At 37.6% G+C, this 230,686-nt stretch carries 221 protein-coding genes, 4 pseudogenes, 1 riboswitch and 2 other annotated features (1 of these 228 running past the window's edge); of the genes and pseudogenes, 25 read left to right on the forward strand and 200 right to left on the reverse strand.

What is annotated here, in order from left to right; all coding sequences use genetic code 11:
* From FC748_RS11405 to proS, 4 genes are all read right to left on the reverse strand, one after another.
* Window positions 1–1,984: the 5' portion of a sensor histidine kinase gene (locus FC748_RS11405; RefSeq protein WP_024361556.1), read on the reverse strand. 263 nt of this gene lie to the left of the window's left edge; only the first 1,984 of its 2,247 coding nucleotides appear in the window; it begins with the start codon at window positions 1,982–1,984; its stop codon lies beyond the left edge, outside the window.
* A 4-nt stretch (window positions 1,985–1,988) separates the two neighbouring features.
* On the reverse strand, window positions 1,989–2,165 hold the full coding sequence (locus FC748_RS11410) for a competence pheromone ComX (RefSeq protein WP_105928920.1): 177 nt from the start codon (window positions 2,163–2,165) through the stop codon (window positions 1,989–1,991).
* 12 nt (window positions 2,166–2,177) lie between these two features.
* Window positions 2,178–3,044: a class 1 isoprenoid biosynthesis enzyme gene (locus FC748_RS11415; protein WP_024361557.1), complete on the reverse strand. Its 867-nt coding sequence runs from the start codon at window positions 3,042–3,044 to the stop codon at window positions 2,178–2,180.
* A 933-nt stretch (window positions 3,045–3,977) separates the two neighbouring features.
* On the reverse strand, window positions 3,978–5,414 hold the full coding sequence (proS, locus tag FC748_RS11420; protein WP_108029582.1) for a proline--tRNA ligase: 1,437 nt from the start codon (window positions 5,412–5,414) through the stop codon (window positions 3,978–3,980).
* A gap of 203 nt (window positions 5,415–5,617) precedes the next feature.
* Window positions 5,618–5,833 (reverse strand) — a binding site (T-box leader).
* Between the two features lie 228 nt (window positions 5,834–6,061).
* On the opposite strand from proS, the gene FC748_RS11425 reads away from it, so the two are divergent.
* Together FC748_RS11425 and FC748_RS11430 are read left to right on the forward strand one after the other, a co-directional pair.
* Window positions 6,062–6,418 (forward strand): YbgA family protein, encoded by a 357-nt coding sequence (locus FC748_RS11425; RefSeq protein WP_107894719.1) that lies wholly within the window; start codon window positions 6,062–6,064, stop codon window positions 6,416–6,418.
* A 75-nt stretch (window positions 6,419–6,493) separates the two neighbouring features.
* Complete coding sequence (locus FC748_RS11430; protein ID WP_108029581.1) at window positions 6,494–6,841, forward strand: BRCT domain-containing protein; 348 nt, start codon at window positions 6,494–6,496, stop codon at window positions 6,839–6,841.
* Between the two features lie 149 nt (window positions 6,842–6,990).
* Here the strand turns inward: FC748_RS11430 and FC748_RS11435 are convergent, their stop codons facing one another.
* Window positions 6,991–7,602 (reverse strand): peptidylprolyl isomerase, encoded by a 612-nt coding sequence (locus FC748_RS11435; protein WP_036204821.1) that lies wholly within the window; start codon window positions 7,600–7,602, stop codon window positions 6,991–6,993.
* Between the two features lie 108 nt (window positions 7,603–7,710).
* Window positions 7,711–8,544 carry a metallophosphoesterase gene (locus tag FC748_RS11440; protein ID WP_024361562.1) on the reverse strand — a complete coding sequence of 278 codons (834 nt, stop codon included), beginning with the start codon at window positions 8,542–8,544 and terminating at the stop codon, window positions 7,711–7,713.
* Between the two features lie 292 nt (window positions 8,545–8,836).
* Between FC748_RS11440 and FC748_RS11445 the strand changes: the two genes are divergently transcribed.
* From FC748_RS11445 to FC748_RS11455, 3 genes are all read left to right on the forward strand, one after another.
* The gene (locus tag FC748_RS11445) at window positions 8,837–9,646 is read left to right on the forward strand and encodes a hypothetical protein (protein ID WP_105928921.1); all 810 of its coding nucleotides are present in this window, start codon (window positions 8,837–8,839) and stop codon (window positions 9,644–9,646) included.
* Window positions 9,636–10,025, forward strand: coding sequence for a hypothetical protein (locus FC748_RS11450; protein ID WP_227665417.1), 390 nt, complete (start codon window positions 9,636–9,638; stop codon window positions 10,023–10,025). The genes FC748_RS11445 and FC748_RS11450 overlap by 11 nt, the downstream gene beginning before the upstream one ends.
* 269 nt (window positions 10,026–10,294) lie before the next feature.
* Window positions 10,295–12,316 carry a HelD family protein gene (locus FC748_RS11455; RefSeq protein ID WP_108029580.1) on the forward strand — a complete coding sequence of 674 codons (2,022 nt, stop codon included), beginning with the start codon at window positions 10,295–10,297 and terminating at the stop codon, window positions 12,314–12,316.
* Here the strand turns inward: FC748_RS11455 and FC748_RS11460 are convergent.
* Entirely contained in the window at window positions 12,308–13,030 is a 723-nt protein-coding gene (locus FC748_RS11460) for a MerR family transcriptional regulator (RefSeq protein WP_024361566.1), read from the reverse strand. The two genes, FC748_RS11455 and FC748_RS11460, sit on opposite strands and share 9 nt — an antisense overlap.
* Before the next feature lie 240 nt (window positions 13,031–13,270).
* Window positions 13,271–13,970, reverse strand: a pseudogene (gene istB, locus FC748_RS11465) (IS21-like element helper ATPase IstB).
* 285 nt (window positions 13,971–14,255) lie between these two features.
* On the opposite strand from istB, the gene FC748_RS11470 reads away from it, so the two are divergent.
* Window positions 14,256–14,444 carry a hypothetical protein gene (locus tag FC748_RS11470; protein WP_108029579.1) on the forward strand — a complete coding sequence of 63 codons (189 nt, stop codon included), beginning with the start codon at window positions 14,256–14,258 and terminating at the stop codon, window positions 14,442–14,444.
* A gap of 652 nt (window positions 14,445–15,096) precedes the next feature.
* Here FC748_RS11470 and FC748_RS11475 read toward each other — a convergent pair.
* Together FC748_RS11475 and FC748_RS11480 are read right to left on the reverse strand one after the other, a co-directional pair.
* A complete protein-coding gene (locus FC748_RS11475; protein ID WP_108029578.1) occupies window positions 15,097–15,381 on the reverse strand; it encodes a hypothetical protein in 285 nt (94 codons plus the stop codon).
* Window positions 15,382–15,686: 305 nt separating this feature from the next.
* Window positions 15,687–16,025, reverse strand: coding sequence for a peptidoglycan recognition protein family protein (locus FC748_RS11480; protein ID WP_238600125.1), 339 nt, complete (start codon window positions 16,023–16,025; stop codon window positions 15,687–15,689).
* A 453-nt stretch (window positions 16,026–16,478) separates the two neighbouring features.
* Here FC748_RS11480 and FC748_RS11485 point away from each other — a divergent pair.
* Window positions 16,479–17,629, forward strand: a protein-coding gene (locus tag FC748_RS11485; RefSeq protein ID WP_108029577.1) for an IS3 family transposase whose coding sequence is annotated in 2 segments (ribosomal slippage) — window positions 16,479–16,752 and window positions 16,752–17,629 — 1,152 coding nt in all. Because the reading frame shifts where the segments join, the coding sequence is not laid out codon by codon here.
* 544 nt (window positions 17,630–18,173) lie between these two features.
* On the opposite strand, the gene FC748_RS11490 is transcribed toward FC748_RS11485, so the two are convergent.
* The 15 genes and pseudogenes from FC748_RS11490 to FC748_RS11550 all read right to left on the reverse strand — a co-directional run bounded on the left by FC748_RS11490 (window position 18,174) and on the right by FC748_RS11550 (window position 31,733).
* Window positions 18,174–20,363: a glycoside hydrolase domain-containing protein gene (locus tag FC748_RS11490; protein ID WP_108029576.1), complete on the reverse strand. Its 2,190-nt coding sequence runs from the start codon at window positions 20,361–20,363 to the stop codon at window positions 18,174–18,176.
* Between the two features lie 312 nt (window positions 20,364–20,675).
* The gene (locus FC748_RS22085; RefSeq protein WP_167492674.1) at window positions 20,676–20,837 is read right to left on the reverse strand and encodes a hypothetical protein; all 162 of its coding nucleotides are present in this window, start codon (window positions 20,835–20,837) and stop codon (window positions 20,676–20,678) included.
* Between the two features lie 323 nt (window positions 20,838–21,160).
* Window positions 21,161–21,514: a hypothetical protein gene (locus tag FC748_RS11495; protein ID WP_167492675.1), complete on the reverse strand. Its 354-nt coding sequence runs from the start codon at window positions 21,512–21,514 to the stop codon at window positions 21,161–21,163.
* Window positions 21,450–22,424: pseudogene (locus tag FC748_RS11500) on the reverse strand (IS30 family transposase). The gene FC748_RS11495 and the pseudogene FC748_RS11500 overlap by 65 nt, the downstream one beginning before the upstream one ends.
* A 703-nt stretch (window positions 22,425–23,127) precedes the next feature.
* On the reverse strand, window positions 23,128–23,676 hold the full coding sequence (locus tag FC748_RS11505) for a hypothetical protein (RefSeq protein ID WP_108029574.1): 549 nt from the start codon (window positions 23,674–23,676) through the stop codon (window positions 23,128–23,130).
* Window positions 23,677–23,740: 64 nt separating this feature from the next.
* A complete protein-coding gene (locus FC748_RS11510) occupies window positions 23,741–24,457 on the reverse strand; it encodes a tyrosine-type recombinase/integrase (RefSeq protein ID WP_108029697.1) in 717 nt (238 codons plus the stop codon).
* Window positions 24,444–24,701 (reverse strand): NUDIX hydrolase, encoded by a 258-nt coding sequence (locus FC748_RS22325; RefSeq protein ID WP_341867448.1) that lies wholly within the window; start codon window positions 24,699–24,701, stop codon window positions 24,444–24,446. The genes FC748_RS11510 and FC748_RS22325 overlap by 14 nt, the downstream gene beginning before the upstream one ends.
* The gene (locus tag FC748_RS22330; RefSeq protein WP_238600112.1) at window positions 24,649–24,816 is read right to left on the reverse strand and encodes an NUDIX hydrolase; all 168 of its coding nucleotides are present in this window, start codon (window positions 24,814–24,816) and stop codon (window positions 24,649–24,651) included. Before FC748_RS22330 ends, FC748_RS22325 begins: the two co-directional genes overlap by 53 nt.
* Before the next feature lie 159 nt (window positions 24,817–24,975).
* The gene (locus FC748_RS11520; protein ID WP_108029573.1) at window positions 24,976–25,194 is read right to left on the reverse strand and encodes a hypothetical protein; all 219 of its coding nucleotides are present in this window, start codon (window positions 25,192–25,194) and stop codon (window positions 24,976–24,978) included.
* Window positions 25,195–25,238: 44 nt separating this feature from the next.
* Window positions 25,239–25,841 carry a hypothetical protein gene (locus FC748_RS11525; protein WP_137102305.1) on the reverse strand — a complete coding sequence of 201 codons (603 nt, stop codon included), beginning with the start codon at window positions 25,839–25,841 and terminating at the stop codon, window positions 25,239–25,241.
* 796 nt (window positions 25,842–26,637) lie between these two features.
* Window positions 26,638–27,615, reverse strand: a complete 978-nt coding sequence (locus FC748_RS11530; RefSeq protein ID WP_108029570.1) for a bacteriophage abortive infection AbiH family protein — start codon at window positions 27,613–27,615, stop codon at window positions 26,638–26,640.
* Window positions 27,616–28,043: 428 nt separating this feature from the next.
* On the reverse strand, window positions 28,044–28,931 hold the full coding sequence (locus tag FC748_RS11535) for a hypothetical protein (protein WP_108029569.1): 888 nt from the start codon (window positions 28,929–28,931) through the stop codon (window positions 28,044–28,046).
* A gap of 520 nt (window positions 28,932–29,451) precedes the next feature.
* Window positions 29,452–29,826 (reverse strand): hypothetical protein, encoded by a 375-nt coding sequence (locus tag FC748_RS11540; protein WP_108029568.1) that lies wholly within the window; start codon window positions 29,824–29,826, stop codon window positions 29,452–29,454.
* A gap of 747 nt (window positions 29,827–30,573) precedes the next feature.
* Window positions 30,574–31,191: a GNAT family N-acetyltransferase gene (locus FC748_RS11545; protein ID WP_108029566.1), complete on the reverse strand. Its 618-nt coding sequence runs from the start codon at window positions 31,189–31,191 to the stop codon at window positions 30,574–30,576.
* 257 nt (window positions 31,192–31,448) lie between these two features.
* Entirely contained in the window at window positions 31,449–31,733 is a 285-nt protein-coding gene (locus FC748_RS11550) for a CD3324 family protein (RefSeq protein ID WP_107894599.1), read from the reverse strand.
* Between the two features lie 530 nt (window positions 31,734–32,263).
* On the opposite strand from FC748_RS11550, the pseudogene FC748_RS11555 reads away from it, so the two are divergent.
* A pseudogene (locus FC748_RS11555) lies at window positions 32,264–33,418 on the forward strand (IS1182 family transposase); the annotation flags it as partial.
* Window positions 33,419–33,604: 186 nt separating this feature from the next.
* On the opposite strand, the gene FC748_RS11560 reads toward FC748_RS11555, so the two are convergent.
* The 10 genes from FC748_RS11560 to FC748_RS11605 all read right to left on the reverse strand — a co-directional run bounded on the left by FC748_RS11560 (window position 33,605) and on the right by FC748_RS11605 (window position 42,745).
* Window positions 33,605–33,934 (reverse strand): DMT family transporter, encoded by a 330-nt coding sequence (locus FC748_RS11560; protein ID WP_024361570.1) that lies wholly within the window; start codon window positions 33,932–33,934, stop codon window positions 33,605–33,607.
* Between the two features lie 22 nt (window positions 33,935–33,956).
* The gene (locus tag FC748_RS11565) at window positions 33,957–34,286 is read right to left on the reverse strand and encodes a DMT family transporter (protein ID WP_108029565.1); all 330 of its coding nucleotides are present in this window, start codon (window positions 34,284–34,286) and stop codon (window positions 33,957–33,959) included.
* A gap of 359 nt (window positions 34,287–34,645) precedes the next feature.
* Window positions 34,646–35,590 carry an NAD(P)-dependent oxidoreductase gene (locus tag FC748_RS11570; protein ID WP_108029564.1) on the reverse strand — a complete coding sequence of 315 codons (945 nt, stop codon included), beginning with the start codon at window positions 35,588–35,590 and terminating at the stop codon, window positions 34,646–34,648.
* 25 nt (window positions 35,591–35,615) lie between these two features.
* Window positions 35,616–36,548 (reverse strand): sugar phosphate isomerase/epimerase family protein, encoded by a 933-nt coding sequence (locus tag FC748_RS11575; RefSeq protein ID WP_108029563.1) that lies wholly within the window; start codon window positions 36,546–36,548, stop codon window positions 35,616–35,618.
* Complete coding sequence (locus FC748_RS11580) at window positions 36,545–37,279, reverse strand: HAD hydrolase-like protein (RefSeq protein WP_024361574.1); 735 nt, start codon at window positions 37,277–37,279, stop codon at window positions 36,545–36,547. Before FC748_RS11580 ends, FC748_RS11575 begins: the two co-directional genes overlap by 4 nt.
* Window positions 37,280–37,356: 77 nt before the next feature.
* The gene (locus FC748_RS11585) at window positions 37,357–38,679 is read right to left on the reverse strand and encodes an ABC transporter substrate-binding protein (RefSeq protein WP_108029562.1); all 1,323 of its coding nucleotides are present in this window, start codon (window positions 38,677–38,679) and stop codon (window positions 37,357–37,359) included.
* Between the two features lie 98 nt (window positions 38,680–38,777).
* The gene (locus FC748_RS11590; protein WP_229388851.1) at window positions 38,778–39,599 is read right to left on the reverse strand and encodes a carbohydrate ABC transporter permease; all 822 of its coding nucleotides are present in this window, start codon (window positions 39,597–39,599) and stop codon (window positions 38,778–38,780) included.
* Window positions 39,600–39,614: 15 nt separating this feature from the next.
* Window positions 39,615–40,505 carry a carbohydrate ABC transporter permease gene (locus tag FC748_RS11595; RefSeq protein ID WP_108029560.1) on the reverse strand — a complete coding sequence of 297 codons (891 nt, stop codon included), beginning with the start codon at window positions 40,503–40,505 and terminating at the stop codon, window positions 39,615–39,617.
* Window positions 40,506–41,660, reverse strand: coding sequence for an alkaline phosphatase family protein (locus tag FC748_RS11600; RefSeq protein ID WP_108029559.1), 1,155 nt, complete (start codon window positions 41,658–41,660; stop codon window positions 40,506–40,508).
* On the reverse strand, window positions 41,657–42,745 hold the full coding sequence (locus FC748_RS11605; RefSeq protein WP_108029558.1) for an ABC transporter ATP-binding protein: 1,089 nt from the start codon (window positions 42,743–42,745) through the stop codon (window positions 41,657–41,659). Before FC748_RS11605 ends, FC748_RS11600 begins: the two co-directional genes overlap by 4 nt.
* A 400-nt stretch (window positions 42,746–43,145) precedes the next feature.
* Between FC748_RS11605 and FC748_RS11610 the strand changes: the two genes are divergently transcribed.
* The gene (locus FC748_RS11610) at window positions 43,146–43,694 is read left to right on the forward strand and encodes a GbsR/MarR family transcriptional regulator (RefSeq protein ID WP_024361580.1); all 549 of its coding nucleotides are present in this window, start codon (window positions 43,146–43,148) and stop codon (window positions 43,692–43,694) included.
* 198 nt (window positions 43,695–43,892) lie between these two features.
* Here the strand turns inward: FC748_RS11610 and FC748_RS11615 are convergent.
* From FC748_RS11615 to FC748_RS11640, 6 genes and pseudogenes are all read right to left on the reverse strand, one after another.
* Window positions 43,893–44,195, reverse strand: a pseudogene (locus tag FC748_RS11615) (group II intron maturase-specific domain-containing protein); the annotation flags it as partial.
* A gap of 358 nt (window positions 44,196–44,553) precedes the next feature.
* Complete coding sequence (locus FC748_RS11620) at window positions 44,554–45,633, reverse strand: saccharopine dehydrogenase family protein (protein WP_108029556.1); 1,080 nt, start codon at window positions 45,631–45,633, stop codon at window positions 44,554–44,556.
* A 102-nt stretch (window positions 45,634–45,735) separates the two neighbouring features.
* On the reverse strand, window positions 45,736–46,056 hold the full coding sequence (locus FC748_RS11625) for an ArsR/SmtB family transcription factor (RefSeq protein WP_025218853.1): 321 nt from the start codon (window positions 46,054–46,056) through the stop codon (window positions 45,736–45,738).
* 26 nt (window positions 46,057–46,082) lie between these two features.
* A complete protein-coding gene (locus FC748_RS11630; RefSeq protein ID WP_108029555.1) occupies window positions 46,083–46,301 on the reverse strand; it encodes a hypothetical protein in 219 nt (72 codons plus the stop codon).
* Window positions 46,302–46,619: 318 nt separating this feature from the next.
* Window positions 46,620–47,090: a hypothetical protein gene (locus tag FC748_RS11635; RefSeq protein WP_108029554.1), complete on the reverse strand. Its 471-nt coding sequence runs from the start codon at window positions 47,088–47,090 to the stop codon at window positions 46,620–46,622.
* 15 nt (window positions 47,091–47,105) lie between these two features.
* Complete coding sequence (locus tag FC748_RS11640; protein ID WP_108029553.1) at window positions 47,106–47,768, reverse strand: hypothetical protein; 663 nt, start codon at window positions 47,766–47,768, stop codon at window positions 47,106–47,108.
* A gap of 569 nt (window positions 47,769–48,337) precedes the next feature.
* Here FC748_RS11640 and FC748_RS11645 point away from each other — a divergent pair.
* Window positions 48,338–49,342, forward strand: coding sequence for a nucleoid-associated protein (locus tag FC748_RS11645; protein ID WP_108029552.1), 1,005 nt, complete (start codon window positions 48,338–48,340; stop codon window positions 49,340–49,342).
* Window positions 49,343–49,439: 97 nt separating this feature from the next.
* Here the strand turns inward: FC748_RS11645 and FC748_RS11650 are convergent, their stop codons facing one another.
* The 4 genes from FC748_RS11650 to FC748_RS11665 form a co-directional block, all read right to left on the reverse strand.
* Entirely contained in the window at window positions 49,440–50,690 is a 1,251-nt protein-coding gene (locus tag FC748_RS11650; protein WP_108029551.1) for a DUF4179 domain-containing protein, read from the reverse strand.
* Complete coding sequence (locus FC748_RS11655; RefSeq protein ID WP_024361590.1) at window positions 50,687–51,187, reverse strand: sigma-70 family RNA polymerase sigma factor; 501 nt, start codon at window positions 51,185–51,187, stop codon at window positions 50,687–50,689. The genes FC748_RS11650 and FC748_RS11655 overlap by 4 nt, the downstream gene beginning before the upstream one ends.
* 127 nt (window positions 51,188–51,314) lie before the next feature.
* The gene (locus FC748_RS11660) at window positions 51,315–52,226 is read right to left on the reverse strand and encodes a hypothetical protein (RefSeq protein ID WP_024361591.1); all 912 of its coding nucleotides are present in this window, start codon (window positions 52,224–52,226) and stop codon (window positions 51,315–51,317) included.
* A gap of 222 nt (window positions 52,227–52,448) precedes the next feature.
* The gene (locus FC748_RS11665) at window positions 52,449–53,441 is read right to left on the reverse strand and encodes a zinc-dependent alcohol dehydrogenase family protein (RefSeq protein WP_024361592.1); all 993 of its coding nucleotides are present in this window, start codon (window positions 53,439–53,441) and stop codon (window positions 52,449–52,451) included.
* A 241-nt stretch (window positions 53,442–53,682) separates the two neighbouring features.
* Between FC748_RS11665 and FC748_RS11670 the strand changes: the two genes are divergently transcribed.
* Window positions 53,683–54,246 carry a cysteine hydrolase family protein gene (locus tag FC748_RS11670; RefSeq protein ID WP_024361593.1) on the forward strand — a complete coding sequence of 188 codons (564 nt, stop codon included), beginning with the start codon at window positions 53,683–53,685 and terminating at the stop codon, window positions 54,244–54,246.
* A gap of 165 nt (window positions 54,247–54,411) precedes the next feature.
* Here the strand turns inward: FC748_RS11670 and FC748_RS11675 are convergent, their stop codons facing one another.
* Window positions 54,412–54,825, reverse strand: coding sequence for a GNAT family N-acetyltransferase (locus FC748_RS11675; protein ID WP_024361594.1), 414 nt, complete (start codon window positions 54,823–54,825; stop codon window positions 54,412–54,414).
* The gene (locus tag FC748_RS11680) at window positions 54,822–56,075 is read right to left on the reverse strand and encodes an MFS transporter (RefSeq protein WP_108029550.1); all 1,254 of its coding nucleotides are present in this window, start codon (window positions 56,073–56,075) and stop codon (window positions 54,822–54,824) included. The genes FC748_RS11675 and FC748_RS11680 overlap by 4 nt, the downstream gene beginning before the upstream one ends.
* Window positions 56,076–56,137: 62 nt before the next feature.
* Window positions 56,138–56,398: a binding site (T-box leader), on the reverse strand.
* Window positions 56,399–56,651: 253 nt separating this feature from the next.
* On the opposite strand from FC748_RS11680, the gene FC748_RS11685 reads away from it, so the two are divergent.
* The 9 genes from FC748_RS11685 (at window position 56,652) to FC748_RS11725 (ending at window position 63,055) form a co-directional block, all read left to right on the forward strand.
* Complete coding sequence (locus FC748_RS11685; RefSeq protein WP_024361596.1) at window positions 56,652–57,176, forward strand: sigma-70 family RNA polymerase sigma factor; 525 nt, start codon at window positions 56,652–56,654, stop codon at window positions 57,174–57,176.
* Entirely contained in the window at window positions 57,169–57,876 is a 708-nt protein-coding gene (locus FC748_RS11690) for a DUF3600 domain-containing protein (RefSeq protein WP_108029549.1), read from the forward strand. Before FC748_RS11685 ends, FC748_RS11690 begins: the two co-directional genes overlap by 8 nt.
* A 317-nt stretch (window positions 57,877–58,193) precedes the next feature.
* Window positions 58,194–58,613, forward strand: coding sequence for a hypothetical protein (locus FC748_RS11695; protein ID WP_024361598.1), 420 nt, complete (start codon window positions 58,194–58,196; stop codon window positions 58,611–58,613).
* 495 nt (window positions 58,614–59,108) lie between these two features.
* Complete coding sequence (locus FC748_RS11700) at window positions 59,109–59,468, forward strand: GntR family transcriptional regulator (RefSeq protein WP_024361599.1); 360 nt, start codon at window positions 59,109–59,111, stop codon at window positions 59,466–59,468.
* A gap of 3 nt (window positions 59,469–59,471) precedes the next feature.
* Window positions 59,472–60,338 (forward strand): ABC transporter ATP-binding protein, encoded by an 867-nt coding sequence (locus tag FC748_RS11705; protein ID WP_024361600.1) that lies wholly within the window; start codon window positions 59,472–59,474, stop codon window positions 60,336–60,338.
* A complete protein-coding gene (locus FC748_RS11710; protein WP_108029548.1) occupies window positions 60,335–61,030 on the forward strand; it encodes a hypothetical protein in 696 nt (231 codons plus the stop codon). The genes FC748_RS11705 and FC748_RS11710 overlap by 4 nt, the downstream gene beginning before the upstream one ends.
* Window positions 61,031–61,051: 21 nt before the next feature.
* Window positions 61,052–61,798: a CPBP family intramembrane glutamic endopeptidase gene (locus tag FC748_RS11715; RefSeq protein ID WP_238600111.1), complete on the forward strand. Its 747-nt coding sequence runs from the start codon at window positions 61,052–61,054 to the stop codon at window positions 61,796–61,798.
* Between the two features lie 31 nt (window positions 61,799–61,829).
* Window positions 61,830–62,366: a DJ-1/PfpI family protein gene (locus FC748_RS11720; RefSeq protein ID WP_108029546.1), complete on the forward strand. Its 537-nt coding sequence runs from the start codon at window positions 61,830–61,832 to the stop codon at window positions 62,364–62,366.
* A gap of 362 nt (window positions 62,367–62,728) precedes the next feature.
* The gene (locus FC748_RS11725; protein ID WP_024361604.1) at window positions 62,729–63,055 is read left to right on the forward strand and encodes a CotD family spore coat protein; all 327 of its coding nucleotides are present in this window, start codon (window positions 62,729–62,731) and stop codon (window positions 63,053–63,055) included.
* A 53-nt stretch (window positions 63,056–63,108) separates the two neighbouring features.
* Here the strand turns inward: FC748_RS11725 and FC748_RS11730 are convergent, their stop codons facing one another.
* The 7 genes from FC748_RS11730 to FC748_RS11760 form a co-directional block, all read right to left on the reverse strand.
* Entirely contained in the window at window positions 63,109–64,671 is a 1,563-nt protein-coding gene (locus tag FC748_RS11730) for a sensor domain-containing diguanylate cyclase (RefSeq protein ID WP_024361605.1), read from the reverse strand.
* A 462-nt stretch (window positions 64,672–65,133) separates the two neighbouring features.
* Window positions 65,134–65,673 (reverse strand): PadR family transcriptional regulator, encoded by a 540-nt coding sequence (locus tag FC748_RS11735; protein ID WP_108029545.1) that lies wholly within the window; start codon window positions 65,671–65,673, stop codon window positions 65,134–65,136.
* A gap of 88 nt (window positions 65,674–65,761) precedes the next feature.
* Window positions 65,762–66,910, reverse strand: a complete 1,149-nt coding sequence (locus tag FC748_RS11740; RefSeq protein ID WP_038509507.1) for a YhgE/Pip domain-containing protein — start codon at window positions 66,908–66,910, stop codon at window positions 65,762–65,764.
* Window positions 66,911–67,198: 288 nt separating this feature from the next.
* On the reverse strand, window positions 67,199–67,798 hold the full coding sequence (locus tag FC748_RS11745; protein WP_025218839.1) for a hypothetical protein: 600 nt from the start codon (window positions 67,796–67,798) through the stop codon (window positions 67,199–67,201).
* A 199-nt stretch (window positions 67,799–67,997) separates the two neighbouring features.
* Window positions 67,998–69,332 (reverse strand): type I glutamate--ammonia ligase, encoded by a 1,335-nt coding sequence (gene glnA / locus FC748_RS11750; protein WP_024361926.1) that lies wholly within the window; start codon window positions 69,330–69,332, stop codon window positions 67,998–68,000.
* 99 nt (window positions 69,333–69,431) lie between these two features.
* A complete protein-coding gene (locus FC748_RS11755) occupies window positions 69,432–69,806 on the reverse strand; it encodes a MerR family transcriptional regulator (RefSeq protein ID WP_024361927.1) in 375 nt (124 codons plus the stop codon).
* Window positions 69,807–70,028: 222 nt separating this feature from the next.
* Window positions 70,029–71,279 (reverse strand): methionine gamma-lyase family protein, encoded by a 1,251-nt coding sequence (locus FC748_RS11760; protein ID WP_107894619.1) that lies wholly within the window; start codon window positions 71,277–71,279, stop codon window positions 70,029–70,031.
* Between the two features lie 147 nt (window positions 71,280–71,426).
* Between FC748_RS11760 and FC748_RS11765 the strand changes: the two genes are divergently transcribed.
* A complete protein-coding gene (locus tag FC748_RS11765; RefSeq protein WP_024361929.1) occupies window positions 71,427–72,032 on the forward strand; it encodes a trimeric intracellular cation channel family protein in 606 nt (201 codons plus the stop codon).
* Between the two features lie 219 nt (window positions 72,033–72,251).
* On the opposite strand, the gene cobT is transcribed toward FC748_RS11765, so the two are convergent.
* From cobT to FC748_RS12040, 55 genes are all read right to left on the reverse strand, one after another.
* Window positions 72,252–73,307 (reverse strand): nicotinate-nucleotide--dimethylbenzimidazole phosphoribosyltransferase, encoded by a 1,056-nt coding sequence (gene cobT / locus FC748_RS11770; RefSeq protein WP_108029544.1) that lies wholly within the window; start codon window positions 73,305–73,307, stop codon window positions 72,252–72,254.
* Between the two features lie 110 nt (window positions 73,308–73,417).
* A riboswitch (cobalamin riboswitch) is annotated at window positions 73,418–73,592 on the reverse strand.
* A gap of 113 nt (window positions 73,593–73,705) precedes the next feature.
* Window positions 73,706–74,008, reverse strand: coding sequence for a rhodanese-like domain-containing protein (locus tag FC748_RS11775; RefSeq protein WP_108029543.1), 303 nt, complete (start codon window positions 74,006–74,008; stop codon window positions 73,706–73,708).
* Window positions 74,009–74,106: 98 nt separating this feature from the next.
* Entirely contained in the window at window positions 74,107–74,337 is a 231-nt protein-coding gene (gene hfq / locus FC748_RS11780; protein WP_024361932.1) for an RNA chaperone Hfq, read from the reverse strand.
* Between the two features lie 107 nt (window positions 74,338–74,444).
* The gene (miaA, locus tag FC748_RS11785; protein ID WP_029747180.1) at window positions 74,445–75,329 is read right to left on the reverse strand and encodes a tRNA (adenosine(37)-N6)-dimethylallyltransferase MiaA; all 885 of its coding nucleotides are present in this window, start codon (window positions 75,327–75,329) and stop codon (window positions 74,445–74,447) included.
* Window positions 75,316–76,233, reverse strand: a complete 918-nt coding sequence (locus FC748_RS11790; protein WP_108029542.1) for an alpha/beta fold hydrolase — start codon at window positions 76,231–76,233, stop codon at window positions 75,316–75,318. Before FC748_RS11790 ends, miaA begins: the two co-directional genes overlap by 14 nt.
* A 3-nt stretch (window positions 76,234–76,236) precedes the next feature.
* A complete protein-coding gene (locus FC748_RS11795) occupies window positions 76,237–77,883 on the reverse strand; it encodes a glycerol-3-phosphate dehydrogenase/oxidase (protein WP_025218836.1) in 1,647 nt (548 codons plus the stop codon).
* Window positions 77,884–77,900: 17 nt separating this feature from the next.
* Entirely contained in the window at window positions 77,901–79,394 is a 1,494-nt protein-coding gene (glpK, locus tag FC748_RS11800; protein WP_024361935.1) for a glycerol kinase GlpK, read from the reverse strand.
* A 97-nt stretch (window positions 79,395–79,491) separates the two neighbouring features.
* The gene (gene mutL / locus FC748_RS11805; protein ID WP_108029541.1) at window positions 79,492–81,378 is read right to left on the reverse strand and encodes a DNA mismatch repair endonuclease MutL; all 1,887 of its coding nucleotides are present in this window, start codon (window positions 81,376–81,378) and stop codon (window positions 79,492–79,494) included.
* 14 nt (window positions 81,379–81,392) lie between these two features.
* Window positions 81,393–83,960, reverse strand: a complete 2,568-nt coding sequence (mutS, locus tag FC748_RS11810) for a DNA mismatch repair protein MutS (protein WP_108029540.1) — start codon at window positions 83,958–83,960, stop codon at window positions 81,393–81,395.
* 355 nt (window positions 83,961–84,315) lie between these two features.
* Entirely contained in the window at window positions 84,316–84,936 is a 621-nt protein-coding gene (gene cotE / locus FC748_RS11815; protein WP_193768766.1) for an outer spore coat protein CotE, read from the reverse strand.
* A gap of 179 nt (window positions 84,937–85,115) precedes the next feature.
* Window positions 85,116–85,553, reverse strand: coding sequence for a YlbF/YmcA family competence regulator (locus FC748_RS11820; protein WP_024361939.1), 438 nt, complete (start codon window positions 85,551–85,553; stop codon window positions 85,116–85,118).
* Window positions 85,554–87,098, reverse strand: coding sequence for a tRNA (N6-isopentenyl adenosine(37)-C2)-methylthiotransferase MiaB (gene miaB, locus FC748_RS11825; protein WP_108029539.1), 1,545 nt, complete (start codon window positions 87,096–87,098; stop codon window positions 85,554–85,556).
* Between the two features lie 230 nt (window positions 87,099–87,328).
* Complete coding sequence (locus tag FC748_RS11830) at window positions 87,329–88,342, reverse strand: histidinol phosphate phosphatase domain-containing protein (RefSeq protein ID WP_108029538.1); 1,014 nt, start codon at window positions 88,340–88,342, stop codon at window positions 87,329–87,331.
* Window positions 88,342–89,124: a DeoR/GlpR family DNA-binding transcription regulator gene (locus FC748_RS11835; RefSeq protein WP_025218832.1), complete on the reverse strand. Its 783-nt coding sequence runs from the start codon at window positions 89,122–89,124 to the stop codon at window positions 88,342–88,344. Before FC748_RS11835 ends, FC748_RS11830 begins: the two co-directional genes overlap by 1 nt.
* On the reverse strand, window positions 89,121–90,122 hold the full coding sequence (locus tag FC748_RS11840; protein WP_025218831.1) for an ABC transporter ATP-binding protein: 1,002 nt from the start codon (window positions 90,120–90,122) through the stop codon (window positions 89,121–89,123). The genes FC748_RS11835 and FC748_RS11840 overlap by 4 nt, the downstream gene beginning before the upstream one ends.
* A complete protein-coding gene (locus tag FC748_RS11845; protein WP_024361944.1) occupies window positions 90,119–90,904 on the reverse strand; it encodes an ABC transporter permease in 786 nt (261 codons plus the stop codon). Before FC748_RS11845 ends, FC748_RS11840 begins: the two co-directional genes overlap by 4 nt.
* Window positions 90,904–91,734, reverse strand: a complete 831-nt coding sequence (locus FC748_RS11850) for an ABC transporter permease (RefSeq protein WP_370510656.1) — start codon at window positions 91,732–91,734, stop codon at window positions 90,904–90,906. The genes FC748_RS11845 and FC748_RS11850 overlap by 1 nt, the downstream gene beginning before the upstream one ends.
* A gap of 99 nt (window positions 91,735–91,833) precedes the next feature.
* Window positions 91,834–92,667 carry an alkaline phosphatase family protein gene (locus FC748_RS11855; RefSeq protein WP_024361946.1) on the reverse strand — a complete coding sequence of 278 codons (834 nt, stop codon included), beginning with the start codon at window positions 92,665–92,667 and terminating at the stop codon, window positions 91,834–91,836.
* Complete coding sequence (locus FC748_RS11860) at window positions 92,657–93,745, reverse strand: ABC transporter substrate-binding protein (protein ID WP_024361947.1); 1,089 nt, start codon at window positions 93,743–93,745, stop codon at window positions 92,657–92,659. The genes FC748_RS11855 and FC748_RS11860 overlap by 11 nt, the downstream gene beginning before the upstream one ends.
* 254 nt (window positions 93,746–93,999) lie before the next feature.
* Window positions 94,000–94,374, reverse strand: coding sequence for a 2-oxoglutarate ferredoxin oxidoreductase subunit beta (locus tag FC748_RS11865; protein WP_227665416.1), 375 nt, complete (start codon window positions 94,372–94,374; stop codon window positions 94,000–94,002).
* An 833-nt stretch (window positions 94,375–95,207) separates the two neighbouring features.
* The gene (locus FC748_RS11870; RefSeq protein ID WP_069510033.1) at window positions 95,208–96,074 is read right to left on the reverse strand and encodes a 2-oxoacid:ferredoxin oxidoreductase subunit beta; all 867 of its coding nucleotides are present in this window, start codon (window positions 96,072–96,074) and stop codon (window positions 95,208–95,210) included.
* Window positions 96,074–97,813, reverse strand: coding sequence for a 2-oxoacid:acceptor oxidoreductase subunit alpha (locus tag FC748_RS11875; RefSeq protein WP_108029537.1), 1,740 nt, complete (start codon window positions 97,811–97,813; stop codon window positions 96,074–96,076). The genes FC748_RS11870 and FC748_RS11875 overlap by 1 nt, the downstream gene beginning before the upstream one ends.
* Before the next feature lie 436 nt (window positions 97,814–98,249).
* Window positions 98,250–98,516 (reverse strand): stage V sporulation protein S, encoded by a 267-nt coding sequence (locus tag FC748_RS11880; protein ID WP_010858535.1) that lies wholly within the window; start codon window positions 98,514–98,516, stop codon window positions 98,250–98,252.
* Window positions 98,517–98,746: 230 nt separating this feature from the next.
* Window positions 98,747–99,544: a TIGR00282 family metallophosphoesterase gene (locus FC748_RS11885; RefSeq protein ID WP_025218830.1), complete on the reverse strand. Its 798-nt coding sequence runs from the start codon at window positions 99,542–99,544 to the stop codon at window positions 98,747–98,749.
* Between the two features lie 167 nt (window positions 99,545–99,711).
* Window positions 99,712–100,863 carry an acyltransferase family protein gene (locus FC748_RS11890; protein ID WP_227665415.1) on the reverse strand — a complete coding sequence of 384 codons (1,152 nt, stop codon included), beginning with the start codon at window positions 100,861–100,863 and terminating at the stop codon, window positions 99,712–99,714.
* 57 nt (window positions 100,864–100,920) lie between these two features.
* Window positions 100,921–102,429 carry a lipopolysaccharide biosynthesis protein gene (locus tag FC748_RS11895; RefSeq protein ID WP_025218828.1) on the reverse strand — a complete coding sequence of 503 codons (1,509 nt, stop codon included), beginning with the start codon at window positions 102,427–102,429 and terminating at the stop codon, window positions 100,921–100,923.
* Window positions 102,426–103,469 (reverse strand): glycosyltransferase family 2 protein, encoded by a 1,044-nt coding sequence (locus FC748_RS11900; RefSeq protein WP_025218827.1) that lies wholly within the window; start codon window positions 103,467–103,469, stop codon window positions 102,426–102,428. Before FC748_RS11900 ends, FC748_RS11895 begins: the two co-directional genes overlap by 4 nt.
* A gap of 4 nt (window positions 103,470–103,473) precedes the next feature.
* Window positions 103,474–104,814 carry an O-antigen ligase family protein gene (locus FC748_RS11905; protein WP_108029536.1) on the reverse strand — a complete coding sequence of 447 codons (1,341 nt, stop codon included), beginning with the start codon at window positions 104,812–104,814 and terminating at the stop codon, window positions 103,474–103,476.
* Complete coding sequence (locus FC748_RS11910) at window positions 104,811–105,992, reverse strand: glycosyltransferase (RefSeq protein ID WP_108029535.1); 1,182 nt, start codon at window positions 105,990–105,992, stop codon at window positions 104,811–104,813. The genes FC748_RS11905 and FC748_RS11910 overlap by 4 nt, the downstream gene beginning before the upstream one ends.
* Before the next feature lie 38 nt (window positions 105,993–106,030).
* Window positions 106,031–107,149 (reverse strand): glycosyltransferase family 4 protein, encoded by a 1,119-nt coding sequence (locus FC748_RS11915; protein ID WP_024361957.1) that lies wholly within the window; start codon window positions 107,147–107,149, stop codon window positions 106,031–106,033.
* 63 nt (window positions 107,150–107,212) lie between these two features.
* Window positions 107,213–107,977, reverse strand: a complete 765-nt coding sequence (locus tag FC748_RS11920) for a tyrosine-protein phosphatase (RefSeq protein WP_108029534.1) — start codon at window positions 107,975–107,977, stop codon at window positions 107,213–107,215.
* Between the two features lie 31 nt (window positions 107,978–108,008).
* Window positions 108,009–108,713 carry a CpsD/CapB family tyrosine-protein kinase gene (locus tag FC748_RS11925; protein ID WP_108029533.1) on the reverse strand — a complete coding sequence of 235 codons (705 nt, stop codon included), beginning with the start codon at window positions 108,711–108,713 and terminating at the stop codon, window positions 108,009–108,011.
* A 31-nt stretch (window positions 108,714–108,744) separates the two neighbouring features.
* Entirely contained in the window at window positions 108,745–109,443 is a 699-nt protein-coding gene (locus FC748_RS11930) for a YveK family protein (protein WP_029747181.1), read from the reverse strand.
* A 325-nt stretch (window positions 109,444–109,768) separates the two neighbouring features.
* On the reverse strand, window positions 109,769–111,328 hold the full coding sequence (rny, locus tag FC748_RS11935) for a ribonuclease Y (RefSeq protein WP_024361960.1): 1,560 nt from the start codon (window positions 111,326–111,328) through the stop codon (window positions 109,769–109,771).
* Between the two features lie 454 nt (window positions 111,329–111,782).
* Entirely contained in the window at window positions 111,783–112,847 is a 1,065-nt protein-coding gene (gene recA, locus FC748_RS11940) for a recombinase RecA (protein ID WP_024361961.1), read from the reverse strand.
* A 243-nt stretch (window positions 112,848–113,090) separates the two neighbouring features.
* Window positions 113,091–114,350, reverse strand: coding sequence for a competence/damage-inducible protein A (locus FC748_RS11945; RefSeq protein WP_108029532.1), 1,260 nt, complete (start codon window positions 114,348–114,350; stop codon window positions 113,091–113,093).
* A gap of 17 nt (window positions 114,351–114,367) precedes the next feature.
* On the reverse strand, window positions 114,368–114,946 hold the full coding sequence (gene pgsA / locus FC748_RS11950) for a CDP-diacylglycerol--glycerol-3-phosphate 3-phosphatidyltransferase (RefSeq protein WP_024361963.1): 579 nt from the start codon (window positions 114,944–114,946) through the stop codon (window positions 114,368–114,370).
* Window positions 114,947–114,993: 47 nt separating this feature from the next.
* Complete coding sequence (locus FC748_RS11955) at window positions 114,994–115,905, reverse strand: helix-turn-helix domain-containing protein (RefSeq protein ID WP_174412969.1); 912 nt, start codon at window positions 115,903–115,905, stop codon at window positions 114,994–114,996.
* A gap of 16 nt (window positions 115,906–115,921) precedes the next feature.
* Window positions 115,922–116,710 carry a DUF3388 domain-containing protein gene (locus FC748_RS11960; RefSeq protein ID WP_024361965.1) on the reverse strand — a complete coding sequence of 263 codons (789 nt, stop codon included), beginning with the start codon at window positions 116,708–116,710 and terminating at the stop codon, window positions 115,922–115,924.
* 227 nt (window positions 116,711–116,937) lie between these two features.
* Window positions 116,938–117,195 (reverse strand): DUF3243 domain-containing protein, encoded by a 258-nt coding sequence (locus FC748_RS11965; protein WP_024361966.1) that lies wholly within the window; start codon window positions 117,193–117,195, stop codon window positions 116,938–116,940.
* Between the two features lie 48 nt (window positions 117,196–117,243).
* A complete protein-coding gene (gene ymfI, locus FC748_RS11970) occupies window positions 117,244–117,972 on the reverse strand; it encodes an elongation factor P 5-aminopentanone reductase (protein WP_025218820.1) in 729 nt (242 codons plus the stop codon).
* Complete coding sequence (gene yfmH, locus FC748_RS11975; RefSeq protein ID WP_025218819.1) at window positions 117,972–119,270, reverse strand: EF-P 5-aminopentanol modification-associated protein YfmH; 1,299 nt, start codon at window positions 119,268–119,270, stop codon at window positions 117,972–117,974. Before yfmH ends, ymfI begins: the two co-directional genes overlap by 1 nt.
* Entirely contained in the window at window positions 119,267–120,538 is a 1,272-nt protein-coding gene (gene yfmF, locus FC748_RS11980; RefSeq protein ID WP_025218818.1) for an EF-P 5-aminopentanol modification-associated protein YfmF, read from the reverse strand. Before yfmF ends, yfmH begins: the two co-directional genes overlap by 4 nt.
* A gap of 221 nt (window positions 120,539–120,759) precedes the next feature.
* Entirely contained in the window at window positions 120,760–121,719 is a 960-nt protein-coding gene (locus FC748_RS11985; protein ID WP_025218817.1) for an ABC transporter permease, read from the reverse strand.
* Between the two features lies 1 nt (window position 121,720).
* Window positions 121,721–122,767, reverse strand: coding sequence for an ABC transporter permease (locus FC748_RS11990; protein ID WP_024361971.1), 1,047 nt, complete (start codon window positions 122,765–122,767; stop codon window positions 121,721–121,723).
* Entirely contained in the window at window positions 122,767–124,314 is a 1,548-nt protein-coding gene (locus FC748_RS11995; RefSeq protein WP_025218816.1) for an ABC transporter ATP-binding protein, read from the reverse strand. The genes FC748_RS11990 and FC748_RS11995 overlap by 1 nt, the downstream gene beginning before the upstream one ends.
* A 355-nt stretch (window positions 124,315–124,669) precedes the next feature.
* Complete coding sequence (locus FC748_RS12000) at window positions 124,670–125,752, reverse strand: BMP family lipoprotein (RefSeq protein WP_024361973.1); 1,083 nt, start codon at window positions 125,750–125,752, stop codon at window positions 124,670–124,672.
* Between the two features lie 53 nt (window positions 125,753–125,805).
* Window positions 125,806–126,534 carry a GntR family transcriptional regulator gene (locus FC748_RS12005; protein ID WP_024361974.1) on the reverse strand — a complete coding sequence of 243 codons (729 nt, stop codon included), beginning with the start codon at window positions 126,532–126,534 and terminating at the stop codon, window positions 125,806–125,808.
* Between the two features lie 188 nt (window positions 126,535–126,722).
* Window positions 126,723–129,017, reverse strand: a complete 2,295-nt coding sequence (locus FC748_RS12010) for an FtsK/SpoIIIE family DNA translocase (RefSeq protein ID WP_024361975.1) — start codon at window positions 129,015–129,017, stop codon at window positions 126,723–126,725.
* A gap of 305 nt (window positions 129,018–129,322) precedes the next feature.
* Window positions 129,323–130,990, reverse strand: a complete 1,668-nt coding sequence (locus tag FC748_RS12015) for a ribonuclease J (RefSeq protein WP_024361976.1) — start codon at window positions 130,988–130,990, stop codon at window positions 129,323–129,325.
* Window positions 130,991–131,314: 324 nt separating this feature from the next.
* Window positions 131,315–132,214 carry a 4-hydroxy-tetrahydrodipicolinate synthase gene (gene dapA, locus FC748_RS12020; protein ID WP_024361977.1) on the reverse strand — a complete coding sequence of 300 codons (900 nt, stop codon included), beginning with the start codon at window positions 132,212–132,214 and terminating at the stop codon, window positions 131,315–131,317.
* Between the two features lie 13 nt (window positions 132,215–132,227).
* Window positions 132,228–133,265, reverse strand: coding sequence for an aspartate-semialdehyde dehydrogenase (locus FC748_RS12025; RefSeq protein WP_024361978.1), 1,038 nt, complete (start codon window positions 133,263–133,265; stop codon window positions 132,228–132,230).
* Between the two features lie 82 nt (window positions 133,266–133,347).
* A complete protein-coding gene (locus FC748_RS12030) occupies window positions 133,348–133,938 on the reverse strand; it encodes a dipicolinate synthase subunit B (RefSeq protein WP_024361979.1) in 591 nt (196 codons plus the stop codon).
* Complete coding sequence (locus FC748_RS12035; RefSeq protein WP_024361980.1) at window positions 133,932–134,711, reverse strand: dipicolinate synthase; 780 nt, start codon at window positions 134,709–134,711, stop codon at window positions 133,932–133,934. Before FC748_RS12035 ends, FC748_RS12030 begins: the two co-directional genes overlap by 7 nt.
* Window positions 134,712–134,720: 9 nt before the next feature.
* Window positions 134,721–134,984: a YlmC/YmxH family sporulation protein gene (locus FC748_RS12040; RefSeq protein WP_024361981.1), complete on the reverse strand. Its 264-nt coding sequence runs from the start codon at window positions 134,982–134,984 to the stop codon at window positions 134,721–134,723.
* A 145-nt stretch (window positions 134,985–135,129) separates the two neighbouring features.
* Between FC748_RS12040 and FC748_RS12045 the strand changes: the two genes are divergently transcribed.
* Genes FC748_RS12045 through FC748_RS12060 form a run of 4 tightly spaced genes read left to right on the forward strand, consistent with a single transcriptional unit; the run spans window position 135,130 to window position 137,609 of the window.
* A complete protein-coding gene (locus FC748_RS12045) occupies window positions 135,130–135,507 on the forward strand; it encodes a GntR family transcriptional regulator (RefSeq protein ID WP_024361982.1) in 378 nt (125 codons plus the stop codon).
* Entirely contained in the window at window positions 135,508–136,356 is an 849-nt protein-coding gene (locus FC748_RS12050; RefSeq protein WP_025218814.1) for an ABC transporter ATP-binding protein, read from the forward strand.
* Window positions 136,353–136,979 (forward strand): ABC-2 transporter permease, encoded by a 627-nt coding sequence (locus FC748_RS12055; RefSeq protein ID WP_024361984.1) that lies wholly within the window; start codon window positions 136,353–136,355, stop codon window positions 136,977–136,979. Before FC748_RS12050 ends, FC748_RS12055 begins: the two co-directional genes overlap by 4 nt.
* A gap of 15 nt (window positions 136,980–136,994) precedes the next feature.
* Window positions 136,995–137,609: an ABC-2 transporter permease gene (locus FC748_RS12060; protein WP_108029531.1), complete on the forward strand. Its 615-nt coding sequence runs from the start codon at window positions 136,995–136,997 to the stop codon at window positions 137,607–137,609.
* A 220-nt stretch (window positions 137,610–137,829) separates the two neighbouring features.
* On the opposite strand, the gene FC748_RS12065 is transcribed toward FC748_RS12060, so the two are convergent.
* The 91 genes from FC748_RS12065 to FC748_RS12515 form a co-directional block, all read right to left on the reverse strand.
* Window positions 137,830–139,053 carry a M16 family metallopeptidase gene (locus FC748_RS12065; RefSeq protein ID WP_108029530.1) on the reverse strand — a complete coding sequence of 408 codons (1,224 nt, stop codon included), beginning with the start codon at window positions 139,051–139,053 and terminating at the stop codon, window positions 137,830–137,832.
* Between the two features lie 73 nt (window positions 139,054–139,126).
* Window positions 139,127–141,241, reverse strand: coding sequence for a polyribonucleotide nucleotidyltransferase (gene pnp, locus FC748_RS12070; protein WP_024361987.1), 2,115 nt, complete (start codon window positions 141,239–141,241; stop codon window positions 139,127–139,129).
* 282 nt (window positions 141,242–141,523) lie between these two features.
* Window positions 141,524–141,793 carry a 30S ribosomal protein S15 gene (rpsO, locus tag FC748_RS12075; protein ID WP_008178982.1) on the reverse strand — a complete coding sequence of 90 codons (270 nt, stop codon included), beginning with the start codon at window positions 141,791–141,793 and terminating at the stop codon, window positions 141,524–141,526.
* A gap of 170 nt (window positions 141,794–141,963) precedes the next feature.
* On the reverse strand, window positions 141,964–142,914 hold the full coding sequence (gene ribF, locus FC748_RS12080) for a riboflavin biosynthesis protein RibF (protein ID WP_024361988.1): 951 nt from the start codon (window positions 142,912–142,914) through the stop codon (window positions 141,964–141,966).
* 13 nt (window positions 142,915–142,927) lie between these two features.
* The gene (gene truB / locus FC748_RS12085) at window positions 142,928–143,839 is read right to left on the reverse strand and encodes a tRNA pseudouridine(55) synthase TruB (protein ID WP_108029529.1); all 912 of its coding nucleotides are present in this window, start codon (window positions 143,837–143,839) and stop codon (window positions 142,928–142,930) included.
* 77 nt (window positions 143,840–143,916) lie between these two features.
* Complete coding sequence (gene rbfA / locus FC748_RS12090; protein WP_024361990.1) at window positions 143,917–144,258, reverse strand: 30S ribosome-binding factor RbfA; 342 nt, start codon at window positions 144,256–144,258, stop codon at window positions 143,917–143,919.
* A gap of 131 nt (window positions 144,259–144,389) precedes the next feature.
* Window positions 144,390–144,668: a DUF503 domain-containing protein gene (locus FC748_RS12095; protein ID WP_024361991.1), complete on the reverse strand. Its 279-nt coding sequence runs from the start codon at window positions 144,666–144,668 to the stop codon at window positions 144,390–144,392.
* The gene (gene infB, locus FC748_RS12100; protein WP_025218810.1) at window positions 144,668–146,953 is read right to left on the reverse strand and encodes a translation initiation factor IF-2; all 2,286 of its coding nucleotides are present in this window, start codon (window positions 146,951–146,953) and stop codon (window positions 144,668–144,670) included. The genes FC748_RS12095 and infB overlap by 1 nt, the downstream gene beginning before the upstream one ends.
* A 14-nt stretch (window positions 146,954–146,967) precedes the next feature.
* Complete coding sequence (locus FC748_RS12105) at window positions 146,968–147,276, reverse strand: YlxQ family RNA-binding protein (RefSeq protein ID WP_024361993.1); 309 nt, start codon at window positions 147,274–147,276, stop codon at window positions 146,968–146,970.
* Window positions 147,273–147,551, reverse strand: coding sequence for an RNase P modulator RnpM (gene rnpM, locus FC748_RS12110; RefSeq protein ID WP_024361994.1), 279 nt, complete (start codon window positions 147,549–147,551; stop codon window positions 147,273–147,275). Before rnpM ends, FC748_RS12105 begins: the two co-directional genes overlap by 4 nt.
* A gap of 206 nt (window positions 147,552–147,757) precedes the next feature.
* Window positions 147,758–148,891, reverse strand: coding sequence for a transcription termination factor NusA (gene nusA, locus FC748_RS12115; RefSeq protein ID WP_024361995.1), 1,134 nt, complete (start codon window positions 148,889–148,891; stop codon window positions 147,758–147,760).
* A gap of 24 nt (window positions 148,892–148,915) precedes the next feature.
* Window positions 148,916–149,392, reverse strand: coding sequence for a ribosome maturation factor RimP (gene rimP, locus FC748_RS12120; protein WP_024361996.1), 477 nt, complete (start codon window positions 149,390–149,392; stop codon window positions 148,916–148,918).
* Between the two features lie 231 nt (window positions 149,393–149,623).
* The gene (locus FC748_RS12125) at window positions 149,624–153,955 is read right to left on the reverse strand and encodes a PolC-type DNA polymerase III (protein WP_024361997.1); all 4,332 of its coding nucleotides are present in this window, start codon (window positions 153,953–153,955) and stop codon (window positions 149,624–149,626) included.
* Window positions 153,956–154,229: 274 nt separating this feature from the next.
* Window positions 154,230–155,936, reverse strand: a complete 1,707-nt coding sequence (locus tag FC748_RS12130; RefSeq protein WP_108029528.1) for a proline--tRNA ligase — start codon at window positions 155,934–155,936, stop codon at window positions 154,230–154,232.
* 210 nt (window positions 155,937–156,146) lie between these two features.
* On the reverse strand, window positions 156,147–157,409 hold the full coding sequence (gene rseP / locus FC748_RS12135) for an RIP metalloprotease RseP (RefSeq protein WP_024361999.1): 1,263 nt from the start codon (window positions 157,407–157,409) through the stop codon (window positions 156,147–156,149).
* A 46-nt stretch (window positions 157,410–157,455) separates the two neighbouring features.
* Window positions 157,456–158,601: a 1-deoxy-D-xylulose-5-phosphate reductoisomerase gene (dxr, locus tag FC748_RS12140; RefSeq protein WP_025218805.1), complete on the reverse strand. Its 1,146-nt coding sequence runs from the start codon at window positions 158,599–158,601 to the stop codon at window positions 157,456–157,458.
* Window positions 158,602–158,839: 238 nt separating this feature from the next.
* A complete protein-coding gene (locus FC748_RS12145; RefSeq protein WP_025218804.1) occupies window positions 158,840–159,640 on the reverse strand; it encodes a phosphatidate cytidylyltransferase in 801 nt (266 codons plus the stop codon).
* Window positions 159,637–160,431: an undecaprenyl pyrophosphate synthase gene (locus FC748_RS12150; protein ID WP_024362002.1), complete on the reverse strand. Its 795-nt coding sequence runs from the start codon at window positions 160,429–160,431 to the stop codon at window positions 159,637–159,639. Before FC748_RS12150 ends, FC748_RS12145 begins: the two co-directional genes overlap by 4 nt.
* Window positions 160,432–160,790: 359 nt before the next feature.
* A complete protein-coding gene (gene frr, locus FC748_RS12155; protein WP_108029527.1) occupies window positions 160,791–161,348 on the reverse strand; it encodes a ribosome recycling factor in 558 nt (185 codons plus the stop codon).
* On the reverse strand, window positions 161,345–162,073 hold the full coding sequence (gene pyrH / locus FC748_RS12160) for a UMP kinase (RefSeq protein WP_024362004.1): 729 nt from the start codon (window positions 162,071–162,073) through the stop codon (window positions 161,345–161,347). Before pyrH ends, frr begins: the two co-directional genes overlap by 4 nt.
* 236 nt (window positions 162,074–162,309) lie before the next feature.
* Window positions 162,310–163,197 (reverse strand): translation elongation factor Ts, encoded by an 888-nt coding sequence (gene tsf, locus FC748_RS12165; protein ID WP_069510104.1) that lies wholly within the window; start codon window positions 163,195–163,197, stop codon window positions 162,310–162,312.
* A gap of 101 nt (window positions 163,198–163,298) precedes the next feature.
* Window positions 163,299–164,018 (reverse strand): 30S ribosomal protein S2, encoded by a 720-nt coding sequence (gene rpsB / locus FC748_RS12170; protein ID WP_024362006.1) that lies wholly within the window; start codon window positions 164,016–164,018, stop codon window positions 163,299–163,301.
* A 157-nt stretch (window positions 164,019–164,175) separates the two neighbouring features.
* The gene (locus FC748_RS12175; protein WP_108029526.1) at window positions 164,176–164,751 is read right to left on the reverse strand and encodes a DUF6115 domain-containing protein; all 576 of its coding nucleotides are present in this window, start codon (window positions 164,749–164,751) and stop codon (window positions 164,176–164,178) included.
* Between the two features lie 9 nt (window positions 164,752–164,760).
* A complete protein-coding gene (locus FC748_RS12180) occupies window positions 164,761–165,069 on the reverse strand; it encodes a hypothetical protein (protein WP_024362008.1) in 309 nt (102 codons plus the stop codon).
* A gap of 31 nt (window positions 165,070–165,100) precedes the next feature.
* Window positions 165,101–165,871: a FliA/WhiG family RNA polymerase sigma factor gene (locus FC748_RS12185; protein WP_024362009.1), complete on the reverse strand. Its 771-nt coding sequence runs from the start codon at window positions 165,869–165,871 to the stop codon at window positions 165,101–165,103.
* Between the two features lie 365 nt (window positions 165,872–166,236).
* Entirely contained in the window at window positions 166,237–166,608 is a 372-nt protein-coding gene (locus FC748_RS12190; protein WP_108029525.1) for a hypothetical protein, read from the reverse strand.
* The gene (locus FC748_RS12195; RefSeq protein WP_024362011.1) at window positions 166,608–167,114 is read right to left on the reverse strand and encodes a chemotaxis protein CheD; all 507 of its coding nucleotides are present in this window, start codon (window positions 167,112–167,114) and stop codon (window positions 166,608–166,610) included. The genes FC748_RS12190 and FC748_RS12195 overlap by 1 nt, the downstream gene beginning before the upstream one ends.
* A 3-nt stretch (window positions 167,115–167,117) precedes the next feature.
* On the reverse strand, window positions 167,118–167,750 hold the full coding sequence (locus tag FC748_RS12200; RefSeq protein WP_024362012.1) for a chemotaxis protein CheC: 633 nt from the start codon (window positions 167,748–167,750) through the stop codon (window positions 167,118–167,120).
* A 10-nt stretch (window positions 167,751–167,760) separates the two neighbouring features.
* The gene (locus FC748_RS12205; RefSeq protein ID WP_024362013.1) at window positions 167,761–168,207 is read right to left on the reverse strand and encodes a chemotaxis protein CheW; all 447 of its coding nucleotides are present in this window, start codon (window positions 168,205–168,207) and stop codon (window positions 167,761–167,763) included.
* 27 nt (window positions 168,208–168,234) lie between these two features.
* Window positions 168,235–170,301 (reverse strand): chemotaxis protein CheA, encoded by a 2,067-nt coding sequence (locus FC748_RS12210; protein WP_108029524.1) that lies wholly within the window; start codon window positions 170,299–170,301, stop codon window positions 168,235–168,237.
* A 16-nt stretch (window positions 170,302–170,317) separates the two neighbouring features.
* Entirely contained in the window at window positions 170,318–171,472 is a 1,155-nt protein-coding gene (locus FC748_RS12215; RefSeq protein WP_108029523.1) for a protein-glutamate methylesterase/protein-glutamine glutaminase, read from the reverse strand.
* On the reverse strand, window positions 171,473–172,348 hold the full coding sequence (locus FC748_RS12220) for a MinD/ParA family protein (RefSeq protein ID WP_024362016.1): 876 nt from the start codon (window positions 172,346–172,348) through the stop codon (window positions 171,473–171,475). It lies immediately after the preceding gene.
* The gene (gene flhF / locus FC748_RS12225; RefSeq protein WP_024362017.1) at window positions 172,345–173,541 is read right to left on the reverse strand and encodes a flagellar biosynthesis GTPase FlhF; all 1,197 of its coding nucleotides are present in this window, start codon (window positions 173,539–173,541) and stop codon (window positions 172,345–172,347) included. Before flhF ends, FC748_RS12220 begins: the two co-directional genes overlap by 4 nt.
* Entirely contained in the window at window positions 173,538–175,571 is a 2,034-nt protein-coding gene (flhA, locus tag FC748_RS12230; protein ID WP_024362018.1) for a flagellar biosynthesis protein FlhA, read from the reverse strand. Before flhA ends, flhF begins: the two co-directional genes overlap by 4 nt.
* A 24-nt stretch (window positions 175,572–175,595) precedes the next feature.
* On the reverse strand, window positions 175,596–176,684 hold the full coding sequence (flhB, locus tag FC748_RS12235; protein ID WP_024362019.1) for a flagellar biosynthesis protein FlhB: 1,089 nt from the start codon (window positions 176,682–176,684) through the stop codon (window positions 175,596–175,598).
* A gap of 1 nt (window position 176,685) precedes the next feature.
* Window positions 176,686–177,462 carry a flagellar biosynthetic protein FliR gene (gene fliR, locus FC748_RS12240; RefSeq protein ID WP_024362020.1) on the reverse strand — a complete coding sequence of 259 codons (777 nt, stop codon included), beginning with the start codon at window positions 177,460–177,462 and terminating at the stop codon, window positions 176,686–176,688.
* Between the two features lie 4 nt (window positions 177,463–177,466).
* Complete coding sequence (fliQ, locus tag FC748_RS12245) at window positions 177,467–177,736, reverse strand: flagellar biosynthesis protein FliQ (RefSeq protein WP_024362021.1); 270 nt, start codon at window positions 177,734–177,736, stop codon at window positions 177,467–177,469.
* Between the two features lie 13 nt (window positions 177,737–177,749).
* A complete protein-coding gene (gene fliP / locus FC748_RS12250) occupies window positions 177,750–178,415 on the reverse strand; it encodes a flagellar type III secretion system pore protein FliP (protein ID WP_024362022.1) in 666 nt (221 codons plus the stop codon).
* Window positions 178,412–179,083, reverse strand: coding sequence for a flagellar biosynthetic protein FliO (locus FC748_RS12255; protein WP_227665413.1), 672 nt, complete (start codon window positions 179,081–179,083; stop codon window positions 178,412–178,414). The genes fliP and FC748_RS12255 overlap by 4 nt, the downstream gene beginning before the upstream one ends.
* A 10-nt stretch (window positions 179,084–179,093) precedes the next feature.
* The gene (locus FC748_RS12260; protein ID WP_004269288.1) at window positions 179,094–179,456 is read right to left on the reverse strand and encodes a response regulator; all 363 of its coding nucleotides are present in this window, start codon (window positions 179,454–179,456) and stop codon (window positions 179,094–179,096) included.
* Between the two features lie 21 nt (window positions 179,457–179,477).
* A complete protein-coding gene (gene fliY, locus FC748_RS12265; RefSeq protein ID WP_024362024.1) occupies window positions 179,478–180,710 on the reverse strand; it encodes a flagellar motor switch phosphatase FliY in 1,233 nt (410 codons plus the stop codon).
* Window positions 180,703–181,698 carry a flagellar motor switch protein FliM gene (gene fliM / locus FC748_RS12270; protein WP_024362025.1) on the reverse strand — a complete coding sequence of 332 codons (996 nt, stop codon included), beginning with the start codon at window positions 181,696–181,698 and terminating at the stop codon, window positions 180,703–180,705. The genes fliY and fliM overlap by 8 nt, the downstream gene beginning before the upstream one ends.
* A 33-nt stretch (window positions 181,699–181,731) precedes the next feature.
* Window positions 181,732–182,160, reverse strand: a complete 429-nt coding sequence (fliL, locus tag FC748_RS12275; protein WP_024362026.1) for a flagellar basal body-associated protein FliL — start codon at window positions 182,158–182,160, stop codon at window positions 181,732–181,734.
* Window positions 182,150–182,371: a flagellar FlbD family protein gene (locus tag FC748_RS12280; protein WP_024362027.1), complete on the reverse strand. Its 222-nt coding sequence runs from the start codon at window positions 182,369–182,371 to the stop codon at window positions 182,150–182,152. Before FC748_RS12280 ends, fliL begins: the two co-directional genes overlap by 11 nt.
* A 208-nt stretch (window positions 182,372–182,579) precedes the next feature.
* Window positions 182,580–183,527 (reverse strand): flagellar basal body rod protein FlgG, encoded by a 948-nt coding sequence (flgG, locus tag FC748_RS12285; RefSeq protein WP_108029522.1) that lies wholly within the window; start codon window positions 183,525–183,527, stop codon window positions 182,580–182,582.
* 85 nt (window positions 183,528–183,612) lie between these two features.
* A complete protein-coding gene (locus FC748_RS12290) occupies window positions 183,613–183,984 on the reverse strand; it encodes a TIGR02530 family flagellar biosynthesis protein (RefSeq protein WP_025218795.1) in 372 nt (123 codons plus the stop codon).
* A 15-nt stretch (window positions 183,985–183,999) separates the two neighbouring features.
* Window positions 184,000–184,668 (reverse strand): flagellar hook assembly protein FlgD, encoded by a 669-nt coding sequence (flgD, locus tag FC748_RS12295; protein WP_024362030.1) that lies wholly within the window; start codon window positions 184,666–184,668, stop codon window positions 184,000–184,002.
* A 3-nt stretch (window positions 184,669–184,671) separates the two neighbouring features.
* Window positions 184,672–185,955, reverse strand: coding sequence for a flagellar hook-length control protein FliK (locus FC748_RS12300; RefSeq protein WP_108029521.1), 1,284 nt, complete (start codon window positions 185,953–185,955; stop codon window positions 184,672–184,674).
* Between the two features lie 27 nt (window positions 185,956–185,982).
* Entirely contained in the window at window positions 185,983–186,591 is a 609-nt protein-coding gene (locus tag FC748_RS12305) for a MotE family protein (RefSeq protein ID WP_024362032.1), read from the reverse strand.
* A 4-nt stretch (window positions 186,592–186,595) separates the two neighbouring features.
* Window positions 186,596–187,045, reverse strand: a complete 450-nt coding sequence (fliJ, locus tag FC748_RS12310) for a flagellar export protein FliJ (protein WP_024362033.1) — start codon at window positions 187,043–187,045, stop codon at window positions 186,596–186,598.
* A gap of 1 nt (window position 187,046) precedes the next feature.
* On the reverse strand, window positions 187,047–188,372 hold the full coding sequence (gene fliI / locus FC748_RS12315; protein ID WP_024362034.1) for a flagellar protein export ATPase FliI: 1,326 nt from the start codon (window positions 188,370–188,372) through the stop codon (window positions 187,047–187,049).
* 5 nt (window positions 188,373–188,377) lie between these two features.
* Window positions 188,378–189,163, reverse strand: coding sequence for a flagellar assembly protein FliH (gene fliH, locus FC748_RS12320; protein WP_108029520.1), 786 nt, complete (start codon window positions 189,161–189,163; stop codon window positions 188,378–188,380).
* Window positions 189,156–190,169 (reverse strand): flagellar motor switch protein FliG, encoded by a 1,014-nt coding sequence (gene fliG / locus FC748_RS12325; protein ID WP_024362036.1) that lies wholly within the window; start codon window positions 190,167–190,169, stop codon window positions 189,156–189,158. The genes fliH and fliG overlap by 8 nt, the downstream gene beginning before the upstream one ends.
* A 15-nt stretch (window positions 190,170–190,184) precedes the next feature.
* Window positions 190,185–191,777 (reverse strand): flagellar basal-body MS-ring/collar protein FliF, encoded by a 1,593-nt coding sequence (fliF, locus tag FC748_RS12330; RefSeq protein WP_105928922.1) that lies wholly within the window; start codon window positions 191,775–191,777, stop codon window positions 190,185–190,187.
* 148 nt (window positions 191,778–191,925) lie between these two features.
* Window positions 191,926–192,231: a flagellar hook-basal body complex protein FliE gene (gene fliE / locus FC748_RS12335; protein ID WP_024362037.1), complete on the reverse strand. Its 306-nt coding sequence runs from the start codon at window positions 192,229–192,231 to the stop codon at window positions 191,926–191,928.
* Window positions 192,232–192,255: 24 nt separating this feature from the next.
* Window positions 192,256–192,717, reverse strand: coding sequence for a flagellar basal body rod protein FlgC (gene flgC / locus FC748_RS12340; RefSeq protein WP_024362038.1), 462 nt, complete (start codon window positions 192,715–192,717; stop codon window positions 192,256–192,258).
* Between the two features lie 3 nt (window positions 192,718–192,720).
* Window positions 192,721–193,113, reverse strand: coding sequence for a flagellar basal body rod protein FlgB (flgB, locus tag FC748_RS12345; RefSeq protein WP_024362039.1), 393 nt, complete (start codon window positions 193,111–193,113; stop codon window positions 192,721–192,723).
* A gap of 874 nt (window positions 193,114–193,987) precedes the next feature.
* The gene (codY, locus tag FC748_RS12350; RefSeq protein ID WP_024362040.1) at window positions 193,988–194,767 is read right to left on the reverse strand and encodes a GTP-sensing pleiotropic transcriptional regulator CodY; all 780 of its coding nucleotides are present in this window, start codon (window positions 194,765–194,767) and stop codon (window positions 193,988–193,990) included.
* An 86-nt stretch (window positions 194,768–194,853) separates the two neighbouring features.
* Entirely contained in the window at window positions 194,854–196,254 is a 1,401-nt protein-coding gene (hslU, locus tag FC748_RS12355; protein WP_024362041.1) for an ATP-dependent protease ATPase subunit HslU, read from the reverse strand.
* Window positions 196,254–196,799: an ATP-dependent protease subunit HslV gene (hslV, locus tag FC748_RS12360; protein WP_024362042.1), complete on the reverse strand. Its 546-nt coding sequence runs from the start codon at window positions 196,797–196,799 to the stop codon at window positions 196,254–196,256. The genes hslU and hslV overlap by 1 nt, the downstream gene beginning before the upstream one ends.
* A gap of 22 nt (window positions 196,800–196,821) precedes the next feature.
* Entirely contained in the window at window positions 196,822–197,721 is a 900-nt protein-coding gene (gene xerC / locus FC748_RS12365) for a tyrosine recombinase XerC (protein ID WP_024362043.1), read from the reverse strand.
* Between the two features lie 285 nt (window positions 197,722–198,006).
* Window positions 198,007–199,320, reverse strand: a complete 1,314-nt coding sequence (trmFO, locus tag FC748_RS12370) for an FADH(2)-oxidizing methylenetetrahydrofolate--tRNA-(uracil(54)-C(5))-methyltransferase TrmFO (RefSeq protein ID WP_108029519.1) — start codon at window positions 199,318–199,320, stop codon at window positions 198,007–198,009.
* A gap of 18 nt (window positions 199,321–199,338) precedes the next feature.
* Complete coding sequence (gene topA, locus FC748_RS12375) at window positions 199,339–201,417, reverse strand: type I DNA topoisomerase (protein WP_024362045.1); 2,079 nt, start codon at window positions 201,415–201,417, stop codon at window positions 199,339–199,341.
* Between the two features lie 91 nt (window positions 201,418–201,508).
* Window positions 201,509–202,405, reverse strand: coding sequence for a DNA-processing protein DprA (gene dprA / locus FC748_RS12380; RefSeq protein WP_108029518.1), 897 nt, complete (start codon window positions 202,403–202,405; stop codon window positions 201,509–201,511).
* A gap of 221 nt (window positions 202,406–202,626) precedes the next feature.
* Window positions 202,627–203,529, reverse strand: a complete 903-nt coding sequence (gene sucD / locus FC748_RS12385) for a succinate--CoA ligase subunit alpha (protein ID WP_024362047.1) — start codon at window positions 203,527–203,529, stop codon at window positions 202,627–202,629.
* 17 nt (window positions 203,530–203,546) lie between these two features.
* Entirely contained in the window at window positions 203,547–204,707 is a 1,161-nt protein-coding gene (gene sucC, locus FC748_RS12390) for an ADP-forming succinate--CoA ligase subunit beta (RefSeq protein WP_024362048.1), read from the reverse strand.
* A 140-nt stretch (window positions 204,708–204,847) separates the two neighbouring features.
* On the reverse strand, window positions 204,848–205,171 hold the full coding sequence (locus FC748_RS12395) for an EscU/YscU/HrcU family type III secretion system export apparatus switch protein (RefSeq protein WP_024362049.1): 324 nt from the start codon (window positions 205,169–205,171) through the stop codon (window positions 204,848–204,850).
* Entirely contained in the window at window positions 205,168–207,063 is a 1,896-nt protein-coding gene (locus FC748_RS12400; protein ID WP_108029517.1) for a TP0910 N-terminal domain-containing protein, read from the reverse strand. Before FC748_RS12400 ends, FC748_RS12395 begins: the two co-directional genes overlap by 4 nt.
* Before the next feature lie 15 nt (window positions 207,064–207,078).
* Window positions 207,079–207,834: a ribonuclease HII gene (locus tag FC748_RS12405; RefSeq protein ID WP_108029516.1), complete on the reverse strand. Its 756-nt coding sequence runs from the start codon at window positions 207,832–207,834 to the stop codon at window positions 207,079–207,081.
* Between the two features lie 280 nt (window positions 207,835–208,114).
* Window positions 208,115–208,990, reverse strand: coding sequence for a ribosome biogenesis GTPase YlqF (gene ylqF / locus FC748_RS12410; protein ID WP_108029515.1), 876 nt, complete (start codon window positions 208,988–208,990; stop codon window positions 208,115–208,117).
* 121 nt (window positions 208,991–209,111) lie between these two features.
* Complete coding sequence (gene lepB, locus FC748_RS12415; protein WP_024362053.1) at window positions 209,112–209,678, reverse strand: signal peptidase I; 567 nt, start codon at window positions 209,676–209,678, stop codon at window positions 209,112–209,114.
* 106 nt (window positions 209,679–209,784) lie between these two features.
* A complete protein-coding gene (rplS, locus tag FC748_RS12420) occupies window positions 209,785–210,129 on the reverse strand; it encodes a 50S ribosomal protein L19 (protein ID WP_024362054.1) in 345 nt (114 codons plus the stop codon).
* Window positions 210,130–210,255: 126 nt separating this feature from the next.
* A complete protein-coding gene (gene trmD, locus FC748_RS12425; RefSeq protein ID WP_024362055.1) occupies window positions 210,256–210,984 on the reverse strand; it encodes a tRNA (guanosine(37)-N1)-methyltransferase TrmD in 729 nt (242 codons plus the stop codon).
* Window positions 210,984–211,499, reverse strand: coding sequence for a ribosome maturation factor RimM (rimM, locus tag FC748_RS12430; protein ID WP_024362056.1), 516 nt, complete (start codon window positions 211,497–211,499; stop codon window positions 210,984–210,986). The genes trmD and rimM overlap by 1 nt, the downstream gene beginning before the upstream one ends.
* Before the next feature lie 222 nt (window positions 211,500–211,721).
* The gene (locus FC748_RS12435; RefSeq protein WP_004269410.1) at window positions 211,722–211,955 is read right to left on the reverse strand and encodes a KH domain-containing protein; all 234 of its coding nucleotides are present in this window, start codon (window positions 211,953–211,955) and stop codon (window positions 211,722–211,724) included.
* 15 nt (window positions 211,956–211,970) lie between these two features.
* Complete coding sequence (rpsP, locus tag FC748_RS12440; protein ID WP_024362057.1) at window positions 211,971–212,243, reverse strand: 30S ribosomal protein S16; 273 nt, start codon at window positions 212,241–212,243, stop codon at window positions 211,971–211,973.
* 94 nt (window positions 212,244–212,337) lie between these two features.
* Entirely contained in the window at window positions 212,338–213,696 is a 1,359-nt protein-coding gene (gene ffh, locus FC748_RS12445) for a signal recognition particle protein (RefSeq protein ID WP_024362058.1), read from the reverse strand.
* Window positions 213,697–213,708: 12 nt separating this feature from the next.
* Complete coding sequence (locus FC748_RS12450; protein ID WP_024362059.1) at window positions 213,709–214,044, reverse strand: putative DNA-binding protein; 336 nt, start codon at window positions 214,042–214,044, stop codon at window positions 213,709–213,711.
* A 190-nt stretch (window positions 214,045–214,234) separates the two neighbouring features.
* Window positions 214,235–215,482 carry a signal recognition particle-docking protein FtsY gene (gene ftsY / locus FC748_RS12455; protein WP_024362060.1) on the reverse strand — a complete coding sequence of 416 codons (1,248 nt, stop codon included), beginning with the start codon at window positions 215,480–215,482 and terminating at the stop codon, window positions 214,235–214,237.
* Window positions 215,479–219,060: a chromosome segregation protein SMC gene (smc, locus tag FC748_RS12460; RefSeq protein ID WP_108029514.1), complete on the reverse strand. Its 3,582-nt coding sequence runs from the start codon at window positions 219,058–219,060 to the stop codon at window positions 215,479–215,481. Before smc ends, ftsY begins: the two co-directional genes overlap by 4 nt.
* 3 nt (window positions 219,061–219,063) lie before the next feature.
* The gene (gene rnc, locus FC748_RS12465; protein ID WP_024362062.1) at window positions 219,064–219,828 is read right to left on the reverse strand and encodes a ribonuclease III; all 765 of its coding nucleotides are present in this window, start codon (window positions 219,826–219,828) and stop codon (window positions 219,064–219,066) included.
* 274 nt (window positions 219,829–220,102) lie between these two features.
* Complete coding sequence (gene acpP / locus FC748_RS12470) at window positions 220,103–220,339, reverse strand: acyl carrier protein (protein WP_024362063.1); 237 nt, start codon at window positions 220,337–220,339, stop codon at window positions 220,103–220,105.
* 60 nt (window positions 220,340–220,399) lie between these two features.
* A complete protein-coding gene (fabG, locus tag FC748_RS12475; RefSeq protein WP_108029513.1) occupies window positions 220,400–221,146 on the reverse strand; it encodes a 3-oxoacyl-[acyl-carrier-protein] reductase in 747 nt (248 codons plus the stop codon).
* Window positions 221,139–222,092 (reverse strand): ACP S-malonyltransferase, encoded by a 954-nt coding sequence (gene fabD, locus FC748_RS12480; RefSeq protein WP_024362065.1) that lies wholly within the window; start codon window positions 222,090–222,092, stop codon window positions 221,139–221,141. The genes fabG and fabD overlap by 8 nt, the downstream gene beginning before the upstream one ends.
* Before the next feature lie 19 nt (window positions 222,093–222,111).
* Complete coding sequence (gene plsX / locus FC748_RS12485; protein ID WP_024362066.1) at window positions 222,112–223,104, reverse strand: phosphate acyltransferase PlsX; 993 nt, start codon at window positions 223,102–223,104, stop codon at window positions 222,112–222,114.
* Window positions 223,101–223,679 carry a transcription factor FapR gene (fapR, locus tag FC748_RS12490; protein ID WP_024362067.1) on the reverse strand — a complete coding sequence of 193 codons (579 nt, stop codon included), beginning with the start codon at window positions 223,677–223,679 and terminating at the stop codon, window positions 223,101–223,103. Before fapR ends, plsX begins: the two co-directional genes overlap by 4 nt.
* A gap of 127 nt (window positions 223,680–223,806) precedes the next feature.
* Entirely contained in the window at window positions 223,807–225,852 is a 2,046-nt protein-coding gene (recG, locus tag FC748_RS12495) for an ATP-dependent DNA helicase RecG (protein WP_108029512.1), read from the reverse strand.
* A gap of 291 nt (window positions 225,853–226,143) precedes the next feature.
* A complete protein-coding gene (sdaAA, locus tag FC748_RS12500) occupies window positions 226,144–227,064 on the reverse strand; it encodes an L-serine ammonia-lyase, iron-sulfur-dependent, subunit alpha (RefSeq protein WP_024362069.1) in 921 nt (306 codons plus the stop codon).
* Between the two features lie 14 nt (window positions 227,065–227,078).
* Entirely contained in the window at window positions 227,079–227,741 is a 663-nt protein-coding gene (gene sdaAB, locus FC748_RS12505; RefSeq protein WP_024362070.1) for an L-serine ammonia-lyase, iron-sulfur-dependent subunit beta, read from the reverse strand.
* A gap of 348 nt (window positions 227,742–228,089) precedes the next feature.
* Window positions 228,090–229,745: a fatty acid kinase ATP-binding subunit FakA gene (locus tag FC748_RS12510; RefSeq protein WP_108029511.1), complete on the reverse strand. Its 1,656-nt coding sequence runs from the start codon at window positions 229,743–229,745 to the stop codon at window positions 228,090–228,092.
* An 18-nt stretch (window positions 229,746–229,763) separates the two neighbouring features.
* The gene (locus FC748_RS12515) at window positions 229,764–230,126 is read right to left on the reverse strand and encodes an Asp23/Gls24 family envelope stress response protein (RefSeq protein ID WP_024362072.1); all 363 of its coding nucleotides are present in this window, start codon (window positions 230,124–230,126) and stop codon (window positions 229,764–229,766) included.
* Window positions 230,127–230,686 lie beyond the last annotated feature (560 nt).

Below are 230,686 nucleotides of genomic sequence, written 5' to 3' on the forward strand. Positions count from 1 at the left end.
GTTTATTTGCATTGGAGAGCAACTCTTGAATAATACGATAAATTGTAGTGGATTGCTGCAATGATAAACCTTCAATCCTTTGAATATCTACTTTAATCAAGAAGTTAAAACGAATTTTACATTTCTGTATTAACTCCTCTAACGAGCGGTGGAGACCAAGCCTATCGATTAAAGGCGGATATAAATTTTCACAAATTTCTCTTGTATTATCCACAATATCCAGTACTTCTTCACGCAAATGCATAAAAGCCTCTTTGTCATCTTTTTCTTTTGTTGCAGCTTCTTCCATATTACGACTCATATGAATCAAATCTTGTAAAATCGTATCATGTATCTCTGTAGATAACCGTAAACGTTCTTTCTCTGAAGACAAAATCCATAGCCTATTATACCATCGTGGTGCATGCAATTTGTCTAACTTCGTCAGTTGTGCCATAAGTTCATCCAACTTAAGTGAATTATCGATAATGCTTTGAACATAATACAAAAAGAGTTCAAGCATTTTTAAAGATTCGGACGGTATTTTACGAAATTTTGTGTCTGTGATTGCCAACAACTTAGAGTCTACTGTTTCATAGAGTACCAATATGTATTTCGTGTCATGTTTATAAATTAAATTAGGACAAATAGCACGACATTTATGTTCTTCTATATAACCAAGAGATTGTGTTAACTGGTCTTCTATAATCTCAATATCATTCAGCATTAACATTAGATTAAGCTCTTGTTTAATATATTCCATAAGTTTGTCGAAGTTAGTAGCATAATGTGCTGATGATTTAATGAAGCGATAAAAATTGGAAAAATTGTAGTTCTTTAAAGTACTTAAATAGCGAGCATTCCGTACTTCCATACTTTCCTTGTATGACAACAGTAAGATGGAGGAAATAAACGTAATCAAAAAATAAAGACTGTATATGTAAAACGAGCGTACTTCCTCAAGAGATAGTAAAATAAATGAAAGTACCAGACTAAAAGGAATCGCCAATTGTAAATGTGAAAACATGCGATCAAGCGCATATTGTAAGTTAACAAAATTCCCCGCCATTTCTAAGTAAATCAGACAAATAGGGACCACTAACAAAAATAACGCCGTCACATCTGCAGGTAGAAATGGATGCACATTAAAAATTGTTGGAATGCCATAACATAATGCGAACGGTCCGATTCCTAAAAAAAAGATGCAGAATAATGGCTTGGCATAGTATTTAGTATTGCTTTTAGCTGCGACAATAATATTAATCGCTAGTAAGCAGGATAAAATTAAATAGACTGATAGTTCAAATATAATTTGTACTTTAAGAAGATCTTCAATAAAAATACGCGCTATATTTATCACTACAATCATTATACCAATAACAAAAAAAGCATTACGCAACTTTTTTTGAAAAGCATCACTCATTGTTCTTAAAAAATAATTACAGTAGAAAATACAATTCACAATGCTAAGGAAAATCGCTAATGAATTAATAACAATACTAATGAAATCTCCTCGTCCTGCTGCACCTGCACTTATATACGCTAATGCTGTAAACTGTAAATGAAAAATCAAATACTGTTTGTTTTTAGTAAGTATTTGTTTAAATAAAAAAAGACAAAAAGCAGTTGTGATTAAGGTATATAATAACGGCATTATTAATTGCTTTATTAATTGTGCGTTTATATTCTTATTTGAGACGATTAACTTTTCCACTTTTCCTTCATGCCAAATTGTTATGCTATGCGCTTGTGTAATTAGAAAAGGGGATGAAGTATTGGCTGTCAGCTTCATCCCATCTAATTCTAAAACTTTCGTATAGGGCACTATATTTTGAGATGCTGCCCAACTTTCCTCTTCAATCTGTTGAATATACCAACTTTGATCTTGTGATTGAACCAGTGTAATCCCAATTATAGGCCCGCTAACGACAACGGATAAACAATACAATTGTATGAAAAAAGTGAGAAAAAGCGAAATTAAGATTTTAGCTTTTCCTTGTTCCATCTGTTTACGGACGCCAATACATTAAATATGAATCCTTTAATGTTTTCTTTTCACCGTGTTCAAAGGATTCTAAAATTAAACTTTGCTCTAACTCATTTACATTTAAAAGTGAAACTCTTTTTTCTTTTAAAAGATCTAAAATATTGCGATTTTTATGAATATATTGAACGATTTCTAACATATCCTTCACCTCTTAAATATATTTTTTAAATAATGATACATCATGAGTTGGATAAATTTCTTTTAGTAATTCAAGTGCAAGATTACGGTATTTAGACTGTAATAGATGCATGTATATAGATAATCCTGAAGCTTCGATTTGCTGTGGCGTAATGCAAATATTCATTGTTGAATCGCCGTGCTGACTATAATACAAGCGTAATTCATCAAATGCTGAATCTTCATATTGTAATAGATACAATATTGGCAGTGTTCTTTTTTTGTCTTGTAAATCTCTTTGTAAGTTTAATAAGTCGCCATAATCATTATTTAACTGAGCAACCATTGCAATATAGTGTGCACTCATTTCAAGCTTTGCCGTATACTTTCCAGTTGCTAATACTTCTCCGAGCAATGAAGAAAGTGCTATTAACGAGCCAGATTTCTTTTTAACAACAGCTTCATACATCTCTTCAGATGTAATCTCGTTTATTAGGTCATGATGCTGACCATCAACTGCTTGAAGTAAGTAATGGCAAAATAAACGGGTAACCTCACTTTTATAAGGTATTTCCACCTTTTGTAGCTCCAACATAACGATACTAACGAAAGCTGTCGAAGCATTAAGCAATACATTCCCCTCTATCCCCCATTTTGATTCATCACCGTCTTCGATATCATCAACAATATCTGTAAAAAGAATCCAAAGTTCTAAAAGATTAAAAACTTCTTGGATAGATTTCGTTAATATACCGCCATTCAATTGAAAATGTAATTTACTTAAATCACTAAAATCACCACCTTCATGTTGATCTAACAAGTAGGTTAAACAACGGCTAAACTCATCCGATAGTTGATAATTACTGACAATTCGCCTTAATGATTGTTTTATTTCTTCCATCATTCACCTTACCAATTATTTATTTTAATTGCGATTTGGCTTTGAGCTACTTCTAACAATCAAAATGAATAGTTAACAATGCAGATATTCTTGGTGTTTGACTTCGGGTATTTCAAGTAAATATTACTTCCACCTTCAAATAACAAAGAAGTTGTGCTTCCTAGAATGAACAAAAGGCAGCGCACATATTGCTAAGAATTCATTACATTAAACATACTTAATTTTGACTGTTATGTATCACCACTTTCAAACGGCATCAGAGGCATAAATAATAAAGGTGATTTCGCTCTTTTGCATGAATGGAAAAGCCCATCTATTTACAATCTGTTGAAGAGCTAATCAATTAAATTTGTCATCTACGACTCATGACAGTTATCCTTTTTTCCAATCATTAACTATTATACCTAAAATACTAAAATTGTAAATATATTCATAAATATTAATACCTATTAACAATATAATGCATTAATTTACATAATTCCGCAACTATAGTTTCATAAATTTTATTAGTACAAATATAGCAAGAAAGAATTTAAGTAACTCACTATAAATGCTGTATTTCACAAAGGATACGCTCTATTGCAGGTAAAAATAAATTAAAGGAATGTTACACAGTGTAAAGAAGTTTTCAATAGGTGACTGCATTTATTGTTTCTATATGAGGGACAGCCTCAAAATCAGCTATAAACATCAAGACGAGAAAGGCAATATCGCCGGATTTTTTCAGTTTTGGGAAGAAGCTATTCTGGAGACTATAAATACAAGCATTAAAATATTAGTAGAAGATACATTTCAAAGAGGAGGAAATCATAAGGAAATACTTTAAATCTAAGCACAATTCAGTTAGAAGGGCATCAAGAGTGGTCCACTCCTTGATGCCTTTTGTCCATCTGAGCATGTTACCATGCTTTCTACCATCATACAAAGTTAAATTTAGTAAGCGCGGGCAAACCAAACTGTATGTTGTGCTTCTTTCCCACAATGAATGCAAGTATGCTTTGTAACTGGTGGGTTAAATGGTATATTACGAGTTGTAAATTTTGTTTTTTCTTTTACCTTTTCTTCACACGCATCATCTCCACACCAACCCGCTAAAATCCAACCTGGGATTGTTTCATTTTGTTCAGATTGAGCTAAATGCTGTTTTAACTGTTCCATTGAATCGATATGGGTATGCGAGTTGTTTGCACGGAAAGCTTTTGCTTTTTCAAATAGTCGCGTTTGCATCGTTTCAAGTTCTGTTTCTATGCTTTCAACAATTGTGTCTAAAGAAACAGTTACTTTTTCTTCTTCATCACGGGCTTTCATTAAGCTTTGCTGATTTTCTAAATCACGTGGCCCCAATTCAATACGCACAGGTACACCTTTTAGCTCCCATTCATTAAACTTATAACCAGGTGATTGGTCTGAATCATCAAGACGCACACGAATGCCCTTTGCTTTTAACGTTGCAAAAATTTCATCTAATTTCTCGATAATCTTAGTGTTCTTTTTCCACGGACCAACTGGGATTAACACAACTTGCGTTGGAGCGATTCTTGGCGGTAAAACAAGACCTTGTTCATCACCATGCACCATAATAACAGAACCGATTAAACGGGTAGACGTACCCCATGATGTTGTATGCACATGGACATGTTTATTTTCTTTATTTAAATATTTGATATCAAAAGCTTCGGCAAATTTCGTACCTAAATAATGAGATGTCCCTGCTTGTACGGCCTTGCCATCCTTCATCATCGCTTCAATCGAAAATGTATCAACTGCTCCGGCAAAACGTTCTGATGGCGTTTTTTGCCCATCATAGACAGGAATGGCTAACAGTCCTTCGACAACTTCTTTATAAATAGCTAACATTTGCATTGTTTCTTTGCGTGCATCTTCTTCATCGACATGCGCCGTATGACCTTCTTGCCATAAAAATTCTGAAGTACGGATAAACGGTAGCGTTTTCTTTTCCCAACGGAATACATTGGCCCATTGATTGATTAAAACAGGAAGGTCTCGATAACTTTTAATCCAATTAGAATACAAATGTCCAATCATTGTTTCCGAAGTTGGGCGCAGCGCTAAACGCTCTTCTAATTGTTCACCTGCCGCTTCGGTCACCCAAGGAAGCTCTGGTGAAAATCCTTCAATATGATCCTTTTCCTTTTGGAAAAAAGATTCTGGAATGAGCATTGGGAAGTAGGCATTGCGGTGCCCTGTTTCCTTAAAACGCTTATCCATCTCCGCTTGAATATGCTCCCACAGTTCATAGCCGTCTGGTTTAAAGGCAATACAACCACGAACCGGCGTATAATCCATTAAATCCGCCTTTTGTATCGTTTCCACATACCATTTTGAAAAATCATTTGTTTTTTGAGACATCTTCTTTTCCTCCTATTTTGAAAAATCTATTTTGCTTCGGCAAAATTGCATCTGATTTTTTTCGAGCCTGCTCAAATAGCTCCTTTTAAAATCTGTGATACCCACAGGGGCATTTAACTTAATTTGGCATGCATCCATATATTTCGTCTTCATCGCCTAGCTAATGCTAAATCAAGTTCATAAAAAAAGCATAAAGCATCCTAATAAAGGACGTCTTTACGCTAGTTGACGTGGTACCACCTTAGTTCGGCATAATATGCATATTACGCCCTCTAAACGTTTGTAACGAAACGACTCGGTTAGTTGTTAACTGACATCTCCGTGGTAGGGTTCAATAAGAAGGGGTGCTATAGCTCTCAGCCTAGGCTATATTTTCTGTTTCACAATTCTTATTTACTTAGTCACATCATCGATTGTATATGTATACATTAATATACCAATTTGCTAAATGTAATTCAATCATTACGATAGGTAATTGAATGATAAAATATAGTTAGTAATACTACGCTAGCTCTTGTATCATCCTACCCAAGTTCTCCTATTTTTAATAAATGCTTTACTAAAATAAATACCAACATTAAAACATTTTGATGTTTTCATTAAATCAAGTAGAATGAGTTTGAAACACTTATATGAAAGGTGATTATATGCAACGTCAACTAACAGAAAAATTATGGCGTGAAGAAAAATATCGCGTCATGTTCCATAGCCAAAAGCATTACAATCAACTCCGTCTGGCAATGCGCGACATGATGAGCCATGAGCAAATTAAACAATTAATCGAAGTTGCATTACAACAAACGCCAACTGAAGGCAGCATGCGCAATGCCTGTCAGCATATGTGGGGGTATTTCCGTAAAGTAGCCTCAATAGAAGAAAAACGAACATACGAGCAATTGCTTCTTACTTATCAAATACCAGCGCTTCTTTGTTTTTTACAACAATTAGCCATTCAATATAACGTTACTTATTTACGTGAAAGTACTATTTTACAAATACAGTAGCAGTAGTTATTGCCTAAATGCAAGCCTACGAACAAGTGGCTCGCCCTCTAATATTAAGCTCTTAGGAGAATCTATATGAACACCAATAAGGACAACGATGACATTATCTTTCTTACTAATCTAACTGAACGTATAATGCATCCATTTTATAATAAACAAATCGTCTTTACAGGGGCTCTTTCCACGATGACACGCGCAGAAGCTGCAAAAAAAGCACGAGCTTGTGGCGGATTAATGCAAGGGGCAGTCACTAAGGACACCGCTTTTGTTATTCTCGGTCATAACCGACGAGGCAAAAGCACGAAACATTTAAAAGCAGAGCAACTCATCCAACTTGGATACGACATTCAAATTATTGCTGAAGAGGATTTTATTTGGCTTATTTCCATGCAAAAAGAGTATATACCTTCTTCTTTACAATAACTGCTACTTTGAACTAGCGACCTGCCACAAGCTTGACTATGAACACCGTCACCGTATAGACGGAACAAATGTAATCTCCTACATAAAAACACGTTGACCAGCTGCGCATCATCGCATCCAATCAACGTGTATTTTAATGTGATTATTTACTATTTTTGCACTACTGGTGCAGGATAGTCAAAGCCCTTTGTATCCACTTCGACTTTTTTCATGATTTGATCTTCTAATGGCTTATCTGTGGCATCACGTTCCACAGCAACGATTTCATCTACCGTTTCCATTCCTTCAATCACTTTGCCAAATGCAGCATATTGTTTATCAAGATGTGACGCTTCTTCTGTCATAATAAAAAATTGAGAGCCCGCAGAATTTAGGTCGTCGTTTGTCCGTGCCATTGAAATGACACCGCGTTCATGTTTTAAATTATTTTCAAAGCCATTCTCAGTAAACTCACCTTTAATCGAATAATCGGGACCACCTGATCCATTTCCTGAAGGATCGCCTCCTTGAATCATAAAGCCAGGAATTACACGATGAAAAATAAGTCCATCATAAAATCCTTTGTTTACTAAGGAAATAAAGTTTGCCACTGTATTCGGCGCTACTTTAGGTTCTAGTTCAACCACAATTTTTTTATCATCGTTCATTGTAATCGTCACAATTGGATTTTCTTTCACAGCCGATGCATAATCTACTTTTTCTTCCGCTGTCTTCTCCTCTTTTGACGTCCCACAACCCGTCACAATAAAAACTACTGCCATTAGGCTAAAAACAACATACAATACTCTAGATTGTGCCAATAGTCTTTCCACTCCCTATATCAGTTTATTAAAGTATATAACTATGAATTATTCATCACAACTTTAAACTTACAAATGAATAGTAAAAACAGCGATTTCAGGCGGAACCATAAAACGAGCAGCGATTCTAGACGTGCCAATACCTGTATTGACATAAAGCTGCATGCCATTGTCTTTATTAATCGTATAAAATCCATCATCATATTTTTCAGCCAACGACGTCTTTATAGTTTTCATAAAGGGAATCCTTATTTGCCCTCCATGACTATGTCCAGCTAACAGCAAATTAACAGAAGTATCTTGTAAAAGCTCTGCCATATCTGGCTCATGCATCAGTACAATTTCATAATCATACGTATCATCCATTTGCGATAACAATAGGTCTATATCCGGCTTTCCAAGTAAACCATCATCCATTCCTCCGATAAATAGCTTTTTATCATTCGTAACGGGAACCGTAACGCCACTATTATTCAATAATGTAAACCCAGCATTCGTTAATAAATCTTCATATATTTTAAAAGCTCCGCCACCATAATCGCGATTTCCCCATACAGCAAATTTTCCAACCGTCGCGTTAAGTTGCGATAAACTATCAGTGACTTCTTGTTTTTTTGGAAACGTAGAAAAATTTTCGAATAAATCCCCTGTAAACACAATCATATCAGGCGAAATTTGATTAATCTTTTCGACTAAACGATTTAATTGATTGACGGTATATGTTTCACTAACTTGAATATCTGATATTTGAACTATTTTAACTGATGCGCCTTTGTCTTCATTTAAATGATACGAATGAACGACGAGCATCTTTGGTTCAATTTTAAAAGCGTATCCTACAAGTAAACCTATTAATACTACGACTAATAAAACGATTTTTACAACTCTTTTAAAGTTCTTCATTCGACTGCGAATGCCCCTTTCAAACTGATAGGTGCGTATTACGCTCTTTTCACAACGAAAAGGTATTAAAAAAGAACGTGCACCCAACCGATGCTCGCTCTTTGTTTATGTTGATTTAACTAAATCAAACCTTATGGTAAAACGAATATACGAGTCTACTAACACCACTCCATACTGTAAATCATTTTTATCGAAGATGCCATACATTATTACCGAAAAATTGCTAAAGCTATAGGGTTTTAAAGTATCACTTATGTATAATAGAGGAAAGTCATATTAAGGACGTGGTACAATGCGAATCGAAAGAGTCAGTATTCCTAAATCGGCACAGCCTATAATTAGTACATCTAGTAAAGGCGACCAATCAAAATGGCGTATTGGTGACAAATGGGTAAAACAAAATGCTCGTGGCTATGAGGGTCATGCAGAAGTATTGGCGACTCTTGTACTTAGCTGCTCCTGTTTGCCTATCAACCGCTACGTTCAATACTTTCCTTGTGAAATTGAATTACCTGATGGTGAAATGACTAAAGGATGTTATTCATATGATTTTCGTGGAGATTTACAAGAAGTTACACTCGAACGGTTATTTGAGGCAAATTTCACCTCAACTGATGCTATTACTACGGACAAGACACTATCAACAGCAGAGAAATTTCAGCAACTATCTGCACAAATTGAAAGCTTTACAGGGCGTAACGTACGAAAAGAATTGGCACAATTATTTGCTTTTGATGCACTCATTTTAAATGAAGACCGTCATACAAATAACATCCTTTTTTTGTATGACCCTAAGCATAAATCATGGTCACTCGCCCCTATTTTTGACAATGGGCTAAGCCTATTATCTGATGAAAAAGATTATGCACAAGGTAAACCGATTTCCATTTTAAAACGAAAAGTAAAAGCAAAGCCACTTAATTCATCGTTTGCAAAGCAACTTTCACTTTATGACGGCCCACCGTTTATTAATAAAAAGCTTTTAATGGCACGCCTGGAAGATAATCCTTTAGATTTTGGCCGTGCAAAAACCGTTTTACTATCACAACTGAACGACCCTATATTTCAAAAGTTATGGATAGAAGGTGATAATGATGATTGATTTTATGAAATTTGATGTCATGTGGATGGACGAGGTGATTGCTTCCGTAGATTTAAAGCCAGCTAATGGTGGTACACCTTATGTTGTTAATTATATTGAAGATTTCAATAAGCAGTTTTCACCAAACATGGAAGGGCATATTACCCTCGAAGAATTAGAACGTTGGTTGAAATGGCGGACTTTCCCCCCTACTCGTATGAATGCACAGGAACTTCTTGAAAGTCTAGGTTTACAAGCCTATAATCGCTGGGGCATTGTCCGTAAAACACATGGCGTTATGGCAGATGACGAGATTTGGTTACGCTTTAAAGGTGAAACATTGACACATCGAGATGTCTGTTTACGTAAAGATTTATACTACCCTGATTTGGAAACATAATGGAGAATAGCTATTAATTAAGTATTTGGCCAAACTTTGCAATCGCTTTCGAGCAGCCATTTATGCTCGGCTTCAAATATCAGTTCTGTCCATGGGGCATTTTCTGCTATTGCAATAAATATTTTTTTGCAAAAAATATTCTAACCATACAATTTTTAATCCTTGAAATCAGCGAATTAAGTGTTGGATTAAAATGATAACCCTCCACTATAACACCAACGAGATTCTTTTTGATAAACTGGGTGAATATTTGAGATGGAGGGATTCTTATGATAGATCCAAACGAAATAACATATCTTGAAAAAACTTTAAAGCAATTAACAATTACAAATAAAAAACTTTCAACAGATATAAATCATCAAGATTATCGTTTTAAAGATTTACAAAAATATATGGTTGAATATAAAAGTGAACTGGATAAATTTGAAGTGTATAATTACCAACAAACATTAAGTATGATTGATAAGCGAGGTTTCGCTCATGTGACGGAACGTGAGCAGATAAGAAAGCTAATTACCTCTCCATATTTCGGACGATTCGATTTTTTATATCTTGGAGACGACCTTTGTGAGGCAGAAACAATTTATATTGGACGTTTTGGTTTTGCTGATGAAGAAGGAACGCAATTAATTTACGACTGGCGTGCACCCGTTTGCAATATGTACTACGAGTTTGAAATTGGTAAAGCACATTATGTTGCGATGGATAAACAATTTGATGGTGAGCTTATTAAAAAACGTCAGATTAAAATAGAAAATTCTAAACTGCAATATGTGCTTGATAGCTCATTAACGATACAAGATGAAGTTCTTCAGCAAACATTGAATCAGTATGCAAGTGAAAAGATGAAAACAATCGTCACATCGATTCAACGGGAGCAAAATAAGATTGTGCGAAATGAATCCGCACATAATGTCATCATTCAAGGCGTTGCTGGCTCAGGAAAAACAGCTGTTGCTTTACATCGCATCGCCTATTATTTATATAAGTTCCGTGATACGTTACAAGCTGAACGTATTTTTATTTTGTCCCCTAATAAAGTATTCGGCGACTATATTTCTACTGTCCTCCCTGAGCTTGGTGAAGAGCCGATTCGTTCCTTTACTTTGGACGAGTTTACTTCAAATTTATTGCCAGCTACTGTAACATTTACACCATTTGAAGAAGAAACGAAAAGCATTATATCGAATCCAAACAGTGCGTTGGCTACTCGTGCAAAAATCAAAGGAAATTATCAATTTGTACAAAAACTACAAGCTTTTTTGAATCAATTAGACTTGAAGCTTCTTAAAAACGAAAGTATAACCTTTGCTGGTGTAGAACTAAAAGCAGATTATTTACAAGGGCGTTTCCTTCAATATAGAAAAGAGCCGGTTGTCATACGATTAGAGCTTTTAGCAGATGATATTATTCTTGTACTCAAGTCCAAGCGAACTAGAGAAGGTAAATTACCAACTAAAACTGAAATTACAAAGCTCTTAAAAAAGCGTCTCTTGTTTACTTCACCATTGGCAATTTACCGTGCCTTTATTGACACACTTGGCGAAAATATAGTTAAGTTTTCAAAAAGGCGATTTGAATTTAATGATGTCTACCCTTATCTATATGTCCAAATTTATTTTAAAGGAATTAAAAGATATGAGCTTGTCCAGCACTTTGTGTTGGATGAAATGCAAGATTATACTCCTATTCAGTATGCAGTATTGTCTAGTGTGTTTACTTGTAAACGAACAATTATTGGTGATTTTAGCCAAGCGCTTTTGCCGTATGAAACGATATCAAAAGAGGCATTTGCAGCCATGTATAATAATCTAGAATACGTAGAATTAACAACAACCTACCGATCATCGTATGAAATTGCCATGTATGCGAAAAAGTTTATGTTTAATGGTGAAATTCATCCGATTGAAAGGCATGGGAGGGAACCAATTGAATTAATGTATGACACATTAGAACAAATGGTGAAACAAATCCATGAAAATGCGAGGAATGACTATCAATCTACCGCTATTATCTGTAAAACAGAGAGGGATTTAAAAGTGTTGAAAGAGCATTTAAACTTATCATTTACAGTACTGGACGGTCAATCAGAAAAGTTTGAAACAGGGCTACTTTTAACCACAATACAGTATGCAAAAGGACTTGAGTTTGATATGGTCATCATCCCCTTTGTAAACAAAGCTAATTATCATACTGAATTTGATAATGGATTACTTTATATCGCTTCCACACGGGCAATGCATGAATTAATGCTTTTAGTAGACAATAACGCCCCTTCCCCATTACTGTAATGTTTTTAGTATAGCGATGATGGATTCCAAATCTTTCATCGCTATTTTTAATTGAGTAATTAAATCATCCGTTACATGAAAAAAGTCATCTTTAAAGGTGGACGATTGTAATATTTGTAGTAGATTGAAATCTTCTTTCGATTGTTCCATTTCCCGAAATAAATTGGCAATGCTTGTAATCGAGAAGTGTGCACTACGTAACGTACGAATAATTAGCAATTTTTGTATATCGCGCTCAGAATAGATTCTTCGATTTTGTGTGTTTCTCTTTACAGTAAATAAATTGTTCCGTTCCCAATTCCGTAATGTTTCTTCTGTTAACTGAAGCATTGACGCGACAGTTTTGTGGGAAAATGTTTCAGTTGAAGTTGGTTGATTTTGCAATAAGTGTTCAACCGTTTTAACTGCTTTTAAAGCATAATCATATTCTGTTTGCAAAAAGCTTAAATAGGATTGTGCAGCATGTAAACATTCCTTAAACTGTTCGCTACCGCTTAGTAGCACTATTTTTGTGGCTTTTTTCCGCAGATTATTTTGAATAAATTCTTGTCTAAAAGCAAGCCGAGCAATTTTCATTTGTATTAGATGAAGATAAGAATATTCTCTGTAACCATTCTCTTTTCTTGGCACAGGCGAAATAAACTTCCATTCTTCGTAAATTCGAACCGTATTCGGATGAACCTGAACTAGTTGGGCAATTTCACTAGTTCTCATAAAAGACCGCCTCACTAACTAAAGATAGGATGTAATGATATTTAATAAGTATATCAAATGGTAAATGCCAGTGATAACAATAGCTAGGTCAATGGGGTACCAATCCATAGAATAAAAGAAAATGATTGATTATCGGCATAAAAAAGCACCCAATGAAGCAAGATATGCTCCCAGGTGTAGGCATCTATATAAATGTCAACACAATTTTGTACACTTTCGCTTGCGTAAGCTTGTACAAAATCACTCGTTTTCTTTCGCTAAATGGTCCCTCATTCGATACGAGCTACCTACGACTTACAACCGTTGCGTGATGTAAAACAAGGTCTAGTATTGCATTTGCTAGCTTTGGTTCTTGGAAGACTTCATCCCATGATTTGAAATTCACGTTTGTTGTAAAAATCGTACTACGCTTTTCATAACGCATATCGATGAGCTGAAAAAAGAGCTTCGCGTCTTCTGATTCAATTGGTAAGTAACCAATCTCGTCAATAATCAATAACTTATACTTCGTATAATGCTTCAATCGGCTTTCTAATCGATTTTCGAGTTTTGCTCTCTTTAGATTCTGAATTAAATCATGGCACTTAATGAAATAAGTACTTGTTCTTTTCTTCGCAGCTGTAATCCCGATTGATGTGGCCAAGTGTGTTTTCCCAACACCACTCGGACCTAAAAAGACAATATTCTCATTTCCTCCAATAAAACGAAGTGTTAAAAAGTCTAAGATTTGTTGCTCATTAATGGACGGTTGAAAACTAAAATCAAAATCTTTTATCTCTTTTAAATGTGGAAATGCACCCACTTTCACCATCGCATGCATCATATTTTGTTCCCGCACATCAATCTCATAGGTCGTTAATTTAATCAATGTATCAACGAAAGACATTTGGTTATGCACACTGAAGTCAATGACTTCATTTACATGCCTTTGGCAAGCCAACGTACTACCTCCTTGTAAAAAGGCAAGCTCTGTTTTAGATGGCCAGTTGCTAATGGACTTTTTTATAAAATCTTGCGATAGATCATTAGCTTGCTATCAAAGTCTAAATGAAATTGCAGATTCGACAGGATTGACTTTATATCGTGTGCGCCAATTAATTAAAGCGCTTGATGAAGTGAAAATTATAAAGTACATAAAATGCAGTTATTATCTGCACCTAAAGGTGCTACTTCCACATTTGAACTAAATTTACAACACTACAATGAAAGAATGAGGTTGAAGTAAATGAGCATACAAACCGCTAATGAATATGTACCACATAGCTTCCCTACAATCGTAGAGGAACTGAACATATTAAAAGAGTTTATTGAGGATTTAAACCTTTTAGAAGAATGGAGACTATACAAATCCATCGTACGAGAACAACAACAAATAGAAAGGCTGCGGGCTAACGGTATGCTTATAGATTTTTAATAGTAGTAACTTGTAAAGGGAGCATTTTCAAATAATAGCTTATCTCTTGTTGAAAACTTAACAATCTTCCAACAAATGAGACTAGAATTACAGCCAAAACTAGTAGAACGTGCAAATGATACTATGAAAGCCTTCTGTCAACAGAATTATAAAAATTATTTAAATGTCATTTCTAAATTAGAATTAGATAGCAAAAATGGTGACAGCATTATTATCATTAAGACTAAAATTTGAGAGCAAAATATTTTATATTCTAAATTTTTATAGAGGAAATCAATTTACACTTAATAATTATGAATTTTTCACATTATGATATAATAACACAACATTGAAATAGCCTGTAGTTATGACAATGAAAAGTCGAAATATACAGTATACGTGACAGGTACTCTCCGATATACCTATACGAGCGCATAATTACGCTGATTAATTTAACTTTCAACACTCAGTTGATAAATCTTGAAATTTTAATCGTCCCACTTCTTTTTCAATTCCTCATACCACTAAGCGTGTTCTGCATTTCTTATTTCTGATTGATTAATTATTTCTTCCGTTTCAGGGTCTTTAGTGAATGCTATAAATGTGACATAAGCAAACATAACAAATAATCAGAGCAAATACATATAATGCTATTGTAAAAGTTTGGACGACATTATTTTTGGTAACTTTTAGTACAGTCGCTTGCATCAGAAGTGGTCTTGTACAAAAGTTCTTCTTCTTTAGTTAATGGTCCAATTTTTTGATTAAAAACAGTCATAATTCTCATGTTCATGTGTCTATTGCGGTATTCTCTTTGGTCATCTGCGAACGAGTTAAACCAAGCGCGAAGTTCACAATCCTTTACCCATCTGTCGTACTGCTCATCAGTCATGGCATGTGGTCTTTCTGGTTTATTAATTGTAAGGATTCCCTGTTTTAGGGACTCCTCTTTGCTCACCCAATTTGCCCCAATCCTCGTCAACTACGTAATTAATTGTTGATTAAATTCCATTCTATCCACACGCTCCCTACACAATTAGTAATTACAAAGTTACTCATTTTTGTTGAATTCCTTAAAACCGAAAGGCGATAAGGTTTCAAAAGTTATGAAGTCCAATTTTATATATAATGGTAAATATGAAAAAAATTTATTATTCTCTCAGACGGTAAACAAACTCGGAGATTTCGATTTTGTCTACTGTCTTTTTATATCGAAGTAAATGGATTTATTAGCATTTGGTATTCTTCTGCTTAGTTACCGAATCATTTATTCAACTCCTTCAGTTTTAATGCAATTTGGTCTTTAACTGATTTATCACGCCCCTCATCAAGGATGCGATGAGGACAATTCTTCCTTTTTCCTTTACTGTTAATCCAATCATAATGCCATTTCAAACGATCTATGCCCCAACCATATTGTTTAAGTACATATGCAACGTATTCTATTGCATTTTTTTCAGCGTTAAAGTATCTAGGGCCACCTGATTTGCTGTAGCAGATCTCTATTCCAATAGATTTACGGTTTCCTGTACCATTTGGACCATCTCCGGCATGATAAACCATTCCAGTTAAAAGGGATGGCTTGTACAGCGTGCTTATCATCAATTGCAACGTGGTAGCTTACCGGATCAGGATTCCGGTGCATGAATGCTATTTCGTTAATTGCGGTCGCATCGTTATAAGTGTTATGAAGTGTAATATATTCTGGTACCATCCTGTATGGCGATTTAAGCTTATATAATGACTCTGGGATGAAATTATTGATAATAGTATATGACATATATCTTTCTCTCCTTATTTCTTTGATATATTTATAGCTATTAGACTTGGGTAGGTATAACTTCAAAATTTCCGAAGTGTTGGCTGTACCCCTTTATTATCTAAATTTAGTAAAGTTAAACATCGAAAAATTTTATCTCTTTTTCACCATTCTTTGATAAAAGAGGGACGCATGAAAACGGAACTGACCCCAATAGGTATAGACAAATAAAAAAAGCATCTTCGATTGAAATTCGGGTATAGATACTTAAATTTCAATTTGGAGGTGTTTTTTCTATGGGAACAAGAGTGAGTTATCCCTATGAAGTAAAAATGAAAGCGATTAAGATGCGATTAGCGGGTGTACCTGTCAAACAGATTCTATTGGAATTAAATATACGCCATAAAACACAGGTCGAAACATGGGTGCGTTGGTATAGAAATGGTGAAGTCAATCGTTTGAAACAACCTGTAGGCAAACAATATATCTTTAATAAGGGTCCTGAACCGGACAATGAACAAATGAAATTAGCATTGGAAAACCGTTATTTAAAGCAACAAATTGAGGTGCTAAAAAAGTACGCAGAATTGGAGAGGAAGTGGTTGGAGAAGTAGCAGTACAGTTAGTTGCGTCACTAAGAAGCATGATGTCTGTAAAGGACATTTGTAAACATTTTGGGATTGCACGATCTACCTACTATCGTTGGAAACAGGCATCAACCGATGCAAGGTCTCGTCAAGCAATAGAGAGACGTATTGGTGAACTCTGTCGTGCAAATAAATTTCGCTATGGCTACAGAAAAATTACAGCACTCTTACTTCAAGAAATGTGCGTCAATCATAAAGTGGTTCAACGTATCATGCAAAAATATGGTTGGCAATGTCGCGTGAAAGTGAAAAAACGGAAACGAACAGGACAACCTTATGCAATCGCAGCAAATTTATTAAATCGCGATTTTGAAGCCACCGCACCGTTACAGAAGCTCGTAACTGATATTACCTACTTGCCATTTGGTCAAAAACAGTTGTATCTTTCAAGTATTCAAGATTTATATAATGGTGAAATTATTGCCTATTCGATTGGAGACTGCCAAGATACTGATTTTGTGCTGGATACATTAGCTCAACTTCATCATTTGCCCGAAGGGTGTACGTTGCACAGTGACCAAGGGGCGGTATACACATCGTATGATTATCAACAGGCCGTAAAAGCAAAAGGCATTACCATGAGCATGTCCCGTAAAGGTACGCCCGCTGATAATGCCCCAATCGAATCGTTTCATTCTGTGTTAAAGTCTGAAACATTCTACTTAGACAATTTGAACAGTACTACGACGGCCATCGTAGAACAAACTGTCAAAGACTATATAAACTATTATAACAATAACCGAATTCAAACGAAACTAAACAACCAGTCGCCGGTTCAATACCGACAACTGGTTGGGTAATGCTTTTTTGTTTAGTGTCTTATATATCGGGGTCAGTACCAACCTTAAACAAGGATTTTTTTTAAAGGTTTATTTTTTAATAATGAATTCACTATTAAGACTTCATTACTTATCTATGCATTAGATGGGTATTAGCAGCTCTATAGTATCAGAACCACCAGTCTAACTGGTGGATTGCTCTAAGCGTGAAACGCTTTTGGGGTACTGGTCCAATTGGTGAACAACATGACCGGTGTTTTTAAATAATATATTATCTTTGTACATCTAATTGTTCTAATTTTACTTCTAAGACTCATAAGCTAATACTAATCAACTCTCAATAACGATAATTATGTGAAAACGAAAGTCCTCCAGTTAAACAATCTGGAGGACTTTTAATAGTCTAATAAATATACCGAATCCCACTAAGTAGGAAGTCACCTTATTTTTTTGCTCTTCTTCTCGATTGAGATAAGACTCTATTTTCCATAAAATTAACTGTTAAATATTCATAAAAAACCAGCTAGTTTCCTATCAGTATATAGTGACTTTACTAGAAACACTTCTATATTAAATTTACTTCATAGAAGCGATCTAGACCATGATAATATACAGGATTTGCATCATCAAACGGAACTACATAAGTATACACCGTTCCTAAGTCATCTCCAAAAAAACTTATAGCATCTTTGCCAATACGATGATTAACTATAAGATCATCATATTTTTTAAGTTTATCATTAGCAATTTTTTGGGCTATTATTACTTTGTGTGTAATATCATCAAAACTCATAAAAGTAGAAAAACCTGGCGCATTAAATGTCACTGCGTTTGATTCAACCCAAGGTAAATTTTCATCAATCAATTCGCTTTGTACATACTGTGCTAAGTACCCACCTAGTGAATGACCTGTAATATACAAATGACTCATCATTTCAGAATGAGTTTGTATTACTTTTCTAACATAATTAACAGCATCATTAATTTGTAAACCACCCATGTTTAACACTACTTGTGCGACATCTACTACAAAGTCCAACGCCTCATGTGAACCTCTAAAGGCAACTGTATAAGCATATTTTCCTACTGAAGTTCCTTTTCTATACAAATGTACATCAAAAGAAGTATTTGAATTGGTATCAACGTCGATTAACGTCCAGCCTCCTGGACTCTCAAAATCCGCTGGTAGATCTTCTTTCTTTTTATACGCATTTCTCGCCATTTCAACAAGCTGAAGTGTAAAGGGTAACTTATCAATTTCTGTTTTAGTAACACCATTATCTCGACCTGATTTAATATTATTATCTATTTCGATAGCACCACTACCTGATCCAACTTTAATCGTTGAAATTTGATCAAAAGCCCAGTTTTTTGGTAGCGGATATCCTAAATTCCCACTAAATCCTGTGGACATCCCACTAACAAAACTTGTCTTTGCATAACCTTTCTCTGAAACTTGAATACATACGCTTCGAGGCCCATAAACACCTACTTTATAAGATCCACCAAGTTGAACCATTTTCTTATTTATGGCATTGAAATGAGGAAGAATATTATCCGTAATATCTGTCCCATATGCATCAAAATCAACTGCAAAATAAATAGTAGTACCATCTTGGAATCCATAATCTTTTGCTGCATCGAATGCTGCTTTTGCATCCAATCCACCTTGTTTCGCATTAAAACTCGAAGCCTGTGCACCATAAGTTTGAAAAATTGGAAATACAGATAATCCGGCAGCAAAAATATTTTTCAATTCACCTGGTTGTAGTTTTTTATTTATACCACCTGTAACATTAGTAAGATAACGTCCTACAGTTTCATAACCAGCAGCCTTTAAAGCTTTGCCTCTCTCTAAAGTGACTTCCGTTATACAATCACAAGCCGTTCCTTTTCGACTTGGATCCCCCGTACTAACTAATGCTGATAACCAAGTTGACTTATTAGCAACACCATCAACAGGCAGTAGTGTGAATCCTTGGAATTCCTTAACTTTATTTACTATAAGCGCATTATATGTTGTTGAAAATGGACTAGAATCATATCCATTAAAGTATAACGCATACTGGAATAATGTAACAAATCTACCCGAACTACCTTCTTTTAGAATGGGTAATCCATCCTTTGTCGCAGGACCAATCGAGCCAGTTTGAGAAGCTGCAGGAATTCCCATTTCTGTTTGCAAGCCATACACTAAAGCTTTATTTGTACCTCGTTGATAATGACCATCTGTTGGTTGAACTCCAGCAGTTTTGTAATACTTATTATTTAAATCTTGTTGAATTTGTCTTATTTTTGCATCTCCACCTGGAGTGAGGCTATAAGCATCCATTGTTAAGAAAGCTTTAAAAACATAGTCATAAACTTTCCCATCTCTCACAGGTAATCCAGCATCGGTTTGTAAATTAATAACCCCTGCTTTTGTCCCCTCACCAAACGTTCCTGTAAATCCAGTTGGATTATATCCCTTGCAATACATTGCCCCCTGAAGGATCATTACAATATTTTTCGCTTGATCAGTATCTGGAACTTTTCCTAATTCAAGAATACCAAAACGATTATACGCACTAGCAGTTGTTGGACCAAAGCTATTGGCAGTATTAGTAATTCCTAATTCAAGTTGCAACGCTCGGGTTAAACCGTACACCGTTGGCCAACCCACTTTTCCATTTTCCGGCACCCTTTCGTTAAACCCTGGTAAGTGACTATACTCTTGATTAACCCATCTTTGAACTCTCAATACCATTTCATCCATTGTTATCTCTCCTTTTCCATTTTTATGAGCAGATTTGAGAGCAATTCACTTGTAATTTCTCCCTTCTCACCAAAATGAGCTTTAAACTCACCTTAGTGAAAGATCCGCTCACTACAATGAAATGTGTGGTAATTTATGCATTTTGTGACGACATGGGTGAAATATGTTTGTTACATACAGGAACATACATTCTATATTAATACTACTAAATTTGGGTTTCTTTCTATTTTGTTGCGATAATTATTAATAGATTGCGAAAAATTAAATAATTTAAAAAAGAAAAAAGCCTTCCACGAATGGAAAGGCTATATCCTACTTCTTAATTGTTCTTTCTTGTTTTAGTTTTAATTCATCTTTTATATCATCGACATCTAATGTTAAACGTTCGACACCAGTAGCTAGTCTTTCAAATTGCTTGGTAATATCATTGATAAAGTTAGTCAACGTGCTTTCACGCTTAATAAAAATTGCCAAGATTTTCGATAAATCCTGGTGTAGCTTTTAAATAAAGTTCGATTAGTTGCAAACGCTGATTTATACAGAAAGAAACTAACTGTTTTAAAACAAAGTTTAATCCAAACAGTTAGTTCTTTATTTATCTCGTGTTGTTTTTATAATAAAGATTGATTTCCAAAGTAAGTATGACAGTAGTTATTCCTTTCCATAAGCGTGTTTCTGCTTCTTTGACCGGAACTAGTTATTGGAATATGAGGGTGTTTAGTAGATATTAGAGAATAGTTTTAGTAAATGAAAATCCAAAAATGGAGCATCCTATTATTAGGACAGCCCCATTGCATTTAGTATTGAAGACTTTTCTTATCGGTTTTAATAACCGAAGACGCTATAATGACAAAACCTAACATTAATATAAAGATTAAATCGAGTAAACCTGTATGCATTGTGACACTAAACACTGTAATAACAAATGCATATGCAACGGTGTGAAAGCTTCGAATACCAGATCGTTTTACCTTATTATAGATGAGGGAAATTAAAGCACCGTATAATAGGAAGCCAATCGCTACTAATAAATAGCCTCCATCAAGGAATAGCTGACCAATAAATGTAGGCGTTGTGGTTCTTGATTCACGTGTAATAAACTTCCCTTTCTCCACACCTATCGAGTTGACAACCTTTGTAAAATTCTTCACAAAACGCCTCGTATGGTGTTTTCCAACCAAGGCATTTACTTGGTCGATTGTTGATGAAATGGAGTGCTTGATTCATGTCATCTAGTGTCACGTGATCGAAATTCGTTTTCTTAGGGAAGAACTCGCGCAGTAAGCCGTTGCCGTTTTCATTACTGCCACGCTGCCAAGCAGAATAAGCATCCGCAAAATAGACTTGGATGTTTAGTTCTTTTTCCAGCACATTGTAACAGCTAAATTCTTTTCCTCGATCGGTTGTTGCCGTTTGGATTGCTCCTTTGGGCAATTGTTGGTGTAACTTTTTGATGGCTGCTTCCATTGATTTTGCAGAACGGTCTGGCATCAAAATGCCTGTATACCAACGGGTTTTGCGCTCAATAAATGTAGCGACACAGCCCTTTGCTTGCCCACGTCCAGAAACTACTGTATCTAACTCCCAATGTCCAAAGGTGTCCCGTTTACGGACTTCTTTTGGCCGTTTTGAAATGGGCGTGCCGATATTGAATCGTCCTCTTGTTTCACGAGGTTTCTGGCGTTTTCCTTTTTGACGAAGTACCGTTAAAGGTAAATCTAATAAGCCGTTATACGTCCAACGGTAGATACTTTTAAAGCTCAGCTTTCCCGGATACAAGCGGCCGACAATCTATTCAGGTGACCATGTTTCCCCCAACTTCTCTTGAACAGGTTCTTTTAAAGCGGGTGTTAGTTTTAGCTTCGCACCACAGTTCGATTTATTTGCTTGATAGTGATTGTGTGCAACTTCAGCTGACCAATTTGTATAGCGTTTCAGCTCTCTAGAAATGGTGGAGGGACTACGTTTTAGCTGCCTTGCAATTTCTCGTTTGGAATAACCTAATTCAAGATAGGCCTCTATTTTAGCGCGTTCAAATATGGTAAGATGAGTATAGCTCATAACGATTCCTCCTCAAAATGTTGGTGTGGTAACTACATTTTATACGAGGTCGTTATGGGTTTCTTTTATTTTGTCTTAAAGGTGTTGCGCTTAATATTACAATTCATCATATAAATAAAAGAGCTTCATATGCAACTGACTTTTAGGGAAATCTGTAAACAAAGCCGTTCCAATTCCTCTGATGTGACTTGCACCAGTGACTATTGCTATAGAACCATCTAATTTGATACTCTCTCCCCCTCTTTAGCAAAACTTTAAATGTTATTTCGCGTTTCTTAATAAAAAAAACCTGCCCCGTTTGTTCAATAAGGAAAAAGAGCTGTCTGAACAGCTCATAGATCTTCTACTAAAGCCCCCGTTTCGCAAGTTTATAATCTTTACCTGTTGTATACATAAAAAGATTTATAAAAGTTGCTACTATCGCAATAAGACCTAATATTAACCACATAATTATGGCTCCTCCCTTTTCAATACAGACGTAAATTGTAGTTATATAGTTTCATAACCATATTTAGGCAACATATCGTAAAAGAATGTTATTTAATAATATGGCCCTTTAATGAAAACGAGCGCTGATCCTTGTTACAGAATCGCGCCCGATTGTGGAAGATTATAACCATAATTCTTGTTAAACTAAAGCAGCCCGTTAGTTGAAGAACTAATTTTACGCATAACTCCCTTATAATTGTTGTATGGTACTATATTATTCCGCATGTTCTTTCATTAATTTATCAAGTGCTTTACCATAAGCATCTTTGTTTTCCTTACTTAACTCATAAAGTGCGTTTTTCCAATTATCTCCATCTACACCTGATAAATGTGGAGTACTTTTTAGTACAGCTTCTTGCATATTCGGCTTATCCTCTTTACTAGCGTCTTTAATAAGCTTTATTGCTTTTCTTGCATCTGTTACCCCTACTTGTATGTCTTTGTGAATGTCTTTGTATTTATCAGGAACTTTTACATATTCCATATTGTCTAAAATCTTATCCATCTTGTTTGCTGTTTTTAAAATATCTTTTTCTTTGTCTTCCATAGCTTGCATCGAGTTTACTATTAATAAATCCTTCATGTATTGAAACTCTACTAATTGTTCACAAATATAATAGGGATACTGTTTCTCTGATATTACTGTTTTCATTGTTGATTTGCTTAACTGCTCAGTCTTAGGAGTAGACTCTTTATTTTCTACCGCACAACCTACTAATAATAGAATAGGTATTGCTAATGATACGAGTTTCGTTGCTTTCATTATATATCCTCCTTTTAGAAAGTATTGTAATTCTACATGAGTGTCTTGATTGAATGAAAGTTTTTTAAAAGTATTTACTGTATAAATCTTGTTTTAGCTTTCCGCTTAGTTGAGCGTATATCTTTGTAGTCTCACTCTTTTCATGACCCAGTAAACTTTGAATGACATCAATTGGTGCACCGTTATTAATCATATGCGTTGCATAGCTGTGTCGTAATTGATGCGGATGTATACTCTTTTTTATACTAGCACGATTTGATATGCGCTTCGTAATATATCTTAAATTATCACTGCTCATTCGCCTTTTCGGCCGTCTGTCCGTAATAAACAAACAAGGTTCTTTATCCTCTCGTTTATCTAAATACCTTTTTAACCAAGTAGAACAGCGGGTATTAAAGTACACCTCCCTTTCCTTATCACCTTTCCCTTGTACAATTACTGAATTCGATTGAAAATCGATATCTTCTCGATTTAATTTTACAATTTCACCAATACGGCAGCCAGTTGTATACATAAACTCAAATAGTGCTTTCTCCATCGTTGTTTGACAAGCTTCCCTTAGATGTTCTATCTCTAATTCTGAGAGAAATTTAGGAATCCTTTTACCTAATTTCAGCTCTTTTAATTTAGCTGCAGGATTTTTTAGAGTATAACCTTCTTCATGTGACCATCTAAATAATGATTTAACACAACGAATCCTATGTCCTAAACTGGAAGGCTTTAAGTGGTCTCCTGATCGTATTATATATTCCTTTAATCTATCTGTATTAAACTCGTTCATATCCAGAATTGCGCTCGATTGTAGAAGATTGTTTTTCAACTAAAACCCCTATAATAGTATAAAATTGTGGACGCATTTTTTCAAAATTATAATGAATCCCTAACTCCTCGAATAACTCTCTTGAAGCAGCTTGCTGATTTGTGTCGCCTGCAATAGCACTACCACCACAAGTAATATCCCAAAAGATTCGACTAACCTTTCTTAAAAGGCTGACGCTGTTGAATAAGCATTTCTCCTTTTGAATTAAATATACAAACGTGTACTACTAAATGAAACTCGTCTGAAACCATTTCATCTCTGCGAGTTATTTGTTTCGCTATTTTATTGCGATGTTTATCATATAAATCCCACTTTTCCATTGTTAAACTCCTTATGGATTTTTAGTGTAACTAGACTTTTATTATATCGCGAAATAAGTTAATAAAAGTAAAATATGAAAAAACTTAAATTCTAATTTTATATTTGTTAGTCTAAATTTTCCCAAGGCGTCATTTGGTAATATCTATTTAAGTTTTTATTCAACAATCTGGCCCGATTGTGAAATAAGAAAAGATCTTGCATATCAACACAGGCTCTTTTACTTTGTGTTTAAGTGCATAACCAATTTCGTTTTGGTTAGCTACCGCTTGCAACTCATTTACTTGTGCCTGATATTCTTTTTTTAAAGCGATTTCCCGCTCTTCAGCTTTTTGATATAAAACAAAACCACCCGCTGAACATAAAATGAGCATCCCCATAGAGCCCGCTAATGCTGCGCTGGCACCCTTTTTAGCGCCTTCAGTTAATTGAGTGCCAAGTTTAGTTGCAGTACCTGTAAATTTCTAGTTAAATCAGTCTTTTCTTTTGTCGATGAACTTGGTGTCTGCATAAGTAAATCTTCATTAATTGATACAGTATCAGTAGAATTAACCTCACCTGGTGGTTCATCATCGATGATTTCAAAATCGATATTCCCTGTACCAAATCTTTGAACATTCACGAATCTTGCAGGAGCAGCTAATTGTTCAAGCATTCTTTGCTGACTCATTGTTCGTTCATTAAAAATATCTAGTACATTACGAGCAACTAGTTGACTTAGGAAAGAATCTTGCTTATCTCGCATACATAAATAAACTACACGTAAATTGCTATCATAAACAGAGCGCCAAAATTCTATTAATTGAAGCATTTCTAAATCACGCTCTGCCGCTTCAGTAAGGTCAGAGGGTAAATATAGGTCATGAATAATCACCATAGAAGGCGAATTTAATTCAATAGTGTCGTTTAAATATTTTCTGTGATATACCTCATCTTCTATTATTTCAAGGCCACCTTTTGTAAGTAAACTTCGTATACCTTGAGAAAATGTAGGCTCGGTTATCGCAAGTAAAATTGACACTTGCATTCTCCTTCCGTGGGCATGAGTGCGTAAAAAACACAAAAACCCCAGTCTTATCAAATAAACGCATGAATCACATTAGCGCATTTAGCGCCGCGTTTTGATAAGACTGGGGTATTCACATTCTTTAATTATAAAGTTGTTTTAAGTAGTAAAGAGAAGGTAGGAAAGTCCTTTCCTTCTCTTTACTACTTAAGTTATATTCGCTCAATGTAGCAACCACACTACTTAAGAGCAATAATTTGAGAAAAGATAATAATCTTTACAAGAAAAATAGAAAGTAAATTTCAATATGAAACTTATTTTTATCTACAACAAATTTAGCATAGCTAACCATTTTCGTCAAACCATTTTTGGTAATCTCTTCATTATTTTTAAAAATATTACCAATATCCACTTAATCGTTTACAAGACAAAGAGCAACGGAGACTTAGATATAGGCTCATCGTTGCCCTTTGTAAATTCCCAAACAATTGTTGTAGCTTTGGAAATAAGATTGATTATAAAACATTCCTATCCATATCTAATAGCACTTCAAAAACCCCATTTTGAAAAAGAATTTCAAAATGGATTTACTCTTTTTAGATAAGTATGAGATCTTAATAAAAAAGTTTGATCATTTTTCTGCTATGATGTCCTAAAATCACTTATTTTAATGATTAATTTTCGCTTTGTATTTATTAAATTAAAGGAGGATTATTCTCAGATAATAAATCCAACTATAATTAATAATACTCCTAAATACAGTAACGTGGTTGGACCCATAAATAACTTGATACATTTTTCTAAATGATTTACCAGTTTATATCTTAATACTGAAGGTATTGAAATGTCCTTTAAACCCAAGATCTTTCAGACTAGTAATTTGACTACCGATAATCTCTTTATCATAATCATTCAAATACCAAATAACGTTTTCAGTGTTAATCCTCCTGAAAATTTCTTCCATATAAATAGCATCAACATCACTAAAAGAAAACCCATAAGAGTATATTTCATTTATATTTTCTGACTCAATTTGCTCGAAAAAAACCAAGTTATTTTCTAAAGCCACTTGAGTTTGTTTTCTAAGTTGGTTGTCGATTTCAGTTAGAGAACTTTCTGAACCAATATGACTTTGCATATAAGCTTCATAATAGTACTGAGTATTTCCATGTCCGAAGAAAATTTCTTCTCCTTGTCGTCCATGAATATGACAAATATTATCTTCGCTAATATCATAAACCTCTTGTAAAGTTTCAGTATAATTAAAAGTTAAAAAGAGGTCATCTTTAATAATTAGCTTCTCAAAGTCTAGTTTAGGTTCAACCGAATCTAAACTGATTGAGTTTACCCATTCTGAAAAATATCTTTGAATAGTTATCGTTGGAATAACTAGACCTGCAGCAATATCCCCATTCACATAGGACGTTTTAAATAGATCTACATCCCCATCTTTATCTAAAATATCATCTATATAATCAAAAGCTTCACTAAAATCAAGCTCCCCTAATGATTTTTCAATTTCATTCCACTCTCCATTGTATTCAATGCATTTATTTTTACTAGCTATATGCGCTGAATATTCTGCAGAGGTAATAAGAGAAAACAACATAGATAGCACCTCTACCTCATTATAAGTTGGTCCCCCATCTTTATCATGTATAGCCGTAAGAGTGACAAATTTATCCATGGTTATCTCGGGGTGTTTTTCTAGTAGATATTCTTTGAAATGTTCATATTTGGTTTTTAAACTATGGCTAACATCAAAGCCATTACCGATTATAAATAATTTAGTCATTTTTCACTCTCAACTTTTCATGTTTTCTAGTTCAACGATTTCTCAAACTCTTTTTATACAATTTTGATTTTAAGCTTTAAAATTTCAAACCTTTATGAATACTCTTTTATACTTAAACCTGGCAAACGAACAAACGAGGTTAACTATTGGTTTTCTCATTTTGTCCCCACCTATAAAATAATACTTCTTATATTTAATTCTATAAAGTTAATCGAGAACCTTCTTCAACAAAACTGTCCCTTTAATTCTTTATTTGTATAAAAACTTGTATAGCAAGTCTCTTATCGAATTAATCAGTACCTTTTGTTATTCCACAATCTTCCCCTTTAATGAAAACAAGCGCTAATCCTAATTACAAAATATTACTAATAGGGGTAGCACCATGTGTATTTTTAGTCAATTCCAATTAAGTAATTCAACCTAAAATTCTATTCCATATTTTTTTTAGTTGCGTAATCACCATAAAAGTAAGTGTCCCAAAAATCACCATATTCAGGAGTGGCAATTATTGTATATTTCCCATTTTCGTCAACTTCAAACAAAACTACACTATTATGTTCCCATCCCCCAAAATGTTTTGAGTCATCTACGAGCATATAGATACTGTATATACCCTTTGCTAATACTTCACTTTTCTGGAAGTCCTCAATTAATTCTTTGGCGTTTGGAATAGGGTGTTTATTTTCGTTAATGTCAAATTCAAAATAAAAATTCACCACTCCTAGTTGCGTTGCAAACCTGCCATGCTCACCATCAGGAATATTATTTCTTGGGTCACTTGGTATCAGTGTAGGTAAAAGTTTAACAGTATCTATCTTTTGTGTCGTTTTAAACTCGTCAAGTAGCTCTTGATAATTAGCTACACCTATCTCAATATTGTCGTAGGGAAATATTGAAACTGGGGCATTTCTTACTGGTGCATATTCATTAGGGTATTTCACTAAACCATATTTTGTTATTATCTGTTCAACTACTTGAACTACCTTTGGATGTTGCTCAATATATGCACCCTTGAATTGTGAAAGGTAAATATCGTCACCACTTTCTTTTTCTAAAATCTTCAAAGTATCTCTATCAATCATTAGGAACGGATAAGCACGATATGGCTGTTTCATTTCTATATAAGTTTGATGGTCAATCCCTTCAAACCAATTATTACTTGTCTGAATAACAGAAAACTCACCTTGTATTCCATAGTTTGTTTCTAAATATTCTTGTATTGGTTGATTCAGATCATCTTTAGAGAAACATCCACTAAGAATTAGGATTGATGTACTTGCTAAGATGACTTGAATCAATCTTTTAATACTCTTCATTTTCCAAACTCCATTTCTTGAATTTTAATAATATTATAACATTTTTAATTCAACTAAACTGCCACGTTGGCATAAGTACACTTCTTCACAATCTTAATGAAACAATTAATAAAGTCACTCCATAATCTGGCCCGATTATGGAATAAGAAAAGATCCTGCAACTCGCACAGGATCTTTAATCAATCTATATTTTAGGTAATCCAACCTTGTTATAAATAATCAATATTTTTATATATCTACAATTGTATTACATGTTCAACTTTAAGCGTTTTAGTTCGTAATTGGCACCAACCTTTTGTGGTGCTGCAAATGCATGCGTGACAGGTTCTCCTGTGTCAAACCATTCATCTATTAGTACCCATATAGTAAAAGGGAACTTGTGTAATCCGATTTCTTCTTGAATTACATTAGCAACCGTAACGCTAGAGCACGATATAACTACAATTTTTTCTCCATCGGCTCTTGATTCAGATACTGGAACATAACCATGTTTTTCGTATAGATTTCGATATAAATTTAATCAATCCTTTAAAAAGCCTAGGAAATTCTGCTTTAATTGAGCTCTTTCAAAAATCATCCATGCCCGACTATCATACTCCTCTGTGTCTTCTCCGACTTCCATAACAGCTAACGGCTTCTTATACCCACGTTGTTCACCTATTGTTGGATACCATTTCCATTTGCGAGCAATACTTTTCTCTGCAAAGCAACAACGAATTTCATTCATCGTCACAAAACGTTGAATGGTTGCATCGGCATTGCTATCAAGCCAAGCACCCGCATCCATGAAAAAGACGCCACTATATAGGTAGGACATAAGTAAGTAACCTGCAGGACCTAAGTTAATCGGTGCTGGGTTACGTAGGTTTAACCGTTCACCATTTTCATCTAACACAGAATCTAAATAACACTTATAACGTTGAACGAAACTTTTTTTCTTAGAAAATTTATATGAGCGCTAGTAGCTGAATAACTCATAACAGTACTTAAAAATCGACGCAGCTGTTCATCATTGGCACATACTGCGTCGCCAATAATTTTAAGCACTGTCAAACGTTCTTGCCGTAATTCTTCAGTCCAACTATACATTTCTCCTAATACAGCGTTCAGATTCACCAAAGGAGTGTAGTTTGCGGGAAGCCTTAACTCAGTGATGAAATTTTGATGATCCCATAAAGAATAAGCGCCATCCTTACGACTTGACCCTCTATATTAACAAATACCGCTCGATTTGTAGGGTTTTGTCCTGTTACGATCCCTTTATACGTGTGTTCTCATAATGTGCCTTCTTCATCGTATGTGAGAAGTTCTTGCCAAAATTGTCCGATTCGTTGTTCTTGAGCTCTCTTACCATTTAAAATCAACTTATTTTCGTCAATTAAAATTTGGTCTATTAAGAAGTGGGGAGGGCTACTTTGATAGCACCTCACTATCACAAATGATATGCTTACAAATGATAATGTAAATATGCACACTTTTGCTTGAATAACTATGTACAGAATTGATTTTCTTTTTCATACTAATCTAGAGGTGATTAGTATGTACATAGCGCTAAATGTTGAAATGGATTTTGAAATCAACAGTCTTTCAGATTTACCAAAATTTAAACAACTAATGGAGCGCTTGGTTAGTAAGTAAACGTCTACATTATTGTTGAAACACTCCCACTAGTTGAATATTTCAATAGCCTTAGTGATTTTTTCCCTTTCCAATCCTCTTTGTTAAGAGTGTAATGATAATGAATTTGGTCTTCAATTTCAATTTCTCCATTAAAACGAAATCCACATTTTTGAATAACTTTATTTGAGCCTAAATTGTGAGGTAGAACAACTGTATTAAGTAGCTCTACATCTGTATTCTCAAACAAATATTTTATCAATCCTTTTACTGCTGTTGTTGTGTATCCACGACAACTGTATTGCTTTGAAATTGCATAAACAACTTCTCGGTTTGGTTCACTTAGCTCTTCTTTAATACCTGTATTGCAGAAACCAATAAATTCTCCAGTTTCCTTCAATATAATTCCCAACTTCAAATAATTAGCACCACTAATATTAGGTACAGCTAACAAAAACTTTTTATTGTCTGGAATTTCATAATTCGTGACCCAGTTTGTTCGTTGTTCTTTTGTTGAACGCCAATCTGGCAGAAAATTATAAACTTCAGGTTGTGAAGTAAGCTCATAAATAGCATCAGCATCTTCAATTCTAAATTCTCTAAGCAATATGTCACCACAATCTATTGTAAATAAATTGTTCATATCTATCCCCCCTCTTCCTTTGCTAATATTCATTTTGCAAAAAAACAATTCCTTAAGTAACAATGTCTGCCCATACTTCCACTTCAGTTCATTAATCTAGATAAACTACGTCTGGGTATCAAAAATCAATTAGCTGGCTCCCTTACCTTTTATAAGAGTTGTTTAGATTATATCTGACTTACATCACTTGAAAAAACCTCAAACTTATTTCATAAAAGAAAATAAGCCAATGCGGCATAAAACTACATTGGCTTATTTTAAAAATTTGTTCTTTTTCTTTTTTCTTTTAATACAATTCTTTGAATACTTTTTGATGACAAATAATATTTTTCACACAAAGAAGCTATATTCAACCCCGATAGATAATCATTATATATATTAGAATTTCTTAGATCCAATTCTCCTCTGGTTGCAGTACTGGACCCCCAACTCTTTTTACTATCTTTTCTTCGTGGAATATAAATATATTCACCATCAACATATTTCTGTATTAACTCCACCAACTCAGTTGGAAGTATATGCTTTGCTTTTTTATAGCTCATTTTTGCACTCCTAATTTTAGTATTTCTTTTAGGAAGAGCAAAGGCTATTTTCAATTATTTTATTATGCAATAGCCTTTGCTATGCAAAAATAGTATTCCTTCTCATACACTCATTCCTCCTTGCAATTTTAGATTTTAATACAATTCCGCTTTACATTTAATACATATTATACCATATCTATTTTTGATTTATAAGAATCCAATACCTTAATCTGCTTCAAAAATTAGTTGTTTCAAAATAAATATTAACACTTTATTGTTAAACTAACCGACTTCGTTAGTTTAATAAGAAAAAAGAGCTGCCTATGCAACTCAATAATCTTCAAAAAAAGCGCCCGATTGTAGTATATTAAGTAAGTGACCTTTTACTTGTTAATGTAAAAGCATCCCGTAAGCTCAATAAGAAATTATTTTCTTTTCTCATAGATCTCTTTTACGAATTGTTCCTTATAGTCTGTGTATTCATTTATTCCACCATTAAAGTAATAATTGCAAGTAGAGCTATACGTAACCATGCCATATAAAGCAATTTTATTGATGGAACAAAAATTGAAGCGAATGCAAATAAATTTACATTCGTTTGGAAAAAGTCGATTGAGAAATATCATAACGGACTCATTGAAAAGTCCAACCAGCTATACAATGAGCTACTTGAAAAAGAAATCATACCCGAAATGGAACGGGAAAATGAACAGGAATTAGCATTGGAAGACCTTGACCAAATGGTTAAAAAAGTAGATGAAGTGATTTCTGAATACAATCGAAAAATTGGGGACTCATCGGATGTAGCAGAGCGAAAGGCTTTAAGAAAGGAACGAAAATTCCCAAAGCAAACGCGCAAACAATTAATCGACTATATGGAACGCAAACTAAAATATCAAAGAGACTTCGAAATCTTTGACGGACGAAATAGTTACTCGAAAACAGACCCGGATGCGACATTTATGCGTATGAAAGATGACTATATGAAAAATGGTCAATTGAAGGCAGGTTATAACATACAAGTAGCAACAGAGGGTCAGTATGCGCTTGCCTACAGCATTTTTTCGAATCCAACGGATACACGTACATTAATCCCATTTTTGGATGAAATCGAACAACATTATTTGAAGTTACCAAAACATATCGTAGCAGATGCTGGATATGGAAGCGAACAAAATTATGATGATATCCTTGTGAACCGTAAGCGAGAAGCCTTAATCACATACAACATGTATGTAAAAGAACAGAGGAAACCGTATAAGCAAAACGAATTCAATACAGGGAACTGGGCTTATGATGAAGAAAATGATCGATATACTTGCCCAAACCAACAACAGCTTGAATTTAAATATCGTACCACGAAAACGGATAAGTATGAGTACACGCGTGAGTTTAAGGTATACGAATGTGAAGACTGTTCCGGCTGCCCCCTCCGTTCATTCTGTACAAAAGCAAAAGAAGGAACGAATCGAAAGTTAACAGTGAATGAGAAGTGGGAACAACAAAAAGAACATGTGAGAACAAAGCTTTCAGAAGAAAAAACGAGTACCATTTATCGTCAACGCAAAATTGACGTGGAACCCGTTTTTGGATTCTTGAAGGCTGATTTGCGTTTCACTCGATTTTCTGTACGAGGAAAATCGAAGGTTGATAACGAGATGGGTCTCGCATTAATGGCTGTGAATTTTCTTAAATTCACAGCCATTAGCTAAAAGCTATATGGAGACAACATAAAAAACAGAGAAATCCAAATTTAAATAAATTCAAATTCGGATTTCTCACTAATCGAAGCTAGTTATGTCCCAGCCTCTTTCAGAAAGATTTTTTGTAATCATAGGATACAGGCCTCTTGCTATATTTCTGATTCACTAGAGTTTAAGAAAAATCGCTTATTTTTCTGGACTTTTAGAAGCATCTAATAAAACTACCCCTCCAATTATTAATACTATGCTAACTAATGTCATGATACTGAATGGTTCTCTCCAAAAAAGTATTCCAATTACCGCTGTTAATGCTGTGCCTACTCCTGACCATATCGCATAAGCTAAACTTAAGGGAACCGTTTTAAGACATAATGATAAGAAATAAAACGCTAGTCCAAAACTAACGATAATTCCAATGGAAGGGAATAATTTTGTAAATCCTTCCGATAATTTAAGCATTGTCACGCCAACTATTTCACTAATAATGGACATTCCTAAAGCCATATAACCTTTCATATATTACCTCCGATTCTAAAGGTTAATGCGTGCTACCACTTGAGAGTCTTAATACGACAACTCCACCAATGATTAGGGCTAAACCTAAAAATTTTTTAAAATTAAAACCTTCTTTATAAACAATAACGCCTACCAAAGAGGTTAATGCTGTTCCTACCCCAGACCATATCGCATAAGCGGTAACCAATGGAATTGTTTTAAGAGATAAAGATAAGCAGTAAAAAGCTATCCCCATACCTATTACAACTCCGATGGAAGGGAATAACTTTTTAAATCCATTTGATACTTTTAGCATTGAACTACCAATTACTTCGCTTACGATGGCTATTGCCAAAATTACATATGGATTCAAGATTAATTCCTCCTATTTTTTCATATTTACTTTTTTGCATAATGTATCCTCTAGATAGTTTCAAATACTATACAGATTTCGTCATTTCACCTTTTCGAAAGAAGGTCAAAACATCCATTTATAAACTGGTTCACTTGATTCAGGCATCACAAAAAGGCACCCGGCTGTCTTGCCGCGCGCCTTCTGTTCTATCAGTATGCATGCTCTGTTCCCTTCCAGTCTGTCACGCCCGATAAGGATATGTAATCTCTTCAACATCGTCCTAACCCGGAGCACCTCTATTGCTCAGGCTAGTATGTCTATGCGTGGGGCAAACGGGCTAGAAGGTAATCCTAGATTCCACATCACGAAGCTATACTTTATTTGATTTGATTCAAATTGTTTTGCGGTGATTCATTGCGCATGACTCTTTCGATATTTTGGACAAAGAAACGATACCTTGCTTCATGAAATTTTGTGCCATCCGGCATACCTGCAGAATGCGGGGTTAAGACAACATTTTTCAAAGTTCGTAGTTTACTATCTAAATCTAATGGCTCCACAGCAAATACATCCAGACAAGCTCCACCGATTACATTATTTTCTAAAGCTTCAATCAAATCATCTTCGCATACAATCGGCCCTCTTGCTGTATTTACCAATAATGCATTACTTTTCATTTGCTTTAAAAATGTTTTATCGACTAAATTTCTTGTAGACTCGTTTAGAAAAATATTGATTGTAATTACGTCAGAATTTCTAATTAATGTATCCAAATCAACCAATTCTACATCATTATTACTTTGAATATTTTTATTCGTGTCATATGCTAGAACATTCATTTTAAAAGCTTTGGCCAGTTCCGCTACTCTGGAGCCAATCGCCCCAAAACCTATAGTACCGATGGTTTTTCCTAGCAACTCGCTGCCAGTATACTCTAGCTTCGTTTCATCTCCTTTATTTTTCATAAACTGATCCAAGAACGAGATATTTTTGTAATACCCAAGAATCAATGCCATAATATGTTCAGCAACTGCATTCGCATTGACTCCAGCCGCATTACTTACCCAAATATTTCTTTTGCTACACGCTTCAATATCAACATTGTCAAAACCAGCGCCCGTCTGAACAAATTTTAACTGTTGTGCTTTATTTAATAAGGCTTCATCTACTTCGATATGCTCTGGAATTAATACATTCGCTTCACTGATAAATTCTTCGATTCGCTGAGGTTCAACGATTTGAATAGTCCAGTTTTCAGGGAACGATTGCGTAACTCTCTGTTTAGAATAATCGTTAAAGTAACCTGTGATTAACACATTCATTTATGCTACAACTCCTATAATCAATTTATGCTTGAGCCCAAGCTTCAAAGAAAGTACGCTTTATATTGGCAATAACTAGCTTAGGTGATTCATTCTCAAGAGAACCCACTTCAAATGTCAGCACAGGCTTTCTTGTTGGTTTTGGACGTGTAAAAAAGTCAATGTCATTTAGCGTTTGGATGAACTTTGTTAACTCGCCAACGCCAACTTCTGAATCCTTCACTCCAAAAGGAATATGCTTATCGCCGAAATAATGGGCTTGTCTGTCTTTCAAATAACAATTTCCGATATGAATATGCGTGAGATAATCTTTGGCAAGCCACAATGATTGATGTGGATTTTCTCCCATAATCGGAAGGTGACTTTGATCTAGGAGCAGACCAAAATTGTTATACTCACTTTGGATTGTTCTTGCTACATGTACCGCCTCATGGGTAGGGCCCAGCAAATATTTGCGGTCAACATGCCGATCCCCGATTTCTAAAGAGATACAAAGCTCATACGTACCCGCTTTCTCTTTCGCATACTTGCATAGTTCCATGGTTGAAGCTATAAAAGCGTTTATATTATGTTGTTTGTTTTCTTCTCCTTCAAATTTCCCCGTCACGATGTGCATGATTTTTGCATCCATTTCATAGCAATGGTCAATCAGCATTTGACACTTTTTAATTGAGTTGTTTCTTATAGCCGGGTCTAAGGAGCTTAGATCAATGTGTAATTCTCGAAACGCATCTCCGCCATTAAAAATCGTTTCCACACCACTGTACTGAATATACTTTTTAGCGAGATCCCTTGTCTCTTTATCGGCGATATACGAGACTTCCACTGCCGTAAAAAAGGGGTCTTCCAGTATAGTCAGCAGACTTGAAACCATCTGTTCCGGCTTGCTTTGTGGAAAGGGAAACAGCTTCGGCAGGACAATCCCGATGCTCGCCATTTTTTCCAGTTGATCCATCATACGATTTTACCTGACTCGATAAGTGCTGGCAGTTCTTTCACAGTATCAAGAACATGTGTATGATAATACTTGCCCCATACTTCAATTGGTGTCGATCCTTGGGTTACACCAATAACCGCTTTACAGCCTGCGTTATAGCCTTCGAGCATGTCTGCTGGCGTATCGCCAATTTTAATCACATTTCTCACATTTTGAACGTTTAAATATTCCATGGCTTTGAAAATCATAAATGGCGCTGGGCGTCCTTTTCCCTCCGGAACCATATCAAGATCTACCGCATAATCAATCAAACCATCCTTCACCCAGCCAAGTGACTCCATAATAACGCTGTTGATTTCTTTATGAAACCCTGTGCCTGTCGCTACTTTAATGCCATTTTCTTTGCACCATTTAAGCGTTTCCGTTGCTCCCTCAATTTCTCGGCAATTCTCCTGATAATAAGCAATCATATATTCGGTATATCGATCATAGAGTTTGACAGCCTCATCTTGAGTTGAGTTGTCGATATCTACTTCAAAATTTTTAAAATCGATAAAGTTCCCTTTTGTTCTCGCAATTAAAAATTGATACAAATGAATCTTGTTTGTTCCCATATGGTTGCTGATTTCATCTTTTGTAACGTTTAATCCGTAATCCACAGCTGCTTTATAAAGACAATCCCTAACTCCGTTATTATCCTCTACAAGGGTACCAGCTAAATCGAATACAGCTAATTCAATATTATATTTCATTATAAAACTCTCCATTTCTGTTATATGTGGGGTGAAACTACTTGCTGCTCTGTACAGCAGTTCATTATTAATGTCGTTTACTGTTTCAGAATTTTGTCTAGCTCTTTCTGCGCTTTGTTTTTCGCCTCTTTTAATGCTTTTTCCGCAGGGATATTTTCAATTAGTACTTTGTCTTTCGCTAATTCGATTTCAGCATAAATTTTACCACCGGTCGGATCAACAAAAGGTGCAATGCCATTTGTTTTTATCTGTTTCAAAGGAACTGATAAGTTTGGGTTTTCCTTTAATTTATTTTGGAAAATTTCCGTGTTTTCAGCGCTTTCTCGAATTGGAATATATCCCGTTTCTACTGCCCAGTAAGCTGTTTTATCTGCCTCCGAGAAGAACTTTACAAATTCCCAAGCACCCTGCTGTTGTTCTTTAGGAGAATCTTTGAACAAGTTAAACATGACAGAAGTAGCGACTGGTCTCGGTTTGCTTCCGTTAAATCCTTTTTGCATTCCTGTTGCTATTTTATTGAAATCTAAGTCTCCTCCATCACCTGAAGAACCCGTATATCCCGCTGATTTCCCATTCATTACATTGTCAATCGTTTTATACCACCATTCCCAGCCATTTCCGCCATAAACAGTGTCCATTATTTTGTCCTCATGAATCCACTTTCTAATATTATCCCAAGCATAAATCCATTCATCGGAATCGATTGTAACGGTTTTACCGTCTTCACTGACGATATCCCCACCAGCTGAACGGGCATAATCAATCATATGTTCTGAATACCACATAATCGACCAACCAGTAATTCCTTCTTTTTCTTTAATAAGCTTGGCTGCTTCCGCTAATTCCTCGAAGCTTTCCAAAGCATTATAATCAATATTGTATTTATCAAAGATATCTTTTCTGTAATACATCATTTGTGAAGAAACAAATGCCGGCACACCCAAGGTTACATTATTGTACAATCCTTGCTCCAAAAGAAGAACGTCGTCTTTTTTATATTCTGGTTGATTAATTTGATCTTCTAAGGAAAGTAAAACATCACTTTTTGCCAACTTCATAAATTCCGGATAGCGGTTAATTGCTAAAGCAGGAGGTTTACTAGCTGCAAGTGAAGCTTGCAGTGCTTGTAACGTCTCAGTGTAGTCCCCTTGGACAATCGGTACGACTTCATATTTGTCATTACTTTTGTTAAAATCTTCGATGATTTTTTCCATCGTTTCTCCGAGTTTACCGCCAAGACCATAATAGAATTCAAGTTTAATTTTTTCCTTATCGGACGCTACACTTGCATTTGTATCTTTGGAAGCCTTGTTCGAGCAACCCATTAATGCTGTCAATATAAGTGCAAAGCACATGAGAGACAGAAGTACCTTTTTAATCCTGCTTTTACGTTTTTCCACTGTTGTTTCCTCCCAATTAATTATTGTTTTAGTCTCATGCTTCCAACATAACTTTTCATAATTATCGGAATATAGTCGATTCGCATCACCACCTCATCTTATTTATTAACATAGAGATTAGCCATTGAATGGATAATTCTTTTACTAAAAATAGCCAACAGCAGCAACATTGGCACTAGTGAAACTGCGCAGGCAGCCATTGCCAAAGGAAAATCCATTCCATAACCTGCCTGACTCATAAATAATCTTCTCAAACCAATTGTGACAAACATGTTTTCTTCTGACTTGATTAACAGTGAAGGCCACATATAATTGTTGTAGCTATAAATAAATGTGATTAATACCAATGAAGCAATTGCATTTTTGCAATAAGGAATATACACGGTGAAAATAAGCCTTAAATGCCCTGCTCCATCCAATTTAGCTGCATGTACCACATCCTTAGGCACCTGAATAAAAGCTTGCCTCAAGAAAAATATGGCAAAGATACTGATACTTTCACTGAAGATGTAACCCATATGCGTATCCAGTAAATTCACTTCAGACAGCAAAATAAAGGAGGGGATGTAAGTGATAGCTGATGGCAACATATACGTCGCCAATATTAGTGCAAAGCAAAATTTCACCCATCTTTTCTGAAACGTCGCGAATACATACGCTGCAAGTATTGCTGATACGATTTGAATCACGATAATAATTAGACTCACGTAAATACTGTTCCACAGATAAAGCAGTATATTGGTATCGGTAAATAATCTAATGTAGTTGTCAAAGTGAAAGGTTGTAGGAAAAAATTTTCCGCTGTATATTTCACTTTTTGGTTTAATAGAAATCATGAACATCCAGATGAATGGAAAGATCATCGTTATGCTTAATAAAATTAATGCTGTATAATTTATACCAACTTTTAATTTTGCCAAGTTCAAATCCCCACCTCATTTCTTAAACAAGTATTTAGATAAAAAGAAGTTAATCGCGCTAATCAGCAGACAAAGCAGAAGGAAAATTATCGCCAATGCCGAAGCAGATCCCGTTTCATACCACTCGAAAGCTAACACGTAGAAATAATATAAAATTGTTGAAGTTGCACCTGAAGGTCCACCTTGCGTCAAAATGTAAATCTGATCATAGGCTTTAAGCGAGTTTAAAGTATAAAAAATGAATAAAAATACAAGGATAGGCGAGATTGCTGGCAATGTAATTTTTATTAATTTTCGTAATCCTTTTCCACCATCTAAATCATTGGCTTTCTCCACCTCTGGATCTAATTTTGCCATTGCCGAGGTTAGCAACAATATACCAAGACCCAAATATTGCCAAATAGTGACAATAATGACTACTGCCATTGCGGTGGTTTGACCTCCCAACCACTTAACTGGCTCTGCACCTAGTTCTTTTAGAATTGCATTAACAATGCCTGAATCCGTATCAAATATACTGACCCATACCATTGAAACGACCACAGTTGGTGTAATCCATGATGAAAAAGCGGAAGCGACAAAAAAAGTACGAAACGCTTTAATCTTACTTAACGGTATAGCTACAAGTAATCCAATTAGGATTGGCGGAAGCACTGTGAAAACTGTAAATACAAGCGTATTCATTAAAACTTTCACAAAAAAGGAATCACCCATTATATTTTTATAATTCTCTAGCATTACATAATCATAGGTAGGTGAAATGTAATCCCAATTTGTAAAGCTAATGTGAAATGTTTTTATCATTGGATAAATCCAAAAAATAATTAAGGGAATAAGTATTGGCAACAACAGTGCAAGCGACCATAGATTGTCTTTCCCATTTTTAATGCTGATTGGCCTAGCCATCTATGCATGCCCCCTAATCAGTTCATTGATGTTTTTACCATCACATTGGTGTGAGATTTCAAACAACCTAGCTAAAGTAGGTGCAATGTTCTCGATATGCGTTTCTTCAATTATTTTGCTATCCTCGATTTGATGACCGATACACACCATAAATCCATTCATTTCATCCACATTGGACTGATGATAACCATGCAAGCTTTTCAAATTCTTGTACTTCGGTTGTTCTGGAGGAACAATGTCTTCACCGCATACCGTATTGTTCATATCTAAAATACCGACTGGTTGATAGTCAGAACTGGAGTGACTTGCTAGCTGATGAAAATGATTCACTTGTGGAAATTGGCTAAAAAACTCCATAATTTCTTTGTTATGCTGATGTTCCAACAAGCTATAAAATAACAACGCTCCACTTCCGTCGCCGACAAATCGTATTTCTTTGTTGTACAAACTCTGCCGCCAACGACTTTGCGCTAAAACCTCATTTGGATAAAAGAATGATTGAACGTCGCTTTGCCCATGATCAGAAAAGATAATCAAGTTGTATGGTTGTTGTAACTTTCGCAACAACTGATCAATTTGGCTAATATGTTCGATTAGCTGGCCTAGGCAATTAACTGCCTCCTTCGAGTCCTTCCCGTGTAGATGGGAAAATGCATCATATCCGACAAACCTTGCAGCGATAAAGTCGTATGCTTCTGATTCAATGGCTTGTAATATCTCACGCAATGATGTGTTATCGATGTTTTCCACTGAAGCGTTTCCTTGCAACTTTTTTTTGCTGCTGGATTCTGTAACTAAATCATGAATATAAGGATTTCCTGTTGTTAACGGCCAATGGATACAGCAGCTTTTCAATGCATTTTTGGCAAGTGAATAAAATAAGGTCTGTTTATGTAGTGTTTCATTACAAATGATGTCGTGATCTCCGTACAGCTCTATTCTTTCCATCGTTTTAGAATGGGTGACAATATTATCCACCACATAATGTTTGGGATGATGGTTCCCCGTTATCGCCGTCGCATGAGCATTAAAAGTAACGGATGGAAACGTTGTAATCAGTTTTTTACAGTATGAAAATCCGTTATTGATAAAATCCTGTGAATATCGTGCAAAGATTTCATGACTTACACCATCTAATGAGATAAGAATATTCATTGCGGGCTCCTTAAGTTTTTTTGTGTATTTTTGTCAAACATATGGACCTGATTTGCATACATTCCTACGTTCAACTTCTGACCCTGCGTATAAGTTTCAGTAAAGCTTTTTTTCACTATAAAATTGAAGGAGTGATATGTTAGATGTAACAACACATCCGTACCAATAATTTCAGTAAACAGCACCTCCATTTCTAAGGTATTGTTCTTATCTTCTGAAATGAAGCAATGTTCAGGCCTAATACCCGCTACAACCTCCGTGTGGCTTTTTAATACTTCTATTGGCAAATTTGTCTCCAGCAACACTCCATCTATATCTACATAGACTTGTCCATTTCGGTCTATCAGAAATGCATTTAAATAATTGATAGGCGGTGAGCTAATAAAATTCGCCACGAACATATCCACTGGACTATCAATTATTTCCATAGGTGTTCCAATCTGCCTAAACTTTCCTTCTGCAATAATGGCGATTCGATCTCCAAGGGTAACAGCCTCCACTTGATCATGCGTGACATAGACAAACGTAGAATTTAGTCTCTCATGAAGCTTTTTAATTTCAATTCTCATTTCATTTCGTAATTTCGCATCCAGATTGGATAACGGCTCATCCATTAAGAAGACTTTTGGTTCTTTAACTATGGCTCGTCCAATTGCAACCCGCTGTTTTTGCCCGCCCGATAATTGACTCGGAAATCGTTTCAACAATGGCGTTATTTGTAAAATATCTGCTGCCGCCTTGATTCGTTTTTCTCTCTCCGCCTTTTTTACCTTTTTTATCTTCAAACCGTAAGCCATGTTCTCAAATACCGTCATATGCGGATAAAGCGCGTAATTTTGAAAAACCATCGCTACTCCTCTATCCTTAGGCTCCAATTCATTTACACAAACATCCCCAATATACACTTCACCTTGCGTAATTTCTTCAATACCGGCAATCATACGTAACAAAGTGGACTTACCACACCCTGACGGACCTAGCAGTACCAGAAACTCTTTATCTTTGATATCAAGATTAATATTATCGAGCGTGGATTTTTCACTTGTATATTGTTTTGACAAAGACTTCAACGTAATACTCGACATTCTTAAAATTCCCCCATTTATATTATTGTTGATCCGTTATAGCTATTTCGAAGTGATGATTCCACTAATCTCTGGTAAAATCTTGTCTATTGCATGTACGCCAGAAGATATTGATATAAGGAACGCAACCAAACATCGCCGACAGAATGCTGTAAGATAATGTAAATATATCACCTGATCATTTCACTCTAACTATCAACATTATTTATTTTGTTGTTCAATTTTCTTTGTACATTTGATAAAATTATCCTAAATAAGGTTAAAACCTTTGTTTGTACAAAATTTATTGTACACTCAATATAAACTTTATGTGTTAACTGGATATTAATCGCTTGTTAATTTAAAAATGTTTTTTGTAAATCAATTGTATGAGTTTAGCAAAATGATAAGGAGTGTTTACATGGAACAGAAACCAACCAAGGATTGTGCAGGAGTGTCGCAGAGTCGTAACGAATTACGCGCTCAGGTCATCGAGGCCATCGCGCAGACGATGGATTTGTATGGCGCTAATCATTCATTCGGTAAGCTTTATGGCATTATGTTTTTCGAGGATAAACCGATGACACTTGAGGACATGAAAGACTATATGAACATGAGTAAGAGCAACATGAGCTATGCCATCCGATCGCTGATGGATTCTAGAATGGTCACCAAGTTGGAAGAGAAAAAGGAACGAAAAGATCAATATGTGGCGGAGACCGATTTTTTCCAAACATTTCGTGTCTTCTTTACACTGAAACTCCAGCGGGAAATCGATATCATGCTTGGGGCAATCAACCAGGTGATTCCCGAGCTATCTGAAATTGCACTTGCGGAGGGTACCCCCGATGCCGAAAGACAGGAATGCTTGCGTGACCTACATAAGTTACGACACGGTGTATCGTATTACACTTGGCTTCAGAATTTCGTGAATCGACTTCGAGACGGAGATTTTTTAGATTTGCAATAGTGAGCGCTAGGCTATTTAGAAGCGAGTGACTGGGCTACGCAAAAGCAACTTTTCAAAGGCGTAACAGCGGTAGGGAAAATCCACGCCTTCTACGATGAAAAAGGGAATCGAATCCCTGTATAAAATCGAGTAGGAGGGAGTGATTAACTTCCGACCTCTCACACCACCGTACGTACGGTTCCATATACGGCGGTTCAATTAAGATGAATAACGCAAAGTTTTGTAACGAACTTGCAGACTTTTCAGCCCTTGGCTTTCCCAATAGGAATTGCCGAGGGTTCTGTGTAATATGGGGCTTTTCGAAATGCGCCAGTACCCTTTTCGAGTATTCCCCCACTCGTATGCTTTCCCGTAAGGAACGTTTAAGCGAGTAAGATTCCTGACTCTTGTTCGGGGTTTCTTCCAATTCTTCCATAAGCACATTCGTAATCTTCGCTTAATCCAACTATCCAACGTTTTAAAAATAGAATGTGTATCTGCTAGAGCGAAATATCCACACCAAACCTCTACTTCTGTCTTCGTGGCTCGGGACTTGCACCCTATAGTTTATACGCATGCCGGGCGCACATTAAAAATGAGTCCGGTGCAATACCGAACTCATTTTACACAAGCGCCTAACGAATTAACCGTGTCAAACTTTTACGGGTCACTTCAGTTTTGTGGCTTTTCTTATGAACATTACTTTTACGTCTTTTTATCCAGGTGGCGTAAACGGTTGACGTATCAGTATTTTTACTTGTTTTGTTTGTGCTTCTACTTTGCATAAAATCGTGTATATTTCTTAACGTTGTAAATCCGCATAAATCTGACGGGACCCCTATCAGGGTTTATTTGCCGATTTCGTCCTACAAAATTTGAGTTAGTGAGATATAAGAACTCCATATTGTTTGAAAAAATTGCTAATTTCAGAGGTATCCATCCGTACATCAGGTAAATCTTCTGGAAAATAAATTTCTGGAGCTAGCGGTTTGTCCTCTGGTATGCGCAATAGCTTTTCTGCTTGGACAGCAGCTCCCAAGGCGGTAAGATGAGTCTGACCAAGCGGATCAGAAATTGTGATTTTTCGTTCAACCCAGTGCCCATTCTGATCTCGTCCCTTTAGATGAATAAGGATGTGATGTGCACTGCCAGTACCCGGATTGTAGAGCAGGCTTCGTCTAAGTGAACGGAATCGCTCTCCACTTATCATTTTCCATATTCCGCTCTTAACCATTCCGACAAGCATCGAGGTAGCGGCTTTGCTGTCGAAAGAGATGCGGAAGTTGGCTGAGTCGACATTGCCAGCCCTTAGCAATGTCACATGATCAGGAGTGTCAAGCCGGTAGCATTTTGCAGTATATCCATCTGGAAATTGGACTTTCACCGGCTCTGTCATTGGAAATACAAGACGTCTTCCTTCCGGTTCCGTAATATAGAATGGAATGGTCATACGATCCATGTACGCCGCAGAATCAGGTCCTGCTTTGTCCTGCAGCGAGTATAGCGCATGAATATTAACGACGACGTTCTGAAGTGAGGTCGAATGCAGCTTGGCGAATAGTGAAGCAGTTCCCGCCATCCATCCGGAAGACAGCACGACAGGGGAATGAAGATCTGTTTTTTTTAACTTGGTGACCGATTGTTGGAATAGCTCTGTCCAGCGAGTAAGATCGATGAGTGGAATTTTCCTTTTAACTGCCGACAGAAGCAGCCGATCCTGCAGATCGTTGACTGAGTTAATGATTAGCGATACATTGTCGGTTACATAAAGTAGTGGATCATCCGCATTATTATCAACTACGATTGTTTGGACCCGTTCGGACTCGAAAGGTGCCGCTTTTTCCGGTGACCTTCCTCCCAAAGTGATATCCAGTTCGGGGTGCCGATCATGTAATATTTGAGCAATCTGTCTGCCTACTGCACCGTATCCTCCTACAATAAGTACCATTTTTCTGTTCATATTATCAATCTCCTTTTAAATAATTAAATGATTAAACGTTTAATCTTATAAACGTAACGCTTATAAAAAAAGGGATGACATGTGCTTGTCAAGTTAATGACATTAGCACTGGCATTCCTCTTCAACGAAATGGACAAGCTGTTTCATAAGGGCTATTACTTCGTCAAACTCAAGACTGTAGAACATTTGCGTGCCCTTCTTCTGAACCTTAAGCAGCCCTGCTTGCCGTAATACTTTCAGGTGATGAGAGACGTTAGGTCGTGACATGGGAATAAGTTCTGTAATTTGCGTCACATTCATACTCTCTTTGTCGATCAGCAACGCTATGATTTGCTGCCGAATAGGGTCTCCCAAGCCATGAAAATAGAGGCTTAAATTCTCGAAAATATGAATTGCCTTCTGATTGCCAATAAATTCGTCCATGCTCATTGCACACTCCGTTATAATGTTTAATTGTTTAAACATATTGTAAAGCGTTTCACAAAATAAGTCAATGTGTTGATGAGTTTCATCCATCTATATGTATAGTTTAACAGCAGGGAAGTTGTAAATCCGTATAAATCTGACGGGACCCCATTACTCCTTCCCCCTTTATATTGAACCCATTTAAATGGTATGCCTAAAATAAAAGCGATACTCAAACTAAAAATAGCAATGTTTTTCCGCACAAAATTACCTCCTTTCGTGATACGTTCCAAGCTGAACGTAGAATTGCCACCTAGCAAAATTGTATTATTTGCAAATATGTTATTTGTTATTATTAAATTCTATTATTTTATGTAGTTTATAAAATCTATAATTTTCTAAATAAAATGGTTGATTATCGGCATAAAAAAGCACCCAATAAAGTATGATATGCTCCCAAGTGTAGGCATATAAAACAAATAAAATTTTGAGAGCATATCATTTGTGATAGTGAGGTGCTGTCAAAGTAGACCCTCTTTACTTCCAAACGGTTATTTACTTTTTACATAGCAGTTGTATTTTTAATGGAGGACATCCGTATTATTTGAAATTACAATGTTTTCTTTACTAATATTTGCTTCCACCGAATCTTGTTTGAAAACATGGATAATCCCATCTACTACGTTTTGAATAATTTTGTCATCAAATGCTGACTCCGTGCGTAGCACAACTGAACATGCTATTTCTTGATTCTTTGTATCGCCTATATTTGATTCAGTGGTTGCCGAAACTAGAACATCTTCACCTTTTAAACCTGTTTGTTCTGCTATGAGTGATTGTATATCTGCCTCTTTTGCCCTCCGCCACTGCGTTGTTTCTTCATCGACTTCTTCCATCACTCTTACCTTCTTTTCACCATTTGGCAAAAACTCAGTCAATTCACTTGTCACCTCGGGTTTTGGTTTTTTTTGCCCAATAAGATAGTACGATATAGCAATCATCACAATCAGAAGCAGCGAAATATAGTATATTTTTTTAGATTTACTTTTCAACGAAATCACACCTTTTTAATTCACTCGATATGAATAGTTAACTACTAAAGTTCCGCCCACAAGGCTTCCTAATGAAACATCATTGAAATTTATAGTTTTATCTGCTAGAAGAACACGTTTATATGTGATGTATCCTCCAGTACTTACAATAATATTATTGTTATTTTTTATGTAGGTATTTGTATTCCCTACGCTAAAGCCAGAAGGGGGTGTACCAAAAATAGAAACATTATTTACTGTTATTCTATATACATCTTTTCCAGGAGCTATTGGGCTACCCGTAGTATAGTTCACAGTATATATAGTTATATCTCCAGAGCCTACTATGTTCGTAAGTCTTAAACTATAATTATAATTTGTATTTGCTTTAATAGAATCTCTACTACTACCAATTGCTCTTGTTCTTAAAACCTCTTGATTAGAAATTTCAGCATTAACAATAATCCCTTCTCCAACTGGAATATCATAAACTAACGAAGATTCATTATTAAAATCCTGATTTGCATGTTCATTTAAGTAGTCAAATACAATTCCTAATCTTCTATCAATTTCTTCTTGATTAATATCATTTTCATTACCGTAATTAACTTCCGCGGTAATTGATTCTGCTAAAGCTTTATTTTCTCCTATACCTATTGAAACTAATAATAAAAGTAATACAAACATGAATTTTTTCATAAATTCTTCACTCCTATATTTTTTTACTTTTAAGGATGTTTAGGTTATTTCTTTACTTTTAAGATTTTAGTAAAAAATTAGTATCATTAGACAAATTTGTATTCTCTAAAAATACTCCGCTACACATCATTTGCTGTAAAATTGATAGAAGACAAACAACATCAAAAAATTCATTTACATAAGTTTAACTACTATTAAAACTTGTATGAATCATCATAGCTTCAATCTCCCTTCAAGTATTTTTTAATAATTTATCAGAATTTTTAGTTTAATTCAATTAAAAATAGAAGGATATTATTAAAAATTCTATTTCACTTTGCTAAACTTATTGTAAAGAAAAAACTAGTTTGCAGGAGGGTTAAAAATAACAAAGAAGCAACTACGTTTATGCGTCTCCTTTCCTATAACCTAATTTTCTATATTAAATATATCAAAACACTAGCATTACATTAAAGTAAAATCCGAATCCACACCAACTCCTGGTCTATCAACATATAAAATCCATATCAAAATTGTACGGGGTGTGCTATGGTAAATTATCGAAACAAATATATCGAAGGTGGAAAAGTATGTTAGAAGTTAGTGAAAGTAAATTAGCTCAATATGTTGTACATTATGTAAGCGATACCCTTGTCTATGGAGAGGAAGCATTTTCTCAACCTGAAGTTATGCTGGAAGCAGCATTTACACAATTAGCATTTAATAAACTCGACTTTGAGCAGCAATATGAATTTTTTCATGAAACAGCTATCGGCTTAAATGAAGTGTATACGTATGTAAAAGCTATTTTTGATGAGGACGCTAGTTTTCTAGAACAATCCAAGCATATCGCTAGCCACTTACATAGTGCATCTGGGCATCCGAATATTAAAAGTGGCGAGTTGTTTATTGGCTTATTTGACAATTGTTTTCTGTCTACAGAGCCAAAGAAAGTTATTGCCATTGTCAAAATTGAAGAAAAAGAAATGTTTTTAGATATAAAAAATGAACAAAATAAAATGACTGTTAATGGCATCGACGGCATTAACGTTAAGAAAATGAATAATATGGCTGTCATCGTTGATATGGGAGCTGATGAAGCGCCAGTTGTCTTTATGAAAACGAAGAAAAAAGAAGATGTCGTGTACTGGCAAGAACGTTTTTTAAAAATTAAAGTAGCTGATGAACATTACCATAAAACAAACTTGGCATTAACAGAATGTAAGAAGTATATTTTGAAAGAAGATCGTTTTACCAATACCGAGAAGTTAGGCTTGCTAAATAAAACGCTCGATTATTTCCACAGTGAAGAACAATTTCAAGTCAACGATTATATTGAAACTGTATTCGATGCAGCCGATTCAACGCAAAAAGACATTATCGTCAATTCAGTCAAGCCCTATGAAACCGTGATTTCCGAAAGTGCCCTTGCTAAAGCTGAAAAAAGTTATAAACGTAAAATTAAATTGGATTCCGCGATTGAAATTCAAGTGAACGTCCGTGATATCGAGCAACTGGAAGAGCTTATTGAGGTAGGCTTTGATGAGGAAACAAATCGAAAATTTTATAAAATCTACTTTAATGAAGAAATATAGTCCTACGTAATAAAAATAGTGTTAGATTGATTGCGTTCAATCTAACACTATCGCCTTAAAGATAGGTGAAATCGCCAGTAAAACCATACCAGCAAAATTATTGCAATGGAATCTTTACTTCAATATCTTCCCCAATCGGGTTATAGTAATAGTTGAAAAATATTTTAGCTTTACCATTATATTGATCAAAGGACTCTGTTGAATAGAGATACTCATCATCATCTGAAAATGTGCCGCCTTTATATGCTAATGTCGTGCCATCTGCTTTTAAACCACTTCTATAAAATATATGTCGTATACGACCATCCCAATTTTTTGCAGCCGTTTTTAAACTTTGTTGCTCTACAGAAATATCCCAATCTAAAAAATCAGGTTTTGAGAGTACTTCTTGTCTACCAAAATCAACTTCGATAAAGTCCTCCCCCTTTGGAACAGCTTGAACAGCGCCTATCAACACCGTTAATGACTGTGGATTATCAAAATAATTACTTTGCAAATAGAGCGTATATTTGCCGTCCCGAATATCTCCGTTCATTGAATGACTACTACGAATGCTTTCTCTACGCTCACCACTTTCCGTTACGACTGCAATATCATCAAGTGCTAATATTTGCATTGTATTTGCTTTGTCTACTTCAATGTCAAGTGCCAATTTTAGTGTGGTACGGCGAATTTTTGTAATAGTAAACTTTTGACCTTCGACTTCAACAGTACGATTAGCAATAAAAACTTTTTCCTCCGCGATTTCGTTTTGTAAGGAAAACGGTATCGTCATTTCAATTTCCCCTTGATTCTTATCTTTAAAACGAAATACGGCTGTAAAGTCCCGTGAAGTATAGGCCATTGGCTCAGAAAAACTATATTCCACTGAAGATGAAATAAATGCTTGATTTCCCCCACCCATCGTAAATGAACAACCACATTTAATTTCATCGTCTCCTTGGAACAATTGGACTTCCTCCAGATTTAATTCAAATGAAGCATCCGCATCATAGTAAAGGACAAAACCTGACTGATCTGCTATCACGCCTTGTAATGTAAGAGATAGACCATCTTTCGTCTGCGTCTTATTAATTTCTTCATAATATTTATGCTCCACAATATCTTTTATCCCTTTATCTCTTACTACCGCTGATACAATGGCGTCCAAGCCAGGTATTTTTGCAACATAGCTAGCAACAGTTGGCGAAACGCGAATAGAAAGTAATAGACTTAAGCAACACAAAAATACGATTGCTACAGAAGCCATACGCTTCTTTGTTCTTTTTTCTCTCTGTACTTTGCGCAATACATCCATTCGAATTTGTTGAAGTTGCTCCTTTGGCACATCAATTGGTGGTTTTTTCATAGCCAGTCCTCCTTTTCTCTTGCGAAGTTTCTAAGCTTCTTTAGAATGTGATGAAGTTTAGACTTTACAGTACCTTCTGGAATTTGATTGAGCTCGGCAATTTCCTTGTTTTTAAGTTGTTGAAAATATTTCATATAGACGATTTGTTGCTCTGACAAGGTTAATTGCGCTAATAATCTCTCAATATCTGAGTAAATGGCCCATTCAAATACATGATATTCTTCGATCTGAACGGTTTGTTGACGTTTTCGCAAATGGTCTTTACAGCAATTGATTAAGACGCGCACGAGCCATGTTCTGGCATATTCGGGTTGTTGAACGGTATGCATTTTTTTAAGCGCCTTATAAACTAGCTCTTGCATCACGTCTAAAGCGTCTTGCTCATTTTTCATATATGTAAAGGCCATGCGATATAAAATTTCTTCGTCCACTTCAATAAGAGAAAGTATCGCTTGATGATCTCCACGTATGGCACGCTTTGTTATTTCGAATTCCATTCTTTTCGCCTCCTTCCTCCATTAGACTGTAAAATACTTTATTTCGTTCAAAAATGATTTAATCTAACAAAAAAACCTTCAAATTCTTAATGAATCTGAAAGTTTTTGAATGAATATTTAAAATTAGTTAATCTTGGAAGCTTGTTAAAATGCCATCTTCAAAATAAAGGTATTGACCATTTCCATAAACCCATTGTTCATAAGACCCGTATACTGTTACGGTTCTATTAATATCAATTGGTTCACCCCATAAAGATGCTTTTACTTCGTCATAGGTCATTCCTAAAGTAGGATTCATCCCTCTAGCAGCTTCAATTTTTTCGTCTCTTACTCTCGCCTCTTCCTTTCTTATAATCATCGTATTTAAATTTCGCTGATATTCACTTTCAATATAGTTCCAATCGGTTTTCGTTATAGGTCCGAATGATAAAGGACTTTTATAAGATGTATTCGTTACCCCTGCAATAATTTCATCTTTCATTCTTCCATAATATTCAGGATCAACAGCAAGTGCTAAAGCTCCAGAAGCCTTGTACGAATTTTGGTCAGTTTGTAAATAAAGAGCATAATTATACATTGCTAAAAATTCATCATTATCATGAAGTCCTTTTTCATTATCATACACTTCTTGAACCTTTTGAAAATCCTTGTTTCTAACTGCTTGTTCCATTTCATCTAGCACTAACTCTTTACCTTGTTTCGAAAACTTCTCCATTTTAATCCAATTCTCACGACTGACCGCTGACCTAATTCTGTAATACTTCGAACTTATAAAAGTATAATTATTTTCACTTATCAATTGATCCACAAATTTTATACTAAATTCATCTACTTTATCAGTTTCCGATTCAGGTAAATCTAAAGTTTCCAATTTCACCAAAAGATCCTCATATTTCTTTTCCTTTAAAAGCGTTTCTAATGCAAGGATTTCAGATTCTGCCCTTATTTCATTTTCTTCCTTAACAGTTTTTTCACTATTACAACCTGATAATAGTAAACTGAAGCCCAATGCTAATACTAAATGTTTAATCTTTATCAATCAGTACACTCCCTTACTATGTTCTTTTTATGTATTCATAAATCGCCATTATAAATCTATTTTGGTAATCTATAACAAAGTCTATTTTATATTTTCATATAATTACAATCAACCTATTTAGTGATCAATTAAAAGGAAGCTATCCATTCTACCCTATCGATAAACAAAAATGGACCTCACGAAAGTGAAGCCCATTAATCGACTCATGGCTTAGAAATATACTTAATAGCTTGTTAAAAATACTTTACCGTTCGTCTTTTTAGTAGCTTCAACAGCGTCAATTGCCTTTGTTAAATCTGATAAGTCATAGGTGGAATCGGCCTGCATCAGGCGCAATTTTTTGTCATTGATGAGCCTAGTCACATGAGTAAACGTTTCTTGCCATTTGCTCACGGATACATTTTTATTCCAATTCCTTAAATGAAACATATTCGCATTCAATTGTGCACCATTTACAATATGTGCCCAATTGACTTGAATTCCTGATAGTAGACCTATCGTTAAGAAGTGCCCATAAGGATGGACACATGTAGCTAATTCATTGCCATCAGAGCCTCCAATCGAATCAATTGCTGCATTTGCACCTATTCCATTTGTCAATTCCATAACGGTTTCATAAAGACCACTTCTAGAAGTATCTATTACATCAGAAGCTCCTAGATGAAGTAATTTCTCTGTATGCTTATTATTTCTTGTCACGCCAATCAATCGAAAACCTATTATTTTAGAAAATTGAGCAAAAATGTGTCCAATAGCTGAACCACAAGCATTCACCAATAAAACATCATTTGCTTTTAATTTTAAAACTTCTGTACAAACTACCCACGCAGTAACTGGATTGATATACATTTGAGCAGCTGTAAAATCATCTATTAAATCAGGTACAGGAACGCTAAATTCTGCTGATGTTTTAACAAATTCTTGCCATGTTCCTTCTCCACGTAAAGGTAACACACGTTTACCAATAAGATTCTTCGAAACAGAAGAACCTACATTCTCAACAATTCCAACTCCTTCATAACCTGGAATGTTGGGCAATGCTATACGATGAGCATACGATCCTCTAATCGGAATTAAATCAGAGGGATTAATTGGTCTTACTAGCATTCTTACAAGCACTTCATTATCCTTAGGTGGTTCAATCGTTTTATACTCGAGTTTTAATACCTCTTTAGGGCTACCAAATTCATTGAAATGAATATATTTCGCATCCATCTTATCATGCTCCTTATTAGTACTAGAGTAATTGAAGTATAGCATTATATGATGTATTACTTCGTCAACAGTATATTGATTTTCATCACAGATGGTATAATTTAACTGACTAGTAGTCAAATTTTGTTTAGGAGGTTGATAGGATGATAAACAAACGAAATGGGCACTTAAAAAACTAGGGGATTACGACTAAGTAACCAATCTTTTAGCGTCTCCCCACATTTTGAAAGGGGAAAATTATTTGAAGCAACTATTATTAATCATCGACGCACAACAAGCATTGATTGATGGAAATCAAGAAACAGGTCAAATTTTCAGTAAAGAGAAGCTTATTATTACTATTAATAAAGTAATTAACAAAGCAATAGCAGCAACAGTTCCAGTTATTTTTGTAAGGGATCTTGATGTAGCTGAAGGACAGGGAGATGGATTTCAAATTCACAATGAAATTACTGTACCTACTGAAGCAAAGATCTTTGATAAATCTGCAACAAATTCTTTTTATGGGACAGGACTGCTTGAACATTTAACAACACAGCATATTGAACATATTGTTATGATGGGCTGTGAAACACAGCACTGTATAGATAGTGCTGTTAGAACAGCAACAATCAGTGGTTTTGATGTAACGTTAGTCGAGGATGGGCATTCAACATTGGGCAATGCTGTTTTAAGTTCCGAACAAATTATACAGCATCATAATACTACCCTGCACGGTCATTATAATGTTGACCACTTTTCTATTGTTAGAAATTCCGAGGAAGATTTATTTCGTCCCACTCATAATTCTTATCGGGATAGTTAAAATTAGTCATTCAATGAAGAGAGCCGGCAATATAGCACAAAGGACTTGCATGTATTTATGCGCAAGTCCTTTATGTGGTATGTTATTTCGACTGTTGGAAAGTCAACTTTTATTCTCATTCGTGCACACAGCCGCCATTTCAGAACTTTATAGTACAAACGTTTTTTAAAGCTTTTTTGTGTAATAATATCGCTTACCTGTTAGTGGATAATGGGTGAGTACAAATTCTTCTTTATAGCCAAGCTTCACGTAAAAATCAGGTGCCTGAAAACTAAACGTATTTAAAAATGCATATTTACAACCTCTATCTCTAGCAATCTTCTCAGCTTTATCCATCAGTTCCGTACCAATATGCTGTCCACGAAGTTCTTCACTTACCCATAAATACTCAACTTCTAGCCAATTTCCATGTGTCTCTCCAATTAACCCTGCAACTCTAGTTCCTTTTTCATCTTCTACAAAAATCCCAATATCTTTTACTACCTTTTCTTCAAGATTTGAAAGATTGTATTTTAATAACGCTTGAAAAATATGCGCTTTCTCCTCGTTAGTAACATTTTCACATTCAATATATTTCATTTTTCTGCCTCCTCTATTGCTTTATTAATTATTGAAAGAAGATACCTCTTTTTTAAAATTGCTTGCTTTTTTGTCCCCGTTACAGCTTTCCAAGCCAATAACCCTAAGAACAAGAAGAACATTGCACCAATTAAGCCGACAGGTCGAATCGAAGTGAATTCAGCGGCTAAACCTATTACAATCGTTACGGCTACAATAATACTTGCTTCAATAACACGAAAGAGGCTTTCAAACCTTCCCATTATCTTTACAGGTACATGATTTTGGTAAAAAGTTAGATAGCCTGTATTTGCAAATGTTACGGCAAAGCCTATTAAAAATACACCTGGTACTGCACTAAAAAAACCGCTAGCACTATAAAATACTAGATATCCAATTGAGGTGAAAATAGTACCGACACCTATTAAATGATTCACCGCAAGATGTTTTGTAAATATAGAATTAATGATAGACCCGATGATAATGCCAGCTCCAAAAATACTTAGTAAATACCCATAATTAGTATCTGAAATTGACAGTACACCTTTAGCAAATGCTGCCTCTAGAGAATCGATTGCAGTCATAAATATCGTAGTACCACTAAATAATAAGTAAATTTTGGTGATATAAGCATTTTCCTTTGTAAAATTAACAACTACATGACAATCTTTTTTTATTAATTCCCATGAAAATCTTTGCATTTTTGTTTCTTTATCTCTTACATCAACATTAGGTAGCATCATGATAAGAAGAGCCGAAAAAAATAATGCAATTGCATTTATATGAATGGCAGTATACGGTGTGCCCAGCCAAAATAATATACCCGCAATAGCAGGCCCTATTAATGAACCACAAGCATTGATAAAACTACGTAGTGCATTAAAGCGTTGCCGATCTTTTACAGGGATTAGTTTCGTCATATACACCATCGATGTAGGCTGAAATATAGCACTGCCCACATTTATGATAAATGCTACTCCATAGACATAAATAAGCGAAGGTAAAAAAGGAATTACCGCAATACATAATGCCCGGAACATGTCCAATCCCATCATAAGTAGCCGCGTATTTACCCGATCAATTAAGCTACCTGCCCAAGTATTTGAAAAAATCGTTGCGATTGGACCGAGGATATATAATAAAGCAATGGCAAGTGGGGAACCTGTTTCATTCAATAGGATTAAATTAAGTGCGATCAGATAAACCCACGCACCCACATTTGAAATGCCTATCCCTCCTAACAGCATTAAAGGATACTTCCATCTGGACATTATCACCACTCCTATTTTATTTTTAATAAAACAAAATAAAAAACTCACCCCCAAGATAGTATCTTGGGGGCGAGTCATATCGCGGTGCCACCCCAGTTCGTTTCTACATTGCTGTAGCAACCTTATCGAGTACGGCATTTTTCAAAATCGTGCGATACTCTATCCCGTTAACGTGAGAATACGTTGCATCATCATTGTGTCAACAAATAAATCCAATGCACAGCTCAAAGGCTTGTTTCAACATATTTCGTATCCCTCCTTTTCAGCTCCCAGAGGTCTCTGTAGATCGTACGTATGTTTACTCTTCTTTTCATAGCTTTTCATATGTAATTTTGTAAATCTTATACTATTTTAAATTAAATTTCAATACTAAAAGAAATTGACTATTTTTTTCATGTCTAATATAACACACTAATGAGGGTTGATTATCCATATGCGTCTCGCACTTTTAAAACTATACTTTCATAATCGTCATCCAATTGACAACTACTTTTAATTTTTTGATAAAAAATTTAAGCCAAAACACCTGATCGTTTGTCTAATAGACGTACAACGAAAACGAAAGGAGGAATTACGATGAAACTTGAACGTTTAGTAAAGAAAGCACAAAAAGGAAATGATAAAGCCTATGTAATGCTTTTCCAACAGTACGAAGCAGATATTTATCGAATGGCTTTTGTCTATGTAAAAAATAAAGAAGATGCATTAGATCTTGTTCAAGAAGTGGCCTATCAGTCTTTTAAAAAAATCAGTACATTGAAAAAGCCAGAATTTTTCAAGACATGGCTAATGAAAATAACGATTAATTGTGCCTTAAACTTAATTAATAAAAATAAAAAAGTAATTCCGCTAAATTCAAACTTGGACAAGATTATGAGGACGGAAGATGAAGATATTGCACTGACGTTATCTTTAAATAAGCTAATTGACACTTTACAAGAGGATGAAAAAAGTGTCATTTTACTAAAATATTATGATGATCGGACATTAAAGGAGATTTCCGAGATATTAGATATCCCACTAGGAACCGCAAAGTCTGTCCTATACCGCGCTCTAGATAAGCTTCGTCAAAATTTTAAGGAGGTAGATAGCTATGCATAATCATCTTAAACAAGAGCTTTCACAAATTGACATCCCTGCTGAAATCCACGAAAGAAGTAAATTGGGCATTAAAAAAGCAAAATCCGAAAAAGGTGGTAAATTGAATCGTTTTGTTAAGAAACGATTAGCTATCGCTGTGATTTCCGCTTCGTTAATGATTCCAACAGGCGTATTTGCTTATCAAGCATTACTTGCCGATGAATTATATGGTTCTTTTGATAATCTAAAAAAACATGCTGCAAATGTGACAATGGAAAGTTACTTATTATTCAATGCAAAACTCGATCAAGCAAAAGGTGACTTAGGAAAAGAAGAGTATGAACAATTTAAAGAATTATTAAATGTCTTTACAAGTACCAAAATTGAATATGGCAACCACAATGGCAACATCGATTATTCTCAAATTCCCGTAGAGCCATTAGAGGAGATTAAAGCCGCTATGTATGAAGTGCAACCATACTTTGACAAATTGAACGGCCTTCCATCAAGTAAAGACGTTTTAACGGCTGAAGAATATGAACAATATATACAAGCCCTCATGACCTATGAAACGACGATGGCACAACTAGGTGTTTCTAGTGTTCCAGACATCGAGACAATGCCTAAAGAAATGCAACAGCAATTCATCGACGCTCAAACTTACTTACAATATGTAAATGACAAGCAGGTTGAAGTGAAAATTGACGCGGGAATTGAATGATAACAAGAAAACAGCTTGGGAGTAGAATATACCAAGCTGTTTTTCTATTGTCCCTCCTAATCGGAGCCGATGAGGCAACACTTCCACGTTATGTTTCGTCATACTTTTAGTAGTACGCTACAATTCCCTTAATAATGTATAAAAACAAATAATGTTAAAACTTATAGGTGCAAACGTAACGTCATAAAGTGTAAAATATCCACTATAATTAAGATATATAATGTTGCCCAACTAGTATTTGTCGGCGATGTCATAAGTATCTTTTCTTCGTGGTTTTTGACAAGTTGTGCTATATTCAAAGTGTCAGGAGTGAGTTGATGAAAAAGTTTTTAACAATTATCACAATAATTCTTGTTTTACTCGGAGCAGCTGGCTATGCCATGTGGCATTTTGGGACAAATATTGCTTCCGAAAAAATTATCGAAAAAGTGGAGTCTACTTTAGATGACGAAAATCTAGCAGAAGTAAAAACCTATATCGAGAACGATCCGAAAGTTCAAGAAATTGTAAGCGAGGCAGCAACTACAAATCCGGATACTCTCCCCTTCCAAACTAAGGAAGAAGCGATACGTGTGTTAATAACAAAAGTGGGCGTTAATCGTTTACTTGATATTCAGGAACAAGCGCAAAACGGTTCAATTAGTGAGGATGAAATATTATCCGAAATGGAAGGTAAACTATCTGAAGATGAAATTTCTGCTTTAAAATATGTTTTATATAAAGAATTGAATAAATAAAACGAGCCCTAAACGTTTAAATTGTCACAGAAAACACAGCTATTGTTATTTCTTACACTAACGCCAACCACTCAAAAGTCTCACAGTAAAAAGTGGTTGTGGCAACCCATTGGTGCTGGTGGGTCTAATAATATGGACTCGATTCCTCTTTAGTGGAATCGAGTCTTTTTTTATAGACATTACCGCAAAGCACGACTAAATAATGGGTCCTCCAGCAAATCCTCAAGACACCTGGCATTTATTTTTTTCATGCGCGTCCCCTTCTCACAGTTATAAACGACGACCTCCGCCATGCTATTTTATCACCTACCTACTCATGCAACTCCGAAACGAACTAACCTAGCCCAATCATAAAAGGACAAAATTTGAAAATAAACTATATGAAAACAGGATTTTTAAAACTAGATATAATTACCAACAATAAATTGACAATTTAATTGCTTCGTTGTATGGTTAGTTACATAAGTAATGAACCAATTAACTAGGAGGTGGATTGTGATTTATTCGTTAAGCAATGAAAAACCAATCTTCCAGCAAATTCGTGAACGGGTTGAAGATGCCATTCTTGATGGGCAACTACAATCTGAAGATCGCATTCCATCAACCAATGAATTTGCCAAAGAGTATCAAATAAATCCTGCAACAGCAGGCAAGGGTGTGAACGAATTAGTGGAAAAAGGTGTCATTTATAAAAAACGAGGCGTAGGTATGTTTGTCAGTACAGATGCACGAAAAATTTTAATTGCAGAACGTAAGGAAAACTTTTTTGCACAACATATTGAACCGTTAAAAAAAGAGGCGGTACGATTAGGCATCTCTGACGAAGAATTACAAAATATGTTACAGAGGGGATAATTTATGAAGATTGATGTTAGAAATGTTAGCAAACTGTATAAGCAAAAACATGCTTTAAAAAATGTATCTTTTACGATTGAAGGGCCAAAAATCATCGGTTTTTTAGGTCATAATGGCGCTGGTAAAACAACATTTTTAAATTTATTAGCAGGGCTTATTCCTACAACTGAAGGGCATATACGTATCAATGGCGAGAATGTTTTCAATGCCCCTGCTATATTGCGTAACATTTGTTTTGTTGCAGAGAGTGGTAATTTTCAAGAAGATATGACGATCGCACAATGTTTAAAGACTAATCGTTTTTTCTATCCAAAGTGGGATGAACAGCTTGCAAATGAGCTTCTTCAAGTATTTGCACTTAATCCAAAAGATAAAGTGCGCAATTTATCTAAAGGGATGGTATCTGCACTTGGTATTATTACAGGGTTTGCTAGTCATGCTGCCATTACCATTTTCGATGAGCCCTATATCGGCTTAGACGTAGCTGCCCGCAATACATTTTATGATTTATTAATTGATCAACAAATAGAACATCCAAGGCTATTCCTTTTATCGACGCATTTAATAGATGAAGCCAGTGAATTGTTTGAAGAAATCCTTATTCTGCAAGAAGGTGAGTTATTGCTGCAAAAAACGGCGGAGCAATGGGATCAGTATATTGTTGCAGTAAAAGGAAATGCTCAAGATGTTGAACGCGCAATACTAGACTTAGAAGTCATTTACAAGCATATTTTTATGCATGATATGACGGCCGTTGTCTATGCCAACGGTCGTGCAATCGAAGGTCAAAATATTACATTAGAAAATGTATCTTTACAAGACCTGTTAGTGTATTTAAGTAAACAGCAGAAAGAGAGGTTAGTAAAATGAAAACAGTACAAGGTAGCTTATATGTATTTTTTCAAAGCTATAAAAAAAGTAATATTATTTTTTGGTGCATTTTGTTTGCCATTGTCCTACTGTCATTTTTTATTGATTCCTTTTTTGGACAATATATTACTTTTGCTATGACCATCTCTATACCTGTCTATATTTTTTATAGTACGATGGGGGCTAAAATTTTAAATAAAACATTGCCTTATTTTTTAAAGCTTGGCTTAAGCCGTATGCAGTATGTTTGGAACGTAGGCTTATTTTTCATCGTTTGGAGCCTTATTGGGGCATTTATAATTGCCTGTACACACAAAATGATTTCCTTCGTCTCAAATCTATTAGATTATCAAAATATGGTCATTATTCACCCTCTATTCTTTTTTAGCAGTTCGGATTCATTTTTTCTAACAATGGCGATAGATACCGTGTTACTACTACTTTGTTTAATCTCTAGCCTGCTTTTAAATGTCGTCTTTTATCGCTTCGGCACATTAGGTGGCTACAGTTTTATTGGTGTAATGGCTTTGATTCCGATAATGATGGTAATTTTCGGATGGTACTCGCCACTTTTGCTGACATTATCGAAAGCATCCACTTTGCAAATAATCAGTAGCTTACTAGGTATGATTATTATCATTTATATTGTCATCTCAAGTGCATTACGAAAAGCTCCTGCAATGCCATCATAAAACCTTGAAGGGATCGACAAAATGAAAAAAATGATTTTTAAAATTGTAGGTTTAGAACTGCTTCTTCTATTTTTTTATGTTGCCAACGGGGCTTACGTTTCTATTCAACAACCTTCTAGTCCCTTTTTGCAATTTGCTTTGTTGATTCCTTTAGCAATCGGTCTCGTTCTTTATATAATTGCCAAAAAGAAATGGCGTCATTATTTCTTTATTCCCATTAATATCGGAAATATCTTTGTCTACTCACCTATGATTTTCGTATTATGTATTATTTTATTTAGTACGAAAGGGTTAAATTTCGAATCCATTAGCGATTTATTGCTCATGTTTATCATGCAAATGTTTGTTGTTGCTTTTATTGAAGAAACAGTTTTTAGAGGCATCTTGCTGCGCTTATTGTTATCTAAGGGAACGTTTACTGCTATTTGGCTTTCTAGTATTCTTTTTGGCGTGACGCATGCATTGCAACTTATTGGGGGGCAATCGCTGGAAGATACCATTATACAGATTATTTATGCCCTTCTTGTAGGTCTCGTTCTTTCGTTACTTATAATCGATGGGCAATCTATTATTTTGACGATTGTCTTCCATGGTTTCAACAACTTCTTTAATTTTATGGGGAATGCAGAAAGTTCCATGTTAACAGCGTATCTTATCATTTTTGTACTGTTTGTTTATCTGTTATTTTTATGGAGACGTGTTAAGAAAAAGGCAGCGGTACAATCGCTGCGTAGTAGCAGTTCTGTACAAAATTTCTATCATTCCTAATAGATATTACGCATGAAAAGAGAGGATAAAAATGAAAAAAACTGCCGTACTTTTATATCCGCAATTCAGTGAATACGAATTAAGTGTAGCGTTATCCATATTAATGCAAGGGAAAAAACCTATCGTAACGATTGGCTTAAATCATCAGAAGATTATGGGCGAATCTGGTTTAACTTGTCTAGCCGATAGGCAATTAAGCGATATTAATGTAGATGAGATTGATAGTCTCTTATTACCTAGCTGTATGGATATTGGAACATTAGTAGATGAGCAAGAATTATTATATTTTATTAAGACATTGGATTTACAAGGCGCAGTCATAGCTAGTATTTCCAGTTCCCCTTATCTTTTAGCCAAGGCAGGTGTACTAAAGGATAAATACTATACAGTCGGTTTACCACTTGAAGGCATGAAACAATTGGGTGTTTTTGATCTTAGCTATTACGCCGATGAACTAATCGTTCAGGATGGTAGGATTATCACGGCTAGAGGTAGAGGTTTTATTCAATTTGGTTTAGCCTTAGGTAAAGCGTTACAGCTAGATTTTGATGCACAATGGTATAAATAACAGTGCCTGTCACCCAAACAATTTTATTTAAATACTGATGATAAAACCCATAAAAACAAAGGATAGTTCTCGCCAATAGCTTGGCTTCAGAACTATCCTTTATTAGTTACATGATACTTTTATTTAACAGCTGGATTTTCATTTCTTTTGCTGTATACGTAAATTGACAAATAGCCTAAATCCCTTTTTGACTTTTCACCATAATACTTTTTCAATTTAACATCACACGGGCAAGAAAATTCATGCTATTGGGGCGTTTAAGAGATTTAACTAGCCCTTAATAGGCATACAAATAGACCATTTAGTCTTACATCTCATATGTTAATTATGAACCACAACTTATCAAAACAGGAGGTAATAACATGTTTAATCGTAAGCGTCACCATGGAAGAGGACCACAATGCTGCCCACCACAAACAATGCCAACACAATTTGACCCACCACAATTTTTACCGCCAGAGCAATATGTACGCACAAATTACATTCATACAGTTGTACCACACGTTCAACCTGCACATATTACAACAGTGAACAAACATATTATCGATCATCAATACTACTTCCCATGCACAGAGAACGTAGTAAATGAATGCTGTGAAAATCATACACTATGTGGTATGCCACATAATCACTGCCATATGCCACAACAACACATGGGTCACCATAAACATATGGGCATGGGGTATTAATTTGTATGCGATGAGACTTTTGATGTCTCATCGCTTTTCTTATATAACTAACATTATTTTTCGCCTGCTGTTTTTACCTGGTTCCGACCTGCTTGCTTAGCAAGATACAATGCTCCATCTGCCGCTTCAATCAATGCTTCTGTCGTACTAGCCATTTTAGGATACTCTGCAACTCCCGCTGATAGCGTTACTGGACGACCACAAGGACTGTTCGAATTTGCTAACTGTTGTCTTAAATTTTCCGCTACAACGGCTGCTTCTTCAACAGTCGTATTAGGTAATAGAATAATAAATTCCTCACCGCCATAACGACAACAAATATCGTTTTCTCGTGCCACTGCTTTCATTTTTTTGGCTAAATATTGTAATACTTTATCTCCCACTGCATGGCCATAGGTATCGTTGACGCTCTTGAAATGATCCAAATCGAGTAAAATAATTGAATGCATCAATTGATTTTTCTCCCATTCAGATAGCGTAGCATCCATTGTTCGTCTGTTTGTGACCCCAGTTAAAGGGTCGGTTGTCGACTGATCTTTAAAATAGGAAACTTGCCCTTGCAAAAAGGACAAACTTCGAATAAGTGCACTCTTTAAATAATATGCTTCAAAATACCAACTGCGTACGGACTTTAACCCTTCAACACTTCTCGAATCTAAGCTCTCTTCTGTTAATGTTGCTAACTGCTGCAACGGGCGGGCAATTCGCGCTGCGGTCCATAATAAAACAAAAATCGACAAAAGCATAAGCGGTATTGCATTAATTGCTACTTCTTGTACTCGATCAAACGAAGGCTCTAGCGCTACCTCTAATGGTCGTTGAGAAATGACACCCCAACCAGTTATCGGTACTACACTATATCCAGCCAACATTTCAATATTTTTAGTATTCGTGACTAGCTGTGCACCATTTTTTCCTGATACTACTGCTTTCACTACTTTATTTTCCATTACAACATCATTGATGCGACTTGGATCTTGATGGTAGATAATACGTCCATCTGCATCTACTACAAACACATAAGAACCGTCATTATAATAATGCTCCCCTAACAGCAAATTAAATACATTATGTTCTTTTAAATAAATTGTACCTGCTACCATTCCCAAGTATTCGTTCTGCGCTGAAAATATAGGATAGGAGATAAAAATAATTAGTCTCCCTGTAATCCCTTTATACGGTTTCGATACGAGAGGCGTTTTTTTGGATAATGCCTCTTTCCCTCCTACAGAGGTCAAATACTTTCCTTTTACATCTACAGAAGGTGGTGAAACTGACAGTACTAGACCATCGGCATTCGACACTATAACGGAGTTAAACATATTATTTTGCATTTTCAAACGGTCTGTTTCTTTATCCAATGCTGCTTCATCGCCCATAATTGATTCCATATGATCTGCGCTGTAACCTAAAATTTGAAAGGCTTCTTCTAAGTAGGCGCTTGCGGTAGTTGCCAATTTTTGAGCATATACACGATTTGTTTCAAGTGAATTTTCCTTGATGGAATCCACATTCATACGATAACCACTCCATATGCTACCGATGCTTGTGAAAAAAAACGCTGCCATAGCTAAACCCATTATTAAATGTTTTAGCCTCAACTGTCTTGATTTCATTGTCTTCTTTTACTCCTATTTATGTATTTTGACTAGCTATTACTTAAGTTAAAAGACGCATATTTCTTAATCTATTAAAACACATATATCATTTTATTTTACAATTTATTTGTATATATTTAAAGTTATTGTAAAAGCAATATTGTCAAAGGCCTATATAATTATTGAAAAGCAAAACTATTATCATAATTTGGACATAAAAAATTACTATAACCTTAGTTATAAATTTTATTGTCAGTATATTTTCGTATTTTTTAATAAGTATTTGCTGATAACACTTTAAATAATTGCTAAATTAAGCTTTCTATCAGAATTGCCAGATAAGAGCTGCACTTTCCCCTTCGTCGGCACTTATCATTCAATTATATAATAATCCCTTGATTATTTGCGGGAAAAATCTCATTGAAAAAATAAGCGCAAAAAAGACTATTTACAATCATCATTGCAAATAGTCTCTTTCTATTATATTTCTCCTTTTCGTACATGCTCAATTAATCTTTCTAGGTATTGTATGGAGCCCTGTATTCTAAAATTCGCATAATCGCTAACAAATTCAGCCAGCACTTCTACTCTTGGTTTCATAAACTGTTGTCTATCTGAATTAAAGAGATTATCCCATTTTGAATGCATCGCGTTTAACTTTTTTTCTAAAATATGAATAACCCGATCGCGGTCAACATGTTTGATATTGGCTAAACCAATAACCATATCACCAATTGTGTTTGCATTTTCAAGTGATTTATAAATCTTTTTTGGCAAGGCTTCGCGTCCTTTTTCCGTTATAGCAAAAACGTGCTTATCTGGTCGATTATCTTCTTTTATAACTTCTTTCGTCTCAATTAGTCCTTGCTTCGCTAACGATTCAAAATGATAGTATAACTTACTTTCCGTCAAACCATTAATTGAGTCAAGAGACTGTAATTCAGAAATTTGTTTTTTTAAATTATAAGGATAATTATCTTCTTCCATAAGCTTGCTAAGAATGAAAATTTGAATTGCCATTATTTCAGCTCCTTAGGCAAATATTAGTTCCATTTTATCAAAACTAATGATTTACTTCATCAGAATTTTAAGTGCATATTTCTTTGCTCTATTGTTCTACAGTTATTGGTAGGGGTTTATGAAGCATCCAAACGATCAGTACATTTATAACCATCGCTACAAATCCAACTGTTGTTAATCCTAAAATAAAAGGTGTGGCACTAATACTACCAAAAATATTGCTAAAGTATGCTTGAACAGAATAATACATTGGTGAAATATGGCTAATCCACTCATACGGTAAATACATCATTTCACGAGATATTGTTGCACCGTTAGCGATTGTCTGAATTAATAAAATTGGAATGTTTAAAATCATTCCTGCTTCCCCAATTAATAACACAACAACCGCATTGAAGTTAAAGCATGCCCAATAAATCAAAATTTGTTGTCCCAATATTTGGAAGAACACATCAGTTCCCGATAAATCATTGATAGCAAATGACATGCCCGTTGAAACAAGCCCAGCCAAAATACCAATGAGTATCGCTGTTAATTGCATATAAACGAATAAACGTGTTTTCGTTGCTTTCCCACGATTTGCTTTAAACGCTCCCACTAATTGCATTGCGCCAATCATAGCACCTACATAAAGCGCCATCGTTAAAAACATTGGTAGCATATTGTTATGCATGCCGTCTGGCACATCATTAATTGTCTCGATATTTCCTACATAGCTATTTTCAATTTGCTCTGCTAATTTGGCTGCTTGCTCTTGTGGTAAATGTAAGTTCATTAAAATCCCTTGCGCTGTTTGTTGTGAAAACTGTGCACTTAGTTGCTCATTTATTTGCATAACAATTTGTTGCATAGAGGACGATACAGCGGTTGCACTTGCTTCGTTAATGGAGAAATCGATGCTTGATGAAACATCTCCTTTTTGTAAATCAGCAGAAAATGTCTCTGGAATGTGAACGACTAACGCTAAGTCGTTTTTCTCTAAATCTTTTAATGCCTCTTTATTAGTAATATCTGTTTCAATATCCTTAAATGGAAGCTGTTCAGTTAAGCTATCAGCTATTTGGGCACCATATTCCCCTTTATCATCATTAATAATCGCAATTGGTAATGCATCAATATTGCCTGGTATCGCTGTGTAACCTGGTAGGAAGATACCCAACATACATACAGCATAAAAGATCCCCATAAAAATAGAGCCCTTGGCACCTTTCGTTTTTAAAAATTCTTTAAACTTCATTTAATTAGTACTTCCTTTCTACGAACACCTAGTCTATTTATATTCTAAACAAAGTAGTTTAATTTAAGTAGTTTAATTAAACCGTGAGTGTAATTTTACAAAAATACTGTTTACTTTGCAATAAATAAAGATAGCCGACTATCATTAATTTCTATTTTTTGTCCAAACTGTGAAGTAGAAAATGGCATATTATCAACATTACAAAACGTTAAACACACATCGCGCAACAAAAAAGCATTGCAGTTAAAAACTGCAATGCTTTTTTATAGTGTATAGCACCCATAGGCATTACCTATTCATCTCGTTAAATAAATCATAGCCATAAAATAAAAATTTTAATTTTACTTTTATAATACATTGTTCAATTCTTCTATTTTTTTCTTCTTCAGAATACTCCATTGGCATTTTTACACAAACACCTAAATCAATCCACTTGATTATTTCTTGTTCGTTATCCCAATAGATATGTTCTAGTTTAAAATCAAAATCATATCGATTGACACTCATCATTTCCTTTTTGGCTTTAATCAATTGATTAAGAATTTTTCTTAATTCTTCAAGACTTATACCTTCTTTTAGCATCTCTAAAAGCGTTTTACCTTTTGCTTTTTCTATAAATAAATAATCTCTTTTTTTATAAGCGAACATCTTAGGAAAATATGGACTATCATGTAACTCCAGCAAAGCACAAATATCATTATCGCCTTTTCCGTCTGGTAATAACTTCTTTAATATAATTTCTTGTTCTTTATCCTCAAAAACAATGGAACGTCTTCTAGAATTTTGTATAATTTTCACATCTTTATTTAACACTCTTTTAAAGTTATATAAGTAAATTGAATTCTTACTTTCTTTCGGTAGCTTATGAAAAAATTTTGTTATTTGCACAGTCAATGCTCCTTTCATCCATAAAAAAATTTTAAAAAATATTTGGTTATTATTCAATAATTGACAAAAATGTTTTTTTAAAATAATTAAATACTATATTTTAGGAGTGTCAAAATAGCTGTGGACAGTTTGTGGGCTTGACAAAAGGATTTGTGGGCAAAAAAAAACGTTGGAGCCCATGAGCTCCAACGTTTTTTGATTAATACATTTTTAAATATTGGTCGCGTTCCCATTGGTGTACGGTTGTACGGTACATATCGAACTCGATTTCTTTTGCTTCTTTGAAGTTTGCGTAAATGTGTTCACCTAAAGCTGATTGAGCCACTTTATCTTGTGCAAGTAATGTTAACGCATCGTCTAGTGCTGGTGGTAAATTCGCAATACCGTTTGCTTTGCGTTCTTCTTCTGTCATTACATAGATATTGCGGTTAATCGCTGCAGGTGGCGTTAATTGTTGACGGATACCTTCTAGACCCGCTTCTAAAATAACAGCCATCGCTAAATATGGGTTTGCTGAAGGATCCACTGAACGTACTTCTACACGAGTTGAAAGTCCGCGTGCAGACGGGATACGAATAAGTGGTGAACGGTTTTGTGCAGACCATGCAACATAACATGGCGCTTCATAACCTGGAACTAAACGCTTATAAGAGTTTACTGTTGGGTTTGTTACGGCTGTGAATCCTTGTACGTGTGCAAGAACACCTGCCATAAATTGCATTGCTGTTTCAGAAAGACCTAGCTCTGTAGATTCATCGTAGAATGCATTTTCTTTCCCTTTAAATAAAGATACGTTGAAGTGCATACCAGAGCCTGCTTCACCGAACAATGGTTTTGGCATAAATGTAGCATGTAGACCGTGTTTACGTGCAATTGTTTTAACAACTAGTTTGAATGTTTGGATGTTGTCACAAGCTGTAATAGCATCTGCATATTTAAAGTCGATTTCATGTTGACCTGGTGCTACTTCATGGTGTGAAGCTTCGATTTCAAAGCCCATTTCTTCAAGCTCTAACACGATATCACGACGACAGTTTTCACCTAAATCTGTAGGCGCTAAGTCAAAATAACCACCGTGGTCATTTACTTCTAATGTAGGTTCACCTTTTGCATCTAATTTGAATAAGAAGAATTCTGGCTCAGGTCCTAAGTTGAAGCTTGTGAAGCCCATATCTTCCATTTTTTTAAGGATACGTTTTAAGTTGTTACGTGGGTCACCAGCGAATGGTTCGCCTTTTGCAGTGTATACGTCACAGATGAAACGTGCTACTTTCCCTTTTTCTGAAGTCCAAGGGAACACTACGAAAGAATCTAAATCAGGATATAAATACATATCCGATTCTTCAATACGCACGAAGCCTTCAATGGACGAGCCATCGAACATCATTTTGTTTTCTAGTGCTTTGTCTAGTTGACTAACAGGAATTTCAACGTTTTTAATAGTACCTAGAATATCCGTAAATTGTAAACGAATGAAACTTACATTTTTCTCCTCGATTAAACGCTTGATGTCGTCTTTTGTGTATTTACCCACAGTTTTCCACACTCCTATAAATTGTCTTGCTTATATCATTACCCTACCCTACTAAAAAAATAATAAACTGATTGTAATTTGAACCATTTCGTATTTATTTTAATAGAATCGGGATAAATCCCCACGTCGGATGGATGATTTTTGCATGCGCTGCGCTTGACGCATTTCTTCGCGCATAATCCGACGTAATTCTGTGTCGGTTAAATCTGGTTCTTCAGCGGCAATAGGATCTGATTTTTTGGCAAATATTTTTTTAATCTTCGCCATATTCATGCCCTGCTCCAAGTAATCTTTTATTTCAAGAAGTATATCGACGTCATTTAATGAAAACATACGACGATTGCCTTCTGTTCGGTGTGGCTCAATTAAATGGTGTTCTTCATAATAACGAATTTGGCGTGCCGAAAGCTCGGTCAATTGCATCACGATACTCATAGATAATAACGGCATAGTTCGTCTAATTTCACGACTCATTTAAGTCCCCCCCAATACCCGCTTATCATATAACGAAAAAAATTCACTGTCAACAAAGATGTCAGGTTTCCTAACATGGTTTTTTAATTTTTTTTAGAATTGATGCAAAATTGTTAAAAACTAGTCAAAATACCTGAACGAAACATACACTTTTACAGTTTATCTATTTATATTAGAGATAAGCCCCATCACTAAACTGTAATGGGGCCTTGTTAATAAAGTCTATTTTTGTAAGCCTTGAACTGCACTACAAATAGCAAATTTCACGTGCTCATATGTCAAGCCACCTTGAATAAATGCTGTAAACGGTGGACGAATTGGACCGTCTGCTGTCAGTTCAATACTCGAACCTTGAATAAATGTGCCTGCCGCCATAATAACATCATCCTCGTAGCCTGGCATATAAGCAGGTTCTGGTGCATAATGCGCATTAATTGGCGAGTTGGCTTGAATTTCACGACAGAAAGCAACCATTTGCTCGGCTGTATTAAACGATACCGATTGAATTAAATCTGTACGTTCAGCATGATAACTTGGGAACGTCGTCATGCCTACTTCCTCTAACATAGCCGCTGTGAAAATCGCACCTTTTAATGCTTGGCTGACTACATGTGGTGCTAGGAAAAAGCCTTGGTAAAAGTCACCTAGCGTATTTAATGTAGCGCCTGCCTCCGCACCAATTCCTGGTGATGTCATACGATATGCACATTTTTCTACTAAGTCAGCTCGACCTGCAATATAACCACCTATTTTAGCTAAACCGCCACCTGGATTTTTAATAAGCGAACCAGCCATTAAATCCGCACCTACTTCTGTAGGTTCTTGTGCTTCCACAAATTCTCCATAGCAGTTATCTACAAATATAATAGCATTGGGTGCTAATTCCCGTACCTTGGCACACATTTCTGCAATTTGCGAAATCGTAAAGGACGGACGTGATGCATAGCCTTTTGAACGTTGAATGGCTATCATTTTTGTGTTCGGTGTTATGGCTGCAGCGACTGCCGACCAGTCAACCGTTTCGTTATCGATTAAATCTACATGTCGATAACCAATTTTATAGTCCTTTAGCGAGCCCGTATCTTTGTCTCCTCCATCGACAATCGACTGTAATGTGTCATATGGTTGACCTGATATATAAAGCAATTCATCACCTGGTCGTAACACGCCGAATAGACTAAGCGTAATTGCATGTGTTCCAGATATGATTTGAGGACGAACAATTGCCGCCTCTGCTCCAAAAACTTCCGCATACACACGTTCAAGATTGTCACGGCCCTCATCATCATAGCCATAGCCATTGGATGGATGTAAATGAAAATCGCTCACTTGATGCGTTCTAAATGCTGAAAGGACTTTTTGCTGGTTGAAGAACGCCATATTTTCTACTTTCGTATGATATGGGCGGACTCTTTCTTCAATTTTTTCCGCTAATGCTAACGTTTCTGCTGTTAAATGGGTTGTAAAAGTCATTGTTTTCGTCTCCGTTTCAAATTGTTCTTTCCTATCTTATCAATTTGTTTGCAACCCTGCAAAAAATGCTATTGTGTCTAGCTGTTAAATACGCTAAGCTAAGGGGCGGACTTACTACAAATTATTCTCGTTTAAGGAGGGAAAGTGATGGCTTGGGAAGTTTTTAGCATAATTGGGACAATTGCCTTCGCTATTTCCGGGGCAATAATTGCAATGGAAGAAGAATACGATTTATTCGGTGTATATATACTTGGCATTGTAACTGCATTCGGTGGCGGTGCCATTCGTAATTTACTTATCGGTTTACCAGTTACAACGTTGTGGGGACAGGATATGATGTTTCAAATTGCAATCGCTGCCATTACGATATTTTTTATTTTTCCTCATCATCTTATACAGCATTGGCATCGTTGGGGCAATTTTACAGATGCTATAGGCTTATCGGCTTTTGCTATACAAGGGGCATTATATGCAGTGAAGCTCAATATGCCCATTAGTGCGGTTATTGTAGCCGCAGTCTTAACTGGTTCAGGTGGTGGAATAGTTCGTGATTTATTGGCAGGACGTAAGCCACTCGTGCTACGTGATGAAATCTACGGTGTCTGGGCAGCACTTGCTGGTCTACTTATTGGATTGGAATTACTAGAAGGAGATATCTTTTTATACGTGTTATTCGGGGTAATTACAATTTTACGAGTACTTTCATATATGAAGAAATGGCGCTTACCTTTGCGAAAATTGAATCGAGCTTAAGGATGTAGAACTTAGCTATTCTTGCTTTTGCAATAAATAAAAAATTAGAAGTGTTCACCTAGTTGTTGATAGCGGGTAACAACGGCATAGCAGAAAAGTGTTAGATTGATTGGGTTCAATCTAACACTTTTTCTCTTTTGTCCCGGCTTCCTTTTGGCTATAGACGATTACTCTCTAATGTTTAACTATGATTTTTCCCTATCGGCACTTAACAAATGATTACTTCTCTACCAGCCCGACAGACTCAGCTAATGTCGCCATGTTGCTCACCATAGAGCAAGCTGCATCGAGTATTGGAAAGGCTAAAGCTGCACCAGAACCCTCTCCCAATCGCATGTTCATATGAAGCATCGGCTCCACTCCTAACAGTTCAGCAGCTATTTTTGCCCCCGGTTCTTCAGAGGCATGGGAAGGAATAATATAATCTTGCACTTTCGGTTCGAGTTCATAAGCGATAAGAGCAGCGACTGTCGAAATAAAGCCATCAATTACAACGGGCTTACGATTGGCAGCAGCCGCCAGAATTACACCAGCCATCGCACCTATCTCTAACCCACCCACTTTTGCAAGTACATCAATCGCATCATGACGATTCGGTTTGTTTAGGGCAATGGCGTTTTGAATGACTTCAACTTTATGCGCAATTCCTCCTGATCCAACCCCTGCACCGAATCCTGTCACTTCTTGTGGGTGACACGCATGCAGTACGGATAAGATAGCCGCACTTGGTGTAGTATTGCCAATCCCCATTTCACCTGTACCCAATACATTAACTCCTTGTGCTATTTCTGCCGTTGCTACTTCAATTCCTACTTCAATTGATTGAATGGCTTCTTCCCTTGTCATGGCTGGACCTTTTGCCATGTTATCCGTCCCGTATTTTATTTTTTTTATTATAACACCCGCATCGAGCGGAATATCCTGTTTTACCCCTACGTCCACTGTTACAATTTTGGCATTCGTTATGTTTGCAATAGCACAAACACCTGTTATCCCTTTTGGAAAATTTAATGTTTGAAGAAATGTTACATCTTGCGGATTGGATGTTACGTCTTCATCACACACACCGTGATCGCCTGCACAGACAATAATTGCTTTGTTATCAATTTTAGGATAGAGCTCTCCTGTAATACCAGCCAATTGTATAGCCAGTGATTCAAGTTTTCCTAAGCTACTTGGTGGCTTGCTAAGAGAATCTATATAGTCCCTTGCTTTTTCCATTATTTCGTTATTAGCATGTTGAATCTGTTGAAGTGTTTGTTGTAATAATTGCATGTTCATTTCTCCTTTTTAAATAGCCTATTACATAAAGATTGAAATAAAAAAATGGAAAAACCTGTAGTTTATCTCATAACAAATAAACTACAGACTTTTCCATCGTCTATATCATTCGAAGCAATTAGGCAGGTCTCCTGGCTCAATTTCAACATTTTATAGAACCTTCCCAGCTATGCTAGTGGTATTCTCTATAAAACTCCGTTTTACAGTGGTGGGACCGCTAAAGATTTTCACTTTATTCCCTATTCTCCCAAAGTGGGCACCTAATGCTTTTATGTAATTACTTTAAATTTACGACAAAGTGTTTTTAGTGTCAATATTGATACTCGCATTTTAGTCCACTAAAAAACGAGGTACTTAACAAGCTGACCTGTTACATACCTCGATATATCTTCTTATTTAAATTCTAATTCTCCATCATAAGCAAGCATGCCACCTTCAAGGTTTGTTACGTCAAAGCCTTGTGCTTCTAAGAATGCACAAGCATTTGCAGAACGTCCACCTGCTTTACAAACGATAATATATGGTTTAGTCGTATCTAATTCATCCAAGCGCTCAGGGATTGTCCCAAGTGCAATATGTTGCGCACCAGGGATAACACCTTGTGCTACTTCATCGTCTTCTCGCACATCAATAATGTAAAGATCTTCGTTTGCATCTAATCGTTCTAATAATTGTGTTGTATCCATCGATTTCATCTATAAAATCCTCCAATATATCAATTTCCTATTACATTATAGCGTGAACGAAAAAAAACAGCTAGTGATGTAACACTAACTGTTTCTATTTACTTTATTTATTCTTCTGCCTCTAAAAATTCGACTTGCTTTGCTGGAACGAATGTAGAAATTGCGTGTTTGTAAATGAGATGCTGTTTACTTTCAGCATCTACTAATAATACTGTAAAGTTATCATAGGATTTCACAGTTCCTTTTAACTGGAACCCGTTTAACAGAAACACAGTTACAAAAACACTGTTTTTACGTAGATGGTTCAAAAACGTATCTTGCAAATTGATTGATTTCATAGAATGCGCCTCCCCTACTCTCTTTCTACCTCTTCATTCCTATAGTAGCATGTTCTACCAATTTATCAATTAGTAATTTTTAGAAATTATTAAAGTTTTTAGTCTTTTCAAATAAAATGAATATCCATTTTATTGCGGAAATAAGTCAACTGTCTTTTCGCATAACGTCGAGAATTTTGCTTTAAATTTTCGATTGCTTCTTCTAATGTACATCTACCATCTAAGTAATCATACAATTCCTTATAGCCGATCGCTTGAATCGACTGTACACCTCGAATATTTTGTTGCCATAGTCCCTGCACTTCTTGCAGTAGCCCTTTATCCATCATGACATCCACTCGGAGATTAATGCGCTCATAAAGTTCTTCGCGAGACATATTTTGACCAAGTCCTATAATTAAGTGGCGATACAATGGGATTTCTCCACGATTGTGTTCCTCTGACGCCTTTGAAACACCACTTAATTCAATCATTTCTAACGCTCGAATCACACGTCTTGTATTGTTTGGATGAATTGTTTCAGCAGTTTTCGGATCAAGTGCTGCTAACTTAGCATGCATAGCTTCTGGACCTAACTTTTCTAGCTCCTCATAATAAGCTTTACGTGCTAGGTCATCAACCTGCTCGTCTGTAAATTGAAAATCATAAAGGACTGCTTGTACATATAGGCCAGATCCTCCAACAATAATCGGTAGCTTACCACGCGCCTGTATTTCATTAATTTTAGAGCGTACTAACGCTTGGTATTCCGCTACTGAAAAGGATTCCGTTGGCTCTTTGAAACTTAATAAGTGATGTGGCACACCTTCCATCTCTTCTTCAGTAATTTTCGCTGTACCAATATCTAAACCTTTATAAATTTGCATGGAATCGCCATTAATAATTTCACCATTGTACTTTTTAGCTAGTTCAATGCTTAGTGCTGTTTTACCTGAAGCTGTTGGCCCAACTATCGCTACGACCTCTGCTTGCTGTATTTTATTTTCTATCATACTTTTCTAACCACCGTAATAAAACTTGATGAACCGCCTGTTGATTGTCTTCATTTAAAATTTCATGTCGTTTATCTTCAAATAAATAGACAGTAACATCTTGTAATCCTGCTGCTGCAAATTGTTCAGCTACGGAATAAACACCTAGACCACTATCACCAACAGGGTCCTTGCTACCGCTGATCAATAGAATCGGCAAGTTTTTCTGTATTTTTTCAATCTCTTTTTTTCGATTCAATACCATAAAGCCAGCTGTTAAGTCAGCAAAAAATTGATTGCTTGGAATAAAGCCACAATATGGGTCGTCCATATATTTTTGCACTTCCTGCTCTACCGAACATAGCCAATCATACCCGGTTTTAGGATTTGGAAACTGCTTATTAAAGCTACCAAAGCTCAACTTATTTAATAAAGGGCTCTCGGTTTCTTTACCGTGCCGCATTGCGAATACTTGCGCAACATAATGTCCTATCCTATGCAACGCTGAAACACTTCCTGTTCCACAAAGAATAACGTTAGCAACATTTGCTCCATAAAGTTGAATATATCTTCTAGCAATAAAGGACCCCATACTATGCCCGAATACCATTAAAGGCACATCTGCAAATTGAGCATGTATAGCCATCATGACTTCATGCGCATCTTCCACAACCCGATCAAAACCATTTTTTTCAGCGAAAAAGCCTAATGTGCCATTATAACCTGCCGTCTCCCCATGCCCGCGCTGATCATGCATGGACACGGCATAGCCAGCCGCACAAAGAATTTGTGCAAAGTTTACGTAACGACCGCTATGCTCTGCCATACCATGTAAAATATGAAAATGTCCCTTACAGGGAATAGTCGGCGTCAAAATTCGTGTAAACACAAAATGTCCATCAGACATTTTCATATAACGCTCCATCTTTTACACCTCCACATTAGGAAAACTTGTCGCATCTAGAATCGCTTGTTCTAATTGAGCAATATAAGTATTTCTTTGTGACTCTGAATAATGTAAACGCTGCTGCATCACTTGCACTACTTGTTGTTTATAACGTTTCACTGCATCAATATCAAAGTATAGCAAGCCTGTACGACGAATAAAGAAATCACAAGGTGTATATACCATTTCCGCTTCTATGCCGTATAGTAGCATCGCATGTAAAGCGAGGGGCATCGTACTTCCATGCTCATGTAAATATTTTACCTGATCAAATAATGCGTCAACATTGGTACCGTATTTTTGCACTAAATGCTTCGCCTCATCATAATTCAGTCCATATTGAACACCTTCTCTTGCTTTATAGGCAGTATAGTCTGGGAAATTAATCGCATTAATGCCCTTTGCACCAGAAAGCGACAACTCACGTGTCATACATGGACTTGCATGCTTAAATTTATGTGTTTTCACAATTTTATCAACGATCGTTTCAGCCATTTGACGATAGCCTGTTAGCTTGCCACCTGCAATGGTCATCAAGCCGCTTGATGCTGTCCATATTTCATCTTTACGCGAAATTTCAGAAGGATTTTTGCCTTTTTCAAAAATAAGGGGACGTACACCTGCCCAAGAAGATTCTATTGTATCTCTTGTAATTTCGGCTGTAGGGAATACTGTTTTAGCAGCCTCAATTAAATAATCTACATCTTGTTGTGTGGCAGTAGGATGTATTGGATCGCCTTCATAAACTGTATCTGTTGTTCCTATATATGTTTTGCCATCTCGTGGAATAGCGAAAGCCATACGGCCATCTGGAATATCGAAATAAACGGCTTGTTGCAATGGGAAATCCTTTTGACTAAGAACGATATGGACACCCTTTGTTAAACGTAATTGTTTTTTATCTGTTTGCTTATCTTTATGACGTACTTCATCTACCCAAGGGCCAGTAGCATTGACGATTTGCGCAGCATGTACTTCCACTGTTTTTCCAGTGATATGGTCTTTTACTTTTGCCCCAATCAGCTTTTTCTTGCTATATAAAAACTCTGTCATTTCTGTATAGTTTACACAAAGCGCGCCATATTCAACCGCTTTTTTTAGCACTTCAATTGTTAAACGTGCATCGTCAGTCCGATACTCTACATAATAGCCACCGCCAACTAGCTCATCACGCTTTAAAAGCGGTTCTAGTGTGGCTGTTTCTTGTGCACTTAGCATCGTGCGACGTTCTTGTTTTTTGACACCTGCTAGTCTGTCATAAACCTTTAACGCCACCGAAGTCGTAAATGGTCCAAGTGTACCGTGCTTATATAAAGGTAACAGCATCTTTTCAGGTGTCGTTACATGAACAGCATTGTCATAAACAATTTCACGTTCACGCCCAACTTCTGCCACTACCCCTACATCAAATTGTTTTAAATAACGAAGACCTCCGTGAATAAGCTTTGTTGAACGGCTAGAAGTACCCGCCGCAAAGTCTTGCTTGTCAATTAGTGCAACTGATAAGCCTCTCGACGCCGCATCAAGTGCAATCCCCGCACCCGTAATGCCACCTCCAATGACTAATACGTCAAAGCTATACTGCTCTAAATAATCCATAATTTTAGGACGATGCTCAAATGAAAACATACTTTCTCCCCCATTAGCTATGATTTGAATAAACGTGTAGCCTCCACAGCTCTCTGCCAGCCTGCATAGAAAATCTTACTTTGCTCTACAGTCATTTTCGGTTGATAGGTTTGCCCGTTAACCCACAATGCTGTTAAAGCCTCTTTATTTGGCCAAAAGTTCGTTGCTAGCCCAGCTAAATAGGCTGCCCCGAGCGCAGTCGATTCATTAAGCTTTGCTAGCTCTACCTTTAACTGCAAAATATCACTTTGGAACTGCATTAATAGACCATTACTGACAGCGCCACCATCTACTCGCAACACTTCAATTGGTGTGCCCGCCGCTTCTTCCATTGCATCAAGAACATCTTTCGTCTGGTAAGCTAGTGATTCAAGTGTTGCGCGGATAAAATGTTCTTTCGAAGTACCACGCGTTAAACCAAAAATAGCCCCGCGTGCATCGGTATCCCAGTATGGCGTGCCTAACCCTACAAATGCAGGAACTACGTAAACACCATCGGTATCAGCTACCTTTGTGGCATATTTTTCAGAGTCCTTTGCGGTACGAATCATGCGAAGCCCATCACGTAACCACTGAATAGCTGATCCTGCCACAAAGACACTGCCTTCTAACGCATAGGTTACCTTCCCATCAATGCCCCAAGCAATCGTTGTCAACAAACCATTTTCAGAATGTACCGCTTGGTCACCCGTATTTAATAACATAAAACAACCGGTACCGTACGTATTTTTAGCCATGCCTTTTGCAAAGCATGTTTGACCGAAAAGAGCGGCTTGCTGGTCACCGGCAATTCCTGCAATTGGAATTTCTTCACCAAAAAATATACTTGGTGCCGTTTTCGTATAAATTTCTGACGAGTTTTTCACTTCTGGCAGCATCGACATTGGAATATTTAAAAGTTCGCAAAGTTCTGCGTCCCATGTTAGTTCATGGATATTATAAAGTAAAGTCCTTGCCGCATTCGAATAATCCGTAATATGTGCCCTTCCTTTTGATAATCGCCAAACAATCCACGAATCAATCGTACCGAACAGTAAATCACCTTGTTCTGCCTTGGCACGTGCACCATCAACATTGTCTAAAATCCATTTAATTTTTGTTGCGGAGAAATAAGGGTCCAGTCGTAATCCTGTTTTTTGCTGAAACATACTTTCATGGCCCTGTTCCTTCAACGCTGTCACGATGTCTTGTGTTTGCCTTGATTGCCAAACGATTGCATTGTAGACAGGCTGGCCCGTCTGTTTATCCCAAACAACCGTCGTTTCTCGCTGATTTGTAATGCCAATTGCGTGTACTTCGCTTGCTTCATGTCCACTTTCTGTTAACACAGCTGCGATAACAGCGAGTACTGAACCCCATATCTCATTGGCGTTATGCTCAACCCAGCCAGCCTTTGGAAAATACTGTTGAAATTCCTTTTGTGCCACATGGACAATTTCACCTTTATGATCAAATAATATCGCTCTTGAACTTGTTGTTCCTTGATCGATTGCTAAAATAAATTCACCCATTTATTCCCCTCCTTAGGTTTTCACACCACGCTCGAAATCGCTGTAGGCTTCTTTTAAGGATATTGGTTACAATACGAACGCGTATGCTTCGTTGTTATTACATTACCCGTTTAAACATTTTTTCCACTTCATAGGTTGTAAAATGGATTAACACCGGCCGACCATGTGGACAAGTAAACGGATTATCCGCTCTACGTAAATCATCTAATAACGCAACCATTTGCTCTTTCGTCAAATAATGATTGGCCTTGATAGACTTTTTACAGCTCATCATAATGGCTGCCGCCTCACGCATTTTTTTGACATCTGCTGTTTTTGTGGTCAAAACTTGCTCGATTAACTCCTCAATGATGTCCTGTTCCTCGCCATTTGGAAACCAGCTAGGATGCTCACGAATAACAAATGATGACTGTCCAAAATCCTCTAAAAACACACCAACGGCCTCTAGCTGCTGTCTATTTTCACGCAGAATCAGTGCCTCGTCTGCTGCATAATGGAAGGTCAATGGCAGTAATAATGCTTGCCGTTCATTTGGATTTACTTGTCCTACTTTTTCACGGTAAAACTCATATTTAATACGTTCTTGCGCTGCATGCTGGTCGATTAAATAAAAACCGTCCTCCATTTGCGCAACAATATAAGTGCCGTGTATTTGTCCTACTACTTCAAGCGCAGGAAATGGTTCTTTTTTAGGCTCTTTCATTGGAGATTCTACTATTTGAGGCTCCTCATTTAAAAAGTCCATATGGTCGTTTGATGACGCTTCTTCTATCTGATTGGTTTCGTTTGGTTGAATTGGTTGCCAGTGCTCTTCTATCACTGTAGGTGCAGGTTCTTCCATCGGTAATATGCTAGATTCCTGAACTGTTTGCGCATCATAAAGCTTTTCAACGATAGCATTCATTTTTTCTACATCAAGTTGCGGTACAGGCTTCCACATGTTCAGCTGTTCCGTTGCAGGTTTTGCAATCTTTTCCTTCTTCTCCATAAGTGGAACGCGCATAACATCGCGAATTTTGCCCCGTATCGTTTCTTCAATCAGTTTAAGTAGCTCTGGTTCTTTACTTAAACGTATCTGGTGTTTGGCTGGATGGACATTGACGTCTGTTAAATAAGGATCCCCTTCAATAAAGAGCGCTACGATTGGAAAACGTTCAATCGGTAAATACGTATGATAGGCATCGATAATAGCCTTTTGCACTAAATAATGTTTGACCCAACGCCCATTCACAAACAGCGACATATAATTTTTGGAAGCACGTGTCACCTCTGGTAAAGACACGTAACCCGTCACCTTATAGTCATGAGACTCGCCGTGAAACGGTACCATTTTTTTGGCGTTGTGCACGCCATAAATCGCTGCTAGGACTTGCTGTACATCACCTCGTCCATTCGTCTGCAATAATTGCTGACCGTTATGTAGCAATCGAAAGGCAATTTGTGGATTACCGAGTGCTAGCCGATTCATCAAATCTATCGTATGCCCAAGCTCGGTTTGTATCGTTTTCATATATTTTAAACGAGCAGGGGTATTGAAAAATAGCTGTGCCACTGTAATATCCGTTCCTTTTCGTAAAGGACCGGGCTTTTGGGTTGTGACATGTCCCCCTTCTAACTCTACATACGTGCCTGATTCGCCAGTTGAAGTAATCATCGTCATTTTGGATACCGATGCAATGGATGCTAATGCCTCCCCGCGAAATCCTAACGTACGGATACGAAATAAATCATGCTCCTGATGAATTTTACTTGTTGCATGGCGTGAAAAAGAGATTAGTGCATCTTCCTCATCCATCCCACTACCATTATCAATCACTTGAATTGAAGTGAGTCCCGCTTCTAGTAAAAAAACATCAATGGACGTACTGCCAGCATCAATCGCATTTTCGACTAGTTCCTTGACAACAGATGCCGGTCGTTCTACTACTTCTCCCGCAGCAATTCTATTGGAAAGCCACGCGTCCATAATTTGAATTTTTCCCATGGCGCATCACTCCTTTATTTTTTAGCGTTGACTAATTGCTGTTGTAATTCGTATAAGATATTCATAGCCTGCATTGGTGAAGTACCAAGGATATTCACCTTCTCCAAGTTTCTCAATACTTCAGCCTCAGCTGAAGGCAACGGCTCTTGTTCCGTAAATAATGACATTTGCACGGGCTGTTCAACGACCTCTTGTGATACTGGTAATGCTTTTCCTGCTTCAAAGTTTTCGAGCAATATACGAGCTCTCGATAAAATTTCCTCTGGTAATTGTGCCAATTGCGCCACATGAATGCCATAAGACTTATCGGCCGCTCCCTTTTTCACCTTGTGTAAAAAGACAACCGTGCCATTCTTTTCAGTGGCAGAGACATGCACATTTTGTAATCGAGGTAAATCCTTTTCTAAAGCTGTCAATTCATGATAATGCGTCGAGAAAAGGGTATTGGCACCTATTTTGTCATGAATATATTCCATCATGGATTGCGCAAGACTCATTCCATCATACGTAGAAGTACCTCGACCAATTTCATCAAACAGCATTAAGCTATTTTCAGTGGCATGCATAATCGCATGCTGTGATTCTAGCATTTCTACCATAAATGTTGATTGTCCAGCAGCTAAATCATCTGCAGCTCCAATCCGTGTGAAAATTTGATCTGTAATTGGTAATCGCGCCTTTTCCGCTGGTACATAGCATCCCATTTGTGCCATTACAACAATCAGAGCAACTTGGCGCATATATGTACTTTTACCGGACATATTCGGCCCAGTAATGAGCATCATATTGTGATTTTCTTCAAGTACGCAATCATTCGGTACATACATTTGCTTATTGAGCATTTTCTCAACTACAGGGTGACGACCTTCAATAATTTCTAGCGCACGACCCGCGTGAAATTCTGGCTTTGTAAAACGGTATTTCTCTGAGACGCTCGCAAAGCTAAGCAATACATCTAATTCACTTATACTCGCAGCTAGTGCTTGTACCCGTGGGATATATGATTTTAATTGTTCACGAATTTCAACGAAGAGGTTGTACTCTAAAGCTAAGCTTTCTTCCTCTGCATTCAAAATAAGTGCCTCTTTTTCTTTTAATTCCTGCGTAATGTAACGCTCTGCATTTGCAAGTGTTTGCTTCCGTTCATAGCGTGTTAAATCCGCCAAATGAATATTGGACTTTGTAATTTCTATATAGTAGCCAAAAATGCGGTTATAGCCAATTTTCAAGTTTTTAATGCCTGTTTTTGTACGTTCTTCCTGTTCTAACTGGGCAATCCAGTCCTTCCCATTGCGAGATGCATAGCGAAGTTCATCTAATCGTTCGTTATAACCATCCCGAATCACATCGCCTTCTTTAATGGTAATTGGCGGATTATCTGTTATAGCACGTGCTAATAAAGCTTCAACGTCCGCACATGTATCGAGTGTTGCCCCTAGCTTTTGCAATGTTTCCTTTTGTGCTCCAATTAGCTGTTGTTGAATAATTGGAACTTGACGTAATGAATCACGAAGCTGTGCTAAGTCACGACCGCCTACATTACCGAAAGCTACACGACCCGCTAAACGTTCTAAATCATAGACTTGTTTTAAGGAAGATTGTAATTCTGATCTTACAAAATATTCTTCTAATAAATCACTGACCATTGCAAGTCTTGCCTCAATAGCTGAACGTGAGGCTAATGGTTGATGTAGCCATTGTTTCAGCTTGCGCCCTCCCATCGCAGTAACGGTGTCATCTAATAGCCATAACAACGTACCTTTTTGGTCGCCGCCACGAATGGATTGTATAAGCTCCAAATTTCGTTTCGAACTAGAGTCAATACGTAAATAGTTTTTCATTTCATTAAAGGTAAAGGCTTGAATATGCGAAAGTGACCGCATTTGTGTCTTATCTATATAATGAAGTAATCGCAAGCAGGCCACTTGTATAGTTGCTGGCACTGCTTCTAAATAGCTGGCTGCTTTGTCTATCGCCATTTCGTCTTCTTCAACGGATAGTACAATGCCGACATTGATTGCATGTTCTGTTAACAAAAGCTGTAAGCTCTCCGTCACGATTAATTCTCGAATACCATATGCCTGCATTTGCATAAGAAGGGCTTTTCCATCCCCCTCAATGGATGAGGCAATCGCTTCACCTGTAGATAAATCCAAGTAGGCATAGCCAAATGTAGTAGCATCCAGCTGTTCTGCTGCGCCAATGTAATGATTGCTTTTACCATCTAGCGCCTTCCCTTCCATAATGGTACCGGGAGTAATCAGTTGGACTACTTCACGTTTGACTACGCCCTTTGCTTGCTTTGGATCCTCTGTTTGCTCACAAATTGCAACTTTATAACCTTTTTGCACAAGTGTTTCTATATAATTTTTAGCCGAGTGATGTGGCACGCCACACATCGGAATACGCTCCTTGGCACCTGCATCTCGACTCGTTAATGTAATTTCTAATAGTTGTGATGCATTAATGGCATCTTCAAAAAACATTTCGTAAAAGTCACCTAATCTAAAAAATAAAAAAGCATCCTGATAATCTTCTTTGACTTGCAAATATTGTTGCATCATTGGTGTATAGGTTGTCATATATAAATTCCCTCGCTCTTGCACTAAAATCAAATATGCTTTGGCATATTTACGTCTAAATCATTTTATGTGTTGCCTCTATGTGCACACCCTTTTCGTTACTTCCTTCATTGTGATAGCGAACCTTGACGCATCAGTACGTCTTCTCCAGCGCTTATGCTTGGGGCTAAGTGTTTGTTAAGCAACGATCCTGTACGATCCAAAGTTTCACCCTCAACGATTTTCTTCAAAGACAAGTAGACGTCATCCTCTGATTGTTAGTTTTATTATAACAAAAGATACATGCGAAACGCTTATTTCACCTTTGTAAAGATGCTAGCATTTCGCATGTATCAAAAAAATATCATCTTGTGATTTATCTTGGTCGTTCATCAGGAAACGATGAGGACTCTAAAACAAACCTACCATCGCTGCTTGAGCTAGACGAACTAGAACTAGAACTAGACGAGGATGACGATGAAGATGAGCTTTCGTCATTAAAGCTCCATTCCTCTTCGAAATCTAGCGGATGTACACTAATGCAAATTGTCATTTCACCCATTACTTCGACAATCGTCTCACGCTCTACTACAATTTCAAATTTCGTGCCACATGGAGAAATTATCGCTTCCATGCAATTTGGTTCTTGTATCACACGCACACGTACATCATCGCCAACTGTTACTTCGCCATCTCTAAAATGCAGCTTTACCTTATCTTTATAGTGAACCGTTTCTGAAAACACTGCTGTTTTCGAATGATTACTATAAGCATACCATACATTAACATCAAACTTTCCTGACACTTCTACAAATTTACCGACTTTTTTTGCTGAACAAGTATGGTTGATTACCCAGCAACCGAGAATGCTCGTCGGTTTATTTGTTGGACATAACGTTACACGTTCTTCTGTTCTCTTCTTCCCTTTGGCAACTACTGCTTTCGTCACGATTTGTCGTAAACGTTTCAGCGCAATTCCTCCTTCGACTCTTTTCACTCCATCATATGCAGGTAGCGCCCATTGGGTGAACAGATTTCATAGAATCTAATTGATTTACTTTCTACAATTTTTTATTCAACAGCGGTCACAGAGGCTCTAATTCAGTGTAGATTCCCTTCTAAATTTCGGCATAAAAATAGCCCGAATGCTGTCATTCGAGCTGTTTCTTCTATTATTTATGAGCAACTACCTGGCTGTGTATTTTGTACATACGAACCCGTTTCACCACGTAACACATCGCCACCTGTAGAACGTACAATTTCGTTTGTCACATTGTTAGCAATTGTATTTGATACTAATTGTAATAAGTCGTTGACATCGCCTTGTGATTCTTTAAATTGCTGCACAACAGGAATAGCATTAATTTCTTCTTCAATTTTTGCAATTTTGTCTTCAATCATTTTTAACGCTTTTTCTTTACCTAGGTGTTGAAAGTTTACTGCTTGCTTTTGTAAGCTTTTTAAACTTGCAATACGTTCACGAACAAGTTGGTTTTCATTAATTTGTGCTTCCGCTTTTTTGAAAAACTCAACTTCTGGTGTATTGGCAATCATATGCGCAATTTCATGGGATTTCTTAATTAAATCTTCTTTTGTATACAATACTTGAGTCATTTACGCTTCCACCTTTTCATTTTTTACTACTTCCACAAATTCACCAGTTAATGAATAAGAAGTAGCCTCTATTATTTTTACTTTCACTAACTGACCAATCAACTCTGAAGGTGCTTTAAAATTCACGAGACGATTTTTACGCGTATAGCCAGCAAGCACATCATCACGACGTTTACTTGTTCCTTCTACTAACACTTCAACCACTTCGCCCATCAAGCCTTCTAGCGCTTTTCTAGAATATTCTTGTACGACAGCATTTAAACGATGTAGACGTTCCTTTTTCACCTCTTCAGGTACATTATCAACCATTTTAGCGGCTGGCGTTCCTTCACGAGGAGAGTAAATATACGTAAAGGCCATATCAAAGCCTACTTCACGATATAAAGATAACGTCTCTTCGAATTGCTCTTCCGTTTCGTTTGGGTAACCAACAATAATATCCGTTGTTAATGTAACACCGGGGATAGCGGTTTTAATCTTATCTACTAAGCTAAGGAAATGCTCACGACTATATTTGCGCGCCATAATTTTTAATACGTCATTTGAGCCTGATTGTACCGGTAAGTGAATGTGTTCAACTAAATTGCCACCTTTCGCCAATACCTCGATTAAATGATCATCAAAATCACGCGGGTGACTTGTTGTAAAGCGAATACGTGGAATATCTATTTTTCGCAATTCATTCATTAAATCACCAAGTCGATAATCCATGTCCTCAAAATCTTTGCCGTAAGCGTTGACATTTTGCCCTAATAGCATGATTTCTTTATAGCCTGCAGCAGCTAGCTCACGCACTTCTGCTATGATTTCCTCTGGACGGCGACTACGTTCTTTACCACGTGTATAAGGTACAATGCAGTACGTACAAAACTTGTCACAGCCATACATAATATTGACCCAAGCTTTTATGGAACCTAGACGTTTTTTCGGCAAGTTTTCAATAACGTCGCCCTCTTTCGACCAAACCTCCACAACCATTTCTTTCGACATATACGCTTCTTTTAAAATATTTGGTAGGCGATGAATATTGTGCGTACCAAATACCATATCGACGTGTGGATACGTTTTTAAAATTTTATTGACTACGGATTCTTCCTGTGACATACAACCACAGACGCCAATTAACATTTCTGGATTTTTACGTTTATATTTTAGCAGGAAACCAAGCTCTCCAAATACTTTGTTTTCTGCATTTTCACGAATCGCACATGTATTCAGTAACACCACATCTGCTTCTTCGATAATGTCAGTTGAAGTATAGCCAAGTTGCATAAAAATACCAGCCATTACTTCTGTATCATGCTCATTCATCTGACAGCCGTACGTACGGATATAAAACGTCCGCCCTTCACCCATGCCAGCGAATTGTTCAGCAATTTGGAAGTCTTTATGATACTTCACTTCTTCTTTGCCACGTTTTTTTGCATCTTTTAATGAAGGTGCCGTAAAGACCTTCTCAAAATATTTACTATAATCCTTTTCAGGCTTGTCTTCTTTTTTTGGTTGATTGACTTGTTGACTTGTTAAGCGTTGTTCCTCATTCATTGCAGGTCAGGTAACTCCTTTCAAACGAAATCCGTGCATTCGAATTCCCATTTTACTATTATACTGAATGATTACTACTTCCTACAAGGTTTGCGTACTAAATGTCGTGGTTTTGACTTAAATACACTTTCTTAGCCAGAAGAATTCGACATTTCCTCTTTTGTAAAATCTAGTTGCCACTGCTTGCAACAGAAAAAATCACCGATGACAAGTATCAACGGTGATCTTCGTTAAAGCTCGATATATTTCTTGGTGCGTTGTTGGAAGCCTAAAAGCTTTTTGACACCCAAAGTTTTTAGCCAATCTGTATTGGCAAATGTATAGTTTCCTAAATCATCTGGGAAGTGGGCGTCTGAAGATACGGTAAACTCGACACCTCGTTTCACGAGAACTTGCAAAAATAGTGGACCGGGGCACATTTCTTTAACGGGATAGCGATAATATAACCCTGCGTTTATTTCTGTAGCGGTTTGTGTTGTGACAAGCGCCTGTGCAATCTGTTCATACCATAAAAGATTAAACGCCTCATCCTGCACATGATAATTAAAGACTTTAAAATTATCCAAATGGGCTACAAAATCAAACATATTAGACTGAATCATTTGCACAACCGTAGTATAAAACTGTGTATACGTCATCTGTAAAGTTGGCTGGTCCATCTTTTTAAATAGATGCTCCGTTTGTGGATTATCAAAACCCCAGCCATCTATAAAATGAACCGAGCCAATTACATAATCCCACGGATGCCCTTGTAGGAGCGCAGTCAATTCTTCTTCACCGCCTACAAAATAATCCGCTTCAATCCCTAATCTTAACTCAACACCGTGCTGACGCCATTTGTCCTTTGCCTTGTCAATTGCCTTTACGAAATCGTCCATACTTTCTGTCATTACACTATTTAGCCAGTATCGTTGGAGTTGACCGATTTCTGTTGATTCATCCAATTGCATATAACGCTCAAAATAGGGGCGCGTTTCCTTAAACCGATACAAATGATCCACAATGCCTACCTCTCGTAAACCAAGTTGCTTTGCCCGTTGTAAATACAAATCGAGCCATTCTTCACTATAACAGCCATTATGCAATCTTTTAGCAAGCGTTGCCACTTGCCACTCCATTAAAGCTTTCGAGCCATTGTCAACATTTTTTAGGTCATGAAAATTGGCTATAGCTTGTGAAGTTCGCTCCAACCAACGAAAAGAATAAGGACCCTCCTCTAAATGTACATGATAATCAATTGTCATCAACTCTTCCCTCCACTACATACTGTCCATTGTTCTTCGTACGCTTGCCATTCCTCAGGACAAGCCATTTCACACATGATTTCCGTACATTGTGCCAAATCACAAATTTGATAAAATGATTTGCCATTAAGCTTTGATGCATCCGCTAGTAATATACAATTCTTACTTTGTTGAAGCATTTTTTGGGAAATCAAGGATTCATCTAAATCATAATCATAGACAATGCCATCCTGGATGCCCCCGCATGATAAAAATGCCTTATCAAAGTTCATATGACTTAACCATTCCAACGTCATCGCACCCGCAACTGAAGCTTGCCTTGGATTTGTTGTACCGCCTAGTAAAATAACTTTCCCTGTCATCCGTCTTTCTTCAATGGCGAGATTAAACTGTGCGGCGGCGGCAATAGAATTAGTGACAACCGTAATATCATCAACTGCCATTAAGTAATCCGCTATATGGACTGTCGTTGTCCCTGTATCAACGGCAATCGTATCTCCATCACAGATACGCTGAGCAGCCTGACGCGCAATAGCACATTTCGCCTCTTTATGCATTTGCAGTTTTCGCAAAAATGCTGGCTCCGTTCGAACGTTGGTATATTTGATTGCCCCTCCATGCACTCGGGTCAATAAATGCTGTTGTTCTAGCTCATCCAAATCTCGACGAACTGTTTCAGGTGCTACGAGCAGTGTCTCAGCAATATTTGCTACAATAATTTTGCCATCAAGCTCTAACTGTTTTAAAATAAATTCAAAACGTTCAATTTTTGCATATGTCATGACAGTGCAATCACATCTTCCTTCGCTACATAACAGTTGTAGTTTTTACCCAATTCAAGCGTATGCCCACGTTGATGTAACTGCTCCATTGTAAACATACAGTCACCTTCAAGCGTTGTACGGATAATATTGCCACTCATGAGTGACTGTGTCGCTACACCGCGAAGGCAAAGGTCACCTTCCATCATCTCTAAATGAAGAGCTTCTGGTCGTATGGCAAACTTGTTATTATCCCCAGGTAATTTTTCTCCAATCATTGTCTCTAACACTTGTCTAGGAATAACATTATAATGACCAATGAAATTGGCGATAAATTCACTTTGTGGATTGGTATAAATCTCTGTCGGTGTACCATATTGCGCAATTTGCCCATTACTCATCACAAATATTTTGTCTGACACAGCCATAGCTTCATCTTGATCATGTGTTACTAAAATCATCGTCATGCCAAGCTTGCGTTGTATTGCCCGTAAATCGGTCTGCAATTTTTTTCGTATTTGGGCATCAAGTGCACTAAGAGGTTCATCTAAAAGCAATACTTTCGGTCGCACAATAAGCGCACGTGCAAGCGCTACACGTTGCTGTTGCCCGCCGGATAACTCCTTTGGATAAGCATTTGCTTTTTCTGTCAAATGGACGATATGGAGCATTTCTTGTACACGTTGTTCTAGCTCTGTATTATTAACTTTTTGCATTCGCAAACCAAATGCTATATTTTCTTTAACAGTCATATTCGGAAATAGCGCATAAGATTGAAAAACCATGCCCACTTGGCGCTCTTTCGGTTGGACACCATTCATGTTTTGTCCTTCCAATTGAATTTCTCCTGCTGTAGCATTTGTTAAGCCCGCAATAATACGCAAAATGGTACTTTTCCCACAGCCACTCGGCCCTAAAAGCGTAATTAATTGACCTTTTTCAATTGTCATATCGATATTGGATAAGACAGTTGTTTGGTCATATTTTTTATGAAGTCCTTCAATCACAATATAGCTCATAAATTCGTCGCACCTTTCGAACGTTTCGTTAATATCGCAATAGCGAACGTTAATAAGCCCATCAGAACGATATAAATAAAGACAACTGCGCTAGCAATATGACCGCTCGTACTTAGCTTTTTCATTAAATAAATTTGTACCGTTTCAAAGCGTGAGCCGACGACTAAGTTAATAAGTACAAATTCTCCAAATAGTACGGAAAACGATAATAATGCACCTGCAAACAAGCCTGGATAAACGGTAGGCAACAGTATTTTCGTAAATGCCTGTGTTTTCGTTGCGCCTAATAATTGCGCAGCATCCAATAGCTGTCTTGCATCTACATTACGCAAGCTATTGCGCGTGCCTTGATAAATATAGGGCAAAATACCGATTACATAGGCACCCAATACGACCAAGATCATGGGTACACCTATTGTTGAATACACCCGAATCAAGCCAACAGCTAAAATAATCCCTGGAAATGAATAGACCATTACAACGGCAACTTGAATCCATTTCTCATACTTTGGAAAATACAAAACGATGACAAAAATTGCAGGGACAATAACGATTAGTGCGATGATAACTGCCCCTCCCGCAAGGAGGACAGAGCGGCCAAATGCTTGCATAAATGCCGTATCTTGAAACAGTGTAGCAAGCCACTTGAATGTTAGCCCCTCGGGAAAAATACTTTTATGCCACTTTGACGAAAAAGCATACAGCATTGTCGCTACAATCGGTAATAGCAAATACAACATTAAAAAGAGGAAAATGATATTAGCTAAACTTCTTTTTTTCACTATAATTTCCCCCTCGTCTTTTTAATGCTCCATTCACTTATCAGCATGGCAGTTACCATTGTTACCGCTAGCAATACAGCAATCGCACTTGCCAACTCGGGTTGTGCAAATATATCTCCTTTAATGAGTGCTCCAATACGAATGGCCACTAAATTGTAATTACTATTTGTCAAAGCGTAAGCAGATGCATAGGCACCCATTGCATTGGCAAACAACACACTAAAGGTTCCAACAATCCCTGGTAACATAACAGGTATCCCTACCTTCAGCCAAAACTGTAAAGTAGAAGCTCCTAAAAGAGCGGCTGCTTCCTTCCATTGCTGCTGAATACCATCATAAATTGGATACAATAGCATCAATGCTAATGGCAGTTGAAAATAAATATAAATGAGTAATAGACCACTCCAGCTATAAAGGGAAAACGACGATAAAGCGCCAATTTCCCACTTATCAAATAGCAAAGTAAATAATCCACTATTCCCAAGCAATACAATAAACGCAAAAGCTAAAGGAATACCTGAAAAATTTGATGTTAAATTGGTAAGTATTAAAATTTTCTCCCGTACCGGCTGTGAAAAGTGCGTAATGGCATACACTGCAAACAATGTAACGACGAGCGCAATCACAGCCGAAATAACGGATAATGTCAAACTATTTTTAAAACCTTGTAAAATATACGTATTCGTTAAGACAGATTTGTATTGTGCTAACGTAAATCCTTCGCTATTACTAAAGCTCGTTATCAGCATATACAGTAAAGGCACAAGGAAAAATAACAGAACAAGTAATAAGAAAGGTGTAAGCCAGGCAAACGATTGCCGCTTAGAAATCAAAACAATCACTACTTTCTAACTTAAAGATTTTGTTGCTCTTCGGCTTTCAAATTTATAATGAAAATTGTTCAAAATTCCCTGATATTATTCAATGTTTTATTTTACTGTCTGAACTCCCTCTAATAGTAATGGCACCATTTCCTCTGAAGGCGCTATATTTAGCAGGTGACAGCAAAGAGGTGCCACTTGTAGCTGTGATACTACACCGTCTTTTATACCTGCTTTCACTGTTTGAGAGATGACAAACATCGGTACATGTCGATCCTCCATCGTTGTCCCACCATGATTACCATCACTTGTCATCCCATGATCTGCTGTCACAATGACATCATATCCTTGCGCCATGCATTTGGGTATAAACAACGACAATAGGGCATCCACAGCTAATACACGATTACGATATTGCGCTGAATTTGCTGTAAATTTATGCCCGTCATCATCTACATTCATCGGATGAATATATAAGAAATCTGGTTGTTTTTGGTCCATTAACCATGCGGCATCTGCAAACAAATGGCTATCAGGATAATGATCCTCAAAGTAAAACAAGCCATTTTCAATCGGTAGCTGTTTATCGAATTGTAAACGATCTTCCATATGTTGAAAGGGTGCACGATTATAAAGTTCACTTACCCAATAATAGGCAGCCGCTGCAGTCGATAAACCATTGGACTGTGCTAAATGGAATAAACTATTTTGTGTTGATAAGCGCACCGTCATATTACTCGTGACGCCATGAACAATTGGTGGAGTGCCCGTTAAAATCGTTTCATATAATGGTCTCGATAGTGATGGTACTTCCGAACGTACTTCAAAACGCGAGGCCATCTTGCGTTCTACTAAATGTTGCATAAAGCCCATATGTGTACAGGCAGTATCAAAACGAAGTGCATCAACAACAATGAGGACAACTTTGTTATTATTTGGCATGGATTAATACCTGCTCTTGATACATTTGTGGAATTTGCTTTGTTGTTTCCTCCCACTGCTTTTGGTCGCTAACAGGTTGCGCATTTTTATACATATCTGCTGGTAATAATAAATCCTTTACTTCTTGAGGTAATTGCACATTTTCACGAATTGGTCGGGCATAACCCTTTGCTAAGTTCTCCTGTCCTGCATCCGATAAAATATATTCTCGTGTTAACATTGCAGCATGTGGATTTTTTGCATATTTATTAATAACAGTTGCGTAGCCTGATGTGACAGAGCCTTCCGATGGGATGACTACATCAAAACGTTGCTCATCGATTTGATGACGATAACCTAGTGCATTGAAATCCCATAAAATTGCAACATCAATCTCTCCTTTTTCTAAATTAGCGACTGTTGGATCACCTTGTAGGCGTCCTTGTTTTGCTAATTCCGCAAAAAAGTCGATACCCGGCTGAATATTGGATTCATCTCCACCGAAAGCCATTGCTGCAGCTAATATCGCAAATTGTGCTTGGTTTGCAGTTAATGCATCTCCAATGCTGACATGATAGTCGCCATTTTTAAGATCTTCCCAAGACGTTGGGGGATTTTTCACATTGTTTTTATCTGTTAGAAATGCAATTGTCCCTGTATAACCAACAATCCAATGGCCCTCTTCATCTTTTGCCCAGTCAGGAATATCATCCCAATAGGAAGTTTTGTATGGCAATGTTAGACCTTTATCTTTAGCGATTGGACCAAAGGCAATTCCTACGTCGCCAATATCGGCTGTCGCATCGTCTTTTTCTGCTTCAAACTTCGCTAATTCCTCTGCACTCGACATATCTGTGTCCTGATGTTTGAGAGTGTACTCTGTTTCAAGCTCTTGCCATGTCTCTACCCAGTTTGCCCATGTGTCCGGCATACCGACTGAATTGACAGTACCTTCTTGTTTTGCCTTTTCTGTAATTTCATCAAGCGTTAAATCACTTTTGATGTCATTTGCATTAGACGAACTGTCAGAACATGCTGCTAACATAGAAATTGCTAATACACCAACTAAACTTTTCTTCCATAGCTTTTGAATTGCCATGAGTTGGACCCTCCATTTGTTTATGTTTATTTTTATTTGCTTACAACAGTAATCTTATAAAACAAACATTAAGCAAGTATGGATGGATTTAAAATATTTAGTAAAAAATATTGATTGTTTATAAATTTATGTGAAGTTTTTTAAGTCGTAGGGGAGTTATATAAAAGTGCTATTCTATCAAGAAGATAAGGAGGAATCCAGTTACGTATGCGCACGTTTGTTTAGTTTTCAGACGTGCACACACCCTAGATGAATCAAGAAAGTCCTAGAAAATCTGCATATGTATGCGGTTCATTTTCCTTTAAAATCGTTAAAAATGTAAAAGCAAGTTGAACAACTGACCACCATTTCATATTATAGGCCATTTCAAAACGGACAGGTTCTAATGTAAAAACGTCCTGAAAAATATGTAGCGGCTCAATTTGTTCATCCTTTAATATAGATAGAAAACCTAAAAACAATGTATGATCTTTCACTTCAATCATTTTCCCATCAACGAGTGCATCGATATTTTCTGGCTGATGAAATTTACAATGTGTTGCAACATAGCGTTCTAAATCTTGCGCACGTTGTCGTTCTTCTCGTTCCTTTTTTTTCGCAATAAAATCAATGATATTATTCACGAACATCGCCTCTTTTTTTCTTTTATTGTATCATTTTTTCATTTAATTTTACCCGCACACACCCCCTATTAATCATTGGATGGATTTCTACTATTAAAAATTGGGTTGCAGATACTTGATGAAACATTGTAAGAATCTGTTGATTTTCGTTGCAGGCCCTTCCTTTCTACGGGCAATCGTGCAGCCCTGCAGTGGTGAGCAATGGATAAAGTGACACGTCATATATGTTCTATATTTCCTAAAAACTAAAGGTTATAGATGTGAATTGATTGATAACCATCATAGATATATTATTAAAAATATTAGTTTTAAAGTTTGATTAACTTGTTGTGTATTTATTTTTTGTAACTAAATAATTTCATGAGAGGAATGATTATAATATGAAGATTTACATATTTATTCTTATGACAGTTGCAATATTATTTAGTTGGTTCAAATATAGAAAAGAAGTGAAAATAGCGAAAAATAAAGAAGAAATTAGAAATGCTTTAGTGCGATTCATGCTGATATTGATTTTATTTTTAATTTTTATAGCAAGTGTTGTTTTGTAAGGTTTAAACATGTAGGAGAGAGGTAACTCTACCCAAACATGCAACTATATTAGGTATACCAATAAAATAAATAGCTTAACGGTTGAAGATTGAGGATTAGTGGACATCACATCCACTTTCCCGCCGAAAATTGTTTGAGTGCCTGGCACCTCCCTCAGAAATTCAGAATTGTTTGGGTGCCTGACACTCAAACAAAAAGACAGAAGGCGTTAAGATATTCCATCTTAATTGCCTTCTGTCTTCATTTTGAAAGCCTCAATCGAGCATAGTGGCTTTCATTGTTTTTATTTACATAAACTCCTGCACAAGTGCATCGAATTCATTTTCGCTCATTTTAATGTCGATATCCGTTAATGGCAACTCAGCGTAGCCAGGTACTTTTTCTTGATAAGAAGTTGTTTCTTTATCTTGATAAATAATACCTGTTACTAAGCCTTCATGCTCCATTACTGTGCGCATTGCCATGCCACGGTCAGCATTATCATAACCTTCAATATCAGCTAGCTTTGTTAAGTTTTCTTTAAACCAATCGTACGTATTCACTTTGTTGTAAGTAACACATGGTGAAAATACGTTGATGAAAGAAAAGCCTTTATGGTTAATGCCCGCTTCAATTAAAGCTGTTAATTCTTTAATATCCGTTGAGAAGCCTTGTGCCACAAACGTTGCACCACTAGTTAAGGCTACTTCTAAAGGTTTTAATGATGGCTCAATTGCACCACCTGGCGTTGATTTTGTAATAAACCCAGCGGCCGAGCGTGGAGATGTTTGCCCTTTTGTTAAACCGTAAATTTGGTTATCCATCACAACATACGTAATATCAATATTTCGACGGATGGCATGGATTGTATGACCCATACCAATCGCAAAACCATCTCCGTCACCACCAGAGGCAATGACGTTTAAATCACGATTGGCCATTTTCAATCCTTGTGCAATTGGTAATGCACGACCATGGATACCGTGGAAACCATATGAATTAATGTAACCTGAAATACGACCTGAACAGCCAATCCCAGAAATAACAGCTAGCTCATTTGGTTCGATGCCTACATTTGCTGCTGCACGTTGAATCGCAGCCTGTACAGAGAAGTCGCCACATCCTGGGCACCAGTTCGGTTTCACTGTATTACGAAAATCCTTAAACGTTGCCATTAGCGAGTCAACTCCTTCACTCTATTTTCTAGTTCACCTGGTAAAAATGGTGTACCGTTATATTTTGTAATCATCTCAATTTTATCGTGACCACCAATATTCATTTTCATGATATTAGCCAATTGACCTGTGTAGTTGTTTTCCACAACGATTACTTTTTTCGCTTTCGCTACAAGAGGTGCCATCTCAGCAGAAGGGAATGGGTGAATTAAACGGATATGCGCATGGTTCACCTTCATGCCTTGTGCGTTTAAACGCTCTTGTACTTCTTCAATTGCTCCACGAGTTGAGTTAAAGCCTACTAATAATACATCCGCTTCTTCATGTGGTGCATTTTTGTAAACTGGTGTATCAAACTTCAGGGCTTCTAGCTTGCGGAAACGTTTGTCCATTTGTGCACGTCGATTGCCCGTTGCTTCAGATGGTTTCCCTGTTTCATCATGCTCAACACCAGTAACATGGTGGATTCCATTTAAGTGACCTGGTAACACACGCGGTGAAATACCGTCTTCTGTATCTTCATAACGTTTGAAGTAAGCTTTATCTGCTGAAGCTTCAATATCATCAGTGACAATTTTACCGCGACGAATTTCAATTTTATTGTAATCGAATGGTTCAACCGTTTGTTTACCAAGTGATAATTGTAAGTCTGTCATTAAAATAACTGGCAATTGTAATTCCTCTGCAATATTAAACGCTTGAATAGTATCAAAGAATGCTTCTTCCATTGTAGAAGGTGCGATGACCACTTTCGGAATTTCACCATGCGTACCATAAAGCATAGCCATTAAATCAGATTGCTCTTGTTTCGTTGGTAAGCCAGTAGATGGACCACCACGTTGTGTATCAATCACCACTAGAGGCTGCTCAGTCATACCTGAAAGACCGATTGCTTCCATCATAAGTGAAAGACCAGGACCTGCTGACGCTGTAAATGAACGAACACCACCGAAGTTTGCACCAATCGCCATCGTCGCTGCAGCAATTTCATCTTCTGTTTGAATCACAGCGCCACCGAATTTTGGCAATTTTTTAATAAGGTATTCCATAATTTCAGATGCAGGTGTAATTGGATAAGCTGCCATAAAGCGTGTACCCGCAGCTAATGCCCCAAGTGCTACTGCATCATTACCGATCATAAACATACGGCGTTTACCATCAGCTGGCGCTAATGCCCACTCACCGATACGATCGCCTAATAATTCATTCATCATGTCATGACCGCGCGCAATGGCCTCCATGTTTTTCTGAACAACCTCTTCACCTTTTTTACCGAAGATGTCATCCACAACATTTTGGAACACAGCGTCTTCTAAGTTTAGAAGTGAAGCAGTAGCTCCAATAGCAACCATGTTTTTCATTAACGTTGTACCTAGTTCAGCTGCCACTTCTGTGAATGGTACAGCAAATAATGGCGCTTTTGAATCCTCTGGCTTTACAGGTTCAAATTTTGCATCGGCTAAAATAATCCCTTTTTCTGTTAATTCTTTATAATTGACGTCGATTGTTTCTTGATCGAACGCCACTAAAATATCTAAATCATCCGCAATGGAACGTACTTCTGTTGGACGAACTGTAATTTTATTATTAGTGTGGCCACCTTTTATACGAGAAGAGAAGTGACGATAACCGTATAGGAAATAACCTAGACGATTCATTGCCATCGAGAAAATCTCACCTGTACTCTCAATCCCTTCACCCTGTTGCCCACCGACTTTCCACGAAAGCTGATGTAACATCTCAACAACTCCTTAAATCCAATGTATACTATTATTTTTTTCCTTCATAAGTTTAACACGAAGAAACGGTCTACACTATTGTTATTCAATGAATTAGACGAAATTCAGACCTTTGACTGAAAATGCTGTTCAAAAAATTGTAATTTTCAATCAATTAAGTATAAAAAATTAACTCACTAATTTCAAGTGCTGAATAATTGTATAAATTGTATGAGTGACTGGCACGTAAAAAAATCCACTTCGCTTTTTGCGGGCACGATACAAGCCGCAACCCTCAATTTTACGAGGCTTGTACGTTGTGTGTATCCCACAGGAGCATTCGTGGATTTTTACTTTATTCGCCCTACTGACAGAGCGATAAATATTCAGAATTGTTTCGGTGACTGGCACTAATAATCGGTGGGGGTTTCCCCCCACCGATTAAAGTTCTACTTTATTATCGAACACGTTTTTCTACTAGCAGCTTTAAGGCTGTACGTTCTTCGCCTGCAATCAAAATATCGGCAAACGCCGGAGCGCAAATTAAATCTGTGCCACTTGGCGCTACAAATCCGCGTGCAATGGCCACTGCTTTTACGGCTTGGTTAAGTGCACCTGCCCCAACTGCCTGCATTTCTGCTTGCCCTTTTTCTCTTATTACCGCGACTAATGCACCTGCAACTGAATTTGGATTAGAGCGTGACGATACTTTTAATGAATCCACAATTATTCCTCCCCGTTTCGCGAATAGTGTTTACGCTCAACAACTCATGTCCCCCTTTTTGGTCCCCAAGTTATTGTCCGTAGCTCATTTTATGCTCGGCAATATGAAAATAGACTATTTTTCAATTCTTATATATTGTAAAGCCTTAAAAAACGAGTTATTTTCTTTCGTTAAATTAGCTCGACACAACAAAAAAACTACTGCACATGAAAAATGCACAGTAGTTGATCTTACGCCTGAAACGGATAGTCCTCATTAATATAAATTCTTTCACAACGCAATGCCTTTCCTGTCTTGTCATCAATCTCAACAAAAAAGCCACTTAACACATCACGACCCTTTTTTGGTACTTCAAAACGAGACGGCATATTTGTTTGGAACTTGTAAATTACACTTTCCTTTGTCATGCCTAAAATTTCATCATACGGGCCAGTCATACCTACGTCTGTAATATAAGCAGTACCGTTAGGATAAATGCGTGCATCTGCTGTTTGCACATGCGTATGCGTTCCAACGACTGCCGATGCCTTGCCATCCAAGTGCCATCCAAGCGCTATTTTTTCACTTGTCGCTTCTGCGTGGAAATCCACAAATACAAGCGGTGACGTTTTACGAGCTTCTTCAATCAATTGTTCAGCCATTGCAAACGGATCTTCATGCGGTGGCAAAAATACACGACCGTGTAAATTAATAACCGATAATGTAACGCCATTTTTCGCAATTTGCACCATGCCCTTACCCGGTGCCTCAGACGAAAAGTTCGCAGGACGAATTAAATAATCAGCATCATCAATAAAATCAAAAATATCTTTATTATCCCAAGTGTGGTTACCCATAGTAATAACATCTACACCCATTTGTAATAAATCATTATAAATATTACGTGTAATCCCACGACCTGCTGCTGCATTTTCACCATTTGCAATGACAACATCTGGACTATACTTCTTTTTTAATCGTGGTAAATATTTTTCTACCGCATCTCGGCCAATTGAACCGACGATATCTCCAATAAAAATTACTTTCATTTTACAAAACCACTCTTTCTATCAATAACACTCATTAGAGTTTACCATTTTTTCTTCATCAATCGCAAAATATAAAGAAAAACCATCACTAAATTATATCCCTTGTTTGCATTTGCTTGCTTTCATTTCTCTTTTAAGCCAAAAGCATCTCGTCTAACTGGCATTCATTAACGTTGATGAAGTACCTGTTTTGTTTTACCGGCAGTTTTTTTGTCGTTCGCTAAGCTTTCTTCTGCATGTACTTGCCCTACTAAATAAGGACCAAACCGCCATTTATTCAGTAAATACGTAGCACAGATAGAACATATCGTGCTGCATAAAAATGTAGTGATAATAACAGTAAATACACTTATATCATCTATAAATTTTATAAAAATAGTTTTTAGTAAAATAATAAAAAGAGGATGTAGTAAATAAATCCCAAATGAGTAACGGCTAATAAAAATAACAAACTTAGGCATGTACCTTACTTTATTTGCAACATAGAACAATAGAAAGGCTACGCTCAATGTATAGGGGATTACATCAATCCTCTTGGAGTGAACTTCAGTAATCAAGCCAGACCATTGACTGGCGAGTAATATACCGAGTGTAAGTATACCTACACTCGGTAGGAAATAACGCAATCGCTGGAGTATCAATAAAAACTGCTCATAGTTTTTACCGCAATAATAAGCTACGACAAAATAGGCAATCCAAGCAGGAAATGGCATCTTATTTAACACATTCCATTCCACTTCTAGATAAGGAAGGAACGATAAATACCGAAAAGGATCGAAAAAATTAAAGACTGCAAGGTAAGAAAAATTAACAAGACATGCCGTCATAATCACTTGGTAAGCACGGTATTTGGATACAACAAATTTCACAAATAATGGATGTAAAAAATAAAACTGAAAGACGATCACGATAAAATACCCGTGGAAATCACCTTCAAAAAAATTTAAAATAATCTTCTTATCAAAATCAACATTAGTCATGCTTATTGAATGAAAAGCCGCATCCAAAAAACCGATAAAAATAAACGGAAGAAAAATATAGTTAAAACGTTTTTTATAAAATTTTTTTGGCAGTTGATGTGGATAGGAATAAGCAATAACAAACTCCGAAATAAAAATAAAGACAGGTGTTCCAAACATCAATGCTAATTGAATAGATGTTAGTACAATATATATTGTATTTTTCTCTATATCGAACAAGTCCAACCCTAAAGTGACACTATGCATTAAAACAATTCCTAAACAGGCGACAAACCTTAGTAAAAATATTTCCTTCACAACTGGCTTCATTTTTCCACCTGCCATTTCTAAGCAATCCATCTATTTTCATTCGAGTGTTCTAGCTTGTATGCCTTCCTCATTATCAAGAGAACGCTACTAGTCATTGGAAATTACACGTTTTAAATGCAGCAAAATTTCCCGCATCGTTGTAGGTTGGAACATAAAATTCCCCATCACAACTACTAAAATGGTCCATAAAGAAATGCATATAGCTGTTAAAAACCATGCCTTTGCGCTCACAATATGTAGTTCGATTAAAAATAAAAATGGGGATGCCGCGATAAATGCCAAAATACAATTCAGCGCTATTTTTTTAACCGTAATACGTACGGAATTTTTTAATATTTCTTTAGATGTATATAAGATTAAGTCACAAGTACGATAGGCATACGAACACAGTCCGCCTATTAAAATGCCTTCCGCCCCTAAAAATTGCACTAAAACAAAGGACACAGAAAGATTAATGGCCGCTTCAATCATAGCTTGATTTTTTGTCTCTTTAAAATGCCCTGCCGAATTCACTAATGTATTCGCAGGAATTCGTATTGCATTGGCAATGCCTACTAGGACAAAGAGTGCAGCTAACCATGGTCTTATATAGTTTGCATCCTCAACACCCGCTGTATAAATCGTGATAAAAGGCAAAATTAACAGAGCTGTACATGTGTAACCGAAAGCAACGACTGCAAAAAAAACACATTCAAAATGATGAAAATGTCGTTCCAGTGCCTCTTTTTCTTCTTTTACAAGTATGTCTCCAAAGGCTGCTAACATCGCACCGGAGAAAGCTGAAATAAATAATGTAACAGCATTAAATACCATATTGTATACAGTAAATACACTAACCTCTGCAAGTCCAAGAAAAATGGTAATTAACATAAACGGTGTATTAAAAACAACAAGCGAGGCGATTTGATGGATTAATGCATCCCATCTTTTTTTTATAGCTGGTGTATTTGGTGTTACTTTACTATTAAAATATGGGTATTTTTTTTGGACATATACTTTTAAAAAAAGAATATCTAGTAATAAAAGAATGCTAGAACAGCCAACTACAATAATGATTGAAAAGCCAAGGGTTAGTAAAGTTAGGGATAGCATTGTACTAACAACTAATAAACATGTTTGAATTCGGAACACAATATAGCTTTTTTGATCTGCTGTTAGCAAAACGTAATATTTCCCAATCAAAAAATATTCCCATACACCACTGATACCTAAAATCAGCACCATATAAAATGCGGTTAGAGGTGACACATCTTCCTTTACTAACAGCGGATAGAACATAGCCAACAAGGCTACTAATACAACAAAAACCATACCCGAACGTCGATAAAAATAATGCGTGGCTGAAAGGATGCCATTTATCTGTTCTTTGTCGTTCATAGCTAATGGTTTGTAAAGCGCTGCGACGGATGCACTACCGATACCCGCTTCTACAATTTTTAAATAACCTAAAAATTGCTTAATCGATGTAACAAGTCCATTCGTAGCAGAACCGTAAGTCGTCATAAATAATCGAGGCAAAATAAAATTCATCACGGCGGTAACAACTTGCAACACGACATTGGAAAATAAGTTTAATAAAATTTTCCTTGTTCTCATTTTGCTCCCTTTATAGTCTTACTAATATTGGTTTTTTGTTTGACCCTAGCCAATACATATAGTAAAAAAATAGATTGTCTTTTTAATAACAAAATGATTAGTTTCACTTTGAATGGCAATTTATTTAGACAAATTGCCTGTAACACCTCATTAATGTCGCGATGTTTAAGCATTTTTTTGAGAAAGGCTCTTTTTTCACGTAAGGTTTTCTCATTCTCTCGATGCAATTCATTCTGGACTCCTGCAATCACTAAATAGGTCAAATAATACTGTAGTTGATTTACGAAATAAGGGGCAGGGGATAACTCTCTCAAATGTTTATATAAGACAAGTGTTTTCTCAAAAAACTGCTGATCATAGCTAGCTGTCATAGAAGAAGGATTTTGGCGATAATGATAAAGATACTGTTTGTCTAATAAATAGATACTTTTCGCATTAAGTAAACTTGGATATGTACAGGCAACATCTTCCCCCATGCGTATTTGATCGTCCACTTGATATTGAAATTTTTCAAGAAGTGACTTTTTAAATAATTTATTTGAAACAGAAGGAAATAATCCAAACTGATAGTATTGCCCCGCATACAGCATAATCGAGTAAACTTCTTCTATCATCCTATCCTTTTGATATAATCCAGGTTTCACAACTTGCGTAGCTTTAACTTCATAATCTTGATAATTTTCTATAATATCGCAAATAACAATATCTACGTTAAAAGCCTGTGCTGCATCACATAGTGCTTGATACATGTCCGCTTCAATCCAATCATCACTATCTACATAGCCAATATATTTTCCTTTCGCAATGCTTAGACCCGCTTTGCGCGCACTAACAAGGCCACCATTTTCTTTATGCACAACAATAATTCTTGCATCACGTGCAGCATAGTCGTCACATATGTTGGGACTATTATCCGTTGAGCCATCGTTGACCAGTATTAATTCAAAGTCCTCAAATGTTTGTCTTAAAATACTATCTAAACATTGCCGTAAATAGAGCTCCACATTATAAATAGGCACAATAATACTTAATAATGGCACTGCTTTACCTCCCAACCTCATGCTCCTGCGTTTTATAAAGTGCTAAGGCAAACATAATCATTAAAATATGAAAAGGGAAATAATCCATAACGAACGAATCAAGTACAGTATTAGCTATTAACATAATATAGAGAGGAATTGCGTTGATGGTTAGGTATTGAAAGTTTGTTTTACTATTTCTAATGTTTTGACGGAGAACTTTAGTTAAAGTGAAGATATAGAGTAATGCAAGTGCTACTCCTACTACACCAAGATAATAAGGCGTGGATAGATACATTGTATGTGCCATTTTTGCAGTAGAGAAGCTCGTGCCAAACCCCGCTCCAAAAACAACGATTTTCGTACTTTGTAAAATTTCTGTCGCAAACATATTCCAGCTACTCACTCGACCAGTCGTAATAGCATCTGTCGATGTTCCTGCACCAAAAAAGCGAACCCAATAAATTTCGAATAGTCTCTCGTAAAAAAAAAATAACGAAACACTTAACACTACGACGATAAACGAAGCAAATTTAATCGCTGTTTTAACATTGTGCTTTAGAAACATAATGAACGTTAATAAAATGAATGTGATAAATGTGATAATAAACATTTTAGAATAAGTAAATACACCAAATATAGCTAAGATTATAATAAGCACAATCGGTGTAACTTCTATTTTATTGTCGTAACAATAAAGAACGAGTAAGCACGCAATAGCTATTAGAATTTGCAAACTAAAATAATTCGGATCTAAATCTAAACCTGTAAACCGTGTATTAATGGTACTTGTCGTTTTTACTGTATTAACGATTGTCATGGACTCAATAAAGTGATTAATCGCTGGAACCGAAAAACTTACCCACCGTACGAGAGCAGCGCTTAATAAGCCTACTGCATAGACATACGTATATCTTCTAAAATAACCCTTAGAATCGATGAACAGAACGGCAAAAAAGATGACACTATAATTTAATACAAAGCCAAACGCTTCGATAACATTGCCACTACTAAACAGTGTTGCCATAACAGCAAAAAACACAAAAAGAACATACGTTAAAACAAGCTGTGTTGAAATCCTCTTCTTGTGTATAAAGAGTGTTACTATACTTAACACAATATAAAAAAAGCATAGCACGACAAAAAGTGAGTGACCTGTTAACTCAAACTTTATGACATACACCCATGAAATAAAAAACAGTAAATAATCAAGTCGATGTGGTTGCTTATCCAACAGCATCGCTGTCATTACAAATAGGATAAAAAGCCAAAGAAAAAGCGGATTATCTGTATACATTTTTAACACAACAAAAATACTGGAAACAATACAGAGCAAAATACTATAATTTTTTCTTTTTACTATCATTGACGATCAAACTCCAATACTAATTGCTCTCGTGCCTTTCGATTTGTATAGCTATTTTCTTCAATATACTTTTTCATCTTGTCGAGACAATCCTTATTTTGGATGATATTAGCAATGACCGCGTAAATATCCTCTATATCCCCATCTGTTATCAATCCATTGAAACCATGTTGTATTTGTTCACCTGCTGCTGCAAAATTCGTCGTAATAACGGGCGTTTCTAATATTAATGCCTCGCCAACTACCATCGGATAACCTTCATACGCTGAAGTTAATATCAGGACATCGCTTTCTTTAATAAACGGATATGGATTATGACATTCCCCAACAAATTCAACTACATCATCTACACCTAATTGTAATGCTAATTGTTGATTAAAAAGTAAGTCTGGTCCATCACCTATAATTCGCCAATGCAATCGCCCGATAGAAGACTCTTTTAAAAGCTTACATATATATGGAATAAGGTCGAATCTTTTTGTGGCATTGTCCATTCTACCAACAGATACTAAATCCATCGTTCCTTTTTCAAATGGCGTATAATATGTTGCTAACTCTTTAATTTCCGCTATCGGAAAAAAATTGTAGACAACTTGTATTTTATGTTGATAGGGCGGGAGAAATTTTAGTAAATTTCGCTTACATGCTTCAGAAACACAAATTAATCTATCAAAATTTTTATAGGTTTTGATACAAACCTTATAATTAAAATTTGCTCTTAATGGATCGGTATGTATCCATGCAAGCTTTTTATGTGCCTGTACAAATTGATCGACGAATAAATTTGTACCTCGGTTAAAATAACTATTTGGTGCGTCATTAAAATAAGAAATGGCTATATGATAGTGTTTACTAGGGCGATGATTTTTTAAAAGTAATGTATAAAAGTTGTTGGAGCCAATAATGCGTACAAGCAACATACATACTATGCGCAGCAAAATATGCCAGACATTTTTTCTCTGTTTCACGACATAAAAGGGGGTAGCGATTAGTTGTAATAATAAGTTGCCGATATTTACATTGACGTTAGGAGGGATGTCCTTTAAAAGCTCACCTTCACCAAATGTAAAAATATCAATTTCATATTGTTCATCAACACTAAGTTCTTTTAATGTATTAATTAACGCCTTTTGAATACCGCCCATCTGAAAATTTTGCGCAACAAATAATATTTTCATAAAGTCTGAAATCCCCCTAAAATCCAATATTATATGTGCTATAAATGGCTATACAATGTAATGATACGCTTTTCCATTTCGCTCCAGCTATAGTGGTCTTCATATAACAGTTTCATTTTACGAGAGATCTCTGGCCATTCTTTTTTACGCTCAATTAACTTTTCAATAGCTTGTTGTAAACTATGTTGATTATAATCAATTAACTCTCCTAGATTATGTGCTGCTACTACTTCCGACATTCCAGTATTTTTCACCATAATTAAAGGTTTTCCGAGCATCAGTGCCTCATAAAATTTATTCGGTGCTGCATAATAGTGATTAGAAACTTCGGGGTCGTAAATGGCAGTCATAATGTCACAACTATTTTCTAAAGCGAGTGTTTTGTCATACGGAATCTTCCCGTAATAGAGGATATTGTCATACTTTTGCGCGAGTTCGGCCAATCCGTCTGCATACTCGCCAAATCCGCCAATATGCAATTCATAGTTTCTATTTGCTTTTACTATTTCAACTAGTTCTTTAATAAGTCTTTCCTTGGCTAATATGCCAACATAGACTATTTTTACTTTATCTTTGTTCAACTGTACGTCATGATTTAACGGCATAGGTAGTGGCGTATTATAAATCACCTCTATTTTTTTGGGTGATGCATTCGCTATTTGACCTTTTCGTTTTTCTGTACAAATAATAACAGCATCCACACGATTCAACAGAGCGATATCTATCTTTTCAACAATCTTTCCTATCATTGCTGGCCCATGAAAGGGAGCAGTAATGGAATCAAACATATCATAAATAACTTTTTTACGGAGTAACTTCCCGCATATCGTGCCGATAAATGCTGTATCGAAGTCACAAGCGTGTATAATATCATAAGTATTTTTATGTTGAAGTAGCCATTGAAATAGTTTTATTTGAAATCGCAATAGTGGAAATAAATTTTTTTTAAATCCGCCACCAAAAGTAGCAGGGATGCCAAACCTTGTGATTTTAATGGGCTGTGTACGCTTTAGAAATTGTACTTTTTCCTTATATTTGCTATCTCTATCCCAAGCTACTATTTGTACATGCCAGTTATTTTTTATAAGGCTGTCCACTTCCTTTTCAACTCTAGGATCTGGAGATATTGGATTACTTCTCATAAAAACAACTCTCATCCCTACTGTCCCCTTATTTATTTAATCCCTTCTATCAGTCATGCATGTTTAATTTTTGCTTATTTAAAATAATCTCCAACCTTTTTTTGTAAATTGATTGTCAGGTTCATATACGATGACAGGCTGATTATGGATGATTCGTGCATTATTGGCTAAAAAATCATCCACTGCATCTAATTGTTTGTGCTTTTCTAAAAAGCGAAGTCCTTTTTCAAATAACAATGGGCGTGTCATAACATTATGCACATCCGAACCGTATGTATGAACGAGGTTCGAGCGAACTAATCTCAAAGAGAGCTGTTGAATGGATTTGCCAAAATGGCCAGCTAAACTGCCTGCGGTTATTTGTGCGAGTGCCCCCTCTCGTATAAGTTGCTCCAAGCAACTTGGATCTTCTGCTATGGCTGTATTGCGTTCTGGATGTGCAATGATTGGTGTAATACCCGCTGTCAATAAATTGTAAATCATTGTTCGTGTATATGTCGGTATGTAACCTGATGGAAGCTCTAATAATAAGTAATTCGAATCGGCTAATGTGTGCAACTGCCCGCTCTCTAACAACGCTAAAATATTCCCCGCCAGTCTCACCTCATGCCCAGGATAAAGTGTTAACGACATGTGTCGGTTGTCAATTTCCTGCTGTAATTTTATAATTTGTTCATTCACTTCATGAAAAGGAACATTATATAACGGGTGCAGGACATGTGATGTAGCTATCATAGCTGTAATGCCTTCTGCAATGGCTTGTTCAAATAATTGGAATGTCTCCGTTACTGTTTCTGGACCATCATCAACATTCACTAAAATATGGCTATGCATATCGACCATTACATTTCACTTCCCTATCTATACCCATATCCTAACGGTAATAGTGATCATAATATTCGCCTAGTGGTGTTTTATAATTATTTAAAACGACACCTAAAATATTCGCCTTTGACGCCTCAAGACTTAATTTTGCTTTTAGTACGCTTGTATTTTCCACTACACCACTATTGACAATTAATAGTGTGCCATGGCATTTATTAGCTAAAATTTGCGCATCCGTGACCGATAGCAATGGCGGAGCATCAAAAATAATGATGTCAAAATCTTTTATCAGTTGAACAATGACGCTATCCATCGTTTTAGAAGCTAAAAGTTCTGCTGGATTAGGAGGAATTGGTCCGCTTGTCATAACAAAAAGATTCGGAATCTCTGTACTGTTTAACACTTCTGCCATTTCATATTGTCTAGTCAGTAAATTTGATAGTCCCCTTATATTGGCTAAGCGAAATGTATAATGCATAGTTGGCTTACGTAAATCTGCATCAACAATTAATATCTTTTTTCCTTCTTGCGCAAAGACAACACCTAAATTAGCCACATTTGTGGACTTCCCTTCGCCCGGTGTGGCAGATGTCACTAAAATCGTTTTGATTTCTTGGTCGGGCATTGCAAAAGTAATGTTTGTTCGGATGGTACGAAATTGCTCTGAGACAAAGGAATGACTATTCGCAACTGTCACAAGCTTCCTGCCCATTTTGGCTAGTTTTTTTTTATTTGCTCTTTTATGTTGAAACATCGTTACTCCCTCCTTCTGTTATGGGATTTAATCATATATTTTTATAGGTTGCATCGTTTATTTTGCTAATGATACCCATAATCGGCAAGCCAATGATTTCTTCGATATCTTGCTCTGTCTTAACGGTTGTATCCAAGCATTCTAGTAATACAGCAAAGCCAGCGCTTACGATGAACCCTAGCATCGCAGCAGCCACAATATATAAATTTTTGTTTGGCGCCACTGGCTCAGGCTCGTCATCTAATGTCGCTACTGACAAAATATTAATATTATCTATCGTCATTAACACTTGAATCTCCTCTTGAAATACCCCAGCTACTGTATTGGCAATATTAACTGCCATATCAGCTTGCTTGTCTTGAACGGCAATATTCACAACTTGAGAATTACTCGCACTCGATACAGTAATCTGTTCTTTTAATTTTTCTGGTGTACTATCTAAATGAAGCCGGCTAATCACTTTCGATAAAATAGCAGGGCTTTGAATAATGACATTATACGTATTAATTAAACGCAAATCCGTTTCCACCTGTTGTACACCTAAACGCGATTGTTGGTCGATATTTTTTTGATTTACTAACAGCTGCGTTTGTGCTTCATAAGTAGGCTTTATGATAAAAAAACTAAAGAACGCCGTGACTAATGCTAAAAAAAGTGCAAAGCTCATAATATACAGCAATTGCTTTCGTACTATTTTCACTACATCTTGCAAGGTGATAGTTTCTTGCAACGACCCTCACTCCTTGACATTACATATACTGGCGATTCTATATTTTTGTCAGTTCTTCTGGCATTTTTCACAAAAAGTTTTATGGCCTATTATATTATTGATTGCCTTCTTTTATTCATCTTGAAAAAGAGCTAATACGAAGTGTTTCTTATATAAAATTGGACACAAAAAAAGTGTCCCCCTCTGTGGGAACACTGAACAATACAAGATGTTGTTGTGCATTTTTTACTTGAGCTAAATGTTAGCTCTTTTCAAAAAGGCACTGCTTGATGACTCATGTAAAAAGACCCCTCTTGCTTGTAGCCAAGAGGAGTCTTATATTTTATTATTTCGCGTACTCCACTGCACGTGTTTCGCGGATAACAGTTACTTTAATATGTCCTGGATAATCTAGTTCTTCTTCAATGCGCTTACGAATATCACGCGCAAGTCGATGAGAAGCTAAATCGTCAATTTTTTCTGGTTGAACAATAATACGGATTTCTCGCCCTGCTTGGATGGCATATGATTTTTCAACACCATCGTAACTTTCAGAAATCTCTTCTAATTTTTCTAGTCTGCGAATATAGTTTTCCAGTGTCTCACTTCGAGCACCAGGACGCGCTGCAGATAATGCATCAGCTGCAGCTACTAATACTGCAATGACAGATGTTGCTTCTGTATCACCATGGTGAGAAGCGATACTGTTAATAACAACAGGATGTTCTTTATATTTCGTTGCTAACTCCACGCCGATTTCAACATGGCTTCCTTCAACTTCGTGGTCGATTGCTTTCCCTATATCATGCAATAAGCCAGCACGACGAGCTAACGCTACGTCTTCACCAAGTTCAGCAGCTAGTAAGCCTGCTAAATATGCGACCTCCACCGAATGTTTTAGGACGTTTTGCCCGTAGCTTGTACGATATTTCATGCGGCCCAAAATCTTCATTAGGTCAGGGTGTAGATTGTGGATGCCGATTTCAAATGTCGTTTGTTCCCCTGTTTCACGAATTTGTTCATCTACCTCGCGACGAGATTTTTCAACCATTTCTTCGATGCGAGCAGGGTGAATACGACCATCCTGTACCAGCTTTTCAAGTGCAAGTCGAGCCGTTTCACGACGAATTGGATCAAAACCAGATAAAATAACAGCTTCTGGCGTATCATCGATAATTAAATCGATACCTGTTAACGTTTCGAGTGTACGGATATTTCGACCCTCTCTACCAATAATACGGCCCTTCATTTCATCATTTGGCAAGTTCACAACAGAAACAGTTGTTTCTGCTACGTGATCTGCAGCAAAGCGTTGTAGTGCCAATGATAAAATTTCACGCGCCTTTTTATCAGATTCCTCTTTCACACGCGTTTCAGATTCCTTCGTCATCACTGCAATATCAGTTGCTAGCTCTTTTTCTACTTCACTTAAGATAATAGTCTTAGCTTCATCTCTTGTTAATGCAGAAATGCGCTCTAGCTCTGTTTTTTGCGCTGCAACGAGCTCGTCCACTTTGCTTTCCATCTGTTCAATATGCTGTTGTCTTTCAGCTAGAGCTTGTTCTTTACGCTCTAAGCCGGCTTCTCTCTTATTTAGAGCATCATCCTTGCGATCAAGATTCTCTTCTCTTTGCAATAAACGGTTCTCTTGTTTTTGAAGTTCTAAACGACGGTCACGAATGTCATTTTCGGCTTCAGTGCGAAATTTGTGAGTTTCATCTTTGGCTTCAAGTAGTGCTTCTTTCTTTAATGCCTCCGCTTCTCGTTTTCCTTCTTCAACGATTGTTTCAGCGACATGTTTAGCACCAGTGATTTTTGAGTCATTCACTTTTTTCATGTAGATATAGCTAACAGCGGCACCAACGATGAGTCCAAGCAAAGCGGAGATGATAGTAATTCCATCCATATGAACACCTCCTCTTGCTATTTGGGTAATACAGTTTCAGTCGGCGCATACAAAAATTGTACTGCCTATTTTAAAGTCATAATTCAGAAATTATACATATTTAATTGTATAGCTAGCCCCAAGCTCTGTCAAGGATAGACGGGCATCTGTTCGCCTATCTGAAAGAAAAAAAGTAAGTCATATCCATAAGGACTATAAATTTACTGTATCTTTTGTGCTAGATAAAATACCTATGCTCCTTAAAAATGAATTTATTTGGGACAAAGGTGTCAATACAATTATTACCACAATTACGTACATCTTAATACAATTATTTTCACTTTCTTTGACAAAACGAAGACTTCTTTCTTACTGGCTATACTTTAGCAGACGGTCAAGCGCAATTCATGCCTATGAAACTACAATGAAAACAAAAAAATCGTCCTCCCCCCATTAGAGTGAGAACGATGTATTATTATTTGTCATCTTCAAGAAGAAGCATTAACTCTTCATCCATTTCCTCATCATCATGTGCAGCAATGGTATAAGATGATGCAGCTATGCCATAAGAAGAACGAATTTTATTTGCAATTTCTTCTAAAATAGCAGGGTTTTCTTTTAAATATTGTTTTGCGTTTTCACGTCCTTGGCCTAGACGCTCATCACCATATGCATACCAAGATCCACTTTTTTGAACGATGTCTAATTCTACACCTAAATCCACCGTTTCGCCTTCTTTAGAAATCCCTTCACCATACATAATATCAACTTCAGCTGTACGGAATGGTGGCGCTACTTTATTTTTGACAATTTTAATTTTCGTACGGTTACCCATAATGTCATTACCTTGTTTGATTGCTTCAGCACGACGTACTTCTAAACGAACTGAGCTATAGAATTTTAGCGCACGACCACCAGGAGTTGTTTCTGGATTTCCGAACATAACACCAATTTTTTCACGAATTTGGTTAATGAAAATAGCGATTGTTTTAGACTTATTAATCGCACCTGAAAGCTTACGTAATGCTTGAGACATTAAACGAGCTTGTAAACCAACGTGCGAATCACCCATATCGCCTTCGATTTCAGCTTTTGGTACAAGTGCTGCAACAGAGTCAATAACGATAATATCAATCGCCCCACTACGCACTAATGCTTCTGCAATTTCAAGCGCTTGCTCACCTGTATCTGGTTGAGATAGTAATAGTTCATCAATATTTACGCCTAATTTTTGAGCGTAAATTGGATCTAATGCATGTTCAGCATCGATAAATGCTGCTTGTCCGCCCTTAGCTTGTACTTCCGCAATCGCATGAAGCGCAACGGTCGTTTTACCTGATGATTCTGGACCATATACTTCAATAATACGTCCACGTGGATAGCCACCAACACCTAATGCTGCATCAAGCGCTAGCGAACCACTTGAAGATGTAGCAATTTCTAAATCTGTTTTTTCGCCTAGCTTCATGATAGAGCCTTTACCGAAATTCTTTTCAATTTGTTTTAACGCCTGTTCTAAGGCTGCTTTACGATCACTCATTGTTTTTCCTCCTTTGAAACTGTTCACTGTTTTTATCTATCTCTACTATACTTGTTTTTGAGAGAACACGCAAGAAAAAAGCGAACATTTATTCGATTTTTGTGCAAAATAAAAATTTGGATAAGTTTTTCCTACCCAAATTCCCATTTTGAACTATCATAATCAATGCTATTTTTAGTGTAATAGCTTCATAACCTGTACATGCATCTTACACTTTTAGAAGTGATAGACTTGTGAAGCAAGCTAAATACGTTTCTTGTAACCTCGTGCTTCCAATTGCTGCATTAAATAGTGACAAGTAAACTTCACGGCACGCAATCGGTTTGTATTGCGCATACCCGATAAGTGAAGTAAATACGTAATTGGCTCTTCGTCATCTATGGCAATACCAATCCATACCGTTCCTACCGGCTGATGGTCATGTGCTGTAGGACCAGCCGCACCTGTTAGTCCGATACCGATACTTGTACCAAATTTTTGACGTACTGCACTAGCCATTGCCGCAGCACATTCACTGCTCACAATACCATGCGTATCTAGTAATTGTTGAGAAATGCCAAGCTGCTTTACTTTCGCATCTTCGGTATAGGTCACCAGTCCTCCAATGAGCACGTTGCCTACACCTGGTATTTCAGCCAGCTCTGATTGAAATAAACCAGCTGTTAAACTTTCTGCCGCAGCAATCGTTAAATTATTGTCCTGCAACATTTCCACCGTTTTTGAGGCGAGTGAGTCATCATTTATGCCATATTGATAGTCGCCAACAATAGCACGAATTTCTGCCACTTTTGCAGCAATCAACTGGTGCGCGTCGTCCTCTGATTGGGCCTTCGCTGTTACGCGTAAAGTGACCTCTCCATCAGCTGCTAGCGGGGCAACCGTTGGATTGGTTTGTGTATCTAAAATATCCTGTACATATACTTCTAACTCTGCTTCCCCAATACCATAAAAACGCATTACGTGAGACACAATTACTCCGCCATCATTAAGCATTTTACCAAGCTTTGGCTTCGCTTCAAATTGGAACATCGGCTCTAATTCCTTTGGAGGGCCAGGAAGTAAAATATAAGTGCAATTATCTTTTGTTAAAATCATTCCTGGTGCCATACCATGATGATTAGCAAGCACCTCACTACCTGCTAATATTAGCGCCTGCTTGCGATTATTGTCCGTCATTGAACGGCCTCGTTTAGCAAAAAACTCCTCAATATATGTCAATGCAACTTGATCGAATACAAGGTCTACTCCAAGATGGCGAGCAATCGTCTCCTTCGTCAAATCATCCTTTGTTGGACCTAAGCCTCCTGAAAAAATAATGAGATTAGCGCGCGATTCCGCAATGCTAATTGCTTCTTCTAACCGTTTTGAATTGTCACCAACAACGGTATGATAAAACACATTAATTCCTAACTCAGATAGCTGATTTGAAATAAATTTTGCATTTGTATTTGTAATCTGTCCAAGTAATAACTCTGAGCCAACTGCAAGGATTTCAGCATTCATAATCCACAAGACCTTTCTTATTTAGACTCAAGTAACACACGTCGATTTAGATAGAAATAATCCCATCCAGACCATAGTGTAAAGAATAATGCAATATATAGCATTATTTTATCAAACGGGATACCGAAATACACAAATATTGTATTGTGTAAAAGGGCTGCTGCAATCGCAACAATTTGTGCCCATGTTTTGATCTTGCCAAGCTGATTGGCTGCTACTACTTCTCCACCGCCTGCAAGAATTAAACGTAAGCCAGTTACAGCAAATTCGCGGCTAATAATAACAATAATAATCCAAGCTGGTGCCATACCAAGCTCTACCATTAGAATAAACGCTGCAGAAACAAGTAACTTATCTGCTAATGGGTCTAAAAATTTACCAAACGTTGTTACAAGATTATACTTTCTCGCATAGTAACCATCTACCCAATCCGTAGTCGATGCAATAATAAAAATAAGAGCTCCCACAAAATGATGGACTGGCATCTCTGCACTAAATAAGGTCATTGTTCCCCAGCCGAAATCAAACATCATAACAATGACAAAAAACGGAATAAGTAAGATACGTGAAATGGTAATTTTATTTGGAATGTTCATTTTACTAACACCTTTCATGATGAAAGAAAGTAGTCATCATAGGATGACTACTGTTCTTTATTGAAATTGACGACAATATTTTGCGTTACGATTTGCTGTGCATACGTTAAAAGCTCGTCATTAATATAGACCTTAGCTTGCGTAGAATTACCTAAACGAATACGTGCATAGCTTTGTGCTGTTGCATCAAACTCTACAATTTCCCCCGCTTTATACACACGCGTATCAGTCAGTAATTCTTGCTGCTGTTGGTTACGAATACCAATAAATGTAGGTCCTGATACTTCAATTCGTATTTTAAATGTATCAGTACCCGTTAAAGTGTAAGATGTTGTAGCGCCATCTGCTTCGATTGTACCTGCTGAAATCGTTTGCTTAACCTCTTCGGTTTTACTATCATCTGGTGTTACATCTTCTGTCTGCTCTTTTTCTGTATTAGCTTGAGCTTTTTTATCTTCTTCCTCTTTATCTTTTTCATTATCTATTGGTTTTGGTTTTTTATCGTACTCCATTACTGGTGGTGTATCATTACTTTCACCCGTTCCTGAGTTGCTTCTATTTTGAAATAGAACCCAAATTGCCACGATAATAACAATAATAAATAAAGCGACAATGACTTTCGGCATAGCCTCCATCATTTTATTCGAAGAGGTTTTTGAAACCTTTCTTCTAGTTGAAGTTTGAGTCAATGATTGGCTAACTTGGTCGTTCGGTGTCCCTGGCAATTCGCTTTTAAATGTCTCTAAAATTTCCTCTGGATTTAACCCAACAGCCTCTGCATATTGTTTAATAAAAGCTCGTACATAAAACGAACCTGGCATAATTGAATAATTGCCTTCTTCAATACCTACTAAATAACGTTTTTGAATTTTTGTTATTTCTTGTAAATCGTCTAAGCTGTAGCCTTTAGACAGTCTCGCCTCTTTCAGTCGAGTCCCTAATTCCGCCACTAATAACACCTACTTTAATATCAAATTAAAAATTAAATCCTCCAAATGAATCGGATTCGGACATCATATGATTTTTTTCCATTATTTCATAAGTAATTTCTTCATCTGGGTGATGCCGTAGTTCAATGATATAATCAAAATCCTCAATCTTATATTCAGAATGCTGAACAAACATATCTGGATGCTCTACAACTTTAATCGAAGGCATATTCATCATTTCACGCACTAATTGCAAATGTCGCTCATCAGCGGAACGACGTGTTACAATGCCATCCAGTATAAAAATATTATTGTCACTGAATTCATCGCCTGCAAGCTTATTACGAATAGTTTGTTTAATCATTGTAGATGATAAAAAAATCCACTTTTTATTGGCACAAACACTTGCCGCAACAATAGATTCCGTTTTACCAACCCGAGGCATCCCACGTATCCCAATGAGTTTATGACCTTCCTTTTTAAAGAGTTCTGCCATAAAATCCACTAAAATACCTAGTTCATCTCGGACGAAGCGAAAAGTATTTTTTTCATCTGCATCTCGAGGAATATAATGACCATGCCTAATAGCTAAACGATCACGGAGTTTTGGTTGTCGAAATTTAGTAACGTGGATATGTTCCATTGTCGAAACAATTGTACGAAAACGCTCAATTGCTTCATCATTGTCTGTATGCACTAGCATACCACGCCGGTCTTCATCGACACCATTTATTGATATAATATTGACACGAAGCATCCCTAAAAGTGAAGCAATATCTCCTAATAATCCAGGGCGATTCACCTGAATTTCATATTCAAAGTACCAATCGCTCAAACACACTCGTTCCCTTCCTATTAGTTAACGTAAAAAATCTTTTATAAGTTCCATCATAGCTGATTTTTTATGTAATGGAAAGTTAGAATACATGGAATTATAGCGTTATTTTTAAATTCTTACTAAAATTTATTGTCCCACCGGAAATAGACTTACATACGTTCCCTTTTCCACGCAAATATCGATTTTTAATATAGAAAAAAGAGGAGAGTAGCTCTCCTCTTTTTTTACTGTACATGTTTATTTTGCACAAGTTTTACGACACAATTCGCCAACGCTTGCTTTTCATCATCAGAGGCAACGCCCCATAAATCCGACAGCACTCGTTCTTGTTCATTTTTAGGGTCGATATTTGTCGCCAAATATTCGCCAATTTGTACAGCAGCTTGTTGAATCATTTTCTTTGGCATACCGCTTGATTCAGCCTGCATAACATTTTGTCCTAAAAAAGATGTCCATTTTTGCCAGTTTTCTAAAATGGTCATATGTTTCCTCCTCCTTTACACATGTAGTATGTGCAAAAAGAAGAGATATTATATGTACCAACCACCATTTAATCGAATTATTTGTCCTGTCACATAATTTGCTTTTCCTGACAGATAAAAACGAACCATTTCAGCTACATCTGTTGTATGACCGACTGAACCTAATGGAATATCTTCTAAAATGTACTGTAGTTCTTCATTACTTAAATGATTATTCATCGAAGTATTGATAAAGCCTGGGGCAATTGCATTAACACGAATACCAGATAATGCAGCCTCTTTGGCATAGGACTTCACAAAAGCATGCTGCGCACCTTTTACCGTTGCGTAAAGTGCTTCTCCAGCAGATCCTGCTTCGCCCCAAATAGAACCGATAAAAAGCACATAACTGACATCATGAGTACGTAGTTTTGAAGATAATAAAGCTGTTAATTGCATCGGGTTTTGCACATGAACACGCCATAATGCATCCATTTCCTCCGCTGTTGTATCCTCCAACAAGGCATAATGTGCTTGCCCGTTCGCAAAAACAATTGCTTGGACACTAAATACTTGTGAAGCCAATTTTTGCGCTGCTTGTATATTTGTAAAATCTCCTTGTACAAGCATAAATTCCTGCGCTGGAAAATCGCCTGCGAGCGTATCACATAAAACTTGTGCCATTTGCTTGTTATGGGCATAATGCACGTAGAGAGACCAGCCGTCTTGTGCCAAACTTCGACAAATAGCACGACCGATCTCACCCGATGCACCTACTATTAGGGCAAATTTTTTCATTATGCGCCCTTTTCTGTTGGTAACACTTTGAATACAGTTTGTTGAGATTCACCTTGGATAGAAGCAAACGCTTTAGTTAAATCTTCAATTGTTAATTCTTCTAAGACAGGGACAACGTCGAATAAATTCATATCATTAAAAGAATAACGTGTAAATTGATTCGCGATAAATTCGATTGAATTTAATGCACGTAAGAAAAAGCCGATTTTTTTACGCTTGATGCGTTCTAAATCTGCACTGGCAAATTGCGCACCTTTTTCGTATTTTTCTAATTCAGCTTTAATGGCTTTTGCTAATGTATCAGGTTCTGTAGAATCAGAGCCAATCAACGCAAAGCCAAAACCTTTTTCTAACGTAAAGTCAAACGCATAGGATTCGTCAATCAAGCCTTCATCATAAACGCGTTCATAAAAGCTTGAAGTTCGCCCAAAAATAAGCTCTAATGCAATTTGTACGGATAGCTCATGTTTTAACATTTCTCGGCCAGACAAATTCGTGTCTTTCGCTTTTAAGCCCATGTAGACCTTTGGTTTTTGCACATCCATGTGCAATGTGCGTTCTTTTACAGCAACATCCGTTGGCTCTTCCTCAAAGAAACGCTGAATTGGTGTAGGCTCTGGGAACTCTTTTTTGCCTTGATTTTCACGTATAAATGCCATCATTTCTTCAGGCTCCACGGCACCAATAGCAAATAATAGCATATTAGATGGATGATAAAACGTATTGTAACACGTATATAGATGGTCAGCTGTAATGCCGTCAATTGATTCAATTGTCCCCGCAATATCAATTTTCACTGGGTGAGTATGATACATATTTTCAATTGTGCCAAAGTATAGGCGCCAATCTGGTTGGTCATCATACATTGTAATTTCCTGACCAATGATCCCTTTTTCTTTATTAACCGTAGCCTCTGTAAAGTATGGCTCTTGAACAAAATTCAATAAAGTTTCAGTGCTTTTATAAATATTATCTGTTGATGAAAATAAATACGCAGTCCGTGTGAAAGAAGTAAAAGCATTGGCTGAAGCACCATATTCGCTAAATTTTTGGAACACATCGCCATCTTCTTTTTCAAACATCTTATGCTCTAAAAAGTGGGCAATGCCATCCGGTACTGTAATGCTTTGCGATTCTCCAAGCGGTACAAATGTGCGGTCAACAGAACCGTACTTCGTTGTGAACGTTACAAATGTTTTTGAGAATCCTTTTTTTGGTAAAATATAGACATCCAAACCATTCTCTAGTTTTTCATAGTAAAGTGTTTCATCTAATTGTTTGAATTCAATTGTTTTCATTGTGCGGTTTGCTCCTTTCCACTTAAGAAATAGACCGCTTCTAACTTCACTTGTTTCGCCATGTCGACAACATCTTCTTTTGTCACAGCTTGCCACTTCGTTGCCCAAGCTTCGACAGAAAATTCCTCTGGTAAATCTTTGTATTGGTCAAAAATTTCAATTTGACCACGCGCAGAATCAAGCGATTCCTTTAACTGATTTGTCAGCATCGCTTTCGTTTGGTCTAATTCTAAATCGGTAATATTCCCTGCTTGTATTGCCACAAGTTGTTCTTTAATCAAATTTAGTGCTTTTTCTTCATTTTTCGCCTCAATGCCAGACACCACAAATAATAAGCCATAATGTGATGCATATGAGCTAGAAGCATAGTAGGCCAAACTTTCTTTTTCACGAACATTCATAAATAATTTGGCATGTGGATAACCACCGAAAACACCATTAAAGATTTGCATTTTAGCAAAATCTGCATCACCAAATCGCACTGGTGTACTAAAGCCAATATGCAGTTTCCCTTGCTTCATTTCCTGTTGTTCGCGTACATAATCATTTTGTGGGTGTTTCTGAGGCACAACAGTTGGAATTTCTTCTGGTACACGATCTTTAAAAGGCAGTGCCTTTTTAAGTTTTGCAACAAGCTCATCTTCATTGATATCGCCTGCAACATAAATATCGATTTTGTCAGTAGTTAGCATTGATTCGTACGCTGCCACTAAAGATGCTGGAGTAATACTTTGGATGTCTTCCACTGTCCCATTTGCTGAAATAGAGGCAGGCTCATTTGGACGTAAAATTTCTTGAAGACGCATCTGTGCAAAGCGAGACTTATCATCAAAAATAGATTCAATACGTTGAATGACCATTTTCTTTTCGCGTTCAACAATGGATTCCTTAAATATACCGTTTTCTAAATTCGGCTCAAAAATTGCTGTATGCATGATGCCTAGCACTTCGTTTAATACACTTGTATTCGCCAAATATTGATCGTTTACGGTTTCAACATTCATCAATACCGTATGCTCGTTACCACGCTTTGATGTATCAAAATACAACACTGTTCCGTATAGGTCATCTAAAAAACTACGAAAAGCAGCAGTTGTTGTATATTTTGCATTGCTATGTTGCAATACATTGGTTAACACCGTACGTTCAGACGCACTTTTGGCTGTTAATGCTCTTCTCCATTTTATCGAGAAATTTACTGTTTTAAATTGGGTCGTTTGTCGGATATGCAAATTGACACCTTTTGCAAAAGGTATTGTTTTAAACATATGAAACCCTCCTATCTTTCTTAATATAACAATGTACTACAAATACTATACATGTCTATTGTCTATAATTGCAAAAAGAATCCAAAGTATGTATGTGGAAAGGTAAAATAATTTACTGCATAAGGCAAAAGACTGGGCATGGTTTGCCCAGTCTTTTTATTCGCTTCATTTCTTTCCAACCTCGTCCAGTCATTCAACGAATAAAACCTGTTGCCTGATACTTATCGTTTGCCTTTAATGTAAGGTTGACCACTTGCTTTTGGTGCATTTGCTTTCCCAATAAATCCGGCTAACGCAAAAATCGTTAATACATAAGGTAAAATTTGTAGATATACTGCTGGAATATCTTGCACATACGGAATTTGATTCCCTGCAATACTTAATGTTTGGGCTAAACCAAAGAATAACGCTGCCCCAAGCGCTCCGATTGGATGCCATTTACCAAAAATCATCGCCGCAAGTGCCATGAACCCTTGCCCAGCAATCGTTGCATGTGAGAAATTCCCTGTAATTGTTTGTGCATAAACCGCACCACCCAGACCACCAAGTGCACCTGAAATAATAACAGCAATATAGCGCATTTTATTAACTTTTACACCCATTGTATCAGCTGCCATTGGGTGTTCTCCTACTGCACGTAAACGTAAACCAAACGGTGTTTTATAAATGATAAACCAAGCACCTATTGCCACAGCAAAGGCTAAAATCGAAGTGCTATATACGTTATGGAATAATAATGGTCCAAAGAACGGAATATCCTCTAAGTAAGGAACAGCAAAACGACGAATTGGTTGTTCAATCATATCTGTCTGACCTTTATCATAAATCATTTTCACTAAGAATACTGTAACCGCTAAACCAAGTAAGTTAATAGCTACCCCAGAAACCGTTTGATCGGCACGGAATGAAATCGCTGCGACGGCATGTAGCAAGGAGAAAATTCCTCCGATAACCACTGCTGCAAGCATTGCCACCCATACTGTTGCGGAACCTAATTGTGATGCATACTCTAAATTGACAAAAATACCAACAAATGCGCCGACAATCATTAAACCTTCTAGCCCGATGTTAACAACACCTGAACGTTCAGAGAATACACCACCGATTGCAGTGAAAATTAATGGTGTCGCATAAAGGATTGCAGAAGGGATGATGAAATATAACATTTCTAAAAAGCTCATGTTATTGTCCCTCCTTTTTCTTACTTAACTTTTGTAATCCTACTCGAATAACATAGCCTGAAGCTACAAAGAAAATAATCAAGGCGATAATAATTGATACGATTTCCTCTGGAATACCTGCAGCATTCGGCATATTAAGCGCACCATATTTTAACGAGCCAAATAAAGAAGCCCCGAATACTACGCCAAGAGGTGTATTTGCCCCAAGTAAGGCAACAGCGATACCATCAAAACCAATCCCTGTGAAGCCAGCTTTAATGGATGCATTTTGGAAAGTACCAAGTGCCTCCATGGCACCACCAAGACCAGCAAACATACCTGAAATCGTCATAGCTAATATAACGTTTTTATTGACACTCATACCAGCATATTCAGCCGCATGTTGGTTAAAACCAACTGCTTTTAACTCATAACCACGCGTTGTTTTTTCTAAAATAAACCACATTACCATTACCATCAGAAGTGCAATCAGAATCCCATAGTGAAGACTTGAGTTGTCTGTTAGCTCTCTTAAAAACGGAGAACGTAATGAAGCCGATTCAAGAACACGTTCTGTTTTAAAGCTACCATCTGACAATTTTTTTATAACAGCGTTCGCAATATAAAGCGCTGTGTAGTTTAACATAATTGTCGCAATGACTTCATGAACTTTAAATTTCGCTTTTAAGAAACCTGCAATAAAGGCCCAAAATGCACCTGCTGCTGCTGCTGCAAGTAATGCCAATGGCAAGTGAATAATTTTTGGTAGTTCAAAAGCATAGCCAACCCATGCTGCTGCAAGCCAACCTAAAATTAACTGACCTTCAACCCCGATGTTGAATAAGCCAGTACGGAAAGCAAATGCTACCGCTAGACCTGCTAAAATATACGGTGTTATTTGACGAATTGTGTTCCCGATTGAATATGAATCTCCAAAAATACCTGTCCAAAGTGCACTATACCCTTGGATTGGGTCATAGCCGCTGACTACCATTACGATAGCACCAACAATTAAACCGATAATGATTGAGATGATAGGAACGAGTATATTAATGACACGATTTGACATTAGTCGTTCCCCTCCTTCGCTATATTTGTGCTATTTTTTTTACTTTGTCCCGCCATTAATAGACCAAGCTCTTGCTCTGTTGTTTCTTTTGGATTTAACTCATCCACAATTTGACCGTCATAAATAACAGCGATTCGGTCTGAAACATTCATTACTTCATCTAATTCAAATGAAATTAATAATACGGCTTTCCCTTTATCACGCTGCTCGATTAGTCGAGAGTGAATAAATTCAATTGCCCCTACGTCTAGCCCACGTGTCGGAAGTGCTGCAATCAGTAGATCCGGATCTCGGTCAATTTCACGACCAATAATCGCTTTTTGCTGGTTACCACCCGAAAGAGCTCGTGCAGGCGTCATCTCGCCATTCCCTGTACGCACATCATATTCTTGAATAACTTGTTTCGCTTTTTCCGATACCTTTTTATAATCCATTACAAAGCCTTTAGCAATCGGTGGTTGATAATATGTTTGGAGTGCAATATTGTGACCGATTGGGAAATCTAACACTAGTCCATGCTTATGACGGTCTTGTGGAATATGCCCTACACCTTGTTCAGTAATTTTACGTGGTTTCATGTTCGTTACATCTTTGCCGTTAAGCTTTACCGTACCGCTTTTCACTTTACGTAAACCCGTAATTGCCTCGATTAACTCTGATTGACCATTACCATCAATACCAGCAATCCCGACAATTTCACCTTTGCGAACATTAAGGTTAAGACCTTTTACTTTATCGATATTACGGTAGTCTGTTACGACTAACTTCTCAATCGTTAGTACTTCCTCGGTTGGATTAGCATCTATTTTTTCTGTTTTAAACTCAACCTGACGACCAACCATTAATTCTGCTAATTGGTCAGGGTTTGTTTCAGCCGTTACAACTGTACCAATCCCTTCCCCTTTACGAATAATTGTCACTCGATCAGATACATCCATAATTTCTTTCAGCTTATGTGTAATTAAAATAATCGATTTACCTTCAGCGATTAATCGGCGCATAATTTGAATAAGCTCTGTAATTTCTTGTGGCGTTAAAGAAGCAGTCGGTTCATCAAAAATTAAAATTTCTGCGCCACGATATAGCGTTTTTAAAATCTCAACACGTTGCTGCATTCCTACAGTGATGTCTTCGATTTTTGCATTTGGATCTACATCGAGCCCATACTTCTCAGAAAGCGCTTGCACCTTTTTCGCTGCATCTTTAATATTGACTACACCCATTCTTGTAGGTTCTGAACCTAAAATAATGTTTTCTGTTACTGTAAAGTTTTCCACCAACATAAAGTGTTGATGCACCATGCCAATTCCCAAATCATTGGCAACATTCGGGTTTGTAATTTTAACAGCTTTCCCACGAACACGAATTTCTCCACCCTCTGGCTGATACAGACCGAAAAGGACGTTCATTAAAGTCGATTTACCTGCACCATTTTCTCCTAGCAGTGCATGAATCTCGCCTTTTTTTAGTTGGAGGGTGATGTTATTATTTGCTACGAATCCACCAAACTCTTTGCGGATTCCAAGCATCTCAATCACGTATTCCAATATTGTCACTCCCTTATTAGGCAATTTTCTCTAAAATAATTTTTATTCACTGGTGTATTTCTTCCTGCCTCTATTACAATACAGCACAACCCTCACCTAAAGATAAGGCATTTTCTAATTGAAAAATAAATTAATACAGGAAAGGTCATCGTTAGAAACCTTTCTTCTATTAACTTGTTACCATCATATCTTAAACTTACGATAATCTAATATAATAATTCTATTTATATATGAAAAAAATATATAAAAATAAAATGTATCCAAACAGAGTATTACAAATAGTCGAAATATAACGATAGATTGAAAAATCATCATAAGGGCAGTTGTAAAGCCCTTATGATGATTAAGAGATGAATTATTTTTCCACTTTTTCTGGAACTACGATTTCACCGCTAGCAATTTTTTCTTTATATTCGTCAATAACAGCTTGTACGTCTGCTGGGATTGCACCACGAGAATCAGCCAGTTTCACACCGTCTTCAGCAAGACCGTAAACAACTGTTGTACCGCCTGGGAATTCACCATTTTTCGCTTTGTTTGAGAAATCTACTACAGCTGTGTTAACACCTTTTAACATAGAAGTTAAAGTAACGTTTGTTTTATCATCTACTTTACCTTCATCATATTGGTCAGCATCTACACCGATTACCCATACGTTTGCCTTAGGGTCTTTTGCTTTACGCTCTTTTGCTTCAGAGAATACACCGTTACCAGTTGCACCAGCAGCGTGGAAAATAATATCTACGCCTGAAGAGTACATGCTGTTAGCCGCAATTTTACCAAGGTCCGCTTTATCAAATGCACCTGTATAGTTGCGTTGAATTTCGATATCAGGGTTAACAGCTTTAGCACCTTCAACGAAACCAGCTTCAAAACGATTGATAACTGGAATATCTACGCCGCCTACGAAGCCGATTTTACCTGTTTTAGACATTTTAGCAGCCGCTACACCTGCTAAAAATGCACCTTCTTGCTCTTTGAAAAGAATAGATACAACGTTGTCAGCTTTTACTTCAGCATCGATTAATGCAAAGTGTTTGTCTGGGTTGTCAGCAGCTACCGCTTCAACAGCATCAGCCATCATGAAACCAATACCAAATACTAGGTCGAAGTTACGACGTAGTAAATTGTTTAAGTTCGTTTCGTAGTCAGCATCAGAAGCTGATTGTAAGTAGTCGAAACCACCCTCACCTTTTTTCAGGTTGTGTTCTTTACCATAAGCTTGAACACCTTCCCATGCTGATTGGTTAAATGATTTGTCATCAACGCCACCAACGTCAGTAACCATTGCTACTGAAAAAGTTTCTTCTGTCTTGTTATCGCCTGATGAAGCATTGTCTTTTGCAGGTTTTTCTTCGTCTTTCGTACCACATGCACCTAAAATTGCACTTGCAGCTAAAACTGATGATAAGACTAAACCAAATTTACGTTTTTTCATTTTGTTAACCCCCCAAGGTATTGTAATTAGCAGGAAAATAATTTAGAAATGTTCTACACCCGTTTACGTACTACATGGAAGCTGAATTTATCAGCTCGGAAATAATTTTTTGAATACAGCACTACTTGATCATTGTCATCGTAATGGAGCTGTTTCAATACTAAAAGAGCTGTTTCACGACCACAATTTAAAATCGGTGATGCTTGTTCATGATACCCAACCGGATCAATATACGTTACAGCATAGGCAACATGAATTTTACCCGATTGCTCAAGTGCCGAGAAAAGGGAAACTTCTTTTTTGTCAACAAAGTCAGTAGGCAGGAAGCTAGCTGGTAGTTTATCTATACAATAAACTACTGGCTCACCATCTGCTGTTCTGACGCGTTCAATCGTGAGTATTTTATCTTCGCCATCACATTGGAAGCGTTTTAAATCTTCATCAGAAGGGATATTCTCAGTTGCCTTTAAAAACTTAGACCCTGGTTCCATACCTGCTGTTTCGATCATAGAAGAAATACTGGATAAATGCTCGATGCCTGATGTAAACAACGGCTTAGGATTGACAAATGTACCAACCCCATGTCGACGCACAATCACATTTTCCTCTTCCAACAGTCGAAGCGCCTCTCTAAGTGTTGCTCGACTTACTCCTAGTGATTTCGATAATTCAAATTCTGATGGAAGTTTTTCATTTTCTTTGAAAACGCCCGTTTCGATGTCAGACTTTAAACGATCAATTACTTGAAGATAGAGATGACGATGATCTGCTTTAATAGTCACATAAATCACCACCAAAATCAGAGATCAGACATCTGATGTACAACATTCCTACTAATCGTTCATAAATATAACATTTTTGCAGAATGAAATAAACTATTTTGAGCAAAATCAATAATAGAAATCATCCTTTCCTTACTTTCGACGCAAACATTTGGACATAAATTCCGCAATGACCCCATGTTTTTTCCTTAATTATCATATTGATGAATTAGCACCTGTCGAGGCTTGCTTCCCTCTGGAGGCCCAACAATACCGCGTTGTTCCATCTGATCGACAATGCGCGCAGCACGCGAATAACCAATTCGGAAGCGACGTTGTAGCATTGATACCGAAGCGGTCTGCATATTTACTACTAATTGCACTGCCTCGTCAAATAATTCATCCGTTTCTTCTAAAACAGTCTCTTCTTCACTTGGAATCATCTCTTCCTGGTACTGTGCTTTTTGTTGTTCTATAACAAAGTCAACAACTGCTTCTACTTCCTGATCAGATAAAAAGGCACCTTGCACGCGTTTCGGCTTCGATGCACCAGCAGGTAAAAATAACATATCGCCACGTCCAAGCAGGCGCTCTGCTCCACCCATATCTAAAATCGTTCTCGAATCAATTGCAGATGATACTGCAAACGCGATTCGAGATGGGATATTCGCCTTAATAACACCCGTTAGAACGTCTACACTTGGTCTTTGTGTCGCTAATATTAAATGGATGCCCGCTGCTCGCGCCATTTGTGCTAAACGCGTAATGGAATCCTCGACGTCATTTGAAGCAACCATCATTAAGTCTGCTAACTCATCTACAATAACTACGATGTATGGCAATTTAGGGTGCTTTTCCTCTGTTTGTTCATTGACCTTTTGGACATGCCCATTATAACCTTCAATATTTCTCGTGCCCGTATGTGAAAATAAATCATAGCGTCGTTCCATTTCTGAAACGACCTTTTTCAGTGCTTGTGACGCTTTGCGCGCATCGGTTACAACCGGTGCTAACAAATGAGGGATTCCATTATAAACATTCAATTCCACCATTTTCGGGTCAATCATCATCAGTTTGACTTCATGTGGCTTTGTACGCATTAGTATGGATACGACAATGCCATTTATACACACACTTTTCCCGCTGCCCGTTGAACCTGCCACAAGTAAATGCGGCATTTTATTGAGTTCTGCTAACACAGCTTGTCCTGTAATATCACGCCCTAAAGCTACTTGTAATAGCGATTCCGGCTTTGCTCCGTCTTTTGACTCTAGTACTTCTCGCAATGTAACGATTGCTACCTCACTATTTGGAACTTCAATACCAATGGCAGACTTTCCAGGAATCGGTGCCTCCATCCGAATATCTTTCGCTGCAAGTGCCAATGCAAGATCATCTTGTAGGTTGACAATTTTACTGACTTTTACACCAATATCCGGTAAAATCTCATACTTTGTTACAGCAGGTCCCAAATGAACTTGTGTCACTTTGGCTTTTACACCGAAGCTTTGCAATGTTTGCTCTAGCTTTTTCGCATTTGCCTGAATAACGGAATATTCTCCGCTTTGGTCATGTTGTGGAGGCATTTGTAATAGATTGAATGAAGGAAGCTGATAATCTGCATTTTCCACAGCGTCTGCACTACCAATATGAACATCATCAATAAGCTCTCCGTCTTCAATCTCCGCAGGCTCTACAGTCTGCAATGGTTCTACTCGCTCATGTGACACATTTTGCGTAAAGGCAGAAATAATTGGCTCATGAGGAACTTCCTCTTCTTCCTCATAGGCTGCTTGTACGTGATTGACCGCTGCAACCTCGTCTGTACTTTCCGCTCTGGAACGGCGACTTTTCGGCTTCTTTGGCGTATTTTTTTTCTTTTCTTGCTGCTTTTTTTGCCATTTTCCAAAGAGCACAGGCATTTTTTCAGCTAAATATGGAACGAGTGCTTTTCCTGTAACTAGAATTAAGCCGATAAAGAAAATAACCCAAGCTACCACTTTGGCTCCTGTAGCTTCAAATAATACATGAAGACCGCTAAATAACAGTGCACCTACCATACCACCGCCAAGTGCATTACTTCGATGGACTACACCATCCGTATCGATTAATATTCGCCACGACTCCCTCAAAACAGACTCCGATAATAAACCACCTGATTTTGTTAATTGCTCAAATAAAATACCATGACTAAAAATAGTCAAGCTCATAACAATGAGAACCATCCCTAACATAAGCCGGTCCTTTAGGCTTACTTTTTTCTGTCCAATCATAAGAAGCAATGCGACAAATATAAGCATAAATGGCACTGCAAAATGTAAATTCCCTAAAAGAAACATGGCAATGGTTTGTAAAATACGCCCGATCATGCCATATTCAAAAATCATAATGACCGCAATCGCGATTAAGATGAGCCCTAAAATTTCGTACATGAGCGGATGCATTTCTTTTTTATCGGATGTTGGTTTTGCTTTCGTGACTTTTTTCCTTTTATTACTTGCCATCTTTTTCACCTTCTTTTGCAATCCATTCTATATATGTAGCGAATAATATCATGTAGAACTCGATTATTTCAAAAAAAGGATTTTCCACCGTTTTATCGGCAAGAAAATCCTTCCTCCTTCGCTACTTCTTCAAAGCTTGCTCTACTTTCGACTCCTATCAAAAAACAAGCTTATTTATAAGTGCTTGACTATGTCATGTCACATTTTCATGTAAGACATTTACATACTTTTGACATTCAATCGGTAACGCAGCAAAATGTGGCGTCACTCGTTAGCAATGTGCGTTAAAGAAATCTTTTAAAATTTTAATACTCCATTATGATTGGGATAATCATAGGGCGGCGCTTCGTTTTTTGGAATAAATAAGTATTTAATGTATCACGAATTTCTTGTTTAATATTTGTCCATTCGAAAGTATCTTTCCCAACATATTTTTCAATCACGTTTTTCGCAATTTCAGATGCTTCTACCATCAGTTGCTCTGACTCACGAACATAGACGAAACCACGCGATAAAATTTCGGGACCTGAAGCAATTTTCTTTTGTGCACGGTTTAAAGTGACAACAACAATGAAAATACCATCTTGCGAAAGTAATTTACGATCACGTAAAACAATATTTCCAACATCGCCTACACCGATACCGTCTATTAATACATTACCAGCTTGTACACGACCACTCATTCGCATTTTGCCATTTTTGTATTCGACAATATCACCTTTATCAGCGATAAAAATTTGTGATTTTTGCATACCAAGCTGTTGTGCTAACTTAGAGTGTGCAATCAGCATACGATATTCCCCTTGAACTGGAATAAAGTATTTCGGCTGCATTAAATTCAACATTAGTTTTAAATCTTCTTGGCTACCGTGACCTGATACATGGACATTTTTACTCGATGTCAAAATTTCAGCTCCAGCTTTTGCGATGGAGTTCATCGTATTGGCCATTTGCACTTCCATCCCTGGAGACGGCGTAAACGTAATAAGTACTGTATCATTTTGTTTAATTTTAATGTCTCGATGATGCTTACGAACAATTTTCTCTAACGCATCTAACGGTTCGCCTCTATTACCAGTTGTGATAATAATAATTTCTTCTTCTTGATATTTTTGCATCTCAGAGATTGGAATAATCGTATCTTCTTCTACCGTTAAGTACCCTAACTGTACACCTAAATCAACAGCTTTTTCTAAAGGTTTCCCCACAATAACCACTTTGCGGAACGATTTTTGCGCTTGCGTTAGGACTTGTTGAATACGAATGAAATTAGACGCATAGACAGCTACTAAAATACGACCTGGTGCCGAATGGAATGTTTTTGATAATTGCTCTTCAATCACAATTTCAGATGTCGTATAGCCTGGTCGCTCTGCTTCACAAGACTCCGATAGTAAGATAAATACGCCTTCTTCACCTAACTGTGCCATTTTGGCTAAATCCGGTTTAAACTTACCTGTTGCCGATTGGTCGAATTTAAACTCTCCAGTATGAACAATCGCTCCTTCAGAAGTATGGAACACAACCCCTAACGAATCGGGAATACTATGTGTTGTATGGAAGAATGTCACATACGTAGAGTTGAAATTCATACGGCTACGATTTGTTACTTCAAAGAATTTCACCTGATGTGGTGCAGGTAATTCCTTTAAATGTTCTTTGGCAAGTGCAATCGTTAATTTTGATCCATACACTGGTGCTTTCACTTTTTGTAAAATATAAGCGATTGACCCAATGGCATCCTCATGACCATGTGTTAAGAAAATCCCTTTCACACGCTCTTTGTTTTCTTCTAAATACGTAATATCAGGTATTACGATGTCAATGCCCAACATCTCGTCTTCTGGGAACATTAAACCGCTATCTACTACAAATAGCTCTTCGTCAATTTCTACTACGCACATTGCTTTTCCGATTTCGCCCACACCACCTAGTGGAATGATGCGAATTAATTCATTTTTCTTTTTTGTCAATTTGTTTCCTCCTAAAAAATATCCCGAACAGCAACCACTTATTTTCATTATACGATTTGCAAGGCTTTTGCACAAATTATTTTAAGTGCCAGTCACCCAAACAATTCTATCGTAAAAATCCACTACGCTTTCCGCGGGCACGTTGTAAGCCGAAACTCCTCGCTAACACGTGGTTTGTTGCGGCTTACACCTGCGCCTTCCCCGCTGGATTCTACCTTGAATTTTCACCTAGCTTGTTATGAAATTGTTTGAGTGCCTGGCACCGCAACAATAAAAAAACTATAGATAAACTCTTATTGGCGAGTTTATCTATAGTTTCACTTATTATCTAAAATTTTTAGCTTTTTCTTGGTACGTTTCCCATATTTGGTCGAAGTTCGCTTTTTCTTCATCTGTCATTTCCACCATTGGTAGTCGAACATTTAATGTATCAAAGCCTAGTTTTGTCATCGCATATTTGATCGGTGAAGGATTCGGTTGTGCAAATAGCGCACGCACTAAAGGTAATAATGCTCGATGAATTTTTGCAGCCTGTTCATGCTTTCCTTCTTCAAATAATCTGATCATTAACTGCATATCATTTCCGACAACGTGTGAAGCAACTGAAATGACACCAGCACCACCAATTGCTAACAATGGTAATGTTAATCCGTCATCCCCGCTATAAACTAAAAAATCATCTGCCGCTTCAACGTTTTCAATAATATCGCCCATTTGATCTAAATTCCCGCTCGCCTCTTTAATCCATGAGATATTAGGAATTTTACTTAAATCAACAGACGTCTCGTAGGCAACATTTATACCTGTACGTCCTGGAACATTATAAAGCATCACAGGCAACTTTGTTTCTTTTGCAATCGTCTCAAAGTGCGCGTAAATACCTCGTTGGTTTGGCTTATTATAATAAGGTGCTACTAACATAATGCCATCCGCACCATTTTCCTCAGCCTTATGTGTCATCGCGATTGAATAGGCTGTTTCATTGTCCCCTGTACCTGCAATTACCGGTACACGGCCCGCTACTTTTTCTACTGTAAATCGTACAACTTCAATTTTTTCTTCTGTGGTCATAGTTGGGTTTTCAGAGGTTGTGCCACATGCAACAATGCAATCCGTACCATTATCAATTAAATGATTAATAATACGTTCTAGTTCTGGATAATTAATCGTACCATCTTCTTTAAACGGCGTTATCATTGCCGTTCCAATTCGACCTAAATTCATCCTTACACCCCTCTTATAGTAAGTTATCCTCAAGCATTGCTTCTGCAATTTGAATAGAGTTCAATGCAGCGCCTTTTAATAAATTATCTGATACGATCCATAGGTGGAATCCTTTTTTATTATCTAAGTCTTGACGGATACGTCCTACAAAGGTAGCATCTTCCCCTTCTGCGTAAATCGGCATTGGGTAAGTTTGTGTTGCGATATCATCTTGTAATACAATTCCAGGTGCATTTCGTAATACTTCGAAAATGCCTTCTACTGTTGTCTCTTTTTCTACTTCAATATAAACAGATTCAGAGTGTCCTGAAACAACTGGTACACGTACACATGTAGCAGCTACTTTTAACTCTGGTGCATGCATAATTTTCTTCGTTTCATTAATCATTTTCATTTCTTCATATGTAAAGCCATTGTCAGTAAATTTATCAATTTGTGGAATGACATTACGGGCAATTGGGAAATGACGTTTGTCGCCACCACTCGGTAAAATATTTGCTTCTACATCTTTACCTGCATCCCAGTTTGCGCTTTGTGCTTTTAGTTCTTCAATTGCTGAAATCCCTGCACCAGAAACTGCTTGGTACGTCGATACCAATACTTTTGTTAAACCAAATGTTGCACGGATTGGTTCAAGCGCTGCAACCATTTGGATTGTTGAGCAGTTCGGATTAGCGATAATCCCCTTATGTTTAGCAAGATCGCCGCGATTCACCTCAGGTACTACTAGGGGCACCTCTGGATCCATACGGAAATGGCTCGTATTGTCAATGACTACTGCCCCGCGTTTAGCCGCTTCTGGCGCAAGCACTGCCGATACAGAACCACCCGCAGAGAATAAAGCGACATTGACGCCTTCAAAAGCTTCAGGTGTCGCTTCTTCAATTGTATACGTCTCACCATTAAATTCGATTGGTTTTCCTGCGGAACGTGCAGAAGCTAAAAACTTAATCTGTCCGATCGGAAATTTTCGTTTAATTAGCTGTTCCATCATTTTTGAACCTACTGCTCCTGTTGCACCTACAACCGCAACTGTTAACTGCTTAGTCATCTGTCATCTCTCCTTGAATACAAGTTCCATAATGTGTGCTATTGTATCATAAAAATACTGAAAATTGTGTGCAATTAATGATTTATTTGAAATATTGTATCAACAGTGGTTGTAATTGCTTTTTCTGCGTAATTGCTGCATGAACCGTGTCGACCATTTGGTCAAAATCAGCAATTAATGAATTGGGTTTTCCATGTGGTGAATCCTGACCAAATGGAATAAAGTAAATGTTTTTCGCATTGAGCAGTTTCATAATATTGATGCCATTTAAGCCCAGTGCATCATTTGTAGAAATACCTAGAACGACTGGGGAGCCATTTCGCAAAGTTGCCTTTGCAGCCATGAGCACAGGACTATCCGTCGCGGCATTGGCAAATTTACTAATACTATTGCCAGTCATTGGTGCTATGACCATTGCATCCAACGGATTGGAAGGTCCAAATGGTTCCGCTTCTTTTATAGAAGAAATAACCTTTTCCCCTGTCAAAGCCTCTATTTTCGCAATCCATTCTTCCCCTGTTCCAAAACGTGTTGCGGCATGTAATACTGAATGCGTAATAATGGGGATAACGGTCGCCCCTGCATCAATAAAATTTTGAATCTTTGGTACAACATCTTCATACGTACAATGTGAAGCCGTAATGCCTAAACCAATTCGTTTACCCGTCAGCAATTTTCTTCCTCCTCTATTGCCTTGCACAAAATTTCTGCCGCATCATGTGCAAAGTATTTCCCAGGTAATGATGGCAATAGTACATACGTTTGCAATTGGTCCGCATCAATATCTAAACAGCCTGGCTCCGAAGCTAAATCATATAACACGGCTGGCACATGATCCTGAAACGATTCTGTAATCCACTTAGCTGGAATCGTATTAATGAAAATCCCATCATGTATGGACCATTTTCGATCGTCTAAATTCGAAGCTTTATAGCCATATGCTTTTGCTTCACTCACTTGTACCACTGAACGCGCAACAATATGCACATTAGCGCCCATCTTTACGAGTAAAGATGCGAGCATTTTGGCGATGCGACCAAAGCCTGCAATCGTAAAGTTTTGTCCGTAAATACATTTCTGCTCGAGTCCGTAAAACGTGGCGATAAATCCCTCCGCCGTCAACCTTGCATTTTGCCAAATAAAAGACTCCTGTTGCAAGTAACAATTCGTGTCATTTTTTTCTAGCAATTGCTTCCAATGCATCGTTAATCGACCCGTATAAAACTTCACTTGTGATATGCCATACAATTGCTCCACTTCTATCTTCAATGGAAGTATAGGGAGAACAATTTTATTAGGCTGGAACTCTAAAACAAGTTTATTTAACTCCTCATTCCAAACTGAAGTTCTTTTATAAAATACTGTACGTGAAGGACTTCGCAACATCGTCGCTAATTCTTTTAATCTTGAGTCCTCGCCGATTACCAGCCATTTTTCGTTTTCCAAAAGCTCACCTCACTGTAAAAATTCAGACTGTACTGTCGTCGTTTTGTTAAATAAAATACGATCTTCTCCAATTAATATAATTTCATGCCACGGAATCATTTCACTAACTTTTACTTTCTTCTTTTGGAATGGCATTTTTTCTTTAATAATCTCAAATCCATGTATCTTTCCTGTCTGCACATCTAATAGGCATTCTGTGTGTGCCAGTATGCCAAAATGTACACCACCTTCAACTTGAATCAATTCTTTATCCACCATTTCAGATAATAGCATGCCTCATCTCCCTCCTTGAGCCGTTAACCCAATATATGCCGAGTTTTTGCAATTCGTGCCCCATACAAAAGTACTTCTAGGTTGCAACTTTCATACATACTGTGTATAGTGTGTATATACAGTTATAATCAAGAGGTGAAAATAAGTGCGTATCCATTTAAGCAATGCGAGTGATAAACCAATCTATGAACAAATTACTGTTCAGCTAAAAGAAGCCATTTTAGCCAATAAACTTCACGCAGGCGATGCACTACCCTCTATACGTGCACTCGCCAAGGATCTCAAAATTAGCGTGATGACAACCAAACGAGCATATGCAGATTTAGAGCGAGACGGCTTTATTGAAACGGTAGCGGGAAAAGGTAGCTTTGTTACTGAACGTAACCAAGATTTTTTACGGGAGGAGTTATTGCGCCAAGTAGAGGAGCATTTACAAAAAGCCGTCAGAATAGCTAAAACCGCCGGACTTGTAAAAGAGGAGTTAGTAGACTTACTTTCATTAATTGTAGAGGAGGACAACTAAATGAATGCCATTGAAATCCATGATTTACACAAAGGCTTTGAAGGCTTTTCACTAAAAGATATTAGTTTTTCAGTACCTCAAGGAACAGTAATGGGCTTTGTTGGTGAAAACGGTGCAGGTAAATCCACTACCATAAAATGCATGCTTAATTTATTAAAAAAAGAATATGGCGAAATTTTGCTATTCGGTAAAGATATTGTCGAATATGAGCTTGCGATAAAAAACGACATCGGTGTCGTTTTCGACGAGCTGCATGTACCTGAAACGCTGAATGCGACGCAACTCGACAAATTTATGAAAAGGGTGTTTAAAACATGGGATTCGAATTATTATTTTGAGCGATTGACGCAATTTAAGGTGCCTAAGCGAAAAAAGGTAAAAGAGTTGTCTCGAGGAATGAGGATGAAGCTATCGATAGCGTTAGCATTGTCGCACCATCCAAAATTATTAATTTTAGATGAACCAACCAGTGGATTAGACCCAATTATACGTGATGAAATTCTCGACTTATTTTTAGCGTTTATGCAGGATGAAACACATAGCATACTATTTTCATCACATATAACAAGTGATTTAGAAAAGATAGCTGACTATATTACATTTATTCATAACGGTGAAATATTATTTAGTGAAAGCAAGGATGTCTTACTATATGATTACGGGATTTTTAAAGGGACGAATGAGGAAATAAGCGAATTACCTGAGCAAGCAATTATTCAAAAACGCGATGGTACTTTCGGGCTTGAAGTACTTGTGCTAAAAAATGAAATAAACGAAGCATTTACCGTTGAAAGACCGACTATTGAGGATATCATGCTATTTTTCGTGAAAGGTAGTGTTCAGCCATGACTGCTCTTGTAGTAAAAGATTTAATGACGATACAGCGTCAGCTAAAGACACAAGCTTTTATACTTATCCCCATGCTGCTTTTTTCCATACTAATGGGGCAAGGATCAATTATTTTTTCCTTTATATTATTTATCCTTGTTATTCAGGCTATTACTGCCCTTACCTACGATGAACTTTGCAGCTGGGACAAATATGTCAATACCTTACCCATTAGCAAGAGCGAAATTGTCCTTAGTAAATACATGCTTAGCCTTGTGTTAATGTTAATTGGTCTAATTATTGCATTACCTGTAGTTTTTATCATGAATCATTTTACAAACGATTGGGGAACCGCTAATTTTTTCCTTACATTCAATCTTCTAATTGGGGCGGCATTTTGTTTGCTTGCTTTAATCTTACCGATTTATATCAAATACGGTTCTATAAAAGGTCGAATCGTTCTAATTGTTTTATGCTTTATTCCTGGTTTACTCATTGGGCTGTTAGAGGAGTATTTTGCAGATGTTGTGATTACGATTTCTAAGCTACAACAGTTCAGCTATTTAGCACCATTTATTGGGCTATTTATTTTATGGTTATCTTCTCTAATTGCAACAGCAATCTATAAACGCAAGGATTTTTAAAAAGGGGTGTGCACCATGAAAGCTTTATTATGGCATAGATTGTCCATGCAAAAGGGGCATATTTTTATAGTGATTATCATTAGCTTATTTATAACTTTAATCAACTTCCGTTATTTTAGTAATGCTTCTATCGCCATGTTTGCGTTAATTTTATCTGCAACGATAGTCCAAAGCATGTATACGCAAGATCATAAAGTGAAGTGGGAACTCTTTGTAAACAGTCTTCCTTTAACTAAAAAAACGCAGTTACTAGCGGATTATCTCTATTGCTACAGCTTTATTGCATTACTTTTTATCACATCTGCTCCTATTTACTTTTCATCGTTTTACGAACAAAGTAATCGTTTCGAGCATTTCGCTATTTATTTCGCTAATATTAGCTGTGCGATTTTGCTTATTTGTACACAGTTTTATTTACATCATTTAGCGGAAACTAAAGGGACGCGTTCCTTTAAAATGTTTATTTATATAGTAGGTATTTTTTTTATTAATTTTCCAATTCATTATTACTTAGCAATGGTAGCCGCCAATTTGTCCATTATATTAATACCAACAGTCCTTAGCGCCGTTATTAGTGTTGTCGTTTTTCGAAAATGCCATGTGCTCTATACAGCAAAAGAGATTTTTTAATGCTCTTCAATATGATAAGCCTCATCATAAGTATCGTGATGGGGCTTTGCTCAAATTTAATTGAGTCCCAATTCCATTCCATTTGCTCGCTTTTGGGAACATATCTCTCACACTTGTGGCGACAATCCCTCTTAAGTGTCAGTTTTTCGCAAGAAAAGGCATCAAACATTTGAATCGTTGGATGCCTCGCACTTTTTATATTAGCGTGATTCGCTTTATGTTAAGCTTCAGGTCCGATGATGGAAATCGCTGGCTCAGCTTTTAATATTTTCGAGATAAGACGATCTACAGACTCCATCGTTACCGCATCGATGGACGCGAGTACTTCATCTACTGACCGATGTCTTCGGTGCACTAATTCACTAGTACCATTTCGGTTCATGCGTGCGCCTGTTCCTTCAAGGCCAAGCACAAAGCTTCCTTTTAACTGTTCCTTGGCATTATCTAACTCTTCCTCCGTCACGCCCCCCGCTACGATATCAAGTAGTGTGGCATCAATGGTATGTTGCAATTGCGATAGTTGTTGACGACTTGCACTGCCGTAAATTGTAAATGCCCCAACATCTGCGTAGCAAGATTGGTAGGAGAAAATTGTATATGCTAAGCCACGCTCTTCACGTACTTCTTGAAATAGTCGAGAACTCATATTGCCACCAATAATATTATTTAACGCAATAAAGCTATACATATCCGGATCTTTGACGCCAATAGCTGGGTAAGAAAGGGCTAAATGCGCCTGCTCCGTATCTCGCGTTTTCGTTATTTCTCCTGGATGGAACTGAGGATTTGTTAGGACAGGTACAACAGCAAGTGGTGATGCTTCGTAACGTCCGAATAAATCTTCAATCGTAGTTAATAGGGTTGGAGAAATATTGCCTGCCACAGAAATAACAATTGATTCTGGTCCATAATGTTTTGCCATATAATTGCGAATCATATCTGCTGTAAATGTTTTTAACGTAGCGGCGGTCCCTAAAATCGGGCGACCTAGGGCATCATTTGGATACATGACTTCCCAAAGCTTTTCATGCACATCATCATCTGGAGCATCCTCACTCATTAATATTTCCTCTAATACGACTTGACGTTCCTTTTCTAATTCCTCTTCTGCAAATGTCGAATGAAAGAACATATCTGCTAGGATGGTAATAGCCAGCTCTGCATGATGATCTAAAACTTTCGCATAGTAGCAAGTATTTTCTTTTGAAGTAAAGGCATTTAATTCGCCTCCAATACGGTCAAACTCTTCAGCGATTTGGCGGGCACTTCGCGTTGTTGTACCTTTAAAAAGCATATGCTCGATAAAGTGCGTAATCCCATTTTCCTCTGGTAATTCATAGCGTGAACCAGCATTGACAAATATGCCAAGTGCAACAGATCTAACATGATCAATTTGCTCTGACACAATACGCACACCGTTTTGACATGTATGTACTTGTACCAAATATTCTCCTCCTCTTATACATCCGTTTTATTAAAAAAAGGCTGCGCATCATACGCAGCCTTTTTTTATCAAATTATTTACCTTGTTCTGCGCGTTCTTTTTCTTCTTGAATAACCACTTTACGAGATAAATTCACACGACCTTGTTTGTCGATTTCAATTACTTTTACAAGTAATTGATCGCCTAGTTTTAACACATCTTCCACTTGCTTTGTACGTTCCTCTTGAATTTCAGAGATGTGTAATAAGCCATCTTTCCCTGGGAAGATTTCACAGAATGCACCGAATTTTTCGATACGTTTTACAGTGGATAAGTAGTATTCGCCCACTTTTGCTTCACGTACGATGTCTTCGATAATTTGTTTTGCACGAGCGTTCATTTCTTCGTCTGCTGAAGAGATGTAAATTGTACCATCTTGTTCTGTATCAATTTTTACGCCAGTTTCTTCAATAATTTTATTAATTTGCTTACCGCCTGGTCCAATAACATCGCGGATTTTATCTGGATTGATACGTACAATCACGATTTTTGGTGCATAAGCAGATAATTTTTCACGTGGTTGAGCCAATGTTGCAAGCATTGATTCTAAAATATGCATACGGCCAATTTTAGCTTGAGTCAATGCTTCTTCTAAAATATTACGTGATAGACCGTCAATTTTAATATCCATTTGAAGTGCTGTTACGCCTTTAGCCGTACCTGCTACTTTAAAGTCCATATCGCCAAGATGGTCTTCCATACCTTGGATATCTGTTAAAATGGAATAATGCTCGCCTTTTTTAATCAGCCCCATCGCGATACCTGCAACAGGTGCTTTTAACGGAACACCAGCATCCATCATAGCTAATGTAGAAGCACAAATTGACGCTTGTGATGTTGAACCGTTCGATTCAAGTACTTCTGATACACAACGGATTGTGTATGGGAATACAGATTCATCAGGAATGACTGCTTCTAGTGCACGCTCACCTAGAGCACCGTGACCGATTTCACGACGACCTGGTCCACGAATTGGGCCAGTTTCCCCTACAGAGAATTGTGGGAAATTGTAGTGATGCATAAAGCGTTTAGATTCCTCAACACCTAAGCCGTCAATAATTTGAACATCACCAAGTGCACCTAATGTACAAATTGATAAGGCTTGAGTTTGTCCACGTGTAAATAATGCTGAACCGTGCGTACGTTGTAATAGCCCTGTTTCAGAAGAAAGTGGACGAATTTCATCCAACTTACGACCATCTGGACGGATTTTATCTTCTGTAATTTGACGACGTACTTCGTCTTTTACCATTTTATCTAAAATAGTATGCACTTGTTTCATTGTTGTTTCATCGGCTTCTTGCTCTTCATAAGAAGCAATGATACGATCTTTCACCGCAGTGATTGCTTCATCACGTGCATGCTTTTCAGCTGTTTGAATAGCGTCATGCATATCAGTTTCACAAGCTGCTTTAATATCTGCTTGAATCGCTTCATCAATTTCAAATAATGTGACAGGTAATTTTTCTTTCCCTACTTCAGCAACAATTTGTTCTTGGAAAGCAATTATTTTTTTAATTTCTTCATGACCGAACATAATTGCTTCTAACATTACTTCTTCAGGCACTTCTAAAGCGCCCGCTTCAACCATGTTAATAGCATCCTTGTTACCCGCTACAGATAAATGGATTGTTGACATGTTCGCTTGCTCAACAGTTGGGTTCACGATGAATTCACCGTCAATATAACCAACTTGTACACCGGCAATTGGTCCATCGAATGGAATATCAGAAATTGCTAATGCTAATGATGAACCTACCATTGCTGCCATTTCAGATGTGCAATCAGGGTCATTAGACATAACCATAGAAATAACTTGTACTTCATTACGGAAACCGTCTGGGAACATCGGACGAATTGGACGGTCAATTAAACGGCTTGCTAGAATTGCTTTTTCAGATGGGCGTCCTTCACGTTTAATAAAGCCGCCAGGAATTTTACCTGCTGCATATAAACGTTCTTCGTAGTTTACTGTTAATGGGAAGAAATCAAGTGGTTTGGGTGATTTTGACATTGTTGCTGTTGCAAGTACAGAAGTATCACCGTAGCGTACTAATGCTGCTCCATTTGCTTGTTTTGCTAACTGTCCTACTTCAATTACAAGTGGACGGCCAGCCCATTCGTAGGAATAGACTTTCTTTTCGTTCATTCAATGAACCCCTCTCTATTATAAAAACACTTACTCGTCTGTATGTACTAATAGTAAGTGTACCAAAAATGCTTGTTCTATGCTAAATATTTCATGAAATAATCATACATTTAAATTCAGTTATTGCCAATTTATTTAGGATTTATTGCTTTATTTGGTTGGAATGGCGTTTTTGCTTGTTTTCATCTTATATTTTTACTTATCTTGTTGCGATTCGTCGTTAGCTAGAAAGTTTATAAACATAAAGAAAAAGCGGGAATAATCCCGCTTTTCGATTGTCAATTAGCGACGTAAGCCTAAACGATTGATTAGTTCACGGTAACGTTGAACGTCAGTTTCACGAAGATATTTAAGTAAGTGACGACGACGACCTACCATTTTAAGAAGACCACGCTCAGAGTGGAAATCTTTTTTGTGTGTACGTAAGTGAGTGTTTAAAGCGTTGATTTCAGCTGTTAAAACTGCAACTTGTACTTCTGGAGAACCAGTGTCACTTTCGTGAGTACGGTACTCAGCGATAATTTCGTTTTTACGTTCTTTTGTAATAGCCATTTGTATTGACCTCCTAAATAATTGTTAAATCCCCATTAGCACAGTAAACGTTGGAGTCATCGGTATACCGAGCTAAGGTTAAGCACTTTATGCACTTATGAATGTTACCATAAAACAATGGGGCAAGCAAGTAATAACATAGCTCATGCTATGTGATGCTGCGGACAGCGCTATTTCATAACATGAAAAAATTGTATAGCCTCTTGCTTATCTTTCTCTATTTGCATTTTTAGCGCTTCAATTCCGTCAAATTTCCGCTCGCTTCGAATACGTTTATACCAAGCAACATGTACTTCTTCCCCATAGATGTTTTTCTCGAAGTTTAAAATATGTACTTCGATAGATAATTGCTTGTCGTTTGGATCTTTAAATGTTGGTTTATAACCTACATTACATACACCATCATACCAATTATTTTGTACAAGCAGTCGTACTGCATACACACCACTTGCTGGAATGTAAGTACCCTCTAGTGCTTGTACATTTGCAGTAGGAAAGCCGATTGTACGTCCACGTTTATCGCCATGCACCACAATACCCTTTATTTCAAATGGACGGCCTAGAAGCATACGAGCAGCCTCCATATCGCCCTCTTGTAATACTTTACGAATGCGTGTTGAGCTGATTTTCTCAAGCGAGTCAGCTTTCTTATCGACCACCGTTACACCATATTCGCCATTGCTTAAGACACGCATATCTTCCATCGTGCCTTTCCCAAATGCACCAAATGAAAAATCAAATCCTGCTGTAACATGTTGAATATTTAACCCTCGAATAAAGGTATCAATAAAAGCAGCCGGTGACAGTTTCGCAAAGTCTGATGTGAAGTGTACAACAAATACCGTATCAACACCTAGTTCTTCAAACAGCTGCAATTTTTGCTGTAGTAATGTAATATAAAATACTTTTTCATTGCGTCCGCCTAGCACTAATGATGGATGCGGATCAAATGTCATAACGGCAGTCGGGATTTGTCGCTTGCCCCCCTCTTGCTTGGCCGCTTCAATAACCGCCTGATGTCCAATATGTACACCATCAAAAAAGCCAATTGCCAATGAGTACGGCTGGATACTTTCTCGCTGTTGTAATTGGTGTGGGTATTTTAAATGAATGACCTCCATACAAAAAATCCTCCTACTCTATCGTTGGGAACATTTTATGTGGCTTCATCAACCCTTCTTTTGTCGGATGAGCTTGATAAACCGCAAATGCTTTCCCTTTGATTCCAAACACAATTTTATCATGCACCTTTAATAATGCATCTGCTGGGAGCACTTGTCCATTGAAAATTTCTTTTTCAATCGATGATGTTATTTCAATATATGGATAGTCTGATAATGCATATTCTACTGGAAGAATACATGTATGAATTTGTTCATTTTCCATTAGTTCGGCAACTTGTGCTAGTGTAAAACAATTGTCTTGTATAAATGTGCCAGACGCAGTTCGTACAAGCTCTTGCATATGTGCAGGATAGCCTAGCGCTTCACCAATTTGTACAGCTAATGTACGAATATATGTGCCTTTGCTACATGAAATCCTTACAGGGAATGTAATTTCATGCCCTTCGTAAATTTCTTTATCATCAAGTAACTCTAACGCATAAATGGTCACCTGTCTTGTCGGTCTTTCTACCGTTTCGCCTTTACGAGCATATTCATATAGCCTTTTCCCATTGACTTTAACAGCTGAAAACATCGGTGGTGTCTGATTAATAACACCCGTTAAGGAAGCTAAGACATCCAGCAACTCGGCACGCGTAAACGCCTTATTTGTAGTATCTTCCTTAACCGTTTCCCCTTCTGCATCTTCAGTCGTCGTTGTTCGCCCAATGGAAATAACTGCCTCATAGGTCTTCCCTGCATCCGTTAAATATTCGGCAATACGTGTTGCCTGTCCGATACAGATGGGCAGAACCCCTTCTACTCCTGGATCTAAAGTGCCCGTATGGCCAACTTTTTTTGTTCGCAATATTTTTCGTAATTTAAAGACGCAATCATGACTCGTCATGCCACGTTCTTTCCAAAGCGGTAAAATACCGTTCATCTAAATCCCCCTTTTAGTACCATCACATGAAAAAAGCCTGCCTGCATGAAGATGCATGTGGCAGACTTTTACTGTTGTTATTCTTTGTGTAAACCACGTAGTAATGAATCAATGCGGTTACCATACTCAATCGATGAGTCAAATTCAAAGATTAATTCTGGTGTTCGACGTAAACGAATACGAGAACCGATTTCAGAACGGATAAAACCAGCAGCTTTTACTAAAGCTTTTAGCGTTTCCTCACGTTCACGTTCATTGCCTAATGATGTAATATAAATTGTCGCTTGTTGTAAATCACCTGTTACATCTACACCAGTAACAGTAACGAAGCCAACACGCGGATCTTTAATTTTACGGCCAATAATATCACCAAGCTCTTTTTTCATTTGCTCAGCAACACGGTTTGAGCGTAGAGACATAATTAGTCACCTCTATTTCGATGTTCAGCTATTTGCGTTAAGCGAATGACTATGTCAATAAAAGGTTTTAAACAAACCTAACACTTTCATTGACAATAACCATCCTAAATCTTACAAATAACCTTTGCTGCTTATAAATAGTCTCGCCACACATTAAGTTGTTCCCAAGACGGATTTGACTGCAAATAATGAAGGGCGTGATTGATTTCACGCTCTGCTGCGTCCTTCGAGGAAGAAACAGCAACAAGCGCTAATTTCGTACGCTGCCATACATTTTGATGGTCAATTTCGGCAATGGATACATTAAACTTCTGTTTTGTGCGCGTAATCATACGCTGTAATACAGCGCGTTTTTCCTTTAACGAATGGGCAGTTTGGATAATAAATTCTACCTCAACGTATACAATCATTATGCACGTTTAACTTCTTCCATAATGTAGGCTTCAATGATGTCGCCTTCTTTAATGTCATTGAAGTTTGTAATCGTAATACCACATTCGTATCCTCTTGCTACTTCTTTTACTTCATCTTTGAAACGTTTTAATGTATCTAATTCGCCTTCGAAGATTACCACGTTGTCACGAATTACACGGACACCAGAATCACGTGTTACTTTACCTTCTGTTACGTAAGAACCTGCGATTGTACCAACTTTAGATACTTTAATTGTTTGACGAACTTCCGCTTGACCGATGATTTTTTCTTCAAATTCTGGGTCTAGCATACCCTTCATCGCTTGCTCAATTTCTTCAATTACTTTATAAATAACGCGGTGTAGACGAATATCTACGCCTTCTTCCTCTGCTGCACGTTTTGCATTTGTATCTGGTCGTACGTTGAAACCAATTACGATTGCATTCGATGCTGCAGCAAGAGAAATATCTGATTCTGTAATTGCGCCAGCGCCAGTATGAATAATTTTCACATTTACGCCTTCTACATCAATTTTCATTAATGAAGCAGCCATTGCTTCTACAGTACCTTGAACGTCAGCTTTAACGATTAAGTTTAACTCTTTCATTTCGCCTTGACTCATTTGTTCAAATAAGTTATCAAGCGTGACACGTTGTTTTTCAGAACGTTGTGCTTGAATAGCTGTCATTGCACGAGTTTCCCCAACTTGACGAGCTGTTTTTTCGTCTTCGAAGACAACGAAGCGGTCCCCAGCTTGCGGTACATCGTTTAAACCTGTAATTTCGACTGGTGTAGATGGACCAGCTTCTTTTACGCGACGCCCTTTATCGTTAACCATTGCACGAACACGGCCATAAGCGTGACCAACTACGATTGGATCACCAACTTTTAATGTACCGTCTTGTACTAATAGTGTTGCAACAGAACCACGGCCTTTATCAAGCTGTGCTTCAATTACAGTACCAAGTGCTAAACGATCTGGATTTGCTTTTAGCTCTCCCACTTCGGCAACAAGTAATACCATTTCTAGCAATGTATCAATACCTTCACCTTTTAATGCTGAAATTGGCACGAAAATCGTATCGCCACCCCAAGCTTCAGGTACTAAACCATGCTCAGTTAATTCTTGCATTACACGATCAGGGTTTGCTGAAGGTTTATCCATTTTGTTGACAGCAACAATAATTGGCACTTCTGCAGCTTTTGCATGGTTAATGGCTTCAACTGTTTGAGGCATCACACCGTCGTCAGCTGCTACTACTAGAATTGTTAAGTCCGTTACTTTTGCACCGCGCGCACGCATTGTTGTAAATGCAGCGTGCCCTGGTGTATCAAGGAACGTAATCTTTTTGTCGCCTTCTGTTACTTGGTAAGCACCGATATGCTGTGTAATACCACCAGCTTCTCCAGCTGTCACTTTTGTATGACGAATTGAGTCAAGTAAAGTCGTTTTACCGTGGTCAACGTGACCCATAATTGTTACTACAGGTGGACGTTCTGATAATTCAGCTTCATTGACTTCTTCTGTTTGCTCGAAGTGAGTTTCTAAATCCGTAATATCTACACGGATTTCTTCTTCAACTTCTACACCGTAGTCTGCGCAAATTAATTCAATTGCATCCTTATCTAATTCTTGGTTAATTGTTGCCATTACGCCAAGCATAAATAATTTTTTAATGATTTCAGATGGTTCACGATATAATTTTTTTGCTAATTCAGCTACTGAAAGCGACTCAACAAAAGTAATTTTTTCTGGTAGTTCTTTTTGTTTGATTGGTAATGTTGGTTGATGCGTTTTTGGATGACGGCGTTTACCACCGTGGATTCCTGGTTTTGGACGTTGGTTGTATCCACCACCGCCTCTGCGATTATTATTATTATTGTTATTATTATTATTTTGTGTCATATTTCTATTTTGATTACCTTTAGTATTCTTAGATTTTTCGTTAGACGAATTTGAGTTTTGTTGCGTATTATAATGATTTGCTTTCGGCGTCGATGTAGCAGATTGCTGCTTTTGTCCATCTTGCTTTTTCACCGATTGCTGTGGTTTTTGTTGTCCATTCGCTTGCGAACGTTGTGTTACATTTTGAGTAGCTTGCCTTGCCTCTCTTTTCTCTGTCGGTGCTTTAAATGATTGATTTAACTTTGCCACAGTATCTTTTTCCAACATAGACATATGGTTCGTTACACTCACATTTAATTTACTTAGCGCTTCAATAACCTCTTTACTCGATTTATTCACTTGTTTGGCATATTCATGAACTCTGATTTTGGTCATCTGCTCACCCCCGATTATTTTTCGTTGAGTAGACTAGACAATTTACTTGCAAAACCTTTATCGGTAATAGCTAAAGCCACACGGGCTTCCTTACCTGTAGCATGTCCTAGATCATAACGATCGCCAATTACATGATACTCAACGTTGTAATAAGTGCATTTATCTTGAATTTTTTTACTAGAGTTTTTAGAAGCGTCGTTTGCAAGCAGTACAAGCTTAGCATTACCATTGCGGACTTCCTTTACTACTAACTCTTCTCCTGAAATAACTTTACGAGCTCTTGCAGCTATACCAAGCAAATTAAACACTGCTTGATTGGTCATAAAATAGCCTCCCTACGAATGAGCAACAATAGCTCTTCGTATATCTCTTCAGGAATTTTTGCATCAAGTTGGTGCCCTAAAACATTTTTCTTACGCGCGATGTCAACCGCCTGTTCAGACTTTGAAACATAAGCACCTCGTCCAGGCTTTTTCCCTGAAACATCTACGCTAACCTCGCCCTCTTTCGAGCGTACAACACGAATCATTGCTTTTTTTGGTAGCATTTCTCCAGTAGCTACACATTTTCGAAGTGGTACTTTTTTATTAACCGCCATAAGAATCACCTTTCCTCTCTGAAGCTTCGTAAGAGGTGGACCAGCCATAACCAAAACGCAAAGGTAGAATTTTGTGATTTGAACATTGCGGAGTACAATCCCGTCTCTCAACATTCAAGACCTTCGCCACAGTTCCTGGCTTTATTCAGTCGGCCCAGGACGCCCACTGAATAAAGCCAGGTGACCAGTCACACGGGCTTTCTTACTTATTCTTCGTCGTCTTGATATAAGTCAACTGTAGCTTCTTCGTAGTCACTATCATCAGCAGGTACGAAAGTGCTTGTTGCAGATGGATAAATCCCTAACTCACGTGCATCTGTTTCACTTTTAATATCGATTTTCCATCCAGTTAATTTTGCAGCTAAACGAGCATTTTGACCACGTTTACCAATTGCAAGAGATAATTGGTAATCTGGTACTACAACAGTTGTTGATTTTTCTTCTTCATTTACTTGCACATCTAAAACTTTTGATGGGCTTAATGCATTTGCTACAAATACAACAGGGTCTTCTGACCATTCAACGATATCAATTTTTTCACCATTTAATTCATTGACAATTGTTTGAACACGTGCACCTTTCGCACCTACACATGAGCCTACAGGATCAACTTCTTCGTTATGTGCATGGACTGAAATTTTAGAACGGTCTCCCGCTTCACGAGCAATTGACTTGATTTCTACAATGCCTTCATAAATTTCAGGCACTTCCATCTCAAATAATCGACGTAATAAGCCTGGATGTGTTCGTGAAACGATTACTTGTGGACCACGTGTCGTACGTTCAACCTTTGTAATATATACTTTAATACGATCATGTGGATGATACGTTTCACCTTGGATTTGTTCATTTTGTGGTAATGCAGCTTCTACTTTACCAAGACCCACGTAAATATTTCGCGCATCTAAACGCTCAACTACACCCGTTACAATGTCATCTTCACGATCTACGTATTGCTCATAAATTAACCCACGTTCTGCTTCACGTACACGTTGAGTAACGACTTGCTTCGCTGTTTGTGCAGCTATACGCCCAAAATTACGAGGCGTTACTTCCTGTTCAACAATATCTTCTAATTGGTAAGCTGGGTTGATGGCCTTAGCATCTTCTAAAGCAATTTGTAAACGGTCATCTTCTACTTCTTCAACAACATCTTTACGTGAAAATACACGAATTGAGCCTTTGTCTAAGTTTAAGTCAACACGAACATTTTGAGCTTGGTTAAAGTTGCGTTTGTAAGCTGTAACTAATGCTGCCTCTATCGCTTCGATTAACACATCTCTTGAAATTCCTTTTTGTTCTTCCAGCGCCGTTAGCGCATCTAACAAATCACTACTCATTTTATTTTCACTCCTAAATATGCATTATGCTGAAAAATCGATGGCAAGTCGTGCCAAAGCGATTTTTTCCTGTTCAATTGTTACTGTAATTTTGCGTGTTTTAATAGGTACTTCCATCACTAATGTATGTTCATCGTATGACGTTAAGTAGCCTTGGAATTCCTTCATGTCCTTAATGGGCTCATAGGTTTTCACATAAATAAATTTGCCAACGGCTTTTTTAAAATCAGTATCTTTTTTTAATGGACGTTCTGCACCTGGTGAAGATACCTCTAAATAATAATTTTGTGTAATAGGATCTTTTTCATCCAACAGTAAACAAAGTCGTTCACTAACTTGAGCACATTGGCCAATGTCAATTCCACCCTCAGGTGTATCTACATAAACACGTAAAAACCAGTTACGTCCTTCTTTCACAAACTCAACATTCACCAACTCAAGATTTAACTCTTCGACAATCGGTGTAGCAAGTTCTTCAATTAAAGATGGTACTTTGCTCATTGTTTCCTCCTGCATTTTCAATTTCAGGCGTAATAAAACAGAAATTCCACCAGTAATGTTGGTGAAATTTGACGGTCTTACCTGCTGTTAGTCTAAAAAATTTGTTTTGCTTCGGTATAACAACAGAAAAGAGCGGGAATGCCCCACTCTTTTGCTGGAAAACTATCAACAAATTATTACCATAAGGATAGCACAATTTACGTCACAATGCAAACTTCCTTATTTTAGACATTAGAAGAGCGATAACTGGTTCGCATCAGGCATACCTTCTAAACAACCTAATTGATCCATATACTCAATTAATGTTTTTGATACACGTCCACGTTGCTGTAAATCTTCTTTCGATAAGAACTCGCCATTTTCACGTGCCGCTACAATGGTTTTGGCAACGTTCGTGCCGAGTCCAGGAATCGCATCGAATGGCGGTATTAAAGAATTGCCATCAATAATAAACTCACTAGCCTGTGAACGATATAAGTCCACCTTTTGGAAGCTCATGCCACGCTCGCACATCTCCAGTGCAAGTTCCATTACTGTCAGTAAGTTTTTCTCTTTCGTCGAAGCATCTAAGCCCTTCATATTAATTTCATCGATTCTTGCACGTATCATTTGGGAACCTTGCGTCATCGCGATTAAATCAAAATCATCTGCCCTTACGGTAAAGTAGGCAGCATAATACAAGATTGGGAAATGCACTTTAAACCAAGCAATACGTACTGCCATTAAAACGTAAGCAGCGGCATGGGCTTTAGGGAACATGTATTTAATCTTTTTACATGATTCGATATACCAAGCAGGCACTTTATTTGCTAACATCTCTGCTTCAAATTCCTCTGATAAGCCCTTCCCTTTACGCACAGACTCCATAATTTTAAACGCTAGAGATGGTTCAAGCCCTTGGTAAATTAAATACACCATAATGTCATCGCGACAGCCGATTACTTCTTTTAATACACATGTACCATTTTGTATCAGCTCCTGTGCATTACCAAGCCATACGTCTGTTCCGTGTGATAGACCAGAAATTTGCACAAGCTCCGAAAATGTTGATGGTTTCGTATCTTCTAGCATTTGGCGAACAAATCGAGTACCAAATTCCGGAATGCCTAGTGTTCCGGTCTTACACCCAATTTGCTTTTCTGTCACACCTAGCGATTCAGGTGAACTAAAAATTTTCATAACAACCGGATCATCGGTTGGAATTGTTTTCGGATCAATGCCAGATAAATCTTGTAACATACGAATAACAGTCGGATCATCGTGTCCAAGAATATCGAGTTTTAAAATATTGTCATGAATGGAGTGGAAATCAAAGTGTGTTGTTCGCCACTCCGAATCTTGTGCATCCGCTGGGAACTGCACTGGTGAGAAATCATAAATATCCATATAATCTGGTACAACGATAATCCCACCTGGATGTTGACCTGTTGTTCGTTTAACACCTGTACAACCCTGTACTAAACGGTCTACTTCAGCACCTCGGAAATGAAGGTTATTGTCGCTCGCATAGCCTTTAACGTAACCATATGCTGTTTTCTCTGCAACAGTACCGATTGTTCCAGCACGGAACACATAATCTTCACCAAACAGTACTTTTGTATAGTTGTGGGCTTGCGGTTGGTATTCACCTGAGAAATTCAAATCGATATCAGGTACTTTATCTCCTTTAAAACCAAGGAAAGTTTCGAATGGAATATCTTGTCCATCTTTTTTATAAGGTGTGCCACATTCCGTACAATCTTTGTTCGGTAGGTCATAGCCGGAGCTAACAGAACCGTCATTGAAAAACTCGGAATGCTTACAATTTGGACAAATATAATGCGGTGGTAACGGGTTTACCTCCGTAATTTCCATAAAGGTTGCCACTAATGAAGAACCAACGGAACCACGAGAACCTACTAAATAGCCATCCGCAAGTGACTTTTTCACAAGCTTTGCAGAAATTAGGTAAATCACACCAAATCCATGCCCTAAAATTGACTTTAGCTCTTTCTCAATACGAGCTTTAACGATTTCTGGTAATTCTTCACCATAGATACGATGGGCCATCTCATACGTTAAATTGGTTACTTCATCATCAGAACCTTCAATTTTAGGTGTATATAAGTCATCCTTAATCGGCTTTACATCGTCAATCATATCCGCAATTTTTTGCGGGTTTGTAACGACGATTTCTTTTGCAAGATCAGGACCTAAAAAATCGAACTCTTGCAACATCTCGTCCGTCGTGCGAAAATGAACCGCTGGCAGCTTGGATCGATTTAAAATATTGGCGCCACCTTGAGAACCAATCAGTATCTGTCTAAACATAGCATCGTTCGGATCGAGGTAATGAACATTTCCTGTAGCAACTACAGGCTTATCCATCTTCTTGCCAAGTTTCACAAGCTTGCGAATAATATCCTCAATAGTCCATTCATCGCGCACGACATTACGTTCAATTAACGGAGCATATACAGCCTTCGGTTGTACTTCAATATAATCGTAAAACCTTGCGATTTGTTCCGCTTCCTCAGGTGATTTATTCATCATCGTCTCAAACAATTCACCATTACTACAGCCGGAACCAACTAACAGTCCTTGTCGATATTGTTCCAACGTCGCCCGTGTTACACGAGGGACACGATAGAAAGTTTTTGTATGCGAATGAGACACAAGCTTAAATAGATTTTTTAAACCGTCATTATTAACTGCTAAAATCGTACAATGCATTGGGCGCGCTTTTTTATAGGCATCACCGCCGCCAATATGCTTATTGAAATCATCGTGATATTTAATGCCGAGTTCATCCGCTTCTTTTAACAGATGCAATAATAAGTAACCTGTTGCTTCCGTATCATAAATGGCGCGGTGATGTTGCGTTAATTCAATGCCGAATTTTTTACATAATGTATTTAAACGATGATTTTTCATCGTAGGATGGAGCAAACGAGCAAGTTCTAGAGTATCAATTACTGGGTGAATCGTATCTTCTAGACCGTATTTTTTATAACCAGTATAGAGGAAGCCCATATCAAAAGAGGCATTGTGTGCCACTACGATTGCGTCTTCTATAAAGGCATGGAACTCATGAATCACTTGCTCCACTTCTGGCGCATTGCGAACCATCTCATCTGTGATGCCGGTCAATTCGATTGTTGTTGCAGACAATGCATGATGTGGATTTGCAAAACTTTCGTATTTGTCAATCACATGTCCGCCTTTAATTTTTACTGCTGCAAGCTCTATAATTGTATCGTAAGCAGTAGAAAGTCCTGTCGTTTCGACGTCAAACACCACATAGGTCGCATCGTCTAATGCACGATGCTCAGAAGCATACGCAATCGGTACACCGTCATCGACTAAATTAGCTTCTAAACCGTAAATTATTTTTATGCCATGTTTTTTGCCCGCACTATAAGCCTCTGGGAACGACTGCACGACCGCATGATCCGTTATCGCAATCGCTGGATGACCCCATTTCGCCGCTTGAGCCACTAACCTATCTACCGGTGTAACTGCATCCATTTGACTCATTGGTGTGTGCAAATGGAGCTCTACTCGTTTTTCACCTTCTGGCGCCTTGTCTTGTCGTGTTTCTTTTTTAATTTCATTAATATCATTTGCCATCACAATTAAATCACGAATAAAGGTATCGGTTTGAACCGAGCCACGTACTTTCACCCACATACCCTTTTTCAAATGCTGCATCAATTCCGCATCATCGTTATCCCGTGAGAACATTTTTACAACAATTGAATCCGTATAGTCCGTAATTTTAATTTGTAGAAGTGAGCGTCCACTTTTTAACTCTTTAATTTCGGTATCGAACACAAACCCTTCAATAATAACACGACGTTCCTCTTCCACTATGCGCTTAATTTCCATAATTTCATCGTCTTTAATTTGCATACCGAGCTGAAATGGACGATCACCGAGGGCTGCCAATGCCGGATTATCCTTTTTGTCCTGTTCACGTTTTTGGAAGTCTTGCATTGCTTGTTGAGCCATCGCTGCTTCTTCTAAACGTTTTTGCTCGATAAAAGCTTCTTGGGCTTCACGCATTTCTTCTGTTTCCTCTTGCAGCATAAAATCAAAGGCAATTTGCGGAAATCCAAATTGACTGTAACTAAGAGCTAGCTTTTCCGCATATTTCGTTTTCAGCATCATCAGTTCCATTTCCTGCACGCAGGATAACGTAATTTTTTGCCCATTCCACATCGGTATTTGCGATACAAGGCAATTTTTTAAGGTTGGTGCCATATCGTCGATTTGCTCAACAATGGTTAACCAATACGCTTGAATCAGCTCTTCCGTAACATTTTTTTCAACTGTTTCAAAAGTTGTTTCGATTTGGGCTATAGCAGCGAATTTTTCAGCTAGATGTGTACGAAATAGTTGATATAACGGAAATGGAAGTATGCCACGTAATTTAATATTAAAATGCCAGAGTCTATTTTTTTTATGCACAGTAAGACGGGCTAATTCGCCTTCTTCAAAAAAGGACATATAAACATCTTCTGTTAACTCTAGTTGTTGCAAGAGCATTTGAAATCTTTGTCTTGCTTCTTGTTGCTGTTCCAATCAATGACACCTACTTTCACTTTAATGGGCAAGAGTCTCTAATCACCACTTGCTCATTGTTATCTAGCAAATACTTTTTCAACTATGATGCAAAAAAATTCGCTCCCTTTCCACGGGCTATTCCAGCAAGCCTCACTTTGCTTTTATAGCAGTGAGATTTGCTTGGTTTCCCGTAGGAGTGTCGCGAATTCGTTTGCTTGTCCTCATTCATCTTCCAAAAGATGTTACTAGTAAGAACATCTATATCTTTTGGCTATTATGTTACCAAAGGATATTAATTTTTGCGGAAAAATTCATTTAAACGATCAATGACTTCTTCTTTTTTCCATTCAAATGTTTCACCTGTTTGACGGAATTTCACTTCGACAACACCTTCTGTTGCCTTTTTACCGACTGTTACACGAACTGGTAAACCTATTAAATCTGCATCTGCAAACTTAACACCTGCACGTTCCGCACGATCATCTAATAGTACATCATAGCGATATGATTTTAATAAGCCATATAACTCATTTGCTAATGAAACTTGTGTTTCATCTTTCGTATTAACAGGTACAACATGAATGTCATACGGAGCTAGTTGTATTGGCCAAGTAAAACCATTTTCATCTTGGAAATGTTCAGCTACGGCAGCTAAAATACGTGACACACCAATACCATAGCAACCCATAATAAACGGCTGTGCCTTTCCTTGCTCATCTAAAAATGTTCCATTCATTTTTTCAGAATAGGTAGTACCTAATTTGAAAATATGACCAACCTCGATACCTTCTGCAAATTTAATGATACCTTGTCCATCAGGAGATGGGTCTCCTACTTGGATAAAACGAATATCCAAGTATTCGTTGACAGCAAAATCTCGCTCTGGGTTAACATTTACTAAGTGGAAGCCGTCGTCATTAGCACCCGCTACCCCGTTACGAATTGATTTAATTGCATGATCTGCGACAACTTTGACTTCTACCGGTAATTTTACAGGGCCGATTGAACCTACGCCACAGCCTAGCAATTGACGAATAGCTACTTCGTCAGCAAGTTCTACAGAACCAGCATCTAGCGCATTTTTCAGTTTAATATCGTTAATTTCGTGATCGCCACGAGCAAGGACTACCACTAATTCGCCATCAACATTAAATACTAATGATTTAATAACATTTGAAGGTGCTACTTGTAAAAATGCAGATACTTCTTCAATTGTTTTTTGATCTGGTGTTGCTACTTTTTCAAGATCTTTTAATGCTTCATTGGCTGGTTGATATTCTACAGTGACTTCTGCCATCTCAATGTTTGCCGCATAATCGGATGTATCAGAGTATGCAATTGTATCTTCCCCAATTTCAGAAAGTACCATAAATTCATGTGTACCTTTACCACCAATTGAACCAGCATCGGCAATAACTGCACGATAGTTTAAACCAAGACGCGAGAAAATATTAGAGTAAGCGCGGTACATATCCTCATATGTTTCATCTAAGCTTTCCCGTGAAGCATGGAAAGAATAAGCATCTTTCATAATAAACTCTCTTCCTCGTAATAAGCCAAAACGCGGGCGTTTTTCATCGCGGAATTTAGTTTGAATTTGATAGAGTGTTAATGGTAATTTTTTATATGATTTAATTTCATCACGTACTAAAGTTGTAATGACCTCTTCATGTGTTGGTCCTAAGGCAAAGTCACGATCATGGCGATCTTTTAATCGCATTAGTTCTGGACCGTATTTTTCCCAACGGCCGGATTCTTGCCATAATTCAGCAGATTGCAATGCAGGCATTAATAATTCGATAGAATTGATGGCTTCCATCTCTTCGCGAATAATATTTTCGATTTTTGTTAACACACGTTTTGCAAGCGGTAAATACGAATATACCCCACTTGTATTTTGACGAATAAACCCTGCACGTAATAATTGCTTATGTGATTTTACATCTGCATCAGCAGGTACTTCACGTAGCGTTGGGATAAATGTTTTACTTTGCTTCATTCAGTGTTCCACCTTTTTAATAAATAAATTTATACTCTAATTAGCATAAACAAATTTAGCTTTGAACGCAATGTTTCAAAATAATTGCGCTCAAAGCTATTTTACATTTTATTTTCACTTTAGCCTAACTTTGTTTCGATGTTACGTTATAAACAGTCACGCATCATCTAAATATTGGAAATATAAAAGCCAATTGTCATTACGTACTTGCTAGAAGAAGAAACGTTGGATATCGTTCCAAGTTACAACCACCATTAATATCATCAGCAAGACGATACCTACAAAGTGCACCATTCCTTCTTTTTGACGATCAATTGGTTTGCCTCTTAAAGCCTCATAGCCAAAGAACAATAATCGGCCACCATCTAATGCTGGAAGAGGTAATAGGTTCATAATACCAAGGTTGATACTTAGCATAGCAGCAAAATTGATTAAGGCGAAAATGCCATATGTCGCCACTTCTTCCGTTGTTTTATAAATCCCTACAGGTCCTGATAATGCATCAATAGTAAATTGTCCTGTAATAAGCATACCTAGTAATTCAAAGATTTTAACCGTCATATTATACGTTTCTTGAGCTCCGTATACCACTGCTTTTAATGGGTTATAAACACGCGGACTTTCATACTTCACACCAATTTGTCCAAACGTCTCGCCTTTCTGCTTCACTGCTTTCACTGTCATATTGAGGTTTTCGATTTGCCCACCACGCTCAACCGTTACATTGATTTCTTGATTCGGGCGATTCTGTACAATGGCAGCTAAATCTTGCCACTTTTCAACTGCTTGTCCATCAATCGAAGTCACCTTATCTCCTGCAAGCATCCCAGCTTGTGCTGCTGGATCATTTGCTACCACTTCTGTAATAATCGGCTCGTATGTTGGTACACCGTTTATTAAACCAATAAGCAAATAGATGAAAAAGGCTAATATAAAGTTAAATAATGGTCCTGCAAAAATGGTCATTGCACGTTGCCCAACGGTTTTTGCGTTAAATTGACGATCATATGGCGCGATTACGGTTTCTCTGCCATTTTCTACAACAACACAATCTCTTGCAACACTGTAACGAACTAAATTTTCTTCCTCATCATAGCCTTCAATAAATAATTCTCGTTCTAAATCAGCTCGTTCCACCTCTAAAAATAATAAATCTGGTAATTGTCTATTATTTTGATTGAAGATAATTTTTTTGGCGATATTATCTTCATCGACAATAAGCCCTACACGGTAGCCAGGCTGTAATTCAATACCATCCATATCTTCGCCTGCCATGCGGACATATCCACCTATTGGCAATAAACGGACTGTATAAATTGTTTCCCCATGCGTCTTGCCATAAATTTTCGGACCCATACCGATTGCAAATTCACGCACCATAATTCCTGCACGCTTTGCAAATAGGAAGTGACCAAGTTCATGGAAGAACACGAGCAAGCCAAATATTAAAATAAATGCAATGGCTGTTTGCATAATACCCCACCTTTAAAAGCGAATAGTTAACGAAAGCTTCCTGTCGTTATTTTACCATGTCTAACACTATTTTTCTTGTTTCTCTGTCCACATGTAAAATTGTTTGCAAATCTGGCACGGATACATTATTGTGTGCCTGCATGATCCGTTCAATTGTTGCATCAATTTCAAGGAACGTTATTTTCCCTTGTAAAAATGCTGCAACTGCCGCTTCATTCGCAGCATTCATTGCCGTTAAAATGGTACCGCCTGTACGCCCTGCTTCGAATGCTAAGCGCAACGCAGGATACCGTTCAAAATCCATTTCTTTAAAATGCAGTTGACCAATTTGCGCTAAATTAAGACGTTGTCCATTTTGGAGCGGCATACGATCTGGATAGCTTAATGCATATTGGATTGGTACACGCATGTCCGGCGTACCAAGCTGAGCAATTACGCTAGTATCATGATACTCAACAAGAGAGTGAATAATACTTTCTCTGTGTAAAAGTACATCAATTTTATCATAAGGCATATCAAATAAAACATGTGCTTCGATTACTTCAAGCCCTTTATTCATCATAGTAGCTGAATCTATCGTAATTTTTGCACCCATTGACCAGTTCGGATGATTAAGTGCATCGGCAACCGTAACATGTTTTAACTCTTCACGTGTTTTGTCGCGGAAACTTCCTCCAGAAGCTGTAATGATTAAACGCTCAATATTTTTCGGGTTTTCGCCATTCATCGATTGGAAAATAGCCGAATGCTCACTATCCACTGGTAAAATTGTAGCATTGTATTTTTTTGCCTCTGCCATAACTAAATGACCTGCTGTGACAAGCGTCTCTTTATTGGCAATCGCAATTGTTTTGCCCATACGAATAGCAGCTAGTGTCGATTCAAGACCAACGCTACCGAGCACTGCATTCACGAGCACCGTCGATTCAGGATGTGTAGCAACCTCTACAAGCCCTTTTGCACCAAATGTAAAGTGTACTTGCGGGTAGTCTTTTGCGAGAATAAGTGCATCTTCCTCAAGCTGAACCGATACCAGTTCAGGCTTTAAAGTCTCTATCATTTCACGTGTTTTTTCTATGTTTTTTCCTGAAGAAAACGCTACAAGATGAAATGCATCACGTTGTTCTTTTAAAATATCATAGGTTTGCCAACCGATAGAACCAGTTGCACCCAATAAACTAATTTTTTTCACGACAAAACGTCCCCTTTTTCTATCTAAGCGATCTATTTCATAATTCGCATTTTCATCCATCATTGCGTCCCGATTTTATTCCAAGCTTGCTCGACAAGCAGCTGGCGTCGCCCTTTGGTGAGTATGTCGAGCTATTTACGGCTCGCTTTTCAAAGTGAGGTCGCCCGCCTTGCGCCCATCGATATATCTTTTCCTAAAACTATAGGCAAATGACGCTTCCTAACAAGGTCTTACATACTTAGCTACCGAATAAATGTAAAAAATGCAGTAGTGGCACGACAAATAATAAACTATCAAAGCGGTCTAGAATCCCGCCATGTCCTGGTAAAATATTGCCTGAATCTTTTACGTCAAAATGGCGCTTGATAGCTGATTCCACTAAATCGCCCATCTGACCAATTATCGAAGCAAAAATCGTGATCACAATAAGTGAAACATAACCGTTAGCAAATGGATAAATCGCTTGCATAGCTATAGCAAAAATAACCGCTATAACAATCCCACCAACAAAGCCTTCAATCGTTTTCTTCGGTGATATTTCAGGCCAAAGCTTATTTTTACCTAGTTTTCTACCTACAAAATAGGCTCCTGAATCTGTTGTCCAAACAACAAGTAAACAATATACAACAAATTCAAGACCATAGTTTCGCGTTTCGATTAAATAATGGAAACCTAATCCTACATAAAACGCCCCAAGCAAAATAAAGCCAACTTCATCAAATGTAATTTTATTTTTTACGAGGACTACATAAATAAGTAACAGCATGACCAGTCCGTAAATAACCATTAGAACCGATGAATAGCCGATTGCATGTACTACCTCATTTGCCCAATCTTTTGGTATGACAAGCATAATAAGCGTTAGTAACCCGATCATACCAGGTACTGAAAAAATCGAAATACCTTTCATCTTCAGTATTTCATAAAAGCCTACAACAGCCATTGCTAGTACAAGTAGTGTAAATGGCACCTTTCCATAAATAACAAATGGAATAAACAGTGCCGCGGCAATGATTGCTGTGATGATTCGTTGTTTCAAGATGTTTCTTCTCCCTTCAACCCACCGTAACGGCGATTACGTTTTTGATAGTTTTCCACCGCTTCCAGAAAGTTTTCCTCGCTAAAATCTGGCCACAATGTATCTGTAAACCAAAATTCTGTGTAGGCGAGCTGCCATAACATAAAGTTACTTAATCGTACTTCACCACTTGTACGAATGAGTAAGTCTGGCTCTGGTAGATGAGCTGTCATTAAATGAGCTGTCATACATTCCTCATTTATGTCTTGTATAGTTAATTGACCGTCCTGTACTTTTTGAAGCATCGTTTTCATGGCACTTACCATTTCTGAACGACTACCATAATTTAAAGCAAAGTTTAAAATTAACCCTGTATTATGCTTCGTCTCTTCCATTGCCTCATACAATGCTTTTTGTGTATGTGCTGGCAAGAGTGACGGATCTCCAATCATTTCAACTCGCACATTGCGCTCCATCATTTCCGGTAAAAAAGATCCTAAAAATTCTACAGGTAGACGCATCAGAAAATCGACTTCAGGCTTTGGCCGTTTCCAATTTTCTGTAGAGAACGCATACACTGTTAATACTTTTATGCCAAGATCAGATGCAAATCTAGTTACCTTCCGTACCGTCTTCATACCTTCATGGTGCCCAGCAACACGTGGCATGGCACGTTTTTTAGCCCAACGTCCATTTCCGTCCATAATAATCGCTACATGGGCAGGAATCGGCTCGCTTTTCGCAAGGGCAACACGTTCCTCCAATGATAGTGTATCCATATTTACTTGTTTACCTAATAGCTTCTTAAACATGCTAACTCCCCCACTACAACTAATCGGACGTATACTAACCTATCATAACAAACAAAAGTGCTTTTTGTCTTTTTTTTCCCTCTAATTGACTATGTATGAACTAGCTTATTTTAGAACAACACACATCTCAAAGAAAAATCTTGTCTTGCTACATTCAGCAACTGCTAATAAGCCAGAACAATGTAATTCGTATACTACGTGTAAACGAGTTAACCATTACGGCTCGTAGAGAGCAGGTGAAAATTGTAACACCGATAAGAAATGAATACTTTTACAATAAAAGAGAAAAGACGTCCTGTTATGTATAGGACGCCTTCATCTCATCAAAAAGTTCCATCATAGAAATGCAAAGCGCCTGCTTACACTTCTAGAATTTCTTTTTCTTTTTCTTTCGCTACTTGGTCTACTTTCACGATGAACTCATCTGTTAATTTTTGAATATCGTCACCGTATCCACGTAAATCGTCTTCTGTGATTTCGCCTGCTTTTTCAAGTTTTTTAAGATCATCATTAGCATCACGACGAACATTACGTACTGCGATTTTTGCATCTTCAGCTTCTTTTTTCACTTGTTTTACAAGGTCTTTACGACGTTCTTCTGTTAACGCTGGAATCATTAAACGAATAACAGAACCATCATTTGTCGGTGTAATACCGATATCTGACTTCATAATCGCTTTTTCAATTTCACCTAAAATGGATTTATCATAAGGTGTAATCACGAGTAAACGAGCTTCTGGTACTGCAACACCTGCAAGTTGATTGATTGGGGTTGGCGCACCATAGTACTCTACAGAAATACGGTCTAGTAGAGATGCGTTTGCACGGCCTGCTCGGATTGATGCTAATTCACGTGAAAAAGCAGCAATTGATTTGTTCATTTTTTCTTTCGCTTGTTCTAATACTTGTTTAGTCATTGTGCATTCCTCCTAACAACAGTTCCAATTTTCTCGCCCAGTACGGCACGTTTAATATTACCTTGCTCCGTAATTGAGAAGACAATTAACGGAATATCGTTATCCATACATAAAGTTGAAGCAGTTGAATCCATTACTTGTAACCCTTGCTGAATAACGTCTAAGTATGTGAGTGTATCATATTTGATAGCAGTAGTATCGACCTTTGGATCTGCAGAATAGACACCATCTACATTATTTTTCGCCATTAAAATCGCATCTGCGTCAATTTCCGCTGCACGTAATGCAGCTGTTGTATCTGTAGAGAAGAACGGGTTACCTGTACCTGCAGCAAAAATAACTACGCGTTTTTTCTCTAAATGACGAACTGCTTTACGACGAATATATGGCTCTGCTACTTGTGTCATCACAATAGAAGATTGCACGCGTGTTTCGATACCTAATTTTTCAAGAGCATCTTGTAATGCTAATGAATTCATAACCGTTGCTAGCATACCCATATAGTCAGCTGCTGCACGATCCATGCCCATTTCACTACCGATTTTCCCACGCCATATATTACCGCCACCTACAACTACAGCAACTTCTACATCAAGATCTACTACTTCCTTCACTTCTTCAGCAACAGACTTGATAATTTTTGGTGATAAACCGAAGCCAGCCTCTCCTGCTAACGCTTCACCACTTAGTTTAATAACTACTCGTTTATATTGTGGCACACTCATTGTAAACCTCCGTCAGACATTTATTTAAAACTTTTCTTTTCCTTTTCCATTATAGTATATCTAACAATAATTGCTAGCTGTGAATAATGGTAATAGAAAATTCTATCCTTTTTTAGCTCATCTCGGAAAAATAGGGAACACGTTATGTTGTGTTCCCCATTTTTGTCTAGAAAATCTAGTTATTATTTGATTAGGATCAAATGCAAGCCAATCCATCAACTGAACTAGTCTACAAATTAGTTACCTTTAACTTGGTTCATTACTTCTTCAGCAAAGTTATCTTCGCGTTTTTCGATACCTTCACCAACAGCGTAGCGTACAAAACCAGTTACATTACCGCCAGTTGAAGCAACGAAGTCGCGAACTTTTTGATCTGAATTTTTAACGAATGATTGGTCAAGTAAGCATACGTCTTCGAAGTATTTACCAAGACGACCTTCAACCATTTTTGCAACGATGTTTTCTGGTTTACCTTCGTTAAGTGCTTGTTCAGTTAACACTTTACGCTCACGGTCAACTTCTTCAGCAGAAACTTCTTCACGAGAAACGTAAGTTGGGTTAATCGCTGCGATATGCATAGCGATATCTTTAGCAGCAGAAGCATCTGTAGAACCTTCTAAAGATACTAATACACCAATACGGCCACCCATGTGTAGGTAAGAACCGAAAGCATCTGCATCAGTTTTTGTTTTTACTTCAAAACGACGAAGTGTAATTTTTTCACCGATAGTTGCTACAGCTGTTGAAATTTGGTCAGCGATTTTTACGCCTTCTGCATTTTCAAGCTCTACTGCAGCTTCTACTGATGCTGGTTTAGCAGCAAGTAATTGCTCAGCTAAAGAAGAAACTAATACTTGGAATTTATCGTTTTTCGCAACGAAGTCAGTTTCAGCGTTTACTTCAAGAATAATTGCTTCGTTACCTTTTTCTAAAATATAAGTTGTACCTTCTGCAGCGATACGGTCAGCTTTTTTAGCAGCTGAAGAAAGACCTTTTTCACGTAGGAAATCGATTGCAGCTTCTAAATCACCATCAGTTTGTACTAACGCTTTTTTACAATCCATCATACCAGCGCCAGTTTTTTCGCGTAATTCTTTTACTAATTGTGCAGTAATGTTTGCCATTTAGTGTTGCCTCCTCAAATTGGTTAAACTATTTATAGTGGTAGGTTCTAAAAAAGGTGATAAGGGTTCTGAGCCACTTATCACCTTTTTGTAAACGTGAATTACTCAGCAGCAGCTTCAGTAGCTGGAGCTTCTTCTTCACCTTGTTTTGACTCGATTAAAGCGTCAGCCATTTTAGCAGTTAAAAGTTTAACAGCGCGAATAGCATCGTCATTAGCAGGGATAACATAGTCGATTTCATCTGGATCACAGTTAGTATCAACAATACCTACTAGAGGGATGTTTAATTTACGAGCTTCAGCAACAGCGATACGTTCTTTGCGTGGGTCAACCACGAACATAACGTCTGGAAGATCGTGCATATCACGGATACCGCCTAAGAATTTAACTAGACGTTCGTGTTCTTTTTTAAGTTGGATTACTTCTTTTTTAGGTAGAACTTCGAAAGTTCCTTCTTCTTCCATTTTTTCGATAGCTTTCATACGTGCAACACGTTTTTGAATTGTACCGAAGTTAGTAAGAGTACCACCTAACCAACGTTGGTTGATATAGTAGTTGCCTGAACGTTCAGCTTCGTCTTTGATCGCTTCTTGTGCTTGTTTTTTCGTACCAACGAAAAGAACTTTACCACCGTCTTGACCAACTTGACGCATGAAGTCATAAGCTTCCTCTAATTTTTTAACAGTTTTTTGTAAGTCGATGATGTAGATCCCGTTACGCTCAACGAAGATAAATTTCTTCATTTTTGGGTTCCAACGACGAGTTTGGTGACCGAAATGTACACCAGCTTCAAGTAATTGTTTCATAGAAATTACTGACATGTGAATTTCCTCCTAGAATGTTTGGTTTTTTTCCTCCGCATTTATCACTTGCAACAAGCTACCCTAATCTTAGAGCACCACTTACTGCATCAAAATGCGTGTGTAGTAATAACACCATTTGCTACTATATCACAGCTTTATGGCATTCGCAACTGTTTTAGCTATGAAATTTCAATAAAAGCTCGATTTCTGTCTTTCCTTTTTGCAGCTTTTTCGCAATTTCTTCAGCAGTTTTTCCCTGCTCAGCCATTTGGACAATTTGTTGTTCCATCGTTAACGGCTTTGATTCTTCTTTTGGTAAACTATCAACCTTTGGCGCAGCCGTTTGCACAGCCGTCGTTCCTCCCTGTTGTTGACGAGAATAGGCATTCGCTACGATATTTTTCGGCATTAAAATACGTGGGTCACTATTAACAGTCACTGCCTTCATCTCACCATCGGTTTGTGACAAAGGCTGTCCTTGACTTTTAGGCACAGCTATTGGTTGTGCCTGTTGTCCAGTATCAGGTGTCATAGTAGGTTTTGGTACCACTTGCAACGCTTGAATTAGACGATTATTTTCATCCTTCATTTCAGCTAAATAGAGGCTAATCGTATCATCCATTTCTCGCATTAAGCGTTCCTGCTTTACTTCTAAATCTTTGAATTTCGCTAATTTCGTATTTAATATAATAATGAAATAAAATGATAGTAGCTGCAAAACAAAGAGAACAGCAATTAATATGGTTGTCATAGTAAACTCCTATCCACTAAAGTCCACGAAATTACCTTTGAACGGATGCTGAGCCTGTTTTTCTGGTTTTTCGTTATGGTTCTTTTTCTTTTTACGCGTTCCTTTTATATACTCGCCACCCGCTTCTTCCTCTTCGCTAATCTCCGTCATACCTTCTGAAGTATTTACAGCTTTTTGCTTGCGCTCTAATTCCTTTTTTAACGCTTCATTTGCATGTACTTGTTGAGCTAAAGTTTGTTGTTGTGCCTGATCTGCCATTTTACCCGCTTCAAACGTTTTTGGAATAGCTATTTGTAATTCGACACCTTTTAAACTCATTAAAATTCCTCCCTCAACAATCCGTTAGATACTATACATTAATCATTTCATTGGACAATAGCTTTCGCAACTTAAATAATGCTTTTGAGTGAATTTGAGAAATACGTGATGTTGACAATTCGAGCATTTCACCTATTTCAGTTAGTGTCAACTCTTCTGTATAAAATAAACTTAGTACGAGCTGCTCTTTATCATTAAGCTTTTGTATATTTACCGCTAAATCATCGAGTAACTCCGATTTTATTACGACTTGCTCTGGAGTCTTTGTCGTATCATCACGGATTACAAAGGACTTCCCCTCTGCTTCTTCCTGATCTTGTTGCTCATTGATGGAGAGTACATTTGAGAAGAAATGCTCCTGCACCGTTTGGTATACGTCTTCCACAGGTAACTCCATATGCTGTGCAAGCTCCTCAGGCGTCACATGGCGCATTAACTGTTGTTCTAATTGTTCAATCTTGGCATCCATCTTTTTGGCCTTTTCTCGTGCAGAACGAGGTAGCCAATCCTCTTTACGCAAGCCATCGATTATAGCGCCTCTCACCCTAAAAGAAGCATATGTATCAAACTTTAAGTCTCGATTTATATCAAATTTATTTAAAGCATCAAATAGACCTAGCATGCCTAAGCTTGTTAAATCGTCACGCGATACGCTTTTAGGTAAACCTGCACCAATTCGCTGCACATGGTAAGTCACAAGAGAAGTATATTTTTTTATTAATAAATCACCCGCATCAGGATCACGTTCATTCACCCATCGATTCCACAGCTTTTGTTCATCGTTTAGAATTGGTTGTGTCATAAAATCCACCTCTCTACTTTGCGCCTGTTTGCACGGACTTTTTGCGCTTTCCTCTCAAATGCTCCAAGGCGCCAATAGTTCTGTCGCTTTGTTAACGCTGTACGCTTGAAAATTAAAAAACATACACATGTCTATCAAAAAGAGACTCACTTATCACATTTTGAGTATTTTGCTTACAATGACTGACAGATTTAGATACAAACCTATGCCATTCTTTCCTTTTATTATAACAACATTCGACTATAATTTCATATGATTCTCTAACACTATTCTATTATTAATAGCTGTTCTATTTTAGGCAGAAGAAAACTGCCTCCAATAATTAGACGACAGCTAACATTAGAGGCAGTTTAAAGTGTTCTGGCTTATGCATTTACTTGTTGTTCATCTTCACGATGCATCATCGTTCGAACGGTTTGTGCAATATCTTCTGTGCTTTCATCTTGAAACTCAACCGTTGAATTTGTCGTAGAAGTTTCTTTCCCCTTCTCATCGACGACAGAAGCACTATTTTCTTCTAGTCCACTGTCATCTTCCGACGGGTCGGCAGTTGGTGTAAATAACACATACGCAATTAAAAACCTTACGATATACATGACAAAAAATACGATAATTGCTGCTACAAATGAACCGATGATAATACGTAATGGTGTATAGGGCTGTTGCAGTGTCATAAAGAAATAAAGGGAAAAGGCAATCAATGCCCCCCACAGGTTATAAAAAATAGAACCAAACATTATATTTCACTCACTCCTTGGTTAACCGTTCGAATATGTAACATCGACGTAGCAGGGTTAAATTCAATTGTTCGACCGCTATTACCGCCCGTATTTTCGGCTACTAAAGGAATTCCATGACGTTTTAATTCAAACTTTACAGCCTCCACATTACGAGGACCGATGCGCATTGAATCTTTGTCGGACGTAAATTGAAACATTTGCGCACCCCCCGCAATTTTTGCCTTCAGTTTAAATTTTTGAACACCCTCTAGCTTTAATAAATCAATCATAGCTGAAATGCCCGTATCTGCAAATTTCGCTACATTTATTGACTCTGCTCTACCTAAACTTGAATCTGGTAGCATGACATGTATTAAACCAGCTATTTTCTTTGACTCATCGTATAAAATAACGCCTACACAAGAACCAAGTCCTGAAGTTCTAATCGTGTTCGGAAATTTCGCTACATCCATTTGAGCAATTCCAACTTTTATTACTTGTCCATTATTATTGTTGTTAAGCATAGGCTATGAAACTCCCAATGCTTTAAAAATAGCATCAAAAGAATCTGGATCAGGCAGTAAGAAGAAATGTCCCCTAACTGTTTCATGATCCTCCACACCGTCTTCAAAAATGGATGTATTAATTACGATGACATTATCACTCACATGCGATAATTCAATTAAGCCAATACTAATAATAGCACCAAACATATCTACACTTAGACCAGGCACAGTTGGATAAATTTTTAAATTTGTAAAATCTGATAACGCGGATAAATATGAACCAGATAAAATATTCCCCATTTCCTGCATGGCAGATAAACCTAACTCCGAAACAGGTGGGTTTTTAAAGTCGAATGATTCATCCTGTATTAGACGTCGGATAAAGCGATTAGCTTGTTCAATCGGAAGTATGAAAAACATGCTTCCTTCAGCATCTCCCTCAATGCGTAAAAAAATCCCAACTACAACGTTTTCAGAACCACCAGCAAGCTCCATCATGTCATTAAACGACACCATTTCAACCTTCGGGACACGCATATCGATTTTTTTACCAAGTAAATTGGAAAGAGCTGTTGCAGCATGGGCAGCTCCAATATTTCCAATTTCCTTTAATACGTCTAAATGTAGTGATGTAATCTTTTGATTAAGTGTCATAATCGAATCCCTACTTTAGTGGATTTAATACTTTCTCTAAATGTAATAATATTAATAATCGTTTACCTATTTTGGCTACGCCAGAAATAAACTCTTCTTCAAGAGATCCTACTACCTCTGGTTGAGGTTCGATTGAGCTTGCTGGAATATCCAACACATCGTTCGCTGAATCTACAACAAAGCCTACTTCCATGTCTTCTAAAGAGATAATGATAATACGAGTCGTTTCTTCGTGCTCAGAGATTGGTAATTCAAAACGTTCGCGTAAATCAATAATTGGTGTTACGACACCTCGTAAATTGATGACACCTTTTACATATTTCTCTGTTTTAGGTACACGTGTAATATGCATCAGTTTCTCGATACCTTGGACGTGTGATACTGGAATCGCATATTCCTTATCTGCTAATTGGAAGACAATTACTTTAATATTTTCTTGTTCAACTGCATTTGTCATAGTAAACACCTCTCTTATTCATTCACCTTATTTTATAAGTGCATTGCAATCCACAATTAGGGCTACTTTACCATTACCTAAAATTGTTGCACCTGAAATTGCAAAGATATTCGTTAAGTAGTTTCCTAATGATTTCAGTACAATTTCTTGTTGGCCAATGAATGAATCGACAACTAAACCAGCAAGTTTCTCGCCTTTACGAACAATTACTACTGAATGGAATTCATCATCTTGTAGCTCTTTACGAGGTACTTCGAAGATTTCTTCTAAGAATACAAGTGGAACCACTTTACCACGGAAGTCAATCACCTTTTGGTTATGTGCATTCATAATATCTGATGAACGGATAATCGATGTTTCAATAATTGATGATAGTGGTATCGCATAAATTTCTTTTTCTATTTCCACAAGCATTACCGAAATAATAGATAATGTTAACGGCAATTGAATGGAGAAAATAGAGCCTACATCTTGTGTAGATTCAATCGAAATGTTACCACCTAACGATTCAATCGTTGTTTTGACAACGTCTAGCCCTACACCACGACCTGATACATCTGAAATAACATCTGCCGTTGAGAAACCAGAAGCTAAAATAAGCTCATTAATTTGATTGTCTGACATAGCAAGAGATTGTTCACGCGTAACAACTCCTTTTGAAATCGCTTTTGCCAACACTTTTTCACGATTAATGCCAGCCCCATCATCTTCAATTTCAATAAAGACATAGTTACCACTGTGATAAGCACGTAACACCACTGTGCCTTCTTCTGGCTTTCCTTTTGCACGGCGTGCAGTAGGGTTTTCAATGCCATGATCGACAGAGTTACGGATTAAGTGAACGAGTGGGTCTCCAATTTCATCGATTACTGTTCGATCAAGCTCTGTTTCTGCGCCAATAATCTCAAGGTTTATTTTCTTATTAAGATCACGAGATAGCTGACGAATCATTTTAGGGAAGCGGTTGAATACAGTTTCCACAGGTACCATTCGCATTGTTAAAATAATCGTTTGTAGGTCACCCATAACACGGCTCATTCGTTCAACAGTTTCGTTTAACTCCCCATGATTCACTTCAGTTGCAATGGATTGTAAACGTCCACGATCAATCACAAGCTCCTCAAATAGATTCATTAAAATATCCAGACGTTCAATATTTACGCGAATCGTTTTGTTTCCTACAGGTGCATGACTTTTATCTGCTTTGGCAGGTGTTGATTTTGCTGGTGCAGGCTTAGCTGGAGCTTCAACTGGTGTATCTACTACCTCTACTGGCGCAGTTGCTGTAGCCGTTGCTGTAGCGGCTACCTCTTTATTTGCTTCATATTGTTTTTCACTGAATTGCTCTTGATTAATCTTTGCAACACTTACTTCATCAACTTCAGAAACCTTCATTAACTTCTTCTGCATATCTTCTGCTGATTCTTTTGTTACGAACGCTACATAAAATTGTTGATCGAATTGTTCATCTTCAAGCTTCTCAACAGATGGCGTTGATTTAATAACATCACCATCTTTTTCAAGAATCTCGAATACCATAAATACACGTGCTGCTTTTAATAGACAATCTTCACGCAGTCTTACTGAAATTTCAAAAGCATTAAATCCTTGTTCCGCAGATTGCGTTATAACTGTTTGCTCGAAGCTATCATATTCTAGTACGCTTGGTACTTCAGGTATAGCTACAGTAGCTACTACTTCTGGAAGAGCTTCCTCACCAGATTCAATGCGCTTTAACTGTGCGACAGTGGAAGAAACATCTCTTTTACCGTCTCCGCCATTAGCAATATCCATTACCATTTCTTCTAAATGATCCACAGATTCAAATACAATATCTAAAATTTCTGGTGACACATGAATTTTTTCATTTCGAATTGCATCTAGGACATTTTCCATTTTATGAGTTAAATCTGCTAAGTCTTCGAAGCCCATAGTCGCTGACATACCTTTTAATGTATGAGCCGAACGGAAAATTTCTCCTACGATAGCCAAATCATCTGGGTTTTTTTCTAGTTCTAATAAATGCTCACTACAAGCTTGTAAATGCTCTTTACTTTCTTCGATAAACATCTCTAAATATTGATTGACTTCCATTAAGAGGACACCCCTTTTAAGGCAAATATTTCATAATTGTTTGTGCAATATCATCTACATCAGCGACTTCATCGACAAGCTGCGTTTCCACCGCAGCTTTCGGCATACCATACACTATGCAAGTTTCTGCTGACTCTGCAATAGCAACTACATTTCCGGTATTTTTTAATGCTTTCAGTCCCTTCGAACCGTCATAGCCCATACCCGTCATAATGACTGCTACCTTATCAAAATCTTTAAATTGACTTACATCTTCAAACATCACATCTACAGATGGGCGATGACCAGAACGTGGTGGTTCGTGATTATCTAAAACGATGCCAAATGAGGTACCAACTTTTCTTAACCTTAAATGGTATCCTCCTGGGGCGATATAGGCCACGCCATTTTGTAAAATATCTCCTTGCTCTGCTTCTTTTACCGTAATCTCGCTCAATTGGTCTAAGCGGGAAGCCAGCGATTTTGTAAAGCCCGCTGGCATATGTTGAACAATAAGAATTGGCGCTTGAATTGTTTTCGGAATTTTAGTAATTACTTCTTGTAGTGCACGCGGTCCACCAGTAGATGTCCCAATCAACACAATTTTTTTACTAACTTTACTCCATTCAATATGTCCCTTAGTGACATTCGTACCTGTTGCGTTCACATTGACTGGAGGGGGAGCTTTACGTTCCTTCGACAATTCTTTTCTTATTGAAGTAGGCGATACAATTGGTTCTTGTTGTCTTTTGCTAATTGATGGTTTTTTCAATTTAGAAATAGGTACCAACGAAGCTTGTTCAACTTTATGGACAAGCTCAGATTGGATTTTATGTAAATCAAGAGAAATTGTTCCGCTAGGTTTCGCAACAAAATCAACCGCTCCATACTCGATTGCAGTTAGTGCATTTTCAGCCCCTCGCTGGGTTGTACTCGAAAGCATGACGACAGGCACTGGACAAATTGTCATAATCTCATTTAATGCATCGAGTCCATTCATTTCAGGCATTTCAATATCCATTGTCACGACTGTTGGTTTTAATGTTTGGATTTTCTTAATCGCATCTTTTCCATTTCGTGCTGTTCCAACTACTTCAACCCTCGAGTTTCCAACAAAAAAGTCACTAATTAGCTTTCTCATAAAAGCAGAATCATCAACGACTAAAAGCTTGCTTTTATGTACAAAGTCCAATTAATCACGCCCTTTCGAAAAAATACTTCTAAGTTTAGATAAGAATTTACTTGCTGACTGTTCATGTGCATGCACTTCCTCCATACGTTGTTCCATAAACCGAGCCACTATCAGTTGAAGTGTTTTAGAAATAAGTGCTTCTGGATATGCGATTGAAAATGGTACTTGCTCGCGCACAGCATTACGTACAACAGGGTCCTCAGGTAAGGAGCCTAATACTATAACCTCTTTGTCTAGAAATCGTTTCATCGTAAGCTTTAAACGTTCAATCGTTTCGATCCCTTCTTCTTTAGAAAAAGCACGATTACAAAGTAAATAAAATTGCTTATCCATATCGCGAACATGAATATATTTCATCATCGAATAAGCATCTGTAATAGAGGTTGGTTCAGCTGTTGTAATCACTATAATTTCATCAATAGATGTTAATAACTCTAATGACCATTTTGTCGCGCCAGCTCCCATATCAAATAGAATATAGTCGAAGTTTTTTTGGAGTTGTTCAAAAGCATGAATCAGTCTTTCAAACATTGCCTCCGACCATTCCAGCACACTCGACATGCCAGAGCCACCAGCAATACATTGTAAACCATGTGGCCCTTCAAATATTACCTCATCTAGTGATTTATTTCCTTCTAAGTAATCTTTTAAACTATAAGAAACATTTTTTCCAATTAATATATTGATATTCCCCATCCCAATATCCATATCTACAATTGCTACTTTTTTGTCCTTACTCGCTAAATTAATTGCAAAGTTCATTGAAAAGTTACTCTTACCAACTCCACCCTTACCGCTTACAACGGCAATTGTTTTACCTAATTCACCTTGCCGCTTCAGCATTTTCAAGCGTAATGTTTCTGCTTGATCTCTCATTTTTCTTCACCTTGGAAAAACATATTAAGCACTGCTTCTAAATCAGCTTCTTCAATATCTTCTGGTACTTCTTGACCATTGGTATAGTAAGCAAGTCCTTTATTATATTTAATCATTAAATTAATCATTGTGCCAATAGAATTTGTTTCATCAATCTTCGTAAAAATAAATTTTTCAATTGGCACACTTTTAAATTGCTCAATAATATTGGTCATATCCTTTTCTTTTGCCGTCATAGCAAGTACTAGAAAGGATTCAGCTTGATCATCAAACTTAATAAGGCGTTGTAGATCGTCTACATATTTTGCTTCCTTATAATTGCGGCCAGCAGTATCGATAAAGACTAAATCTAAATGGGACAATCGTTGCACAGCTTGCTCGTAATCTGTCGAATTATAAGCAATTTCAACAGGTGCTTGTAATAGGCCGGCATACGTTTTTAACTGCTCAATGGCAGCAATTCGGTATGTATCTGTAGTAATAAAGCCTATTTTTTTCTTTTTCTCTAGAACCGCTCGAGCTGCCATTTTAGCAATTGTCGTTGTCTTGCCGACACCCGTTGGTCCTAGCACATTAATATATTTACGTTCATAGGATAGGCCACCAATCGGCAAGCCTTCTAGTTTTTTACGCAGCAAGTTTTTTGTAATTAGCTTGCATTGTGAAAAATTGATTTCTGAAGCTTCTTTGAAATGCACAAAAAGCTCATCACCAATCGTTGTGATGAGCTCCTCATTTAGCTCTTGCTGTCTTAAGTATTCAATGAAGGATAAGAGTTCATCGGGATATTGAGCTTGGGTAGCCTTCTTGTGCATTGATTGCATTAACGATTTTAAATCTGCAATTTCCTTCCTCAGTTCTTCAGACATACCTGACTCATCTTGCAAAGTTATTTCTTGCGTAGGCTGAGCATGTTGAATTTTAGCTTGCACAGCATTTGTAATCTCTAGTAAACTAGCATTTTCTTTTTTAACAGGAATCATAGGCATACTTGCAGGTGTTGGAGCCGTATTGCTTGGCTCCATCGTGTCAATCCCTGCAACAACCTCAAAGCTCTTCTTTTTAACAAGCCCAAAAAGTTTCTTTGTTACGACTACTTTTGAATTCAAAATGACAGCGTCGTCGCCTAAATCAGCACGCACAAGCTTCATTGCTTCTGGTATGGAAGATGCATAATATTTTTTCATTTTCATTCAACATTCACCACCCCAACACTTTGAATTTCAATAGAAGCATCAAGTTCATTATAAGATAGTACCGGAATCTGCGGGAAATAGCGTTCTGTCAGCTGACGTAAATACATACGAACTGCCGGAGAGCACAAAATAATAGCAGATTGTTCCATAAATGACACACGCTCTACCTCTGATGCAATGGTCTCTAGCACCGTTTGAGAATCTTGAGGATCCATTGCTAAATAATTGCCGTGATCCGTTTGCTGAATGCTATCTGCAATCATTTTCTCTACTTTACCCGATACAGTAATGACTTTCAATGATGAGCTGTCTCCTACATATTGAGAGGTAATTTGACGAGCTAATGACTGACGCACATACTCTGTTAATATATCGGTATCACTTGTTAGTTTTGCATAGTCTGCTAATGTTTCGAAAATAATCGGCAAGTTACGGACAGAAACATTTTCTCGAAGAAGCTTGCCCAATACTTTTTGGATTTCTCCAGTAGATAATGGTGTGGGTGTTAATTCTTCGACTAAAATTGGATGTGTTTCACGTAAATGGTCAATTAATTGTTTCGTTTCCTGACGTCCTAATAATTCATGCGCATTTGCTCGAATCATTTCTGTTAAGTGTGTTGACACAACACTTGGTGGATCAACAACCGTATAACCAGACATCTCAGCGTCCTCTTTCACTTGCTCTGTAATCCATTTAGCAGGAAGACCAAATGACGGTTCAACAGTATCAATACCCTCGATTGAATCATCATCTCCTGGGCTCATCGCTAAATAATGATCGAGTAGAAGCTCCCCACGAGCCATTTCATTACCTTTAATTTTTATGCGGTATTCATTTGGCTGAAGTTGAATATTATCACGAATACGAACAACTGGAATGACAATCCCTAGTTCCAATGCTAGTTGGCGTCGAATCATGATAACGCGATCTAATAAGTCCCCACCTTGGGCTGCATCTACTAGTGGAATTAAGCCATAGCCAAATTCAAATTCAATTGGGTCCACATTTAATAAATTCACAACATTTTCAGGGCTCTTCATGCCGTCTGTTGCCACTTCTTCCTCAATTTCAAGTAATTCTTCCTCATCCTCTGGTTTCTTACGTTCCATCATGTAAGCACCTGCAACAAGTGAAATACCAATTGGTAACGTTACCCAGTTAGGAATTGGCGTGAATAAACCAAGTAAAATAATAGTACCCCCAGCAACATAAAGAAGCTTTGCTTGAGCGAATAGTTGTCCTGTAATATCTTCTCCTAGACTTCCTTTAGAGGATGCGCGTGTTACTACAATCCCTGTTGCTGTTGAAATAAGAAGTGCAGGGATTTGTGATACAATACCATCACCAACCGTTAGCTTTGAGAAATGGGTTGCTGCTTCCGCAAATGGTAAGCCCATTTGTACAACACCAATAATAATACCAAATAATAAGTTGATAATTACCATCACCATGGAGGCAATTGCATCCCCTTTTACGAATTTCGTAGCACCATCCATCGCTCCGTAGAAATCCGCTTCTCCCGATACTTTGTCACGTCGTTCACGTGCTTCTCGCTCAGATATTACACCTGCGTTTAAATCAGCATCAATACTCATTTGTTTACCGGGCATCGCATCGAGTGTGAAACGAGCAGCTACTTCTGCAACACGTTCCGCCCCTTTTGTAATAACGATAAACTGAATCAATACAAGAATTAAAAACACTACTAAACCTACGAGAACATTCCCGCCAACTACGAAATCCCCGAAGGTTTCAACAACTGATCCAGCATCTCCATTTGCTAAAATTGCACGCGTTGTGGAAACACTTAAGCCGAGTCGAAACAGGGTTAACAGAAGAATAACGGAAGGGAAAATAGAGAAATCTAACGCTTCCTTCATACTCATTGCTGTTAAAAGTACTATTAATCCTAACGTAATATTAATGACGATTAAGAAACTTAGCATCCACGGAGGAAGAGGGATGATGAGCATCGCAACGATTAAAATAACCGCACCTAAAACCCCTATATCGCGAACCTTCATTTGTGTCCCTCCTACATAAAAGCTTTAAATTTTCCGCTTAATACGATAAACATAAGCGAGTACTTCTGCTATTGCTTTGAAAAATTGTTCTGGTACTGAATCGCCTATTTCTACCTGATCATACATGGCTCTGGCTAATGGTCTGTTTTCTACCATTATGACATCATGTTCTTTCGCAATCAGTTTAATTTTTTGAGCAACAAAGTCTGTCCCCTTCGCCACTACGCGAGGGGCATCCATACTGTCCTCATCATACTTTAGAGCGATCGCATAGTGAGTTGGGTTAGTGATTACGACATCAGCATTTGGCACTTCTGACATCATTCGACGCATTGCCATTTCACGCTGACGTTGCTTGATTTTTGATTTAATCAGCGGGTCACCCTCACTATTTTTATATTCATCTTTAATATCTTGCTTAGACATTTTTAGATTTTTTTCATACTCATGTTTTTGATACATCCAGTCCAATAAGGATACACATAGTAACACAAGAGAAGCCGCGATCCCCATAATGCCAACAAGTTTACCAACTGTAACAAGGGTCACCCACGGACTTTTAAATGATAGTGCTAAAACTTCATGTAAATTTGACCATATGATAATTGTTGTTACTCCACCAATAAAGGAAATCTTTAAGATTGACTTTATAAGCTCAACAATGGCTTTTACAGAAAAGATTTTTTTTAAGCCTTTAATTGGATCCATCTTTTTTAAATCAAATTTCATCGGCTCTAATGTGAATAAGAAACCAAATTGTAGAAAATTACCTGCTAAGGCTCCTACAAACGCAATTGCCATTATTGGAACAATGACATAAGCCATTTGTACTAATGTTTCGGTAAATAGATGCATGACACTGTCAATCGTAAGTGTTTCTACACGTACGTTATGGATAAATGTTTGCCTAAAAAAAGCTAACAGATCGTCTCGCAATGATCCTGCAAAGAATAATAGAAAGATAAACACCATGAGCATCACAATCGCACTGGATATGTCCTGACTCTTAACGACCTGCCCTTTTTTTCTAGCATCTTGTCGTTTTTTAGGTGTCGCCTTTTCCGTTTTTTCACCTGCAAAAAACTGTAAATCTAAATCCAGTAGTAGCAACATCTTATCCACCACCTAATATCGCCATTAAATCGCGCATTCCATAAATCATAATCGTAATCAACTTTTGAATGACTTGTATCATAACCGCCATCATTGTGAAGAGCACTAAAAAACTGACACCAATTTTAATTGGGAAACCAACCACAAAGATATTTAATTGTGGCACCGTTTTTGCCGTTATACCAAGTGCTAAATCCACTAAAAACAACGTTGCTACAACAGGTGCTGCCATTTGAAACGCAATAGCAAAGACGGCAGTAAAGGTTGTCATGACAAACTGGATATAATCATCTTGCGCGAAATTAGGAAATCCCTGATCTATAGGTAAAAACTGATAACTATAGAAAATTCCATCTAGAATCATATGATGGCCATCAATTGCCAATAAGAACAGCAATGCCAATGTATTGAAAAATTGACCGATTAATGGACTTTGCGCCCCTGTTTGTGGGTCGATAATATTGGCAATGGCAAATCCCATTTGGAAATCGATAAAGCTTCCGGCAATTTGAATTGCCGACATGATGATATAGCCTATTAGACCTAATAACAATCCAATAACAGCTTCTTTCATCACTAAAAGTATGTAATCACCATTAAAAAGAAATGGCTCTACGTCTATTGTATAATACATCATCCAAGCTAAAACGAATGCGAGGGAAATTCGTACTTTCTGCGGAATCGTCCTATATGAAAAGAAAGGTACCGTAACAAAAAAAGCAGTTACGCGCACTAGTACTAATAAGAATACCGTTATTTGAGGGACTAGTTCATTCATGTACTCACCCTATATAACGCGTTAAATTCTCAAAAATGTCTCTCGCATAGCTCGTAACTTGTGATAACATCCACGGACCAAAGAAAACGATGGCCACTAATACTGCGACGATTTTTGGAACGAATGCTAATGTTTGCTCTTGAATCGAAGTTGTTGCTTGAAATATACTTACCGCTAAACCAGAGATTAAAGCAACTAATAATAGCGGTCCGCTTGTTAGAAGGATAATCATAATGGCACGCTCTGCTATTGAAATAACCATTTCACCTGTCATACTGTATCATCCCCTAAAAACTTTGTAGTAATGATTTCATTACGAGGTACCAGCCATCGACGAGTACAAATAATAAAATCTTAAACGGCAATGAAATCATAACCGGTGGTAACATCATCATCCCCATCGACATTAATGTACTTGCGACAATCATATCGATTACAAGGAATGGAATAAATATCATAAAACCAATTTGGAAAGCAGTTTTAATTTCACTGAGTGCAAAAGCAGGTACGAGCATAGTAAGTGGAATTTCCTCTACAGATGCTGGCTTTTCTGCCTTATTATATTGTAAAAACAGATCTAAATCTTTTTGCCTTGTATGCTTACTCATAAACTCTTTAAACGGCACACTTGCCTTCTCATATGCTTCTTCTAGCCCAATTTCTTCAGCAAATAGTGGCTGTAATGCCTCTTTATTGACCTCTTGAAATGTAGGAGCCATGATAAAGAAGGTTAAAAATAAGGCAAGTCCAACAATAACCTGATTAGGAGGCATTTGTTGTGTCGCCAACGCTGTACGTACAAATGAGAGCACAATGACAATCCGCGCAAATGATGTCATTAAAATTAAAATGCTCGGGGCAAGTGACAATACAGTTAATAATAAAAGGAGCTTAATAGAAGTTGAGACATTGGTTGGGTCGCTGTTGGAAAAATAATTGACTATATCATTCATTTATCATCATTCTCCTTTTGCTTCCATCTCTCTAATTCTTCACTACGCTCCTGTTTAATTTCAGAGATTTTTTTTTCAAAAAGTTCACCAAACGAATCTTGTTGTGTGCTTGTTGATGAATTTTGTTTATTTTTTCTCTTAAACTTAGAAATTACTTCTGCTATATAAGGTGATGTTGCCGCAAATTCCTGTTTTTCGTTATAGAGCGCTAACAGCTCTTCAACTTCTTGCGGATCGGTAATTTCTCGAATCAGTTGGACATCTTCACCGACACCAACCAAATAAATCGTTTTACCTATTTGCAACAGTTGAACAGACTTTTGTGCCCCTAACGATAAACCGCCTAAATTTTGTACCATTTGATTTCGTTGAAAAGTTAAATTTCTTTTATTTAAAAACTTCATCAACCCATAAAATAAAGCTACAACAAAAATAAGCGCCAAAACCATTTTTATGTATTCCCATGCAGAAACATCTCCAGCTGCTGAAACAACTGTATCTTCTTTCGCAGCTGGGTCTGAATTTTCCTTACATTCCTCTGGTTTTTTCATACAATACTCAATACTATTTGTATCGGTATCTGCATGAACAGAAACTGTTGGTGGATACACAAATAGGAAGGTTACAAGAAATGCGAAAATCATCGTGACACGAAATGATTTTAACATTTGCATGAAATCATCCTAGTGCTTTTTGAATCGCTTCAATTACACGATCAGCTTGGAAAGGCTTAACAATGAAGTCTTTCGCGCCAGCTTGAATTGCATCGATTACCATTGCTTGTTGTCCCATTGCTGAACACATGATTACTGTTGCGCTTGGATCAGTACCTTTAATCGCTTTAAGAGCCGCAATACCATCCATTTCAGGCATTGTAATATCCATTGTTACTAAATCTGGCTTTAACTCGTTGTATTTTTCAACAGCCTGTAGACCATCGGCAGCTTCCCCTACAACTTCAAATCCGTTTTTGGATAAAATATCCTTGATCATCATGCGCATAAATGCAGCATCGTCTACAATCAAAATTCTTTTAGACATGGTTAACTCCTCCAATTGAAACTATCTTAAATTATTTAAACGCTCTGCTTGACTTAAAACATCTGTAATGCGGACACCGAAGTTTTCGTCAATAACAACCACTTCGCCTTTGGCAATTAGACGACTATTTACTAGAATATCAACTGGTTCCCCTGCTAATTTATCTAATTCTATAATCGATCCACTAGCTAGTTCTAAAATCTCTTTAACAGAACGTTTCGTACGTCCTAACTCTACAGTAACTTGCAATGGAATATCAAGTAGCATATTTAAATTTCTAGCCTCAGATTGAGAGATTACATTTGGATCAAAGCTAGCAAACTGTGCTTGCTGAACATTTACAGGTTGAACTGGTCTTTGTTGCATCTGAATTTGTTGTTGTTCTTGATACATTGGTGGTTGCTCTTGATACATCGGCTGTTGCACTGGTGCAGCCGGTTGTTGATATGCCGGTTGCTGTGCTGGTGGCGGTGTATGTTGAACTGGTGGTGGCGCAATAGGCGCTTCCGGTGCAATGGTAGCTGCAACTGGCTCTGCAATCGCCTCTGTTTCACCTAATAATGATTTGACAATATTTTGACTAAACTTCAGTGGCAATAATTGCATTAAGTTCGAATCAATTAAATTACCGATACGTAATCGGAATGAAACTTTTACTAGTAAATCGTCTTCCGGAATATTGTCTCGACCTTCATTTTTAGAAATATTCATTAGATCGATTGTCGGTGGTGAAATATCCACCTTTTTGTTGAATACTGTCGACATGGATGTTGCCGCAGAACCCATCATTTGATTCATCGCTTCTTGTACTGCACTTAGCTGAATTTCACCTAGGTCGGGCTTAGGGTTTAAACCGTCCCCTCCTAACATTAAATCGGCTATAATGGCAGCGTCTGATTGTTTAATAACAAGTAAATTCATACCTGTTAAACCAATCGTATATTCTACCTGTACGGCTACATACGGATGAGGAAATTCCTCTTCTAACTTATTACGGTTAATCATTGAAATACTAGGGGTAGTAATGTCTACTTTTTGTCCTAATAACGCAGAAAGAGCAGTAGCTGAACTACCAAAAGATATATTGCCGACTTCACCGAGTGCATCTTGAGCAAACGAATCAAGGTAATCCTCTACTCTTACCTCATTTTGTTCTTCTTTTGTAGAAGCTTCGCTGTCGTTCATTCTATCGTCCAACGTTTCGCCCCTTAATAACGCTTCAATTTCTTCTTGGGAGAGCATTTCATCACTCATCTTCGTCTCCTCCTTTCAAAGGGTCGATAATCTGGATTGCTAATTTTTTACCCTGTTTGCCAGGTTGTACTGTGAATTTAGGTAATGTACCTACTTTCAGCAGCAGTGGATCATCAATTTTTTGTTCTAATTGAATAACATCACCGACTTGCATCATTAAGAAGTCTTCAATGGTGATGTCGCTAATGCCTAACTCAACAGAAAGAGGCAATTGAGCTTGTTTTACACGTGTTTCAAGCATTTTTGTTTGCTCTGGTGACATCTCTTTTGTATTAGTTTGCATCCAATAGCGAACAGATAGATTTGGTACAATTGGCTCTAAAACAACATGCGGAATACAAATATTAATCATACCGCTTGTCTCACCAATAATCGTATTTAATGAAATGACGACTACCGTTTCATTTGGTGAAATCATTTGTAAAAACTGAGGATTTACCTCAAGCTCTACTAAAATTGGGTCGATTTCAGCAACATTTTCCCATGCTTCGCGTAAATTGTCGAATGAGCGTTCAAAGAGATTTGTCATAATTTTTGTTTCAATTTCTGTTAAGTTATCAACATTACTATGACTTGCTCCACTACCACCCATTAAACGATCTAACATCGAATAAGCAATGTTTGGGTTTATTTCCATCAATATATTACCATCAAGTGGTGGCACTTCAAACACATTAATGAGCGTCATATTCGGAATTGAACGAACAAACTCTTCAAAGGGTATTTGGTCTACTGATGCTACTGTAATTTGTACATAGCTTCTTAACTGTGCAGAAAAGAAGGTAGTCAGTAGTCGTGCAAAATTCTCATGTATTCGGGTCAAACTTCGGATTTGATCTTTTGAGAAGCGCAACGCTCGCTTAAAGTCATAAACTTTAACCTTTCGCCCCTCGTCCTCTTTTTTAATGTCATCCGCTGACATTTCTCCGGTCGAGATTGCAGATAGTAGCGCATCTATCTCAGATTGGGATAACACATCTCCTGCCATTTGCCCACCTCCATTTCAAGCAGTTTCTAATTTTTATTGAAAGATGTAGGAGGTAATATATACTTGTTGAATTTCTCCCTCTTGCATCAATTCATTTAACTGTGTTTTTATTGCCTTTTCAAACATTATTTTACCTTGCTTGCCATCTAAATCTTTTTGTTCCATTTCTGAAAGCTCTTGAATAATTAAATTATTCGTTTGGAAATCACGCTTCTTTAACTCTTCTGCAGCGTCCTTGCTAGTAGTTTGGATTTTTAGCGTCATGCGCACAACCCTTTTATCAGCAAGATTGGTCATAATTTCAGGAACATCAACAGAGGCTTCTACAATATCGTCTATTGATGGTTCAAGTGATGCTGCCGGCTTATTGAATTGAGTAAATAATACAAACGCAATAACGCCAATAAGTATAATCGCCACTAGTACGATGATAATCATCGTTAACACTTTATTATTCTTCATCTTCTTCACCTCGTAGATGCGGGTTTGATAGTACTTGTATATTGTTATAAAAAGCTGTTGCCTTTTGTCGCACCTCATCTTCACTCTGTAACACAATAATTTTTGTTCCTGTTGTTAAAGTAATAGTCGTATCTGGGAAAGATTCGACTGTTTCTATGTATAAAGCATTTAGTGTAAATGCTTTGCCATTTAGTCGTGTTAGTTCAATCATTGAAATAGGGCCGGTCTAGCGCAAGAGCCGGCCCGACCCTCCCTCATATTGAAAATTATGTTTTATAGCTCGAACGCCCTCTACGCATAACCTCTTGTGACATCATCCAAAGCTCTACTAAATTACTAGCAGCTATTTGGTTGCATACTTAAAGGCTTAAAAACTATGATATAACAGCTTTCGAAACTAGAAGTAACTAATTTCTAAACTATCGTTTTAAGTTAACTAACTCTTGAAGAACCTCATCTGATGTAGTGATAATACGCGTATTCGCTTGGAAGCCACGTTGCGCTACAATCATTTCAGTAAATTCTTCAGATAAGTCTACGTTGGACATTTCAAGTGCCCCTGCCGTAATTGACCCCATACCTGCTACTGTAGCAATTTGTCCATAAGGTGCTCCAGAGTTCGCAGTTGCTTGGAAGTAGTTACTCCCTACTTTTTCAAGACCACCAGCATTAGGGAATTTAACCATAACAATTTGACCTGCATATTGTCTATATCCATTGGCATCCACATATTCAACCGTTCCATCCGGACCAATACTCAACTCTTTTGCAGTTGTTGGGATTTTAATTGGGTTATTACCGTCAAAAGTAAAAGTATCGTTTTCTCCAAGTAAATCCTCCGTTATTCCATTCAGCGGGCTGGCATTTTTATCTGCTTCTGCATTACTTTCAGTTGAGTCAGTTCCATACAATGTATCATTGGCATGCCCCACTAAATATTTCCCCTCTGCATTCACTAAATAACCTGCATTATCCATGTAGAAGTTACCTGCACGCGTATAAACAACGTTTGTATAGTTTTCTGCAACACCATCCGTATTTGATACAGAGTCAGCTACCATAAAGAAGCCTTCACCTTGAATGGCAAGATCCAATGGGCGGTTTGTCGTTTGACGTGAGCCAGAACCGTGAACTGTATCAATTGCTGCAAGTGTTGAACCAAGACCTACTTGTATAGGGTTTGTACCACCACGAGTAGGTGTTGCAGCTGAAGCACCTCCGCTTGTTTGAGATAGGATGTCTTTGAAAATCACGCGACCTTTTTTAAATCCATACGTGTTTACATTGGCAATATTATTGCCGATAACATCTAGCTTTGTTTGGAAGTTTTTAAGACCTGAAATACCTGAATACATAGAACGTAACATAAGTTGTCGTTCTCCCTTCATTTTTGAATTGTGTGCCTCTGTCAGTCAGCAACACATAGGCTTCCTTACTAAAGAAGGTCCAGCCTTAAAGCACGATTGTGCCATCAATATTAGTAAACAGTTGTTGCTTTGCTTCCGTGCGATCCATTGCTGTAATAACAGTAGCATTTTTAGCACTGACAATTAAAGCTGCTTGATCCATCAAGACTAATGGTTGTTTGACACCTTTGGAATGTGCCTCAAATACCTTGTCAGATACAACCTGCCATTCCTGTTCAGTAATCGCGATATTACGCTCTTTAATGCGTTCATAAGCATGCTTACTGACTTTTAGCTCCTGTTGATTCGTCGCCTCATGTAAATGCGCGCTAAACGATTGCTGTGTATTGGTAGGTGTAGGTTGCTTTTGGCGAATAGTTGGATACAATGGGACACGATGAATTGAAAATTTATCCATCTCTCTCCACCACCTTTATTCGCTAATTACTGTAAATTCTTTCCCTGCTAGTTTTTTGCCATTTGCTAATTCGTAATATATAATGCCATCTTTATTAGATACAGAAGTGATTCTACCTTGTGCATCTTGTTCCCCGTCTTTGTACGTAACATTTTTGCCGATTAGCATACTCGCTTGTACAAGCGGTGATTCAGTTGATGTATTGTTTTCACCTGTGCTCGTTTCTTTATTACCAAGAATAGCAGAGATATTTCCAGGGAATATTTCCTTGCCATCTGCTAATACAAACACGGCTTCCCCATCAACAAATTTTAAAGATTGGATAACGCCTGAGCCTTCTATTACAATCGGCTTATTATCTTTATCCACTTCTTTTGAGATTTCATGCCATTTTACTTCTTTGCCAACAAATGATGTATAGTTCATAAGCTGCGATTGTTGTTGAGACATCAGCAATGATTCCATCGCCTTTGTCATATTTTGCATTTGTTCTAAAGACGAGAACTGTGCCATTTGAGCAATAAATTCTCGGTCATCCATAGGATTTGTTGGATCTTGATGTTGTAATTGTGTAATTAATAACTTTAAAAATGCATCTTTACCGAGCTCACTGCTACCTGTTTGTTTAGTTGGGGCACTATAGTTTGAATAGTAAAGATCATTTGAAATTTTCGTTTCAGCCACTGTTTACACCTCCTCAATTTCTAAATAATCATGGAAGGACATACTCTCTTCGTTATCCTCATTTTGTTGCTCTTGTTCTTCTTGCTGTTGTCGCTTAAAGAAGTTGTTAAAGAAGTGTTGATCTCGCTGTTGTCTATCAGCATCCTGCAACGACTGTGCAATATCTAGTCGCTCCACTTGGATATTTTGCTGAACAAACGCTTGCTTTAACTGATGTGCTTGACTGTCAAGCAGTTCACGCCCGTGCGCAGTAGATGCTAGTAGACGCGCAGTTAAAACACCGTCATTTTGGACAAGCTCGATTCGAATTGTACCAAGATTTTCAGGATATAATTTTAATGTTAAACGTGTAATTCCTTGCGCATTAGAAATTTGAGCTTTATTGATGATTGCCTGCATTTCTTTCAGTAATGCTTCCGATTGAGCTGGCTTAGCTGTTGGCAAAGTTACTTGGAATGTATCTGCTTTTGTTTGTACTGTATTCGCTGTCACCATTTCATTAGCATTTGTATCGCTTTGTTTCGTCACTTGTACTTGCTGAATGACTTGTTGGAAACCTTGCAACGGCAATGTAACAGTTGTTTTTGTGGTAACTGGTTGCGCAGTTTGAATCGTTTCAATTTGCGTTTGCACCGTTGTTAAAAATTGTTGAACGTTTGACAAACTATTTTCTTGAGACATTGTTAAATCTGCTTTTTGTCCAACTAATTGTGTTAGTTTTAATACTTGAAGTAGCGTTGTTGCCTCCTCGGGCGTTACTTGTCCTTCACCTTGTAAAGCAGCTACTAACTGCGTCTGTAACACAGGTGCTTGAGCGTCTACTAAAGTTAGTAGCTCCCACACATCACTCGCTTGCTGTTCTTCCCCTAGAAGTTGTTGAACCAATTTCTGAATTTGCTCTTTATCTACATTCAATGCAGCCATTAAATTGTCTAAATTCAACATTTCATCCATAGCTACTGCTTTGCCATCTTCCCCTATTTGAAGCATTAACAAGCCTTCGTCGTGCGGGATCTCTAACAAATCTAACAATTCCTCGATAGATTGAGTATTTAATAATTCCTCTAGTTCAGCTAACTTATCGCCATCTTGTGTTTCACTGCTTTGTGATATGTTATTTTGCTGGTTCGTTGAAGCTACTACTTGTCCAAATACAGATCCAAATTTTGATACTTTATCTTGAGCTGTTCCTGCATTTGTTTTTACTTCAGCATTACTAGCTGACACAGCTTTCGGTGAAGCAGTGTTTACTTTAGAAGCCGTCATATTCATCATTGCAATATTCATGTTTTCACCTCCTTTTCAATTGTTTTTTTATTGTTTAGCCATCAGTTCAGTATATTTCGCAGCATCTTGTGGTTCCATTTTCTCTAAAATAGCAGCTAACTTATCAGGTTTTAAACTTGATAAAATGCGCAATGCCTGTGCATCGCTCATTTTTATAAGCACCGGTGCTGCTGCTTTAGGTGACATCTTATCAAAAGTAGACAAAATATCATTGAAATCACGTTTCACATCATCTTGTTCTCTATTTAATTTTTCTATTTCAAACAGTAATTTCTCTTGTTCTGTCAACAATTTTTCTTTCTCAGTTGTCGTGTCATCTAATTTTTTTTGTAATTGCGCTATTTCGGCTTCTTTTTCTTGTATTTCTGCCTGTAAACTTACAACTTTGGAATCATCAATTACAACAGCATCTTTCGCTTGTTGTGCCTCTGATTCAACAAAAGGTAAGCTACTTACTGCCTTTTTTCCTAAATCAAAGACGTTCGTATTCATTAACGTTGCTACAACAAGTAACACCGCGACTACAAACATAACAGGTATTAATATCCAGATAAAAAACTTTTGGAAACCTCCTGATTTACGTGGTGGCTGTTGTACTTCTAATTCAGTTTTAATACGGTTTTCTTTTTTCGCCATGAAATCACCTGATTTCTTTCTTGAAATACGTAAGTGAAGAAATTTCATCTAAAAATATGCTCTCGATGCGATCTTGTTCTTGTTGAAATGACTTATAATCTTTTTCACGCATTTTTTCAAATTTACGTACTTCCAAGTTTTTTTCTAATAGTTTTTCTTCGTACCAATTCATTTTAGAACGTGCCTGTACAACCTTTTGTTGTACGTCGGCAATAGTCTTTTCAAGGCTATCAATAAAACGAGCATAGTGATGAATTTCTTCTATTGATGATCCTACAACTAAACGTTCTTGCTGAAATTCTATTAAATTCTCTTTCTTTTTCAGCAAGTCATACAACTTTGTTGCAACCTCTTCAAAAGAACGAACAGCTTCTTTATAGGCAATTTCAGTTTCATTTTTTTCTTGTTCTCGAATGGTTAACACTTTTTCAAAACGATACATATAACTAACCAACCTACTTGCCACCACCGTTCGATAATGTAATCAACTCATTCATACTTTCCTCAAGCGTCACCTTATCTAAATACCCTTGCTTTAAATAAGCCGTAATAAGCGGTTCATAATAAATGGCCTCATCAATCTCTTTAGATGTCCCACGTTTATAGGCACCGATATTAATTAAGTCCTCAGATTTGTCATATGTATAATAAAGCTCACGTAAACGCTCGGCCGCTTTTTTATGCGCTGGCTCTGCCACATGATTCATTAAACGACTGACGCTTTTCAGCACATTAATAGCAGGATATTGGCCCTTATTGGCAAGGTTTCGGTCAAGTACAATATGTCCATCTAAAATACCTCGCACTGTATCAGCTATAGGCTCGTTCATATCATCACCATCAACTAGTACCGTGTAAAAGGCAGTAATCGAACCTTTTTCATTTGTCCCCGTACGCTCTAATAACTTTGGTAAAATCGCAAATACAGATGGCGTATAACCTTTTTGAGCAGGGGGCTCTCCTGTTGCAAGCCCTATTTCCCGCTGTGCCATTGCAACACGTGTAACGGAATCCATCATCAACATGACATTTAAGCCACGATTTCTAAAGTACTCTGCAATAGCTGTTGCAGTAAACGCTCCTTTAATACGCATTAGTGCTGGTTGGTCTGACGTAGCTGCCACAACAATTGAGCGGCTTAACCCCTCAGATCCTAAATCTCTTTCAATAAATTCGCGCACCTCACGGCCACGCTCTCCAACTAACGCAATGACATTTAAATCCGCTTGTGTATTGCGTGCAATCATGCCTAGTAATGTACTTTTACCTACCCCAGAGCCGGCGAAGATACCTACACGTTGTCCGTTACCGACAGTTAACATACCATCAATTGCTTTTACTCCAACCTCAAGTCTTTCATTAATTGGCGGACGAGTAAGGGGATTGGGTGGATCTTGTTCTGTAGGAACAGACATTAATCCTTTCGGTAATAAAGTACCATCAATAGGATTCCCCATTGAATCTAGAACCTTCCCAATTAACTCTGGTCCCACTTTAATTTCAAGCGGCGCCCCTGTTCCTTCTACTAAGCAACCAATCGATATTTCTCGAAGCGAAGTATAAGGCATCAAAACAACAATTTCATCTTTGAAGCCAACAACTTCTGCCAAAATGATTTGATGGCCGTTTTTCGACGTTTCAACATGAATTTTACACACATCACCGATGGAACTATCGGGACCTTGCGACTCAATCATTAAGCCGACAACTCGCGTTACTCTACCAAACTTTTTGAAAGTCGGTATATTTGGAATTTGTTCGATTAATTGAGCCGTTTTCATGTCGATCATTCCTTACTTTCTAATATTTCATGTAGCTTGATTCTTAATTCATTTAATTGCTCGTCAATACTAACAACTATCCGACCATAATTTGTTTCGATATAGCAATCTGTTTCATTTGCAAAATCTTCGTTAACAAAAATCATAAATGGTACGTCTGTTGGGAACATTTCGGCCAACTCATCACGATTAGATGTAATTAAGCCATAATATGTAGGAGAAACGTAGATTTTAATCTCCTTCATTTCTCTCGCTTCTTTAAGACCTCTACGAACAATGGATAGATATAATTCATCGTTTTGCTCTAATGAAGTCCCTATAATACGTTCTGCAGCAGTTAAACCTAGTTCTAAAATAATTGCTTCTTGATCTTCGATATATTTTTTCGCATTTTCCCCAGCTTGTACAATGATTTCATTCGCTGTTTGAAGGGATTGCGCCATTGCTTCCGTGGCTCTGTTTGTACCATCCTCATAGCCTTGACCATACCCTTCATCATACGCTTCTTGTACACGATTTGGGCGTTCTTCTTCCCAGCTTTGTTTCATATGCTCAATTTCTTGGAAGTGCATTTGCATCTCTTGTTCAAAGGCTTGTCGTGCCGCTTGAATTTCAGCTCGAGCCTCTGCAAGTAAACGATCACGTTCGGCAAATACATCTTCCATTGTCATTTGATGATGGGATGTTTCATTTGTCTCCATTTCGGGTATATCAAACATATCACGTATTTGTATCTTCTTTACATTATCGCCATTGGACTGTGTGTATACAGAACGGATGATTCTAGACAATGACGTCATCTCCTCCACCACGTGCAATAATAATCTCACCAGCATCCTCTAAGCGACGAATAACAGCAACAATTCGCGATTGAGCTTCTTCTACGTCACGCAAACGAACTGGCCCCATAATTTCCATTTCTTCTTTGAAAGTATCTGCCATTCGTTGTGACATATTTCGGAAGATAATATCTTTTACTTCTTCGCTTGACACTTTCATTGAAAGGAGTAAATCTTCGTTTTCACAATCACGGATAACACGCTGAATCGAACGGTTATCAAGCGTAACAATATCTTCGAATACAAACATGCGTTTTTTGATTTCTTCTGCAAGCTCTGGGTCTTGAATTTCGAGTGCATCGAGAATCGTTTTTTCTGTTTGTCGGTCTACACCATTTAATACTTCAACGACTGCGTCGATACCACCAGTTTCTGTGTAGTCTTGCGTCACAGTTGAAGATAGTTTACGTTCTAAGACAGACTCAATTTCACTAATTACTTCTGGTGAAGTTGACTCCATCATCGCAATACGTTTAGCTATATCAGCTTGTACTTCTTGTGGTAATGAAGATAAAATAACACCCGCTTGTCCTGCTTCTAAATACGAGAGAATAAGGGCAATTGTTTGTGGATGTTCATTTTGAATAAAGTTAAAAATTTGTGCAGGATCTGCTCTACGTGCAAAGTCGAATGGGCGCACTTGTAAAGAAGAAGTCAAACGATTAATGATTGTTTGAGCTTGTTCAATACCTAGTGCTTTCTCTAATACCGTCTTCGCGTAGCCAATACCGCCTTGTGTAATATAATCTTGCGCAAGTGCAATATTGTGGAATTCTTCAATAATTTCTTCTTTTACATTTGCTTCTACTTTTTTAACACTTGAAATTTCTAACGTTAAACGTTCAATTTCTTCCTCAGTTAAATGTTTATAGACAGAAGCTGAAACCTCAGGCCCTAATGAAATTAACAAGAGTGCGGCCTTTTGTTTTCCGGTTAATTCCTTATCTTTCTTGGACACAGCAGAACCTCCTAGTTAGTCTTCCGCAATCCAACTACGCAGTAACTTTGCAAAATCATCAGGCTTTTCTTTCGCCATTTTTTCAAGTTGCTTACGACGCATTGTAGCTTCCGTTTCAATTTCTTCATTAATATCATCAATCATCAATTCTTCTTGTTCTTCTAGGATACTTAACTCTTCTTCTTCCTTCGCACGTTTACGTGAACGGATAATAAAGAATGCAAGTAATAGAATAACAGCTAGTAAAATACCTCCAACTACCCAAACCCACCATGGGATAACAGGTGTTTCATCAGCAGTATCAGCTACCTTACCATTTAACGGTTGGACAGAAACAGCCACTTTTTCATCAATTTGCTCTTGAGTAAGTACCGCTGCTACATCCTTTGAAATTGTTGTACGAACAATTGTACTTAAAATTTTCTCAATGTCTTGTTGTACACCATCAGGTAATGATGCAGCGTCTGTAGCTGTAGGTGGTTCAACAATTACTTGGATGCCAATATCTTGAATTTTATATGGTGCTTCTTGAATATCTTTACGAATACGGTTGACGTCATTATTAATAGTTTCTTCCGTACGTTCATAATCACCATTTCCTGTTGCACCCTCATTGTATGTTGTGAAATTATCTGTAGTTGTTTCAGCCTCAGGTGTACCCATTGCTGCATTACCAGTACCAGAATATTGCTCTGTAATACGTTGGGCGCTAATCGCAATCCCTTCCATATTCTCTTCATCAACTGGTGTCACTAAGTTCTCTTCACGATTTTCCTTTTTAAAGTCAATGTCTGTTGTAACAGAAACAATTACTTTATCTTGTCCCATCAGTGTTCCTAGCATATTTTGCACTTGACGTTGTAGGTCACGTTCAACCAATTTCTTCATTTGTAATTGACCTTCAGCTGTTGTTGTCGATGTACCATCTGTTGTTGCAGCATTTAAATCAAAGTACTCTGAGAATTGATTCGAGATCACAATGTTATCAGTTTTTAAATTCGGAATACTTTTTGAAACTAAGTTGTACATTGTTGCAATTTGTTGTTCTGTAAACTTATAGCCAGGATCTGTATTCAATACAATGGATGCAGTCGCATCTTCTTTTACATCCTGTATGAAAACTCCTTCTTCAGGAAGAGTGATCATCACTTTTGCATCTTTTACGCCCTCTAGATTTTTGATTAGCTTAGCAATTTCTGTTTCAGTTGCGGCTTTTTTCAATAAATTGAATTCATTGTCCGTCATACCGAAGCCAGAACTATTAGCAAAAGAGTAATCGATTGTTCCAGTCTGAGGATATCCTTCTGATGCTAGTTGCACCAATAAAGAGTCAACCTGTTCTTGAGGCACTAATATAGATGTGCCTCCTGGGGCAATTTCATATTTTACACCTTGAGAATCCAATGCTTCTTTTACTTGCCCAATTTCTCTTGTGGATAAATCTTTATAGAGCGGAACATATGTAGTTTTTGTTGCAAAAAACGTAATGATGGCTGCAAGTGCTATCACACCTACTACAGAACTAAGCATTACTATTTTTTGTGTTTTACTTCGACTTTTCCAAAATTGGCTGGTGTCGGTTTTTATTTTCGTCAATCGTTCATTCATTATGAATCCTCCGGTTATAGTGAATAACCTAGCAATCAATAATTCGCGATAACAGTGGAATCTCATGGAAGTATTGAATATAAAATGTATCGTTCCATGAGAAGCCTAATTAATTGGATTGGTGTCTTTCTTCACCAACGCAATTTAATTAGACACTCATTCGCATTATTTCTTGGTAAGCTTCAATCACCTTATTGCGAACTTCAATTGTTGCGTTTAATGTAATGCTCGCCTTTTGAGATGCAATCATTACTTCGTGCAACTCCACATCTCCACCAGTTATTAGCTTTTGTGTAAATTTATCAGAAGTGATTTGCTGATCATTCACTTTCGCTATTGCCTCTTTTAACGAATTCGCAAAGCTTTGTTGCGCTTCGTAAGGTGTCGTTTTTAGTTTATTTGTTTCATTTACAACCTGAGTAGGTGTCATTAGTGAAACGGACGAAATTGCCATTATGTATCCATCCTTTCTTTATGTTTATTTACCAATCTCCAACGCCTTTGTCAGCATGGACTTATTTGCATTTAAAACTGTTATGTTCGCCTCGTATGAACGAGTAGCAGACATTAAATCTACCATTTCTTTTAACGGGTCAACATTTGGCATATTGACATAGCCTTCTGCATTTGCATCCGGATGTGTCGGATCATACACTAATTTGAAAGGTGTTTCTGTATCTTCCTTAATTTGCGATACTTTTACGCCATTCCCCACGCCACCTTTAGCATTTTTTCCGAGTGCAACATTAAGAAACTTTGAAAATTGCCCTTCCTGCGCGGAAAAAGTGACAGACTTCCGGCGGTATGGCTCCCATTCCCCATTTACTTGTTTAGCACGAGTTGTATCCATGTTTGCCATATTGGAAGAAATAACATCCATGCGCAACCTTTGTGCTGTTAAAGCAGAGGCAGTGGTATTCATTCCATGAAATATAGACATTTATTACTTACCTCCTTTAATAACTGTATTGAGTGTATTTAACTTACCATTTACACGGTCTATTAAAGCATTGTAGTAGATTTGATTTTCTGCTAATTTCGTTTGTTCAGCATCCATATCTACAGCATTTCCGTTATTTCGATATCGTAAGCCGTCAACATTATGGACACCTGGTGTCGATTGTCTTATTTCGAAATCATAATGTCTACTATCTGTGCGATATGCCGAAATAGAAATTTGTTTCTCTTTCTCCAACATATCCTTAAAACTTACACTTTTCGCCTTATAATTTGGTGTATCGACATTCGCAATGTTATTTGCGATTGTTTTATGATTCAAAGTTGCATAGGAAAGTCCATTTTCCAGGCTACTAATAGTTCCTCCAAATAAGTTCAAAACCATTCACCTCATTTTAATTCAATCTATGTACTTCTTATTTTATCCAATAATACAATTGTAATTAAGATGATACGTAGTGTCTATTGTCTTTTGTCATTTTTTAATAGTAGATACGCCCTATTTTTTCAGAAGTTTAACCGGGACAAATATGCCCCATCCCTTGGGGCACTAAGCGTCGATGCGTTTCGTCTTATTTCTAGTTATTTTACACTATTTCGACAGTGTTTACTGTATTAGTATCAATTATCTCCCTGTTTATTACTAGACAGGGTTGGATATAAATTACAAATTGTGATTTTTCGGTAAAAAAAAGTCCCTTTTTACTATTTTTAATATGATTATATAAGTAACCTTCTAGAAATGTAATTATGAAAATTTTCGCACATCGACAAAAAAGGCTATTGAAATGCATACCCCATTGTCAGATGTACTATCTTCAAACTGAGTACTTTTCAGTTGCTTCTCTGAAAAATTCTTTATATGTAAAGATTGAATTACGCGGAAATCAGCAAGTTATTCTCGGATAAGCATTAATTCTTTGCTTAACGGATTTTAATTGTCCCTTTGTTTTGCTAAAGCTACCTCCCCTTTTCCACAATAAACAGACCTTAGGATGCAGTTATTGCACTTACAGAAGATGGATTTTAAATTTCCCTACTAAAAAAGCCCTACCATATTTTTCCCTATTAAAAATACAAGATTGGTACCATTCACAAAAATGACACATATACCATTTGTTGAGATACCATTTGCACGTAAGAAAAGCTAAGTAAGGCTTAACATATTAACAATGTATATAGTTGAGATAACTAAAACAACGCTTAGTTACAGTGAAAAGCTCCCTCAAAATCATTTGAGGGAGCTTTTTTAATTATTTCATTTTAATTTCAGCAAGTGCATTTAAGAACTTATCGTTTAATACTTTAATGTAAGTTCCCTTCATACCTAGAGAGCGTGATTCAATGACACCTGCAGATTCTAGTTTACGTAATGCATTGACGATTACTGAACGTGTAATACCTACGCGGTCAGCAATTTTTGAAGCAACTAATAAACCTTCGTTACCATCTAGCTCTTCAAAAATATGTTCAATCGCTTCTAATTCACTATATGAAAGTGAGTTAATCGCCATTTGTACAACAGCTTTGCTACGCGCTTCTTCTTCAATCTCTTCTGATTTCTCACGTAAAATTTCCATACCTACTACTGTTGCACCGTACTCAGCTAAAATTAAATCATCATCTTCAAATTGAGCTGATAAACGGGCTAAAATTAAAGTACCTAAACGTTCACCGCCACCAACGATTGGAACAATTGTTGTTAAAGCGCTTTGGAATAAATCTTTATTTTCTACAGGGAACGCAGTATGTTCATTGTTTATATCTAGGTTTGAAGATGTTTCAGAAATTGTAAATAAGCTATGTGTATATTCTTCTGGGAATTGACGCTCTTCGAACATTTTTTTCATACGCTCATTTTCAATTTGTTGGTGAATTGAAATACCTAAAAGCTTACCTTTACGGCTCACAATATAAACGTTGCTGTCAATAATATCACCTAGTGTGTCAGCCATTTCTTTAAAGTTTACCGGCTTACCTGCAGATGCTTGGAGCATCGAGTTAATTTTACGTGTTTTTTCTAATAAGTTCATTATGTGTTCCTCCTATAAATAATCCATACCGTATTTATTTAATATTCTAAAGTTTTTTACAATTGAATGATACTAACAAGCCTTGCCTACAGTATAAACTGTGACAAATCTTTGTTTTTTACAATACCCGCTAGCTTTTGGTCAACATAAGCAGCTGTTATTTCAATTTGCGCTGGTGCTATTTCAGAAGCTTCAAACGATAATTCTTCTAACAAGCGTTCTAAAATTGTATGCAAACGACGTGCACCAATATTATCGGTTTCTTGGTTAACCTCTGTAGCAATTTCTGCAATTCGTTCAATTGCATTTTCTGCAAAATCGATTGCTACACCTTCTGTTTCTAACAATGCTTTATATTGCAAAATAAGTGATTGATCTGGTTCCTTTAAAATACGAACAAAATCTTGCTTCGTTAATTTTTCTAATTCAACACGGATAGGGAATCGCCCCTGTAATTCTGGAATCAAATCGGATGGCTTTGACATATGGAAAGCACCTGCTGCAATGAAAAGCATGTAGTCTGTTTTGACCGCCCCATACTTTGTCGTCACAGTAGAACCTTCGACAATCGGCAAGATATCGCGCTGAACACCCTCGCGTGAAACACTGGCAGAAGAGTTCGTGTCTTTGCTTGCGATTTTATCGATTTCATCAATAAATATAATCCCAGATTGTTCTGCTCTAGCAATCGCTTCTTGTGACACCTCATCTGCGTCAATCAGCTTATTTGCTTCCTCTATAGTTAAAATACGACGTGCATCTTTTACTTGCACTCTGCGTTTTTTCTGTTTTTTAGGCATTAAGCTAGACAACATGTCTTGCATACCACTATTGGCAGACATATCCATCCCTGTTCCTTGCAATGCATCAAAAATCGACGGACTTTGCTCCGTTACTTCAACTGTAACCCACTCATTTTCTAATTTGCCATTGCGTAAATCAATTGCGATTTGCGCACGTTTTGAGCGCACTTCCGTTTCTTCAGAAGATGTATCATCATGCGTTTGTTGTTCTTTGCCACCAAATAACATTTCAAACGGATTTTGCATAGCCTGTTTTTTACGTAAAGAAGGGACAAGTAATTTTACAATGGCTTCATTTGCCAATTCTTCCGCTTGCTCCTTCACAGACTCCATCATCTCTTCCTTCACTAGACGATGAGCAGCCTCTACAACATCGCGTACCATCGACTCCACATCGCGTCCAACGTAGCCCACTTCTGTAAATTTCGTTGCTTCAACTTTCACGAATGGTGCATTCGTAAGCTTTGCAATTCTTCTTGCAATTTCAGTTTTCCCAACTCCAGTTGGTCCAATCATTAAAATATTTTTTGGAATAACCTCAGCCTTCATATCATCCGCTAGAAGAGAACGACGATAACGATTTCGTAATGCAATAGCTACCGCTCTTTTCGCCTCATTTTGCCCTACGATAAAACGATCCAAATGCTCAGTAATTTGTCTTGGCGTTAAGTTTTGTGGTGTCATTAGTTAAGTGCCTCCACGATAATATTATGGTTTGTAAATACACAAATTTCAGCGGCAGTTTCTAACGCTGCCTCCGCAATCTCTCGGGCAGTCATTGTTTCACCTGCATATTTTTTTAGAGCTCGACCTGCTGATAATGCATAATTCCCACCAGAACCAATTGCTAAAATACCATCGTCTGGTTCGATCACTTCTCCCGTACCAGATACAAGGAGTAGTGTACTTTTATCCATTACAAGTAACATCGCTTCTAGTTGGCGTAGCATTTTATCACCGCGCCATTGTTTTGCTACTTCTACAGCAGCCCGCTGTAAATTCCCATTATATTCGTTTAATTTCGCTTCAAACATTTCAAAAAGTGTAAATGCATCAGCTACCGACCCTGCAAAGCCTGCCAGCACCTGACCATTAAACAGACGTCTGACCTTCCTTGCAGTTCCTTTCATGACAACCGCATTGCCAAGTGTCACTTGACCATCGCCAGCCATAGCGCACCCGCCGTTATGATGTACCGCAAATATCGTAGTCGCATGGATTTGTCCCATTTGCCTTCCTCCTTAGCCTCTATTATGCCCTTGGATGGGCATTCATATATGTTTGACGAAGATGCTCATTTGTTACATGCGTATAAACCTGTGTTGAAGTTAAATGCGCGTGGCCCAGTAACTCCTGCACCGTCCGTAAATCCGCGCCATGATTCAGTAAATGTGTAGCAAAAGTATGGCGAAGCATATGTGGGTATATTTTCGTATGGAGTGAGGTCTTGTCAATCATTTCATTTAAAATATGACGTACCCCTCGTGGTGTAAGTTCCCCACCACGCATGTTGACAAATAATTGCTCATGATTTGTTTGTTTCATCAAACGTGGACGAGCCTGCTCTATGTAGTGCTGTATAGCCACACTCGCAAATTGACCAAATGGTATAATACGTTCTTTTCTTCCTTTACCCATTACCCGAACAATAGAATAACGGAAATCTATATCTCCTACCATAATGGATGTGAGCTCACTCACACGAATGCCCGTTGCATATAATAACTCTAAAATCGCCATATTGCGCAACGATTTCAAATCATCGCCTACATTCGCATCAAAAAGCTGCATTAATTCTTGTTCATAAAAAAAACTTGGTAAACGTGATTCTTTTTTCGGATGATAGAGCGATCGAAAAGCGCCATCATCCAAGCCGTGCTGTTTATTTAGAAAGCGAAAAAAGGAGCGGATTGATGAAATCTTCCTTGATACAGAAGTTCTTGCTTTCTTTTCATCGTACAACTTCGTTACATATAGACGTGCATGTATATACTCAACACTAGCTAAATCATTAACGCCTTCTGCCTGTAAAAACGCTAAAAAATCTAGTAGGTCTGATTCATATTCTCGCACAGTATGAACAGAGAAGTTTTTTTCTACCTGGATGTAAAGCATAAACTGTTCAAGTGCTTCTTGGGACGAAACTAACATGAAAGATTCACCACCAATGAATTATTCGTAACCTTCTCTCATTACTATTACCAACAAATTCAAATGGTAAAACAATTGCGGCCATCTAAATCAATTTGTTGCTTTAGTAATCTTTAAAAAACATACATATTGACACTATACCTATCTTCGTAATATAGCAAGTGAAAATGGTTATATTTTGAGAAAATCTCTATACAAAATAATAAAATACGTGTAAATAAGCATTTTGTCTACATAAAAGAAAAAGCCTCTAAGAGTATATCAACTTTTAGAGGCTTTTGGCAATTAAATTGTTTGTGAATTCACAAAATTTTGAATTGTGCTCATTGCACGTGCAGCATGCATTTCTGCACGTTCTGGTTTTGAACGACGTCCAGGTGGTAATTCAGGGAATATGCCAAAGTTGACATTCATCGGTTGGAAGTTTTTCGATTGTGCTTCTGTTATATAACGCGCCATACTTCCTAATGCCGTTTCGAATGGGAAAATAATTGGTTCTTGTCCCAATGCTAAACGTGCCGCATTAATGCCAGCAATTAAACCGCTTCCTGCTGATTCTACATAACCTTCTACACCCGTCATTTGACCAGCAAAGAAAATATTTTTTTGTTCACGTAACTGATATGTTTTCTCTAAAACTTTCGGTGAATTAATGAAAGTATTTCTGTGCATTACACCATAGCGAACGATTTCAACATTTTCTAGTCCAGGAATTAGTTGTAGTACTTCCTTTTGCGGCCCCCACTTTAAGTGAGTTTGGAAACCTACGATATTGTAAAGGGTACCTGCTGCATCATCTTGGCGCAATTGTACTACCGCATATGGTCGTTTACCTGTTTTTGGATCTTCAAGCCCTACTGGCTTCATCGGTCCAAATAACATTGTTTTTTCACCACGAGCTGCCATTACTTCGATTGGCATGCAGCCTTCAAAATAAATTTCTTTTTCAAATTCTTTTAATGGCACAACTTCTGCTTCAATCAATGCTTGGCGGAAACGGTCGAATTCTTCTTTTGTCATAGGACAGTTTAAATAAGCCGCTTCACCTTTATCATAACGAGATTTTAAATATACTTTATCCATATCGATGCTATCTTTTTCAATAATTGGTGCAGCTGCATCATAGAAATATAAATAGTCGAGACCTGTTAATCCTTGAATTTTTTCAGCTAGTGCTTTTGAAGTCAGTGGGCCTGTTGCAATAACCGTAATGCCCTCTGGAATTTCTGTAACTTCTTCATGTATTACTTCCACTAGTGGGTGATTTTTTACCGCTTCCGTTACATAGCCTGCAAACTCATGACGGTCAACTGCAAGTGCACCACCTGCTGGTACTGAGCATGCATCAGCTGCTTTTAAAATAACAGAGTCTAATAAACGCATTTCTTCTTTAATAACACCTACTGCATTTGTCAGTGTATTAGCACGTAACGAGTTTGAACAAACAAGCTCTGCAAATTTATCAGTATGGTGGGCAGGTGTTTGTTTAACAGGGCGCATTTCATAAAGTTTAACTTTTACTCCACGTTTAGCAATTTGCCAAGCCGCTTCACTTCCTCCAAGGCCAGCACCTATTACATTTACAACTAGTTCAGTCATGTTCTTACCATCTTCCTATCATTGTGTTGGTGTCTCTTCATAGTCACATTTCGTACACTGAATTTGTACACCTTTTTTTAATTTTTTCTCTACTAATAATGCACTACATTTCGGGCATGGTCTACTAATCGGTTTATCCCATGATACAAATTCGCATTCTGGATATTGATTACATCCATAAAATAAACGCTTTGTTTTACTTTTACGCTCAACAATTTCACCTGTTTCACAAGAAGGGCATTTAACCCCGATTGGCTTCATAATTGCTTTTGTATTTCGGCAATCTGGGAAGTTCGAGCAAGCCATAAATTTTCCATAGCGCCCCAGTTTGAATACCATTGGTGAACCACATTTTTCGCAATCCTCGCCAGCCGGTTCATCTTTAATTACTACTTTCTCCATTTCAGCATCCGCATGCTTGACATGAACTTCAAAGTCTTTATAAAAATCATCGATTACTTCAACCCATTTACGACTACCTTCTTCAACATCATCGAGATCTTGTTCCATTTTTGCTGTAAATTCGATATTGATGATATCAGGGAAAAATTCCAGCATTTGTTGGTGGACAATTTCACCTAGCTCTGTCGGCATAAATCTTTTGGCATCAAGCACAACATAGCCGCGGCGTTGAATTGTATCGAGGGTCGGTGCATATGTCGACGGTCGTCCTATTCCTAACTCTTCCATTGTTTTCACAAGACGCGCTTCTGAATAACGCGGTGGAGGCTGTGTAAAGTGTTGCTTCGGTTCGATTTCAAGTGATGTCACCTGATCGCCGATTTCCATTTCCGGTAGAAGTTTCGTCGTTTCTTCTGTTTGATCATCTGTACCTTCAATATAGAGTTTCATAAATCCGGCAAATTTGACCTGTGAACCGTTTGCACGGAATAAAGCATCATTATTCTGAAGATCTACAGCCACTGTATCTAAAACAGCAGGGGCCATTTGACTCGCAATAAAGCGCTCCCAAATCAAACGGTATAAGCGTAGCTGATCGCGACTAAGCACTGTTTTTAACTCATCCGGTGTTCGCATCGTACTTGTTGGACGAATGGCTTCATGGGCATCTTGCGCATTCGATGCTTTTTTGGCCTGCTTTGTTTCTGTCGAGATATATTCTTTCCCATACTTTGTCTCAATATAAGAAACCGCTTCCGCTTTTGCAGTTTCAGATATACGTGTTGAATCTGTACGCATGTACGTGATTAAACCTACTGTACCTTCTTTTTTACCAATATCAATACCTTCATACAATTGCTGTGCCAGCATCATCGTTTTCTTCGCACGGAAATTTAACTTTCGCGCTGCTTCTTGTTGTAAAGAAGATGTCGTAAAAGCAGGCGCAGCATTTCGTTTACGTTCTTTTTTCGTCACATTGACAACTTCAAATGCTGTACCTTTGACATTTTTTAAAATCGACTTTACTTGCTCTTCATTCGATAATTTGATTTTTTCTTTGCCGTTACCGTAATACAGTGCATCGAATGTCTTTTTGCCCTTTTCAAAAGAGCCTTCAATCGTCCAATACTCTTCTGGTTGGAAGTTTTTAATTTCATTTTCACGATCAATGATCATACGAAGTGCAACCGATTGTACGCGACCTGCTGATAAGCCCTTCTTTACTTTTTTCCAAAGAATTGGGCTTATATTATAGCCTACTAGACGATCTAACATCCGACGTGTTTGTTGAGCATCCACTAAGTCCATATTAATGGCACGTGGGTTTTTAAAGGAATCTAAAATCGCATCTTTTGTAATTTCATTAAAAACAACTCGACAGTCTGAATTAATATCAATATTTAATGCCGTCGCAAGGTGCCAAGCAATCGCTTCTCCCTCGCGGTCTGGATCGGCCGCTAGATAGACTTTCTTCACTTTTTTAGCCGCAGACTTCAGTTCCTGTAAAACAGGTCCTTTTCCGCGAATTGTAATATATTTAGGTTCGTAATTATTTTCAGTATCTACACCCATTTGACTTCGTGGTAAGTCACGCACATGTCCAACAGATGCTTTTACTTTATATTTTTTTCCTAAATAACGTTCAATTGTTTTTGCTTTTGCTGGTGATTCTACAATCACTAAATAATCCGCCATCTATGTCTCCCCCTTAGCGAGGTCTATTGCTAATTTTTTAAGTTACCTGTTGCAAAATGTATAACAGATTTTAAGATAATGCAACTTTTTTTCAATTTTTGCTAGAAAAGAGCGAAAGTGTTTCAACGATTTGGTGACCATCGCACACGGGTATAGCTCCTTCTATAAGTAATTTATTTGTCCCTTTTGACTGCTCTTTATTAATCGGTCCGGGAACGACAAATACATCTTTGCCTTGCTCTAATGCGCATTCTGTCGTAATTAACGTCCCACTTTTTAGCGCAGCCTCCGTGACAACGATTGCTTGAGTCAGACCACTTATTAGCCGGTTACGCATAGGAAATTGCCATTTTGCCGGTCGCATATAAGGTGGATACTCTGTAACAAGTAAATGGTTTTCTGCCATGTGCTGAGCAAGTGCTTGGTTTTCCTTAGGATAGACATAATGAAAACCATGACCTAACACGGCAATTGTTTGTCCACCAAATTTAATCGTCGCTTCATGAGCCATTGTATCAGCACCTCGTGCAAGCCCACTGACAACCGTATATTCGTGCGCAACAAGCGGAGGGACGATTAAGTCCATTGCCGTTCTTGTATAGGCTGTAGCCTTTCTAGAGCCTATTATAGCTATCCGTTTATCTCTTGCTAGCAGAGCAGACTGACCTTTCACATACAATACAGTAGGTGGACTAGGTATTTCAAATAATTGCGCCGGGAAATATGGGTGATTAAATGGTATGGGGAAAATATTTGCTTGTGCGTAAGCCTCTTCAAATGGCAAGTGTCGAACACGTTGAAAATTCCGAATCATTAGCAGCGCTTTTTGCCATGTTATTTGCAATGCACCCGCAATCTCTTCAGGGTGCGCTTCTTCAAAATAACTCAATACATCCACCGGGGACAATAATTGTTGAAGTTTTTTGAGTGGTAATGGATATATATAATGCATAGCTAGTAATCTCTGTGTATCTACTGAGAAAATCATTTAAAAACCTCCTTTATAATAGAAGAAATTAAATGACCGCAATTGTTATTTCAGCACAAAAAATAGAATATGACCCGTCCTGTAGCTTCGCCTTGTCGACTTTTGTTGTGTGCGTCTAGCATGTAACTGTACAAACACCGCCGTTTGTAAAGCTACGAACAGGTTTACCATCTACCGAGACAGAGAAAAAGATGTAGCCACAATGTGCTACATCTTCCATTTTAATGGGTTTTACATTTTTCGTATAGCCCTTTTTCTTTAATTACCTTAATAAGTGTTTCGCCGATAACAGAAGGTGTTTCAGCAACTTCAATACCAGCTTCGTTCATTGCTTTAATTTTTTCAGCAGCCGTCCCTTTACCGCCAGAAATAATGGCACCTGCATGTCCCATACGTTTCCCTGGAGGGGCTGTTTGTCCACCAATAAAGCCAACAACCGGCTTTGTCATATTTGCTTTAATCCACTCAGCTGCTTCTTCTTCAGCAGTACCACCAATTTCCCCAATCATGACAACTGCATATGTTTCAGGATCATTGTTGAATGCTTCAAGGGCATCAATAAAGTTAGTCCCATTTACAGGGTCTCCTCCGATACCTACAGCCGTTGTTTGACCAATACCAGCTTGCGTCAATTGGTGTACCGCTTCATACGTTAATGTACCAGAACGTGAAACTACACCAACATGCCCTTTTGTATGAATATAACCAGGCATAATACCAATCTTACACTCATCAGCCGTAATAACACCTGGACAGTTTGGACCAACTAGGCGTGTTTTTTTGCCTTCCATAAAGCGTTTAACCTTCACCATGTCAAGGACAGGAATATGTTCTGTAATACAAATTGTTAATTCTAGCTCAGCATCAACAGCTTCTAAAATGGCATCTGCTGCAAAAGGTGCTGGTACATAAATAACCGATGTTGTTGCACCTGTTGCTGCTACAGCCTCAGCTACAGTATTGAACACAGGTACGCCTTCAATTTCAAGACCTCCCTTACCAGGTGTTACGCCTGCTACGATTTTTGTACCATAATCAAGCATCTGCTTCGTATGGAATAGCGCTGTTTCGCCTGTAATCCCTTGTACAATTACCTTTGTATCTTTATTAATAAATACAGCCATTGTTCTCCCTGCCTTCCTTAGCCTACTAGTCCCACAATTTTTTGTGCACCGTCAGCCATTGAGTCTGCTGCCACGATGTTTAAACCTGATGCATTTAAGATTTCTTTACCAAGCTCTACGTTTGTACCTTCTAAACGTACTACTAACGGTACAGATAAACCGATTTCTTTGGCTGCTGTTACTACACCATCAGCGATAATGTTACACTTCATAATGCCGCCGAAAATATTAACGAAAATACCTTTTACATTTGAGTCAGAAAGGATAATTTTGAAAGCTTCTGTTACTTTCTCGGCTGTTGCGCCGCCCCCTACATCAAGGAAGTTAGCGGGGCTACCGCCATAGTAACTAATTGTATCCATCGTTGCCATTGCTAGACCCGCACCATTTACCATACAGCCAATGTTGCCATCTAGTGAAATATAGCTAAGATCATATTTCGATGCTTCGATTTCTTTTGGATCTTCTTCATCAAAATCGCGTAATTCGACAATATCTTTATGACGATACAACGCATTGGCATCAAAATTAAATTTAGCATCTAGTGCTACAACCTCTCCTTGTCCAGTGACAACAAGTGGATTAATTTCTACTATTGAAGCATCTTTGTCGATAAATGCTTGATATAAACCTAACATTAATTTAACAGCTTTCCCTACTAGGTTTGCTGGAATATTCATATTAAACGCCATACGACGTGCTTGGAAGCTTGTTAGTCCAATTACTGGATCAACAACTTCTTTGAAGATTTTTTCTGGATTTGTTTCAGCTACTTCTTCAATATCCATACCGCCTTCTTCTGAACCCATAAAAGTTACACGAGAAGTAGCGCGGTCTAATACTAAACTTAAATAATACTCTTTTTGGATATCAGAGCCCTCTTCAATATACAAGCGTTTTACTTCTTTACCTTCTGGACCTGTTTGATGAGTTACTAAAATTTTACCTAATAACTCTTTTGCGTATGTACGCACCTCATCAAGGTTTTTTGCGATTTTGACACCACCAGCTTTACCGCGTCCACCTGCATGAATTTGCGCCTTGACCACGGTTACATTTGAGCCAAGTTCCTTCGCTACCTTCACTGCCTCATCAGGGGAAAAAGCAACTTTTCCATTGGGTACTGCAACACCATATTTTCTCAGAATCTCTTTCCCTTGATATTCATGGATATTCATAATACATCCTCCCATCAAACATTTGCATAAAATTGTTTTACTAACATAATCTATTCTAACGAAAGATTCTGATAAAGTCTACACTTTGTCTTTTGTTCGAATTTTATCTAAAATTATGACGTTTTCTTCTACTTCGTGTACTAAAACAGAGAATTCTTGAAATCAGAATTCTTTATTTTTTCTATATTTTTGCTATGTTGTTGGTCTAGATGATAAATAAAAGCAAACACTTCAGCCACCGCTTGATATAATTCTTCAGGTATTGACTCATTTAAATCTAATTGTCCAAGTAATTGAACGAGATTCGGATCCTCATATATCGGCACATCATGTTCACTTGCACGTGCCAATATATTTTCAGCCACTTTCCCTTTTCCTTTTGCTACGACAGATGGGCTATCAAATTGTCCTTGTTTATAAGTGAGGGCAATCGCTTCTTTACGCGTCTTTTTTTCTTCACTCATATGCGGAAATCCACCCCACTAATTTCCTCCTGCTGTTGTACTACAGGGGTTGTTTTTTCAAGTTGGGCTTTTTCAAATTGTTTAATAAAGACTCCCGATAGCTGATAATTTTTTTTTGCAAGCCCTAATTTCAATGCTGTTTTTAGAGGTTCTGCATGAAAAGCAATATCTGAATTTTCATTAAATACTGTGACAGTGACAACACGATTTTGAACTTGCATATCAATTACGGTTTCTTTCATTGACTCCATTTGTAAATAAAACAATATTCGTGCGTAGTTGGCATCAATCTTTCCGTCTTCTTTCATACGCCCATTCCATTGTAACGTGGCATCCATTTTCTTTCCAAAAAATTCAAGGGGCACTTGCATCACGAGCTGGTGTTGATGACCATTTTCTCCTGACACAAGTTGCATCCCATTCATGCGTGTCATTAACAGTTCAGCTGCTTCCCTTAGTTGTGGCGTTATTTGAGCTTCTTGAAGCAATGTATGAAGCTGTGGTTTTAATTGGTGTGCAATTGCTTGCAAATCCGCTGATTTACTACTAAGCGTAGCCTCGTAACTAATGCCTAAACTTTTCAATACCGTTTTAAGGGCATGCTCCATCGCTTTACTATCCATTGAATTTCGTACATGTGCATCAGCTTCTGTAAGCATGCGTTGAATAGTTGGTTGTGGTGCCTCCGTACTTTGTTTTACAAGATTTCGCATCAGCGCGTCATTTTGTACTGGAATTGTCGACTCTTGCTTAAACAGTGATAATAAATGTTCTTTTACAGAAAGCGCATTACCATCTTGCGTAAATAACCGTTCGGGTGCATTGTGAGCGAACGCTTTGATTAGTTGTTCTTGCATTTGCTTCGCAAAAATTTCCAATGTTTGTTTATTAGTTGGTAATTGGTTAAATCGATCAATCATTTGGTTCAGCTGTTGCTTTTGCTCATTGCTCAATAAATTTTGGCTCGCTGTCCAAGATTTTAGCTGTTCAATAAGCTGTTGCTTATTTTCTGGTTTTGTTGCTAAAATTGTTTGGATTACTTGGCCAGCCTGCTGAAGTTGACCTTGTTGCACAGCTTTTGCTTCATTTAGAGACGACCAATTTTGTAAAGTTGCTTGTTGCGGTAAAATACCCGCTTCTTTTAATAGAGTTAAAGCTTGTAATCGTTCACTTGTTGATGCTGCGTTATTAGTTAAAAGTTGAATCGATTTTGCGAGCAGTAACGTACCTGTCTCTGCCTCGAAGGGTTTTGCAATCGCTAACACTTGTTGCATCAAATTTTGTTTCACATTGGCTTGTAATGCTGTATCCTTCGCTAATAACTGTGTAAAATTATCCATTATTGCCGACATACCGGATGTTTTTTGCCCACTAACAAGTGCTTGAAACACATCTTGCGTCATTGGCATTTTTAGCTCAACCATTTTTTGAAGTGCTTGTAAGGCATCCATCTTTGTCACACCTTCAGGCAATGCCTTCATCCACATTTCAGCTTGCATAAGTTGCTCTTTAGAAATCGGTATTTGAGCCTTAATAAAGTGCGCTAACACCTGTTGCATTTCTGACGTTTTTGGCAAATTCATCGAATCTAGTAGCTGATTTATTTGTTGGTTTGTAGAAACCTCTTGCCCCATCGGTCCTGTAACAACTTTTAACTCTGTTTGAGGGCTTGTCCCTGTTACTTGAAAGAAATGGGCATCCCCTGCTTTTAGCGGTACTTCCAGTTTAGCAATCAGCTTTTGATTGCCTACTTGGACCTCTGCCGTTTGATCTGGATATAATTGTTTAATCGTGCCATGAAATACTTGTCCTTGCTTTAATGCCAGCGGTTGATTTGCTGGAGTTAAAGTAGTTTGTTGCATTTGTATTGGATTAAACGATGTTGCTGTCATCTAATTACTCCTTTCTTACATCGATTTTATAGGTTCAAAAGACTTGCGATGATGTATCGTTGGTCCGAATGTTTCAAGTGCCTCTAAATGTTGTTTTGTACCGTAGCCCGCATGCTGTGCAAAGCCATACATAGGAAATTCTTTGTCCAATTGTTCCATATACTCATCCCTAGCTGTTTTCGCTAAAATAGAAGCTGCTGCAATGGCTAAACTTTTTGCATCGCCTTTAATAATCGAATCCTGTGGAATGGTGATTGGTAGTGTCATAGCATCGACTAGCACATAATCCGGTTTAATGGACAAGGATTCCACACTTGTTTTCATCGATTGCTTTGTCGCTTCATAGATGTTCAGTGCATCAATCGTTTGTGCTGATTGAAAATGAATGAAATAGCTAATGGCATGTTCTTTCACCAATGCTGCAAAAACATTGCGTTTTTCCTTTGTTAACTGCTTCGAATCATTTAATCCTACAAGAGCTTCACAGTTTTTTGGCAAAATAACAGCTGCGGTTACAACAGGTCCTGCTAAAGGCCCGCGCCCTGCTTCATCTACACCTGCGATGAAGGCATTTTCACCACCATAGCACTGATCGAAGTCAATCTTCGCTTGATGCTCTTCCAATAGCTGTCGTTTCTTTTCTTGGCGTTTATTCCAACTATGCCATGCTTTCTGCACACCTGCACGTTCGTCGGTTTCAATTGCCGCCATCCATTCTTGCCAATCCTCAGCTATTTTTAGTGCTGCTGTAATCTCTTTAATCGTTTTCATCATTTTACTCCCTTTATCTTACTCTATATCATTTATCGGCAATATCTACTATTCCTAAAAGAAAAAGGCTAGGACAAAAGGAAAAAGTGTTAGATTGACGGCAATCAATCTAACACTTTTTTGCATTGCTGTAAATGTTCGTTACGGTGTTTGCTTTTCACCTGATACCTCTTTCACTATGTGCACCTCTGTAGGATTTACCAACTAGTGCTCTCGGTTAGTGGAAGTTACAAGCAATTTTGTCTCTTTTAAAGGTTTGTCCCTATCACTTTTTCACATATTATTGCTGTATCGCTTCTTTTTCAAGCTGTTCATCAACAAAGTCAAATGTTAGCTTTCCTAATAGTAATCCACGAATATCTCGTACGATTAGCTGGGCTACTTGATCGTAGTCGATTTCTCCACCTGCTCCAAAAACACGACGAAGCTTGCCGATATGGTCAAACGTTTCCACTAAGTCGTCATGCATAAACTGAAAACCATAGCGTTCTTCCATACGTGTTGGATAATGTGTCGATAAAAATTGTAACCCATATACCGCCAAATCTTCCATGTTAGTAATGGTATCTTTAATAGCACCTGTTAAAGCCAGCTTATAGCCTACTTCTTGGTCTTCAAACTTAGGCCATAAAATTCCTGGTGTATCTAGTAATTCTAGTTCCTTGCCGACTTTTATCCATTGTTGCGCCTTTGTCACACCAGGCATATTGCCTGTTTTCGCAATATTTTTCTTTGCTAAGCGATTAATAAGTGTGGATTTTCCCACGTTTGGAATTCCAACAATCATTGCTCTGATGGCTCTCGGCTTCATCCCTCTTGACTTCATGCGGTCAAATTTTTCTTTTAATATTTCTTGTGCCGCCTTGGTCACAAGTTGTAGTCCTTTTCCTTCAAGCGAATTGATTGCCACTGCTTTATGGCCATGCTGTGCAAAATATTCTACCCATTTGCGTGTTTCGTGCTCATCCGCCATATCTGATTTATTTAAAATAAGTAGACGCGGCTTTTGGTTAATGACCTCATCAATCATCGGATTTCTCGAAGATAATGGTAAGCGAGCATCGATTAATTCAAATATAATATCTACTAGCTTTAATTTTTCTGTTACTTCACGGCGTGCCTTCGCCATATGCCCTGGAAACCATTGTATAGTCATTTCTATACCTCCTAAATAAGAAAAGCGCATTCGCCCAATTCAGTGCGAATGCCTTAAAATCGAATAAGAAAACGTATGCTCTTAGACGTCAAGAAAGGGAGTATTAGCCCCCTTTCAAACATTACTTCACAATTTTAATATCACTATACGGCCAGAAAATAAGGCTTGTATTACCTATAATTTCTTTTTGATCGACAATACCTATGTGACGGCTATCTTTACTATATCGACGATTATCGCCCATCACAAACACATAGCCTTCTGGAATTACATCATGCAGTGATGCATCAATGTCATTTAACGTAAAATCTTCCGTTAATGTACCTTCAGTAATTTCAGCTTTGTATGCATCTAAATAAGGCTCATCTATCGGTTCTCCGTTAATGTATAACTGATCGTCTTTATATTCCAATGTTTCACCAGGTAAGCCAATTACACGTTTAATGTAGTTTTTTTGCTCTGGTGCATGGAACACCACGATATCAAAGCGCTTAGGCTCTCCAATTTTATAACCAATTTTGTTGACAATCATTCGGTCGCCATCTTCAAGGGTTGGCATCATGGACTCACCGTCAACTGCAATTGGTGTAAATAAAAAATAACGAATAACTGCTGCAATCGCAAATGCAATTAAAAGAGCCTTTGTCCATTCCCATAATTCATTCTTTTCTTTCACTTGTTTTTCCATTATGAATTGCCCCCTTGTCTATCTTCATTTTAGATGATTATTATTTAAGATGACAAGCAAAAAGAAAAGGAGCTTGCAATACAAGCCCCTCACTTTTAAGTCATAATTATCGAATTTCTTTAATACGAGCAGCTTTACCACGTAGGTTACGTAGGTAGTAAAGTTTAGCACGACGTACTTTACCACGACGTACAACTTCTAAGTTAGCGATTTTTGGTGTGTGTACAGGGAATGTACGTTCAACACCTACACCGTAAGAAATTTTACGAACTGTGAAAGTTTCGCTAATACCGCCACCACGACGTTTGATAACTACACCTTCGTATACTTGGATACGTTCACGAGTACCCTCTACTACTTTCACGTGTACCTTAACAGTATCACCAGGACGGAAAGCTGGTAGATCAGTGCGAAGCTGAGCTTTAGTAATTTCTGTAATAATGTTTGACATTGTTTTCTCTCCTTAGACAGATGCTCTTGCACGCAATGTATGCCACAGCGGAACACCGTAATTCAGCACTTCACATAGAAGCACAGATTAGATGTTATCACATATATGGCATGCAAGCAAGCATCTTTATTGTTGTTTTTTAAGTTTTTCCAAATACAATTTTTGCTTGTCTGTTAATGGATAATGCTCGAGTAAATCAGGTCGACGCTCGAATGTTCTTTTTAACGATTGTTCTTCGCGCCATTGTTCGATTTTCGCATGATTGCCTGATAATAATACTTCTGGTACTTGCATGCCTCGGAATTCAGCAGGTCGCGTATAATGTGGATGTTCTAACAGACCCGTTGAAAAAGAATCTTGGATATGGGAATCTGCTTGTCCCAACACGCCAGGTAAAAGGCGTACGACACTATCGATAACCGTCATCGCACCTAACTCACCACCTGTTAACACAAAATCACCAATCGATATTTCATCGGTAACGAGGTGCTGACGAATGCGTTCATCGTAGCCTTCGTAGTGACCACATAAGAACACTAATTCACTTTCTTGCGCTAGCTCTTCCGCTTTTTTTTGGGTGAAACGTTCACCCTGCGGACACATTAAGATAATACGTGGCTTTTTACCCGCTGTAATAGCCTCTACAGCACTAAACATCGGCTCTGGCTTTAACACCATCCCTGCACCGCCACCATACGGATAATCGTCTACCTGATTATGCTTGTTGCCAGAAAACGCACGAATATCTGATACTTCTAGCTTTACAGCCCCTTTTTCTTGAGCTTTTTTTAGTATCGATGCACCAAATACACCCGAAAACATATCTGGAAATAGACTTAATACGTGAATATGCATCATAGTAAGCCTTCCATCACATGAATAACAATTTTCTTTTCTTCCACATCAATATTTTTGACGATGTCTTCAATATATGGAATGTAATGCTCTTTTTTAGCACCCTTCACTACCCACACATCATTGGCACCTGTTTGCAGAATATCTTTGACTTCACCAATTGTTGCACCTTCTTCAGATACAACCGTACAGCCTATAATTTCATGGAAGAAAAATTCATTTTCTTGTAATAAATCATCGGTCATTTGATCTTTCGTGATTTTGAGCATTCCTTCTTTGAACGGCTCGACAAAGTTGATATTATCCATACCTTCAAATGTTAACAAAATAAAGTTTTTATGACGGCGTACGGATTGAATTGTTACCCACGTTGGCTTTTTATCGTCTTTTTTAAACGCTGCAAGCTTATTCCCGACCGCAAAGCGTTCTTCTTCAAAATCTGTCGTCGATAAGATACGCACTTCACCACGAATTCCGTGCGTGTTCACAATACGACCTACATTAAACCATTCCATTCATTTCACCTCTATACCGTTATATATCCGTACTATATAAAAAAAGGAAGGAACCAGCAAGCTCCCCCCTCTTCTATCCAGATTTTACGCTACACATTTACAGCTCCTACGAATTCTAGCAACAACATAGTCGTTAAAATTGTTCAGTGCAAAATGGCGACAGGTTGCATAATTGCTACATTGTTACCTTATTGCGCGTAAACGAGCGTGAAAATCTTTTTATCAATCCAATATATCGACGTAAGTCTTTTTTTGATGGTGACTACCTGCCGCTGAATAAACAATTGTACGAATCGCTTTCGCTACTCGCCCTTGTTTGCCTATGACTTTCCCTCGATCCTCTGGATGAACAAAAAGTTTATAAACAATTCGATTTGCATTTTCGTCCGTCTCAATACGGACTTCTTCTGGATAATCGACTAACGGTAAAACGATTGCTTCAATCAGCTGCTTCAAAGACGTCTCCCCCGATTATTTACTGAATTTTTGGTTATGGAATTTTTCCATGATACCTTGTTCTGAGAACAAGTTACGCACTGTATCTGATGGTTTTGCACCGTCAGCTAACCATTTAAGAGCTTTCTCTTCATCAATGTTTACAGTAGCTGGTTGAGTTAGTGGGTTGTAAGTACCAACTGTTTCGATTGAACGACCGTCACGTGGTGAACGAGCGTCTGCAACTACGATACGATAGAAAGGAGATTTTTTAGCTCCCATACGTTTTAAGCGAATTTTAACTGCCATTTTAATAGCACCTCCGAATAAGTTTCACACAAGATAGTATATTATCAATGTTTATGTTGTTTGTAAAGTGTTTTTTCTTAACACCTATAAAATATTATTTAAACAATGAATCAAAGCCAGGTAATTTCATCTTTTTCTTGCCCTTACCTGTCGCCATACCTGTCATTTGCTTCATCATTTTTTTCATTTCGTCAAATTGTTTTAACAAACGGTTGACCTCTTGAATAGACGTACCTGAACCTTTGGCAATGCGCTTTTTACGGCTACCATTAATGATTTCGGGATTTGTCTTTTCAGCAGTTGTCATAGAGTAAATAATGGCTTCTACACGGCCCATTTGCTTATCATCTACTTTGACATTGTCTAAGCCTTTAATTTTGCCTGCACCTGGTAGCATTTTCAATATTTCGTCGAGCGGGCCCATTTTTTTCACTTGTTGTAATTGCTCAACAAAATCATCGAGTGTAAAGCTTTGCGTTTTGAACTTTTCTTCCAGTTCTTTCGCCTTTGCTTCATCGACGTTTGCCTGCGCCTTTTCAATTAGTGATAACACGTCACCCATGCCTAAAATACGAGATGCCATACGCTCCGGATGGAACGGTTCAAGCGCATCCAGTTTTTCGCCCATACCGACAAATTTAATTGGTTTCTGTGTCACCGAACGAATGGATAATGCTGCACCACCGCGTGTATCGCCATCCAGTTTTGTTAAAACAACCCCTGTAATGCCGACAGCCTCATTAAAACTTTCCGCAACGTTTACAGCATCTTGCCCCGTCATGGCATCTACCACAAGGAAAACTTCATCAGGCTCTTTTAACGCACGGATATCCTTTAATTCTTGCATTAAATCTTCATCGATATGCAAGCGACCTGCTGTATCGATAATGACAACATCATGATGTTCTTCTTTCGCCAGTTCAATTGCCTGACGAGCGATTTCAACTGGTGATACATCTGTGCCTAAAGCAAAAACAGGTAAAGATAATTGCTTTCCTAATGTTTGTAATTGCTGAACCGCAGCAGGGCGATAAACGTCCGCAGCAACTAGTAATGGTTTACGGTTATATTTTTTACGTAAAATATTTGCTAATTTCCCAGTTGTTGTTGTTTTACCCGCACCTTGCAAACCGACCATCATAATGACAGTTGGTGGCTTTGTATTAAATTTAATCGGGCTTTGTTCGCCGCCCATCAGCTCCGTTAACTCGTCTTGAACGATTTTAATAACTTGTTGACCCGGTGTTAAGCTTTGCATAACATCTACACCAACAGCGCGTTCACTTACTTTTTTAACGAATTCCTTGACTACTTTTAAGTTAACATCCGCCTCGATTAAAGCAAATCGGACTTCACGCATCATTTCTTTAACGTCTTGTTCCGATACTTTACCCTTACCTTTAATCTTTTGGATCGTTCCTTGGAGTCGTTCCGCTAATCCTTCAAAAGCCACTGCTTTCGCCTCCTAATCCCATTCTTTCAACTGTTCAATAAGCGCCAACTGCTCCTCAACCGGCATACTTTTTTCTGTAATTCCAGCTGTAAGGCGCGCAAGCATTTGCGTACGTTGTTGAAATTTTTCCAGTAAACATAGTTTTTCTTCATATTCTTCAAGCATCGCTTCAGTTCGACGAATATTATCATAAACAGCTTGACGTGAAACTCCATATGATTCAGCGATTTCTCCAAGTGAGTGATCATCTAAATAATACAGTTCCATATAACTTCTTTGCTTATCTGTTAGTAATGCTTGATAAAAGTCGAAGAGAAAGTTCATGCGTGTTGTTTTTTCAAGTAGCATCGAGTTTCTCCCCCCGTTGTTAGTCATTTGTATCATAACGAAAAGCGCCCGTCTGTGTCAAGGTAATCTCCTTGTCTAAAAGCATTCTATTAGCTGAATAACGTTATTTCACCATTAGCTAGTATTTCTCTTTTAAACAATGTGTTTCACCTTTTAACAGTCGAGCGACCATGCTTTCAACTACAATCTTTTACTCTTCGCTATTTTGTAGTTCCTTATCTAAGCCTTCAGCAAATAAGCCGTATACATAGCGTTCTGCATCAAATGGTTGTAAATCATCCATTTTCTCGCCAAGACCTACAAATTTCACAGGAATGTGTAATTTATTTCGAATGGCAAGCACAATACCACCTTTTGCGGTACCATCGAGTTTCGTTAAAACAATTCCCGTTACATTTGTTACTTCTTTAAATGTTTGTGCCTGCACAAGTGCATTTTGACCAGTCGTTGCATCTAGTGCTAGTAACACCTCATGAGGAGCATTCGGTATTTCCCGTGAAATAACTCGATGTACTTTTTCAAGTTCATTCATTAAGTTCACTTTGTTTTGTAAACGGCCCGCAGTATCACAAATTAAGACATCTGCTTTACGATTTTTCGCAGCACGTATTGCATCATACATAACCGCTGCTGGATCCGAACCTTCTGATTGCTTAATAACCTCGCAACCAACACGGTCTCCCCAAACTTGTAATTGGTCAATTGCCCCTGCACGGAACGTATCTCCTGCAGCTAAGACAACTGTTTTCCCTTCCGATTTTAGACGATGTGCTAACTTACCTATTGTTGTTGTTTTCCCAACACCGTTTACACCTACGAATAGAATAACCGTTAACTCACCATTAGGTTGCATATTTAGTTCGATTAAGTCTTCTTCCCCTTGCTCGTAAATTTCCACAAGTTTTTCAGAAATAATCGTTTGGATACCATTTGTATCTTTAATATTTTTGCGCTGTACCTCAAAGCGTAATTTATCCATTAATTCCATTACTGTTTCAAAGCCAACGTCTGCTTGTAATAATAGATCTTCTAGTTCTTCAAAAAAGTCCTCGTCTACTTTACGGTAGCGTGCCACTAAATCATTGACCTTAGAAGTAAAGGAATTACGGGTTTTTTCAAGACCCGCTTTAAATTTTTGTGTAATAGACCAAGCTGAAGGTTTTTTTTCTTTTACAGGTTCCTCTACAATCGCAATTTCCTGCACTTCTTCCTGTTTTTCTTCCTCCACAACATTCGAAGCTTGTGAATCAATGAAGTCCTCACTTGCTGATGATTCTTCTACTTTTTCTTGCAGCTCTTCATGACTTGATTCCTGTTGAACTGGCTCTACCGTATCTTCAAGCTTTAATTCGGTAGATGACTCTTCGACTAAATTTTCTACTTTTTCTTCTGTTGGATTTCCAATTAGCTTATCTTTTAAACGTTTAAAAAAACTCATGCTTGTTCGCTCCTTTGCTCCGCAAGTACGGGTTCATCTTCTAATTTTACTGATACAAGTTTTGATACACCTGATTCCTGCATCGTAATACCATACAGTACGTCAGCTCCCTCCATTGTACCTTTACGGTGTGTAATAACAATGAATTGGGTATTGCGACTAAACTTTTTCAAGTATTCGCTGTATCGAACAACATTTGCCTCATCCAATGCCGCTTCTACTTCGTCGAGTATACAGAACGGCACAGGTCTAATATTTAAAATGGAGAATAGTAAAGCAATCGCGGTAAGTGCACGTTCACCACCAGAAAGTAAACTTAAATTTTGCAACTTTTTCCCTGGCGGTTGCGCAACAATTTCAATGCCCGTATCAAGCATATTGTCAGGATCAAGTAATACTAAATCTGCCTGACCGCCCCCAAACAATTCACGGAATACCCGTTTGAACTGCTCTCGAATGGCAAAAAATGTTTCACTAAAGCGTATTGTCATTTCTTCATCCATTTCTTTAATGGCTTCGTGTAAAGTATCCTGCGCTTCCAGTAAATCCTCACGTTGCTCTGTTAAGAAAGAATGTCGTTCTTGGACACGCTCAAATTCTTCAATCGCACTTAAGTTTACAGGACCTAATTCTTCAATAGATTTTTTTAATAACTTGACGCGACGTCGCATATGCTCTTCGTCTTCAATAGTTAAAGCGACTTCCAGTGCCTCTTCAAACGTTAGTTGATAGTTTTCTTCGAGCTGATTTTTAAAATTACTCATCTCAAATTCTACGCGATTGCGCTTTAATTCATTCGCACGTATTGCTTCAATGAAGCCTTTATGTATACGTTGCAATTCCTTTAGCTGCTCTTCTAACGTTGTTAATTCCTGTTGTTGCGCCGCTTTTTCTCCCTTTTTCTGGGTAATTGTCACTTGTAACGTTTCTCTTCTAGCTTTCCAAGTTGCGACCTGCTCTTCCACTTCTTCATCACTCAATAATTTTGTCGATTCATCAGATTGAAGCCAGATTATTTCCTGAGAAATATTGTCGACTTTTTGGCGAGCTTTGTTTAATTGTAGGGCAAGTTCAGCGGTCGCAATTTGTACTTGCGACATTTGCTCCTGCATTACCGCTAACTCTGAACGTTTTTCTGCCGTTTGTTCGCGCAGAACATCTTTTTCTGTTTCACTTTGTAGTTTAACTTTACCTAATTGTTCTACCGTCTCGTTTATCGCTACTAATTCTTCAGCTAGCGCTGCTAAACGTGCAGTAGCTACTTCCTTTTGAGCAAGCAGCGCTTCCTCACGTGTTTTTACATCTTGCGTTTCATTTGAAGCAAAGGACACTCGGGCGGATAGACTTTTTTCTACAACCTCTAATTCTCGAAGGCGACTTGCCTGTTGCATTTCTTCTTTCCGCAGTTGTTCGCCTTCTAGTTTTAATTGTTCTACTTTGTCACGTAATGTGGCCAATGTCTCTTTTTCCGTTGCTACAGCCTGCTCTGCACTATAAATCGACGTTTCTAATGCTTCTAGCTTAGCTATCAGGCCATCGAGCTCGGCTTTTCTTGTAAATAGGGAAGATTGTTGTTTCGCTGCACCACCCGTTAAAGAACCTCCAGCATTGACAATATCCCCTTCGAGCGTTACGACACGGTAACGGAAACCACATAATCGCGCAATTTGACTTGCCCCTTCTAAATGCGCTGCAACAATGACATTGCCAAGCAAATTTTCAACAATGGAACGATTGTCCTCATCGAACGTGACAAGGGCATCTGCCATTTGTACGAACGCCGGATGCTCCGTAGCAAGCTGAATGGCTGACGGATTAATTTTGCGTGATTTCATAACCGTTTTTGGTAAGAATGTAGCACGCCCCGCTCTTTTTTGCTTTAACCAACGGATAGCTTGTTGGGCGTTCTGTTCGTTCGTCGTCACAATATGTTGGGAGGCGGCACCTAAGGCCGTTTCAATCGCTTGCGAATATTTGCCATTGACCTGAATCAATTCCGCCACTGCGCCTTCAATACCAAATAATTCACCTTTATCACGCGCCAGTAATACTTCCTTAACACCATGGAAGAAGCCAGAGAAATCAGCTTCTAGCTCTGCTAATGTATCTTTTCTAGCTTTTAATTGTTGTTGGTGCTGATACGCCTTATACAGCATTTCTTGCTTATCATTAAAAGAAAGATTCACTTTTTTAAACTGCATTTGCAATGTTTCATATTGTTCGAGCTTCTGTTGCAATGCAGTCGTTGTTGCTGTATGTAGGCCAACAAGTGTTTCTTTCTCCGCCACAACTTCAATTAATTCTTGACCAATCTCATCCGTTTGGTCTGTCATACGAGCTGCCATTGCTTTTTGTTGTGATAATTGTTGTTCGATATTTTTTAATTCATTTTTGACTGTTGCTTCTTCGTTTAATGAATCGATATAGCGGTTTTTATGCTCTTCCATTTCCTGTTCAATTTCTGTAACTGAACGGTTTAAGGATTGCTCTAATTGCTTAATGATTTGCTTTAGCGTTAAAACTTCTTGTTGTTTTTCTACAAACAATTGTTTTTTCTCAAGTTCTTGCGCAACTAATACCTCTACTTCATTTTGCGCTTCAAGTAATGATGTATTCAACTGCTGTAATTGATTCGTTGCATTTTGGCGTTTTTCAGCCATTAAAGCTTTACGACCATCCCAACGTTCCATTTCCATCGTTGCATCTACAAGCTCAGATTGTGCAGCATCCAATAAAACATCCAACTCTTTTAAATGTTTCCGAATATCCGTCGTTTGGGTTTCTAGCGCTTGAATATCCTTTGCTTGTTTTTGCTCTGTTTCAGATAGCTGCGCATACTCTTCTTTCAATGCATGCAAAGATTGTGCACAATTTTTTAAATCGTGCACAAGGATCGCAATATCAAAATCCTTTAGTTCCGTGGACATTTGTACATAGTCTCTTGCGCTAGAAGCTTGTATTTGCAAAGGCTCCAAACGGCTATCCAACTCATGTAAAATATCTAAAACACGGTAAAGGTTTTCATCTGTTTCTACAAGTTTATGCTCTGCTTTTTTCTTTCGTAGCTTATATTTTAAAACACCAGCCGCCTCTTCAAATATTGAGCGGCGATCGTCCGGGCGGCTATTTAAAATTTCATCGACACGGCCTTGTGAAATAATTGAAAAAGCCTCTTTCCCAAGTCCCGAATCCATAAACAAGTCCGTAATATCCTTCAGGCGACACTGCTGGTTATTTAATAAATATTCACTATCACCTGAACGGTATACGCGTCTTGTTACGCTGACCTCTGTATACGAAAAAGCAAGTTGCTCATCAGTATTATCTAAAATTAATGTTACCTCTGCAAAGTTTAGTGGCTTTCGAGAGTCACTCCCAGCAAAAATAACATCTTCCATCTTTGCCCCACGTAACGACTTTGCCGATTGCTCCCCGAGTACCCAACGAATAGCATCAGTTACATTACTTTTCCCACTGCCATTAGGTCCAACAACAGCTGTAACACCTGGCACAAAGTCAATACCAATGCGCTCCGCAAAAGATTTAAAGCCAATCACTTCGAGTCGTTTTAGGAACATCTATTAAGCCTCCTCTTTAGCAGTATGCTCACGCATTGCGCGCATCGCACATTGTGCTGCTTGTTGCTCGGCTTCTTTTTTTGATTTTCCTCGACCAATACCAAGCTCTTGTCCATTTAATAACACGCTTGATACAAAGGTACGGTTATGCGCTGGGCCCTTTTCATCAATAATTTCATAATGAAGTAAACCGTTATTTGTTTGCTGTACCATTTCTTGTAGTTGGCTTTTAAAATCCATCACATGCGAAAAAGCACCGACTTCTACCTTTGGGAACACGATTCGTTCTAAAAATGTCACGACCGTTTGCAAATCCTGATCTAAATAAAGAGCACCTACAAATGATTCAAAAACATCTGCAAGTAGCGCTGGGCGTTCCCGTCCACCTGTTAATTCTTCACCTTTTCCAAGCAATACAAAGCGACCAAATCCTAATTCATTTGCAAAAATAACAAGGGATGGTTCACAAACGATTGAAGCTCGCAATTTTGTTAATTCGCCCTCACTCATATGCGGGTATTTCTCAAAAAGGTATTTAGAAACAGACAGTTCAAGTACAGCGTCGCCTAAAAATTCGAGACGCTCATTATCCGTAAACAATTTACGGCGATGCTCATTCACATAAGATGAATGCGTGAATGCTTGATACAATAAATTTTTATTAATAAATGTGATGTTTAATTCATGCTGTAATAGCTCGAATTGATTGCGTACTTTTTCAGGAAGTACGCCTGATTTCTGCATAGTTCCTTTTCTTCTCATAGCCATTGAACAATCTGCCTTCCTAATAGTTTCTACCGTCTTAGTGTACCTTTTTCAAGGCATTTATGCAAAAGTATTTCGGCATAAATACAATGTTTTGGAAGTTTTTTCGTATTTTTTTAACAAAAATAAAAAAAGGTACGTCCATCGTTCGAAAAACGAACCATTTCGTACCTTTAAAATACATCAAAGCAAATAAGCTTTTGCCATTATGCTTTGATGTAAGTCTACAATGGTATCAGATTTTGTATTATCAAAATCTGTGTCATCTACCAGAAAATTAGTTAATTTTACCTTCGATGTATGAAATAGCAGAACCAACTGTTGAAATTTTTTCAGCATCTTCATCAGAAATTTCCATATCGAATTCGTCTTCAAGCTCCATTACAAGCTCAACAACGTCTAATGAGTCTGCACCTAAATCATCACGGAAAGAAGCTTCTAGTGTAACTTCACTTTCCTCAACACCTAAACGGTCTACGATTACTTTTGTTACGCGCTCTAATACTGTAGTCAAAACGTTCACCTCCCCTCAAATGATTATACAAAAAATTAAAAATTATGCTATAGCATATTATTACATCACCATGCCGCCGTCAATATGTAGCGTTTGGCCTGTCATATAGTTTGCATCTTCAGAAGCTAAAAACGCAACTGCTTTCGCAATATCCTCAGGTTGCCCAAGTTTAGCGAGAGGAATTTGTGTCAGCATGCCTTGTTTTAAATCTTCTGGAAGCTGTTCTGTCATTTCAGTTTCAATAAAACCTGGAGCAATGGCATTTACTAAAATATTACGTGACGCAAGTTCTTTTGCCGTCGTTTTTGTTAAGCCAATGACGCCTGCTTTTGCCGCTACATAATTTGCTTGCCCTGCATTACCAGCAACACCAACGATAGAAGAAATATTAATGATGCGCCCTGCACGCTGCTTCATCATTTGACGAGTGACTGCTTTTGTACAAAGGAATACACCTTTTAAGTTTGTATCGAGTACATCGTCCCATTCTTCTTCTTTCATGCGCATCAATAAATTATCGCGAGTAATTCCTGCATTATTTACTAAAATATCAAGCGCGCCAAATGTTTTGACTGCCGCATCCATTAATTCAGTAACTTCCTCTGTTTTGGAGACACTTGCTTGAACGGCAATCGCCTCTCCACCATTTGCTTGAATTGTCGCAACTACTTCCTCTGCTTTTGCCTGTGAGCCGCTATAGTTAACAACAACCTTCGCACCTTCATCCGCAAGCTTTAATGCAATTGCACGTCCAATTCCTCGTGAAGCACCTGTTACAACCGCAACTTTTCCTTCTAATTTACGCATTGATTGTCCACTCCTTCGACGCTTCTATTACCGCTTCTAATGACGCTTCATCATATACACAATATGTTGCCACTGAACGATCTATTTTCTTAACTAAACCACTTAACACTTTACCAGGACCACACTCAATAAATACATCCACGCCTTGCGCAATCATTTCGCGAACGGATGCTTCCCATTGTACAGCGCTATACACTTGTTCAACTAATTCTTGTTGAATAGCTGGTACATCTTGTATTTCTTTCGCCTTCACGTTGCTAATTACCGGAATTTGTGGTTCCGATAAAGTAATTTCGGCTAGCGTAGCTTGTAATTGTTCTGAAGATGGTCGCATTAATTCTGAATGGAAAGGTCCACTTACTACTAACGGAATTGCACGTTTTGCACCCGCTTCTTTTGCAGCTACAGAGGCCTTATCAACGCCTTCCTTAGTACCAGAAATAACTATTTGTCCTGGACAGTTGACGTTTGCAACTTGAACTACATCACCTTCAGCTGTAACTTTAGCAGTTACTGCATGTAACGCCTCAAGCTCCATTCCAAGAATAGCTGCCATTGCACCTTGCCCTGCTGGTACAGCTTCGTTCATGTATAAACCACGTTTATGAACAACAGCTACAGCATCCTCAAACGAAAGCACACCTGCGATGACTAATGCACCGTATTCTCCAAGAGAGTGACCCGCAGCATAATGTGGCGTAATGCCTGCAGCACGCAATTTTTCAGCAACCATAACACCTGTCGTTAATAATGCTGGTTGCGCATGGTATGTTAGCGTTAGCTCTTCAGCAGGTCCTTCTAACATTAATTTAGATAAGTCAAAACCAAGTGTCTTGTTAGCACTTTCGTAGAAGGCCTTACTTTCTTGCGAATTGCTTATAAATTCTTGACCCATGCCAACCGTCTGTGAGCCTTGGCCTGGAAAAATAAATGCAATTTTCGTCATTTCTTACTAATCCCCTTTGTTAATCAATTTCTAAGTGACGTACTGTATCGGTAATAGTTGATATCACTGTATGCTCTACCATCGTATTGGCTTGACGGATTGCACTATAGATTGCTTTCGCATTGGATGATCCATGCGCTTTAATTACAGGTGCTTGTAAACCAAACAAACCTGCACCGCCATACTCTGTATAGTCCATTTTATTTTTTAAGTCACGTAAATTATTTTTCATTAACATTGCTGAAATTTTCGTTTTGGTAGAAGACATAAATGCCTCTTTTAGCATTGTAAACAATGCACCCGCTGTTCCTTCTATTGACTTCAGCACCATATTGCCTGTAAATCCATCTGTCACAACGACGTCTGCTACCCCATCAAGTAAATCACGCGCCTCAACGTTGCCGATAAAATTCAAGTCCGCTTCTTTTAATAAGGCAAAAGCAGCTTTCGTTAAATCATTGCCTTTTTTATCTTCAGTTCCGATATTTAAAAGACCAATACGTGGCTTTTGTAAACCGCCTACCTTTTTGGCGTATATATCACCCATAATCGCATATTGCAGTAAATGTTCTGGTCGGGCATCTGCATTCGCTCCTAAATCGAGCATTAAAAATCCTTTGCCATCAAGTGTCGGTAATGTCGTAGCTAATGCAGGTCGAGCAATACCTTCAATACGCCCTACCTTAAACAAACCACCTGCCATTAATGCACCTGTATTTCCCGCCGAAAGACAGGCATCTGCCTTCCCTTCTTCCACTGCATCCATCATGCGTGCCATCGATGAATCTTTTTTACGTCGTACAGCACGTGCAGGGTCATCTGTGCCCTCGACCACTTCTTCACAATGAATAACCGTTAAGCGGTCATGCATTTTCAAATAAGGGTCAAGCTTTTCTTGCTGTCCATATAACTGAATTTCCAAATTTGGAATTTGTTCTAATGCTAATAATGCACCTTCCACTACTGACTTTGGTGCATTGTCGCCACCCATTCCATCAAGTGCTAATTTCATTCTTGTTCACCTTTACCTTTCGTGCGGTACATATCGAATTCACCAACCAAAACTGTTTCACCATTTACAGTAGATACAATTTCTACTTTTGTACGATGGCGTTCATCATCTCTTCCAACAACGACCGCCTTAGTAATAACACGATTTCCGGCTTTTACAGGTTTCACAAATGTAATATTGGAGTGCACTGTTAATGCAAGCTCATCATCAATTACCGCTACAGCTAATGAGTTTGCTTGTGCAAATAAATGATGTCCACGAGCAATGCCATTGCGCTGAAAAACGTGCTCATCTTTTACGTCAAAAATTGATAATGCACGATTGTCTAATTCTATATCAATAATTTCACCGATTACTTCGTCAATCGGTAACGATTTCACTTCATTTTCATAAGTTTTCGAAGCCACATCTTTAATTCGTTCACGCAATTCGGGAATTGCTAATTCCATACGATCCAATCGAATGGTTTGAACACTTACCTGAAATTCCGACGCGAGTTGTTCATCTGTGACGAATGGATTTTCCGCAATCGTTTCAGATAATAATCGCTGTCGCTCTTTTTTCGTTCGTCTCAACGTCATTCGCCACCTTTTGAGTTGTTATTAGCACTTGGTACTAATATCAGTATATAGAGTATAAAAAAAGAATGCAAGACTTGTTTTCAAAAACAAGCTCTCACATTCCTTATTACACAACGCTACATTAATCAAATCGTTCGCCTTGAAGGACGCCAGACTGTTGTAGCATTTCACGCAAATATCGATACATCTCATCATGCCAAAATGCATCTGTATCAATCATTTCTGTTGCATCTTTTCGTGCCGTCTCCAGGGTTCTATAATCATGTACTAAATCGGCTACTTTAAAATCAGGCAAGCCGCTTTGCTTACGGCCGAAAAAGTCTCCTGGTCCACGAAGCTCTAAATCTTTTTCAGCTAGTCGGAAACCATCATTTGTTTCGGTCATAGACTGCATTCGCTCTTTACCCTCATCCGATTTTGGATCAGCAATTAATATACAGTAGGATTGATGCTCACCACGTCCTACACGACCGCGGAGCTGATGTAGCTGCGCTAAGCCAAAACGTTCCGCATCGTAGACTACCATAAACGTTGCATTGGGCACATTTACGCCGACCTCAACAACAGTCGTAGATACTAAGACGTGAATATCGCCCTCACTAAAGCCTCGCATTATCGCATCTTTTTCATCTGCTGGTAAGCGACCATGCATTAACCCAACTTTAAAGCGTCCAGTAAAATACGATGCGAGTTGCTCATAAATCTCTACGGCATTTTGAACATCCAGTTTATCCGACTCTTCAATCAAAGGACAAATGGCATATGCTTGTCTACCTGCTGTCAGCTCTAACTCTAGTTTAGCTAATACGGAACCCAATTGTTCTTTTTTCATCCAATGGGTTTCAATTTCTTTACGCCCTGCCGGCATTTCATCAATTAACGAGACGTCCATTTCACCAAACGCTGTAATCGCCAGTGTTCGTGGGATAGGCGTAGCCGTCATAAAGAGCACATCAGGGTTTTCTCCTTTATCACGTAAAATTCTACGTTGCTCCACACCAAAGCGATGCTGTTCGTCCGTTATAACAAAGCCCAGTCTCTTGAAGAGAACATCAGGTTGGATCAGAGCGTGGGTGCCTATAACAATATCAATTTCTCCATTAGCCAGTGAGGCTAATAGTAGACGGCGCTCCTTCGTTTTCGTTGAGCCTGATAATAACGCGACACGTACACCAAATGGCTCAAACCAAGCAACTAAGTTTTCAGCATGTTGCTCTGCTAATATTTCCGTCGGTGCCATTAGCGCCCCTTGAAATCCAGCTGTCACAGCAGCATATAAGCAAATAGCTGCCACAACTGTTTTTCCCGACCCAACATCGCCTTGTAGCAAACGATTCATGCGATGCGGTGCTTTTAAATCTTTACATATTTCATTGACAACACGCTTTTGAGCACCTGTTAACTCGTACGGCAATGAAGCAATAAATGCCCGTAGTTTTTGCAAGTCGAACTGTATAATCGTACCGTGTTCAGTATCCTTACGTATTTTACGTATTGCTTGAATACGGAGCTGAAAGTTTAATAACTCTTCATAAGCAAAGCGTCTTCTAGCTTGTTTCGCATGCTCAGCATTTTGTGGAAAATGAATACCTTCCAACCCATCGCGTATTGACACTAATTTATAGGCATCCTGCAAATGCTGTGGAATCGCATCTGGTAATACCGCACCAAAGTCATCTAACACCTGTCGCATATATTTACGAAACCGTTTTTGTGGAATTAAACCTCTCAAGCTATAGACAGGTTCAAAGTCTACTTGGTCGATTTTCGGTCCAAAAGTGACAGTGGTGCCATTAATAACTTGTCTACCTCTATCCCATTTGCCCGTCACTGTCACAATAGTACCTGGTATAAGCTTTTGCTTTAAATAGTTTTGATTGAAAAATACGACTTTTACTAAATGGCGCCCCGCAAGCACAGTTACTTGCAAGCGAGATTTGTTGCGTCCTAAAAACAACACAGTCGGCTCACGTTCTACTTTACATTCAACGGTAACTCGCTCATTATGTGGTGTTTGCGCTAAATCCTTTAAACGGAAATCCTCATGCCGATGTGGAAAGGTCCATAAAATATCGTTTACCGTCTCGATACCCAATGTTTCTAAGTGTGCTGCGGTTTCTTTCCCGACTCCTTTTAATTCGGAGACAGGACTGCTTAATTCAGTCACCTGTCACAACAGCTCTTGAGAATTGTTGTGTCACAAATCTCAAGAACCTACCTCCCTTCTATGTCAATTGTTTTATTGTTATTCGTAGATACATCCGTTCTCATTTTAACTGTATCATAAATCTTTTCTTTCGTGTCGACACAGTAACTTTCAAATTGCACTTATTCGGGCGCTATCGCCACGAAAATCACTTCTATCGGCACTAAACCTTCAGGTCCCCGCTGTAGCGGATTACAACGACATAACAAAAAAGCGTTAGATTGATTGCAGTCAATCTAACGCTTTTACAATCTACTCTATTGTGATTCTTGCTTTTAGTATGCTTTGTAAATCGCCATTATTAAGAATCGCATTGCTAATTGCTTTGCCTGTTGGCGTCGCCGCTAGTCCACCACGCGCTGTTTCTTTCAAGTTCGGGCTCATTGACTGACCGATGCGATACATCGCTCCAATGACTTCATCACATGGGATACGACTCGTAACACCTGCTAAAGCCATATCTGCTGCTACAAGCGAATTCGCTGCCCCCATTGCATTACGTTTAACACAAGGCACTTCGACTAAACCCGCTACTGGATCACAAACGAGACCTAGCATATTTTTCAGCGTAATAGCAAATGCTTCTGCACATTGTTGAGGTGTCCCTCCTGCCATTTCCACTATTGCCGCCGCCGCCATACCGGCTGCCGAACCAACTTCAGCCTGACAGCCACCTGCAGCACCCGAGATAGAAGCATTGTTTGCTACCACAAAACCAAAGGCGCCTGAAGTAAATAAATAGCGAATCATTTGCTCACGCGTTGGGTTTAGCTTATTTTTTACTGCAAATAAAGTGCCTGGCACTACTCCCGCAGAACCGGCTGTAGGTGTTGCACAAATTGTGCCCATGGCAGCATTTACTTCATTCGTAGCAACTGCTTTACTGACCGCATCCAATAATAAATCTCCAGAAAGCGATTTGCCTTGTGCAATATAATTTTGAAGCAGGACAGCATCACCACCAGTTAAACCTGTAACAGACTTTACTCCTTGTAAGCCTCGTTCAACCGCTTCTTCCATCACTGTTAAGTTTTGATCCATTTGTTGCATAATTTCTTCGCGTGTTCGACCACTTATTAGTATTTCTTGTTCAATCATTAGCTCAGAAATTTGCTTTTCTTCACGCTCTGCTCGTTCTACAAGCTCACGGACATTATGAAATAATACATCCATTTTGGGACACCCCCTTAGTTATTAATTTTCGATACTTTTGTAATATGTGGTATTAATGAAATTTGTTGAAGTACTTTGTCCTCAATATTTTGATCGATCTCAATCACCATTAAAGCCGTTAAGCCACGTTCGATACGTGAAACTTCCATATGGCCAATATTGACATTATGCATTGCTAAGCAATTTGCCACATTGGCAATACAGCCCGCGCGGTCATCATGTACAACAAGAATAGCAGGCATGCCACCCGTTAAGCGAAGCTTGAAGCCATTGACCTCGCTTACTTCAATTTTTCCCCCGCCAATTGAAATACCGACAATTGACATTTCGCCATCATCGTCACCAAATACCAATCTCGCTGTATTCGGATGCTCTGTATTAGCTGTTTCAGGAATAAATTCATATTGCATGCCAGCTTTTTCTGCATGCTCAAAAGCCGTTTTAATTCGCTCATCAAATGTATCAAAATCTAATAAACCACCAATTATTGCTACATCTGTCCCATGCCCTCTGTATGTTTCTGCAAACGAACCATATAGGTGGATTTTCACCCATTTCGGCTGTCTGCCAAATAAATCTCTTGCAACACGGCCAATACGCGCTGCACCTGCTGTATGAGAAGAAGATGGACCAATCATAACAGGTCCAATAATATCAAAAACCGATGTAAATTTCATACAAGCACCCCTCTATTCTATTCATATAATAATTTTACTTTTACTTATATCATGCTTGATAGTTACTATAAAAGTAAAGCACTACTTTATCAACTTTCAGAAAATTAAAACGACTATAATTTCTTAATCATTTATATTATTTCTTTATTGTACTCTCTACAAATACAAGCACTCTCAAGAGCTGATATTCCAGCATTTACAAGTTAACTGTCCTTTGAAGAAATACACAAAACAATCTATTTTGCTTATTTCTTCTTGTATTCAACGCTGGCATTCCTTTTACCATAAACAAAAGCAGTACACAACTTGTGCACTGCTTCGTCTACTCGTTCACTCTGCAACCTAATATTATTCTACCGAAATAATATATGGATATAATCCTTGTTTACCATTAAATAACTCCACTTCGACATCTGGATAGTTTTCTTCGATAAATTGGATTAATTCAGAGGCTTTTTCTTCAGACGTATCTTCGCCATAAATAATTGTTACGATTTCCGTATTTGCATCTACTAAATCTGTAATAACTTTCTCAGCAGCGTCTTTTAACGCTGGTGTAGAGAGCACAATTTTCCCTTCAGCAAGCGCCATAAAATCGTCTTTATGAATTTCTACGCCATCAATCGACGTATCACGCACTGCATAAGTGACTTGCCCTGTTTTTACATGAGCAAATGCTTCTGTCATCGCTTTTTGGTTTGTTTCAACTGTCGCTTCTGGATTAAATGAAAGAATGGCTGCCATCCCTTGAGGAATTGTTTTTGTTGCCACAACTGCAGCTTCAATACCCAATAACTCTACAGCTTGCTCAGCTGCCATTACTATATTTTTGTTGTTTGGTAAAATAAGTACTTTTTCAGCACCAATTTCCTGTACAGCTTTCACAATATCTTCAGTTGAAGGGTTCATCGTTTGTCCGCCCTCAATCACATAAGAAGCACCAATCGAGCGTAGTAATTCAGCCACACCTTCTCCCATTGCAATCGTAACAATCGCATAAGGATGTTTTTCAGCTTTTTTCGTTGGAGCTGGTGCAGATGCTTTGTGATCCTCGCCAACGATAGCGGAATGTTGCTCACGCATATTATCAACTTTGATTTTAATAAGACTACCATATTTTTGCCCCATCGCTAAAACAGCGCCCGGTTGCTCAGAATGAATATGCACTTTCGCAATTTCTTCATCTGAAATAACAAGCAACGAGTCACCTAATGGGTTTAATTCATTACGGAATTGTTCCTCACTGAATGGCTCTTTATCCTCTTCAAAACGAACCATAATTTCCGTACAATAGCCAAATTCAATATCTGCAGTATTCATAAAGTCTTGGGCTCTATGATGTTCGGCATTAATTAAATCATCTAATGTTGCATCATTTTTCTTTGGTAGTGGCTCGCCTTTTAAAGAGGCTAAAAAACCTTCGTAGACAAATAGTAATCCTTGACCACCACTATCCACGACGCCTACTTCTTTTAACACCGGTAACAGGTCTGGTGTGCGCTCTAGTGAAGCCTTTGCTTCCGCAGTAAATGCTTCCATAACAGCAATGATATCGTTTTCACTTTCAGCAACTTCTACACCTTTTTTAGCCGCTTCTCGTGCCACAGTTAAGATTGTTCCCTCAACTGGTTTCATTACTGCTTTATAAGCTGTATCGACACCAGCTTGGAAAGCACCAGCAAATGCTTTTGCATTAATTGTTGCTTCTTTTTCTACAAATTTACCGAAACCTCGGAATAGTTGCGATAAGATTACACCTGAATTCCCACGTGCACCCATAAGCAATCCTTTTGATAACGCTTGTGCCGTTTTCCCAATATGTTCTGACGCTTGAAGTTCGGTTTCCTTAGCACCAGATGTCATCGATAAGTTCATGTTTGTCCCTGTATCCCCATCTGGTACTGGGAATACATTTAAAGAATCTACATAATTTGCATTTTGGAATAGGTGATGAGCACCCATTTGCACCATTTCAGCAAATTTTAATCCGTCTAAAGACTGCATTCGAATTTGTTCCTCCTCTTACTCATTCGCTACACGAACGCCCTGCACAAAGATATTGACAGATTTAACGCTCATACCTAATGTTTTATCCACTGTATATTTCACTTTCGACTGTACTTGATAAGCAACTTCCGAAATTTTAGTCCCGTAACTAACAATAATATACATATCAATATGTAAATCTTCTTCTTGTTGTCGAATTACAACACCTTTTGCAAAGTTCTCTTTACGTAAAATATCAGTTAGACCATCACGAATTTGATGTTTAGATGCCATGCCAACAATACCGTAGCATTCTATAGCAGCGCCACCAGCAATTTGTGCAAGTACATCTGTTGAAATATCAATTTGGCCGAATTCATTATTTAATTCAATTGACATAGAAATGCCCCCTTGGCTCTTTTTGACTAAATTATATTGTACCACTTCGGGTATACATTAAGCAACCTAAGTTGCCTTGAAAGCGCTTTGTGTCAACGTTTTTAGCGTTCCATCCCTACCCAATTAGCTTGCAACATTTATGGTTCTCTGTTCTGAACGACCTATTAAACAGCATTTCCTTAAATGTTACGGTCGAAACATTGTCATTAAATATCTATGTATTGGTAGACAAAAAAGCTGATGTATTTAAACATCAGCTTTTTTGTGGGATTCTGCTAACACCTAAGATGCTCTCTTTACTACTGGTGTTTCAGTTGTTTCGCGGGTATTTTACTTTGCTTCGCGAGTATCTCACTCTACTCCGCGGGTATTCACTTTCTTTTCGCGGGTATTCGCTTTCTTTTCGCGGGTATTTTACTTTACTCCGCGGTATTCGCTTTCTTTTCGCGGGTATTTCACTCTACTCCGCGGGTATTCACTTTCTTTTCGTGGGTATTTCACTACTCCGCGGGTATTCGCTTTCTTTTCGCGGGCATCTCTCTCTACTCCGCGGGTATTCG

Source organism: Lysinibacillus sphaericus, assembly GCF_005217585.1.
In the GTDB taxonomy this organism is placed as follows: Bacteria; Bacillota; Bacilli; order Bacillales_A; family Planococcaceae; genus Lysinibacillus; species Lysinibacillus sphaericus.

Bases quoted from the DNA above. Each gene is read 5' to 3' on its own strand.
- FC748_RS11410 (WP_105928920.1), bottom strand. From the start codon at position 2,165: ATGTTAGAAATCGTTCAATATATTCATAAAAATCGCAATATTTTAGAT.
- FC748_RS11415 (WP_024361557.1), bottom strand. From the start codon at position 3,044: ATGGAAGAAATAAAACAATCATTAAGGCGAATTGTCAGTAATTATCAA.
- proS (WP_108029582.1), bottom strand. From the start codon at position 5,414: ATGTCTCAAAAAACAAATGATTTTTCAAAATGGTATGTGGAAACGATA.
- FC748_RS11425 (WP_107894719.1), top strand. From the start codon at position 6,062: ATGCAACGTCAACTAACAGAAAAATTATGGCGTGAAGAAAAATATCGC.
- FC748_RS11430 (WP_108029581.1), top strand. From the start codon at position 6,494: ATGAACACCAATAAGGACAACGATGACATTATCTTTCTTACTAATCTA.
- FC748_RS11435 (WP_036204821.1), bottom strand. From the start codon at position 7,602: ATGGCAGTAGTTTTTATTGTGACGGGTTGTGGGACGTCAAAAGAGGAG.
- FC748_RS11440 (WP_024361562.1), bottom strand. From the start codon at position 8,544: ATGAAGAACTTTAAAAGAGTTGTAAAAATCGTTTTATTAGTCGTAGTA.
- FC748_RS11445 (WP_105928921.1), top strand. From the start codon at position 8,837: ATGCGAATCGAAAGAGTCAGTATTCCTAAATCGGCACAGCCTATAATT.
- FC748_RS11450 (WP_227665417.1), top strand. From the start codon at position 9,636: ATGATGATTGATTTTATGAAATTTGATGTCATGTGGATGGACGAGGTG.
- FC748_RS11455 (WP_108029580.1), top strand. From the start codon at position 10,295: ATGATAGATCCAAACGAAATAACATATCTTGAAAAAACTTTAAAGCAA.
- FC748_RS11460 (WP_024361566.1), bottom strand. From the start codon at position 13,030: ATGAGAACTAGTGAAATTGCCCAACTAGTTCAGGTTCATCCGAATACG.
- FC748_RS11470 (WP_108029579.1), top strand. From the start codon at position 14,256: ATGAGCATACAAACCGCTAATGAATATGTACCACATAGCTTCCCTACA.
- FC748_RS11480 (WP_238600125.1), bottom strand. From the start codon at position 16,025: ATGATAAGCACGCTGTACAAGCCATCCCTTTTAACTGGAATGGTTTAT.
- FC748_RS11490 (WP_108029576.1), bottom strand. From the start codon at position 20,363: ATGGATGAAATGGTATTGAGAGTTCAAAGATGGGTTAATCAAGAGTAT.
- FC748_RS11505 (WP_108029574.1), bottom strand. From the start codon at position 23,676: ATGAAAGCAACGAAACTCGTATCATTAGCAATACCTATTCTATTATTA.
- FC748_RS11510 (WP_108029697.1), bottom strand. From the start codon at position 24,457: ATGAACGAGTTTAATACAGATAGATTAAAGGAATATATAATACGATCA.
- FC748_RS22330 (WP_238600112.1), bottom strand. From the start codon at position 24,816: ATGGAAAAGTGGGATTTATATGATAAACATCGCAATAAAATAGCGAAA.
- FC748_RS11520 (WP_108029573.1), bottom strand. From the start codon at position 25,194: ATGGGGATGCTCATTTTATGTTCAGCGGGTGGTTTTGTTTTATATCAA.
- FC748_RS11525 (WP_137102305.1), bottom strand. From the start codon at position 25,841: ATGCAAGTGTCAATTTTACTTGCGATAACCGAGCCTACATTTTCTCAA.
- FC748_RS11530 (WP_108029570.1), bottom strand. From the start codon at position 27,615: ATGACTAAATTATTTATAATCGGTAATGGCTTTGATGTTAGCCATAGT.
- FC748_RS11535 (WP_108029569.1), bottom strand. From the start codon at position 28,931: ATGAAGAGTATTAAAAGATTGATTCAAGTCATCTTAGCAAGTACATCA.
- FC748_RS11545 (WP_108029566.1), bottom strand. From the start codon at position 31,191: ATGAACAATTTATTTACAATAGATTGTGGTGACATATTGCTTAGAGAA.
- FC748_RS11550 (WP_107894599.1), bottom strand. From the start codon at position 31,733: ATGAGCTATAAAAAAGCAAAGCATATACTTCCAACTGAGTTGGTGGAG.
- FC748_RS11560 (WP_024361570.1), bottom strand. From the start codon at position 33,934: ATGAAAGGTTATATGGCTTTAGGAATGTCCATTATTAGTGAAATAGTT.
- FC748_RS11570 (WP_108029564.1), bottom strand. From the start codon at position 35,590: ATGAATGTGTTAATCACAGGTTACTTTAACGATTATTCTAAACAGAGA.
- FC748_RS11575 (WP_108029563.1), bottom strand. From the start codon at position 36,548: ATGATGGATCAACTGGAAAAAATGGCGAGCATCGGGATTGTCCTGCCG.
- FC748_RS11580 (WP_024361574.1), bottom strand. From the start codon at position 37,279: ATGAAATATAATATTGAATTAGCTGTATTCGATTTAGCTGGTACCCTT.
- FC748_RS11595 (WP_108029560.1), bottom strand. From the start codon at position 40,505: ATGGCTAGGCCAATCAGCATTAAAAATGGGAAAGACAATCTATGGTCG.
- FC748_RS11600 (WP_108029559.1), bottom strand. From the start codon at position 41,660: ATGAATATTCTTATCTCATTAGATGGTGTAAGTCATGAAATCTTTGCA.
- FC748_RS11605 (WP_108029558.1), bottom strand. From the start codon at position 42,745: ATGTCGAGTATTACGTTGAAGTCTTTGTCAAAACAATATACAAGTGAA.
- FC748_RS11610 (WP_024361580.1), top strand. From the start codon at position 43,146: ATGGAACAGAAACCAACCAAGGATTGTGCAGGAGTGTCGCAGAGTCGT.
- FC748_RS11620 (WP_108029556.1), bottom strand. From the start codon at position 45,633: ATGAACAGAAAAATGGTACTTATTGTAGGAGGATACGGTGCAGTAGGC.
- FC748_RS11625 (WP_025218853.1), bottom strand. From the start codon at position 46,056: ATGGACGAATTTATTGGCAATCAGAAGGCAATTCATATTTTCGAGAAT.
- FC748_RS11640 (WP_108029553.1), bottom strand. From the start codon at position 47,768: ATGAAAAAATTCATGTTTGTATTACTTTTATTATTAGTTTCAATAGGT.
- FC748_RS11645 (WP_108029552.1), top strand. From the start codon at position 48,338: ATGTTAGAAGTTAGTGAAAGTAAATTAGCTCAATATGTTGTACATTAT.
- FC748_RS11650 (WP_108029551.1), bottom strand. From the start codon at position 50,690: ATGAAAAAACCACCAATTGATGTGCCAAAGGAGCAACTTCAACAAATT.
- FC748_RS11655 (WP_024361590.1), bottom strand. From the start codon at position 51,187: ATGGAATTCGAAATAACAAAGCGTGCCATACGTGGAGATCATCAAGCG.
- FC748_RS11665 (WP_024361592.1), bottom strand. From the start codon at position 53,441: ATGGATGCGAAATATATTCATTTCAATGAATTTGGTAGCCCTAAAGAG.
- FC748_RS11675 (WP_024361594.1), bottom strand. From the start codon at position 54,825: ATGAAATATATTGAATGTGAAAATGTTACTAACGAGGAGAAAGCGCAT.
- FC748_RS11680 (WP_108029550.1), bottom strand. From the start codon at position 56,075: ATGTCCAGATGGAAGTATCCTTTAATGCTGTTAGGAGGGATAGGCATT.
- FC748_RS11685 (WP_024361596.1), top strand. From the start codon at position 56,652: ATGAAACTTGAACGTTTAGTAAAGAAAGCACAAAAAGGAAATGATAAA.
- FC748_RS11690 (WP_108029549.1), top strand. From the start codon at position 57,169: ATGCATAATCATCTTAAACAAGAGCTTTCACAAATTGACATCCCTGCT.
- FC748_RS11695 (WP_024361598.1), top strand. From the start codon at position 58,194: ATGAAAAAGTTTTTAACAATTATCACAATAATTCTTGTTTTACTCGGA.
- FC748_RS11705 (WP_024361600.1), top strand. From the start codon at position 59,472: ATGAAGATTGATGTTAGAAATGTTAGCAAACTGTATAAGCAAAAACAT.
- FC748_RS11710 (WP_108029548.1), top strand. From the start codon at position 60,335: ATGAAAACAGTACAAGGTAGCTTATATGTATTTTTTCAAAGCTATAAA.
- FC748_RS11715 (WP_238600111.1), top strand. From the start codon at position 61,052: ATGAAAAAAATGATTTTTAAAATTGTAGGTTTAGAACTGCTTCTTCTA.
- FC748_RS11720 (WP_108029546.1), top strand. From the start codon at position 61,830: ATGAAAAAAACTGCCGTACTTTTATATCCGCAATTCAGTGAATACGAA.
- FC748_RS11725 (WP_024361604.1), top strand. From the start codon at position 62,729: ATGTTTAATCGTAAGCGTCACCATGGAAGAGGACCACAATGCTGCCCA.
- FC748_RS11730 (WP_024361605.1), bottom strand. From the start codon at position 64,671: ATGAAATCAAGACAGTTGAGGCTAAAACATTTAATAATGGGTTTAGCT.
- FC748_RS11735 (WP_108029545.1), bottom strand. From the start codon at position 65,673: ATGGCAATTCAAATTTTCATTCTTAGCAAGCTTATGGAAGAAGATAAT.
- FC748_RS11740 (WP_038509507.1), bottom strand. From the start codon at position 66,910: ATGAAGTTTAAAGAATTTTTAAAAACGAAAGGTGCCAAGGGCTCTATT.
- FC748_RS11755 (WP_024361927.1), bottom strand. From the start codon at position 69,806: ATGAGTCGTGAAATTAGACGAACTATGCCGTTATTATCTATGAGTATC.
- FC748_RS11760 (WP_107894619.1), bottom strand. From the start codon at position 71,279: ATGACTTTTACAACCCATTTAACAGCAGAAACGTTAGCATTAGCGGAA.
- FC748_RS11765 (WP_024361929.1), top strand. From the start codon at position 71,427: ATGGCTTGGGAAGTTTTTAGCATAATTGGGACAATTGCCTTCGCTATT.
- cobT (WP_108029544.1), bottom strand. From the start codon at position 73,307: ATGCAATTATTACAACAAACACTTCAACAGATTCAACATGCTAATAAC.
- FC748_RS11775 (WP_108029543.1), bottom strand. From the start codon at position 74,008: ATGAAATCGATGGATACAACACAATTATTAGAACGATTAGATGCAAAC.
- hfq (WP_024361932.1), bottom strand. From the start codon at position 74,337: ATGAAATCAATCAATTTGCAAGATACGTTTTTGAACCATCTACGTAAA.
- miaA (WP_029747180.1), bottom strand. From the start codon at position 75,329: ATGATAGAAAATAAAATACAGCAAGCAGAGGTCGTAGCGATAGTTGGG.
- FC748_RS11790 (WP_108029542.1), bottom strand. From the start codon at position 76,233: ATGGAGCGTTATATGAAAATGTCTGATGGACATTTTGTGTTTACACGA.
- FC748_RS11795 (WP_025218836.1), bottom strand. From the start codon at position 77,883: ATGTTTTCATTTGAGCATCGTCCTAAAATTATGGATTATTTAGAGCAG.
- glpK (WP_024361935.1), bottom strand. From the start codon at position 79,394: ATGGGTGAATTTATTTTAGCAATCGATCAAGGAACAACAAGTTCAAGA.
- mutL (WP_108029541.1), bottom strand. From the start codon at position 81,378: ATGGGAAAAATTCAAATTATGGACGCGTGGCTTTCCAATAGAATTGCT.
- mutS (WP_108029540.1), bottom strand. From the start codon at position 83,960: ATGACAACCTATACACCAATGATGCAACAATATTTGCAAGTCAAAGAA.
- FC748_RS11820 (WP_024361939.1), bottom strand. From the start codon at position 85,553: ATGACTCAAGTATTGTATACAAAAGAAGATTTAATTAAGAAATCCCAT.
- miaB (WP_108029539.1), bottom strand. From the start codon at position 87,098: ATGAATGAGGAACAACGCTTAACAAGTCAACAAGTCAATCAACCAAAA.
- FC748_RS11830 (WP_108029538.1), bottom strand. From the start codon at position 88,342: ATGACAATTGATTATCATGTACATTTAGAGGAGGGTCCTTATTCTTTT.
- FC748_RS11835 (WP_025218832.1), bottom strand. From the start codon at position 89,124: ATGACATATGCAAAAATTGAACGTTTTGAATTTATTTTAAAACAGTTA.
- FC748_RS11840 (WP_025218831.1), bottom strand. From the start codon at position 90,122: ATGAGCTATATTGTGATTGAAGGACTTCATAAAAAATATGACCAAACA.
- FC748_RS11855 (WP_024361946.1), bottom strand. From the start codon at position 92,667: ATGCCAAATAATAACAAAGTTGTCCTCATTGTTGTTGATGCACTTCGT.
- FC748_RS11860 (WP_024361947.1), bottom strand. From the start codon at position 93,745: ATGGCAATTCAAAAGCTATGGAAGAAAAGTTTAGTTGGTGTATTAGCA.
- FC748_RS11865 (WP_227665416.1), bottom strand. From the start codon at position 94,374: ATGTTCGTGAATAATATCATTGATTTTATTGCGAAAAAAAAGGAACGA.
- FC748_RS11870 (WP_069510033.1), bottom strand. From the start codon at position 96,074: ATGGCAACGTTTAAGGATTTTCGTAATACAGTGAAACCGAACTGGTGC.
- FC748_RS11875 (WP_108029537.1), bottom strand. From the start codon at position 97,813: ATGTTACATCAGCTTTCGTGGAAAGTCGGTGGGCAACAGGGTGAAGGG.
- FC748_RS11885 (WP_025218830.1), bottom strand. From the start codon at position 99,544: ATGAAAGTAATTTTTATTGGAGATATCGTCGGTTCAATTGGCCGAGAT.
- FC748_RS11890 (WP_227665415.1), bottom strand. From the start codon at position 100,863: ATGGATTGCTTAGAAATGGCAGGTGGAAAAATGAAGCCAGTTGTGAAG.
- FC748_RS11895 (WP_025218828.1), bottom strand. From the start codon at position 102,429: ATGAGAACAAGGAAAATTTTATTAAACTTATTTTCCAATGTCGTGTTG.
- FC748_RS11905 (WP_108029536.1), bottom strand. From the start codon at position 104,814: ATGATAGTAAAAAGAAAAAATTATAGTATTTTGCTCTGTATTGTTTCC.
- FC748_RS11910 (WP_108029535.1), bottom strand. From the start codon at position 105,992: ATGAAAATATTATTTGTTGCGCAAAATTTTCAGATGGGCGGTATTCAA.
- FC748_RS11915 (WP_024361957.1), bottom strand. From the start codon at position 107,149: ATGAGAGTTGTTTTTATGAGAAGTAATCCAATATCTCCAGATCCTAGA.
- FC748_RS11920 (WP_108029534.1), bottom strand. From the start codon at position 107,977: ATGGTCGATATGCATAGCCATATTTTAGTGAATGTTGATGATGGTCCA.
- FC748_RS11925 (WP_108029533.1), bottom strand. From the start codon at position 108,713: ATGTTTCAACATAAAAGAGCAAATAAAAAAAAACTAGCCAAAATGGGC.
- rny (WP_024361960.1), bottom strand. From the start codon at position 111,328: ATGGATGGAATTACTATCATCTCCGCTTTGCTTGGACTCATCGTTGGT.
- recA (WP_024361961.1), bottom strand. From the start codon at position 112,847: ATGAGTGATCGTAAAGCAGCCTTAGAACAGGCGTTAAAACAAATTGAA.
- FC748_RS11945 (WP_108029532.1), bottom strand. From the start codon at position 114,350: ATGAATGCTGAAATCCTTGCAGTTGGCTCAGAGTTATTACTTGGACAG.
- pgsA (WP_024361963.1), bottom strand. From the start codon at position 114,946: ATGAACATTCCAAATAAAATTACCATTTCACGTATCTTACTTATTCCG.
- FC748_RS11965 (WP_024361966.1), bottom strand. From the start codon at position 117,195: ATGACCATTTTAGAAAACTGGCAAAAATGGACATCTTTTTTAGGACAA.
- ymfI (WP_025218820.1), bottom strand. From the start codon at position 117,972: ATGAAAAAATTTGCCCTAATAGTAGGTGCATCGGGTGAGATCGGTCGT.
- yfmH (WP_025218819.1), bottom strand. From the start codon at position 119,270: ATGAAAACAATTGAATTCAAACAATTAGATGAAACACTTTACTATGAA.
- yfmF (WP_025218818.1), bottom strand. From the start codon at position 120,538: ATGTTTAAAACAATACCTTTTGCAAAAGGTGTCAATTTGCATATCCGA.
- FC748_RS11985 (WP_025218817.1), bottom strand. From the start codon at position 121,719: ATGAGCTTTTTAGAAATGTTATATTTCATCATCCCTTCTGCAATCCTT.
- FC748_RS11990 (WP_024361971.1), bottom strand. From the start codon at position 122,767: ATGTCAAATCGTGTCATTAATATACTCGTTCCTATCATCTCAATCATT.
- FC748_RS12000 (WP_024361973.1), bottom strand. From the start codon at position 125,752: ATGAAAAAACGTAAATTTGGTTTAGTCTTATCATCAGTTTTAGCTGCA.
- FC748_RS12010 (WP_024361975.1), bottom strand. From the start codon at position 129,017: ATGGCAAGTAATAAAAGGAAAAAAGTCACGAAAGCAAAACCAACATCC.
- dapA (WP_024361977.1), bottom strand. From the start codon at position 132,214: ATGAATTTAGGTCGAATTGGAACGGCAATGATAACGCCGTTTAAAGAA.
- FC748_RS12025 (WP_024361978.1), bottom strand. From the start codon at position 133,265: ATGACTAAGCAGTTAACAGTTGCGGTTGTAGGTGCAACAGGAGCAGTA.
- FC748_RS12040 (WP_024361981.1), bottom strand. From the start codon at position 134,984: ATGCTATTATCTGAAATGGTGGATAAAGAATTGATTCAAGTTGAAGGT.
- FC748_RS12050 (WP_025218814.1), top strand. From the start codon at position 135,508: ATGAATGCCATTGAAATCCATGATTTACACAAAGGCTTTGAAGGCTTT.
- FC748_RS12055 (WP_024361984.1), top strand. From the start codon at position 136,353: ATGACTGCTCTTGTAGTAAAAGATTTAATGACGATACAGCGTCAGCTA.
- FC748_RS12060 (WP_108029531.1), top strand. From the start codon at position 136,995: ATGAAAGCTTTATTATGGCATAGATTGTCCATGCAAAAGGGGCATATT.
- pnp (WP_024361987.1), bottom strand. From the start codon at position 141,241: ATGAACGAAAAGAAAGTCTATTCCTACGAATGGGCTGGCCGTCCACTT.
- rpsO (WP_008178982.1), bottom strand. From the start codon at position 141,793: ATGGCTATTACAAAAGAACGTAAAAACGAAATTATCGCTGAGTACCGT.
- ribF (WP_024361988.1), bottom strand. From the start codon at position 142,914: ATGGAGGTCATTCATTTAAAATACCCACACCAATTACAACAGCGAGAA.
- truB (WP_108029529.1), bottom strand. From the start codon at position 143,839: ATGAACGGTATTTTACCGCTTTGGAAAGAACGTGGCATGACGAGTCAT.
- rbfA (WP_024361990.1), bottom strand. From the start codon at position 144,258: ATGTCTCTACGCTCAAACCGTGTTGCTGAGCAAATGAAAAAAGAGCTT.
- FC748_RS12095 (WP_024361991.1), bottom strand. From the start codon at position 144,668: ATGATTGTATACGTTGAGGTAGAATTTATTATCCAAACTGCCCATTCG.
- infB (WP_025218810.1), bottom strand. From the start codon at position 146,953: ATGACCAAAATCAGAGTTCATGAATATGCCAAACAAGTGAATAAATCG.
- FC748_RS12105 (WP_024361993.1), bottom strand. From the start codon at position 147,276: ATGACCAATCAAGCAGTGTTTAATTTGCTTGGTATAGCTGCAAGAGCT.
- rnpM (WP_024361994.1), bottom strand. From the start codon at position 147,551: ATGGCGGTTAATAAAAAAGTACCACTTCGAAAATGTGTAGCTACTGGA.
- nusA (WP_024361995.1), bottom strand. From the start codon at position 148,891: ATGAGTAGTGATTTGTTAGATGCGCTAACGGCGCTGGAAGAACAAAAA.
- rimP (WP_024361996.1), bottom strand. From the start codon at position 149,392: ATGAGCAAAGTACCATCTTTAATTGAAGAACTTGCTACACCGATTGTC.
- FC748_RS12130 (WP_108029528.1), bottom strand. From the start codon at position 155,936: ATGAAGCAAAGTAAAACATTTATCCCAACGCTACGTGAAGTACCTGCT.
- rseP (WP_024361999.1), bottom strand. From the start codon at position 157,409: ATGCAAACAGCCATTGCATTTATTTTAATATTTGGCTTGCTCGTGTTC.
- FC748_RS12150 (WP_024362002.1), bottom strand. From the start codon at position 160,431: ATGTTTAAGAAGCTATTAGGTAAACAAGTAAATATGGATACACTATCA.
- frr (WP_108029527.1), bottom strand. From the start codon at position 161,348: ATGACTAAACAAGTATTAGAACAAGCGAAAGAAAAAATGAACAAATCA.
- pyrH (WP_024362004.1), bottom strand. From the start codon at position 162,073: ATGAGTGTGCCACAATATAAACGAGTAGTTATTAAACTAAGTGGTGAA.
- tsf (WP_069510104.1), bottom strand. From the start codon at position 163,197: ATGGCAAACATTACTGCACAATTAGTAAAAGAATTACGCGAAAAAACT.
- rpsB (WP_024362006.1), bottom strand. From the start codon at position 164,018: ATGTCAGTAATTTCTATGAAACAATTACTTGAAGCTGGTGTACATTTC.
- FC748_RS12175 (WP_108029526.1), bottom strand. From the start codon at position 164,751: ATGACAACCATATTAATTGCTGTTCTCTTTGTTTTGCAGCTACTATCA.
- FC748_RS12180 (WP_024362008.1), bottom strand. From the start codon at position 165,069: ATGAGTTTAAAAGGTGTCGAATTACAAATAGCTATTCCAAAAACGTTT.
- FC748_RS12185 (WP_024362009.1), bottom strand. From the start codon at position 165,871: ATGACACAACCAATTCTAAACGATGAACAAAAGCTGTGGAATCGATGG.
- FC748_RS12190 (WP_108029525.1), bottom strand. From the start codon at position 166,608: ATGTTTGGTTCTATTTTTTATAACCTGTGGGGGGCATTGATTGCCTTT.
- FC748_RS12195 (WP_024362011.1), bottom strand. From the start codon at position 167,114: ATGCTTAACAACAATAATAATGGACAAGTAATAAAAGTTGGAATTGCT.
- FC748_RS12200 (WP_024362012.1), bottom strand. From the start codon at position 167,750: ATGACACTTAATCAAAAGATTACATCACTACATTTAGACGTATTAAAG.
- FC748_RS12205 (WP_024362013.1), bottom strand. From the start codon at position 168,207: ATGACAAATGCAGTTGAACAAGAAAATATTAAAGTAATTGTCTTCCAA.
- FC748_RS12210 (WP_108029524.1), bottom strand. From the start codon at position 170,301: ATGGAAGTCAATCAATATTTAGAGATGTTTATCGAAGAAAGTAAAGAG.
- FC748_RS12220 (WP_024362016.1), bottom strand. From the start codon at position 172,348: ATGAGAGATCAAGCAGAAACATTACGCTTGAAAATGCTGAAGCGGCAA.
- flhF (WP_024362017.1), bottom strand. From the start codon at position 173,541: ATGAAAATGAAAAAATATTATGCATCTTCCATACCAGAAGCAATGAAG.
- flhA (WP_024362018.1), bottom strand. From the start codon at position 175,571: ATGAAGGTTCGCGATATAGGGGTTTTAGGTGCGGTTATTTTAATCGTT.
- flhB (WP_024362019.1), bottom strand. From the start codon at position 176,684: ATGTTGCTACTACTGGATTTAGATTTACAGTTTTTTGCAGGTGAAAAA.
- fliR (WP_024362020.1), bottom strand. From the start codon at position 177,462: ATGAATGAACTAGTCCCTCAAATAACGGTATTCTTATTAGTACTAGTG.
- fliQ (WP_024362021.1), bottom strand. From the start codon at position 177,736: ATGACAGGTGAAATGGTTATTTCAATAGCAGAGCGTGCCATTATGATT.
- fliP (WP_024362022.1), bottom strand. From the start codon at position 178,415: ATGAATGATATAGTCAATTATTTTTCCAACAGCGACCCAACCAATGTC.
- FC748_RS12255 (WP_227665413.1), bottom strand. From the start codon at position 179,083: ATGTTAAAATCATTTCGTGTCACGATGATTTTCGCATTTCTTGTAACC.
- FC748_RS12260 (WP_004269288.1), bottom strand. From the start codon at position 179,456: ATGTCTAAAAGAATTTTGATTGTAGACGATGCTGCATTTATGCGCATG.
- fliY (WP_024362024.1), bottom strand. From the start codon at position 180,710: ATGAGTGATGAAATGCTCTCCCAAGAAGAAATTGAAGCGTTATTAAGG.
- fliM (WP_024362025.1), bottom strand. From the start codon at position 181,698: ATGGCAGGAGATGTGTTATCCCAATCTGAGATAGATGCGCTACTATCT.
- fliL (WP_024362026.1), bottom strand. From the start codon at position 182,160: ATGAAGAATAATAAAGTGTTAACGATGATTATCATCGTACTAGTGGCG.
- FC748_RS12280 (WP_024362027.1), bottom strand. From the start codon at position 182,371: ATGATTGAACTAACACGACTAAATGGCAAAGCATTTACACTAAATGCT.
- flgG (WP_108029522.1), bottom strand. From the start codon at position 183,527: ATGTTACGTTCTATGTATTCAGGTATTTCAGGTCTTAAAAACTTCCAA.
- FC748_RS12290 (WP_025218795.1), bottom strand. From the start codon at position 183,984: ATGGATAAATTTTCAATTCATCGTGTCCCATTGTATCCAACTATTCGC.
- FC748_RS12300 (WP_108029521.1), bottom strand. From the start codon at position 185,955: ATGAATATTGCAATGATGAATATGACGGCTTCTAAAGTAAACACTGCT.
- FC748_RS12305 (WP_024362032.1), bottom strand. From the start codon at position 186,591: ATGGCGAAAAAAGAAAACCGTATTAAAACTGAATTAGAAGTACAACAG.
- fliI (WP_024362034.1), bottom strand. From the start codon at position 188,372: ATGAAAACGGCTCAATTAATCGAACAAATTCCAAATATACCGACTTTC.
- fliF (WP_105928922.1), bottom strand. From the start codon at position 191,777: ATGAATGAACGATTGACGAAAATAAAAACCGACACCAGCCAATTTTGG.
- fliE (WP_024362037.1), bottom strand. From the start codon at position 192,231: ATGGCAATTTCGTCCGTTTCACTAATGACACCTACTCAGGTTGTAAAT.
- flgC (WP_024362038.1), bottom strand. From the start codon at position 192,717: ATGTCTATATTTCATGGAATGAATACCACTGCCTCTGCTTTAACAGCA.
- codY (WP_024362040.1), bottom strand. From the start codon at position 194,767: ATGAACTTATTAGAAAAAACACGTAAAATTAACTCGATGCTCCAAGCA.
- hslU (WP_024362041.1), bottom strand. From the start codon at position 196,254: ATGACACCACAAAACTTAACGCCAAGACAAATTACTGAGCATTTGGAT.
- hslV (WP_024362042.1), bottom strand. From the start codon at position 196,799: ATGGGACAAATCCATGCGACTACGATATTTGCGGTACATCATAACGGC.
- xerC (WP_024362043.1), bottom strand. From the start codon at position 197,721: ATGTTAGTTTCGTCCCAAGAAGCACTTGAACAGTTTATGCTTTACATC.
- trmFO (WP_108029519.1), bottom strand. From the start codon at position 199,320: ATGACTGAACTAGTTGTAAATGTAATAGGTGCTGGCCTTGGAGGAAGT.
- topA (WP_024362045.1), bottom strand. From the start codon at position 201,417: ATGGCGGATTATTTAGTGATTGTAGAATCACCAGCAAAAGCAAAAACA.
- dprA (WP_108029518.1), bottom strand. From the start codon at position 202,405: ATGATTTTCTCAGTAGATACACAGAGATTACTAGCTATGCATTATATA.
- sucD (WP_024362047.1), bottom strand. From the start codon at position 203,529: ATGGCTGTATTTATTAATAAAGATACAAAGGTAATTGTACAAGGGATT.
- sucC (WP_024362048.1), bottom strand. From the start codon at position 204,707: ATGAATATCCATGAATATCAAGGGAAAGAGATTCTGAGAAAATATGGT.
- FC748_RS12395 (WP_024362049.1), bottom strand. From the start codon at position 205,171: ATGAGTGAAGAAAAAAAGACGCGTAAAGAAGCGATTGCCCTCACTTAT.
- FC748_RS12400 (WP_108029517.1), bottom strand. From the start codon at position 207,063: ATGACAGCAACATCGTTTAATCCAATACAAATGCAACAAACTACTTTA.
- FC748_RS12405 (WP_108029516.1), bottom strand. From the start codon at position 207,834: ATGAAAACGATTAAAGAGATTACAGCAGCACTAAAAATAGCTGAGGAT.
- ylqF (WP_108029515.1), bottom strand. From the start codon at position 208,990: ATGACTATACAATGGTTTCCAGGGCATATGGCGAAGGCACGCCGTGAA.
- lepB (WP_024362053.1), bottom strand. From the start codon at position 209,678: ATGGAAAAACAAGTGAAAGAAAAGAATGAATTATGGGAATGGACAAAG.
- rplS (WP_024362054.1), bottom strand. From the start codon at position 210,129: ATGTCAAACATTATTACAGAAATTACTAAAGCTCAGCTTCGCACTGAT.
- trmD (WP_024362055.1), bottom strand. From the start codon at position 210,984: ATGCATATTCACGTATTAAGTCTATTTCCAGATATGTTTTCGGGTGTA.
- rimM (WP_024362056.1), bottom strand. From the start codon at position 211,499: ATGGAATGGTTTAATGTAGGTCGTATTGTGAACACGCACGGAATTCGT.
- rpsP (WP_024362057.1), bottom strand. From the start codon at position 212,243: ATGGCAGTTAAAATTCGCTTAAAACGTATGGGAGCTAAAAAATCTCCT.
- FC748_RS12450 (WP_024362059.1), bottom strand. From the start codon at position 214,044: ATGCTACTTGAAAAAACAACACGCATGAACTTTCTCTTCGACTTTTAT.
- ftsY (WP_024362060.1), bottom strand. From the start codon at position 215,482: ATGAGTTTTTTTAAACGTTTAAAAGATAAGCTAATTGGAAATCCAACA.
- smc (WP_108029514.1), bottom strand. From the start codon at position 219,060: ATGTTCCTAAAACGACTCGAAGTGATTGGCTTTAAATCTTTTGCGGAG.
- rnc (WP_024362062.1), bottom strand. From the start codon at position 219,828: ATGGCTATGAGAAGAAAAGGAACTATGCAGAAATCAGGCGTACTTCCT.
- fabG (WP_108029513.1), bottom strand. From the start codon at position 221,146: ATGCGTAAATTAGAAGGAAAAGTTGCGGTTGTAACAGGTGCTTCACGA.
- fabD (WP_024362065.1), bottom strand. From the start codon at position 222,092: ATGACGAAAATTGCATTTATTTTTCCAGGCCAAGGCTCACAGACGGTT.
- plsX (WP_024362066.1), bottom strand. From the start codon at position 223,104: ATGAAATTAGCACTTGATGGAATGGGTGGCGACAATGCACCAAAGTCA.
- sdaAA (WP_024362069.1), bottom strand. From the start codon at position 227,064: ATGGATGTATTATTTCATAATGTCCGTGAGCTTGTAGAACGAGCAGAG.
- sdaAB (WP_024362070.1), bottom strand. From the start codon at position 227,741: ATGAAATTTACATCGGTTTTTGATATTATTGGACCTGTTATGATTGGT.
- FC748_RS12510 (WP_108029511.1), bottom strand. From the start codon at position 229,745: ATGCAGTCTTTAGACGGATTAAAATTTGCTGAAATGGTGCAAATGGGT.
- FC748_RS12515 (WP_024362072.1), bottom strand. From the start codon at position 230,126: ATGTCAATTGAATTAAATAATGAATTCGGCCAAATTGATATTTCAACA.